Here is a 230,686-nt window from a genome sequence, read left to right on the forward strand (position 1 = left end):
TATGTTTGACATCTTGCGATAAGGCGACGTTGGTTTCCACTGCGATCGCCTGACGTCCCATTGCCTTGACCTGGTCGACCGTTTCCGACGCATCGATAAGATCGGCAATCACGATATTGGCTCCATTTTTGGCAAGAGCCAATGCAGCGGCTGCCCCGATGCCTCGTGCACCGCCGGTTACAATGGCAGTGCGCCGGTTTAAATCCAATACACTATTGTTCATGTATTCCTCCATATCGACATCCATTTCTCATCTATCTTCAAAATAAATCTCAAAATTAAGAATGATCATTTCATCGTCATGGGAAGCCAGTAACTCAGCGACGGGAAGCTGAAAAGAACAAGGGCGGCCACCAGTTCAAAAAGGACGAACCATAAGCAGCCTTTAAAAATATCTGCCAACTGAACGTCACGAACAACTCCGGCCAGAACATAGACATTCAAACCGACAGGGGGGCTGATCAGACCAACCTCGCATAGTTTGGTCGAGAGAATGCCGAACCACAGCGCACTGAAGCCCATTTGGTCCACAACCACCGGAAACATGATCGGAAGCGTCACCAATAGAAGAGAGAAGGAGTCCAGGAGCATTCCAAGAGGGATATAGAGAACCAAAAAGAGTCCTACGATAATTAAAGGAGGAACCGGCAGCGTTGCCACCCATGCGGAAACCATTTGGGGTACTTGGGCCAACGTAAGAAAAAAACTGTATAATCCTGCTCCGACGATAACGATGAATACCATGCAGGAGGTGCGAAGTGTGGATATAAAGCAGTCTTTGATTGCTGCCCGCAACGTTTCATCCATCTGTTTCCGCCTTACGATCATGGCAATAAAGGAAACGAATGCCCCAACGGCCGCGGCCTCCGTTGGTGTAAACCAACCGATGTAGATGCCTCCAACAACAATAAAGAAGAGAAGAAAAGCCCCGAGCCCGTACCTTAGACACTTAAACCGCTCCACCCAGGACACTTTGAGCGGTTTGGGCGCCAGGGATGGTTCTATCCGGCTTAACATCGTCAATCCGAGGATGTATATGACGACGGACAGAATACCCGGGATGACGCCGGCGATCAGCATGGATCCAACGGAGGTGTCCGTGATGACGCCATAGAAAACCAGGATCACACTCGGGGGAATGAGAATCCCCAAGACACCGCCGGCTGCAACGATTCCGCATGCCAGCTTCGGGTCGTATCCCTGTTCGCGCATCTCCGGAACGGCTACTGCGCCCATGGTGGCTGCCGTTGCGACACTTGATCCCGAGCATGCGGCAAACCCGGCAGAGCCGACGATGGTTGCGACCCCTAAACCGGCGGGAAATTGAGAAAACCAGTTTCTCCCGATGAGATATACATCTTTCCCAATCCCGGCTTTAAACGCGAAGTGCCCCATGATGACGAAAAGGGGTACGACAACCAGCAGGTAGCTCGCCGTCTGGACATAGGGAAAAACCTTTAGTTGAATGAGCGCCATGTCCAACCCGGAAATGGCCGCGCAACCGATAAAACCTGCAACTCCGAGTGATGCGAAAACCGGAATTCCTGCAGCCAGCAGAATAAGCACCAATGGTATGCTGAGCAATACAGCCAACAGTGGATCCATTATCTTTTACCTTCCGTAGTGTTGCCGTGAGAAAAATAGTAATCGGGCGTGGTTTCAGCTTCGTTGTTTCGGGAGGCGGCCACGTAGCGATTCAATCTCTTTCCAGATGTCAAAGATGAGCTGAATGTTCATCATCCAGCAGCCGATAGGTACCAGCGCTTTGGCCCACCAGATCGGCATCTGGACGGAACCCCATCGAAACTCCCTGATCTGGAAGGACTCCCATGCGCCGATGGCGCTCTGGTAGCCTAATACGAACAGGAACAGGAACGTCACCACCCAGGCGAGAATATTGAACAGGATATCCGTTCTGTCGGAGACGCGCATTAAGAATGCGGTGACCCGTATATGGCCTCTTTCAATTTGTGTCCAGGCCAATCCCATGTAAACACAGATAACGAGGATGACCTCGTTAAGTTCGAAAACGCCGGGAATCGGGCTGTTGAAAAGATACCTTGAGGATGCATCCAATGTTGTGCTCAACATCATCACGGCGATCGTGATCGCCGCAATCACAGCAGAAAATGTGCAAAATACTTTGTACCGATCGGCAAGTCTTTCGACAAGAAGCCTTTTGTGCGGTCTTTCCATAAAAGCCGTTCTCCGCCTTGGATTCAATAACAGGGAGAGAGGCTTCCAACGATGCCGGGCAATCCGGCATCCCTGGAAGCCATATCGTAAGGAAGGGGCCTTTTACATGTATTTCTGTTTATAGGTTTCCCAGGGATTCATGAGCTTGCCGGGCTCGTATTTCTTGATCAAAGCATCCACCTTTGCCTGGAATGCTACGCCGTCAAAATTATTCGGGGTGGCGATTTTTTCGATCCAATTTTTGTATTGCGCCGGCTGGACGATATTGGTCGCTTTTTTAATTTCTTCATCGGTCCACGTCGAGAATTTCGCACCGGCGGCAACCATCTTGTCGACGCTTTCCTTGGTCAGCTCGGAATACAACTCGAGGTAGCGCCAGTTATAAATATCCTCGACCGTTTTGCTGACAACTTCTTTCAGGTCGTCGGGCAGCGATCGCCAGATGTTTCGGTTCATAACGACCGTGGTGGGGGCGTGTGCGCCGGCTCCTGATTCTACGATATAAGGCGCCTGCTCATGCAGCTTCATTTTTTCGGCGGTAATAAAAGCAAATGCAAAGGCGCCATCCAGGATGCCCCGCTCCAGCGACGTGTAAACCTCACCAGCAACAATGGGCATGCCCTGTCCGCCAAGGCGGTTTACCGTGTCGGCGCCAATGCCATAGCCGCGGACCTTTTTGCCTTTAAGGGCCTCGATATTTGGCAGCGGTTCTTTCATGATGAAGGGGCAGTAGCTCCAGTTGGTAAAATAGAGGACTTTGGCGTTGTTCCTGTCCTCCCATTCTCTGCGGAGTTCGGGCGTATCATCATATATGTCACGGCAGACATGGAGCAGACTGTCGGCGTGGTTGCATCCGCGGTAATACCATTCCAGGCCGCGGCTCAATGGAACGGCGGAAGGGTAGTAGCCATAGCTGATCAAGGAAATCTCGGACAACCCGTCCCGAATTGCGGGCAGATGCTGACCGACCTTATGCAAAGCACCGGACCAGAATTTTTTTATCTGAATCCGCCCGTCGCTTCGTTTAACGATCTCGTCAAGAAACCAGTTGTCCAGTTGGGCCGGTTCAGCGGTAGCGCCGATGTAACAATCGTACTTCAGGGTATAAACGCCTTTTTTGGCGGCATTTGCCGGGCGAACTCCCGGCATCATCGTCAGGCCAGCGCCAACCGTAGCACCACCTAAAACAACATCCTTAAGAAACCGGCGGCGTGAAATTCCTCTTTTGTTGTTTTGCTTGTCCATTTTCGCTCCTCCTTGTGATTGCAGAAAAGATGATGGGTGTTGGTGCTCGCCTCTGACAACAGTAATCGTTTGACAACATTGTATGCCGGTAAAACTCGATCCCGCTTTTTTCCGTGTTCTCGGTTCAATTCCGGGACCCGAATTCTTTTGATTTCTAATTTTGAAAGAAAATAATGTTATCGAAACCAATTGTACGGAAGGTAACAGAGTGAGGAAAAGGTGTAAATTCCCCGAACGGGTGAATAACGTTCACCCATTTGGGTGAGATGAATAATTTTAAGAGTGTTGCTATGCTAACTGGTAAGGCAAACGATTTTTTCCTGAATGGCTACACGAGCAGCCTGAGAGCGGTTGTTAACGCCCAGTTTCTGGTAAATGTTTTTCAGGTGAGTTTTGATCGTGTCCGGAGACAGGTTGACGGAATTGGCAATGTCTTTGTTGGACTTGCCCTCAACCAGGTGGGTCAGGATCTGGAGTTCTCGCTGGGACAGAATGGGTCGAGTTGCAGGAGCCTTCTTGGCCGTCCCGGATTGCTGGATGCTGTGAAACAGTTTTCGAGTTACCGTCGGATCGATAAATGCACGATTTTGAAACACACCGTGGATGATTTCTAAAAGATCCCCTTTCTTGACATCTTTCAGAACATATCCGTCCGCGCCGGACTTTATGGACGCTATTACATACTCCTCATCATCGTAATTGGTGAGCAGGATAACTTTAACCTGAGGGTATTTCTTTTTAACCAGACGGGTTGTTTCGATTCCGTCGATACCGGGCATTTTGAGATCCATGAGGACGACATCGGGCCAGGCCGCTTCCATCTTGTTCAGACATTCAATACTCGATTTCGCTTCTGCAACAACATCGATTCCCTCTTGGATATCCAACAACGCCTTGATGCCCTCGCGAACAATGGTGTGGTCATCGACAATCATTACCCGGATTTCTTCAGCCATCGATTCCCTCCTTCAAAGGGATTTGTACGATAATCCTGCAGCCTTTCTGTTCCTGAGAGTCGACGATGAATTCACCGCCCATATCCTCGGTCCGCTCGCGCATGGTCAATAGCCCCAAACCGGGTCTCAGCGGATATCGATTTTTTTTCCGCGGGTTGAAGCCCTGGCCATTGTCTTCAACGGTCATCTTCAAGTAACTATCGCCGAGTATATGCAGCGACAATTCAACATTCGTGGCTTTCGCATGCCGTCGCGTGTTGTGCAATGCCTCCTGGAGAATCCGAAACAGGGCAATTCCCTGGTCGGGACCGACCTGCAGGCTGTCAGGATGGGAGAAGCGGACATTCATATCGAATTTTTTTTCAAAATCTCCGATCAGTTTCCTGAAAGCTGCGATGATGCCGATATCGTCAAGAATATGGGGCCGCAGATTGTTTATGATTTGTCGGGACTGACGCAGGGCATCATTTATGGTGTCAGTCAGAATTTCAAGTTCCCTGTAGAGCTTATCATGGTCACGTTCCATGATTTCCATGCAGTATAGTGCTTTGTAGCCAATGCCGGTCAAGGCCTGCGTCAGTACGTCATGGATATCTGCTGCAATCTTCTTTCTTTCCTCTTCCTGCACGGAAATCAATCGGGTCGTCAGGTTCCTCAGGTCCTCTCTTTTTTCTGCAATTTCCGAAACCATCCGGCAGTTGGCGGAAACGGCTCCCGCAAAATATGAGAATTGATACAACAGGTTGCGGTCGAATTTGGAGAAACGAAAGCGTCGCCCCTGATCATGAACGCAAAGAATCCCAATAAACTTGGACGTGCGATCCATCACCGGGGAAGCGACAAGCCGAAATTGATTCGTATCTATCGAGTCGGTAAGCTGTATCAGGTCTTTGTCAGTATCCAGGCCCATTGGCGTCAATGAGTGATAGATACTTTCCAATATTTTTTCTAAATCGCTGCTGGACAACTGTATTCCGATCATTCTCTCAGCGACGAGAACTTTGCCGAGGGGGCTCTTCTGGCTGTCCAATATGAATGTTCCGTTAAGACCGAAAACGTCGAAAACCCCTTGAATTGTTTTTGCCCAGATATCCTCCTCGTCGAATATCGATACGATTCCCGCAGCAAATCGCTGGAGCGCCTGGAGCTGTTCCCGATGGCGGACGATGATCTCGTCCCGCGTCTCCAAAAAGGACAGAGACAACAGATAGTAAGCATTGTCCAGCAACTTGTTGAAAGTAAAGATGTCATCATTGCCGAGTCGGTCGGTGGGGTCCTGTTTCGATTGGTTATATTCCCTGCTCGCCTTCCAGAGCGCATCCTTGACGGCAACCGTGAATCGATAGACATCGTTAAGATGATAGCCCTCAATCGCCCTGACGTATCCAATATTTTTTTGATCGTCGAGAAACGTTTGGACGTTGCCCGACAGGGCTGCCTCGAAGGAATCAAGATAAATCTGGACCCTCTCCTGTCCCTCCGTGTTTTTCAGGATAAACTCCTGGTACAATGTCGGCGGTTCTGCCTGAATGAATTCAAGCAGGTAGGCATGTATCTGTTCCTTGTGGCATTTATAAAAATCCAGCCGTTTTTCTGAATCACCCCTCGAAAGAAATGGATGAGAGACATCACGGTCAGGCATGGTCCTTGTGTCTAATGAAGTCGGGGACAGGGTATTACGTAATTGATATGGCATTTTCGAACTCTTCAAAACGGTAATTCAGGAAATTTGTATGATTTTTTTTACGCAGGTTACCATTGCCAAATATGTTGACCGCTGTCAATCAAGTCCGACAGGCTTGTAAAAAGTCGCATCGGCGTCATGCCGGAAATTGATCCGGGGGCATCCAGAACATATTGAAAAGAGGGGATAGCGCTAAAGTTACAATTCGTATCCGATTTTCAACGGAATGACGAGAAGGCGGGAGTTGTTCCTGTATCCAGGGAAATTACTCTGTGGACTTTCCCCAAAAAAGTAGACACGGTTAAAAGCAAACTGCTGATTTCATGGTCTGTTCGAATTGGGCTGGGGTTTTGTAGCCCAATGTAGAATGTTTGCGTTTCCGATTGTAATAGATCTCAATGTACTCGAATATTGCCCTCAAGGTGTCTTGAGGCCCCTTGAAGCGTTCATGGTGAATCAATTCCGATTTGATGATGCCGAAAAAAGACTCGGCCACCGCGTTGTCCCAGCAGTTGCCCTTGCGACTCATGCTTTGAACGAAACCATGCTTATTCAACATTGGACTTTCCCCAAAAAAGTAGACACGGTTAAAAGCAAACTGCTGATTTCATGGTCTGTTCGAATTGGGCTGGGGTTTTGTAGCCCAATGTAGAATGTTTGCGTTTCCGATTGTAATAGATCTCAATGTACTCGAATATTGCCCTCAAGGTGTCTTGAGGCCCCTTGAAGCGTTCATGGTGAATCAATTCCGATTTGATGATGCCGAAAAAAGACTCGGCCACCGCGTTGTCCCAGCAGTTGCCCTTGCGACTCATGCTTTGAACGAAACCATGCTTATTCAACACTTTTCGAAAATCCTTGCACGCATACTGAACCCCGCGATCCGAATGGATAATCAATCCGGGACCGGGGCGACGCTTGCGGATCCCGCGGGCAAGCGCTGTAAGCACCATTTCCGTGCTCAAAGAACTGCTCAGCGCCCAGCCGACCACCATACGGGAAAACAGATCGATAAAGACCGTCAGGTAGAGCCAGCCACGTGCGGTAGCGATATAGGTGATATCCGACACCCACGTCTTATCAGGGCCGTCCGCCGTAAAATCGCGCTGCAACAGATTCTTCGCGACCGGATAGGAGTGCTTCGAATCGGTGGTCGTCCGATATTTGCGCCGATAGATCGAACGCAGCCCCATTTCCTTCATTCTGCGGGCAACCCGGTTTTTGCTGACTGGAAATCCCATGTCGTTGAGTTCATCCGTGATTTTCGGACTGCCACAGCGCCTTTTATGTCTGTTGAAAATGGCCTTGATGTGAACGTCCAGGCGCCGATTCTCAATCGCCCGTTTGCTCTCGGGACGGTTGCGCCAATGGTAATAACCGCTGCGAGACACCGAAAGAACCCGGCACATCTTCTCAACACTCCAAAGAGTGCGGTGCCCGTCTATGAACCCGAATATCTGTTCGGGTCCTCCGAGAAGATGGCCACGGCTTTTTTTAAGATGTCACGTTCCTGCCGAAGTCGCTCGTTTTCACGCTTGAGACGCCGCAACTCATCGTCGTCTGGCTTGAGGCGGCCTTTACCTGGAAACGCCTGGTCGCCATCATTACGCAACTCGCGTTTCCAGCGACTGATGATGCCTTGGCTGATGCCAAGGTCGCGTTCGATTTCGGACTGTGTGTTGCCTGGCTCCGAAGCCAGTCGCACCGCTTCGATTTTAAATTCTTTGTCAAATCGTTTTCCCATGGTGGAACACCTCCTGTTGCCTCATACAACTTGGCTGTTCGGTGTGTCCACTTTTTTGAGATGATCCAATTCTGTTATGGCATCCTCAAACCTATCGCTTTTAAGTCTTGCTAAATTGCGTAACTTATCTTGAAAACTATCTGTTAAAAAGCAAATTATACATTTCACTACGATAATCCTTAATACGGAAGATATTTAAAAAACATAACGTGGAGCTAAGGGGCCGGGCGCTATAACCCGTAGCCTCAGCAAAGAGTTTTTATTTCCTTAAACCACGGGCTTTTGCAAAAAGTGCGCAGTACGCCCGGTCCCTCTTCAGCGTTTGGTTAGCGAAATGTTACAATTGATGAAATTCCTTCAAAAAATCCTTTTTATTTTGTACAAATTTCCTATGAGAAGAGTGATTTAAAGGTCTTTTGGTTTCTTCGAAAAAGGGTAATATGTATCCCCAATTTGAATTTCGGGCAAAGAAAATAATAACATCAACATTACTTTCAACCCACTTATTTTCAATCACCTGATCTTCACTTGTCGCTTCGATGGTTTTAACCTGTATTCTGTAATAATTCGGTCCATCCGAGATCAATATGTCAGTTTTGTGTCCATTGTCTAAAACCGGAAGGAAAACTTGCCAGCCGTCTTGCATCAACCAGCTAACAACCCTGCTTTCGAAAGACGTATTTTTTAGAACCTGATGAGTTCCAGATTTTGTTTGTGTTAATCTACGAGGCATTGATTGTCTTATTTTTATAGTCTTCAGATATTTATTTGGCCTTGAAGATATGCTGAAGTCAGCATTACAACTCCACCTGCTAATTGAAGCAAAAATGGTTTCTTTACGCTATCCCAATGAACGAATAAATATATGATTTGAATAGGAGCAAGAAAAAGACAGCCTAACCCCCAAAGGATACTCGTCTTAAAGGCTGCAATTAAAAATCCGATACCGCCAATTATGAAAACCCCTAAGCCTATTAACAGAAAGATTTCAGCCATATAATTTCCCTTTCTTCGTTTACTCGCTAACTTATAGATTATACAGAGTTCCGCTTTTTCATAACTCAGATAAGCGTTTTTAATGTCTGAAGATCTTACTATGGAGTAAAACGACTTGATATTAAACGACTTTATTATCTTTGAACTGCAAAAAAGCTAAAATTTCCGAAGCACGATTGTGATAAAAATATTCAACGCTCTGTATTTACATGGAAAAGTAATTAAAGAAAAAGTTAAGAATTGCCGATAATCAATAAAAAGTTCTGCTTTTTGTTTAATATAGCAATATTATACAGAGTCTGTATAAAAATATGGGATAATTGGTAATGGATTTTGAAAATTACCGCAACTATATAAAATTAAAAGTTAAAATTCCTGACAACCAAATAGCATACTATTTGGGATGGGTCACCCAATTTTTTGCATATTGCAACAAAAATCCTGGCCAACCCTTTGACCCCAGTGAGGTTCATGAGTTTCTTGGCCATCTGGAGAACCAGTGTGAGTCCTGGCAAGTCCAGCAGGCCAAAAAAGCTATCGAACTTTACCGTTATGTTCAGAGCACAGGGAAACGTTTATCATCCAAAAAATCTGCTTCGCCGTCTTCGGGTGCCTGGAAAAAAGCTGCCGACAATATGGTAAAACGCTTGCGTTTGAAAGGTTGTGCATACAAAACAGAACAAACCTATCTGCATTGGCTCAAGGATTTCTATCGTTTCGTTGACAATTCGCCTCCCGAAACCATTAGCGATCGTCATTTAATGGATTACCTGACCTACCTGTCCGTAGAGCGAAATGTGGCCAAATCGACCCAGAGTCAGGCATTTAACGCACTGCTCTTTTTTTATCGGAACGTACTCGGCCGCGATCCTGGCGACATACGGGACGCCATACGCGCACGGCCAAAAAAACGGCTTCCTGTGGTTTTAACCCGAACGGAGATATCTCTTTTGCTTGAGCAACTTTCCGGAATCCCCTTGCTGATGGCACAAATTATTTATGGGGGTGGGCTTCGTTTGCAGGAATGTATTTCCCTTCGAATCAAGGATATCGATTTCGAGCAGAATATCCTCAGCATCCGAGGCAAAGGCGACAAGGATCGACGAACGCTTCTGGCAGGTGTCGCGGTAAATCCCCTTAAAATACACATCGAACGGGTCAGGAAACTTTTCGAAGAGGATCGTCAAGCCGGGGTGTCCGGAGTTCAACTGCCAAATGCCCTGGAAAGAAAATATACCAACGCCGGCAAGGAATGGATCTGGCAGTGGGTCTTTCCATCGAAGAATCTATCCGTCGATCCAAGGACCCAAATCGTCCGGCGTCACCATATCCACTCCACCTCCTTGCAAAAACACATCAAAAAGGCAGCAAACAGGGCTATGATAACCAAAAGGGTGACCGTTCATACTCTGCGGCACAGTTTCGCCACGCATTTGCTCGAAAGCGGTACGGATCTGAGGACGATTCAGGAGTTGCTTGGGCATTCCAGCGTCCAGACAACCATGGTGTACACCCATGTCGCGCGGAAGAATGCCCTGGGCGTTACAAGCCCGTTGGATCGGCCGGGGTAATGAAACTCGAATGCCGGGAGCAGTTATCATTTGCCGTCGCTACACGACTACAAACAGATGATGATAACGCTCATAGAAAAAGCGCACATCCGCGAAATTTGTATAGGTCAAGGCTTATAAAGCATTTCTTAAAATGCGGTGGCTCCGCTTACACCGTGCCAACTGGTTGTACAAAGCCGAAAAAAACAATATGCTGTTTCGCAACGAAGGACTCTATCTTCAGCAGTCGGCAAGGAGGCGAGAATGGAATTTCGCGTCAAAGATATCCTCAAAATACAGGTGGCTCCCGCTCTGGGCTGCACCGAGCCGGTGGCCATCGCCCTGGGTTCCGCCGCGGCCGTTTCGCTGCTGCCGGAAAAGCGGATCGACGCCATCGAGATCTGGGTGGACCCCAATATCTATAAAAACGGTCTGGCCGTATCGATACCCGGAACCGACGGTCTGAGCGGGCTGGACATGGCATCGGCTTTAGGGGCCATGGGTGGCGATCCGAAGCTGAGGCTTGAAGTGCTCGATTCCGTGGACGAGACCGCCGTAACCGCAGCCATCGAAATGGTGAAGGCGGGACGGGTGAAGGTAAACCTGCTGCGGGACCAGGTGGGGCTGCATATCAGAACCGTGGTCAACGGGGGCGGTCACACGGCGGAATCGGTGATTACCGGTCTGCACGACAACGTCGTATCCCTGAGTTTAGATGACCAGGAGATTGTCGAAAGCGACCTGCTGCCCCATGCCGCCGAGAAAAACGGCACAAGCCGGCTGGCCGAACTGGAAGCCTGGCTCAAGGCCCTGACCCTGGATCAATTGATCGAACTGCTGGACGACCTGGATGACGAGGACCGCAACTTTCTACAGGCCGGCGTCGACGTCAACCTGCGACTGGCGGACTACGGCCTCAAACACGGCCCGGGGCTGGGCGTCGGGCGCACCATGGAGCGTCTGGTGCGCCAGGGGCTGATCAAGCGGGACATGCTCGTCGCCGCACGGATTCTGGCTTCCTCGGCTGCCGATGCCCGCATGTCCGGCGTCAAACTGCCGGCCATGAGCAGCGCCGGGTCCGGCAACCACGGGTTGACTGCCATTTTGCCCATCGTGGCTGTCGAAGAATTTCTCTCCGTGGACCATGCCCTCGTGATCGAGGCCATCGGTCTGAGCCACATCATCACCGCCTACGTCAAGGCCTACACCGGGCGGCTGTCCGCCATCTGCGGCTGCAGCGTGGCCGCCGGAGCAGGCGCCACGGCCGGCATCACCTACCTGATGGGCGGCACCAAACAGCACATTGCCGGCGCCATCAAAAACCTTACCGAGGACCTGGCCGGCGTGATTTGCGATGGCGCCAAGGGCGGATGCGCCCTTAAGCTGGCCACCGCCGCGGGAACGGCGGTGCAGGCTGCCCTGTTCTCCCTTCAGGGAGTCAACGTCAGCTTCACCGACGGCATCATCGGGCGTTCTCCCGAAGACACCATGAAGAATATCGGCACCCTCACCACCCAGGGAATGATCGAAACCGACCGCACCATTCTGAACATCATGCTGGAGAAGCAGTTCTCCGATGTCTGACAAACCGGGACATAACTCGGGTCAGGAGGACGACTCCGGTTGGGTGGACGTATCGTCGAAAACGGGAGCCGGCGGTCTGCCGACCCGCCGCCTGGACCTGATGGCGGCGTTTGACCGGATGACCGGCGGGCATGAACGGGTTGCGGCGTGGCTGGACGCGCTTTTCTCTCGAAAGGGCGCCGGTGCGGATCTCTTTTCTCGACAGACCGTTCTGCCGGTTCTGGATCGACTGGCTGCCGTCCTTTCCGGTCTGATCGCCATGATCCTGGTGGATCGCCACTACGGCCCGGCCGGCCTGGGAGTTTTCGCCTGGTTTTTCTCATTACTGGCCATTGCGGGATATCTCGGGCGCTACGGCATCCCCGTTTATGTGGAAAACCGCATGGCCCGGTCTCCCGAATCCGCCGATGTCCTCTGCGCCCGGGCCCTGGCAGCCTTGCTCTCCTTAGGGGGCGCTGCGGTGGCCGTGTGTACGCTCTATGCCTTCCTGCTCGCTGGACCCGGTCCCGGCTCGGCGGACAATTTCCTGATCCTGCTTCTGGGACCCACGGTCTTTTTTCAGAACATCAACGCCCTGAAACTGGCCATGCTCAATGGAACCGGGCGGCACGCTGCAGCCGCCGGCCTGAGAATTCGTCAGCGGCTGGTTTTCCTGGGGGCTACCCTGATGCTCTGCCTCTTCCGGGTCCCGGTGCCCCTGCTGGCCGGTGCGTTTTTGTTGAGCCAGATCGTCATGCTGGGACTGGGGCGCAAGACGGTCCGCCTTCCGGGTGCCGCCCGCGTCCTTGCCGGGTGGAAACAGGTCGGGCAGATGGTGGACAAGGGCCGGGCCTTTCTGTTTACCGACAACCTGCTGGACGTGGTGTTTTATGCGGACATGTTGATCCTGGGGTGGTTCGTCGATCCAGTGAAGCTGGGGCTTTACGCCCGGGCCCTGATTCTGGCGCGGCTGTTTCTGGTGGCTCCGGGAGGGCTGCGCTCGGTTTTTCGAAAAGCGGCCAACCAGCGGGTGCGAGCCGGGCTAAACGGCGATCTGGTCCCTTTTGTGGGCCGCACCGCCCGTGGGATGTTTTTCGTCCACGGCTTGCTGGCCATCCTCGTCCTGGGGCATTTCCAGCAGGCGCTGGAGCTGGTCTACGACAGCCGCCAGCAGGCCGCCGAGACGTTTGCGGTCTTCGCCCTGGTGATGCCGGGGTTGATTTTCTTCTCGGCGGTCACGGCCCTGGAGCCGGTTTTCGAGGCTCTGGAGAAGAGCGAGCGGCTGAAGCGGATGAACCTGGCGGTGGCCGCCGTCAACCTGATGCTCAACATCAATCTGATTCCCTTTGCCGGAATCGATGGCGCGGCCATGGCCACCTCGGGGGCCATGCTGATCCATTTTTTTCTCTTTGCACGGCTGCTGCCAGCCGGTTTGCGCGGTTCCATCTTTTTCTGGCCCGGTGCGGCGGCCGCGCTCTACCTGACCTATGTTCTCATGGCTTGGTCGGGCATGGGCGTATTCCCGTGGATTTTGCTTTCCCCGATCCTGTTCGGCGTCTTTTTATGGGCAGGCGGTTTTTTCGATAAGCCGTCGGGAAGAACGGCAGGCTGAGAAAAGCGCATAAAAATCAACGTATTCGCATTAAATACATATAGAATCTTCCAACAAAAGGAGGAAACCCCATGGAAGAACAAAGCCCGCAGGAGCCGGAACTGATCAAAAAGATCAGAAAAAGGAGAATTTCGATTCCAAAATTCCGGATTCCCGGCGGCGGCAAGTTCAAATATTTCGTTATCGCCGCTGCTGTCCTGGTGTTTGCCTACAATCTGCTGTTCGTTTATGTAAAACCCAACGAATTCGGCATCAAGGTGGTGCGCCTGGGCATCAACCGCGGCGTCCAGCAGGAAGTGTACACCGCCGGACTCAACCTGGTGGTGCCCGGCATGCAGCAGATGTACCGGTTGCCGCGGGACGTGCAGGTGCTGGAACTGACCGATTATCCGAAAACGGCCGCAGACCAGGCCCGCAAGGAGCGGGTGGCCCACATCCAGACCTCCGACGGATTTTTCGTGGACGTGGATGTCTCCATTCTTTATCGCATCGAAGACCCGTACCTGGTGTTTACCAAAATCGGACCCGGCAGCCTGTTCGAAGACAACGGCATCATCCCCAAGGCCGAACCGGCCCTCAAGGAGACGTTGGGCAAGCTGACCACCGAGGACTTCTACAACAGCTTCATGCGCGTCGACAAGGCCCGCGAGGCCCGCGACCGGCTCAACGAGGAATTGAATCCCAAAGGCATCCGCGTGGAGCATGTGCTGGTGCGCTACTTCCGTTACAGCCCCGAGATCCAGAAGAACATCGAAGAGAAGAAGCTCAAGGACCAGTTGGTCTTCACCAACCAGGCCGCGGCCCGGGCCGCCAGGGAGGAAGCCCAGTTGAAGAAGATCGTCCAGGAAGGGCGCGTCGTCGTGGACGTGGAGATGGAGCAGGGCAGGGCCTACGTGACCCGCAAGATTGCCGAAAAGGACCTGTATGTGAGGGCCAAAAAGGCCGAGGCCGACCTGTTGGTCAAACTGGCCGAGGCGGAGAAGGTCCGCCTGAAGAACGACGCCCTCAAGGGAGTCGGTTCCGAAAGAATGGTGGGATTGAAAATGGCCGATGTCTACAAGGGATTGGATCTGATCGTGCTGCCCAGCGACGGCAGTTCCGGGGTCAACCCCCTGGATCTGGACAACGCCCTCAAGCTTTTCGACGTACGCAAAGGAGGTGCCCAATGAAGCGGTCGATCTGGATCATACTGGCGGTTTGCCTGATGTTCGGCACCACGGGATGTGTTTTCTATACCACCGGGGAAACCGAAGTGGGCGTGCGCACCCGAAAATTCGCTCTCACCGGCAAAGGCGTGGAGGACAAAGCCTACGCGCCGGGGTCCACCTACATTTTTATGCCTTTTATCAACGACTGGCACACCTTCGACACCAAGCTGCAGAATCTGGAAATGGTGTTTGATCGTGGACGCGGGGACCGGCGCACCCGCGACGATCTGCTCTTCAAGACCATTGACGGAAACGACATCAGCCTTGACGTGATCATCGCCTATCGCATCGATACGGAAAAGGCACCGTATATTCTGCAGAACGTTGCCGTCAACAACCGCACCCTGCGGGACAAGATCGTACGCACCATCGCCCGCAGCAAGCCCCGGGACATCTTCGGCGAACTGGCCACCGAGGAGTTCTACGTGGCCGAAAAGCGGGAGCTTCAGGCCCAGCGGGCCAAGGACGTGCTTCAGGAGATGCTCGGTCCCATGGGCATCGTGGTGGAAAAAGTGCTCACCAAGGACTACCGTTTCAACAAGGAGTACCAGAAGGCCATCGAGGACAAGAAAGTGGCCGATCAGCAGGTGCAGAAGAACAAGTCGGCCCAGCACGCCGCGCTGGAAGAGTATAAGCGCAAGTTGGAGGAAGCCAAGGGCGAGGTCAACAAAATGATTGCCGACGCCGACGGCGTCTACCGCAAGGCCAAGATCGAAGCCGACGTCTATTACGAGAAGCAGAAACTGCTCGCCGAAGCCATAAAGGCCGAGGGGATCGCCGAGGCCAAGGGGATCCAGGAGATGAACAACGCCCTGGCTGGCTCCGGCGGCGAGGCCCTGGTGAAACTGCGCATTGCCGAGGCCATGCAGAATAAAAAGATCATGCTGCTGCCCGTATCCGAGGGGGGCATGAATTTGAAGACCACCGATATCAACCAGTTGATCAATACGATGGGGGTGAAGTCGCTGGGTAAGAAGTAAAGATCCGTGAACAGTGAACCGTGAACGGAAAAGACCGTAGTCAGAAAAAAGCGACCGGTGAACAGGAAGTGGCGCACCGGCTCAATTCACCGTTCACAGACCACTGTTCACTGTACCCTCACTTCACGCTGGTTTCGATCTTCAAGTGGTACTTGTCGATCTTGGCGTGCAGGGTTGGCCTGGAGATGCCCAGCAGTTTCGCGGCCCGCGAGCGGTTGCCGCCGGTCAGGTTCAGCGCTTCGCCCACCAGCATGCTGCCGAAATGATCCAGGCAGTTTTCGAACAGGTTGTTCTGGTCTCCCTTGGAGAGCAGGCTGCGAATCCAGGTGCGGATGCTTTCGTCGCAGGCGGTTTCATGGGGATTGCCCTTCTGGGGATCACCGCTGGCAGCCTGGGTGATGTCCTCCAGGCTCAGGGGGGCTCCGCGATTGAAGATCAGGGCTTTTTGCAGGGTGTTGGACAGTTCGCGGATGTTGCCCGGCCAGGGGCTGGAAACCAGCAGGCTCATGGCCTCGTGGGTGATTCCGGGATTTTCGATCCCCAACTCCGATGAGAAGCGGGCCAGAAAATAGTCGGCCAGCAGGGGAATGTCGCCGGTGCGCTCCCGCAGGGGCGGCAGCCAGATGCTGATCACTTTAAGGCGATAGTAAAGATCCTCCCGGAACTGGCCGGTGGTGATCAAATGCTCCAGATCCCGGTTGGTGGCGGCGATGATGCGCACGTCCACCGGCAGGGTCTCGCGGCCGCCGAGGCGCTCGATGCTCTTTTCCTGGAGCAGGCGTAGCATTTTGGCCTGCAGGTTCATGGGCATGTCGCCGATTTCGTCCAGGAAAATCGTACCACCGCTGGCCTGTTCGATCTTGCCCACCCTGCGGTGGGTTGCACCGGTGAAGGCGCCCTTCTCATAGCCGAAGAGTTCGCTTTCCAGCAGTGTGTCGGGGATGGCCACGCAGTTGATCACCAGAAACGGTTTTTCGTTGCGCATGCTGTGCTGGTAAAGGGCCCGGGCAACCAGTTCCTTGCCGGAACCGGATTCGCCGCGGATGAGAACGGTGGCCTCGGTGGCCGATACCCGGCCGATGGATTTATAGACCTCCTGCATCACCGGGCTTTTTCCGATAATGGCCTCTCCGCGGGTCTTGTCCGGTCCCACGTCCATGTCGATGGGCGAACGCATGAACCGTCCGGTCTCCAGGGCCTGGCGGATGGTCGCCAGCATCTGGGGGATGTCGAAGGGCTTGATGACATAATCGAAAGCGCCCAGCTTGGTAGCCTCGATGGCAGTTTCCGTGGTGCCGAAGGCGGTCATGACAATGACCGGCAGCTTCTGGTCGATGGCGTGGATGCGTTTGAATGTCTCCAGGCCGTTCATGCCCGGCAGGCGTACATCCAGGACCACAAGGTCGGGAAGAGCCTCCTGGACCATGCGGATCCCGGCTTCTCCTGACGCCGCCGTGCGAACCTCGTATCCTTCTTCCTGCAGCAGCCGTTCGAAACTCATGCGCAACTGATCGTCATCGTCGATAATCAGAATGGTGCTCACAGGCCTCCTCCTTTGGTCGGCAGTGTGATCGTAAAGGTTGTTCCCTGATTCTCATGGCTGAAAAGATCGACGCTTCCGCCGTGCTCGCGGATAATCCGTTCGACAATGCTCAGCCCCAGTCCCGTGCCGTCTTCCTTGGTTGTGAAAAAGGGGTCGAATACCTTCTTGATGGCCGACGGGGGGATGCCCGGTCCGTTGTCAATGATCCGGATTTCAGCCAGCAGCCGATCGGAAGGGTTGCCGGTCACGCGTTCGTGGATGTCGATGGTGCCGCCGCCGGACATGGCCTCACAGGCGTTGACGATCAGATTGACCAGGACCTCCTTGAGCTGGTCGGGGTCGGCATCGACAGTCGGCAGCAACTTTTCGCGATGGACGGTGGCCTCCACATGGTAGGATTCCAGACGATAGTGCAACAGCCGCATGGCCGTATCCACCACGGTAGACGGGCTGATCGGCTGCATTTTGAGCCGCGGCGGCCGGGAGAATTCCAGAAAGTTCTGGACGATGGTGTCGATGTGGTCAATCTCCTCGGAGATGACCTCGAAATCCTCTTTCTGGGTGCCGGACAGCTCCAGGGACCGGTTTAACGAGAAGAGACGCATTTTGACGGAGGTGAAAGGATTGCGCACACTGTGGGCCATGCCTGCCGCCAGCTTCCCCACCATGGCCATCTTTTCCGCCTGCAGCAGGTTCTCGCGGCTTTTTTCCAGGGCCTCCTGGGTCTGCCCCACATCTTCGATGAGTCCGCGCACGCTTTTACTCAGCGTTGTGACCACGTTGCCGGACAGCTCGATATCCTCGCTGCGGCTGGCTTCCATGATCAAGGCGCGCAAAGGGTTGAGAATCTGGAAAACCAGCAGGTAGATGAGCAGCCCCACCAGCAGGATGTGGGTCACGATAACCGCCATGGCGGTATCCCGCAGCCGTGCCGCTTCGATCAGCGCCGACCGTTTGGCTTCCATGATCGATCGGGTCTGCTCCTGTTTGTACTTTTCGCACATCTGAAGGATGTTGAAAAAGCGGCTGCGCACTTCCTGGTGCAGTTTCGATCCGAACTGGATCTGCCCGGATTTGTAGAAATCGATCACGTTGTCCTTGTCCCGGATATAGTGATCGTATTCCTCGGCGATGCGGGCAATGGTTTCCCTCTGTTCCGTGGAATGGGCCAGAACTTCGGCCCGGCCCAACTGTTCGCTGAATATGCGGCGATACTCCTTTAGCTGCACCAGCCAGTCCGGGTTTCCGTCGAGAAAATAGTAAGAGACGAACCCTTTCTGGTTGACCAGCGCGATTTCCAGTGATTCGGCGCTTTGAAAGGCCACCAGGTTTTTCTCGGTGATGGTGGTCAGTACGCCCTCGATGCTGTAGGAATACCAGACCATGACCGCGGCACCGGAAAACGTGACCAGAAAAATCGCAGCCAGGTGGATGTAGATTCTGTTTTTAAGACTGATGCGGGACCACATGAACGGTTCCTTTCAACATCGCTTCGATCTGGTCGATCATCTTCTGCCGGTAATGCGCCAGCATGGCCGGGTTGGCCATGACCATGTCCAACTGGCGGGTATGAATGGTCAGGTACCCCAGGATTTTCAGTTTGTCAGCCATTGTCGCAGTATCGTGCTGTTCGATGCGGGACCGCAGCGCATCCTTGGCGATTTCACTTCTGAACCCGTATTGATCCAGCAGATCCTTTACCAGATGGACCCGTTTCAAACGGCGGTTGAAGTCGGCCGCCCCACCCTTGAACTGGAAACTGACATAGTTTTCCGTGGTCCGGTCTCCCACCAGCGCTTCGGTTATGGCGAAGTGAAATCCCAGGCGGGACTGCAGGCTGCAATAATTTTTCGATATCATAAAATAGTTGCGGTTGGCCATGGTTGTCCGCACCGTGGGCAGCAAAGCTTGATTCTGGGTGGCCTGGAACATCACCGACATGAAACCCTTGCCGTCCACCGGCGGCGGTCCTTCCCACGGATAGGTGCTGATGCCTTCCCACAGCGCCAGCATGGGGATGGAGGCCACATTGTCGATGTCCACATACCGGTCCGTGGCTGCGTCGGTTTTGAAGCCGTCATCCAGGTTGAGCACCCACCACTGCATGGGAATGTTGACGCGCAGCTGTTTGGACGAACGTTCGGGAAACCGGTGGGTCTTGCCGAAGCGAAACATCTCGTGAACGCTTTTCTCGTGGCAAAACCGGGTGATATCGTGCAGCGTGCGGCAATTGGCCGCCGTAAAGGAATGGCTGTCCGGGTCCAGCAGGTTCAACGGGGTGATCAGACCCGCGGCCTGTTCGAGAACTTCGTAAATCGGGGTGCCCTTCATGAGCGCCTTGGATTTCTTCGCAAGATTTTCGGTCAGCAGGGAAGGGACCGTTCCGGGATAAATCCGTCCGGCATCGGCATCCACCGTGACCTCTGCTTTTCCGGTGAGCCGCTCGATGGCGCCCTCGGCACCGAAAAGGGCCGGCACGTTGAATTCCCGGGCCACATTGGCCAGATGACCGGTCAGGCTTCCCTTTTCGCTGACAACGGCCGCCGCCCGGGGCAACAGCGCGGCCCAGCGGGCCAGGGCCCGGTCGGTGACGATGACCCCGCCGTCGGGAAACTGCAGGGCGTCGACGTCTTTAAGGAGAAGATGAACCGGCCCGGCTGCAACGCCGGGAGATGCGGTGATGCCGCCCTGATAAAGACTGGGCGGCAGGTGGTCGTCGCCCGCTTCCGTCATCCGGTTCGGGGCGGTGACGACTTGCAGGGGCCGGCATTGCAGCAGAACGATGTCACCGGACCCGTCGATGGCCCATTCGATGTCCTGGGGCCTGCCGTAGGTCTCTTCGATGCGCAGCGCCACTTCGGCCAGGTCCACGGCCTGACGGTCGGTGAGCGAGGCCAGGGACATGTCGGGACCGGTGTCGTCCAACCGGCAGACCCCCTCGTCCGGGTAGCAGACATATTTTTTCTCTTTGGTGGCGATCTGACGCTGGATAACCTTGACTTCCGGTTCTTTGGTCACGCGAAAGAGGTCCGTTGCTGTCGTGCCCTCCACAACGGCCTTGGGCAGCCCCCAGGCGGCGTTGATGATTATCGACCGGTCCCGGATGTTCATGGGGTTGGCCGTGTAAAGCACCCCGCCGCTGACGGCGTCCACCATCTGCATCACCCCCACGCACATCTCCGTAGTTTCGCCGCAGATGCCCCGATTGAGACAATACGACATGACCGAAGGGGAATAGGCCGCCGCCACGATCTGTTTGTAGGTGTCCGGCAGATGTTCGGGTTCGATGTTCAGAGCGCTTTGATAGACGCCGGCAAAGGAGGCGCCCTCCTGGTCTTCGTTCAGGGCGCTGGATCGCACGGCCAGGCGCACTTTCGACCGATGGCGGGCGGACAGTTCCTCGTAGGCCGCCATGATGGCGCTCTCCAGTTCCGGGGGCAGGGGCGCGGCCTGGATGAGTTTGCGAACGTCGGCACTGACGGTATAAAGCTGGTGGGATCCTTTTTCCTCGGCAACCTGGATCCGCCGGCGGATTTCAGTTTGAAGGTCGTTGTGATCCAAAAACAGGTGGAAGGCCCGGGCTGTGATGACAAAACCGTCGGGCACCCGAATCTGCAGACGGTTGGCCATTTCCCCCAAATTGGCCATCTTCATGCCGACCTGATCGGCGTGGCCGATATTCATGTCCGAGAACGGCAGAATCAGCGGTCCCTGGGGGCTGGCTGGCCGCCGGGGATTGACCAGGGCGTCGAGGTCCTGTCGGATCGCATCCAGGCGGGATGACAGGGCCTTGTATTTTCCCGGCGCCAGCTCATACAGGTGCTGGACGATCTGGTAGACGCGGGTGTAGGCCCCCATGGCGCGCGAGCGGATGAATTTCATGCCGAAGGGAAAATCGCCTGCCAGGGACATTTCCAGGTCGGCCATGATTTCCAGGGCCTGATTGTTGGCATTTAACAGCAGTTTGAAGTGATGATAGCGCGATTGGAATTCGAGACGCAGGGCCTCGGCATCACCGGTGTCCACACTTTTTTTGTCGGCAGTAAACCGGTCGATGAGTCGTTGCCAGAGGCCCATTGATGTTTCTTGATTCCCGAGTTAGGAGGTTTCATACAAAGCCCGCTAGTTGCGGTACGCTTCAACTCTTCACATTGCAGAGGTCAGAGAGCGGAGATCGGAAGTCGGATGTCTGAAGTCAGAGGACCGATGTCGGATGTCGGAAGACGGAAGGTGGCTATTCAACTTCCGTCTTCCGTCCTCGGTCCTCCGACCTCCGTCTAGTGCTCCAGCCGCAATCCCCAGCCCTCGAAAAGATCCATGATGCCGAAACCATACCACAAGGTGTAGACCACGTAAAAGATCAACGAAAAAAGGACAACCCCGAAGCGGTCGGAAATGTTCTGAGCCTCGATGCCGTAATAGTTATAGGCGGTTTCCACGGCCTTGGCCTTTACCATGTCCGCGATCTTGGCCGCCTTGAACTGTTTTTGCTTTTTCAGGCTGAAGTCCATGGACTTGAGCGCGCTCCACCAGTTGTACAGCGCCGCCTTTTCGGCGTAGCCGTACTTGGCGGATACGGCCGCGCCGTCGTTGTCGTACATCAACTGGGCGTCGTCCAGGCAGTAGCCGAGAATTTTGGCCATGTTGCCGGTTACCGTCAGTTGGTTGCCCTCCTGGCCGACCTGGGCGCCGGCCTTCATGAACAGGGACACGGTCTGCTGGGCCTGGACCTCGCTGGCCATGGTCAGGTTCACGGTCAGGTCCGACTGTTCGAGACTTTGCACTTCCGTGCGAACCGAATCGATGTAGTAGGCCGATCCCTTGGAGATGGAGTTATAAAGGTTGTCGAGATATTCCAGTCCGTTGTGCCCGTTGAACAGGGGCATGAAAATGGCGACGAGAATAACGATGAACATCGCTATCAGAACCAGGCCGGTGGTGAATTTTTTCTTATGTGCGATCATGCGTGTTCTCCCTCCCCTTTGAGTACCGAGATGTTTTTCAAAAAGGTTCCGATCACCCAGACGCCGAAGCCGGCGATTACGATGAAAAAGGCCCACACACCGATGGTGTCCAGCGTCTTGCCGAGCGCCTTGGAGATGTCGATGACGCCCATTTCTCCCAGTTTGGCGGGCAGGGCGAAGAAACGGTTGACGAAACCGGCCAGGACGGCCATGGCGTAAAAGCCGCGGATGGTGATGCCGGGAACCACCTTGGTGACCATGGCACCGATCTGGATGCCCAACAGCGATCCCAGCAGCATGCCCATGGCCAGGGTATAGAAGATAAACCCGTAAATGGCGTACTGACTGATGGATGCGTAGCCGGCGGTGAAGACGATCTGGAAGATGTCGGTGCCCACCGTGGTCATGGAGGAGACGCCCAGCATGTAGACGAATATGGGGAAGGTGAGAAAACCACCGCCCACGCCCATGATGCCGGCCGCCAGCCCCACCAGGGCGCCGGAGAGTACCAGAAATACCCAGGAAATGCTGCGGCCGCCGGGGGTGAAGTCGAAATCGAACTTGACCATGGGGGGAATGTTGACCGCCTGAAGCTTCTTGGGCAGGCCGCCCAGCTCTGCGCCCTCGGCCTTGCCGCCGCCGTGGGCATCACCGGTGTCGCCCGACTTTCTGGCCTTGAGAAAATCCAGCATGGCGTAGCAGCCCAGAAAACCGAGCATCAGGGCGTAGATGGTCGTGATGAAGGCGTCGGACAGCACCGGGTTAAGCTCATACAATACCCGGTTGATCAGGCCGCCGGCCGTAGCCCCCAGGATGGCGCCGATGAGAAAGACCACGGCCAGCGGAACCGAAACATTGCCCAGTTTACGGTGGATGATGCTGCCCATGATGGCCTTTGCGAAGATGTGAAACAAATCCGTTCCCACGGCCAGAATACCCTTGATGCCGGCGCTCATCAAAGCCGGTGCAATGATGAAACCGCCGCCGGCGCCGATGCAGCCGGTGATCAGCCCGGCACCCAGACCGATGAGGATGGAGACAATGAAGATGCCGGTGGAGTAAAATGCCGGGCTGTATGCTTTCTTGCCGCCGAGAATGTCGGGAATGGCACTGCCCACCTGGTCGGCGAAGACGAAGCCGCCGAGAATGACCGGAACCAGAAGCAGGAGCAGGAGCAGTACCCGTTTGCGGCTGTGCAGGATATTGGCGGACATCTGGATTTCCCAGCGGGCATGGGCCCGGGCTCCTGCCATCATGAATTGGCCCCATTGTTTGAAAAAGTTCATATCCTCCCTCGCTTTTCTTTTAAGGTTGACAGAATCCTACATAAGTTATGCATCGCTGTGATATTCGATTGCCGTTGATATGCCGAGGCCAGAGGTCCGAGGTCAGAAGTCGGATCGCTGCCCCTGGCTTGCGGCTTTTAGCCTCCCGCCCCGAGATCGACGCTCATGCGATCGATCTTGCCTTCATGGATGGTTTTTTTCTTGAAGGCGTCTTCTGCCTTGTAGAGCAGTTCGTCCATGTCCATGGGTTTCATCAGGTAGTCGAAAGCGCCCATCTGCATGCCTTCGATGGCCACCTCCATGCTGGCATGCCCGGTGAGCATGATCACCTCCACCAGGGGATAGCGTTTTTTGATTTCCCGCAGGGTTTCGATGCCGTCCATGCCGGGCATGCGAACGTCCAGGATCACCACGTCAATCGGGTTGGCATCCAGCCAGGACAAGGCCTTGTCACCGCTCTCGACGCCATGCACATCGACATTGCGCCGCTGCATGCGTTTGAGAAGGGTGTCGCGGAAATCGGACTCGTCATCTACCAGTAGCAGTTTCATCCGTGTTCTCCCTTTGGCGGACTGCCTCGTGAATCTTGGCGACCAGTTCCGCCAGTTCGTGGGGCTTGGTGAGATAGTCGAAAGCCCCATGACGCATCCCCTCGATGGACGCTTTCTCCGAACCGTGCCCGGTGAGCATGATGACCGGCATGTGAGGATCCATTTTTTTGAATATTTTCAAAATTTCGATGCCGTCCATGTCTTCGAGCTTCAGATCCAGCACGGCCACATCGAAATCCAAACGCCTGAGGGCCTGGATCCCCTCGGCTCCCGAAAAGGTCCGGGTGACCTGGATGCCCCGCTTGGCCAGCCGCTTGGACAGCACATCGACGAAGCCCTTCTCGTCGTCCACCAGCAGCAGGCGGATGGGATCGCAGCCACCGTTTTTCCGCCTGTCGGAGGGCATCGCCGGCTCAGTATGCTCGCCTTGCCGTGATCTCCTTGATTCGGGCATTGGTGATCTTCTCCTCGTGCTGACGTTTTTTGGCGGCCGCTTCCGACACCTTGTCAAGCAGGTGATCCATGTCGCATGGTTTCAGCAGGTAATCGAAAGCGCCCAGTTTCATCCCCTCGATGGCCGACTCCACGGTGGCATGGCCGGTGAGCATGATCACCTCCACCAAAGGGGCCTGACTTTTAATGGCCTTGAGGGTTTCGACACCGTCCATGCCGGGCATCTTGACATCCAGGATGACGACTTCCGCCTTGCTGTCGTCGGTCAGTTTCTTCAGGGCCTCGTCACCGCTGAAAGCCTGTTCCACCTCAAGGTCCCGTCGTTTCAGGCGCTTGGTCATTGCCTCTACAAAGGGGACCTCGTCGTCTACAAGCATGATCGTTGCGATAGCCATGGGTGTTCTCTCCTTTCGTTCTCGTTGGCCTAGTTCCGGCTGGCAACATCGTTTTCTTCCATATTTTCAGCATCCGTTTCTCTTGCTATGGGGATGCGAATTTCGAAAGTCGTGCCCGCGTCCAGCGCACTACTGACTTTAATTTCTCCACCCATTTTGTGAATGATGCCGTAGCAGATGGACAGGCCTAATCCGGTGCCGCTGCCCACCGGCTTGGTGGTGAAAAAGGGGTCGAAAATCCGGGCCAGGTTGGCCTTGGGGATTCCCGGTCCGTTGTCGGCTACCGCGATGAGGATCTGGTCTTCTTTCTGGCGGGCGCTGATTTCGAGCTTTCCCCCGGTTTTTTCCATGGCATCCAGGGCATTGTTGATCAGGTTGAGAAAGACCTGCTGCAGCTCCGAATGCGATGCGGAGATAGCCGGCAGTTTGGGCTCCAGGTGGGAGGTCAACTCGACGTTGCTGTATTTGGCCCGCTGGGCGGAAAGAACTACGACCTCTTCGATTAAGGGGCCGATCTCGAAGTCCTCGATGCGCGAATCGGTTTTTCGGGCAAAGCTGAGCAGTTTGTGGGTGATCGCCTTGCAGCGTTTGCCCTGGGTGCGGATCTGCTCCAGGGCCCGTTCGAACTCTGCGATGTCCTCCTGGCTTTTAAAGGCGCCGTCCTCCATGAGGTCTTGGAGCCAGCCGGCTTCCTCCACCATAATGGCCACCGGATTGTTGATTTCGTGGGCGATTCCGGCGGCCAGTTCGCCCACCGAGGCCAGTTTCCCGGTTTCGATCACCTGCTGGTTCATGATCTCCTTTTCCTGCTCCGAGGCCGCCATGCGGCGAACCATTCGGGCCGAGAGCCAGACGGCCATGGCCACAATGGCGACACCCCCCAGAATCAGGAATAAAAGCGCGATGAGTTGGGCCTTGTGCAGATCGGAGTAAGCATCCCGGCTGGCCTGTTTGTAAACCAGGAGCCAGTCCCCTCCTTTGAGCAGAGCCGATACGTAAAGACTTTTCACGCCGTAGCCATCGAGCCGTTCCTGCATTTCAACGGTTTTGTCTCCCCTTTCGAGGGCGTCGAAGTAGTTGGTGTAAATGTCCAGGGTCGGGGTGAAGTCGAAGCTGGGCTGGGTTTGAAATTGCCCTTCGCGGTTGAGGATATAGGCAAAACCGGTCTCGCCGATGCGCACGTTTTCCACCAGCCGGTTAAAGGAGAGAAAATCGATGGTGGCCCGGATGATCCATTTTTGACCCTTCCAGTTTTTGCGTACGGCGATGATGAAGTGCGGCGAACGCCTGAGTCCCAGAAACACATCGCTGATAAAATAGGGATTGTTGATGGCCCGCTTGAACCAGTCCGCCTCCTCGTAGCGCGCTTTTTCCAGTTTGAACGGCCCGGCATAGGCTAGCTGCTGGCCCTGTTCGTCCACCACGCCAAAATCGACAAACACGGTGCCGAACGCGCTTTGCAGACGTTTCAGGTGGTCGCCGGCCGCATCTTTTTCGCCGATGGTGTCGAAGTCGATGGAATCGGCCAGAAAGCGGATGTCCATGACCTTCTCTTCAAGAAAACTGTCGATGTTCTGCTGATGTTTGAGAACCAGTTCCTCCAGATGGGCATGGATTTTTTCATGGTGGGAAGCGCTGAACTGTCTGAGGATGATCCCGGTGACCAGAACCATGGGAGTAAAGGAGACAAATATGACCAGCAGCACGATATTGCGCGTGAGAGACCGATAGTGAGACGACAATGGACTTGGATTTTGGGTCATACCCGCTCCTGCCGGTAATGGGTTGAACAATCCTGATCGACGACAAGCCACCTGCTACTCATCAAATTCGATGCCAACTGTTCAGGATTTTCTAACTACGAGAAATAAAGGAGAAAAATGATTCTGCGGGGAAAAATTGGAGTGGTGTAAAAAAATCTGACTGTCAGGATCCTTTACATCCTGTAAGGCCTTCGGACAGGGTTAGAAGAACGGTGATCGACATCCGGCCCGGTATCGTCGGTTGGACGCGACCCATTTTTTTGGCATTGAAAAATGTTCTCTGTCTAATAACAGAAAGAGCAGTTTTTGAAGGTATTCATAAGATTTCGGCGACGATTGCCGCTGTGGCCCGGTCGATGGTTTCCTCACGAGTACGATGGGTCTGCACACCGGCATTGGACAGCACGTAACCCGGTCCCCTGTGCGAGATATCCTCCTTCATGCCCACATGGTCCACATCCTGGGAAATCAGCCACTCAGCCACCCGGATGCCCTTGGCGGTTTCGACCGACCGGTGAGGATTTTCCACGATTCCCAGGCGATCGATCGATTTGTCTTTCAGCCCGATGCGTACAAATCCGAAGTAGGGTGCTTCTCCGAAATGGTTACTGATGCGACCTTGCCTGTTGTAAAGCGGCAAAGCCAGCACTTCGTGGGTTCGGACCTGAGGCCCGCAATGGATCATGATTTTTTCCATGTGGGGTACCCGATCGCGGATTTTAGTTTCGATTTCTTCACGGATGCGCTGCGCCTCTTCCAGGTTTTTGGTCTTGACGGTGATGACTCCCTGGATAAAGCGGAAACGGCCTGCGCTTCTGCCGATGAGCGACTGGATCTCGTCAACCTTCGGATGGCCGTCGATAGTGGTGCGGATGCGATACAGGGTCTCGGCATCGATGGATGCATCCAGCAGCACCCGCATACCGCTGGAGAGCAGTTCCCACCCGGCCTTGACGATGAAAACGAGGATCAGTACGGCAGCGACTTGATCAATGGAAAGTCCAAGAAAATCAACCGTGACATCCAAATAGCTGACGGTGATGGACGCCAGGACAACCATGGACGCCAGGACATCCACCTGCCGATGCCGACCCTCGGCGATCAGGGTCGGCGATTCGGTTTTTTTCCCGGTAGCAGTGGCGTAACGGCCAAAAAGAAACGCCGCCACCGTTCCCGAAAGAATTAAAAAAATGGTTATTGGGGAGATGCATAGCGCGGTTTCTGCCGGTTTCAGGATTTTTAGAACCATTTCGTACCCGGCAATGAATATGAAGATCGCAATGATTACCGAAGCGACGTTCTCAAGCTTGTACAGCCCCATGGGAAACGACCGGAATTTTTTTTCCGAGACCAAAATCCCGATGAAAATGGCGAAAGAGGCGACGGCATCCGTTCCCGAGTCGATAGCGCTGGCGGTGATGGCGAGGCTGCCCGAAAGATAGGAGAGGATCGCTTTCATGAGGGCCAGCAACAAATTCAAGCCGAACGCCATCCCCGCCACATTGCGTATCTGGCGTGCCTCATCCGATTTTACCGCGCTGCCGGCCGTTTTGCCCGCCTCCCTTCCTGGCTACTCTTTTTCCTGCTCGAAGACCCGGCTGGGGTAGCGGATCAGTTCCTGGATTTTCGCGTTGCGAATTTTCGAGTCCTGGCTGGCTTTTTTTTCGAAAGCCTGGGCCATTTTGGTGAGCAGGTCCTCAAATTTCATGGGCTTGAGAAGGTAATCGAAGGCCCCCAGTTTCATCCCTTCGATACTGGTCTCCACCGAGGCGTGGCCGGTGAGCAGCAGCACTTCCACCAATGGCTGAAGGCGCTTGATTTCCCGCAGCGTTTCGATGCCGTCCATGCCGCCGGGCATTTTGATGTCCAGCAGCACCACATCGTATAGCTGTTCCTTCAGGGCCTGGATGGCCTCTTCGCCGCTGGTGACGCCGGTTGCATCCAGTTTGCGTTTATTGAGCCGTTTAACGATGGTTTCCAGAAAATCGACTTCGTCGTCAACGACCAGAATCCTGAATGTATGCATGGCACGGTCTCCTTTTTATCCTGACGGATGACTTCTGAGTACTGAATGGTTGGTTTCCTGGTTATGGTTGAAGCCCTTTTCGCTACAGGAAGTAAATCAAATCGAGCGGCTTTCGTCAAAAAGGGATTTTACTTTTTCTCCGGCAGGACCAGGGGCAGCGATACCGTAAAGGTGGTTCCCTTGCCCAAGGTGCTGTCAACGGTGATGCGACCGCCCATTTTTTCGATGATATTGTAGCTGATGGACAGTCCCAGACCGGTTCCCTTGCCATTGGGTTTGGTGGTGTAAAAAGGATCGAAGATTTTCTTTTGCACAGGCTCGGGGATGCCGGGGCCGTCGTCTTCGATGACCACCCGGATCCATCCCTTGTCCAGCTGTGTGCGAACGTCGATGTTGCCGTCTTTGCCGATGGCGTCGATGGCGTTGTTGATCAGGTTCATGAAGACCTGCTGAAGCTGGGACTGGTCGCTGGCGATGACCGGCAGGCGGTCGGCGAAGCTTTTATGGATCTCGATGTCGTTGATGCTGGCATGGTTGGCCAGGATGTCGATGGTCTGGTCCAGCACCTGGTTGACTTCCACGTCGTCCAGTCGCGGTTCCATGCGGCGGGCGAACCCCAGCATCCGGTGGGTGATTTTTCTGGCCCGGTCCACATGGTCTTCGATCTTGGAAATTGAGTCGGCGAATTCATCGTAATTGTCACTGTTTTGAAACTCCTCTTCGGCCAGCAGATCCTCCATCCAGCCGGCTTTCTCACCGATGACGGCCAGGGGGTTGTTGATCTCGTGGGCGATGCCCGCGGCCATTTTTCCTAAGGCCGCCAGTTTGTCCTGCTGGATCAACTGGGCGTTGAGTTCGCTCATTTCGTTGTCCGTCTGTTCCAGGTGGCGTACCAGGGTGTGAGAAATCAGGACGATGGCAAACAGGATGACCACGCAGCCGGTGGCGATGATCAGAATTTCCGTATTGCGGATACCGGCCAGCCAGCCATGCCGCTGGCCGGCGATCTGGCTGATGACCAGCATCCATTCGCTGTCCTTGAGCCAGGCGCCGCCGAGGTAACGAACATCGCCGCTTTCTTCGATTTTTTCGACAACGGTGGTGCCTTCCCCGAACCGCTGGGTGTCGATGTCGGACTGCGCCAGAATCGCCCCCTCGAATCGGGGGCGGGTCTGAAACACGCCCTTTCGGCTGACGATAAAAGCATCCCCGCTGGTGCCTACCTGGGCACTTCTCACCAGGCGGTTGATGATCTCCGAATCGATGGTGGCCCGCAAGATCCAGCAGCCATTGTCGCAGGCCCCCTTGACGGCGATGATGATATGGGGCACCTGGCGGAACCCCATGAATACGTCGCTGATGAATTTCCCCCGGCGCAATACCTGGTCGAACCACGGCTGCTGATAGTAATTCAGGCCTTTAAGGTTATAGGGGCCGCAATAGGCCAGTTGATTGCCCTGGCTGTCGATGACGCCCAGATCCACCAGGCCGAGCCCCTCGGCCCGCCGGTTGATTTTCCAGAAAAGGCGGGTGAGGTTTTCCTGATTGCTCAAGCTTTCGAACGATTGCGTTTCGACCATCATGGCCAGGATGGTGGTCCGTTCCTTCAGAAAAACATCCACCGCGTTGCTCTGGGAACGGGCCATGTGGCGGATCTGGTCATTGATGCGCTCCTTGTAGAGCTTGCCGAACTGGTAGTAGATCGCCGCGCCCAAGAGGACCAGCGGGCCGACGGAAACCACCAGCGTGATGCTGATCAGTTTGATGCGAAGATTTTTATAAAGGCTTCGTTTCATGGAAATGGCTTTCTACCAGGCCAAAAACCGCCAGTATCCCAGCACGGCCCACAGCCAGAGCACCAGCCAGGCCAGGATCGTGACCGGCAGACCGTATTTGACGAAATCCATGACGTCCAACAGCCGTTCTCCGGTCTCCGGGTCCTTGCCCATGCCGAAACAGATGGCGTTGTTGGGGGTGCCGACCACCAGGAAATTGGCGAAGGAGGAGGAAAACGAGGTGATCAGTCCCACCTTCCAGACGCTCACGTTGGCCAGAGTGGCCATGGGCAGCACAATGGGCCCCAGGGCCGCCACCGTGGCGCCGTCGCTCATGAAATTGGTCATGGTGCCGGTGAGCAGGCTCACGCCGATCACCAGGCCGTCGCCTTTGGTGAGAACCTCCGGAAGCAGATCGACGAAGGTGCGGGCCAGCCACAGGGCTCCGCCGGTGAACTTGAGGGCCACGCCCATGGCGCAGGCGGCCGCGTAAAGCCCCACCACGTCGAAGGCCACGCCGTTCTGGATGTCTTCCCATTGCAGAATGCGGAACACGAACATGGCCATGACAGCGTAAAGGGTCGGCCCGCCCAGGCCCGCATGTTCGCCGATAAGAATCCACGCGATTACCAGCAGCACCAGGATAACCGCCATGATGGCTTCTCGGCCGCCGAACTTGGGCATGTTTTCCACTTCGGATCTGACCACCTGACTGGGATTGACGCCTTTTACCGCGAATTTGGGTTTCAGCCGCAGATACATGTACAGGCCGATGACCCAGGACATTACCGGTACGAAGGGAATACCGGTTTTCATCCACTCCAGGAAGCTGATGGGCATACCGTAGTCGGCCAGGTAACCCACCATGATGGCATTGCGCCCGCCGGCCGCCGGCGAACCGGGGCCGCCGTGATTGGCGGCGAAGCAGACCCCCAGCAGCAGGAAAATGGCCAGGGCGCGGTCCTTTTTCACACCGTACATCTTGCAGGTCACCTTGTAGACACCCATGAGCACAGGGATCAGCAATGCCACCAGGGCGTGTTCGGACAGAAAGCCGGCCGACACCGCCAGCATGGGCAAAAAGAGAAAGGCAAAGGCCTTGGCGCTCTTGATGCGGCTGAGCAGAATCAGGCCGATGCGCTTGTCCAGGCCCGTTTTGGCCACCCCCACGGCCACGGCCAGGATGCCGAAAATGAAAAAGACGGCATCTTTCATATAGGCCCGGCTGATTTCGTTGATGGGCAAAATGGCGAACAGATAGAGCATGACACCCACCAGGATGTCGGTGGCCCCGAGAGGCAGGGCTTCGGTCCCCCATAAGAATGCGGCCAGAAAGAGGATGCAGATGGTCAGTTTGGCCATCTGGGCCACCTGGTAATGGGTGAGCAGGGGTTCCACTTCTCCGTGGCCGTTGCCGTGACCGGATTCGGCACCTTTATCGGTGCCTTCCTGTTGCTGGCTGAACGCTTCGGGCCGTAGCTTTTTGTTGACCGCGTCGGTGATGGTCTTGGTGCCGGCGGGAAGTGCGTATCCGGCCGGGTTAAGGCTTTGAACCATTTCCAGCATGCCCTGGGTGGGAGGCAGCATAACGACAAAGGTAAACACCAAGGCGGCCAGAATAAAAAAAATGGGTTTGTAGCCCGGTCTGTTTTTCCAAGTCCATGTACGGCCTTCGGCGCCATCCGCCAGCAATGGGTCGTAACCCGGTTCCACTGCGGTTTGATGTGACATGCTTCCTCCTTGATCCTGCCCCACCCTGAGTCCTCACGATGGGGATCCGTGTTTATCGCCTGTGTCGTGACCGATGCCGGTTTTCATTCATACCGGTTTCCATTCCTTGAGCAATGGGCATGCCATTGGTCGAACGGAGGTATAATCTTTGTAACCAAATGAAAATTCAGGGTATATATTCTTTCTTGAAGAAGCGTGAGGAACGGGAGGCGAGGGAATCTGTCAGTCCGTTTTACAGGTTGTAAAGATGGGCGGGGGGAAGGACGATGGGCGATGGATGAGGGACGAAGGATGAGGGATGAGAGACGATGGAAGAAGGAAGAGGGAAGAGGGAAAGCCCGGAAACGGCCAGAGTGAGAAGTATGCCGTTTCCGGGAAGTGGGCGGTTATTCGTGCAGTATGCATCCAGTTTTTAGGTTGCGCACTATTGCAGAATCCGTTCGAGCTGGAAGAACAGGTCCTGTTCCCGCAGGACGCCGACCAGTTCGCCGTTTTGCTCTACAATCAGGCGTCGGCAGCGATCGTTTACAATCCTGTGAGCGGCCTCCATGAGATTGGCCCGGGCATCGATGGTCGGAGGCGCCGGGGACATCAGTTCGCTCACCGGGGTGGATGCCAGTTGGTGTGCTTCACGGGTGAACATGCCGCTCCAGAACATGGGCGAGTATTGCAGGCTGTCGGCCGTCGACGGTTTGGGTGCCGTCAGATAGGCGGGCAGGATCGCTTCGAGAAGATCGACGATGGTCAGGATGCCCTTGATTTTTCCCTTGGCACCGAACACCAGCAGGCTGCGGTGGCCGGTTTCCAGGATCCGGCTGGTGCGGACATGGGGAGAAAAGGAGGCTTTCAAAGCGGCGATTCCTTCGGCTACGCTCTGGTTTTCCGTGATAGTGGTATATTCGCCAAGGGGAATCATCAAATCGCCCACCGTGGGCTCCGCCGGTTCCCCGCCGGCGGATTTTCGCGTTTTTCCGGCATCGGCGATGCGCGATGCAAGGATATCGATATCGCAGGGTTTGGACAGGTAGTCGAAGGCGCCCTGGGTGAGGGACTGCCGGGCGTTGTCGTCGGCGCCGTGGCCGGTGAGCATGATCACCGGAAGCCCCGGGACCCGCTTTTGAATCTCTTCCAGGGTCTCGTTGCCGTCCATATCGGGCATGCGAATATCCAGCACGACCACATCCGGCTGGCGATCCAACTGATCCAGCGCTTCGCGGCCGTTGGCCGCCATGAGGGTTTCAAACCCTTTTTTATCGAGAAGTTTTCGGGTGGTTTCACGAAACTGGGTTTCATCGTCAACCATCAACACTTTTATTTTCTTTGTCATGTTGCCAGCCTCCTTTAAGGCGGTTTCGTAAGCGATGGTCATACCATCAACGGGCAGCCGGGTCGGTTGCCGATGCCGATGGTGCTGCCGTTTTTATCCAGGCTGAACCGGCCCGTGGGCAGCGATGGGCAGCAGGGCATAAATCAGGATCACCATCGCGGCAAAAGTGAATAAGACGGTAATGGCGGCTCTGGCCTTGGACATTCCCAATCCGTTGATCATCCCGGTTCCGATCAGCCACCATTTCCACGGTTCGGTCAGAAAGAAAGACGAGGGAACCCAGGCGATGAGCAGCACCACGCCCGAACTGAGCGAGAATATGGAAAGAAGCTGTCCGAATGCATATCGCTGCCGCGCCGTTGTTGCAATGGCGAGATAGCAAGCCGTGCTTCCCAGGATCGCCATGCCGATGGCGTTGGCGAACAGGATCAGACCTGCCGTCAACGATGCGCTTTCCGGTGAGAGCAGCGCCCCTGTGGCGGCGAAGAAGATGCTCGATACCGTCAGGACAATCAGGGACTGGAGCGCTGTGACCTCTTGAAAAGTCGTGGCGAAAAAGCGGCTTGGACGTATCAGCAGGGCGGTCAAGGTGTCGATATAAAATGTGGGCCTGCGTGGATTCATTTAAATAATTCCTGATTTATAGAGAATGCCAACGGCCAGCATGATCATGGTAAGGATGAAATAAAAACGCCGCTCCGCTTCCCGGGTAAACCACACCCGCCCATCCTGTCTCATCAGCAGCGGTTGTTTTTTCGTGGTGATTTCATTTTTGCTATGCATGGATCACTCCCTTTCATTTTAGAATCCCGGGAGACCGCCGAATCCCCTGAAGACCCAGTACACGCCGGTCAGGAGCAAAAGGACGATGTTGGCGATAAACCACATGGGCAGACCCACCCTCAGGTAGTCCTTGGGCTCCAGGTAGCCGCTGGCGTATACGATGGCATTGGGCGGCGTGCCGATGATCAGGCAGTAGGCAAAAGATGAGGCCGCAGCGGTGCCCATGGCCATGAAGGGCAAAAAGGTGGTGCCCGGATGGACCAGACCGGCCATGTTCAGGGCAATGGGACCCACAGCCGCGGCGGCCGGGCCATCGGCCATGAGGTTGGTCAAGATGGCGGTCAGGCCGTTGCTGGTGGCCATCAGCGGCAACCCGGCATCCATGCCCAGGGGGGCCAGGCCATCGATGGCGGTCCGGGCCAGCCAGTAGGCGGCACCGGTACTGTCCAGGGTGCGGCCGAATATGATGGCCCCCGCATAGAGCCATACCACACCCCAGTCCACCTTTTCCTGGTAATCGCGCCAGTTGACCACCCCGGTCAACAGATAGGCCACCGCACCGGCCACGGCAATCACCCCGATGCCCAGGCGTACCGGGTAGATGCCCATGTTGTAGAACTCTTTTTCGGTGAACCAGCCGAACACCATGACCAGGAAGATGATCAGGGCTGTGATCTGTTTGCGGTTCCACCCGCCCATGCGGCTGATTTCGCTTTGCAGATGGTTCATGGCAGGCTCAAGCGAGGTGATGGTGGGCTTGAAGCGCCAGTTGACCATCACCCAGGTCACCGGAATCATCACGACGAGGAAGGGAAAGCAGTAGGTGATCCACTGGAAATAGCCGATGTCCATGCCGAACATGTCCGCCAGGTAGGTCATCATGATCACGTTGCGGGCACCGCCCGACGGCGCGCCGGGACCGCCGACGTTGCAGGCCATGGCGATGGCGATCATCAGCATCTTGCCCAGTTCGGGATCCTCGGGGACCTCCTTGGTCAGGCTGTTCTGGTAGAGCAGCATGCCGATGGGCAGGAACATGGCCGCCAGGGCGTGATCGGAAATAAAGGCCGCCAGCGGGGTAATGATCACAAAAAAGATCAGGGTGATCCAGCGCACGTTGGGAACGGCCAGTTTTTTGAACATCATCAGGCAGACGCGCTTGTCCACGCCGGTTTTGACGAAGGCGGCGGCGAACATGAGGCTGCCCATAATGAACCAGCAGGCGTCATCCCAGTAGAGCATGGCCACTTCCTTGCGCGAGGTGACGCCGGTGAAAACCAGGATCAGGCCGATGCAAAAGGCTACCCCGGGAAGCGGGATGCATTCGGTCAGAAAACACAGCACCACAAAGGCCCCCATGGCAATCGAGACCTTGATGAACCAGGCACCGTTATTCGCATCGGCGAGATCTTTCCCGGACAGGTTCTCGTATTTCAGCCCGTCTTTGCGAAGCGTCATGGAGGCTTGCATCAATGAGAGGTAGCTTTCATCGGTGGTCTGGCTTTCGATATAGGCATGGGCCTTTTCGAAGTTGCTTTTATCGGCTTTTATTTTGTTTTGTTTGCACCATTTCATGTCCCGTTTGAGATAACGACCGCGGGTCAGGGCGCCCATGTTCATGTTCTTTTCCATGATCTGGGCGGTGAGCAATTGCCACTGCTGGGCATCGGAAGCCGTGGTATCGAACAGTTTTTGAGTAATGTGCCCGATAACCACCTTCGGGCCGATGCGGTATTCGGTGCCCACGTCCTTCATGCCGTATGGGGTGGGCATCAGCAGCAGTACAAAGAAAAGCACGACCGGAATACTGAACATCTTCCAGTCCACATATTTGTCGTAGCCGGTAACTTTTTTCTCTTTTTTTGCCATTTCAACAACCTTTGCTGATTTGAAGTCCTCCCGCCGGATCAACGATCAGACACGGGACGATGTACCCCATAGTTGCATAACAACATGGAAAAATCATTGTACCTGTTTGAAAACATGGACAAATCAAAACAACAGCCATGCATTATAGGAATGCACCGGATGTGATTCGCTGGAAAAACAATGATTTTCTCATGTTGTTCCCCTTACGGGAAAGCCGGAGCAATCCAGATCCGGTGTTGCCAAGGGATTGCAGTAGATTACTACGGCGGCACCCTTGGCGCCTTGGCTCTGAATCGCTCCGGCTTTTGCAACGTTGGGGTATATCCATTTTGAAGTCAGGCCCTTTCAATAATCTCTCTGGGGGATTTCATCAGGTTGCGCATTCGGGCCACCCGGATCCTGTCTTCGATGTCCGCCCGCCGTTTGAATGCATCGGTCGCTTTGGCCACGATTTCTTCAAGGTCGGCCGGCTTCATCAGGTAGTCCACGGCCCCGGACTTCATACCTTCGACGGCCGAATCCACCGTGGCATGACCGGTCAGCATGATTACTTCTACCATGGGGAACCGCCGCTTGATTTCTCGCAGGGTGGCAACCCCGTCCATGCCAGGCATCTTGACGTCGAGTATCACGACATGCACCCGGTTGGTGCGCAGAAGCTCCAACGCGTCGGCGCCGCTGGTCGCGGTCAGCACGTCGTAATCCTTTTTCTCCAGAAGTTTGCGGGTGGTCGAGAGAAACCGTTCTTCATCGTCCACCAGCATCATCTTCATTTTTTCCATGGTAGACCTCCTGTGGGGTAATATGTTCCTAAAAGGTTCAGGCCCTTATGACGAAAGCGACCTTTTTTCCTCGATTACCGGCAGCATGATGGAAAACTCGGTGCCCTGGTCCACGGTGCTGGACACTTCCATCTTGCCGTCCATCTGGCGAATAATGCCGTAGCATACGGACAGGCCGAGTCCCGTACCCTGGCCCACCGGTTTCGTCGTAAAGAAGGGTGTAAATACTTTTTTGATATTGTCCGGGGCGATGCCGGTGCCGTTGTCGCCGATTTCGATCATGGCTGTGCCGTTGTCTTCGGCGGACAGTTTCACCGAAATCGATCCTCCTTCGGTTCCATGTCGTTGAATGACGGCGTCCATGGCGTTGTTGAGAAGATTGAGCAGCACCTGCTGAAGGCGTGCGGCATCGGCGAGGACGTTGACCGGGGTGTCCGGCATACTGCGTTGCAGGCGAATGCCGTGGACCTCGGCTTTTTTCTGGACCATGCGAACGATTTCCGGAACGGCTGCCGTCAGGTCCATGGGGGCCGGCTTGGATTCGCCCTGGCGGCCGAATTTCAATATGGAGGCTGTAATGCGGGAGCAGCGCTCGATCTGGATCTTGATCTGATCGATGCTGTCGTTCATTTCTTCCACCGAGGCGTCGTTTCTTGATGAATCCGCCGCGGTCATTTCAGCCTGAAGTTCTCGGATCAGCGACAACTCGGCACTGATGATCTGCAGCGGATTGTTGATCTCGTGGGCGAAGCCGGCCGCCATTTCGCCAAGTTCCGCCAGGCGCGAGGCGCCGATCAACTGCTGGTTCAGCAATTCCTTTTCCGAGTCGGTGCGTTCCATTTTTCTGACGATGGCACCGGTCAGGGCAAAAGCGGCGATCACAATGCAGCAGCCGCCGACCAGAAAAATGAACAGGATCGGCATCTGGGCCGAACGAAGCGCCTGAAACGCATCGGTTTCCTCCTGGCGGACGACCAGCAGCCAGTTGCGGTCGTTCAACCAGGTGGTGGCGTAGAGAAACGCCTCGCTGCCCGGCTCGCGATGAATGAACGTGTGAATGGGGGTGCCATCGGGCACGGGGGGCAGCGTTTCGCGCGGGGTCTCCATCAGGTTCCCGCCGCTGCGCCGGTCGGTCTGCAACACGCCCTGGCGGTTCAACAGGTACGCCTCGCCGGTTTTGCCGATGCGAATCTGGCGGACCAGGGTATTGAAGCGTTGGGAGTCTACGGTGGCCCGGATTACCCAGGTCCGGCCCTTCTCCTGTTTGGAGACGGCGATCACAAAATGGGGGATGTTGCGGTAGCCCAAAAAGACGTCGCTGATGAACACCCCGTTTTCGATGGTTTTCTTGAACCACAAGGTGTCGGCGTACACCTTTCCGGAAAGGTCGTAGGGGCCGTGATAGGCACGGTGTACGCCAGCGTCGTCGAAAATTCCCAGATCCACGAAAGCGCTGGATGTCCGTTGCAGGTTGCCGAAAACCGTTGACAGGGTTTGCGGGGCGATCAATTCAAAAAAGGGAATGTTGCGGACGATCAGTTCAAGATCGTTTTTGCGTTCCTGCAGAAACGATTCGATCATTTGTCGATGGTCATCGGCAATTCGCTCCATGGCGGCAATGGTACTGTTGTGGATCGAACGCGAAAAAGAGTGATTGCCGACGCCCAGGGCCAGAAGAAAAGGAATCAGCGGTAAAATTATCATATTGGCCAGGACAAAGCGCCTGACGGTGCTGTAGGTCGATTTCTCCATTACGATCATCTCTTTATGAAAATTTATGCTTGAGTAGAGCAATGTGGATGCCAAGCTTTTCATGGAGGGGAAATTTGTGAAAAAGCCTGCAAAACAGGAGGGTAAGCGCGCTGCCGGCGGTTGCCGGCGTTTGGAAGGTTGTCCGTAAATTTTACAGCATGTAAAAAGGCGTTAAAGCAGCCGACGGATGGTTTCCTTGAGGACTTCGACGCTGTGGCCGTTTTTTTCGATGTGAACCGCATTGGCCCCGTCGAAACCGGAAAGATCCTCGGCTCCGCGGATGCAGTGCAGGACGACCGGGATCTGGGGGATGCGGTCGATAATTTTGTGGGCCAGCTCGACGGCATCCATATAGGGGAAATCCGGGTCCAGAATCAGCAGGTCGATACGGTTGTCGCTGTAGATGATTTTCAGCAGATCCCTGGCGTTGTTCACCGAGTGGACCCGGTGGCCGTTGGCGGCAAGTTCGCGTCGGAGAAATTCCCTGATGCGAGGATTTCGATCGGCGATAAGGATTCTATTTGCGGTTCCCATGGTCAATTTTTCGTTCGTTCCGCAAGCCCCGCCACAAGCGGCGAGACTTGCGAAAGTTTTGCAACAAGATATTGCGGCTATTCGACCGTTGTGTTCACCGTGTCCGTGATGCCGCTGGAAACCACCATGCCGTTTTCAACAATAAAGAAACGATAGGCAAAGGCCGCATCCGAAGGGACCTGGAGCCGGTAGATGCGTTTTTCCAGCCCCTTTTCCGATTTTCGGACGAACACCGGCCGTCCCCAGACGGTTTCCACCGCTTCGAGCGTCATGGGGTGCGCGGCATAATACCGGTGGCTGAGTTCGTTGATTTCAATGTCGTGGAAGACTGGATCCGTCTCCATGCCGCAGCTCTCTTCCGGCGCAAGATAGCTGGCGACGACCCGGTCATCCCTGACGACGAACTTGCGGTACCTGAAATCCGCGTAAGGGGTATCTATGGCGTATACGCGATACTGGTTTCCGTCCTCGGCGTCCTCAACACAGATCGGGGCGCCCCAGGTCTGGTCCAGGTGGGCGATGGTGGTGGGATGGCGCTCGTAAAAGGCCTTGCTCAGGTCGCTGGGCGCAAAGGCGACGGTTTCGGTGGCTTTCTCGTGGGCAGACACCGGGCCGGTATCGGTAATGCCGCTGGCCAGCACCCTACCGTTTTTGAAAAGAAAATAGCGGTATTTCAGATCCGTGTAAGGCGTTTGGACGGGGTAGGTGCGCTTCTCGATGCCGTTTTCCAGGGTGACGACGTTCACCGGTTGGCCCCACACCTGTTCAACGGACTGCAGGTCCCGGGGGTGATGCGTGTAAAACGACCGGCTCAACGAATCCGAGCAGCCGAACAGTGCTAACAAGAGACAACTTCCCATGACGATTCTCGCTGCGATCTGCTTTTTTTTCATTTTGTGTCCTCATCGTTTGGGGTGACTAATAAATGGACCCAGAATTAAAAGCTGTCAGGCCCCGACTGCGACATGTCCAGGGTCAAGTCGAATTCACCGGCCTGTTCTGCGCGTTTAATGGTGAACCCCAGTTTTTTCCCCAGTGTCAGCATGTTTCGGTTTTCGGCCAGCACCGTTCCCCATATCTTGCCGAATCCGCGTTCTTTAGCGATTTTCAGACAATTGCGCAGCAGGTGGGCGCCGATTCCCCGACCTTGCCAGAGATCGCCCACCAGAACGGCAAATTCGGCATCCTTGAGGTTGTGCTGCAACATGACGCGGGCAGCGCCCAGCATTTTCTCCGATGGACCGGATTCCAAAATTGCCACCAGGGCGATTTCGCGGTCGTAGTCGATCTGCGTGAAACGGGCCAGCATGGCATGGGATAGCTGCTTCATGGGAGAAAAAAAGCGGTAGTAGACGGTTTGGGGCGAAAGGGTGTCGAATAACTGTGCCAGCAGCGGCGCATCCTCGGGGCGGATGGGCCGAATCGACAGATCGCCTGCCTCGGGCAGATGCAACCGGGATTCGTACTGGGACGGATAGGGACTGATGCAAAGGTGCATGGGAGCCTCGCAAAGGGACTGCTCCAGCAACACACGGGCATCCAATACCACCGGGTGTCCATGGCGAATGGCCACGGGATGGATGTCCAGCTCGGCGATTTGCGGAAAATCGGTCACCAGTTGGGCCAGTCGGATGAGAATTTCCTCCAGCTTCTCCCGGTCGGCCGGCGGCTGGTCGCAATAGCCCTCAATCAAGCGGTTTGCGCTGGTGGCTTCCATGAGCCGTGAAGCCAGCAATCGATTGAGCGGGGGCAGGGCGATGGCGCGGTCTTTGATCAGATCGCCCAAAACGCCCCCCATACCGAAAAAGATCACCGGGCCAAAGCCCGGATGCTTTCTGACCCCGACGGTCAAAACGGTTTCGTCGGCCGATGCCGCCGCAGCGGTCGGGACAATCGAAATGCCGTAAGCTTCGAGAAGGGCTTTGGATTGCATTTGGTCGAGCAAACCCGGCAGGGCTGCTATCCCCTCGTCGATCATCCGTCCGGCCGCGGTGCGATCCACGACGATCCGCCGGGACAGACGCGCAGGGATCTGCTGCAGCATCTCGATGCCGCGGGAATGGCGGTGCAGGTTCATGAAGGCCCGCACGGCCCGCTCCGGGGTGTCGAAGGTAGGCAGGCCGGCGTCATTGAGGATTTGTCTGCCCGCCTGGACATCGCTGCCGCCCATCCAGCAGGCCAGTACCGGAAGGGCGGTTTGGCCAAGCCGCTCGACCAGTGTTCGGGCAACGGCTTCGGCATCTGTCAGGACCCGGGGGGCCAGCATGATCAACAGGGCCTGGATGGCTTTAGCCCGGCATAGAATCGATGCGGCGGCGGCATACTGCTCGGGGGTGGCGTCGGCCATAATGTTGACCGGATTGCCGCGGTTCCAGCTCTCGGGAAGTACCGCATCCAGGGCGTCCAGGGTTTCCGGTGCCAAATCTGCCGGCTGCATGCCGACATCGGCAAGGGCATCGACGGCCATGACGCCCGGACCGCCGGTATTGGTCAGAATCGCCAGTCCCGGTCCGCGATAGCGGCCCTTGCGGGAAAGGATCTGGGCCGTGTCAAAGAGTTCTTCGAAGGTTTTGACCCGCACGATACCGGCCCGCTGAAAGGCGGCATCGTAGACGCCATCTTCTCCTTTGATGGCACCGTTGGAATATGCCTCCGAAAGTACTCGGGTGTTTGTCCTTCCTGTTTTGAGGACGATGATGGGTTTGATCCGGCTTACCGCCCGGGCCGCGCTCATGAAATGTCTGTGGCGGGTCAATGTTTCCATATGCATGAGGATGCCGGATGCCCCGGCTTCGGCGCCGAGATAGTCGATGATGTCTCCGAAATCGACATCCAGCGTGGACCCCAGGCCGATAAAGTGGCTGAACCCGATCTTTTCTTTTTTGGAATAATCCAGGATGGCCGAGCAGATGCCGCGGCTTTGCGAGACAAAGGCCAGTTTTCCGAAAAGGGGCATCCCGGGGGCCAGACTGGCATTGAGTTTGGATGCAGCGCACATGATGCCCAGTCCGTGCGGACCGATGATTCTCACTTTGCCGTCCGCAGCCGCATTCAGGATTTCTGTCTCCAACTGGCGGCCGGCCGGGCCGGTTTGCCTGCAGCCGGCCGAAATGATGACCGCTCCGGAAGCGCCGATCTTGGCGCAATCGGCGATAACGGACGGTACCGTCTTCATGGGGCCGGCCACCACGACCAGGTCCACTGGTGTTTCGATATGCCGCAGATCGGCATAGGTGCTGTGCCCCATGATCGACGATTGTCCGGCATTGACCGCAAAGACCGGTCCGCTGAATCCGGATGCACTCAAATTGTGCAGCACGGCCCTGCCCAGGGAACTCGATTTCTCCTGAGCACCCGTGACAGCGATGGCTTTGGGGTGAAACAGGCTGTCGATGCGGCCAATACTCATGATGCGATTTAGGTTACGATCCAGACGGTATCCAGCCGTCCCGCATGGACGACCTTGTTGCTCACGCGGCCCATGAAAAAATCCTTGACCCGGGACAGCCCCCGTCGGCCCACCACGATGGTGCCCCAGTGGCCTTTTTCCGCGTGGGTGACGATTGCCCCGGCGCGGCTGATGGCCCCGGTGACGGCCTTGGCGGAAATGTTTTCTTTCGGAAACCCCGCTGCCGTGAGGATACCGGTGGCCTCCTTGAAAATGTGGTCGGTGGAAAGGCTTTGGCCGTTGAGCGATATCCCATCCGAACCGCCGCGCACGACAACCATCAGCCGTACCTGGTAATCCTTCAGATGTCCGATCGTGTCGGCCACGAACCGGACCGCGCGGGTGGCGCAGGGCGAACCGTCCACGGCGACCAGTATCTTTTTATTGACCGGCTTTTTGCCGGCGACCAAGATGGGAATGAAGTTGAGTTTTTCCATCAGCTTGTTGGTGACACTGCCCACGACGACGTTTTTCAGGGCGGTGGCCCCCCGGCGCCGGATCAGCACGGCATCATAGCCTTTCTGGGCCTCGGTGATGATGTCCCGGGCAATTCCTTTTTTGCGGTCACGAATCTTGATATCCAGCGCCGTTTCAGCGTGCCCGGCTTCGATCAACATCTGACGGGCGTTTTCCATGTATTCGCGTATCACTTTTTTCTGATTGACTTCCCAGCTGCGCACCTGACGGACGACCTTCACGCTTTTGGGCTCTTTTTCAAGATCGTAATAAGCTTCCGGGATGGCGTTGAATACGTGCAGAAGAACAATTCTCATCCCTTTGAAGGCCTGCTCTTCGCCGGCATAGCGCACGGTCTGCAGGGAACGCTCGGAACCGTCCAGGGCCAGCAGCAAGCGTTTGGATTTAGTGGGCATCGATTTCCTCCTTTGATAGATTGATGCTTTCTCTCAATGGTCGTCGAACAGAACACGTTTGTTTTCCCGGTGATCGACCATGTAGCGCAGCTTGGCCTTCTCTTTCATGATGGCGATCAGTTCGTCGATGCGGTCGCGGGAAATGTCGGTAAACCTCAGGTAGACGTTGCGATATCCATCAGGCGCCCGTTCGTAGGTGGAGAGGATGCTGGCCATCCGGCCGCCGAATTGCCGGATGATGCTGACGATTTCCATGATCGAGCCGGGTGTGTCTTCCAGAACCAGGGCCAGGTGAAAGCCCCTTTTTTTCAGACCGGTGATGTACAAAGTGGCTTTGAACAGGTCCGTCTGGGTGATGATTCCGCACAGTCGAGCGTCGTCGTCCACCACGGGAGCACCGGAAATTTTGTGGGACAGCAGAGTGTCGGCGGCCTCTTCCACGGTCCAATCCCGATGCACCGTAACCACCTCGCGCGTCATGATGTCAGCCACCTTGATCTTGGAGATGAGATAGAGAAGTTCGTGAACATCCAGGGTGGTTGCATCCGATGCGGAGGCTCGCTTTAAGTCGCGGTCACTGACGACGCCCTTCAGTTTTTCCTTCTCGTCCACCACCGGGAGCAGACGAATGTGTTTCTCCTTCATCAGGGCGATGGCCTGCTGCATGGAGTTCTTCGGCCCGATGTGAACCACCGGTTGGCTCATCCAGTATCTTACAAGCATGTTGTTTCTCCTTTTCATCGTCTGACGCAAACCGCCCGCAGACGAAAATCGATGCCCTTTACAATTGTTTTACGGCAGTTCGGCGAATGCCGCCGGGATGGTCAGCAATGGTATGGGAGAACGGCGATAGAGTTTGCGCGCCGTCGATCCGACCAGTGCGTCGGCCAGGTTGCCGCGGCCTTTGGTCCCTACGACCATCAACTGCGCCTTTTCCGTTTTCACGGTTTCCAGCAGTTCGCGGTAGGGGACGCCGGTACGCAGAAGGCTCCGGCATTTGACGCCCTCGGGGCAATTCGCTTCAACCAGGTCTTTCACCTGGGCGGTTCGGCTTTTTTCCTGATCTTCCAGGTAATCCGGAAAAGAAAAGCTTTCGTAGCCGATCATGGTGCGATGGACCATATCCAGGTCGCGCTGATTGATCACGTTGACGAGCACCAGCTCCGCATTGAGCTGTAGGGCCAGCCAGCCGCTGTAACGTACAATTCCGGGTGAAAATTCGGACAGGTCCACGGCTGCAATAATTTTGCGGGGTTGTGTCATAGCAAGCTCCTTTCTCCGGTTGATCGGTTTGCAGAACCTTTTGCCTTACCAACCAGTGAGCAATGGGCATGCCATTTTCAGAACAGTCGCTGGGTTGTTGAAAACATCATGAAAATAAAATGTTATATGAGATTTGGGAAGAGTCGGTAAAAAGGAGGCTCAGTGAGGATGTCGGGCTTTTTGTCAGATTGTAAAAGGAGCGGTAGTCACTGGACGCACCGTCCGATGGAGCCGCGACCGCATTTTTTACCGTTGGTCCATACGGCCCCGGCCAGATAGGCATTTTCGAGGTTTGCGCCCTTCAGTCGGGCGCCGATGAGGTTAGCCTGCTCCAGGTTGGCGCCGGTCAGGTCGGCGGCCGTCAGATCGGCCATCTTGAGGTTGGCCCCGGCCAGGTCGGCCCCGGCCAACCGGGCGCCTTTCAGGTTGGCTCCGTGGAGTACGGCCTGCCGAAGATCCGCTTTTTCCAGACAGGTGTGTTCAAGAACGGCTCCGGTCAACAGGCTTTTTCTCAGATACGCTCCTGAAAAATCGGCGTTCGCAAAATCCGCTTCGGTGAGATCCGCCTCGTTCAACAGGCTTTTTTGGAAGACGGCCTTGCGGGCCACGGCCCGGGTCAGGTTGGCCCGCATCAGGTTGGCCTGGTTGAGGTTGGCGCGGGAGAGGGCGGCTCGCGTCAGGTCGGCGCTCTCTAAAAAAGCGCCGGACAATGCCGAGGAATCGAGGGTTGCGGCTCTCAGGTTGCAGCCGGGGCAGTGGCCCGATTCCATCAGTCTGGCCGTATCGGGCGTAAGGCACCTGCCGACGGACGACGATCCGCAAGTTTGGCCGTTGACCCAGGTGGCCCCATCCAGCACCGCTTTGTCGAAGCATGCGTAGCGTGGATCGGCGTTGACCAGAATTGCATTTTTCAACATGACGCCGGTCAGATCGGCGTCCCGGAAAATCGCTCCGGTAAAATCAGCCCCGGTGAGATCCAGTCCTTTAAGGTCCGTGCCGGTCAGATCGCACAGGCGGCAGCCGCGGCCGGCCGTCAACTGCTGGCGGATGCCGACCGGTGCCAACCATCGTCCCATCAGGCCGTAAAATGCCAGCAGCAGTAGTGCCGCACCGAGGACCAGTATGGCTTTCTTAAGACGACGTTTACTCATTCATCTTCATCCGCCTTCCGGGATGGTGACTTAATGGTCAGCGGCAGACGAATCGTAAAAACCGTTCCCCGGCCCGGCGATGAATCCACCGACAGCCTTCCGGCGTGGTTTTCCGTGATAATGAAATAGGCAATGGAGAGCCCCAGCCCGGTGCCCGATCCGGTGGGCTTGGTCGTGTAGAACGGCTCGAAAATCCTCTTGCGGACCGTTTCCGGCATGCCGGGACCGTTGTCCGCGATGATGATGCGGGCCCATTCGTCATTGTGATCGAGCGTCAACCGAAACTTCGGCTTCAGGGATACAGCCCCCTGTTCCCACATGGCCTGGGCCCCGTTTTTAAGGATGTTGAACACCACCTGCTGGATCTGCCCGGCATCGCAGGAGACCGGGGCCATTCCGTCGAGGTAGCTGCGTTCGATTTGAATTTTCTGGAAATCCCGCTGCCCGCTGAGCTGAAAATCGTTTTTTGCCAGATCAATGGTCTGGTCGAGCAGGGACGCCAGGTCGTGTTCGGACAGAACCGTGTCGCTTTTTCGTGCGAAGTTCAACATGTTGCGAACGATGACGGCGGCCCGCTGGCAGGACTGGTCGACGGCTTCGATTTTATCCACGATCTTGCGTCTTCTCATGTAGTCCCACAGCCCCTCGAGGCGGATTCCGGACGCCTTGGCCGCCTGTTTATTGTCCGGCGAGTCGCTGAGCATGCGCATGCGCATCACCTGGATACTGGCCAGGATGCCCGCCAGGGGGTTGTTGATTTCATGGGCCATGCCTGCCGCAAGACCGCCCAGGGAGATCATTTTCTCGCTTTGCATCAGATACTCCTGGGTTTTTTTGCGCTCGGCGATATCCCGCAAAATACCCACTGCGTGCCATTGCCCGTCCAGCAGCAGTGGAGACAGGGACAGCTCGGCGGGGAAGATGCTGCCGTTTTTGTGGCGACAGTCGATTTCTATGGTTTTGCCCATCAACGCACCTTCTCCGCTTTGCTGGAAAACGGCGAAGGCCTCCCGATAGTCGGACAGGGTCGATTCCGGAGCCAATGTCCCATGAAGATCGTTGCCCATGACCTCTTCGGCCCGGTATCCGAATATTTTTTCCGCAGCGCGGTTCCAGAAAGAGATGCGGCCATCGGGATCGATCATGATGATGGCATCCAGTGCGCTGGCGCTGATGCTGCGAAATTTCTCTTCGCTTTCGCGAAGGGCGGCCTCATTGTGTTTCTGTTCGGTGATGTCCTGGAGAACGATCAGCCACCCACTGGGTTTTTTCCCGCTGCTGTAAAGGGCTGATTGGCGAAGCTGCCAGAATCCGGTCGTGGTTTCTTTCGGGAGGGTCAGCGAAACGTCTTTCAGATCGTTGTCCCGGCTTTGTTCTACACGGACGTACAGTTCGGGGAAAAAGACCGGCAGATACTGGCCGATGGGTGCGGTAGCACCGTCCGGTAAAAGCCTGCGGGCGGCGGTGTTCAGGTCGATGATGCGGTTGCGCATGTCCAGGACGATGACGGCGTCCTGCATGCTTTCGATGACGATATCCCTGGCGATGGGAATCAGTTCCAGCATCTGGTGGCGAACGGTCCCCCAGAAGAAAGCCAGACCGCTGACAGTAAAGGCCACCGGTGTAAGATCGATGTGGCGCAGGGGCTCGAAGCCAGCCAGGTAAACGATATTGCTCACCCAGGGGGCCATCACCCCGATTAAGATGACCCAGAAATGCCTGCTCTTGGTTTGGCGGGCAAAAAGATAGCTGTGGAAAACGGAAACCGTTCCCGCCAGCACCAGGCCGTAGGAATAGGCCACGAAAATCCAGAAACCGATGCCGCGTTGGTAGACCAAGGCCGTTACCGGCCCGGAATGGTCGATCCACACCTGGGACCACATCAACTGGTGATAGGGGTTGGTAAAAACGGCAAGGATGGTCAGGGCAGGTAAAATCAGGATCGTTCCTCCCCGGGCACCCTTGAGCCACGCCCCTTTCCCGATGAGGGCCATGGTAAATTGAAAATAAAGCACCCCCACCCAGGCAGCGCCCAGATATTCCACGCGGACCCAGAACAGTTTGGCTTCCAGTCCGGTGCTTTTAAATTCCAGGCCATAGGAAAACGACCAGAAAGCTACCGAAGCCATCAAGAGCAGCAGGGCCCTGGCGCTGAGGGCACTCCAGCGTGGAACCAGGTAAATCGCCAGGGCGGCCGAAATGGCTGCGGCGGCAAAGTCCTGTAAGATGTAAAGGCTATGCAGGTCGATAGCAGGCAAATTCGGGTTCCTTCGGATGGTCCGGCGGGCCTTGACCCGGTCAGGGCATTGGCATTCGCCGGTTACTGCTGTACTGAATCGGTCAACGGAACCGTCCGACGGCGAACGGCCGCGGATCGAAAAGCGGACTTCGGCCCAGGACCAGGTCGGTGATCAGACGGCCGGTTCCCGGAGCCATCGTAACGCCCAGCATGCCATGGCCGGTGGCAAGGAGCAGGTTGTCCCAACCCGGTGTGCGGCCGATGATGGGCAGATCGTCGCAGCACATGGGCCGCAGCCCCGCCCAGCGTTCTTCCACCCGGCGGCCTATCGGCGTTTGCAGATAAAAGGCCGCAGCGGATTCTAAATGGTTCAGCCGTCGCTGGGTCAAGTCGGTGCCGAATCCGGAGAACTCCATGGTGCCGCCCAAACGAAGACCGTTTTTCCAGGGAGTGACGACGACGTTGCGTTCGTAAAGGTAACAGGGCATTTCAGGGCAGGCGGACGGCCTTTCCATGGTGATGCTGTAACCCTTTCCGGGCTGTACGGGGATGCGCAGATCGAACTGGCGGGCGATGGCCGCTGTCCAGGCGCCAGTGGCCAGGACGAACTGATCCGCGGAAAACGATCCGGTCGAGGTTCGCGCACGCCGTACGATACCGTTGCGGGTTTCGAAGCTTTTCACCCGGCAGTTTTCCTCGATCGTCACGCCCGAATTTCGGACGGCGCGGCTCCATGCTTCCACCAGGGCTTCCGGACGCAGGTGGCTGTCCGTAGTATGGTGCCAGCCGCCGCAAATCCGGTGGCTCAATGCCGGTTCCAACTGCCGGACGCTGTTGCGGTCATGGTATGTCGGGGCAAATCCGAAAGGTTCCAGCATGCGGCTGGTTTCTGCGTACCCCTCCAGGTATTTCGGATCGGTAAAGGCCATAATCACGCCGCGCCGGTCATGGTCGCAGTCCAGTTTTTCCTCTACCAGCAATTCGTCTAACAATTCCATGGATGTCCGCAAAATGGCATCCTTGGCGCGCATGGCATGGCTGCGCTGGCTGGCCGTACAGTTGGCAGCAAACCGGAGCAGCCAGAAGGCCAGGGAAGGATCCGGGCGCGGTTTGATATACAGGGGCGAGGTGCCCCTCAAAAGGCGTATCATTTCATGGCTTATGGCGCCGGGGACGCATAGCGGTACAAGATCGCTGAAAAAGAGGATGCCGCAGTTGCCGTGGGAAGCGCCGGACCCCACGCTTTCCTCCTCGACGATGCGGACCGATTTCCCGGCGCGGGCCAGATACCAGGCGCAGGCCAGACCGATAACCCCGCCTCCTACGACCAGAACATCGCTGTGGCCGTTGTTTTCATGATTCACGACGAGCGTTTCCTTCCCTGTCGATAGTGGTTCTTCATCGTTTATGTATAGCGAAACCGGGTGGAAATTGAAACAGGTTATATGGATTGCGTCGAATTGCGCTTTGAAAACGGACACGCATATTTTCTTTTGTGAAGAAAGGGGAAATTCTGAAATAGAAGAAAGTAACTAAGTAAGAATAGATCCTTTCCCGAAGATCATGATCGATAAGTGGCTGATCGGAAAATGACACCCGATGAAAGCTTGCGCCGGTAATGCCTTAACAGCAGAAGGGCTGCGCGTCGCATCTCCGGGCAAATGAAGTTGCCTGGTATTGGAAATTTGGGGTTGACACTGTGGCTTTGTTCTGTTTAAAATTTGTACTGACCAGTCAGTTTAAAGAATAGATCCTTCCTTTTTCCTTCTAAGGAGTCGCCCATGACCGCAACTGCCCATGCCATTTCCCGATGGCCGGATGTACCCGTGATCATGCAACAGCTGCGAGAACTGGTGAGCCAGCCCATGCGCCCGCTTCGCCGCGATAAAATGAAGGCGGTCCTCGACCACTTCGATACGCGCTGCGCCGGTTCCAAAGCCCTTAACGAGGAGGCCAAAACCTGCATTCCCGGCGGGGTTCAGCACAATCTGGCATTCAACTACCCCTTCCCCCTGGCCATGACCCGGGCCGATGGACCCTACCTGTGGGATGTGGACGGCAACCGTTACATCGACTTTCTCCAGGCCGGCGGCCCGACAGTGCTGGGCAGCAACTACCTGCCGGTCCAGGAAAAGGTGATTGACCTGATCAGAGAGTGCGGCCCAGTGACCGGTCTCTTTCACGAATACGAGATGAAGCTAGCAAAGCTTATCCATCGACACATGCCGGCCGTGGAGCTGTTTCGCATGCTGGGCTCGGGAACCGAAGGGGTGATGGCCGCCATCCGGGCCGCACGGTGCTTTACCGGTAAGGAAAAGGTGATCAAAGTCGGCGGGGCCTATCACGGTTGGAGCGACCAGATGGTTTACGGGCTGCACATCCCCGGCACCGGTTCCTTCGAGGCCCACGGCATTCCCAAAGGTTGCCTGGTTGCAACCCAGGAGGTCCATCCCAATGACATTGAAGCGCTGGAAACCCTGCTGACGGAAAATCAGAAACAGGATGGTACGGCCGCGGTCATCGTGGAGCCGCTGGGACCGGAGAGCGCCACCCGGCCGGTGCTGAGCGACTACAACCGACAGGTGCGGGAGCTGTGCGACCACTTCGGCGCCCTGCTGATTTTCGATGAGGTCGTCACCGGTTTTCGGGTGGGGCTGGGCGGCGCCCAGGGCTATTTTGACGTGCGCCCGGATCTTACCATCTTCGGAAAGTGCGTGGCCGGTGGATATCCGGCGGCCGGCGGCCTGGGAGGGCGCCGGGACGTGATGGCGACCCTGGCCGCTGGGCTCGAATCGGGCAAGCCCCGGGCCTATGTCGGTGGGACCCTGGCGGCCAATCCCCTGAGCTGCGCCGCGGGCTATTACGCCATCAAGGCCATCGAGGAGACCGAAGCCCATGTCAAGGCCGGTAAGGCCGGCGACCGTCTCAGTCAGGGACTCGCGCGTCTGATCGAGGCCTACAACCTGCCGTACGTCGTTTTCAACATCGGTTCCATCTGTCACCTGCAGACCTCCGGAGTCATGCTGTTGGAGGTGACCGACCCCAATATTTTCACCGAGATCGGTCCGCGCAAGCAGATGATGGAGGAGATGGGGGCCGCTTTTTCAGCCGAGGGAATCATCACCCTGGCCGGCAGCCGCCTGTATACCTCCATGGCCGATACCGACGATGTGATTGACGACGCTCTGGCAGCTTTCGAACGTGTTTTTAAACAGGTTGAGGGTGTTTGACGAAGCAGGAACTCCCATGGACAACGCCATGCCGTTTCCCCGATATATCATGGCCCACGACGTGGGCACCACCGGAAGCAAGACCTGCCTGTACCGGATCGATGACCGCCTGGAACAGGTGGATGCCTGCCTGGCGGAATATCCCCTGACCATGACCGCCGGAGGCGGGGCGGAACAGGTCGCCGACGACTGGTGGACGGCCGTTTGTCAGTCCAGCAGGCGTATTCTGGCCAATAGCGGCATACCGGCCGAAAGCGTCGCCGGCATCGCTTTCTGCTGCCAGATGCAGGGCTCGGTCTTGGTGGACCGGATGGGAAAGGCCCTTCGTAATCCAATGATTTATATGGACGGAAGGGCCGTGGCCCAGCACCGCAAGAACCTGTGCCACGGTCTGTTTCGCATCGGCGGCTGGAATGGGTTCAAAGTTCTACGGTCGCTTTGGGTCACCGGCGGATTGGCCGCGACCCCCAAGGACCCGTTGTGGAAGTATCACTGGGTGCGCGACAACGAACCGGACCTCTTCCGGCAGGTTCACAAGTGGCTGGATGTGAAAGACTACCTGATCCACCGCGCCACCGGTCGGTTTGCCATGACGGCCGATTCGGCCAACCTGACCTTTGTCTACGACACCCGCAAGGGTCGTCAGGGCTGGCACGCAGGGCTGTGCCACACCTTCGATGTGGATATGCAGCATCTGCCCGAAGTGGTTCATGCCGCCGCAGTGGTGGGCGGGTTGGCCCGAACGGCCGCCGACCGGATGGGGCTGGCCGAAGGCACGCCGGTTGTGGGGGGCGGCGGGGATGTGACCCTGACCGCCATCGGTGCCGGTTGCACCGATCCCTATGACACCCACATCTACGTGGGCACATCGGGATGGGTGGCCGCCAATGTGGAAAAGCGCATGGTGGATATCGGCAACTTCATTGCCGCGATTTGCGGGGCCATACCCGACCGCTACAATTATGTCGCCGAGCAGGAGACCTCCGGCGCCTGCCTGCAGTGGGTGCGCGACCATCTGGCCCGGGACGAGATCGGCGTCTATCTCAAGGAAAAAGCCGGGAAGACGGACGCCCGGGAGGAGATCGATCACCTTTACGAATTGCTCAATCAGATCGCGGCCGAGACCCCGGCAGGGTCGGGCGGGGTAATCTTCACCCCCTGGCTGCACGGCAACCGGGCGCCCCGGGAAGACGCCCATGCGCGTGGGATGTTTTTCAACCTCGGTCTGTCCACCGGCAAGCGCATGCTGGTCAGGGCCGTGATGGAAGGCGTGGCCTTCCACAAACGATGGATGCTGGAAGCCGTGGAAAAAAAGATTCCCCGCCGCGAAGCCATCCGGTTCGTGGGCGGCGGGGCCAAATCGGACGTCTGGTGCCAGATGATGGCGGACGTCACCGGCCGGCGCATCGAAACCGTCGACAATCCCCAGGATGTCGGGGCTGCCGGTGCAGCCCTGGTCTGTGCCGTGGGGCTGGGGATGCTGCCGTCTTTCGACCGGGTCAAACAGATGGTGCCGTCCCGGCGTACTTTTGCGCCGGAGCCGTTGAATCGGAAGGTGTACGACCGCCAGTACACGGTTTTCACCCGGCTGTATAAAAACAATCGCAAAGCGTTTGCTGCGCTCAACAAGCACTGAGGAGAGTATATGGATCTCTATCTACAGCCCCGCAAAGAAGTAATCGAATGTTGTCAATGGCTTTGCCGGCATGGCTACTTCGGCACCCTGCTCAGTGCCGGAGGCAATGTTTCCGTTCGCATCCCGAACGAACCGGCGCTGGTGATCACGCCATCGGGAAAACCATACATGGACCTGGTTCCCGAAGAAATCTGCGTGCTGGATTTCGACCTGAACCCCATTGCCGGAGATCTGGCGCCCTCCATCGAGACGGCCATGCATGTGGGCATCTACCGCACCCGCAAAGACGTTGGCGCCGTGGTTCACACCCACCAGGCGCACGCCAGTATCTTCGCCTTGATCAACCATCCCATCCCGGCCCTGTTCGACGAGGTGGCCCTGTCCATCGGGGAGACGGTGGACGTGGTGCCCTACGCCCTTTCCGGAACGCCCGAACTGGTGGAAAATGTCACCCGAACCGTGGCCAACGGATGCAACTGCTTCATCATGCAGAACCACGGCGCGCTCAACTTGGGGAAAAACCTGGAAAAGGCCTGGAAGAACGCCGAACTTCTCGAGAAAACCGCCCAGGTTTATTACCAGGCCCTGACCACCGGCAAACCGGTGACCACACTGCCCGAAGAGACGGTGGAACTGGTCCGGCAACTGCGAAAATAATGGAAAATTGTGGATATCGATGAAAGCCACGCAAAAAAAAATTCTCGCAGCGGCCATCGCGGTCTTTTCCCGGAAAGGGTTTCACCAGGCCACCATGGATGAAATTGCCGGTGCTGCCGGTGTGGCCAAGGGAACCCTGTACTACAATTACGATTCCAAGTCGGCCCTGTTTTCCGCGGCCATTACCGACGGCATCGATGAAATGATCGCCACGGTCCGTGCCGCCATGACCTCGGACCTTCCCTTTCACCAACATTTACGAAAACTGGTGGAACTCAACATCAATTTGTATTTAAAGCACAGCGACCTGACCCGCATTGTTTTCAATGAACTCACCAGCGGCATGGATCCCGGGGTTCTGGCCGAGATCGAGCAGGCCCGCCGGCGCTATGTGGCCTTTATGGCCGACCAGCTTCGCATCGGCCGCGACCAGGGCTACCTGCAGCCGGTGGACCTGGATCTGGCGGCCGTGGGACTCGTCGGTTTGGTGGAAAACCTGTGCGCCCATCACCTGAAAAACCCCCGCCAGGCCCCGCAAGAAAAGATCGTCGAGACGCTGTACACCTTGCTGAGTCGAGGCCTGTGCGAGTAAAAGGAGCCGGGAGATGAATCATCGTCACAAACGATTGGAAGAAGCTTCCGGCTACCGGTGGGTGGTACTCCTCGTCTTTTCGATCATCACGGTGGTCATCCAGATGCAATGGCTCACCTTCGCCCCCATTGCCAGGGAGGCCTGTCTTTTTTACCAGGCCACGCCGCTTCAGATCGACCTGCTATCTCTGGTGTTCATGCTCGCATTTCTGGTTGTCTGCATTCCGGCTTCCTTTGTGATCGATACCTACGGCATTCGCGTCGGCATCGGTACCGGTGCGCTGCTCACCGGCCTGTTTGGCGTGGCCAAAGGCATTTTCGCGACCGATTACACCCTGGTGCTGATCTGCCAGACCGGCCTGGCCGTTGCCCAACCGTTCATTATCAACGCCGCCACCAAGGTCGCCATGCGCTGGTTTCCTGCCAACGAACGTGCCACGGCCGTGGGCCTCGCAACGCTGTCCCAGTTCGTCGGTGTGCTCATCGTGATGATCGTGACTCCGCTTCTGATTCAGGTCGATGGAGAAGGCACAGCCGATCTTGCGTCCATGCTGCGGATCTACGGCGGTGTCGCTGCCGCGGCGACGGTGCTTTTGCTGCTCTTTTTACGCGAGCGGCCGTCCGGCGATCCGGGCCGTTCGTCCACGGAGGCGCCCTTCAGCTTCCTGCCGGGTCTCAAGCATATCCTTGCGCTTAAAGATATGCAGATCGTTCTTCTGGTTTTCATGGTGGGCCTCGGGGCCTTTAACGCCATCAGCACCTGCATCGATCAGATTTGCCAGCTCAAGGGCTTTTCCATCGAGCAGACCAGCATGGTGGGCGGCATCCTTCTTGCGGCCGGAATCCTCGGCGGCCTGACGCTGCCGCCGCTTTCCGACCGTTTGAAACGGCGCAAAGCTTTTTTGGTGCTGGCCATGGCGGGCATCGTTCCAGCCCTGATCGCCATGACTGTTGCCACCGGCTATCCACTGGTTCTTTTAAGTGCTTTTGTCTTTGGCTTCTTTCTGCTGGGCACCGGCGGTCCCATCGGCTTCCAATACAGCGCCGAGATCTGCAGACCTGCACCGGAGTCTACCTCCCAGGGCCTGATTTTACTAATGGGGCAGGTCTCCGGGATCTTGTTCGTGCTGGGCATGAATACCGTCGGCGTAGTCCCCCTGTTATGGCTTTTTGTGCTCCTGGCCTTCGCCAGTGTCGGACTTTGCGGTCGTCTGACCGAGTCCGAGATCGAGTAAGTGCACAGCTTTTTCCAAGTCTATTCTCTCCGGTATTTTCCTTTTCCCCAATGAAGCGGGCTTTTCGCCTTCCTCCAATGATTTACCCTTTACATTTCGATATCTGAATATATATTCAAATAAATCTCGAAAGGATATGGTTATGGTTAGAACTTGCACGGTTTTGCCGGAGTCATTAAACACCTGTGACATACGCGTAATCCATCTGGAGCGGGTGGCCCGGGCCCGGGCCGAGGCCATCGCCGAGAAGGATGTGGACCGGCTGGCGCAGACGTACAAAATCATGGGCGATCCGACGCGACTGAAAATCATTTTAGCCCTGCGGGGCGGAGAAATGTGCGTTTGCGACATTGCCGCTTTCATCGGTCTGAGCGAGTCGGCCGTATCTCACCAGCTCCGACGGTTGCGCGACCTTTCCCTGGTGCGTTCCCGGCGCGACGGCCAGGTCCTGTACTACTCGTTGGACGATGAACATGTCGTGGATCTGATCACCACGGGGTTGAGTCATATAAAAGAAGATTGAGCCTTGTGAAACTTTCGTTCCCAAGAGGTAAAATGGAACAACGAACACTCGGTGTCGTACCTTCACGCAAGGGATAAATTCAAATGAGCTTGATAATCGATATTTTGCTCGAATCCTGGCATCTGCTCCTCGAATCTTCAATTTTTATTCTCTTTGGCCTTATCGTCAGCGGTCTTTTGAGGGTGTTTCTCGATCCAGGGACGGTCAGCCGGCATCTGGGGCGGGGAAGGTTCCGGTCGGTTTTCAAGGCTTCTATCCTGGGGATTCCCATTCCGCTTTGCAGTTGCGGGGTGCTGCCGGCGGCCGCAACCTTAAGGAAACAGGGTGCCAACAAGGGTGCCGTGACCTCGTTTCTCATCTCCACACCGGAATCGGGCGTGGATTCCATTGCCATCACCTACGCCCTGATGGACCCGATCATGACCGTCGTTCGACCCGTGGCCGCGTTTCTGACCGCTTTCGCCGCCGGCATTTCCGAGAATTTGCTGGGGAAACCGATAGAGAACCGGTCGGTCGTGCCCGACCTCACCTGCCCGGTGGACGGATGCTGCGACGGTCGGAACTGCTCGCCGGAGGCGCATCGTCACCACCACACCATGACAGAGAAAATCGGCGCCGGGTTGCGATTTGCCTTCACCGATGTCTGGGGGGACCTGGCCGTATGGTTTCTGATTGGCCTGCTTCTTTCCGGCATCATTACCGTCATGATTCCCGAATCTGTTTTCAGCCGGTACATGGGCGGCGGGTTTCTTTCCATGCTGATCATGCTGGGAGTCGGCATCCCCATTTACATCTGCGCCACGGCCTCCACCCCGATCGCCGCCTCCCTGATCCTTCAAGGAGTCAGCCCCGGCGCCGCCCTGGTTTTTCTGATGACCGGTCCTGCCACCAACATCACTTCCCTGACGGTGCTGGTCCGGATTCTGGGAAAGCGGGCCACGGCCATCTACCTTTTTTCCATTGCCGTTTGTGCCGTGGGGTTTGGCCTGCTGATAGACTGGATTTATCAGTTCCTGGGGATTTCGGCCCAGGCGGTGGTAGGGCAGGCCGCAAAATCGATTCCCATGGGTCTTGAACTGGCCGCCGCGATCCTTATTTTATTGCTCTCGGTAAAACCGGTAGGGCGGTTTTTTCAAAGCCGCTTTGCCGGGCCGAAAGCAGCCGACCGGCACGCTGGCCACGTCCATACGAGCACGGAGAGATCGGAACACTGCACCGGCGGCAACTGCGGATGCAGTCACTGACCCGGTGGGCCGCCAGAAAAAGTGACATCGGATGCCAAGGCAATCTTTTTTATTGACACCTTTCGATGTTTGACATATCAAACTTTTCCCGATCAACCATTTACTCAAGGCGTTCGTGGAGCTGCAATGGCAAGGATGAACATGCGAAACATGCAGGTCGGCCAGACGGGCACCGTTGCCAGCGTCAAGGTCGGCGGTGAATTGGGAAGGCGAATCCGGGACATGGGACTGGTACCCGGAGCCGAAATCAGGATTCAGGGGCGGGCGCCACTGTACGATCCCGTGGCCTTGAGGGTGAAGGGGTTTACCCTGACGCTACGCAACAACGAAGCCGATCACATCGAAGTCGAGGTGCTTGAATAAAAATGAACTATTGCGTCGCACTGGGTGGGAATCCCAACGCTGGGAAAACCACCCTTTTTAACGCCCTTACCGGATCCAGGCAGCACGTGGGCAATTACCCCGGCGTGACCGTGGATCGCAAACAGGGGCGCTACGTCCAAAACGGCCACGAAATAGACATCGTGGACCTTCCGGGAACCTATTCCCTGACGGCCTACAGCGTTGAAGAGGTTGTGGCCAGGGATTTTCTGGTCAACGAATGCCCCCGGGTGACCATCAACATCGTCGATGCCTCCAATCTGGAGCGTAATCTTTACCTGACGATCCAGTTCCTGGAATTGGGAATCCCGACCTGCGTGGCGCTGAACATGATCGACGTGGCCCGCAACCGCGGCATCGAGATTGACGACAAGAAACTGGCCCATCTGCTCGGTGTGCCGGTGGTCCCCATCGTGGCCCGATCCGGATTCGGCAAAAAGGCACTGATGGAGGCGGTGGAGACGGTCGCCCATGCACCCGCTTCCCAACCACTGCGGGTTTCCTACGGGCCAGACCTGGAAACCGCCATCCAGGATATGGAGAAGATCGTCGCTGACAACGATTTTCTCACCCAATGGTATCCCTCCCGCTGGATCGCGATCAAATACCTGGAAAATGACGAACAGATACTGGCCAAGGGCCGGGAGGCCGATCCGCAGATTGCCGACCGGTTGGAAGGCATTACCCGCAATGTAGCGCAGCACATGGAAGAGACCCTGGGAACCTACCCGGAGGCCATGATTGCCGACCACCGCTACGGCTTTATCAGTTCCATGCTCAAGCAGGGGGTGGTCCGGGAGGTTCGCAGCCAGGACCGGATGTTCATGTCCGACCGCATCGACCGGGTTCTGGTCAACCGTTTTGCCGGACCCATCATCATGCTGATGATTCTGGCCGGGCTTTATCATTTCGTGTTCACCTATAGCGAAGTACCCGTCTCCTGGTTCGAGGGGTTTTTCGAATGGCTCGCGGACGGTGCTTCAGCCGTTTTGCCCGACGGACTGCTTCGGTCGATGGTCGTTTCCGGAGTTATCGACGGCGTGGGCGGCGTGCTCGGTTTTGTGCCGCTGATTCTGTTCATGTTTTTCGGTATCGCCGTATTGGAGGATTCGGGCTATCTGGCTCGGGTGGCATTCATGCTGGACCGGGTGTTTCAGGTGTTCGGACTTCACGGCAGTTCGGTGATGGCCTATATCGTCTCCGGTGGTATTGCCGGGGGCTGCGCGGTGCCGGGCGTCATGGCCACACGGACGCTGCGCTCGCCCAAAGAGCGCATCGCTACGCTGTTGACGGCGCCTTTCATGAACTGCGGGGCCAAGCTTCCCGTTTTCGCCCTGCTCATCGCCGCTTTTTTTTCCGGCAATCGAACCGGAATGATGTTTCTGTTGACCCTGATCTCCTGGGGTGGGGCTCTGCTGGCGGCCAAGCTGCTGCGCATGACTGTGGTCAAAGGAGCATCAACGCCTTTTGTGATGGAGCTGCCGCCCTACCGCCTGCCAACCTTTCGGGGTCTGATGATTCATACCTGGGAGCGCACCTGGCAATATATTAAAAAGGCCGGAACTGTAATTCTGGGAATATCGGTTTTGCTCTGGGCAGCGATGACATTCCCCCGGCTGCCGGATTCCCAGGTGGCCGATTTCGATGCCCGTCGCATCGAAATTTTTTCATCAGTTGGATCTGAAGTGATGGCCGAACTGCGATCGCCGCAGGAGGGGCAACAGCTTTCCGCAGCCGCTGCAGAGGTGAAAAGCGAACTACAGGCCCTGGACAACCGACAGGCCGGTACCGCCCTGCGCCATTCCCTGGCAGGCCGGATCGGTACTGCCATGGAAACCGTCACCCACTGGGCCGGGTTCGATTGGCGTACCAATATCGCCCTGTTGGGCGGAATTGCCGCCAAGGAGGTGATCGTCTCCTCATTGGGTACTGCCTACTCTCTGGGCGAGGTGGATGCCGAAGATGCCGGCTCCCTTTCCGCCAAGCTTGCCGCGGAACCGGGATGGCGGCCCCTGACCGCCTGGAGTGTAATCGTTTTTGTCATGTTTTACGCCCCCTGTTTTGTCACGGTCGTGTGCATCGCCAGGGAATCGTCCTGGAAATGGGGCGCGTTTTCCATTGTCTTCAACACGGCACTGGCCTTTTGCCTGGCGGTGACGGTGTATCAGGCCGGTACGCTATTGGGGTATTAGAATATGCAAACCGTTATCGTAATTCTCAGTGTCGCCGCCGCAGTCGTTTATTTGGGCCGGGTTTTTTATAAAAGCATCAAACAGACGGATGGATGTTCCTGCGGATGCGCCGGCTGCGGCTTCTCCGACACCTGCAGCCAGCCGGAATCCGATCGTGGCGGCGATTGCAGCATGGATCCGACCCGCCGTTGATCGGTTATTTGCGCAATCATCCCTATTGACTCCGGCCATTTCCTCTTTTATCATCAGCAGTCCAAACCAAGGCAGAAAAGATCGCTTCGGCGGCCGCCGAAAAAATTGTTCGGACGGCCAACGATGCATTTAACCCCCTTCTTTTTTCCTATAAACAGGATCGGCCGATGACCAAACGCGTTATCATAGTGGCATGGACAATGGCGTTGTTGCTGGCCGGCTATTTGCCCCCTGACGCAGGCCGGGCGGAACAGCTCTTTCTGGGCATCGTCACCGGCGAAATGAAATCGACGGCCCATCAGATGGGTATGGATTTAAAGGCGCTGTTCATGCGTCACAACATTCATCTGGCCGTTTTCGACTCCGGCGGTTCCGTGGAAAACATATACGCCGTCTATCAGCGTCCCGGCAATCACCTGGGTCTGGTTCAGTCCGACGTGCTGTCCTTCGTTGCCAAGGTCAAAAGCGACCGGCAACTCCGGTTGATTGCCGATAAAATCAAATGGGTTTACGCTTTGTACGATCAGGAAGTTCATGTTCTGGCGGGATCGCATATCCACAGTTTTGACGAACTTGCCGGCCGTCGGGTAGCTGTCGGTACACTGCAGAGCGGCGCCTACCTGACCGGCCGTCTGCTTTTCGAAATCTCGGGCGTTTCACCCGCCGAATTACTGGATATGGGCAGCGACCGTGCCCTGGAAGAACTCAAGGCCGGCCGCATCGATGCCGCCGTCATTGTGGACGGAATTCCCACAGAACGCCTGGCCCTGGACGTATCCGCTCAGGACGGGCTGCATCTGCTGCCGATTGTCCACGAAGGCATACGGGCGTTTTATCCGGAAGCCACCATCCCTGCCGGCACCTATCCCTGGCAGACCACCGACGTTTCGACGGTGACTGTAAAGGCCGTGCTGGTGGCCTACGATTTTCGCAATCATCACTGCCGGACCATCGGTGCCGTTGCCGGCCTGATCCGGGACAATATGGAATGGCTGCGGTTCAATGGCCACCCCAAATGGAAGTATGTAGATCTGAACAGCGAGGTCAAGGGGTGGGAACGTTATAAATGCCTGAATCACGCCGGTTCGGCCACTACGATTGACCGGAGCGAACCGGATCGAGAACCCGAGCCGAACCCCGTGGCCAGCGCCATCGAAGCGGTTTTCAGACCCTGATCCGTTAAAACGGTAACAGCCATGTACGAATCCTTTTACGGTTTAGATAAAAAACCCTTCCAGATCACAACGGATCCCAGTTTTTTGTGGATGGGCAAAAAACATCGTGAAGCGCTTTCCACCCTCAAGTACGGGGTGATGGACAACAAAGGCTTTCTTCTGTTGACCGGAGATGTGGGAACCGGCAAGACGACGCTGATCAACCGGTTGGTGGAGGATATCCAGGATAAAGCCTATACGGCCAAAATCCCCGATCCCGGCCTCAGCAAGTATGACTTCTTCCGCATGGTTTCGCGATATTTCGGACTTCCCATCGAAGTTCGAACCAAAAGCGATTTTCTCGAACCGTTCAGCCGTTTTCTCAACGATGCCCACAAAGAGAGAAAGTCGGTTCTTCTGCTCATTGACGAAGCCCAGCGGCTCAAACACGATCTCATGGAGGAGATTCGCCTGCTCTCCAATTTAGAGCATCAGGATGCCAAACTGCTCAATATTTTCTTTGTGGGCCAGAACGAATTCAACGAGATTTTGATGCAGCCCGAAAACCGCGCCCTGATGCGGCGAATTACCATTACCTACAATATCGACCCGCTGGACCCCACCGAAACCTGCGAATATATCCGTCATCGCCTGAAAACCGCCGGAGCAGGCTATGAGATCTTCTCCAGTGCGGCCATGGAAGAGGTTTATGCGTTTTCCAACGGGTTCCCGCGCCAGATCAACATCATCTGCGATCTGGCCATGTTCTTCGCCTCCCAGGTTTCCCAGCGGACCATCAGCCGCAAGATCGTAAGCCAGTGCCGGGAGCGGATCTCGTTCCCGGTGGACGAGCCCACGGCGGAGACAAAAGACAACATCCGGGCGCCGGCACCCACAACCCAGTATCGACCCATCGAAAAACGGCACCGGACCGGGTTTCGCCCGGCCTGGGCGATGCGGTTGGCTGCCGTCCTGATCTTTCTGGCTCTTTTGGTGGTATTCACCCCGCAACGGTATAGAAACGGCGTCGGGCAATGGATTCGCCATACCTACGAGGTTTATTTTTCGCCTGCCGAACAAACGGTAGGTGCCAGCTCCTCGCCGGCGGTAGGGGACAGCTCCCCACCGGTTGCCGAAGCGGATCATGTCCATCTATCGCCTTCCGATAAGTCGCAGACTACCTCTCCGGTCGATCTGCCGTTGCGTATGCCTGCACCTCCCCCCGATATCCGTTTCCCGGAGCCCGGCAAATCGAAAGCCTCCGTTTCCAGCAAGTCCCCGGTTGCCTCTAAACCGTCCGCCCCAGCGGCGGTGGCGACGGAACCGGCTCAGGACCCCCCGGCCGATGCTATCGATTGGCTGCTGGAAAAGCGGCGGCAGGAAAGCGGTCAGTAAAGGGCTCAACCAACCGATGGGTGGAACCGTCCCATGCAAACCGCAAACCTTCTCAAACAGAAATTGACAGAGATCGATGGCCGGGATTACGGTCATTACCAGTCTCTTTCCGGTTGCTATGACTTCAACCGGTTCACCTTGATCCTGCAGCAAATTCCCCAGGACCCTTACGCACCCCCGCAAGCCGGTATTTACCGCGTCCAGGTCCGGCGCGACGATCCTCACATCGTCAACTTCTCTACAGATTCCAGGGTAAGAAGGATCGCTTTCTCCGATTTTCTGGCCAGAACATTTTTTGACGTGAGCCGTAAAATTGCAGGGAAACGTCGCGGCACGGGGTACAGCGGGATCATCACGATCGATCGACCCGGGCAATCGATTCTTAAGAGAAACAGCGTGGTGATTACAAAAGAGAGGATCGAGGTGCGCTGTTTTGTGGGGCTTCCCGCTGAAGGTAGGAGAATTGTGTCTGAAAGCGCCACTCACATGCTTTTCGAGGCACTTCCGCACATCGTAGAACAATCCCTGTTGGCCGAAAATATCGATCAACAGGCGCTGCAGCGGCACATCGAGGTCGCTGAAGATGCCGAATACCTGCGAAGCAAACTCGACTCCCGGGGGTTGGTCGCATTCGTTGCCGACAATTCTATCCTTCCCCGCGAAAGTGGCGCGAGCGACCGGCCCATGGTCACAACGTCGGTGGTCCCATTTTCCGCGCCGGACAGCCTTGTGACCAAGATCGATCTGCCCCATGCCGGAAGCATTTCCGGAATGGGGATACCCAAAGGGGTCACGCTGATCACCGGCGGAGGCTATCATGGCAAATCCACCCTGCTCGAGGCGCTGGAAGTCGGTATTTACAATCACATTCCCGGTGACGGCCGGGAACGATGCGTCTCCAATGAACAGACCGTAAAGATAAGATCCTACAGCGGCCGATCGGTGGTGAAAACCGACATCTCTTCTTTTATCAACGGACTTCCCTTCGGAAAAGAAACAACATCCTTTTGTACCGCAAATGCCAGTGGCAGTACGTCCCAGGCGGCTTCGATTATGGAGGCGATCGAATCGGGGGCTGAAGTATTATTAATGGACGAGGATACCTGTGCTACCAATTTTATCGTCCGCGACAGTAAAATGCAACAACTGGTGGCCAAAGAAGACGAGCCGATCACGCCTTTTATCGACAAGGTTCGCCAGCTGTACACGGAAAAAAACATTTCCACGGTTCTGGTACTTGGAGGTGTGGGGGATTATTTTGACGTGGCCGATCATGTCATTCAGATGACCGAATATCGACCCACGGACGTGACCTGCAGGGCCCGAGAAATTGCAGCGCAGTCTCCGTTAAAACGGCGCATGGAAGCCGAATCCCATCCTATTACGCTTCGAGATCGGATTCCCCTTGCCGAGAGTTTTGACGCGCTCAATACCTATGGCAAATTCAGGATTTTTGCCAGAGAAGTGGACCGACTTCACTTTGGCCGGCAGGTTGTCGACCTCACGGACCTCGAGCAACTGGTGGAACTCTCCCAGACCCGGGCCATCGGGTACGCTCTGGAATACGCCAAAAAATATATGGACGAGAAAACGCCCTTGCACGACGTCATTCAGCGCGTCATCAAGGATATCGACGAAAAAGGAATCGATGTGATCAGCAGCCGAATCTGCGGGCATTTTGCGCAATTCAGAGGGCTGGAACTGGCGTTTGCCCTGAATCGTTTCCGGAGCCTGTCGGTGCTTTGACAAGCGGTTTCGGTATTGACGTTTTCCTGCCACAAATTTGATGGTTTCCCATGGCAATTCCCGGTCAGGATTCGGATGGGCCTTGGATCGTCCGCGACAGCTGTCGGTTGCGAAATTCATGCAGCATGTTTGGATGGTGAACGCTGTCTTCCATTTCCACGGTGTGACAGAGTGCACAGTTGTTGTTCGCACCGATCGGCAGGTTGATGCCCTGATACTGCAGCGGCGGGATATTGTCCCGATCCTTGCCGTACATGTTGGTGGCCGGGTAGTTGGCGTGGGTGGCGCCATGGCAGGCTTCGCACATCAATCCCACATCGTCGGTGCGCATACGGAATAGACCGGCAACACTATGGGTCCATTGGTTGAAACCGCTGACGTCCCTCGTTGCCGGCTTTTCGAAATCCACGTGACAATTCAAACAGTCCGGTTCGTTGACCCATGGAATCCTGGGCTCAATGTCTTGCAGGGACGATACCGTCCGCGGCGTAAGGTGGCGCATCAGCTTGTCCACCTTTTTCCCCTGCGTCTTTTCATATTTCAGCAGGCTCAAGGCGTGGTCTTCCAGAAAACCGTGGCAATGGGTACAGTCCAGGCCCAGGCTGGCGTGCACGCCCCGCAGGCATCCGGTGGGTCCCGCAGCGGAAGAGGGGTGGCACTTGAAACAGGCTTCGGTTCCCCTTTCGGTGAGGTAATTGGCGTGAAAGCCGTGAATGGCCGCGGGGAAATTGGGAATTCCCGGTTTGCCTTCAGTTCCCAGAACCGGATCGGCATGGCAGCTCTGGCAGAGCATCGGGTTGCCGGCCCTGGCTTTTTTCAAGAGGTCGGTGCGATTGATGCGGTCGTGGACCTTGAGAACATCGGAAGCCGTTTCGTCCGTAAATCCGGCCACGCCGGCTACTCGCCAGCCGCCGCCATGGCAGTTCTTGCAACCCATTTCCGTCGAAGTCGGGGCCACGAAGCGGGTGGTGGCCAAAACCGTTCCCGTTGCCTCGTCGACGGCTTCTACCATGTAAAGGGGATATGGGTTGAATGTGCCGTTGGCCGGATAGGGAACCACCGGAACCAGGGAGGCCTCGAAGGCGTTTGTCTCCTCGTTCCACGCCATCTCGCCACCGGTAACCGGGTTGCCGGAAACGCCGACGTTTTCAGGGATTCTCTTTCCCATAAGAGGCTGAGAGAACTCCCAGAACCTAACCTGCGCGGACGGGTTTTCAAATCCAGGTTCCACCCGGTAGTTTAGTTTTACGCCCTCGCTGACAATTTCCGGCAATTCGCCTTTACGCACCAGTTGGGCGAAGAGGTCGTTGGCAGGTGGCAGGAGAATCCAGAAGGGATCGCTGTCCGAGATGCAGTGCATGCCCAGGTTGTTCCAAGCCAGCAGCACATATTCATCCTGCGAGGTGTGGGCTGGAATGTCAAAATTCAGGTTCGATGCCGTCGATGGGGTTTTCTGCACGGCATGGCCGTGCAGTTCTTCGACGATATACGCGGCCAGCGCCTCGCGTTCCGGCCGAGTTCCAAGAAACGGCGGCATGTAATTGTTGATTTTGCCCAGACCGTCGAGCATGGAATCCATGCCGTAAACCGCATCGAATTTTGCCGTGAGTGGCAGGATGTCGTTCATGGGGCCGCCGATGGCGTGGCAGCTTGCGCACGCCAACTGGAAGATTTGTCGTCCGGTCTCGATGCGATTCTCTTGGGTCACGGATTTCACCTCGCTCCATCGGGCGTTTTGGAGAATTCCCGTTCGGTTGATTTCCTTGGCCTCGGACACGCGGATGGAATTGGAATGCATGTATCCGTGAACCAGAAACGGCCGGCGTCCGCCTTCGCGGGTGAACTCAAAGGCGCCCATGTACACAAGGCCGATCACCATGAGCACCAGGGCCGCCGTTTGCTGCAAGCCGCGCGGCAGGCGGATGCTCATTGCCAAGACGGCCAGAAACAGGATTGGTGAGAGAACGAGGAAACCGTCGATATAGGTACGCAGTTCCGGGGAGACCTGTAGCATGACCATCCGGGTTTCTGGCGGGACCGCTTGCAGATACCAAAAGGCCGAAGCAAGCATGAGAACAAAGGGCAGGGGCATCCATTTTACGGCATAGCGTATCATGGTCTGCCGGGTCGTGTCGTCCTTCTGGAAGCTCGCGGTCACCAAGGCGAAAAGGGACGCGAAGACCATGGCGATAAAGGTCCTGAAAAACAGGGAAGGCCAGAAAGTGGGGTTGAAAAAACCGCTCCAGAAACTTCCGTTCTCCAGCCATGCCCCCCGGGGTGAGCATGAAATCGATGATGCCGGTGATGATGAACAGCGACATCCAGGCACAGATAAAATAGATCCAGCCGACGGTCTGGTGCCGTCGGGGTTGCATTTTACCGAAGGTGTAAAAGTAGACGAAAAGGGCGACGATTTCGCCTACGAAAAAGATCCATTCCGTAGCCCAACCGAAGACGAAGATGTGGATCAATACGGAGGTGGCGGCGGGCGACAAAAGGGAGATCGTAAACCAGATCCCCACCCCGGTGAGCCCGCCGAAAACCATGGTCAACAGCAGAAAAAATTGGGTGTGCTTGCGGGTGTAGTCCAGGATGGACTGTGAATTTTCCCGGTAGCCCTTTATTTCGCTAAGGACCAGAAAGAGGCCGCCACCCACGGCAAAATGCGCGACGTAAACATGCACAACGGCCACCAGGGCAATCCAGAACCCTCCGCCGAAAGTGGTCAGTTCCCAGACCGGATAATTCACTTGGCCTCCTTTCCACTGTCAGCGGCCAGATGGAGCATGTAGGCCATGATCCCCAGCCCCAGAACAAGAACGATGAGAAAAACGATCATAGGTGAGTATTGTGCCGCCACTTTCAGATCGCTGGGATGAAATACCGGTTTTAAAAATTCAGTGCGGACCAGATCGCGCACAATCGCCATGAAGAGTACAGTGGCGATTGTGGCGGCCGTCGCAGGTAAGACGCGTCGGGTGATCCCGAATATCAGGGAAACAGCGGCTACGGCCAGTCCCAAGATAAAAATTACCGTGTTCGGCGCGTCGCCGCCCATGAAGCTTAACATCACCTCCCGGGGGAGGCTGATCAAAAACCAGAATCCGACCAGAATCTGGACGACGGTAGCGATGGTAAACCATCGCATGCCGTGGTCAATCTTGTATTGTCGGTCCGGCAGCGTTTTGCGCATTTTTGCGAGGACGGCTTGGAAAAGACCGCCTACGGCTATGGAGGCGACGATAAAATGCAGATAGCGGGGCCACAATGTGGGATCGTTAAGATTGAGAAGAGTCCCGCTGCGGTTGCCGAAGTATTCCTGCCAGGTTTCCGGTCGGAGCATGAGGGTCATGTTGTTTGTGAACAGAAAAGCGACGATCAGACCCAAAATGGCGGTCAGACCGATAAAAAAGGTCCGGGCGCCAGGCATCTTCTCAAAGCGGAAATCATAGATATAGGCGCTGTAGTAAAGCATGATGATCAGGCCGATCACCGCCAGCCAGAACCCGGCCATGAGCACCGAACTGACATAGATGAACTGGCCATACAAAACCTGCAAGAAGAGCAGGGGGGCCACACCCAGGTTGACGGTAAAGGCGATGGTATAGGGCAGTTTTGTGGAGATGTCCTTGCTCGGCCCGGCTTTTTTCCCCCGCAGTTCACAGATGAATGCCATGATTGCCGAACCCAGCATGGCATTCATGAAAAGAAGGTGCAGGACAAAGGTCAGAACCAGAAAAAATAGAGCCACCTCCAGTCAACCGGGATCGCGTCCGCCGCCGGGATGAGGTCGTTTACTGTCATGGTGCATGCTCCTTCGGGCTAAGTACACCGGTTTTATGAACAGGTGTACCAAGTGAATCCACGAAATGGCCGTTTTATCTAAAATGAATAGAGTAGATTCCAGCCAACTTAAAAAAAATATCATATTATGCCGGGAAATGGAAAACTCCCCATTAAGCGGTTTCCGACCAAACCAGGGAAAATCAAATGTTTTACGGATTTTTCATGGAAACGATGTAACCATTGCTGTCTGGGTGGCTCTGTGGTTTTCGGAATGTAAATGCCATACACCTCCATTCCACCCAATACCTCAAAGCCCCTGCAGCCCATACCGTTGCAGGGGCTTTGCCTTTTATGTGGATCCTCGCCATTTAGCTTTTTCCCGGGGTTATGACAATTTTTCGTATGCACCCTGACAATTCTTGTTGCATCGGTTGATCCGGGCCGCATCTTGAAAGGACAACCGTCTGATATGTAATGTTATTTTTAAATGTTGTGAGTCCGGCATAAAATGTGCGTTATGTGCTCGAACGAAGGGTGAGAAGACCAATCCTGCATATCGGCCTGATTTGAGATCAATCTATACTGTGCTGAAAGGCGATTTTAAAATGAGCAGAGCGCAAGAATTGATAAATATATTGTCCGAAGAAGAGGTCGTCGCCAGAGAGTCCATAGCCAAGGCCCACGGATTGTGTAAAATTTGCGGAAATCCGGCCAGTGGGTTTCGAACACAGCGCGCCGAAGTCGAATACAGCATCTCGGCAATATGCGAGTCCTGCCAGGATTATTTTTTTTCGACAGAACATTGAAACCGCTCCTTCATATCCGAAAACTTTCAAATCATTTTTAAAAACGCATTTCAGTTTGTAAAATTTTTTTACAAAGATTTGGTGTCGTTTGACAATCTTCCTTGCGGGGGGTAGGTCTTTATTTGAAAGCGCCGTCCTATCTTGCCGATTCAGCTTTTTAGAACAGGAGGCTTGTCAGCATGTCGTTAAAAACCCAAATTTTGATCTACATCATCGTTCTGGCAGCTTTTGATACGATTATCCCGATTCCCATTACGGCGTTGGTTCTAATCCACGTTCTTTATCAAAAGCCTCGCTGGTTTAAGGATTGGGTCGAAGAAGTGTACCGATCTTAAATGGGTTCGGTCCTGCATAACGTGCAGACCGCCCAACGATGCACGCTTCGTTACCGTTATTAAAGATCATTATTTGTAGCCCAGGATGGACAGCTCCCAGTTCAGCACCCCGAAAATCAACATGAGCGCAGACAGGCCTCCCATCAGCCAGGCCAGGGTTTCGACGTTGGGTTTGCCTTTGCTGTGCCCCCAGCGAAACAGGACATACCATCCGGAAAAGTAAATCACGATGACGATCAATTTCCACATAGAAGCTCTCCCCATGCAATTCGTAGCATTGAAAGAAGAAAGGTCAAATCTGCCAGTTATTGAATCCACCCCTGCGAACCAGTGCCAACACCGCTTACCCGAAAACGCTACCAGTAATCCGGTGGCGATTGCCTTCCCGCAACTTTATACCACATGTTCAGCATCCTGATCTGATCCAACAGCCGGTCTTTTCTGTCCATGATCTGCAGAAGGGCGGCATCCGGCCCCAGGCGGTCGATTTTTTCGGAAGCCATCTTTCTCACGGCTTTGTACACCTTGCTTCCCGGTTTCAATAGACCGTTTTCATTCAACAGCACCATGATGCGCGCCATGGCTTGTACTTTATTCATCGGATCGATTTTTTTGTGGCTTTAAGAAAATGTTGCCGTAAGACAACAGGCATCCTTCAAGGCCCTTGCTGCCAACCCACATGATGATGTTGCACCACAATAGCGCTGGGATGTCAATCGGTTATAGAAAGAATCCGTTCAACGATCCTCGCCCTTTTGCCTTCGGATGTGACCAGCAGGGATCGATCATCTTTCGAGAAGCAGATCGCTTCCCGTTGCCTCAACTCGGGGCAATTTTGGGGCAGAGGCAGTTCGATGACAACCGGCTGCAGTTCAAATGCGGACCTCAAGCCGGTGCCGGGCCGGCGATAGAACAGGTAGGCGTGCTTGTAAGTCAGAACGACGATCCGGGATCCGTCGGAGGAGATATCCAGCCCTGTAGGCTGGGAGCGGACATGTCCATAGGGATGGCGTCGGTCCTCGGCGGTGGGCTCAGGGATGCAATCGATGGTCGCTACAATTCTAGCCGTCACGGTCTGTCCGGGAGGATCGGGTTTCAGCGGCAAGGCAAACAACAATGGCGGCGTATCTCTTTTTGTGAGTACCAGGACCTCTCCTGCATCTTGATCCACAGCCACCCCCTCGGCATCGTGACGGCCATCCGGGTAGCGAAAAACGATTTTCCATGCTGTCTGGGCAAGCATCGGTCGTTTCTGGCGCTGCGGTGAAAGACGGGGCTCTTCGAGTACAATCAGGGTGTGAGTTGGATGCCTTTGGCGGTTGTCGCCGAAATCGGCAATGAGGAGCATCGGTTTGCCATGCCACATGAAGGTTGCCAGCCCTTCCCAGTCTCGATTGGTGGCTCCGGAGATCTTTATGCGGCCCCGGCTTCGGCCGTCCCGGCCCAAGGCAAACAAAAACGGTCCGTTACCGCCGTCGTTGACGGCCCACAGCAGGTCCGCGTCGATCAGGGAGGTGTCCATTCCCGAGCATTCCACCAGTTGTTCCGATTCGATGTGGCCGATGGTCTGAGCGGTGCCGTAAAATAGCGCTTGTCTGGACTGCCCCGACGGGCCGGCTTGCGACCACGAGAACGTCAAATCGGCCAGACAAAGGCCAAAACAAAGGGCGAGACATATCACAAAACGCTGCATCCCGGATCTCCATCTTCTTTGTGCCACGATGTGCATCAATTTCCGTGGTCATCGGCTGTCTTTCTTATTACCAGCGCATGTGGGAAGAAACAACGGTTACCTTTATCGCTTGACATTCGGAACCGATCCGATGAACATGAAATCGCCTGTCAGGCGGCGTTTGCCAACCGTTCGTACGATCTGCGCGCAAAGTAAGGCGACCCTTTCGTGCATCGGCATACAGACGCCACGATTTGATAAAAAACCCTCCGGCCGTTGGACCGTGAGGGCATCGAAGGAGTGAACATCCATGATCGAACAATGGTCGCCCAAATATCTTCTTTCCGTAATTGAGAAAAAGGGGTTGATATCCATCCAGCAGGCCAGAGAATTGTATGCCAACCGGACGAAGCTGATCCAGCAGTTCGAGAGGCGCCGCGATAAACAGGGTGGAAACAATTTTAACGAGAAACGGGATCAACCGTTCCTTTTTATCGATACCGTTGTGGCCCAGAATATCAAGCGCGAGGACAGCCCCTCAAAAATTCTGGACGAGGACATTATTTACCAGACACTTGCGGAAAGATGGAACCTGCCGTTCGTCAAGATCGATCCGCTCAAACTGGACCTGAATTTGGTCACCACCACCATTCCCATCTCGTTTGCCAAAAATCATCTGGTGCTGCCCATCGGGATCAGCCAGGGAAAACTCACCGTGGCCACCCCCAATCCTTTCAATGCCGAGGTGCTCGAGGACATCACGCGCGCCTGCCAGATGCGGGTCCATGCAGTAGTCAGCCCCCGGTCGGACATTATCAAACTCATTGACGAGTTTTTCGGTTTTAAACGGTCCATTGCTGCCGCCGAGCACCAGTTTTCCGGCCCCACCGTGGATCTGGGCAATCTCGAGCGCTATATCCAGCTTCAGTCGGCCGATGAACTGCCTTCCAACGACCAGCACGTGGTCAATGCTGTCAACCATCTTTTCCTGTATGCATTCGACCAGAAGGCCAGCGATATCCATATCGAACCCAAACGGGAGAAGAGCTTGGTCAGGATGAGAATCGACGGCGTGCTGCACACGGTCTACCAGCTACCCAAGAGTGTCCATTCGGCGATCATCAGCCGCATCAAGAACCTGTCCGGGCTGGATATGGCCGAAAAACGGCGACCCCAGGATGGCCGCATCAAGACGGGCAAGAAAGATGTGGAGGTGGAAATCCGGGTCTCCACCGTTCCCGTCGCCTTCGGCGAGAAGGTGGTCATGCGGGTCATGGACCCGGATATTCTGTTCCAGGACCTTGCGAACCTCGGTTTTTCCTCCGTGGACATGGAGAAATACAATCAGATCGTTTCCCATCCCCATGGGCTGGTTCTGGTCTGCGGACCTACCGGTAGTGGAAAATCCACAACCCTGTACTCCACCTTGAGGAAAATCAGTACCCCGGAGGTCAACGTAACCACCATCGAGGATCCCATCGAAATGGTGCACGAGGATTTCAATCAGATCGCCGTTAAACCCCAGGTTGGCATTACCTTCGGGTCTATCATGCGCAATATCCTGCGGCAGGATCCGGATATCATCATGGTTGGGGAACTAAGGGACCTGGAAACCGCGGAAAACGCGATCCAGGCGGCGCTCACCGGGCATTTGGTGCTGTCCACCCTGCACACCAACGATGCTCCCTCGTCGATCATCCGACTGATGGACCTGGGTGTTCCATCGTTTCTCATCCAGGCTACGCTTCGAGGGATTCTCTCTCAGCGGCTGGTGCGCACCATCTGCAATGCCTGCAAAGAACCCGTGGAAATGGATGCCTCCAAGCTTGCGGCTTTAGGGCTGGAAACCGGAAAATCGGGGAGCTTGACACTTTTTCACGGCAAGGGCTGCCAGAAGTGCAGGGGAACCGGTTACCAGGGTAGAACCACCATCCATGAAGTGCTCCCTTTCACCGATGCCATCAAATCCCTGACGGTACCGGATTCGGACCTTGCCGGATTGACGGCGGCCGCTCGGGCACAGGGCATGGCTTCTTTACGGGAGAGTGCCATTGAAAAACTGCTGGCGGGCGCTACAACCTACCAGGAGGTCCTGCGTGTCACTTCCGGGGATCTTCTAACGGAAAATGCAATGGGAGAAACGGCTTAATGGCTCCGTAAAAAAAGCCTGCTTCATTGAAGCAGGCTTTTTAGTCGGCTGAAAAGGGATTTTCCCGCTATTCAATCGGGGTTCGGAAGCGTTCTCCGGCAGTGATGGCCTTGTTGGCATTGGTCACAATCACCGTTGATGTGGTCCGCTCCGTATGCAGAACGAGGATCGTTCCGAAATCAACCGGTGGCAAGCTCACGGATTGGGTCTTGTCTTTTTCAGACTCGCTTTTTTTGCGATCATAGACGCTGTATTGCTGCCCGATTTCGATATTGTCCGCAGTGCCCTTGTCGATGAAGGCCAGCATGAGTTCACCGGTCATTTTGGTGTGGTCTTCCGAATTGATAATCTGGCCGTCGATCCCGGGCGTACTGGGCTTGATTTCTATTTTGGCGGACCGTTGGCTGAAGGGCATCAGCATGTCTTCCGTCTTGATCGGCCGGTACGATTTGAGGATTCTGGCGATGACCATATCCGATTTTTCTTCGGTGACTTCCAGAATCCCCAGGATATAATGCTGGACGCCGATGGTTTCCATGGCATCTCTTTCATCGGTCGGTTCCCTGTACCTGAAGATGACATGCCGGCTGCCGGGGATGAGTGCCGTCCGAGGGCTGTCCGCCGCTGGATGGACGTAAACGATGTCCCCTTCGCTGATCATGATTTTGTTTCCCTGGATCTCGAAAATGGTTCCCGAAGGCTTAACGGGCGGCTTGCGGATGAAACCGACTTTGTCTATGGAACTGTAGACGAAGAAGGGCCCGGCCGCTTCTTTCCCGACCATGGGTTTGACCGGTTTCACCGGCTCTTCCGGAGTCACGGCGACGGAATCCGTCTGAATGACGGTCTGCGATCCCGATTTTTTGTACAGCCGAATCCGCTCGCCAGGGAAAATCCAATGCGGATTGCTGATCTGATCGTTGTCTTCCCACAATTCCGGCCACAACCAGGGGGAGTCGCTGAAACGCTTGGACAGGTCCCAGAGGGTGTCGCCCTTCTGAATGGTATAGTAGAACCCCGTCTCGCTTTCGACGACATCGATTTTATCCGCTGCCATGCCCGTTGTTGTAAGCAAGAGGGGCGCAAGCAGAAAAACGGAAATAAGAACGGCTAAAGTTGTTCTACGATTCATCACCAAACCTCGTCTTTTGGGTGTCATGGATGGTTCTGTCGCAACTTTCTTATTGATTTCAGTAACCTGATTGATGGTGTGTTGTCAAGAGGAACCGTTGTTCGATACAAAACAAAAGCCCCCGCAGAAAGACCCTGCGGAGGCTTTTGTTTAAACCATGGGATAAGGTTCGGATCGGTCGATTACATCATGCCGCCCATGCCGCCCATGCCACCCATACCGCCCATGCCGGCAGCACCGGCGCCAGCCATAGGATCGGCGCCCTTTTCTTCAGGCTTATCAGCGATCATGGCTTCAGTGGTGAGCATCAGGGATGCCACGCTGCCTGCATTCTGAAGGGCAAAGCGGACCACCTTGGTGGGGTCGATCACGCCGGCTTCAATGAGATCTTCGTACTCATTTGTGGCGGCATTGTAACCGGTGGAACCTTCCTCGTTTTTGACCTTGTCGATGACAACGCTGCCTTCGTAGCCGGCATTGCTGGCGATCCGGCGCAGGGGTTCTTCGATGGCGCGCATGACCACCTTGACGCCCAGTTTCTGGTCAGCCTTGATTTTAATTTTTTCCAATGCGGGCAGTGTCCGCACCAGCGCCACGCCGCCGCCGGGAACGATGCCTTCTTCAACTGCAGCACGGGTCGCGTTAAGGGCGTCCTCCACGCGTGCTTTTTTCTCTTTCATCTCGGTCTCGGTCGCTGCGCCGACGTTGATCACGGCTACGCCGCCGATCAGCTTGGCCAGCCGCTCCTGCAGTTTTTCGCGATCGTAATCGGAGGAGGTTTCCTCGATCTGGGCGCGAATTTGCTTGACGCGACCTTCCAGAGCGGAGCGCGCACCGGCGCCGTCGACGATGGTGGTGTTGTCTTTGTCGATGCTGATGCGTTTGGCCTTGCCCAGATCGGCAAGGGTGAGATTTTCCATTTTGATGCCCAGATCTTCGGAAACAACCTGGCCGCCGGTGAGAATGGCGATGTCTTCCAACATGGCTTTTCTGCGGTCACCGAATCCGGGAGCCTTGACGGCGGCCACCTGAATCGTGCCGCGCAGTTTGTTGACCACCAAGGTCGCCAGGGCTTCGCCATCGACATCTTCGGCGATGATCATCAGCGGTTTGCCCATCTTCGCGACCTGTTCGAGAACCGGCAGCAGGTCTTTCATGTTGCTGACCTTCTTTTCGTTGATGAGGATAAAGGGGTCTTCGAGGGAGGCAACCATTTTTTCGGGATCGGTGACGAAGTAGGGGGATAGGTAGCCACGGTCGAACTGCATGCCTTCGACCACATCCAGGGTGGTTTCCATGCCTTTGGCTTCCTCGACGGTGATAACGCCTTCTTTACCGACTTTGTTCATGGCTTCGGCGATGATATTGCCGATGGTCTCGTCGTTATTGGCGGAGATGGTGCCCACCTGAGCGATTTCGCGCTGGTCTTTGGTGGGTTTGCTCATCTTGTGCAGCTCTTTGACTGCCACTTCCACAGCCTTGTCGATTCCGCGCTTGATGGCCATGGGGTTGTTGCCGGCGGCAACGAGCTTCTGGCCTTCCTCGTAGATGGCACGGGCGAGAACGGTTGCCGTGGTGGTTCCGTCGCCGGCCATGTCACTGGTCTTGCTGGCCACTTCCTTGACCATCTGGGCGCCCATGTTCTCGAACTTATCTTCCAGTTCGACTTCCTTGGCAACGGTAACACCGTCTTTGGTGACTGTGGGAGATCCCCAGGATTTGTCGATGACGACGTTTCTGCCTTTGGGGCCTAAGGTGACAACCACTGCATCGGCAAGGGCCTTGACGCCGTTGAGCATTGCTTCGCGGGCTTTCATATCGTATTTAATCACTTTACCAGCCATTTTGTATAACCTCCGTATCTTCTATAGATGGGTAATTGTTACTCAATGACGCCGAGCACGTCGTCCTCACGCATGATCAGGTATTCTTCGCCATCAATTTTTACTTCCGTTCCTGAGTATTTTCCAAACAGAATCCGGTCGCCAACCTTGATTTCCAGTGCCACACGCTTGCCGTCGTCGCCGACTTTCCCGTTGCCCACGGCTTTAACCTTTCCCTCTGCCGGTTTTTCTTTGGCTGTATCCGGGATGATAATACCGCCCTTGGTTTTGGTTTCTTCTTCGACGCGCTGCACCAAAATTCGATCCTGCAATGGTCTGAGTTTCATGTTTCCTTCTCTCCTTTTCGTTAAGAACTTGTGTTGTTACCAAACAGTCCCAATCCTAATTTGTTGTTTCAAAGGGGCCTTCTGGCCTATCGCCCTTTTTAAACGCCGATCAAAAGATCTATAAACGTAATCACAAGCAGTGAATTGTAAAGAGTGCCGGCCGGTTTTTATATGCCGCCGTCATTACTATGGCCTAATCGTCGCTTTTGGTTGCTTTGGAGGCATTGTCGCCGGGGGTGGCATTTTTTTCTGCAGATTTTTTCGATTCCGGCTCCTTGCCGCCGGTGCTTGAGGCGGGGGGCTTGGAGTAGCCTGATGCATACCATCCCGTTCCCTTGAGATGAAAACTGCTTTGGGAAATCAGCTTATTCAGCTTTCCCGAGCAGTGCCGGCATGTGGACAGTGGAGGATCCGAAAATTTCTGGATCGCTTCTTCAATTTCTCCGCACTTCGTACATTGGTATTCGTAGAGCGGCATGTATCAATTCTCCTGTAACTAAGTGCAAAAATTATAAAAAATAGGGTGTTTCGTCGAATTGACTGCACTAATATATGTCGTCTTTCGTGCTTGTCAAGAAAACGAAAGTGAAAATCAGGCCATGGTTTTCAAACCGTCGATGGGGGTGCGCCATGTGCTGTAAAAATCGAGCACGGTTCCCAATCCATGGGCTCTGACCGGATCGAGAATTTCGTGGGTGATGCCGTGGACGCGTCGCTCTTCCTCTAATTTCTCGGCTGCACTGGCATCGAAATTCTGAAGAAAGCGGCTGAAACGGACAATATGAACCAACTCGTGGGTGACCACGTACAGGGCGAAAGGAGGAAGTTCCATCTCCGGATGCGTCTTCAGCACTTCCAGGATGGCATGATCCTGAATACAGATTTTGTAGAAATCGTAGGCGCTGGAGCCCAAAACGCCGCCCTTCAGTTTGCCTTCATAGCGGATGATCTGGGCAAAGGGGCCGTTAACGATTTCCTCATCGGTCAACTCGGAAAGGGTTTTGACGTCGTACTTCGGGTGCAGCCATTGACTTGCAGACATCTTATAATGGTTGCTGACAAGTTCTTCGGCCATGGCGACCGCGTTGTTGACCATGGCCAGTTGACTGCTTGAGAATGTAGGCAACCTATCCTTTTCCTTCATAAAAGCCCTGTAGCATACACCAACTCAAGGATCAATGGGTCAAAGTAAGGCCGGATGCACTTTTCGGGAAATGGGCAAATAAAAAGATATGGACAAGCAACGGACGATGGTATATTAAATCAAGTTTATTCGACCTTACTATTTTACGACGAATGGGGGTGATCTGTTGGGCAGCGTGATCAAGAAAAGAAGAAAAAAGATGCGCAAGCATAAGCACCGCAAGCTGTTGGCCCGTACGCGGCATCAGAGAAGAAAGGGTAAATAATGATACCTTCGCACTTCTGTGATGATCTCAGATAAGAAAGCACCGACACAAGTCGCGTCGGTGCTTTCCAATCCTTCCCGGTTGCTCGACCGCTATCGCTATGGTTTTTTCAGTGGCGCTCCTTCATAGCCCTTCATGTACTTGAAAATTTCGGAGTCCGTCGAAAGGATGATCGAACTGTTGTCGGTCAGAGCCTCGTTGTACACTTCCAGCGTTTTAACGAAAGAATAAAATTCGGGGTCTACGCCGAACGATTCGGCATAAAGGCGCGTCGATTCCGCGTCGGCCTTACCCTTGACTTCCTGGGCCGTCCGGTAGGCTTCCGATTCGATGCGCTTGAGTTCCCTTTCTTTTTCACCCAGGATCTTCTGGGCTTCTCCCTTGCCTTCGGATCTGAATTTCTGGGCGATCTGCTTACGCTCGGCGATCATGCGGTCATAGACCGACTTGCGGACTTCCTCGACATAGTTCACGCGCTTGATTTTCACATCCACCAGTTCGATGCCGAATTTGGCCAGTTTGGGTTTGGCCTGTTCCAGAATGCCGGTGTCGATCTTGTCCCGCCCGACGAAAACCTGGGCAAAGCGTGCGGGTTTTTCCTTCTCCAGGTCAATTTCCGTCTGGGTGGGGGTGGCCGAATCATCTCCGAAATCCTCGAAGGTATCCAGTTCCCGATTGCTGTTGCGGACGGCTTCAATAAGGCGGTTGGAGGTGATGAAGTTGCGCACCGTGGGGTCGATAATTTCGTCCAGCCGCTGCTGGGCGCGGTTGACGAAGCCGACGGTTTTGAAAAAAACGACCGGATCGACGATTTTCCAGCGAGCGAATGTATTCACCCAGATATAGGTTTTGTCGCGGGTTGGAATCTGGCCGGGATCACCATCCCATTCCTGAAGGTTTTTCGGAAAGACCAGCGCCTTTTCGATAATCGGAAGTTTGAATTTGAGTCCCGGCTCGGTCTCGGTCCGCTGAACCTTGTCGAAACGGGTGACCACCACCTGCTCGGTCTCGTCGACCGTGTAGGCGCAGATCACCAGGAGCAATACCAGTACGCCGGCCAGGGCCAGCAGGGCTTTTACTTTCATTTGATTCCACCACCATTGTTTCCGAGATTTAAGAGAGGCAGTACGTTTTTCTGATCCGCATCCACGATGAACTTGCGGTCGATCTTGGGGAGCAGTTCCTTGAGAGATTCAAGGTAGAGCCTTCTTTTGGTCACGTCCTTGGCCTTGATATACTCACTGTAAAGGTCGCTGAAGCGGGCCGCGTCGCCCTTGGCCCGGTTGATGCGGTCGAGAGCATAGCCCTCGGCGGCCTTGATGGTGCGTTCGGCCTCGCCTCTGGCTGCCGGAATGGCCTTGTTGTAATCTTCCCGGGCCTGGTAGATCATCTTCTCTTTTTCCTGGGTGGCCTGGTTGACTTCGTTGAACGAGGGCTGCACCGGCGTGGGTACGTTGGTTTTCTTCATTTCCACGGTGACCACGTTGATGCCCGTTTCCGCCTTGTTCAGTTCGGCCTGTAGCACCCGCTGCGCCTCCACGGCGATTTCATCCCGCTTGGTGATGACTTCGTTGATGCTGCGATCCCCCACCACCAGGCGCATGCTGGACTCCGACAGATCGCGCAACAGGCCCGTCGGGTCTTTGACCTTGAACAGGTAGTTATACGGGTCCTTGATTCTGTATTGCACGATCCACGGCACGACCGCCACATTCAAATCGCCGGTGAGCATCAGGGCGATACTGGCCGTGTCCGATGCCCCTGAGTATCGCCCACCGCCGTAGTCGCCGCGTTCCGACTGAAAACCGAATTCCTCTTTGTATACGCGGTCCTGGCGAACTTTGGTGACTTTCTCGATGCCGAAGGGCAGTTTGAAGTTGGGGCCCGGCTGGGCAATGCGAACGAACTTGCCGAACTGCTGAACCACGCCGACAGAACCGGACTCAATGGTAAAAAAGACGGAGTAGCCAATCATCAGAATCACAACGACGGCGATAATCAGCAGGGAGCCGCCAGGCGGCTTGAATTTTTTCAACTGATTGACAAGATCGTCCATCTGCGGTGGAACGCCGCCAGGTTGCTGCTGATGCTGGCGGTTCAACTTTTCCCAATCCCAAGCCATTTTTTATCCTTGGTTGCGAGTGAATCGAAGCGGGTTTTTAGCCTTCGTTAACGTGCCCCGTCGCACCGCTGCGGCGGTTGAACCGGTAATGGCTGCAAGCACAAGCAGCTTATTACCCGTTGCCCGGTCAGCATGAAAACGTAGATTAATCTAAGGTTGGCATGCAGCTAAGTCAAGGGAAATCGGTTACCGCTCTCCCGGCTAAAGGGGCGCCGACATTCGAAAAGCCGGCGGGCAGGGCCGTAAAAACGGATTTCGACGTCACACCATTTTCCCGAACCGCCCGACATTTGGACCGCCCGTTAAAGGCTGTTTTGTCCGGCGTTTGTATTAATGAATTCATAAAAAGCCGTATTTACGATGCCCCCTGTATTGACTTCCGGTAAGACAATTTCTATATCCGGACAATCGGATGACAAAGAGGACGGAAAAGGATTCGGCATGCAAAAGAAGACTTCTTCAAACCAGCCGTTAACGCCGATCGGTCAGGTGCTGGATGTTATTGTCGATCGATGTCGGTCGGACAACCGGGGCGGTATCGCGCACCTGATTCGGATATGGGAGAAAACCATCGGCCCGCCCATTTCGGAAAACGCCAGACCGTTTGCCGTCAAGGGCGACCTCCTTCTCGTGCACGTCTCCAGTTCCGCCTGGCTGCATCAGCTGCGATTTCTGAAAGACGAACTGCTTGCCAAGTTCAACGCAGGCCTCGAAAGCCAGCGCATCGGGGAGATCAAGTTCAAGATCGGTCCACTATAGTGATTTGACACCGTCGCCTGCATTTTTCACCGGGTGGTTCATTCATTCGCAAACGGGATTATATGGAACCGTTGACCCGCGACCATTTTTTCAATGGCAACATTGTCCTGAAGCAACCCCGATCCGGGTACCGATTTTCCATCGATGCCGTGATCCTCGCCCATCTGGCCGAATCGTCGACCGGGGGAACCGTCTTGGACCTGGGAACCGGATGCGGCGTCGTTCCCATCATGATGGCTTATCGGAACCCGGGGCTTCGTGTGATTGGGGTGGAAATCCAGCCCTCCCTGGCGGCGGTGGCGCGGGAAAATGTGGCTGCCAACGGCATGACCGAGCGGGTCCGGATTATAGAGAAGGATATGGACCGCCTCGTACTGGCGGATATCGGCGGGCCGGTCGATCTGGTGGTGAGCAATCCTCCCTATCGCAAATTAAATTCCGGTAGAATCAATCTCCACAGCCAGAAAGCCATTGCCCGGCACGAAATCAAGGTCGATCTCAAAACCGTACTCGCCACCGCCCGAAACGTGCTGAACCTCGCCGGGCGGTTTTGCGTGATTTACCCTGCCGTGCGCACCGTGGACCTTTTGGCTGCTTTGCGGCAAGGCGGCTTGGAGCCCAAGCGCCTGACGATGATCCATTCCACTCCCGGTTCTCCGGCCCGGCTGGTTGCGGTGACCGCCATCAAAGGCGGCGGCCCGGAATTGATGGTTGATCCGCCCCTTTACCTGTACCATGAGGACGGGACCTACACTCGGGCAGCCCTGGCCATGTTCTCCGAGGTAAGGGAAAGTTAGGTGGCTCTAGTTCCCGAGGGTGCGCAGGACCAGCCCTGATTTTACCTTGGGATAAAAATAGGTCGATTTGCGCGGCATGACCAGGCCTTTGCGGGCCACTTCCTGGACCTGTTCGATGCGGGTGGGATTGAGGATGAAAGCGACATCGTAAGCGCCGCTGTCAATGGATTGCAGTGCCTTGCCCGCCTCGCTGGAATATCCGATGAGGGTGGCGTCGTCCAGACGCTGCTGGTCGAATCCGAGAATCTTCATGAACACCAGCCGGGTGAGCACCGTCACGTCCAGTGATCGCAGGGCCGCATCCAGTTCCTTTCCAAAAAGTTCTTCCATGACGCCGGCTTTGAGCTTCAGCAGATGAAAGACCGGCGTTTTATGGCCGTAAATGCCGATGCACTGTCGCTCTTTATCGCTGCCTAATGCCTCAAGGAACTTTCGTTCGACGGCCGGGCGATTTTCGGGAGTGAAAGGAAATTCGGCGACGTCGAAATAGGTTCGGGTCTTGCCGATAGCCTGTTGTAGATCCTCCGGCCCGACGGCTTTGATCAACCGGTGGGCGGGCAGAATAATCAACCCCGGATCGCTCATGCTGGACAGGTACATGAGAACATGGTTGGCCGGATGGTCGGCGTCGAATGAAGCATCGGACGCCTTGAGATAGTCCCTGAACTCCAGGGCGGTTTCATAGCGGTGGTGGCCGTCGGCGATAAACAGCCGTTTATCCTGCATGGACTCGGTAACCTGCCGGTGGACGGCCGGATCGAGAATTTGCCACAATCGATGCCGATGGTTGTCGTCGTCAATGAAGTCGATGCAAGGGGCGCTCTGGCCAACGGCCTCGATGAGGGTGTCCAGAATGCCGCTTTCGTCCGGGTACAACGAGAAGATCGGACAATAGTTGCAATGGGTGGCTTTCATCAACTCGAGCCTTTCGGATCGGACTTTGGAGAAGGTTTTTTCGTGGGGCAGGATAATGCGTTTTTCGAAGGGTTCGAGGCCCACCTGAGCGATCAGCCCATAGCGCGTAAAGGTTTCGCCTTTATGCGGATAGCCGATGGCCTTGAGATACAGGGCCGGCTGCGCTTCCTTTTTAAGAATGCCTTGCTGCATCCATTCGTGGAAACAGGCTGCCGAACGGGTGTGAGGGTTGTCCGTGGCCGTATCGGTCGCTTTGCCCGGGTTCAGGATCAGGCGGATCACGTTGTTGGGGTGCCGGTTATAAAATGCCGCCTGTTCTTCAGGCGAAATCACATCATAGGGCGGCGTAGCGACGTCCGCGCTGTTGCCGATGATATCCGGGTTGTAGCGGATCCCTTTGAAAGGCGTTACGGTGGCCATGGACTTAAGGTTCCTTTCTATCTGGTTGGTTGAATTACCGAATTGGGTCAAATACACCAGTTGCCCCTGTGAGTTCAAGACCAAAACCGGACTATCCATCGGGTGAGATGGATGCCTCTATGATGCCGAAATTTTGAGGCTTGACAAACCGATTGAAAAAAGGATATCGATCACTTTTTTATACTGGTGCCTGCGTGGCAAAGGAGAGGTGGCCGAGTGGCTGAAGGCCCCGCTCTCGAAAAGCGGTATCCTGCCAAAAGCGGGATCGTGGGTTCGAATCCCACCCTCTCCGCCATTACCGGTTTATTTCACAGGCCGGGAGGGGAGACGGTGTGCATCCCCGATTTTCGGTTGCGTCCGGCACCGCTTGGTTGTTGTGGTTGCCTTATGCGGAGAGATGTCCGAGTTGGCTGAAGGAGCACGACTGGAAATCGTGTGTGTCGTTTATAGCGGCACCGAGGGTTCGAATCCCTCTCTCTCCGCCATCACCGCTTTCGGCGGTTCCCGCCCCATTTCCCACAGATGTGTTTATCCAGACCGCTTTTCCTGATCCCTGACGGACAGAACCCGGGAATCTGCGGGTTGCCAGCCGGCGGCGCTTGGGATACACTGGTGCAGCAAATCGGCACTCAAAGGAAGTGACGTCCAATGGCTTATCTGGTATTAGCGCGCAAATACAGGCCCCAGACATTCGACGAAGTGGTCGGTCAGGCGCATGTCACCCGGACACTGAAAAACGCCATCGAGAAGGGGCGCGTAGCCCACGCCATGCTTTTCTCCGGACCGCGGGGAACCGGTAAAACCACCATCGCCCGCATCCTGGCCAAGGCCATGAACTGCGAATCCGGCGCCACCGCAACGCCCTGCAACGTCTGCCGATCCTGCAGCGACATCACCGCCGGACGCGGTGTGGACGTATTCGAAATCGACGGCGCCTCCAACAACAGCGTCGACCAGATTCGGGAACTGCGGGAGAACAGCCGCTACATGCCGGCCCACAGCCGATACAAGATCTACATTATCGACGAAGTTCACATGTTGAGCATCGCTGCTTTCAACGCCCTGCTCAAGACTCTGGAAGAACCGCCGGAACATGTCCTGTTTTTCTTTGCCACGACGGAAGCCCATAAAATCCCAGTTACCATCCTGTCCCGCTGCCAGCGGCACGATCTGAAGCGAATCGATCTCGATGCGGTGGTCGACCACCTGGAAACGATCTGTCGACAGGAATCGGTATCCGTTGCAGCGGACAACCTGTGGGTCGTCGCCCGGGAATCCGGCGGCAGCATGCGAGACGCCCTGAGCCTTCTGGATCAGATCCTGGCCTGTGGCGAAAGCCGTATGGACGAAGGGTATGTCATGCGCCTTCTGGGCAGCATGGACCGTCAGGTACTGTTCGATCTTTCCGACGCGGTGTTTGCCCGGGATATTTCCCGGGTGCTGGGCGCCATCGATACGGTTTATAAGAGTGGCCAGGATTTGAAGCGTTTTTATGCCGATCTGCTGGCCCATTTTCGCCATTTAATGTTGATTAAAATGGGTGCCCGACCGGAATTGCTGGACGATCTGGCTGCCGGAGAAATCGAAACTCTGGCCCGTCAGGTCAAAGCGGTTTCCACTGTTTTTATCGATCAGGTTTTTACGATATTGTTCAACGCCGAAGCCGGCATCCGTTATGCCACCTCGCCCAGGCTGGCCTTGGAAACCGCGTTTTTCAAGATTCACCAGATCCAGCCGGCGCTGCCCATCGACCTGCTGATCGAACGTCTGGACGATCTTTTGAAGCAGGCGCCTGCCGTCGCCGCGTCGGGAATTGTCGAATCCCAATCCGCTTACGGCCAGGCCGATGCGGCGGCAAAGGTAGCGTTGCCCGGCCCTTCGGCAAAAACGGATTTGCCGGCAGTGGAAAAGCCGCTATCTTATGCGCCTGAAAAAAGTGGTGCCGCGGCCGATCCGGGGGGCTCCAAAGATGTTCAGGAACTCTGGCATCGCGCCGTTGCCGTGATCGGGGAAAGCAAGCCCTCCATTGCAGCGGCGCTTGGCCGGGCGCAGCTTGGCGATGTGTCCGACCAGGAGTTTACGGTAGTCCTGCACGAAAACGGGTATACGGCCAACCTGGTGAAGAAAAATCTGGCCATGGTCGAGTCCGTATGTCGCGAACAGACCGGGCGCAAGGTCCATATCGATTTATCGGACAATGCGGCCGATGAGAAAAACAACGTTGCGGAAAAACAAAAGGCCGATGAAATTCGGCAAACGCTGCTCAACCATCCGTTGGTGGCCGATGCCGTGGAAATTTTCAACGGGAAAATCGAAGAGATTAAAATCGGATAGGAGGTATGATCGATGAAGGGTATGGGAAACATGATGAAGCAGGCCCAGAAGCTTCAATCCAAGATGATGCGCATGCAGGAAGAACTGGCCACCCGCACCGTCGAGACAACGGCCGGGGGCGGCATGATCACTGTGGTGGCCAACGGCGCCCAGCAGATCGTATCCATTAAAATCGAAAAGGAAGTGGTCGATCCCGATGACGTCGAGATGCTTCAGGACCTGGTCTTGGCCGCGGTAAACGATGCCCTGACCAAATCCCAGGAGATGGTTTCCGGCGAGATGGGCAAACTCACCGGAGGCATGAAGATCCCCGGTTTGATGTAATGGACTATTATCCCGGTTCAATCAGGAATCTGATCCGAACCCTGGCGCGCCTGCCGGGGATCGGTCAGAAAACCGCCGAACGCTTGGCCATGCACATTCTCCAGCAGCCGGTCGAGGAGGCCAACCAGCTTGCCAGAAGCATCGTGGATCTGAAAAAACGGCTGCGGCTCTGCTCTTGCTGTTTTTCCCTGAGTGACGACGACCTGTGCCGGATTTGCCGCGACCCTTCCCGCGACAACGGCCTGGTCTGTGTGGTGGAACAGCCGGCGGACATGGCATCCATCGAAAAATCGGGCGCCTTCAACGGGCGCTATCATATTTTGGGGGGCTGCCTGTCCCCCATGGACGGGGTCGGGCCCGAGGATATCCGAATCACGGAACTGACCCACCGGGTACAAAAAGAAGGGGTGAGCGAGATTATCCTGGCCACCGGCACCAACGTTGAAGGGGAGTCCACGGCGGCCTACATCGCCGGGATCCTGTCGCCATTAGGTGTCAAGGTCAGCCGCATCGCTTCAGGGGTGCCCATGGGCGGTGATTTGAAATATGTGGATCAGGTTACATTGAAGCGGGCCATGGAGAGTCGACATGGGATCTGAAGATCGGTGTGCGGAGCTGTTTTCCTGCACCCTGTGCGGCGATTGCTGCAAAGGTTTTGGCGGCACCTACCTGACCGAGGCGGACATTGTCGCGATCGCCCGGTACATTGGCGTTTCAACCCAGCGCCTGAAGGCGGATTATACCTGCAAGTCCGGGCAGCGAAGGGTGATCGCCCAGGGCGACAACGGCTACTGCATTTTCTGGGACAAGGTCTGCACCATCCACCCGGTCAAGCCCCGAATGTGTCGGCAGTGGCCCTTCATCCCCGGCGTTCTGGTGGATGTGGCCAACTGGCACGCTATGGCGGCGTCCTGTCCCGGAATGAATACCGACGTTCCGGATCGTAAAATCACCGAATGTGTGAAACGGTCGCTGCAAACCTGAATGGCGCATCGCAATCTTCCCGACCGGCGATTTCCATTACCGGACGAACGATCCATTCATTTCCATGAAGCCGGCATTTCCACAAGGCCGGGGCTTCGACACGTTGCGTCTATCCGCGCCACTTTTTCTCATCCAACACCACGAAGACCGATTCTCCATTGCCGCTCCGGCCTTTCCGGTCCAGGATATTCATCTCTTCGAGTCGATCGATCTGGCGGTTCAATTCCTCTTGCGTGCCGTTCCATTTCTCCTTCAACGTGGCACGGGTGATGGCGGTGCCGGTATCCACTACGGCGCAGCACAGCAGGTAGAGGGAAACCGTCTCCACTTCAAGATTCATTGAAAATATTTTTTGGCTCATGGCCGGTTTTGCCGAATCGTAATTCATGGGGTGCTCCTGGTTAGCGGTGGGTGATGATAGAATATTTCTCTTTCCCCGGAGGGGCCGGCCTCCGGTCCCGATGAACAGTGGAGCACAGTCGGTGCCGATATGCAAGCCTTTACTCCATCACCGGCTTGACAGTCCGGTAGAATTGTGTAACAAAATATTAGTGATCTTTGGCTATTATTTTTTGTCGGCAAAACAAACAGTTGGATTTATCAATGGAGGCGATGCGATGAACAAGAAAGCGATGTTGAGAATTTTGCTTTCCCTTCTGGTTCTGTTTTCGTTCAGCGGTTGCATGGAGAGCATGGTCAAACCCGAGGCAAAAACCGACACGGGTGAGGAGATGGGCCTGCCCCCATACAGTGGACCCAAGGCCCGGGTGGCTGTCGCCGATTTCGAATGGAAGGTCGATGAGAGCAGTAAAACCACAAAAATCGGATTCGGCGGCCAGACCATGACGATCTCTTCATCGGAAAGCTCAGGGTATACCACGGGACTGCGTGACATGTTGACCACGGCCATGGTTCAGAGCAAACGCTACCGGGTGCTGGAACGTCAGAACATAGACTCCCTGAAAGGTGAAATGGCCCTCGGCAGTTCGGGGTATACCGATAGTACTGGAATAAAGAAAGGCGGCATCAAAGGTGCCGATCTTCTGGTGATGGGCGCCATTACCGGATGGGAGCCGGGCACATCGGGAGGCGGCGGCGGCATTGGTGGCGGCGGCTTGCTGGGCAACGCCTCGGCACTGTTCGGCGCGGTCAGCGGAGGCTACAAAAAGTCGTCCATGGCCATGGATATTCGCATTGTCGATACCCATACCTCGGAAGTCCTGGCGGCTACCCGGGTTGAAGGTGTGGCCAAGGACATAAGCCTCGGCGGCGCGCTGGCCGGTTTCGGCGGCAGCGGCGGAATGGGCGGCGGATTGGGCGGGTATGCCAAGACCCCCATGGAAAAAGCCATTCGGACCTGCCTGTACAATGCGACCAAATTTATCGCCGAAAATACCCCCCAGGAATATATGAAGTATTAAAAAATCCGGGAAGCACCGACCCCGCTTTCCGATCACAAACAACAAACCTCCCGACGGCTGTTCCGGCCGCGGGAGGTTTGTTGTTTGTGATCCGAGAAACAGTCACCTTCAACCGACGACGGTGTATTTTGGCCCGGCGATGAGCAGATTGTTGGAGATGGTGGACTGTATTTTTTCCATCGTGCTGCCGAACATGATATCTCTGATGACGCCGTGGCCGTAAGCACCCATAACGACCAGGGTGTCATGGGGCACTTCGTACAGGTTGTTTTCCAGGCGTCCTTTGTGGAAAAAGCGCCACCGGTCCAGCACGCTGTTCAGCGTTTCTTCCAGTCCATTTTCGCGAACGATAGCACGGTAGGTTTCTTCTTTCTTCTTGCCTGCCTGGGTGTATACCTGAAGTGCCATACCGGTTATTTTGGCGATCCGGATGCCCAGGCGCAGGGCATTGACGGCATTGGCCGACCCGCCGAAAAACACGGAGATGCGGTTCCAGGGTTTGAATACCGGGCTGGTGATCAGCACCGGAAAACGGGCCGCCTGAATAATGCGGCGCACCCGCGGACCAATGTACCCCAGGCCGATTTTTGAAGAAAGGTCGCTGACGCTACGCGGACAGCACATGAATTCGAAGTTGGTGGGGACGTCCGGCAAGGTGGAGGCGGTGTAGTTTTTGGGCCGGAAAAAGTCCGGTTCGATGCGGGCTTCCTTGAGCAGTTCTTCCGCGTGGAGGACGGCTGTGTCCGGATCGTTTAGATACGAAGCATCCAGGTCCACCTGGACCACGTCGTTTTCGAAATACATCAAAAATTTTGTTGATTCGGGGATGTAGACTTTCGGCGCCACACCCATTTGCCGGCAAAAATAGATAGACTGAAGCAGGGTCTCTCTGCCCAGCGGGGTGTTTCTGAAAATGTGGAAGAGTTTTTGGGCCATGCGCGTCACTCCTTATTGGCTCTCGTTTGCTTTGCTATGCCGACGGAGGTTGTATTACAATCGACCGGTTTGCACCATCAGCTCTTTCCTGTACTGGTCCAGCAGGGTCGCTTTGGAAATCATTCCCAGGAAATGGTTGTCCGCGACCACCGGCATGCTGAAAATACGGGCCTGATCCATTTTCCGCAACACCTCCGACAAATCGTCGTGCAGGGATACCGAGTTGACAGTGGTGTTCATCAACTGACCGGTCAGTACCGCATGGTGCATGGCCGTGTCGAAAAGATAGGGGCGGATGTCATCCAGACAAATCATGCCCAGAAAATGCCCGCTTTGCCGGTCTTCTACGGGAAAGTGGTCGCGATGGGAGGATTTGACGACATCGACGAAATCGGCTAGGCGCATATCGGGATGCACGCGCATGTAGTCGGTTTCGAGCAGTTCCTGAATGCTCAGGTCGGTCAACACCCGCGCATCGGTGCCGGGGCGCAGCAATTGCCCCCGTTCTACAAGGTCCCTGAGGTAAAAGGACGCCGGTTCGAAATAGTGGCAAAGGGTGGTGGAAATGGCCGAAACCACGATCAGGGGAAGGATGACTTCGTAACCGCCAGTGATTTCGATCACCAGAAAGATCCCCGTCAGCGGTGCCTGCAGGATGCCACTGATGAGACCGGCCATGCCCAACAGGGCAAAACAGCCTTCGTTGACCCATTGTACGAAAGGCCAGAGCGCGGCTATGAAGCGGTGGTAACTCAGCCCCACAAATGCACCGATCACCAGGCAGGGAGCGAAAATCCCTCCGGAGCCGCCCCATCCCAGTGTCAGTGTCGTAGCCAGAATTTTGACCAGGGCGATTCCGGTTACCAGCATGAGTCCCGCAGGAAATCCCCCTTCGATGGCCGTGCGGATGGCATGGTATCCTTCGCCCAGGACATAGGGCAGAAAATAGCCGAGAACGCCGACCATGGTGCCGCCGATTGCTGCGCGGAGCCACAATGGGACATGGACACGATGCGATAGCCGATGCATCCATTGCATGGCCCGGGTCAGCAGGATGGAAGCCAGGGCACAAAAGACGGCCAGTCCCACGCAGGCCAGGATATCGTGGAAATGAATCGGGAAGTCCCGGTGGTCGAAGACGATCTGGTTGCCTTTGAGCAGCCGGCTGACCTCGGTGCCGGCTACGGCGGCGATGGCGATGGGAATGATGTTCATGGTGCTCCATTCGCCGAGGACGACCTCGATGGCGAACACCATGCCGGATATGGGGGCGTTGAAGATGGCGGCGATGGCACCGGCCGCGCCGCACCCAACCAGTGCGACCCGCTGACGGTCGTTGAGCGAGAAGGCCTGGGCAATGTTGGACCCGATGGCGGCTCCGCTCATCACCACAGGGGCTTCAGGGCCGGCGGAACCGCCGCTGCCGATGGTCAGACAACTGGAAATCAGCCTGGAGAAACTGGAGCGCAGGCGCAGCAGTCCGCCGTAGCGGGAAACGGCGTAAATCACTTCCGGAACCCCGTGGCCGGCGCCCTCGTTGACGATCTTTTCGAGAAACAGCGAGGAGAGGGCCGCCCCGGCGGCTGGCAGAAATATGGCCCACCAGAATACCCGATAATGGTGCAGCCATTCCAGCATGGTCTCCAGACCGCGGTTGAGTAAAAGGGCGGCCAATCCACTGCAGATGCCGACGATGATGGCAAAGACGATGAGCAGCAGGCGGTCGTCCGATCGGAACAGGGACCAATTGCCCGGATATTTCAATTTTTCTAACAAGCTTGTCTTCTCCGGTGACGCCGGTGTCCAGCAGCTTCATGGATGGCGATGGCCTTTCGGGGGGAACATTTTTGCCTATGGGTCGATAAAAGCCACGCCAGGCTCCGGTCCGGTGCATTTGTGACCGTCAGAGGTCGTCCAGACGTTTTTCGAACTCGGCAACCCGCGAGTGGAGCGTCCCGGCATCCGGCTGTGTCTGCAAAAAATCGACAAAAGCCCCATCCCGGATACAATAGGATAGCCTTGAAAGCAGGTGCAGGTGGTGTTTGACCGTGGGACTGATCAGCAAAAACAGGATCGATACCGGTCGATCGTCGATGGCACCGTATTGAACCGGATTTTCTGTAAAACAGGTGGTGATGACCGATGAATCGGGCGGTCTGGAAAGAGGTTCCCGAGGGTGCGGTATAGCAATGCCGTTGCCGATGCCGGTGGACGCCAGACGTTCGCGCTCCATCAGTTTTTCATAAAGTTCCTCCCGCACTTCTTCCGGAAGAAAGTCTATGCAGGCGACGACCGCATGCAGGACCGCAGCGGCGTCCGCGCCGGCAATCCCGCAGCAGACTTTTCCCCGCTGCATTGCCGAAACCAGGCTTCCCAAGGCTTCTGGTGTGTCGTTATCGGTCTGGTCACCGCCCAAAGAAAAGGACAAATGATGGGTAGATGCCCATCGCTCCAGTGCCGCAGGTGAAAATACCGCTTCGCTGCCGTCTCGTTGGATGGGAATCCTGCCCTGGCGGATCCATCGTTCCACCGTCGTCAGGGGAAGATCGAGCGCGTCGGCCACCGTTTTCAGGGATCGTTTCATGCCTGTATTCCAGTTCAAGCGTTGCCCAAAATTTCAAAAACATAAATCATACGACGATGATTTGTATTAATCAAGCGACGCGGCCATTTTTTTGAGGTCAGGGTCGGTCTTGGCGGGGCGGTCGGCAATGGTGATGTCCCGTTTGGGAAAGGGGATTTCGATGCCGTTTTTATCAAAGAGGGTTTTTACCGTGTCGGTAATGTAGTCGATGGTGTCCATTCGACGGCGGGCGTCTTTGATCCACACCCTTGCCTGAAGATCGACCGATGACTCTCCGAAATTACGCACTACGACTTTGGGGGCCGGGTTCGTAAGAATCCAGTCGGCGGACCGTGCGGCTTCGACAATCAGGTTTTTGGCTTTGGGCAGATCGGCATCGTAGGCGATTCCGATATTGATGCGCACCCGAATGGACGTGGATATGCTTGTGTAGTTGACAATGTCGCGGGTCATGATTTCATTGTTGGGAATGATCACCACGATATTGTCCGTCGTTTTAATGCGTGTGGCCCGCAGGCCGATTTCGATGACATCACCCCATGAGGCGTTGCCGGTCGGCACGCTCCATACTTCGATGCGATCACCGATTTCGAAAGGCCGGTCGATGATCAAAAGAATTCCGGCAATCAGGTTGGAAAGGGTGTCTTTGGCGGCGAAACCCACGGCGACGCCCAATACGCCGGCACCGGCAATGAAAGGCATCACGTTGACGCCCAGCACGTCTAAGGCGATGACGGCCGCCGTTGCATAGACGATGGCACCGGAGAACTTGTTGAGCAGGTCGATGACGATATTGTCCAGATTGGTTTCCGTGCGTTCGGCCAGGTTTCGTTCCAGAACCTCCAGAAGGACGATGAGGATGGTTCTGATGGGACCGGCAACAAAAAGGATAAAAACGGCATGCAGGATGTTTTCGATCGCCGTGACCTGCAGCAGGCGGATCCATATTAGCCCGACCAGCCAGATCAGCACCAGACCGGCCATTTTGCGAAAAACGGCAAACAGTTCCTTGCGTACCCGAAGGAATCTGAATGTGAAGGACCTGTTTTCAAGGGCCGTCAGGATTCGTTTGACAACCAGCCATAGCAAAAAAGCGGCGAAAAGCACCGCCACGGCCTTGGCCAGGTTGTTGGCAAGGGAATCTTTCGTTCCGAAAAGTGCGACGAGCCGATCGATATATTGAATCGTGGTTTCCATGAATTGCCTTTGGAAGTTAGCGCCCATATGTCCGATAATGCAATGTCTCTACCATTTTTCAATGCGGTTGTTAATGGAAAATACCCGGTCCGCAGACTTTCTCGGCAGTGGAAAAAGGCGCTATCTGGTATGGATTAGCAATCGGAGGGGACGATCCATGCGGATCTTTACTCTGGTGGCAAGTCGTCGTCTGCGTGACGGGAGATGACGAAGACAGTCCTGTTCCGATGGGCGGTACCTGAAATTGTAATTTTCCGGGGCCGCCACAAACGGCAATTGACTTCTTTGGCGATGTCGCCCTCCGAATACCGGGAACCGCAGGACGGCATCGAAATAATTCTATCCTTCCAGACGTTCCAGCGCCATTTGAACGCGTGTTTCCAAAGGCGTATCTTCCTGCAGCAGCGCTGCCTTTATGGCTTCCAGGCGGGTGTTCATCTCGGCCAGCATGATCTCAAGGTCCTGTATGGTTTCACCGGACGTTTTTTCGGTGACGTCCATGGCCTCCCTGAGGTCGCTGGCATTCTTGACGAGCATTTTAAGATTGAGGATTTTTTCCAGGCGCAGAAACAGTTCGTCGAAATTGATGGGTTTTTGGAGATAGTCCACGGCTCCTTTCTTCATGGCCTCGATGGCATTGTCCACCGAGGCATGCGCCGTGATAAGAATGACTTCCGTTTTGAGGTTGACCCGCTTGGCTTCTTCCAGCACGCCGATCCCGTCCACGCCACCCGGCATGATCAGGTCGGTGAGGATGACGTCGTAGAACTGGCTGCCGATTTTCTCAATAGCGATCACTCCATCTTCGGCAGTGTCCACGGTATGTTCCGCGCCGATCAGGCGCTTGGTTAGCAGTGCCCGGGTGACCGGATCGTCATCAACCACTAGAATTGCAAGATTTGACATTTTTCATTCTCCCAGATGAGGCCATACCGGCCATGGAGCCGGATTCTGCACAAATGGTATGCGGTTTTTGCGAATTCATCCTTTTCGGCCGGTTATCCAGTTAGCTGATAATAGACCGAACGCAGGTGTCTTTTGGGAACGAATCGCGGACAGACGCCGGTCAGCGATTCGGTTGAACCGATGAGCAGGTAACCGTCCGGTTCCAGCACATCGGCAATCTTGTTAAACAGCTTTTTTCGATCCTGGAGGGTAAAATAGATCGCCACATTCCGACAGAAAATGATGTCGAATTTACCCAACCCTACGAACGGTTCCATCAGATTCATGCGTCGGAAAGAAGCCATGGCACGGATTTCGTCCTTGATCTTCCAATTCCCTCCGGCCAGAGTGAAGTAGCGTTGCAGTTTTTCCCGTGGAAGCCCCCGCTCGATTTCGAATTTGTTGTAGGTACCGTTGCTGGCTTGGGTTACGGCGGCGTCGGAAAGGTCCGTTCCCATCAACGATATTCTATGGTTGCTGTTATTGCCTAAAAGTTCCTTGATGATGATGGCGATGCTGTAGATTTCCTGACCGGTGGAACAGGCGCTGCTCCAGATTTTCAGGTTTGCGCCTCCCGGTCGGTTCGCCTTGGCGGTTCTTGCGTCGATGATGTCGGGCAAAATTTTGTGTTTGAGCAATTCAAAGGGACCGGTATCCCTGAAAAACAGTGTTTCGTTGGTGGTGATGGCATTGATGATCCTTTTTTCCAATACCTTGCGTGTGTCGGCCTTGGCCTTGTGGTAAAACTCGCTGTAAGACTTGCAACCCTCCTCGTCGAGCAGTTTCCCGAACCGGGTCTCTAACAGATAGGCTTTGGATGCATCGATGCTGATGCCGGATACGTTGTATATGTAATTGGAGAGAACCTTGATTTCTTCCGGTTTGATTTTAACCATATTTTTACCTGGCGCATCTAACAAATGGCGGCTTGCCCCGCCTTTGCATGTTAACCCATACGAACGGTTTTGACGATGGTTTCGGCAATCTGGTTCAAGGGTACCACCGCATCGGCCAAGCCGCTTTCAGCGGCCTCTTTAGGCATGCCGAAAACCACGCAGGAAGCCTCGTCCTGGGCAATGATCGTGGCACCGTTTTGCTTCATCAATTTCAACCCGTCGGTGCCGTCCGATCCCATGCCTGTCATGATAACGCCGGTGGCACGGCCGACATAGTGGTGGGCAACCGACCGGAAAAGATAGTCCACACTGGGTTTGCAGCTGTTCTCCGGCGGATCGTCGGTGATCTTGACCGTGCGGGTCTTGCCGTCGGCCCCGGCGACAATTTTCATCTGTTTGCCGCCCGGAGCGATCAGGGCGGTGTTGGGTTCAATGGGTTCGCCCTGCTTGGCTTCCCTGACGGCGATCTGACATTTGGCGGCCAGGCTGTTGGCCAGTGAGCGGGTGAACATGGGGGGCATGTGCTGAACGATCACAATGGGAACACCGATATTTTTGGGAATCATGGGCAGCATCCTGGCCAGCGCTTTGGGACCGCCGGTGGAGATGCCGATGGCGACGATTTCAGCCTTGGAACGTTTCAATGTTGCCGGCAATCGCCGCGGGGCCGCGAGCGTGGGTTTTCGATCCCTGGCCATCACTCCTGTTTTCGCCGAAGGGGCTTTGGCTTTGCGTATGCCCGGGATGCGGACGCTTCTGTGAAACGCCTGCAGCATGGGTGCGATGGCCGCCTCGATCTTCTTGCGGTTTTCCGCCATGCCGCCACTCTGGGGTTTCGGAATGAAATCAAAGGCCCCCAGTTCCAGCGCTTTCATGGTCATGGCCCCGCCCTCCTGGGTCAGGGTGCTGAGCATGATCGCCCCGATGTGGGGTGCGTGCCGTTGGATATGATCCAAGACTTCGAGGCCGTTCATTTCCGGCATCTCGATGTCCAGGGTAAGCAGGTCCGGCTTTAAGGATGCCAGCTTGGCAATTGCCGCTTTCCCGTTATGGGCGCTGCCCACGACCTCCACATCGGGAAGTTCGGCAAGCACATCGCTGACGATTTTGCGGTACAATACCGTGTCATCGACCACCAGGACCCGCAGCGGTTTGGGAGAGTTTATCGCCATGCTGCCCTCAGTTTATTGTTGTAAAGCCAAAGGGGTTGTTGCGGATAGGGTCCCCGCAAGTGCCAAAAGGTCAGAAACGTTTGCCAACCGATCATTTCTCGTTTTCGAGAACTTTTTCCACATCCAGTATACCGATCAGGCGTTCCTTGGTCTTGAAGACCCCTTTGAAGAATTTGCCCTGTACGCCACCGATATTGGCCGGCGGAGATTCCACTTTGTCCCACTGGGCCTCCACCACATCGCTGATGCGGCTGACCAGCAAACCGATATACTCATTTTTGGAGTTGACGATGATATTTCTGCTCATGTCGCTCAATTCGGTTCTGCCGAGATTGAGTTTTTTCCCCAAGTCGATGATGGTAACGATCTGGCCCCGCAGGTTCAGGATTCCCATCACATAGTCCGGGGACTGGGGAACGGTGGTCATGTCCATTAGTTTGTTGATTTCCTGGACATTGAGAATATCCATGCCGCAAAGGGCTTTGCCAACATAGAACGTGGCCATTTCAACGGTTTGGCTGCTCATTTTCTTTTCCCTTCCGGTGTTTCCGTCATCGCTTTTGCCTGCCGATCAGGCGACAGACCGAAGCGCGTTATCGATCCGGGTGTTGCAGTGTCTTTTACCCAGCGACTATACTTGGCTGAGGAATCCGTAGATACTGCGGATCAACTTTTCCCGATCCAGTTTGATCTGATAGTCGTTGATCCCCACCTGACGGCCTTTTTCGATATCTTCCTCTCCGGCAAGCGTGGTCAGCGCAATGACCGGAAGATGGGAGTATGCGTTGGAGGTTTTAATGTTCCGGGTCAGTTCGAATCCGTTCATATTGGGCATCTCGATGTCGGTGACGACCAATGATATTTCGTCCGCGTGCTGCTGTAAAAGCTCCCAGGCGATGGCACCGTCTTCGGCCTCGATCACCTCGTAACCTTCGTTTTCCATGTAGCTTCTCACCTGGTTGCGAAAAAAGTTGGAATCTTCGGCGAACAGGATTTTGGCAGTCCCGCCACTGCTGTCGGTGGCGGCTTCCATCTCCTCGAACCAATCCGGATGAAGCGTTTGAACGATTTCATACACGTCCACCATCAAGGTGGTGTGATCATTGATGATGGCCGAGCCCATGATGCCGGATTGTTTGAGGGTCCGGCCGTCCACATCCAAAGAGAATTCGATGGCATCCACCGGTCCGATGGCCAAAAGGCCCGTCTCGCGGCCGGCAACGATGAATACGATGACCAGCAGGTCTTCGACGTCGGCCAGGGGCTGAACCATGGCTACCTCGTCGACCGAGAACAGCGGAAGGCTGCCGCCGCGATAACGGATGACCCGTTTCCCGCCGACCGTTTCGATATCGGTGGCTTTGATTTTCTCAATGCGCTCCACCATGTTCAGCGGCGCGGCGAACTGCTCGTCCTCGGCGCTGCGGAATACCAGCAGGGACTGACGGTCTTTCTGTTCGAGGATCGCCCGCCGGCTTTCTTCGGCGAGTTCCGAAGCCCGGTCGGATCCTTCCAGCGAGGTCAGGCCGGCCATCTGGGCCAGGTTGGCTACATCCAGGATCAGGGCCACCCTGCCGTCACCCATAATTGTGGCGCCGGCGTATCCCTTGCATTGTTTCAGATCCCGACCCAGCGGTTTGACGACGATTTCCTCCGAGTCGTGCAGTTCATCGACCACCAAACCATATTTCATGGCGCCGGTGGATACGACCACGATATTCAAAGCGCTGTTGGCATGATACCGGCGTTCCTCCGACCGATGGGTCGCATCTGCCGGGACCTCCTTGACGGTGCCCGCACCACCCGAAAGAGGGCTTTCCTTGGATCGCCGGTCTGAAAGGGTTTTGCGCCGGTCCGGCCGTCGTTCCCCGGTTTCCGGATCCAAAAAAACGGATTCGGTTCCGATTACCTCGGACAATTTGATCAGCGGCAGCAGGTTGCCCCTGAGGCGAACGACTTCCGCATCGCCCACGCGCTCGATGCGATCCTTCACGTGGTCGGCCGGGATTCGCAGCAACTCTTCCAGGTTGACTTGCGGAATGGCATAGCGCTCGTTGCCGGTCATGACGATCTGGCAGGGGATAATGGCCAGCGTCAGGGGGAGTTTGATCCGGATCGTCGATCCCTTGCCCAGTTCCGAGTCGATATCGATGATACCGCCGAGCTTGTCCAGGTTGGTCTTGACAACGTCCATGCCCACGCCGCGGCCGGAAACGTCGGTGATCTTTTCCGCCGTTGAAAACCCGGGTAGAAAGATGAGGTTGGTGCGTTCCTTGTCGGACATGACTTTGGCCTGATCTTCGTTGATCAGACCTTTTTCCAGGGCCTTCTGGGTGAGGACCTGACCGTCCAGGCCTTTGCCGTCGTCGGTAATTTCAATATTGACCTGGCCGGCCTCGTGGTAGGCTTTTAGAAATATCTTTCCGACGGGATTCTTCCCGGCGCTCTGGCGGATATCGGGCAGTTCGATGCCGTGATCGACGGCATTGCGCACCAGATGGGTCAACGGATCGCCGATGGCTTCAATGATGGTCTTGTCCAGTTCGACATCCTTGCCTTCCAGGTGCAAATCGACTTTTTTCTTCAAAGAAAGGGAGAGATCCCGCACCACCCGCGGAAATTTATTGAACACGTTGCCGATAGACTGCATGCGGGTGAGCATGATCGCCTCCTGAAGTTCCGAGGTGATCAGGTCGATCCGCTGGCCGGCGATTTCCGACCCGCGATGGTCTTCCGAACTCATGGACTGGAGCAACTGGTTGCGGCTGAGGACCAGTTCACCGGCCAGGGTCATCAGTTGGTCCAAAAGGCTCACATGAACGCGCAGGCTGGTCTCGGTCTCAGGCTTTTTGGCCGGCGTTTTTTTCTCCACCGCAGGAGGCTTTTCCTTGGGTGCTGCAGCAACAGCCGGCTTCGGTGCAACTGCGGACGGGGGCTCCACGGGTTCTGCAGCCGCCGGTTCGGCAACGGGAGGGGCCGGTTCGGTAACCTCCTCGACCGGTTCCGGTTCGGCCGGGGCCGGTTCCGCCGGCGGCGACCCCAGGCATTGCAAACCCATGTCCGGCAATACTTGATAGATTTGATGCTCCGGTATTTCGAACAGAACATTGATGTCTTCGGGTTTCAGGATGGTGGCGAAAAGGACCGTGAGCGGATCGACTGCCTGACCCTTTTCGATCTCCATGGTACGAACTTCGTCGGCAGGGGGGCTGCAGCCAACCAGGATCCCGGTCTGTTCCATCTCCTCTAAAGTGACCGCCGGTGATTTGCCCTTGTCGACCACGTCGGCGATCAGATCGATCTGTGCCAGATAAACGAATTTCCCTTCATTCATCAGGTCCTCGACCTGCTGGCGTTCGGCGGCGATAGAGATGGCGCCGTCGGCGGTCTCGATGGCGATCTGCTCCGAATCGCTTTTCAACGATACTTCCGAAGTCGGAGCCGTTTCACCCTCTGCTTCCGGCTCCGGGGCGGGCGCTACTTCCGGTTGCGAAGCGGCGGCTTCCGTTTGCGGGGCGGCTGCCGCCGGTGTTTTTCCTTCGGCGATGGCCTGCAGGTTATCTATGTGCTGGGAAATATCCACGTCGTTGCTGGTGAACACATCCTTCATCAACTCTTTGAGGGTGTCCGAAGCCGTGAGTAGGATGTTGATAATTTCAGGCGTGGGAATCATATCCCGACTTCTGATTTTGCCGAGAATGTTTTCCATTTCATGGGTGAGATCCTTGATGGTGTTCAATCCCATGAACCCGGCCCCGCCTTTGATGGAGTGCGCGGCCCGGTAGACCTTGTTGACGAGATCTTCGTCGATATCGGCGCCGGCCTCTTCGATACCCAACAGATCGGTTTCGATATCTGCCAGATGTTCAATGGACTCCTCAAGATACATCTGTAAAGTTTCGTCGTCCTGAATGGTCATGGTGCGCTCCTTTTAGGGAAAATGTTGCTATCCGTAAAGAAAGTGGTCTTTTAAATGGTACCGTCACCCTGGAGGTGACCGGTCGTATCGAAAAAATAAAACTGCTGGTCAACTTCTATGAACCTTATATCCGCACGCCCATGAAAAACTTTAGCTGTTTTTAAATATTTAGAATATACGAGAATCGGAGCGAACGCCGAGGGCTCGAACGGAATCGAAGGGAGCATGTCATAACACTTGGGAAGGCGTAAAATCAGTTACTGTCGTGGCGCGGGGAAGCGAAAAAAGCCACCCGGCAGGTGCGATGGCATCGTTCCCCTGCCGGGTGTTTTTATGGATGGGTAATGATCGAAAAGAGGTGCCGGTCAGGCGGACTTGGAGAAAAGCCCGGCTTTGAAGAACTCCCGGTTCAGCCGGGCGATGTTGGTGATGGATATTTCCTTGGGACATTCGGCTTCGCACTCCCTTTCGTTGGTGCAGTTGCCGAATCCCAGTGCATCCATTGTGCGGACCATGTTCAACGCTCTTTTGGCCGCCTCGGGCCTTCCCTGGGGCAGCAGCGCCAGTTGGGAGATCTTGGCGCTGGTAAACAGCATGGCCGAGGCATTGGGGCAGGCGGCTACGCAGGCCCCGCAGCCGATGCACTGGGCCGCGTCCATGGCCAGGTCGGCCGCTTCCTGGGAAACCAGGATGGCATTGGCGTCCTGGGCACCGCCGGTATTGGCGGAGATGTAGCCGCCGGCCTGGATGATTTTGTCCAGGGCGCTGCGGTCCACGGCCAGATCTTTGACCACTTTGAACGCCATGGCCCGGAAGGGTTCGATGGCGATGGTGTCGCCGTTTTCGAAATGGCGCATATGCAACTGGCACAAGGTGGTCCCCTTTTCGGAACCGTGGGCGCGTCCGTTCACCACACAGCCGCACATGCCGCAAATGCCTTCCCGGCAGTCGTGATCGAAGGCGATGGGCTCCTTGCCGTCAATGGTGAGCTGCTCGTTGACCACATCCAGCATCTCCAGAAAGGACATGTCCGTGGTGATGTTTTCGGCATGATAGGTGTCGAACCGTCCCTTGGCGTTGGGTCCCTCCTGGCGCCACACTTTCAGTGTCAAATTGATTGTCTTTGTCACTTGTAGCTCCTTTGCGTAAGTTTGACGTTCTCGAATACCAGGGGCTCTTTGTGAAGCGCCGGTTCCTGTCCGTCCCCCTTGTGTTCCCATGCCGAAACATGACAGAAATTGTCGTCGTCGCGAAGCGCCTCGTTTTCTTCGGTCTGGAACCGCTCGTTGAAATGGCCGCCGCAGGACTCCTGGCGCGACAGGGCATCAACGATCATCAACTCTCCGAATTCGAGGAAGTCGGCCACCCGTCCGGCACGTTCCAGGCTCTGGTTGAAATCGGCCTTCGTTCCGGGGACCTTGACGTTTTCCCAGAATTCGGCCCGCAGTTCCTGGATCATGCCGCGGGCCATTTCCAGGCCTTCGTTGTTGCGGGCCATGCCGCAGTATTCCCACATGATGCGACCCAGGGTTTTGTGAAAGTCGTCCACAGTGCGCTTGCCGTCTACGGCCAACAGTTTGTCGATGCGGGCGGTGACGGCTTTTTCCGATTCGTCAAAGGCCTTGTGGTTCGTGGTAACATCCACCTTGGCGGTTCCGGCCAGGTATCCGCCGATGGTGTAAGGCAGCACGAAGTAGCCGTCGGCCAGCCCCTGCATGAGGGCGCTGGCGCCCAGGCGGTTGGCGCCGTGGTCGGAAAAATTGGCTTCGCCAAGGACGAAGAGCCCGGGCACGCTGCTCATCAGGTTGTAGTCCACCCACAGGCCTCCCATGGTGTAGTGGATGGCCGGATAGATCATCATGGGGGTCTGGTAGGGATCGTCGGCCGTAATTTTTTCGTACATCTGGAACAGGTTGCCGTATTTCTTCTCGATGACGTCTTTGCCGTCGCGCTTGATGGCGTCTTCGAAGTCCAGGTAAACGGCCAGGCCGGTTTCGCCGACGCCCTTGCCCTGGTCGCACTGCTCCTTGGCATTGCGTGAGGCCACGTCGCGGGGCACCAGGTTGCCGAAACTGGGGTACTTGCGCTCCAGATAATAGTCCCGCTCCGACTCGGGGATCTGGCTGGGCGGCCTTTTGTCGCCCGGATTTTTGGGCACCCACACCCGGCCGTCGTTGCGCAGACTTTCGCTCATCAGGGTCAGTTTGCTCTGGAAGGAGCCGTGCACCGGAATGCAGGTGGGATGGATCTGGGTAAAACAGGGGTTGGCGAAAAAAGCACCTTTCTTATAGGCGCGGAAGGCCGCGGTCACGTTGGAGGCCATGGCGTTGGTGGAGAGGAAAAAGACATTGCCGTATCCGCCGGTGCACAGCACGACGGCGTCAGCGGCATGACGCTCGACTTCGCCCGTAATCAGGTTGCGGACGACGATGCCCTTGGCATGGCCGCCCACCAGGACCACATCCAGCATTTCGCGGCGGGGAAACATCTGCACTTTGCCGTTGGCCACTTGGCGCATCATGGCGCTATAGGCGCCCAGCAGAAGCTGTTGGCCGGTCTGGCCCCGGGCATAGAAAGTACGCGACACCTGGGCGCCGCCGAAGGAGCGGTTGGCCAGAAGGCCGCCGTAGTCTCGCGCGAAGGGAATGCCCTGGGCCACACATTGATCGATGATGTCGTTGCTCACCTGGGCCAGGCGGTAGACGTTGGCCTCCCTGGCCCTGAAATCGCCGCCTTTGACCGTATCGTAAAACAGCCGCCAGATGCTGTCGCCGTCGTTGGGATAGTTTTTGGCGGCGTTGATCCCGCCCTGGGCGGCGATGCTGTGGGCGCGTCTGGGGCTGTCCTGGATGCAGAAGGTTTTGACGTTGTACCCCAGTTCGGCCAACGTGGCCGAAGCCGATCCGCCGGCCAGACCGGTACCCACGACGATGACGTCGAATTTACGTTTGTTGGCCGGGTTGACCAGCTTCAGTTCAAACCGGTGCCGATCCCATTTTTCAGCAATCGGTCCACCGGGAATTTTTGCGTCGAGTGCCATGGTATTTCCTTTCTGGACAAATTGGGGCGGGCCGCCCCGTTGGATGATTGGACTGTGGCCGAAGCCGGATCAGGCCAGCAGGAAAATATATATGGGCAGAAAGCCGAATCCAATGCCGATGGCTACCGCGAAGGCGATACCGACCGCCCGGATCGCGGGCATATATTTGGGATGATTGGCTCCAACGGTCTGGAATGCGCTCCAGAACCCGTGGCTGACATGGATGGCGGCGACCACCATGGCCAGAATGTAAATGACCACGCACCCGGTATTGGAAAAGGCCTCGGAAACGATGTTGAAAATGGTGGTGTCCGTCTTGTCCACGAAATGGAAATTCAGCAGATGGAAAACGATAAACGCCAGAATAAGGACGCCGGTGTAAGGCATGGTGGCGGAACCCAGCGTACGGCCGCCGGCGGTTTTGTTGACGGCGTAGCGCACCGGACGGGCTTTGAGGTTCTGCAGAAAAAGGATCAGGCCGGTAATCACATGAATCAGAAAAAGGGTCAGCAGGCCCAACTCGGCCACGGTTAAAAGCGGTCCCAGCGCATGGAGATGTTCGGCATAACCGTTGAAGGCGTCTTTGCCGCCGTAAATGGTCAGATTCCCCGCCAGGTGGGCCGCCAGGAACCCGCAAAAACTAAACCCCGTGACGGCCATCATCAGTTTTTTACCGATGGATGAGCCCAATGTTCCGGTAATCCAGTTCATCACTGCCTCCCTTTTGAAATGAATGCCATATTTTTTGTACAAGGGATCTAACCTATTTTTCTTTCGTACCGCTGTCAACGAATAATTTCAACCACCATGAATCCCATTCCGTCCTGCCAATGCAGTCCGCCATTTCGATGCCGGCGGGCGTCCGTAGCCGCTCTTTTACGTGTCCGGCCCATTTTTCCGGGGCGGCGTAGCCCATGTCGGAAAGGGACTTCAGATCGATCAGAAACGCCAGTTGGTCGGCGTCCCGGGCCAGTTGGGCTTCAAGGGTTTCGCCGGCGTTAAACTCGTCGAGTAGTTCCCGGATATCGGTGCCGAAGGGCAAGCCGCGGGTCAAGTGGTTCAGAGCCCGTTTTTCGTTAGCGTTCACGTACCGTTTCTGGACATAGTTCAGATCACCCATTCTGGCTTCAGGCATGTCGTGTACCAGGCACATGGTCAGCAGATGGCCGGTATCGGCCTCGGGGGTCAGCCGCGCCAGGGTCCAGGCGATGCACATGACTCCGTAAGTGTGCTCGGCGACAGATTCCTTGCCCGGTCCCAGAAACTGGTAGCCGGTGCGGTGGATCCGTTTCAACAGCATGGTTTCGAACAGAAATTCGACAATACGGTCCATAGTCCCTCTTTTTCGTTTTGGGTTGCAGGCAGCTTCGGTGGTATCACAACCGGGGTTGGCGGCGCAATTGCCGGAAGCAACGGGCAGGGCCTGCAGTCCATTTTTCCGCAAAGCCTAGAACCGCTAACGTTTCATCCGCAAACTGCTTGACACTATCTTGCGGTTTGTATAGGTATACGACACAAAATACAGGGGGTGCCGCCGTTTTGAAACCATAATCGTGCATCCCTTTTCAACGCGCTTCACTCACAAACGATTTGGAGATCCGAAGATGATTGCTACCGAAATGGACTATATCCAGATCATCGGCAATGCCAGCCTGATGGTGAAGTTTGTATTGCTGCTGCTGCTTTTTTTCTCCGTCATGTCCTGGGCGATTATCATCATCAAGATCCGTTACATCCGCAGGGCGTTCAAGGAATCGGACATCTTCATCGATTATTTCTGGAAGAGCCGCGACCTGGCCGGCGCCTTCACCAAGGCCAAGCAGCTTGACGGCAGTCCGGTGGCGCGCATTTTTCGCATCGGCTATGCGGAATTGCGCAAGCTGAACACCGGCGGCAAGAACGGGGACGAAGCGGCTTCAGGGGATCATGCCCCCTCCCTGCGCCAGGAATTTTCCGGCTCCGGAAACGTCAAACGCGCCCTGCGGCGGGCTATCAATACCGAGATGACCCGGATCACCCAAATGGTCCCCTTTCTGGCGACCACAGGCAACACGACCCCGTTCATCGGGTTGTTCGGAACGGTCTGGGGGATCATGAACTCCTTCCACGGCATCGGCCAGCGGGGATCTGCCAGTCTGGCCGTAGTGGCGCCGGGAATTTCCGAAGCCCTCGTGGCCACGGCGGCCGGCCTGGCCGTGGCGATCCCCGCCGTGATCGCCTTTAACCACTTCATGCAGAAGATCCGTGTGATCGAATCGGAACTGCACAGTTTCTCGGCCGATTTCCTCAATATTCTCGACCGTGATATCCTCAGATAAAAGGAGGCGGTATGGCTATCGGAAGCGGCAGCGACCGGCTCATGTCGGATATCAACGTGACGCCTTTCGTGGACGTCATGCTGGTATTGCTCATCATTTTTATGGTAACGGCGCCCATGATGGTGCAGGGGGTCGACGTGGCCCTGCCCGAGGTGAGCGCCAAGCCAATGGTCACGGACAAGGAAAATCTCACTGTAACCATTGACCGGGAATCCAACGTTTACGTCAACGATTTTCAGGTGCGGACGGATTTTCTCAAGGAAAAACTGGAGAAGATCCTGGCCGGAAAAACGGACCGTGAAGTCTTTTTCCGGGCGGACAAGGATGTGCCTTACGGTATGGTTGTGAGCGTGATGGCGGAGATCAAGGCCGCCGGCGTCGAGAAACTCGGCATGGTAACCGATCCGTACGAAGATCCCGGCAAGGATAAATCTTCCGGTAAAAAAGGGTAATGAAAAAGAACGTTCGCGTTCCGAGGACCTTCAGCCAGGAGCAGCGGCGGGACGGCCAGATGTCGGTTCTAAAGCCGATGGTCATCTCATTTGCCGGCCACCTGCTGTTTCTGCTGCTGTTCGTCATCACGCCCAGCCTGCGCTTCGAAAAGCCGCCGGCCCCGTCCGTGATTGATGTCAGCATGGTCTCCTTCAAGAAAACCGCCAAACAGTCGGATACCCGGACGGGCACGCCCAAAAAAACGCCCCGGGTCGAAAAGCCTGAGACCGTGAAACCGGTCAAAAAACCGCCGGTGGTGAAAAAGGCACCCGCGAAGGCCGCCAAACCGGCGCCTAAGCCTAAAACTTCGTTGAAGAAAAAGACCTTCAAGTCCACTCAGGTGGTCAAGCGCGCCATAAAGGAATTGGAGACCAAAGTCGCGGACAAACCGGCTGAAACGTCGGAGGAAGCGCAACCGGAACCGTTGCAATCCGCCTTGGAACGTTTACGCAAGGAAGTCGACAAAGCGGAGACCAGCCAGGCGAAAAAGACGGAAAGCGGTGCCGGGCCGACGGGCGCCAAAGCCGGAGGAAAAGGGGGACCCTTCAACGAAGACGGCAAGAAAACGGCCGAGACCATCGATCTGTACCGGTTGGAAGTGGCTTTTCAGATTCAGAAACACTGGGCTTTCAACGAACAATTGGCCGGGAGTGACGGATCGCTGGTAACGGCCATCGTTTTCAAGGTGATGCCCGATGGCGAAATTCGGGACATCTTTTTTACGGACCGGTCGGGCAATGCCTACCTGGACGACCAGGCCTACAAGGCCATCGTCAAGTCCAACCCGGTGGATCCCCATCCTGCCGGACTGAATCAACCATATGTGGAAATGGGGGTCCGGTTCACCCCCCAGGGACTCCGTTGACCGATAATATCCAGAAGGGACAGGTGTGACACCGTTCGCACGTCAACCCCAAGCCGAGGAACGCGTTTCGCTATGATTTTTAACCGATGGATAGCTTTCTGGTCCGTTTTGCTGATGCTGTTGCCTGCATCGGTCAACGCGGCCCAATACAACTATATTGACATTTCCAATCCCTTTTTGCGCAAGACGCCCATTGCGGTGCCGGTTTTCAAAGTTCCCGCCCAGGATCGCGCAGCCATGCGCACGGCCGAATCCGCGGCTCAGCGTTTGGCCTACTATCTCGAATTTACAGGTTATTTTTCCATCAGTGATCCGGGCGCTTTTTTGGAGGATCCCCAGGCCATGGACATCACCGGCGCCGGCATCCGCTACCGGAACTGGACCGTTATCGGAGCCGAGATGCTGGTGACGGGAGGCGTGGAGATCCGCGAGGGAGAGGCACAGTTCGAACTGCGCCTGTTCGACACTGTCAAACAGAAAATGCTGGTGGGCAAGCGCTATCGCGGCAAGCCGGACGACTACAACCGGGTGGCGCGACGCTTTTGCAGCGAAGTGGTCTTTGCCGTGACCGGCAGCCGGGGTTTTTTCGATTCGAAACTGGCTTTTGTCTCCAACGGAACCGGTCACAAAGAGATTTACCTGAGTGATTTCGACGGTAGCAACGTCCAGCAGTTTACCCGGCACAACAGCATTTCGCTGTTTCCCGACTGGTCATCGGACGGCCGCTGGATTGCCTATACCACCTATGCCAACAAACGCCCGCAAATCCGCATTCAGAATGTCAAAGAGAAGCGCTGGTCAGGTATCGACAAGCCGGGCCTGCAGGCCGTAGCGGCGTGGGTTCCCGGTGAATTCAAACTGGCTGCGGGCCTTTCTTTTTCCGGTGACCTGGAAATTTATTTGTTGACCGGAAATGGGAAAGTGATTAAAAGATTGACAAACAGCGTGGGGATTGACGGGGAGCCAACATGGGCGCCGGACGGAAAACGACTGGCATTCGTTTCCAGGCGTGCGGGTAATCCCCAGATTTATATTCTCGACACCGATTCCGGCCGGGTTCAACGGTTGACGTTCGAAGGCCGTTACAATACCCAGCCCAGCTGGTCCCCCAAGGGAGATCGGATTGCTTATTCCGCCATGAAAAGTGGCGTCATCGATATCTTTACCATTGACCCCGAAAACGGCGAGGCCGTTCAGTTAACCGAAAATCAGGGAAGCAACGAAGCCCCTACATGGTCACCGGACGGCAGCCTGATTGCATTCAGCTCGACGCGGGAGGGAAAAAGCAGGATTTACGTGATGACCGCTTACGGAACCGACCAAAGACGTCTGCTCACTTTGCCCGGTGAGCAAACCAACCCCAAGTGGTCTCCGAATATCGTAACCCCATGAATCGAATCCGTACCCGAAAAAGGAGGAGAAGATGATGAAAAGAAAGTGGATTATTTTGGCATTGGTATTGATCGTTCCTGCCATGCTGTTTACCGTTTCCTGTGCCAAAAAAACCGTTTCCACGGAACCGTCGACCACGGATGCAACGGCTGGCGATGATGCCGCCCGGCAGGCTGAGTTAGCGAAACAGGCCGAACTGGATCGCCAGAAACAACTGGAAGAGGAGCGCTTGGCCGCCGAACGTGCCGAGCAACTAAAGGCTGAGGCCATGGAACGTGATCTGATGATGGCCAAAAATCGTTTTCTCAACGAGAACATCTATTTTGACTTCGACAAATCCGTTTTGAGCTATCAGGCTCAGGAGTTGCTGAAGGAAAAGGCCATGTGGATGAGAGCCAATCCCGATGCCAGCGTGGTCATCGAGGGGCATTGCGACGAAAGAGGAACTAACGCCTACAACCTGGCCTTGGGTGAACGTCGTGCCGAAAGCGCCAAAACCTTCCTGGTTAACCTGGGAATTTTCGGTGCGCGCATGACCACCATCAGCTATGGCGAAGAGCGGCCCGTGGACATGGCCCACAACGAAGAAGCCTGGGCTAAGAACCGGCGCGCCACCTTCGTTCTCGAGTAAATTTTTTTCTTGTTGACGTCTTTCGCTGCATCGTTTTCCGGTTGCCCGTGGCGAATCCGCCGGATAACGATGCAGTGAATCGTACGACCGGGACGGCAACGTTCTTACCACTGATGGACCGACGAATATGCAGCATGCGGCTTGAAACATGGCCGTTGCTGCATATTCTGTATTGGGCGGCAATGGGTGTCGGTCAAAGGGTGCCCTTGACCGGCGGCATCGCGGGAGGATGACCATGAGAAGCCACGTATTGCGAATCGGCTTGATAGCGGCGGTATTGCTTAGCGGATGCGCACTTCAGGATGACGTTTATACGCTGGACCACCGCCTTTCCGCTCTGGAGCGGAGAAATCTGGACCTTGAAAAGCAGAATCGCGAATTGCAGCAGCTCAATCGCGAGATGCTTGAAGCCAAGAAGAATATCTCGAGCCGGGTAGAGGGATTGGATCAGAACCGCCGGGAAGACGAGATGGCCTTAAGATCTCAGTATGCCGAACTGGCGGCCCAACTCGATGCGCTTCGGCAGGAATCCCAGATGCTCTCCGGACAACTGGAGGAGATGGATTACCTGGTCAACAAAAAGCTCAAAGGGTACGAGGAAAGCCAACAGAAAAATCAGGAACGCATGGATCGGCTGGCCGCCGATTCGGCTGCCATCCAGAAGCGGATCGAAACGATCGACCAATACCTGAACCTGGAAGGCGCAGGAGTTCGTAAATCAAGTCAGCCATCGAAGCCACCGGCGAAAGCCGCTGCAGCAAAGCCGGCTTCGGATCAGGCCCTTTACCTGGAGTCCAAACGCGCCTTCGACGACGGTCGCATGGAAGCGTCCCGGAAGGGCTTTGAGCAACTGATCGCGACCTACCCCAAGTCTCAGCATGCCGACAACGCCCAGTTCTGGATCGGCGAAACCTATTACCGTGAAAAGTGGTATGAGAAGGCCATCCTTGAATACCAGAAAGTGATTGAGAAATATCCTTCGGGCAACAAGATCCCGGCGGCATTGCTGAAGCAGGGATTGGCTTTTGTGAAAATCGGAGAAATCAACAACGCCCGCCTGGTACTCAAAGAACTGATCGACAAACACCCCGGTACCAATGAAGCTGCTATCGCCAAACAGAAATTGGAAGCCTTATAATTTCCCCGTGCAACGGACGGTCTTCCAGCCCTCATTCAGCCCCTGCGGCCTCGGTAAGAGAGAACTGGGGCTGCAATAACCAGCCATGATGAAAGTACTCGGCATCGATCCCGGCCTGGCGGATACCGGCATCGGTATTGTTTGCGGTAGCGGGCTGGATATCTGCGAATATGCTTACGGCAACATTTCCACCTCCAAGAAGGAGCCCGTTGCCCAGCGTCTGGAGCTGATCTATACTAAAATCTGTCGGGTTCTGGCCGATGAAAGGCCTGACCTCATGGTTCTCGAGGATGTCTTTTCCCTTGAAAAATATCCCCAGTCGGGTATCGTTCTGGGCAAAGTCTGCGGGGTATTGCTGCTGGCCGGTACCCAGTCCGGCGTCCCGCTGACCGAGGTGCCGGTGCGCCAGGCGAAACAAATCCTGACCGGAAACGGAAAGGCGACCAAGGAACAACTGGAACGGGCGGTGCGAAGTTCCCTCGGTGCAAAGGCTCCTATCCGGCCCTTTCATGCTTCCGATGCACTGGGGCTGGCATTAATCGGCCTGTTCCGTCACAGGTGAGATCGGATTCCAGATAATGCTTTGGATCTGCGTTATCGGTCGTCGCAGTATTCGATAATACAGCTTCCTCCCTCTGGCCTTGCCCAAAGCATTATCTGAAACCCGATTGGAACTACGTTAGGCTAAAAGATGATCGGATACCTTGAAGGCAGATTGATGAAAAAGGAGCAGGACCGGATCCTGCTTCTGGTGGGCCATGTGGGATACGAAATTCTTGTCCCGGTGGTTGTCATGGAGTCTTTGGCCGATAAGGAGATCGGGGATGAAGTCTCCCTGCATATCTACTACCAGCAGACGGAACGTCAACCCAAGCCGGTGTTGATCGGTTTCAACCTGGAAGCAGAAAAGGAGTTTTTTCAGTACTTCATCTCGGTTGAAGCCATCGGCCCCTTAAAGGCTGTCAAGGCATTGAATATCCCTGTCGGGGATATCGCCCACGCCATTGAGAGCGGTGATGTCAAGACGCTGAAACGGCTGAGCGGTATCGGAGATCGCACGGCCCATAAAATCGTGGCTTCCCTGAAGGGCAAGATGAACCGATTCGCACTGATCCGGCATGAGAAAAATGCCCCAACGGTTCCTGCAGATGAGGATTTTGTCCAGATGGTGATGGACGTCCTGATTTCTCAGTTGGGATACAAAACCACCGATGCCAGGCAGATGGTCGCCGAGGCGATGAAACGGGACAGCCGTATCGCTACGGCGGAGGATCTTTTCGATGAAATCTATCGCGGACAGCGGGAATAAACAATGAAAACCGTTGCCCCGGATACGGACACCGATATGTCGGATTCAATCCTGACCCATCGTTCGGACGAGACCTCCATCGTCAAAGGCGCCATGCAGCCTGACGATCGGGATCCCGAGATTCTCTCCCTGCGCCCCGAACGGCTGGACGAATACATCGGCCAGGCCGAGGTCGTGGAGACATTGAAGATCGCCATCGAAGCAGCCAAGATCAGATCCGAACCCCTGGAGCACGTTCTGTTTCACGGCCCGCCGGGGCTGGGCAAAACCACCCTGGCGCACATCATCGCCAATGAGATGGGCGGAACGCTGACAGTGACCTCCGGGCCGGCTCTGGAAAAGGGCGGCGATTTGATCGGGATACTCACCCACCTGGGGGAAGGAGACGTTCTCTTTGTGGACGAAATCCATCGAACGCCCAAAACCGTGGAGGAATTTCTCTATCCGGCCATGGAGGATTTCGCCGTCGATTTCGTTTTCGACAAGGGAATTCATGCACGCAGCCACCGGTATCGACTGAAGTGCTTTACCCTGGTGGGGGCGACTACCCGCGTCGGTTTGCTTTCCGCACCACTGCGGGATCGCTTCGGCATTTTCCGGAACCTCGATTTTTACAGCCTTGAAGATCTGGTTCGTATCACGACCCGGTCGGCCGCCCTGCTTGGGGTGGGGATCGACACTTCAGGTGCCGGAGAACTGGCCAAACGGTCCCGCGGAACGCCCCGGATTGTCAACCGGCTGCTCAAGCGGGTTCGGGATTACGCCCAGGTGAGGGGTGACGGCGCCATCAACCGTTCCACCGTCGAAGCGGCCCTGGCATTGGAAGGGGTCGACAACCTGGGATTGACCCGCCTGGACCATAGTTATTTAAAGACCATCATCGAGTACTATGGCGGCGGGCCGGTGGGAATCGAGGCGATTTCCGCCACCCTGCAGGAAGAAACCGACACCCTGGTGGACGTGGTGGAACCCTATCTGTTGAAGATCGGCATGGTGATCCGGACCTCATCGGGGCGCAAGGTTTCCGAAGCGGCCTATCGCCATCTGAACCTGCCGATTCAGCAGAAGCTTTTTTAAAAGGGCCCATGGCGCTGATTGCCCTGCTTACCGATTTCGGCACCTGCGACGAATATGTGGGTGTCATGAAGGGGGTGATCGCCGGAATCGACCCCGGCATCCGCGTGGTAGACGTCTGCCATCAGATTGAACCGCAGAATATCGCCCACGGGGCATTCATTTTACAGGCGGCGGCTCCCTATTTTCCGGAAGGTACGGTTTTTGTCACCGTGGTGGATCCGGGCGTGGGAGGGCGGCGCCGGATTCTGGCTGTGGATTGCAGCGGGCGGCGCTTTGTTGCGCCGGATAACGGCCTGATCGAAGGCGTGTTTAAAAATTCTTCGGAGACCTCCGTCGTTTCGGTGGAGAGCCGACGCTATTTTCTGACTCCCGTGAGCCGCACCTTTCATGGGCGGGATATTTTTGCACCGGTCGCCGCGCATCTGGCCGCCGGCCTGCCATTGGCCGAATTGGGGCCGCCGGTCGATCCTGCGGATATCGTTACGGGAAAAATGCCCCGATACCGCTTTTCCAGCCGGGATGGTATCGAGGGTGTGGTGGTTGCCGCCGATCGATTCGGCAATCTGATGACCAATATCGACGAACTCGCCATCGAACGGCTCTGCAAAGGGGCGGCCGGAAGCCAGGTGGCCGTGGTGCTGGCAGACACGCCCATCGGAACCATCGTCGATTCCTATGACCAGGCAGCCGAAAACGCACCGTTGGCCATTATCGGAAGCCGGGGGCTGCTTGAAATCGCGGTGAACTGCGGAAACGCCCGGCGAATGCTTCAAACCGGAAAGGATCGGCGGGTTCGCGTTCAACTCCTTTGACGGCGGATTGAAAAAAGGAAATTGTGACCCATGGCAAAAACCGAGAATCGATGGCAGCTTTTGCTGGTCGCCGACGACGGGCGCATCGTTCCGTTCAAGCGAATCAAAGGCATCGCGTTGACATTGGCCGTTTTGTTGGTGATTTTGGGATTGCTTTGCGCCGGCCTGGGATGGCAGTGGACCGCGGAAAAGGTCAGACACCGGAAAACTAAGGATTTGCTGGCAGATGCCAATCGCCAGTTAAACCACTACAAAAGCGAGGTCGAACTGATTACCGCCGAACTGGTGCTGGCGGAAGTTCGCATGGAAGAAGCCGGTTTGCCGGTTACCAAACGACGCGAACGGGTCTCGTGGCAATCTTCCATGAAACAACCGGATACTACGGCGTCCGACGAAGAGGCCGAAAAGTCGCCGGAGGAGAAAACGACGCCTGAAGCCGCTCCGGCCCGGGAATCCGAAAAAGAGACTTCAACGCCGCCCGGGGAAACCGCCAAACCCGCCGAAACGGATTTTTCCTCAGCTGCGTCGACCGCAGAAAAAGAGAAAGAAAAGCCAGCAGCGGTGGCATTGGGCGAGCTGACCATCAATCACGATACCCAAAAGAAAATTCTAATGGCCCGCTTCCGAGTAAACAATAACGCGCCCGGATCTTCCAAGGTGGCGGGGAAATGCGTTGTGGTGCTGAAAAACGACAATCTGGAACCCGATTCCTGGCTGGCCCTGCCCAAGGTCACCCTCGTTGACGGCGTCCCCGACGGCGAAAATGGGCGGGCATTTCGAATTTCGAGATTTATCGACATGGAACTCATGGCGCCGGCAGAAACGGATCCGTCCGTTTTCGATACTGCCCGGGTGTATGTGTTCGATTCCTCCGAAGATCCCATTATCGAAAAGGATTATCCGATTACGCTTCCGCCATCCGTCTCCGCGGCTAAAGGCGAATCGGTAAAGCCGTCGGTCGACCAGCCCGCCGAGGAAGCAGTCGCTGCTGCACCGAAAAAGGCCGCGGTCGCCGTGGCTGATTTGGTGCTGACCCACGATGCCGCCAATAAAACCCTCATGGCGCGCTTTCGGGTCAAAAACGCCGGTAAGTATTCTGCTCCCGTGGCTGGGCGTTGCGTAGTTGTCCTGAAAACCGGTCAGGAAGATCAAGATTCGTGGCTGACCATGCCGCGTGTAACGGTGGTGGACGGCCAGCCGGAGGGAAACAGAGGGCAGGCATTCCGGATTTCGCGGTTCAAGGACATGGAAATCAAGGCCCGGGGGGTGGCCGACCCTTCGATGTACGAATCGGCCACCGTTTATGTGTTCGACACCTCTGGAAATGCGTTGCTGGAAGAGACGATCCCCGTCAGCCTTCCTGCACCTCCAGCCGACAGAGCAGCACCCACACCTGCAACCGATAGCCAGGAAAAACCCGCCGAGGATACGGTGACCCCGGAATCGGCAGACAAGCCGGAGACAACCGGAAAGGCGCCGGACAGCGACACTGCCGCTCCGGACCCCCCGGCCGCAGCCCCGGTTGAAGATCCCTCCTTGACAGACGGTGCTGCACCGTCCGCCAGGGAAGACAGCCGCTCCCGGTTTTAATCGTTGCTTGCGGTGTTGAAATGAACGGCATCCATTGAGAACCCTTGTGAGAACCCCTGATCAGGAGATTGACCGTGAAAGATAAAGGCAGCAAGTTTTCCATCATTGACAAGGGGATGACGGTAGAAGGTTCCGTCGTGGGCAACGGCAACCTGGTCGTCAAGGGAGTCGTTAAAGGCACTCTGACCGGCGAAAGCGTGGTGATCAGCGAGGAAGGGCATATCGCGGCGGATACCCATGCCCAGACCATGACCGTGGGCGGCAGTTTTGAAGGCCGGGTGGAAACGACAGGGCAACTGGTGATTCTGTCAACGGGAAAATGCTCGGGCGAGATCGTCTGCGGCGACCTGGTTGTGGAAGCCGGCGGCCGGCTGGATGCCAAGGTAAGCTGCAAGGGACCGGTCAAAGCCAAGAAGTAATCGCCTGTGTCGATGTGAGCAGAAGCGGTCCTTTCGACCGCTGCCTATTGTGGTCGGGTTGTGATTGTCGGCTTGGCCGATGCGATCATCGAATTTCGGGTTGGGGTTCGATTTCACCGACAACCAGATCGATCAATTTTTTCTCTTTGATGTCAATATTGAAGGAAAAATCATGGCCTTGGCCGGATATCGGATAAATACTTACCTCTAAAAAGTGCTTCTTTTCTGCGATATCAACTCCGTTCGCTTTCAAAATTTCCGTCAGACCGTGGCTGAGATCGCCATAGACGCCAAAATCGCCTTGCTCTTTTAATATTTCATCGAGAAGTTTTATGGCACGATCTCTGTTTTGAGCATTCCCATCGAAGTTTATTCTGTCATCTTGCATCCCACCTCCTTTATTGAAATGATCGTTTGTGCAGGATGAAGAAAGGAAAATCATGGCCAGTGAGAGTAGGATGCCTGCGGATTTCCATTTCATATTTCTCGCTTTGCCTCACAGGCCGCTATAACAGAACAGGCCCGCAGCGTTTTATCGCGTGTTCTTGTCTACACGTCTATTGCAGGCTTATCGGTCTTATTGAACGTCTTGTGCATTTGAATGCACTCAAGTCCGACGCCGTTGGGCAGTTCATGGAGCATTTTCTTTGCACCAGTGTAGCTTTGGTGTTTATAGAAACCATAAGCGTTGATGGTTGCGCACAAGGTCAACTGATCCGTTTCGTTTTTCGAGGCAATTTCCTCCAGTTTCAGCAATAGACGCCTTCCGATTCCTCTCCCTTTGACCTTTGGATGAATATAGATCGCTCCGATTTGTTTTCGTTCAAGGTCCAGAATGCCCAGTCCGAGGATTTCATCTTCATCCTCGGCGACGATCATGACTTTTTCTTTTATGGCATTTTCATAGATGTCGGGAGAAAGAACTTCCACCCAACCGGCAATATTCTCCGGCGGGTAGTATTCGGAACACAGGACCGTAATGGAAGCGCTATGGGTTAAAGCGATTTTTTCTGTATCCACTATTTTTGCCGAACGAATGATCATATCGTTTCATCTTCATGATACGGCGAAATAGGACTCTTTTGATGATTTCAGAAATCCAAAGCTCCGTTTTTAACTTCACAGACAATTCGATTCTGTTTGTAAATAATTTTTGACCACTTTTCCGCGATGCTCTGAAAAGTCCCGTCCTCTTTGATCATCCGGCCTGCATCACGCCATTTTCTTACTGTTTCAGGATTCGTTCCCTGTTTTGACATCATGATATATACTTCCGATGGTTTCGTTTTCAACACCGGCTCGAATTCTGACATACGGATGCCCAGTTTCCCGCATACAAACGACATTCCCTGCGGCTCGTAAAAAAGCAATTGGATTCGGTTTATCAGCAGTTTCTTTACGTTCTGCTCATGTGTCGCTACCATTTCGAGATTTGTAAAACCCATCTGCTCAAGATGTGCCGCACGGACATCTCCCCGGACCACACCAATGCGTTTCATCTTACCCGCATCTTCAAGATTCTTTATGTTAAAATTGGATCCTTTTTTTGAATACATCACCCAAGGCTTGCGCATAAGAAGCATAATCCAGTGAAATTCATCCTCGCGGTTCTTTGTCCGGGTAAAACTGAAAAGGACAACATTGGGATATTTCGAAGCCGTTTGCAGGGCTCTAATTTCCGACACAAATTGTATGGGATCGTGATTGTTTATACGACGCTGAATTTCACGGACAATATCGACTGAAAATCCCTCAGGCGTTCCTTTATCATTCAAAAAACTGCTGGGAGGCTCCTCGACAGTCAAAACCTTTAATTCCTCTGCAAATACAGGCACAATACGGCATATCCAGGCATATCCGCCTGAAAGAATAAACAGTAAAAGCAAACTGATTCTTATCATACATTTCCCAGGCAGTTATATTTGCTAATAGGGCTCAACGGAATCCTTTATCCATTGTTGCCGGCTTCGAAAAGATGGCGGTAACGCTCAAAGGAGAAGCGTACATCCGCGAAGTTGTCGAAGGTCACGTCAAAAAAGGCCCAGCCTTCCTTTTTCTTCAGGATTTCAAACATCCCCAGGTAGTTGACGAGGATGCGATGCTCCCAGGCAAGCCCCAGATCGCGAATGCCCTGTGTAATGGTGTCCGGGTGGCCCTCGATTTCCAGAAAAGAACCAAACGGCATGGCGTCCAGGCACAACAGGGCGTCGTTCAACTGCCAGGTTTCGCGTCGCTTCTCGTAAACCTGGCGGCGAAAGAAGCCCAGGGCATTTAAAATGGCGTCCATGGTTTCAAAATCGGAAAGGCTCACCTCCAGTTCGCGGTAGACCTTGAAACGATCGTCTTTTTCCGGCGGCGGCGATTTAAACGTCAGGGTGGTTTGACGATCCTTGCGCAGGCGGAGCAGGCATTTGTTTTTCAGCAGACGGTCGTCTTCGGTTTCATAACGGATGTTGTGCTCCAAGGTGGACTGCCCGGTGCGGACGGCACCCAGATTCGAGAGCCTGGCACGCAAAGAATCGAGGTCGGAAACATAAAATTTCAATTCGATTTCAAGATGTTCCATGATAGTGGAAAATTGCAGAAATTGACGTCAATGTCAAAGATTAACCCGCTTGTGACAGGGCAACCGATTTGAAGATATGTGATTTTATCATGCCCTCATCCCGAATACGGTTGCCCGTCCGGAGCCAACATTTTTCCTTGACACACATGGGATTATCAATTAATACTCCCTGATTCTAAGAAACGAACAGGAGTTAAAAGGTGAAAAAATATACGTACAGTGCTAAAAATTCAGACAATCCTGACAAATGGTGGGTTGTCGACGCTGAGGGTGAAGTCTTGGGCCGGCTGGCCTCCAAAGTTGCCGCAACCTTGCGTGGCAAGCACAATCCGCTTTTCACGCCCCATGCGGACACGGGGGATTCCGTGGTGGTGATCAATGCCGAAAAGATCGTAATGACCGGCAAAAAGATGGACAAGAAAAATTACTACCGCCACAGCGGTTACATCGGGGGATTGAAGACCATCACCGCCAGAAAGCTGATGGAAAAACGCCCCGAAGACGTCATCCGTTTCGCCGTCAAGGGGATGCTGCCCAAAAACAGTCTGGGCCGCAAACTGTTCAAAAAGCTCAAGGTTTACGCCGGGGATCAGCACCCCCACGAGGCCCAGCAGCCGGAAACGATGACCATCCAATAAAATATCGCCGAATCACGCTATAACGTCGAGTATTGGGGAAAAACATGGCAACAGAGAAAACTTATTACGCTACCGGAAAACGCAAGAACGCCATTGCCCGAACCTGGATTCAACCCGGCACGGGCGTCATTACCGTGAATGATCGTCCCGCCGACGAGTATTTTGCCGTCAGCACGGCCAGAACCATCCTGCGTCAGCCCCTGACCCTGACCAACAATCTGGATGCCTTTGACATCAAGATCAAAGTCCACGGCGGTGGGATCTCCGGACAGGCCGGCGCGGTACGCCACGGCATCACCAAAGCCCTGATCCAGTTCGATCCGGATTTGCGGCCGACCCTGAAAAGAGCCGGATTCGTCAAGCGTGACCCGAGAGAAAAAGAGCGTAAAAAATACGGGCAGAAGGGTGCCCGGGCACGGTTCCAGTTCTCCAAGCGTTAATTTTAGCGGTTCCATTTCAAATAAAAAAAGGGAGCAGATCGGATTCTGCTCCCTTTTTGTGTTGGCGGGTCAGGTTTTTATGTCAGCGGATTCAGACGGTAACGATCTGCTCCTCTGCACGGGTGAGTTGACGAAGTCCGGCGGGCGTGACCACGTGGGTGTTTTCGATACCGACGACCCCTTTGCCGGGAAAGATCATCTTCGGTTCCAGCGCAATCGTCATTCCCTCCTGCAGCTTCGTTTTCTGCCCCTTGGCAAGGAAGGGGAACTCGTCCACCTCCAGTCCCACCCCGTGGCCGATAAAGCGGATACGGTCATCCCCCGCTCCCATGAAATTTGCGGCCAGGCCCTTTTCTTGGGCCATTTCCACGGCGGCTTCATAGAGATCGCCGGTGGTGGTCCCCGGCGTGGCCATCTTCTTGACGTGTTCCTGAACGTCCAGCATGTGCGCGTGGGCCTCTACCAGCATCCGGGGCAGGCGGCCGATGGAGAAGATGCGAGCATGATCGCTGATGTACCCCTGCCAGGCAAACACGTAATCCAACAGAATCGGTTCGTTGCGCTGGATTTTGCGGAATCCGGCCCCCTGGGCCACGGCCGGACTGACCGAGGCACCCCCGGTGGGCGATGCCAGAAAGCTCGGTACGGCTGCCGAGGGGCCGGCCATGAGATGCCCGTAGAACATTTCGGCGCCGAACAGACGCATGCGAGCGATTCCCTGGTGGCCTAATCGGCGGGCCTGGGCCTCGACCAGGCCCGCCAGTTCGATTTCCGTCATCCCCGGTTGAAGCAGATTGGGCATGAGACCGGCAATCTGGTCGGAAAAGGCCGCCGCCTGCCGGATCAGATCCAGTTCATAGGGCGATTTCACGGCACGAAGGGTGCGAATCTGAACCGAAATATCCCGGATGTCGCTCTGGGGAAATATTTTTCGATAGGCGAAGTAGTTGTTGGCCGGCAGCACATCCAGTTCCATTCCCAGGACCGCCGGCGGCTTCAGACCGTGCTCATCGATGATATCCGGCAGCTTCTTGGGACTTGGAAGGGGTAGAATATTGACCAAGGGCGATTCATCTTGGGCCCGCTCCAGGCTTTTGCGGACCATGAGAAGCGGGGGGCCTTCTGCCGGGACGTAGAGATGGGCCTGCTGGATGGTCCCGGAAAAATAGAACAGGTCGGTATTCTGTACGATCAGGGCGCCGTCGACGCCCTCCTGTTGAAGAGATGCCTGAAGACCTTGAATGCGGGCATCGATTTCGGAAGGCGGTGTAAAGGTTTGTTCCGGGGGCATGGGCGCAGGGTCCTTTCTCTTTCTATACAAGTATGTGGTGGCTGAAATCGGTTTCAGGAGCGGATGCCATTCAAAATAAAACCCGGCCTCGTGAAAAGTCAAGGGGTGGGGCACCTATGCATATTTAACACACTGAGATTACAGAGAACACAGAGGGTTTGGCGTAGGCCAAACCAAAACGGCATATGGCGGTGACAGTGAGTACGGCCTGCTTCCAAACTCTGATGTAGTGTAGGTCAGCGGTTTATCCGCGCCCGGATCGTAAAGGTGGGGATAAACCCAGCCACTAAGGTCAAACCTTGATTCCACGCGGAGCATGGGAACCGTGAACCAACAAGGCATCCTTGAAATGGAGCTATGGTTCATGTATGTTGACGTTTCCATTGACTTGTGCCCTGCATAAGAATCCATCGGTGTCGTCACCGAGCCACAGGCCCCTATGACCGCATACTTCATTCGCCGTTTTCTGCTCGTCGTGCCCACCTTTGTCGGGATCACGGTTCTCATTTTCGTGATTACCCGATTCGTGCCCGGCGGTCCCATCGAGCGCATCATCGCCCAGGCCCAGCAGCAGGCCCTGGAGGGCGGGGGAGGGGCCGCTGTGTCAGAGGCAGTCCAGCGCCAACCCTTGTCCGACGACCAGATCGAACTGCTTAAACAATACTACGGCTTCGACAAGCCCGCCCTGGTCAGCTACGCTCTCTGGCTGGGAAAAATCGTGCGCGGGGACCTGGGCACCTCCACCCGCTATTACGATCCGGTGTGGGAGATGATCCGGGACCGGATTCCTATATCGCTTTACTTCGGGTTGTTGACCATGGTGGCCATGTACGGGATCTGCATTCCTTTGGGCATTGCCAAGGCGATCCGTCACAAGAGCGTTTTCGACGACGCTTCGTCCGTTCTGGTCTTTGTCGGCTATGCCATTCCCGGGTGGGTGGCCGGCATCCTGATGATCCTGCTGTTCGCCTCCCACTGGGAAGTGTTCCCCCTGGGAGAACTGGTTGGCGAGAATTTCGAAAACCTATCTTTGTGGGGCAAGGTGCTGGATCTGGCCTGGCATACGGTGATGCCGCTGGCGGCCTACCTGATCGGCGCCTTCAGTTTCATGACCTTTCTGATGAAAAATACCCTCATGGACAATCTGGCCGCCGATTACGTCCGTACGGCCATGGCCAAGGGGCTCACCTTCAAGGGCGCCGTTTTCGGGCACGCCTTGAGAAACAGCCTGATCCCCATCGCCACCACGTTCGGCAATAACATCAGCGTGATCCTTTCCGGCTCTTTCCTGGTGGAGAAGGTGTTCAATATCGACGGCATGGGACTGCTGGGATACGAATCCGTGGTGGAGCGGGATTACCCGGTGGTGATGGGCGTATTGGCGATTTCCAGCATTTTATTCCTGGTGGGCAACATCCTGTCCGACATGTGTGTGGCAGCCGTTGACCCGCGGGTGAAATTCGAATAACGCAACGATCATGGCCCTTAGCCCCCTGACCCTGAAAAAGTTGAAACGGTTCCGCGCCATCAAGCGCGGTTATTACGCTTTCGTGCTGCTGCTGGTCCTGATCCTGGGATCGCTGGGGGCCGAACTGCTCGTCAGCAACCGCGCCCTGATCGTCCGCTACCAGGGCAATTGGTACTTTCCCACCTATGGCGATATCATCCCCGGGAAGGTCTTCGGCCTGGAGTACGAATACGAAACCGACTACCGGCAGCTGGCCCGGCGTTTTACTCAGGAGAAATCAGACAACTGGGTGCTTTTGCCTCCGGTTCCCTACAACCCATACGAGAACGACCTGCGGAAAGACAGCCTGCCGCCCGAGCCGCCATCATTCCAGCGGCGCCATTTTCTGGGGACCGACACCTCCGGCCGGGATGTACTGGCCAGGCTGGTCTACGGGTTTCGCATCGCCATCTGGTTTTCCATTGCGCTGCTGGCATCTACTTACGTAGTGGGCATCAGCATCGGCTGCGCCATGGGCTATTACGGCGGGTGGTTCGACATTCTGCTTCAGCGCATCATCGAGATCTGGTCGACGGTACCCTTTTTGTACGTGGTCATCATCATCTCCTCCATCGTGGTGCCCAATTTCTGGTGGCTCATCGGCATCATGGTGATTTTCGGCTGGATGGGCATGACCTGGACCATCCGAACGGTGACCTACAAGGAAAAGGCCCGGGATTACGTGCTGGCGGCCAAGGCATTGGGAGCCTCGGACCTGCGGATCATATTCAGGCACATCCTGCCCAATACCGTATCGTTGATTGTCACCTACATTCCCTTTTCCATCTCCGGCGGCATCGTGGCCCTGACATCCCTGGACTATCTGGGGTTCGGTCTGCCGCCGCCCACGCCCAGCTGGGGTGAACTGCTGCAGCAGGCCTGGGCCAACTTCAGCGCCTGGTGGCTGGGCTTTTCCGTGATTATTGCCATGGTCGTCACGCTGGTGGCGGTCACTTTCGTAGGGGAAGCGGTGCGCGAGGCATTCGATCCCAAGATGCATACGGTTTATGAGTGATTTGAATCGAAACAAAATTTTCATACCGGCAATGATCGGGGCGCTGCTTTGCATAATCGGCATCGCCATTGCCGGGTGCACGCCGGAAAAAGAACCTTCGGCTACGGATGGGGCCGGGCAAGCGGTTGCAGAGCCGGTTCAGCCGGCTCCCATGCCGGTGCGCGAGACCTTGCCTGAAGGCATCCAGTGGCTCACCAACGACAGCGATCCGGTATTTGCTGATCCGGAAGCTCGGCGGGGCGGCACCCTGCACCTGGCCCTGGACTCGTTTCCGCTGACCTTCCGGGTGGTGGGTCCGGATTCCAACACCAGCTTTCGCAGCGCCATTCTCGGCAACCAGTTGAGCCTGACCGGCATCCATCCCAACACCCTGAATATCGTTCCCGAACTGGCCACCCACTGGGCCTATGGCAGCGACAAGAAAACCATGTACTTCCGGCTCGATCCGGCCGCCCGCTGGTCCGACGGCGTGCCGGTCACGGCCGACGATTTCGCCTATACCCTGGATTTCATGCGCTCCCCTTTCATCGTGGCGCCCTGGTACAATGATTACTACACCAACGAGATCGAGCGGGTGATCGTCTACGACGATCATACCCTGGCGGTGGTCAGCACCAAGGCCCAGCCGGATTTGCACCTGAAAATCAGCATCGGCCCGACCCCCCGGCATTTCTTCGATCCTCTGGATCAGGATTTCATCCGCAAGACCAACTGGTCCGTGGTGCCCAATACCGGCCCCTACCAGATCGACCGCTTCCGCAAGGGACGCTATATCCGTTTCGCGCGCAAAAAGGACTGGTGGGCCAACGACCGGCGCTATTTCAAAAACCGGTTCAACGTGGACACGGTGCTTTATAAGGTGATCCGCGATCCCAACCTCCAGTGGGAATATTTCAAGAAAGGCAAGCTGGACGTCTATCCGGCCACGGTTCCCAAGTACTGGCATATCAAGACCCGAACCCCGGTGGTGGAAAAGGGATACGTTCACAAGATGTGGTTTTTCAACGACACCCCCCAGTCGGCCATGGGCCTTTGGATGAACCTGGATCGCGAAATCTTCAAGGATGTCAACCTGCGTTATGCTTTTGCCCATGCCATGAACGTAAAAAAGGTGATCACCCAGGTGCTGCGCAACGATTATTTTCGCTTGGAGAGCGCCTACGTGGGCTACGGTCCGTACACCGATACGAGCATCAGGGCGCGCCGCTACAATCTGGACAAGGTGAGAGAATACATGACCCGGTCGGGCTGGCAGCGCGGTCCCGACGGTATCTGGGCCAAAAACGGCCGGCGCTACAGCGTGGAAGTGGTCTACTACCGGGACGATCACACCCAGCGGCTGGTGGTGCTCAAGGAGGAGGCCCGCAAGGCGGGCATCGAACTGAACCTGCTCAAACTCGATCCGTCCACGGCCTTTAAGAAGATCCTGGAAAAGCGCCACGACGTGGCCTGGCTGGGGTGGAGCACGGGGATGCGTCCCCATTTCTGGGAGTTCTGGCATTCGGTCAATGCCCACAAGGGGCAGACCAACAACGTGACCAACACCGACGATCCGGAAATGGACCGACTCATCGATGCTTACCGCAATTCTTTGGACGAACAGGAGCGCATCGATCTGGCCCATCGCATCCAGCAGCGGGTACACGAGATCGGTGCCTATGTGCCCACTTTCATGGTGCCTTATTTCCGGGAGGTGTACTGGCGCTGGTGGCGGCTGCCGGACCCGCCGGCCACGCGAACCTCGGGCAGTCTGTTCAGCGCATTCGACAGCTCCAGCGGCGGCCTGTTCTGGTTCGACCCGCAGTTGGCCGAGCAGACGCGCAACGCCATGGCCGACGGTGTTGCCTTCCCTCCAGTGACGATCAGGGATGAAACCTACAAGCCATGAATAAACGCCGAACCATCCTGACCATCGACCGCCTGGTGGCCGCTTTCGACACCGAAAGCGGACGGGTACGGGCCGTTGACGGCGTCAACCTGGCCCTTACGGCCGGCAGTATTCTCGGGCTGGTGGGCGAATCGGGCTGCGGCAAGAGCGTAACGGCCCTGTCCATCATGCGGCTGTTGCCCCGTCCGGCCGGGGTTATCGAGAGTGGCTCCATAAGCTTGAACGGAACGGATCTGGTCCGGTTGCCGGCAGAAGAGATGCAGCGGATCAGGGGCGGAAAAATCGCCATGATTTTCCAGGAGCCCATGACGGCGCTGAATCCGGTCCATCGTATCGGCAGGCAGTTGCTGGAGGTCTTCGAGATGCATCGTCCGGAGCTGGACGGCGATGACCGCTTCGCGGCTGCCGTGAATCTGATGCAGCGCGTGGGGATTCCCGAGGCCCGGGAACGCATGGCCGCCTATCCCCACCAGATTTCCGGCGGCATGCGGCAGCGGGTGATGATCGCCATGGCCCTGGCCGGCAAACCGGATGTGCTCATCGCAGACGAACCGACCACGGCGCTGGACGTCACCATCCAGGCCCAGATCCTGGAGCTGATCCTGGACCTGCAAAAAGAGACCGGCATGGCCGTAATCTTCATTACCCATGACCTGGGCGTCATCGCCCGGATCTGCGAGGATGTGGCCGTGATGTACGCCGGGCAGATCGTTGAATCCGCACCGGTAAGGGCGTTGTTCAACGACCCGCAACACCCCTATACCCGGGGCCTGCTGGCCGCCATGCCGAGGCTTACTTCGACGGCCAAGCGCCCCTTGCCCATCATCCGGGGAACCGTGCCTGCGCTGGATCAACTGCCTCCGGGCTGCCGGTTTCAGAACCGCTGCCCCCACGTGATGGACAAATGCAAAAAGAAATTGCCGGAACCGGTGCCGGTGGACGATACGCACTGGGCCCGCTGTTTTTTACTGGAACCCCATGACGGCATCGACACAAAATAACGAAGCATTGCTTCAGGTGGAAAACCTGAAAATGCACTTTCTCATCCGCGGCGGCGTGCTGCGCAGAAAAGTCGGCGCGGTGTATGCTGTGGACGGGGTTTCTCTTTCGGTGGAAAACGGACAGACGCTGGGATTGGTGGGTGAATCCGGATGCGGCAAGACCACCGTGGGACGCTGTATCCTGCGGCTGCTGAAGCCTACGGACGGAAAGGTGATCTTCCAGGGAAAAGATCTGCTCACCGCCGGCGGCAGCGTGATGAGAAAAAGCCGCCGCCAGCTGCAGATGATCTTCCAGGACCCCTTCGAATCCCTCAATGCGCGCCACACGGTGGGCGATATCCTGGCCGAGCCTTTCGTGATCCATCGCATGGGAGACGACCGGCAGCGCCGGCAGTCCGTCGGTGAACTGCTGGAGCGCGTGGGGCTCTCCGACGATGCCCGCAACCGCTTTCCCCATGAGTTTTCCGGCGGCCAGCGGCAGCGCATCGGCATCGCCCGGTCCATTGCCCTGAAGCCCAAGCTGGTGGTTTGCGACGAGCCGGTTTCGGCCCTGGACGTTTCCATCCAGTCCCAAATTCTCAATCTTCTGCTGGAACTGCAGCGGGAAATGGGGCTCAGCTACCTGTTCATCGCCCACGATCTGGCCGTGGTCAAACACGTGTCCGACCGGATTGCCGTGATGTACCTGGGGCGGATCGTGGAATACGCGTCGGCCGAAACGCTTTACGAAAGCCCGCTGCATCCCTACACGCAGGCGCTCATCGCAGCTATCCCCGATCCGGACCCGGACAAACGGGATGCCCCGCAGCCGGTGCTGCAGGGCGATGTGCCTTCTCCCATTCACCCGCCGGCGGGATGCCATTTCCATCCCCGCTGCCCCTACGCGCGCTCCCGCTGTAAAATCGAAACGCCGATCCTGACCCCATATCCGAAATTCGGCAACGACCACCTGACGGCGTGTCATTACGCCGGACGGCTGGAGGAGAAGTAAAGGACGTTTATTGGCAGCGTTCCGGAAGCGTATATTGGGCCGTACGTGTTTACGGCATTGAAACCCTCGGACGGTAAGCGTTTACAGGGTGCCGTAGATGCAAGGCGCCGGGCATGCGGATGTGCCCTTTTGTACTTCAAATGCCCGGTAGCGCCGCAGATGCGGTGCCCTGTGAATGCTTACATTGGGCCAGCATCGGACCGACCGGCTTCTCCATACGGCAGAATAGGGTGGGCGCGGGCCGCTGGATCAGAGCCAGTTCGAGTTCGCGGTCTTGGTCGTAAATGTCTTGCCTGAAGTTTACCGCACCCGATGAATCCGCCCAGGCAGTGAAATAGACCAGATGCACCGGGATGGGCTTTTTGAGGACCACGGTTCTGTGACGGCCGCTTTCTACGGTCTCTTCCAGGCGGCTTTGGTCCCATGACTGGTCGCGAAGCAGGTACCGAGCCAGTTCCAGGGGGGACTCGAGCCTCACGCATCCGGAGGAGAACCCGCGACGGTTTTTTTCAAAGAGCGATTTTGACGGGGTGTCGTGGATGTAAACGGCCTGACTGTTGGGGAAGATGAACTTCACCTGGCCCAGGGCGTTGAGCGTGGACGGATCCTGGCGCAGGCGATAGGGGAAATAGTTTTTGGACACCCCTTCCCAGGAGATGGATTCCGGGTCGATGGGCGTTGCTGCTTCATCCCAACTGTCAAACACCTTGATTCCCTGCCGGACCAGGTAGTCAGGGTCCTCCTTGATCTTCGGTAGGATATCCTTCCTGGCAATTTTTGCCGGAACATTCCAATAGGGGTTGATTTCCAAGTAGGTCAGGTGGCCGGAAAGGTTGGGGGTCTGGCGGCCCGGCCGGCCGACGATTACGCGAATCCGTCGGATCACCCAGTCGTTTTCCACGATATTCAGCGTATAATCGGGGATGTTGACCAGCAGGTAACGTTGGCCGAAACTGTCCGGATACCAGCGACAGCGTTCCATATTCAATTTCAACTGCAGGATGCGCTTTTCGACGGGAACATTCAGCGCTGCCAGCGTCTTTTCGCCGACCACGCCGTCAGGCGTCAGTCCATGGCGATACTGGAAGCGCATGACCCCCGCTTCGACACCGGCATCGAAGTCTTCCGCCGCTTCCGGCAGGTAGGGTTGGATATCTGCAGTTGCAAGCAGCCGGCTGCGCAGCGCCGGTACGCGCGGGTCCTGATCACCCCGTCGCAGGGACGGGCCGCCATCGACGGTTGCCCATCCCCCGCGCGAACGGATCCGTTCATATTGTTGCAGCGCTGTTTTCAGACCAGCATACGCGGGCTGGCCGGGAGGCAGGTCATCCAGAAAATCCCACAGGCGGTTGGCATTGAACGCCGCCGCCAACTCGGCCGGAAAATCACGGTCCGGAAGTTGCTGGTCGCTGACCCAGGGCATGTGAAGGGACTGGGGTGCAATGCGACCCCGGGCAAGATCGGCGGCGTAGCGGAGCAGCGCATCGGTGAGCATCATGTCCATCTGAACGGCAGGAGAGGGTGGCATCGCCCCGAACGATTCGTCCAATCCCATGGGCAGGCTGCCCGGATTCTCCAGGGGCGGTGGAAAATATGCCTCCGGCGCGAGACCGTTTTCCGAGGCGCTCGAAATGACCTTCAACAGGCCTTCTCCCTGCCGGGTGAGCCCATCGGTGTCCATCCATAACGTCCGGTAGCCGATCAGGCGGTAGAACCGCACCACCGGGCTCCAAAGTCTGTCCGTGGCGGCATCCGGGGCGGCGGTGTACTGCGGCGCTTCGACTGCCAGCAGGCGCTTGAGTTCGGCTGCCTCCCGAAGATGCGGGTTGTCCGCCGTCGCCGTACGCGGGGATAGGAAAAGCATGGCCGCCAGGAAAAAAATGATAGTATGCCTGTAACCCTTCATTGACGATCCGATCATTGGTGCAGGATCTGCCCGAACCTGAATGAGCAGCAGGCCGGCGGAAAGACACCGTGGCAAACCCTTGGGATGAATCCGTTACCGCCCTTACATTTATTCTAGTACCCGAGGCGGTATTCGGCAATGACAAAAATGCGGATGCTGTGTATGACCGCTTCCTTTTTCCTTTAGCACCCGAACCTGAATTCAGGGCCTTGAAACCTGATGTTTATCAAGAACCGGACCAAACTGAGGTTTGGACAAACGAAGATGGATTATTTCTAAAAAACCAGACCGTTATCATTTTCGTCGAATATAAGGTGGTTGGCGGCATGTTGGGAAATGGAAGTCGTTTTTCCCATTTTTTAGGTAATATAGACCACAGTTGGATCGAGGCTGGCCTTCGCATCGCCCTTCTTTTTGGCTTGACAAGCAAGTAACTATTATATAGCTATTTTGTAGTTATGTTATAGCCTGAACCTTCTGGGTGAATCCACTGCCCGGTGCCGGTCAATGCATGACCGGTAAGGACAGCGGACAACCAACGCGTTGCTCTGTCAGGGTCGAAGATGATTACCCCCAATCAGCAAATCCGTCAAAAGAAGAACGGCGGCGAGCCGGAAACCTCCCCTGTGCCCGCCAAAACCGAGTTCAGGATTTACGGGGAGGAGATGATCGAAAAAAAAGTCAAGACGAGCGGGAAAACCGGAAGGATCTATCTGCCCGGCGACTGGGTGGGTAAACAGGTGAAAATCGTTCGCATTGACTGAGGAAAAGAGATCGAATCCGAGGGTATAAACCATGAGGTACGCGGAAACAGGGCATCATTTGGAGATCGATCTGACCCGCGGTAACATCGAACGGGTTGCCACGGACCCCAAGGATACCGAGCTGTATCTGGGTGGACTGGGCACCAGTGCCAAGATCATGTGGGATCGGGTGCCCTCCGAAGTCGAGGCGTTTTCGCCCGACAACCTGCTGATTTTTGCCGCCGGCCTGTTGTGCGGCACGCCGGCGACCGGATGCAATCGCACCATCGTAACCACCATTTCCCCGCAGACGAAGTTGCTGGCTTTCTCCATGATGGGCGGATTCTGGGCTCCGGAGTTGAAATATGCCGGCTATGACAAGGTGATCCTGCGGGGTAAATCCCCGGATCTGGTCTACATATGGATCAAGGACGACAAGGTGGAAATCCGGGACGCCAGCCATCTGAAAGGCAAAGGGGCCGTGGAGACGGCCAACCTGATCTGCGAGGAACTGAAGGAGCCCAAGGCCCAGGTGGCCGCTATCGGTCTGGCCGGCGAGAACCGGGTCTTTTTTGCCTCCATCGAGCAGGGCCGTTCCAGCGCCAGCCGGCAGGGCATCGGGGCGGTGATGGGCGACAAAAGGGTAAAGGCCATCGCCGTGCGGGGAACCCGTGACATTCACCTGGCCCGCCCGGCCGAGTTCATGGCGCTTTGCAGCGAGGTGCTAGAATACATCAAGTTCCGCAACGAAAACCCCATACCGGGCGTCATGCCGATTCTGGCGGGCCTGGGGTCGCCCCAGGAGATGAAGGTTCACGACGAGAAATGGCATACCGAGAATTTCATGTGGGGCAATTCCCGGGAGCGCCGCAAAGGGTTCTGGAACGAGGAGATCGCCCGGGACTGGACCCAAACCATGGAGGATATGCGCACGCGGCTGATCAGTTGCTACAACTGTCCCATGACCTGCGGCGCCACCATCTCCCCGCCAGGCAAGCCGACCTACATGATGAAATGCTTTTCCAAGCTGACATACACCATGGCAGCCTACTCGAACCTGGAATTCGGCCTGGGGATCGCCCAGAGCGCCACCGAGTATGGGGTGGACGGCTTTTCGGCCCCCCAGGTGATGGCCTTTGCCCTGGAACTGCTGGAAAACGGCATTCTGAGCAAGGACGATTTTCCTGGCCTGCCCGAGGACAACGAGGGCCGCTTTCACTGGCTGCTGGACCGCATCGTCCGGCGGGAAGGCATCGGCGACGTACTGGCCGACGGCACCTACTGGGCGGCCAAAGCGATCGGCAACGGGGCCGAAGCATACGCCCACAACAACATCAAGAAGCACGAGCAGCTGCCCCTCAAACTATCCATGCTCAACCCCATCTATTTTCTGATGTACGCCACCGGTGAGAAGATGAACATCACCCAGATCGAAGGGCAGTTTCCCCAGGCGCCCTATCCCAAACGGGAGCACCGCGAAGCGTTCGTCAAGGACTGGTTCCAGGTGCCTGACGAGAAGTTCAAGCAGTATTTTCTGGACTGGGAGCCCCGCGGTGAAAAATCGATTCCCTATTACCCCACGCCCGAGATGTGCTGCGACATCGTCGACTGGCAGGAGCGCATGCACTACATCGACGACGCCCTGGGTATGTGCGCCGGCCTCTCTTCGTTCCCGCTCAAGCCGCCCTATCACATCCACAACTACCCGAAATTCATCTCTGCCGGAGCGGGCATCGAGATGGATGAAGAGACGTTGACCCGGGCCGCCAAGCGCTATCGAACTTTGGTGCGGGCCATCAACACCCGCCGGGGGTTGCGTCGCAAAGACGACCGGCCTCCTGAAAACCACTGGAAAAAGAGATTTCCCGAACTGGAAAAAGAACTTTTAGACACCTACTACGCTTTCAAGGGCTGGAACGAGCAGGGGATCCCCACCAAGGAATCGCTGCACGAACTGGGGCTGGACCACGTGTACGAGGAATTCGAGAAACGGGGCATCTACTCGAAAACGGACGAGCCGCCTTTGCCGGAAGATCCGGTTGAACCGGGCAAGGAGGTGTAGCCGTGGCCACCGAAAAAAAGATCGTCAAAACCATCCGAATCAACGCCGATCTGTGCAACGGTTGCCGAGCCTGCGAAATGATCTGTTCGGCCTTTCACGCCCAGCCCAAATACTCGAGCAACAATCCGGCACGGGCCCGCATTCGCGTGCTGCGGCATCCGCTGCAGGACATTTATGTGCCGGTCTATGCCGGTGAGTCCGCCGGAGCCGAGTGCGCCGGGCGGGACAAGTATATCATCGACGGCAAAGAATACGACGAGTGCGCCTTCTGCCGGGCGCCGTGTCCCTCCAGGGCCGATTTCAAGGAGCCCGATTCCGGTCTGCCCTTGAAATGCGACATGTGTGAAGGCGAAGAGGAGCCTCTCTGCGTCAAATGGTGCATCACGGACGCATTGGTCCTCGAAGAGCGGGAGGAGGAAGTTGAATTGGCAGCCGAACAGGAGGAACTGGATATTGGCCTTGAATCACTGGCTGAGAAGTACGGGATTGAGAAGGTTGTCGATGCGGTGGCCAGGATGTCCGTGGCAAAAAAAGGCTGAAAAGGAAACCATTGATTCGTGGAGACGGTAGCCGACTATAAAGAGATTGTCGACGAGATCAAGGCCAATGGCGGCGAGAACTTTACCCGCTGCTATCAATGCGGTTTGTGCGATGCGGTCTGCCCGTGGAATCGCTTGATCGATTTCAGCATGCGCAGGGTCGTCCGGCAGGCGACCTTCGGCATGACCGATATCGAGAGCGAGGATATCTGGCGCTGTACGACCTGTGGACTTTGCCCCCAGCAGTGCCCCAGAGATGTGGGCCAGATCGAATCGGGCATTTCCCTGCGCCGGCTGGCCACGGAATACGGCATCTTCCCCAATGCTGTTAAACCGCTGCGGTCGGTCAGCGCCAGTTTGAGCGGTGCCGGAAACCCTCTGGGAGAAGATCGGCAGGCCCGGGGGGACTGGGGCAAGGAGCTGTCCGTCAAGCCCTTTGAAGAGGGGATGACCCTGCTCTATTTTTCCGGCTGCTACCTCAGTTACGACCCCCGATTGAAAAAGGTCGCCCGGGCCACCGCTGCAATCCTCAACAGCGCCGGTATCGACTACGGCATTTTGGGCAACCGGGAGAGCTGCTGCGGCGAGAGCATTCGCAAAACCGGCAACGAAGAACTGTTCAAACGCCTGGCCCGGGAAAACATCAAGGCTTTCGTCGACAGCGGCGTGAAAAAAATCCTGGTCTCTTCTCCGCATTGCTACCATACCTTTAAGAACGAATACCCCGAATTCATGGTGCACTTCGAAGTGGTGCATGTGGCCCAACTCCTGGCGCAACTGATCGATGAAGGGCGGCTGGTTTTCTCCGGCGAATACTCCCGCAAGGTGGTCTATCATGACCCCTGCTACCTGGGGCGCCACAACGGCATCTACGAAGAACCGCGCAGGGTTCTTTCACAAATACCCGGTTTGACGCTGGTGGAACTGCCCGAATCCCGGGAGACCAGCCTCTGCTGCGGCGGCGGCGGCGGCCGCATCTGGATGGAAACCGTCAAGGGTGAGCGCTTTTCCGATCTGCGGGTGGCCCAGGCCGTCGAAACCGGTGCCGAGGTTCTGGCCACGGCCTGCCCCTACTGCATCGCCAATTTCGAAGACAGCCGCTTGGCCCTGAATGATGAAAACGCACCGGAGATCAAGGATATTACCGAGATTGTGGTGGAGGCAATATAGTTGGTGGCATGGAACTTTATCCAGTTAGCAAATACCAAATCACAAAATCCAAATCACAAATAAAAAACAATGTCCAAATTCGAAACTCCAATTCGTCGGTGTTTGGTTCTTTTTGAAGATTGAATATTGGAATTTATTTGAGATTTGGTGCTTGTAGGTTGTTATTTCAGCAATCGAATGGGTTGATTTTCTAAAATGCGCTAAATGACTTTCGGCAACAAAAGGAATTTCCTGTGGAAAACCAAATGATCGAGCAGTTGTGTCAGGCATGGGGAAAGGATCGGTTCGGAGACGTCGTGGTGGTAGGCGGAGGGATCAGCGGCATCCAGGCCTCTCTGGATCTCGCCACCGCCGGCTTCAAGGTCTATCTGATCGAAAAATCCCCTGCCATCGGCGGCCACATGGCGCAACTGGACAAGACCTACCCGACCAACGACTGCTCGATGTGAATCCTGTCGCCCAAACTGGTCGAGGTCGGCCGGCATCCTAACATAGAAGTTTTCTCCTACACCGAGGTCGATGATGTACAAGGAGAGGCAGGCGACTTTACGGTCACGCTGAGCAAGAAGCCGCGCTACATCATCGAAGAGAAGTGCACGGGCTGCACCACCTGCGTGGAGTACTGCCCGGTGGAGTACCCGGATCGATTCAACCAGGACATTTCCAGCAACAAGGCGGTGCACATTTACTTTGCCCAGGCCATTCCGTTGATCGCCTATATCGATGAGAGCTGCCTTTATCTCAAGGAGAAGAAGTGCCGCATCTGTGAAGGGGTGTGTCAAAACGACGCTATCGACCTGCATCAGACGCCGCAGAAAATGGAGATCAACGTGGCCGCCATCGTCCTGGCGCCCGGCTACGATGTGTACGATCCGGCCGTCAAGGGCGAATACGGCTACCGGCGGCTGGCCAACGTGGTCACCAGCATGGACTACGAGCGGCTGATGTGCGCCACCGGACCATACGAAGGCGAGATTCTGCGGGCTTCCGACAAGGCGCATCCCCGCAACGTGGCCTGGATCCAGTGTGTGGGCTCCCGGAGGGTCACGAAAGGGGACAACAGCTACTGTTCGGCCACCTGTTGCACCTACACCCAGAAACAGGTGATTCTGACCAAGGACCACGATGCCGAAACCGCCTGCACCATTTTCCACAACGACGTGCGTTCCTACGGCAAGGGATTCGAGGCCTACTACCAGCGGGCCCAACAGCTCCCCGGTGTGCGGTTTATCCGCAGCTATGTCTCTATCGTGGGCGAAGACCCGGAAACCAAAAACGTCATCGTCCGCTACGCCACCGAGGCCGACGGCGTCAAAGAGGAAAGCTTCGACATGGTCGTTCTGTCCGTGGGATTGGGGCCGCCCGCCGATTACCAGGGCCTGGCCGACACCTTCGGCATCGCGGTCAACGAACACGGATTCTGCCGGATCGATTCTTCCAATCCCATGGCGACCTCGCGGCCGGGGATTTTCGTGAGCGGCGCCTTCCAGGGTCCCATGGACATCCCCGAATCGGTGTTTACCGCCAGCGCCGCCGGTTCCCAGTGCGGGCAGCTGCTCGACTACCGGAGGGGCAAGCTGACCCGGGCCAAGGTCTACCCGCCGGAAAAAGATGCCGCCGGTCAGACCCCGCGCATCGGTGTGTTTGTCTGCCACTGCGGCACCAATATCGGCCGGGTGGTGGATGTGCCGGCCACGGTCGACTACGCCCTGACTCTGCCCAATGTGGTCCACGCCCAGGAGCAGCTTTTCTCCTGTGCGACCAACTCCATGAAAGAGATCGTCGACACCATCGTGGAAAAAGACCTCAACCGGGTGGTGGTGGCCGCCTGCAGCCCAAGGACTCTGGAGCCCCTTTTTCGGGACACCCTGCGCGAGGCGGGCATCAATCAATACTACTACGACATGGCCAATATCCGCGAGCACTGCTCCTGGTGCCATTCCAAGGAGAAGGAGGCCGCCACCCGAAAGGCCATGGACATTACCCGCATGTCGGTGGCCCGCTCTGAGGCATTGGAGCCGCTGCAGGAGTTCGACCTGCCGGTCAACAAGGCGGCCCTTGTGGTTGGCGGCGGGTTGGCCGGCATGACCTGTGCACTCTCCATTGCCGACCAGGGGCACGAGGTGTACCTGCTGGAAAAGCAATCCGAACTGGGGGGCACGGCCAGGCGGATTCCGTCTACCCTGGACGGCCAGGATGTGCAGGCATTTGTGGGTGAGCAGGTGCAGCGTGTGTACCGTCACCCATTGATTCACGTATACAACGAGGCGGTCATCACCGAGGCGACCGGTTATGTGGGCAATTTCGTCACCCGCCTGACCTCCGAAAGGGGGCCGGCGACCATCGAACACGGCGCTGTGGTTATCGCCGTGGGCGCCGAGGAATACAAGCCCACCGAATACCTGTACGGGGAGAACGAAAGGGTGGTCACCCATCTCGAACTGGGCGAGCGGATTGCAGCCAAGGACGAGACGATCACCGGTGCCCAAAGTGTGGTGATGATTCAGTGCGTAGGCTGCCGAAACGAGGACCGCAATTACTGCAGCCGGGTATGCTGCGGGCACAGCATCAAAAATGCCCTCAAGCTCAAGGCCCTCAACCCCGAGATGGACGTCGCCATCGCTTTCAGGGATATGCGGACCTATGGGTTTAGTGAGGAGTATTACCGGGAGGCGTCCCAAAAAGAGATCCGCTTCATCCGCTGGACCCCGGAGGAACCACCGCAGGTGGAAGCGGCCAAAAGCGCCGGTCGGTCGGTATTGCGCGTGGTGCTCCGCGATCCCATTTTAGGGCAGCGGCTGGCCATCGACGCCGATCTGCTGGTCCTGGCCGCTGCCATCGTGCCCGCTTCCAGCGCCCAGGAGATTGCCCGTTTTTTCAAGGTGCCCCTGGGGCCGGACGGTTTTTTCCAGGAGGCCCACGTCAAGCTCAGACCGGTGGAATTTGCCGCCGACGGTGTCTTTTTGTGTGGTATGGCCCACTATCCCAAGCACATTCCCGAAGCGATCAACCAGGCTTACGGGGCCGCCGGCCGAGCCCTGACCCTGCTCTCCCACGATATCGTCACCGTTTCCGGGGCGGTTTGCGAGGTGGCCGAGAAAAAATGCATGGGATGCGGCGCCTGCATCGAGGTCTGCACCTATGGCGCCATCGAGCTGCGCAAGACCAAACAGGGCAAGAAGGCCATCGTCAATCCGGTGATCTGCAAAGGCGACGGTCTGTGCAACGCGGTCTGTCCCACCGGCGCCATCGTTTTGAAGCATTTCACCGATCAGGAGATTTGGAGACAGGTCGATGCGTTGGCGAACGAGGAGCAGAAATCTTTTCAACGAGAAAAGTCGGAAGCGGAGTCGGCCGTTTCCGGATGAGCGGCAACCACAGGAGATATTGATTTATGACCGCAGGACACTTGTTTACTCCCAAGATCATCGGGTTTGTCTGTCACTGGTGAGCATACGGGGCAGCTGACCTGGCTGGAGTTTCCAGACTACAATATACACCGGATATCCGGCTCGTCCGGGTGATGTGTTCGGGCCGGGTGGACCTCGCCCATATCCTGCGGGCCTTTGCCAACGGCGTGGACGGCGTCTTTGTCGGCGGCTGCCGGCTGGGGGAGTGCAACTACATTACCCACGGCAACTACCACGCCCTCAACCTCGTGCTTCTGGCCAAAAAAATCCTGGCCCGCATCGGGTTGGACCCCGAGCGGTTGCGGGTAGCCTTCATGTCCGCCGGCGAAGGCAATCGTTTTGTCGAGGTGGTGGACGATTTCACCAGAACGATAAAGGATATTGGCCCCTTGGGGCAATCCGAGGGCCTGGATAATAATTCCGTGGACACTGCGTTGGTCGAGGTTTCCCGGCTGGTGCCCTACATCAAGATCGAAAAACACACCAAGCTTACCGCCCGTCTTGAAAATGAATCCGAGTACGCAGACCATTTTACCGATGAGGAGATCGAACAGCTGTTTGATGAAGTGGTCTCTTACTATATCGATCCGGAGAAATGCCAGGCCTGCATGATCTGCCAGCGCCGCTGTCCGGTGGATGCCATCGACGGCGGAAAAAACCGCATTCACGTGATCGACCAGGAGCGCTGCATCAAATGCGGCACCTGCCTGGATGCCTGCCCTTCCCGGTTCGGGGCGGTCGATAAAATCGTCGGCACGCCGGTGCCGCCGCCGCCCACCGAAGCGCAGCGAAACCTGAAAAGAAAAGCGAAGGCCTGATTCTCGCAGATTTTACGGGTTAAATCCGCTTTGAGTCTGTGACATCCCACCAAAATCAACGGTATCGCCCGGGGATTGCCTGTTATTTCTCTTTGTTCACGATTCCATGCAACAAAATATCCAGTGAATTGCTGAGCATGTCTTCGGAAGAACCAATATCGGGTTTTACGTAAGATTTGATGATGAACATCACGTAAACGGAATATAAAAATGAAGTCGCATAATCGAGGTCAATGTTTCGAAACCGCTTTTCTTCAATGCCCCGCTTGAGAATATCCCTGAGAATGCTCATGGACTCCCGGTTGATCGGTGCAAAATGATCCTCCTTGGTATTCAGCGGAAAGACGGACGGATCGTTCATCAGGACGTTTCTTAAATCATCATTTTCATTCAGGTAGTTAGCCCCCGTTAAGGCATAATTTTGCAGCTGTAAAAGCGGATCGGATTCATTTTCGATTGAACTGGCGGAGGTCCGCTGCCATTCGATCAGTCCGCAAGCCACCGCCTTTTCATACAGATCTCGTTTATTCTGGACATATCGGTATAGTCCGCTTTGGGTCATATGAAATTCCGAGGCGATATCCTCCAGGGTTGCTTTTCTGTATCCATATTTGCCAAAAACCGACAAGGCCGCTTTATAAATCTGCTCCTTCTTGATCTGACGTTTCCTGGATACTCTTTCCGTATGCTTTTCCATCGGTCGTCTCCTGGTCGCTGTGTTATGTTTTATTACTCCGGCAAGTAAAGACAGCAACTCCGTCATGCCGGACTTGATCCGGCATCCAGACTTTTCCTGGATTCCGCCTTCCGCCGGCATGACATGCCTGGTGACTTTTTTACGAGACGGTCACTTTTAAAGTCCGATAAAAAATCTACCATTTTTAGCAAAAAAAGTGAATATATAAAAAAATAATTAACAAATTAATTTTTATCTGGACAATCTCTCATCTGCAAATTATGGTGTTTCACAACTGCATCTCGTTGTTTCGGAACACTTTCTTGGGGGAAGCATGAAAGAAAACAGTTCAACCCGGGTAGGGCAAATGCGGATTGCTTGGAGCGTCATTGGCATTTGCTACTGTATTGTCTGGATCGCTCCTTTCCTCACCGATCTGTCAGGACAGGCTTTCGGTTCGGCGGAAAATCTGGCCAATATGCGGGATTCATCTCAATTCGGTTGGCATGTGATCGCTTTGCTGGGAGCTGTTTCATTCGCTTATTCGCTTGAAATTGAAAAGAGGAACTGGTCCGGTATTTTTGCCGGGTTGGCCTTTGTGCTGATGGATGCATTCAATGAAATGTGGAACGGCCTGATTTTTTCTGCAACCGGAGGGTATTCGGCTTACTGGATGTGCAGTTTCCCGACAGGCTATCAAACGCTTATCGGGTGGAATATTGAGATTATTTTTAATTTTCTTTTCTGGGGGCTTATCATTACCAAAGGCATTCCCCAAGATAAGGAGATGAAGATCTTCGGAATCAACAACCGGATTGTTATCGCTTTCAGTTGGGCGTTGCTGGGAGTGATCGTGGAGATTGTCCTGAACTCGTTTGACGCCCTGATCTGGAACTACTGGTGGTGGAGTACCCGATTTCCGTTCTTCTTGCTGATTCTGGCTTATTTCCCGTTCGCGTTGATCACGTATTTTATCTATGATCTGCCTTCGACAAAGCTGCAGGCCACCTTCGTGGGGAGTATGGCCGGCGGATTGGCCGTCTGCTACATTGTATTTATAGCCGTTGGCTGGATTTGATATCCATACTGGTACTTATCCAGGAATGATTTCTCTTTGAGCGGTCCATTCATTGTATAAAAGCTTCATCGCTATTGATACTGCCTATAACCGGAAGGTTACCAGTTCCACCCAGAATCAAGCCTTGTGCGCCCTCGTTTTTCTATACCGGCAGGTATTATCGAGAATCTGGAAGCGGAACTGCCCATCGCGCCGAGTCTTTTCGGCTGTACCCGCTGCTTCGGCTTGCGGGTGAAGAGAGACTCGATGATCGACGCCCACATCATGGATGGCGATCTGGCCATCATTCGGCCTGGACAGCGGGTCGAAAACGGGGAAATCGCCGCGGTGATGGTTCAGGACCTGCTTTTGGAGGCGACGCTCAAGATCGTGCGTCGAACGAAAAGCAGCCTGTCCCTCCATCCGGTCAACGCGGCGTACGATGTCATGGTTTTCAAGGGACCCCGGCGAAAGCGGGTCTCGATCCTGGGTAAATTTGTGCGGGTTGTCCGTAGAGCCTGACCGGGATCAGAGGTCTTTTTTCAGATTGATGAATTTGCTGCGGTCGAAGCCCAAGGTTTTGAAAAAGGAGAGCAGATCAGTGGAATCCCAGCGCACCGAGGTGTAGACACGGTTGATCCCCATCTGCTTGTAGAGTTTAAAAATTTCGCGGGCAAGACGGTCTCCGATCCCCTGGCCCATGTATTCGGGGTCCACGCCAAGGGTGGCGATCCAGGCACTTTTCTCAATGCCGAAGCCGAAGGTGAGAATATAGCTGATCATGAACCCGATGACCTTGCCATCCAACTCGGCCACGAAACAGATGTCGTTTTCGGTTCGGGCGTGTTTTTCGATCAGGGCGGTAAAGTCCACATCCACGGGTTTCCGGACGATGGACGCATAGATTTCGCAGATGTCATCCGTATCGGCGACCTGAAGTTCTCTGATCCGAACGTTTTCCACGGAGCTGTCCTTTATCTCGATAGTGCGATTGGGTTAATCCATCCGGATGATCTTGACGTGGCGGCCCACCCAGTCCGGCGGCAGGTAAACCCGGCCGCTGTTGCCGCTGGATTTGACCAGCTTCTCGATCATCTCCTCACCGTATATCTCGAACTTGACTTTCGGGGGTGCGTGTTCCGGCGACGTTTCGTCCCCGCGGGTTTTCTGATCATCTGCCACGATGAATACCCGTTCCTTTCAAATGCCTCGATGGCGATGGTTTCCAATGTTCACGAATCATTTTTCTTATCATTCGTTCCGGAAGGGGTCAAGGCAGTTTAGCTAGATTGTCGCTGTGATTCAGCTACCCCGTGCCCATCCATAAATGGCCAATTTGTACGATATCTGCGTTAAACGAAAAATTTATTCCTCGAAATATAACCCATATACACCCCAAGGGCACTTCCTGCGGGGCGACTTCGGTAAAATTTTTCGAAAGCCTTGAGCTTGAACAAATTTGCCTATTTCTGGCCGGACACGGACTAAAGAAACTCCCCGTTCGGTCGATGGTAAAACTATGAAAAAACCATTCCGGCCCGTCGAAGCCGAAGCTGTGTTTGTCCGGGTGCGGTCATACGATTTTTTATGGATGCAAGGAGATTGTTTTGTTTAAGCAAATCAGCCTGATAAAAAAGTTCGCCATCGGATTCAGCCTGATCCTGATCCTTCTGGTGGCACTGGCCGTCGTGGGATACCGCAGCCAGTCCGGTATTGCCCGGCGCGCCAGGGTATCGGATGCCATCAACGCCATTGGACAGTCCCTGGCCCTGGCGAGGCAGCACGAACAGGGCGTCGTCATCAGCCTCAACAATCAGAATGTGGACAACGTCCGCCGGGCGCTAAGTGAAATGAAATCCGAAATTACCGGCCTGGAAAGCATTTCTGCGGACGGGACTGTCAAGGAGCAGTTGGCGACCATCCAATCCCGTGCACAGGATTACGAAAAGGCCTTCGAAGCGTTTGTGGACCTGGCCGAAGCCCAGGGCGCAGAAGCCGGCCGAATGAGTGAAAAGGCGCGTTTTGCGCTGGATCTGACCTCGCAGATTCGCGACCGGGAGCAGGCCGGTCTCGAGGAACTCCGCCAGACGAGCCAAACCGTTATTGCCCAGAAAACCGCCTGGGTGGATGCCGCGGCCCAAATTTACAATACGGCTCTGGAGGCCAAGGTAAGCCGTGTCTCTCTCATAAACAAGAACGAACTGAGCACCATGGCCCAGTGGAAGGGCAGCAACAAGAAACTGGCCCAACAGGTGCGCCAGCTTCGATCACAGCTGCAGACACCCGAGAACATGGAACTGGCCGACCAGATCGTAAAGCTTCAGAAGCGATACATTGACGGTGTGCTGGGATATCTGCGAACCCTACAAAACAAAGACCTCAATCGCATGATCCAATCGGTCAAGGACTATACCTGGGCGATTACTTCCCTGCAGTTCGAGCTGCGACAGCAATTGGACTTTTACAGGGAAGATACCCAGGCCCTTTTCGACCGGAAGTTGGCTTTGACGCAATGTGTCAATGCCATGACCAACCTGCTGATCCATGCCCAGTTGAATGAAAAAGCAATGATGGCTTCCCGAGATCCGTCCAAATCCGGAAAGGTGACCGAAAATATCCAGGGGATCTATTCGGCAGCAGATTCTCTGAAGGAACAGGTTGAAGATCAGCAAGTTCTCGAAGAGATCGCACCCATCGTTGCGGCGGTTTCCGATTACGAATCCGCATTCAACGAGACCGTGAATCTATTGCGCCGCCAGCTCCAGTCGCAGGATCGCATGGCCCAGGCCGCCGGTCAGGTGGATCGCGTCTGCAGCGATGCCCGGATCGGTCAGAAAGCCAAGGCCGAAAGCCAGATGTCCCGGTCCAATTTCCTGATGCTGGCGGGCACCCTGGTGGCCGTTGCCATTGGCATTCTCTTTGCCGTGGCCACTGCCTTTATGGTCGTGCGGCCGGTGCGGAGAACCGCTGACATGCTCAAAAACATCGCCCAGGGTGACGGCGATCTCACCCGACGTCTGACCATTGAGAGCGGGGACGAGATCGGCCAGATGGCCGGATGGTTCAACACGTTCATTTCCAAACTGCACAATATCGTCCGCAATATTTCGCAGTCTTTTGAAACCGTAAGTGCATCCTCCGACCAGCTGCAGGTCATCTCCGGTCAGATGGATGCAGGGGTGCGCGAGATGGGTGAGAAATCAGCGGCCGTGGCCAATGCGGCCGACGAAATGAGCCAGCATATGCATTCCATCGCCGCAGTCAGCGAAAAGGCCTCCAGCAACGTGGAACTGGTGGCATCGGCCATGGAACACATGCGCCAGACGGTGACCGATGTCGGCCAAAGCTCGGACCAGGCAGGGGCCGTTACCCGTCGGGCGGTGGAAGAAGCCCGGATGGCATCTACCAAAGTGGACAGCCTGGGCAGTGCTGCCGCCGAGATCGGCAAGGTGACCCAGTTGATTACCGACATTTCCGACCAGACCAACCTGCTGGCCCTGAACGCCACCATCGAGGCGGCCCGGGCCGGCGAGGCCGGCAAGGGCTTTGCCGTGGTGGCCAACGAGATCAAGGAACTGGCCAAGCAGACCGCAGAGGCCACCCAGGGGATTAAACGGCAGATCGAGGGTATTCAGACCTCCACCGCCGAAACCGTATCGGACATCAGCCGCATCGCCGATGTGATCGGTGAGGTGGACGAGATGGTGTCCTCCATCGGTTCCGCCGTGGAAGTGCAGGTCGCGGCTGCCGGCGATATCAGCGAGAATGTCGGCCAGGCGGCCAGCGGCATGGCAGAAGTCAACGAAAGCGTGACTCGAACCAGTGCTTTTGCGGGAGAAATCGCCTCCGACATTGCCGAGGTGAACCGGATTGCCGGGGCGATTGCGGACAACAGCACCCAGGTGAGCGTCAACGCCGGGGACCTTGCCCTTCTGGCCAAAGACCTGATCGTCACCATCGGGGAATTCAAAGTGGACCGTACCGGCGACGACAGCCGGGTTGTTTCATCGGAGATAGTGGATCTGATCGTCTGGGACAAACGCATCCAGTTCGATATCGAAGCCATCGACCGGCAGCACCGCCGCCTGGTTGATCTGATCAACCAGCTTCACAGCGCCATGCGCAGACGGGCCGGCCAACGGGTTATGGCATCCATCCTGACCGAATTGGCCGATTATACGAAGCAGCACTTCAAGGATGAAGAAGGCTTGATGAAAAAGCACGGCTACGAGGATCTGGATGCCCACCGAAAGCTTCACAGGAAGCTGGTCGATCAGGTGGTGGAATTCAAGCAGCGATTCGAGTCCGGTGACGCGACGGTTTCCATGGAATTGATGACGTTTCTAAAAGACTGGCTGCTCAACCACATCGACAAGGTGGACCGCAAGTATGTGCCGGTGCTGAAAAAAAGCTAAACTATAAAAGCAAGCACTCGAGAATAAATGCCGCTTCTTTGGAAGTCGCATTGTGGCAGGGATGCCAGGCGGGTGGCATTGTGTCGAAGAATTACTCCGGTTCCCCTTGTCTTCCCTCATCCAAGTCCGGGTCGGACGCTTTCGATTGAATGCTTGCATACTGCTCCGGATACATTTTTTGCATGCAGGCCGGGCAGATTCCATGGCTGAAGCGGGCATCCGAATGGGTGCTGATGTACTCCTCGATCTGGTTCCAATAGCCTTTGTCATCACGGATTTTTTTACAGACGGAGCAAATGGGAATAAATCCGCTTAAGGTTTTTACCTCTTCCAGTGCGCTCCTGAGTTCGGCGATCAACGCTTCGTTTTTTTCGTTTTGCTGCTTGATTTCCTCTGATTGACGATCAATCAGCCGGCGATTGAAGAAATCTTGACGATTGTAAAGAAACAGGACCCGGGAAAGAATAAAGGCGACGATGGCAAATGCAACAACATTGATGAGATGGATGGCCATGGACTGTCCTATCGCAAAATACACCCCGATCAACAAAATCACCATTGAAGCCATGTAGGTGCCGAACAGAACCAGCCTGATCCGATTGGGCAGTACGAATATGGAGGCGTAGGCAAAAACCATCCCGATATAGACGTCGATGGCACTGCCGGCCAGCACGTCGCCCAAAGCTAGCGGCAGTGTAGACAGCAGAGCAGTAGCCAGCACTCCATTGATAAGTCGTTTGTGAGACCTTTGAATCGACGACGGTCTCTGCGGCATTTTCCACCGGGCGAGCAGCAGGATGCCGGCCAGTAGAAACAGAAGGCCGAGATGAGAAAAAGCGATGATCGGATAGCCAATGGATTGTTGCCAATACCCGTGAAAAAATCGAATGAGATCCCAGATGAAAAGTGGCAGAAAAATAACCAGGGCGACCATGGCCATCATTCGCATGCGGCTGAAATTTTGAAAGGCGATGGTGGAATAAAAATCGGCGGCGTCCGCATCGCGAATTTCTTCAGGTGAAAATTCTGTTTTCCGGCGGCGCCGTTGTTCGGAAGGCTGCGACATGGTCGGCTTCCTGTTTAAAGACGGATTCTTCCTGTCAATCACGAAAAAGAGCTGACGGAAAGTCCCAGAAATTTGGAGCGGATGCGTTCGAGATGGTCTAAAAGATAGCGTTTCCGGGCCAGGCCAATCTCCCGGGGATTGTTTTCGACCAGCAGCGCCGAGGTCTCCACAAGTTCTTTTTTAACCGCGGCAACCTCGATGTTCCAGTCTTCCGCGTTCATCTTCAACATATTATAGTACCACAAACGGAAGGTCAACGCATACAGGCGATCCGAGGTTTCCTTTAAAAAAGGGTTTCCGGCCGCTTCCAGGAACAGGGCTTTTATGGAAAAATCGATGTCGGCCAATGCTTGGGTGTCCTTTTCATGGGGCAGTCGATCACACGCCTGCCTGATGGCATCCAGCTTGTTGAAGTGGGACGGAGAGAACCGTTCGGCGGCAAGACGACCGACCACTTCCTCCAATTCCAGACGGGCCTGGTACACGTTCATGATGCGGTTCAATTCCAGTTCGGTCACCTGAATGCCGGTGCGGGGCAGAATTTTGACCAGGTGCTCCCATTCCAGACGAAAGAGCACCGTTCTCAAGGGGGTCCGGCTGACGCCGAACTCGTCGGCCAGGGCCTGCTCTTTAAGGATCCGGCCCGGTTCGTATTCGATAAACAGGATCCGATGGTGCAGTTGCATGTAAATGTCGATATTCATGGTCTCCCCGGCGAGGATCGCGGCCTAGTAAGAAGGCCGATACCTGCATTGTATGACAGTGTTTTTTTGGTATACCTGTGTAATACAATGCTGCGTTTTTGGCAACCGATTGAAAAAATACCAACTTACCAATAAACCATTGACGGGGGAAATGATATTCGCTATGGGGAGAGTGCGTAGATTTGATCAAATTTCATATCAAATAAAGGATCAACATGGATTTGACACTCATGGAAGGCAATGAAGCCATCGGCTGGGGCGCCGTGGCGGCCGGCTGCAACTTTTTTGCCGGTTACCCCATCACGCCGGCCACCACCATTTACAACACCATGCTGAAACTGCTGCCGCCCAAGGGCGGGGTCTGCATGCAGGGAGAGGACGAGATCGCCTCCATCGGCTTTTGCCTGGGGGCTTCCATGGCCGGCATGAAAGCCATGACGGCCACATCGGGTCCCGGAATCAGTCTTTACAGCGAGCAGATCTCCTTTGCCATCGGCAGCGAGATCCCCATCGTCATCGTCGACGTCCAGCGGCTGGGACCGTCCACCGGATCGGCCACCAAGGGGGCCGACGGCGATATCCAGTTCCTGCAGTGGGGCAACAGCGGCGGGCTGCCCGTGATCGTACTGGCCCCCACCGATGTAAAGGACTGCTACGAGTTGACTGTTAAGGCCTTTAACCTGGCCGAACAGTACCGCTGCCCGGTGTTTGTCGCCGCCAACAAAGAGATCTCCATGACCCGTGAGACATTGTGCCTGGATGAACTCTCCCTGCCGCCGGTGGTCCAACGCCGCCGGGCGGAACCGGATCAGGACTTTTTGCCATTTAAGACCGGCGAGGGAGAAACGGTGCCCGCCTTTCTGCCCATCGGCGGGCAGACGTTGGTGCGTCAGACCTCTTCCACCCACGGGGTCAACGGATACATCACCACGGATCCCGAAGAGATTGCCATGATGCAGGGGCGCCTGAAGGAGAAGATCGAAGGGGCGGTGGCCGATTTTACCTATTATGATGAAATCCGCACAACCGAAGCCGAAAACCTGATCGTCACTTACGGGATTACTGCCCGGGCGGCCAGGGTGGCGGTTGAGCGCTTGAAGGCCAAAGGAAAGCCCGCATCCCTGCTGGTTCTGAAAACCCTGTGGCCTGTGCCCGAGGCGCTGATTCGAAAAGCCGTGGCGCCGTACAAGCGGGTGGTGGTGGCCGAAATGAACCTGGGACAGTACGTGCGGGAGATTCAGCGCCTGCTGCCGGAAAAAGAGATCGCTTTTGCAGGCGGAATGAACGGAGAGTTGATCAAACCCGCACAGATCATGGAGGGGGTCGCCAATGGATAGTCTGTTAAATGCAAGCCGGCCGGCGGTTTTCTGCCCGGGCTGCGCCCACGACCAGGTGCTGCGCGCCTTGGACAAGACCCTGATTTCGATGGGGTACGGCGGCGAGGATGTGGCCATCGTCACCGATATCGGCTGCTCCGGCCTTTTCGATACGTTCTTCAACACCCATGCTTTCCACGGCCTGCACGGCCGGGCCCTGACCTACGCCACCGGCATCAAGATGGCCCGGCCGGACGTGAAGGTCATCGTCACCATGGGCGACGGTGGACTGGGCATCGGCGGCGCCCATGTGCTTTCCACCTGCCGGCGCAACGTCGACCTGACCCTGCTGGTGCTCAACAACTTCAACTATGGCATGACCGGCGGGCAGTGTTCGTCCACCACCCCCCAGGATGCCGTGGTGGGCTCCGGTTTTCTCAACAAGCTGGAAAAGCCGGTGGACATCTGCCAGGTAGCCGGCGCCGCCGGTGCGCCATGGGTCAAGCGGGCCTCCACCTACCAGCAGGACCTGGGTGAAATCCTCAAGGCGGCCATCGAATTCGACGGTTTTTCTCTGATAGACATCTGGGGGATCTGCCCGGGCCGCTACACCCGGCGCAACAAACTGACGTTTAAGTTGGTCGGGGAAAAGCTGGATCAAATGCCGTCGCTGGCCGATTATGAGGCCATCAACGCCCGTATGGAGTACGGCAAGGCCTATCGTAAGGAAGCGGCCACCCTCGGTACGCCGAAGGACCCGGTGCGCATCCCGGCCACCTGTGCGGCGCCTGCAGCCGGTCGGCAGGAGGTGGTCCTTTTGGGCAGCGCTGGCCAGCGGATCATCACGGCCGGTGAACTGCTGTGCCTGGCCGGAGCGTCGGCCGGCTGCCATGCCACCCAGAAGAACGATTATCCCATCACCGTTATGCGGGGGCATTCGGTCAGTGAAGTGATTCTTGCCGACACGCCCATCGACTACACCGGCATCGAAGACCCGTCGGTAGTCATCGCCCTGGCCCCGGAAGGGGTCAACCGCCGCCGGAAAATGTTCACAGCCCTTTCCCCACAGGCTTTGGTGATCAAGGCGTCCGGGGTCGATCTGCCCGCATGCCGGGCCCAGGTGGTGGACATCGATTTCAAGGCCCGCAAGATCAAATCCCAGGATTGGGCCCTGGCGGCCCTGGCGGTGCTGGCCCAGCGCGGGAATGCGCTGAATCGGGAAATGCTCACCGCAGCCCTGGAACTGCGGTTCAACCGGACGGTATTGGAAATGGCATCGGCTGTGATCGAGAAGGTCGCTGCTTGAAGAAATCGATTTTTGGCGATATCCTCTCACATCAACCCTTATAAACCGGGAGAAAAGGATGGATTTCAAACTTTCCAAAGAGCTGGAGATGCTACAAAAGGCGGTGCGCGAGTTTGCCAACAAGAAGATCGCCCCCAATGTGGAAGAGTGGGACAAGACCCATTACTTCCCCTACGAAGAAGTCATGAAGCCCATGGGCGAGTTGGGGTTCTGGGGTACGGTGATCCCCGAGGAATACGGCGGAGAAGACATGGGTTTTCTCGCCGCCATGATCGTAACCGAAGAACTGGCCCGGGTGTGCAGCTCGCTGCGCGTCCAGGTGAACATGCAGGTGTTGGGGTGCGCCTACACCATCCTCAGATACGGCACCGAGGAGGTGAAGAAAAAATACATCGAAGGGCTGTGCGCCGGCGAGTTGATCGGCGGGTTTGGCATTACCGAACCGGATGCGGGCTCGGATGTCATGGCCATGGCCAGTACGGCCGAAGACAAAGGCGACCACTGGCTGATCAACGGAAACAAGACTTGGATTTCCAATGCCCAGGTGGCCGACGTGTTGATTTACTACGCTTACACCGATAAGGACGCCGGCTCCAAGGGATTGTCCGCCTTCGTGATCGAACCCAAGAACTTCAACGGCGTCAAGACCACCGCGCTGGACAAGCTGGGTTCTTGGAGTTCTCCCACGGGCGAGGTTTTCCTGGACGATACCAAAGTGCCCAAGGAGAACATACTGGGCAAACCCGGCGACGGCGCCAAGATCGTTTTCGGCTCGTTGAACCAGACCCGGTTGTCTGCAGCGGCCGGCGCCGTGGGGGTGGCCCAGGCCTGCCTGGACGTGGTGACCAAGTACTGCAACGACCGCAAGCAGTTCGGCAAGCCCATCGGACAGTTCCAGATGAACCAGGACATGGTGGCCCAGATGGCCACCGAGATCGACTGTGCCCGGTATCTGGTCTACCGCGCGGCGGTGGAAAAAGACAACGGCAAGCTCAACAACGGGCTGGACGTGGCCAAGGCCAAATATTTTGCCGGCGAAACGGTCAGCAAGTGCGCCAACTACGCCATGCGTATCCTGGGCGCCTACGGCTACTCCACCGAGTATCCGATTGCACGCATTTACCGGGATACACCCACCTACTACATGGTGGAAGGTTCGGCCAACATCTGCAAGTGGATCATTGCATTGGATCAGTTGGGCTACCGCAAAGCCAACCGTTAATTTCCGTTCAGAGCGGGAATCCTGCGGCCTCTGTTGGCGTTCCCATGAAAAAGAAATCCTTGACGCAGCGCTGCTGCATCGAGGATTTCTCTCCTGCGTCCTATATCTCGTACTTTTTACTAGGCTTTTAAACCTTGAACCGCCCCACCATTTCATTGAGCTGCCGGGCCAGTTGATTGAGCGACTCGGCGCTCATGCTGATCTGCTCGCTGCTGTTGGAGATTTCTCCCGACGCCTGGGTGACATCCGCAATGTCCCGGGAAATCTCCGCCGAAACCGTGGAACTCTGGGCAACGTTCTCGTTGACTTCCTCGATTCCCTGGGCTGCTTGGGAGACATTGTTGGCGATCTCGTTGGTGGTGACACTCTGCTCCTCCACGGCGGTGGCAATGGTTGAGACGATCTCGTTGACTTCGTTCACGACCCGGGTGATGTTGCCGATTTCGGTGACCGTTCCATCCGTGGAGTTCTGGATGCTTTCGATCCTGGATTTGATCTCTCCGGTGGCCTCCGCGGTCTGGCGGGCCAAATCCTTGATCTCATTGGCCACCACGGCAAAGCCCTTGCCGGCCTCGCCGGCCCGGGCCGCCTCGATGGTGGCGTTGAGGGCCAGCAGGTTGACCTGCTCGCTGATTTCGGTGATGGTTTCGATCACTTTGCCGATTTCCTGGGCGGCGGTGCCCAGTTCGGCCACCTGAGAAGAGGCATTGGCTGCCTGGTCCACGGCACCGCCGGCGATCCCGCGGGCCTTTTCTGTGTTCTGGGCGATTTCGTTGATGGTTGCCGTCATTTCGTCGGCGGCCGACGCCACCATGCCGACATTGGTTGCGGCCTCTTCCATGGCGGCGGCCACGCTGTTCATGTTGGCGCTCATTTCCTCCGAGGCGGTGGCCACGGTATTGGCCTTTTCGGAGGTCTCGGTGGCGTTGGTGGACGTCTGGTCCGCGATGGTGTTCAATTCTGCGGAGGAGTCATTCACCTGGCGGGCATTTTCCTGAACCGAACCAATGATCCGCTGGATATTTTCCGCAAAGACGTTGAACCATTTGGCCATTTCACCGACTTCATCCCGGCTGCTCACCTCAAGGCGGCGCGTCAGGTCGCCTTCCCCCTGGGCGATGTCCTTGAGCATGTCTGAGGCGGTGACGATGGGGCGGGTGATTCGCTTGCCGATCAGGGTGACGCCGATGCCTGTCAGCACCAGCAAAACGACAATGACCATGATTAGGCCGTTGCGCTGAGCGGCGATGGCAGATGCGATTTCCGCCTCCTTGTCCGCTACGGCCCGGTTCACATCGTCGAGATAAATGCCCGTTCCAACAACCCAACCCCAGGGTTTGAACAATTTGACGTAGGAGAGCTTGGGTACAGGCTCCTGATGGCCGGGCATGGGCCACATGTAATCCACGAAACCTTCTCCCTTGTCCCGACAGACATTGACAAATTCGACAAACAGCCTTTTGCCGTTGGGATCTTTGTTCTGGGACAGATCCTTGCCGTCGAGGGCCGGTTTGATGGGGTGCATGACCATCGTGGGAGTCATATCGTTGATCCAGAAGTAGTCGTTTCCCTTCGGTCCGTAGCGGAGTTGGGCAATGGCTTTCTTGGCATCTTCCATGAACCGCTGCTCGGCAGCTTCCAGATAGACGCCGGTGCCGATCACCCAGTTCCAGGGTTTGAACAGCTTGACATAGGAGAGTTTGGCCACGGGCTCGGCATGTCCCGGTTTGGGCCAGAGGTAGTCGACGGTGCCTTCGCCATCGCGGCGGCAGACATTGACGAACTCGACGAACAGTTTTTTGCCTTCCGGGTCCTTGAACGCGGACAGGTCCTTGCCGTTGAGGGCCGGTTTAATGGGGTGCATGACCATCGTGGGGGACATGTCGTTGATCCAGAGGTAGTCGTTTTCGTTGTACCGCATGGCGCCCACGAGTTGTGCGGCCAGGCGCCTTTTTTCAGCGTCCGCAATGTCTGTGCGGGAGTGAATCTGCTCGACGGTTTTGTAGGCGACATCCACGATGCTCTTTAGCTGCTTCTTGTAGGTAGCAGCTACCTTTTCCGGATCGTGGGCATAGTCATAATGGGCCTGGATGATGGCGTAAGTGCTCTTGATCAGGTCCTGGAGTTTGCCTTTTTTCTCTTCCATCATCATCGACCGTGCAAAGGCGGCCTCGGCAGCGCTGCGCTGCTTCAACGTGCGCATTGAAAAAAGCATGGCGACGATGCCCAAAAGCAGCAGTCCGGACAAAGATACGATGATGATTTTCTTGCTGACGCTCATTGAAAGCCTCCTTGGGTTTCCATTTTCAATTCAAGGAAAACGCGAACAATAGAGATGCAGGGCAAAAGGGCTTCTTGAGCGCTCTCACGGCAAATCAATCGGGCATCCATTTCTTTATTCCTTTTTGCCGACACCACCAGAGATACCTGTTTGTTTGGGGTATTCCCGGTTATTTTTTCGGCTTAAATAAATATAACTTAAATACTGAATTCAGATTAATTAACAAATATTGTACATCGGCAGGGGCAGTAAGGCTTGCGGGGGGCTAACGGTAAGGAACATTCACCGTTTGGATCGGGGGTCGATCCGGGGCAGATTGGATTCCCGTGATCGATATCATCTTGATCAGACGCGTTCAGGAAAGGGCAACCGTTTCGAAGGTGTAGTCGTTCAGATCGACCACCAGCAATCGATTTTTCAGAGTTCCCGGCCGGTCCAGAAGTACGTTGAGCACCTCGACACACTCCAGGGAGGCCATCAGATTGACCGCCGGTGCCAGGCAGCCCTGGCGGATCTCGTCCCCTTTGAAAGCCCGGTGTGGGTCTTCGGGGCCGTAGATGCTCTCCAGGCCAGGGCCATCGGGAAAAAAGGTGGTGATGTGTCCGGACAGCCCGGCCACAGCGGCGGAAACCAGGGGAACGGCGGTTTCGGTGGCCGTCGCGGCCAGGGCGAACCGGGAGGGGATGTTGTCCAGGCAGTCCACAGCCAGGTCGCAGCCCCTTAAAATTTCGAGAGCGTTTGAGGGTGTGAGATTCCCGCCACCAACGGTCACCTCGATACCGGGGTGGATCGCCGCCACCCGGCGGGCGGCGGCATCGGCTTTGGATGTTCCGACGGCATCGGTAGTGCAGAGCAATTGCCGGTTGAGATTGTGGGTTTCAAACACATCGCCGTCCACCAGTTTCAGCCGACCGACACCCATACGGGCCAAAGATTCGGTGACCAGCCCGCCCAATCCGCCCAGCCCCACGATACAGACATGGGCTTTCAGCAGCCGGATCTGATCCTCCATGCTAAGCGATTTACGGTTTCGCAGATAGCGATCGGGAAGAATTTTTCTTTCAAGGGCCCGGACTTCCACCTGCCATCCGGATACACCCATTTCACGGGCCAGGCGCATCGTGTCGTTATCCGATATCACCCGGCAGGGCGTGCCATCGGCCAGTGTACCGTCCCGGGCCAATAGCTTCAGACGGGAGTCGATCGTGTTCTGCATATCTCACCCCCCGGCCACGGGGGGGAAAATGCCCACCCGCTCGCCGCCCTTCAGCTGCGATGCCAACGAACATTTGACGCCATTGATGAAAATCAAATGAGCCTTTTCGCTGGGAATGTTCAATTGCAGGAGCAGCTTTTCCACGGACACACCGGACTCGATGGGCACCCGGTCCGCGTTTTCCGGCGTAAAGGGGGCCAGGCCGGCGAAGAGTTTGAGTTGAATGTGGGTCTGCTTCATATGTATTTCCAAACAGGTTCATCTCCAATCGTCAAGTATCAAAAAACTAAATACGAGATGTCCAGCCGTCAAGAATCGTTTAGGGATTAACGGACTTGCCAGAACGACAGCGAGAGACGGCGTTGCTTTTCCTCAATCCTTATGCCATCATTTCGGATTTGAGGAAAGGGCCGCAACGCATGGGTTGGTCCGCCCGCATCCAATGGAGGCATGGGCGGCCGGCCGTTTGACCAGAGGAGATCAACGCGTCTTATGGGGCATATCGTTTCCACGATCATTCCCATTTTCAGTCTCGTGGCTTTGGGAAACATCGCCAGGCGCAGGGGGTTTTTGCCGGAGGCGTTCATGGGGCCGGCCAACCGGCTGGTGTACTATCTGGCCATTCCGGCCATGATTTTTCGGGCCATCGCCAAGGCTTCTTTGACCCACCATTTCAACCCCATCGTGCTCGGACTGACGCTGGCGGCCGTTGTGGCCGTTTTTGCCGTATGCTGGGGAGCAGCCATTTTGCTGCAACTGCCGGTAGAAATTCGCGGCGCGTTTATCCAATGCTCTTTCCACGGGAATCTCGGGTATATCGGACTGGCCGTGGCGTTTTACTACCTGGGCGGCGACGGGCTGGCCCGCGCCAGCATCCTGGCCGCTTTTATCATGATCCTGCAGAATTTTCTGGCCGTGGTGACCCTTCAGGCCCACCGCCGGCAGGGGGCCGGGGGCAGCCGGATCCGGGCTTTCGTCGGCAAGATCGTCGGCAATCCGGTGATCGTTTCCGCCATTTTCGGCATCTTTTTCTCCGCAGTGGGCCTGCCCGTGCCGCTGGTGCTGGACCGCAGCCTGCAAATTCTGGCAGGGCTGGCGCTGCCCATGGCCCTGCTGATTATCGGCGGATCGCTCTCGATGAACTTAATGCGCCGACGGCTGGGTGCCGTTGCGGGCGCCTGCTTTATGAAGCTGCTGTTGCTGCCGGCCATCGGGCTGGGGTTTTTTCACTTGGCGGGCCAGGCACCGGCGGACTGCCTTCCGGCGATTATTCTGCTGGCCTCGCCCACGGCCACCATTGCGTATGTCATGGCCAGAGAAATGGGTGCGGATTCGGATTTTGCCGTGGCGGCCATCTCCGCAGCCACCCTGTTTTCCGCGGCAACCTTCGTTTTCTGGTTGAGTGTGGGATGATCGATTTCAGGCATCCCGTTCGCTTGCGTCGTCTTTCGGCGTATATTGCATGCATTCAGCCCCCGAGTTGCGGCGAACGACCAGACTGGGCGGCTGCCGGCTTTTGAAATTCATGGCCCGGCATCCATGGGGTTTGCCGGTGTCCCAGGTAATGTAGTAATATTTGCATTTGCGGCAGATGACGGTTTTGAGTGGCTGCATGGCAAGGACTTTTTTAAACGGTTGATCGATTTTTACTATGTTTAGCCCAACGTCCGGGAGCATGGCAAGTCGCTTTCCAAAGATTTAACGGGCCCCGGGAGGAAAGGAGCGGGATTCATGGAAGCGTTCAAACGCGCCCTGGTTACAGGGGGGGCTGGATTTATCGGGTCTCACCTGACCGATGCGCTGGTGGAAAACGGCTGCCGGGTGACGATTCTGGATAATCTGTCCACCGGACATCGCAGCAACATTGAACACCTGGGCGATCGCATTGATTTCGTTCACGGTGACATTCGCGATGCCGAATTGCTGGATCGGGTCGTCGAAGGATGCGAGGTGGTTTTTCACCAGGCTGCGGTGGTGTCGGTGACCCAGTCTGTCGAGGACCCGCCCCATTCCTGCGAGGTCAATGACCTGGGAACGGTTCGCGTCCTGGACGCCTGCCGGCGGTCCGGCGTCCGGCGGGTGGTCATGGCCAGTTCTTCGGCGGTTTACGGCGACGATCCCCGTCTGCCCAAAGCCGAATACATGGCCCCCATGCCCCTGAGTCCTTATGCGGTGCAAAAGCTTACCGGAGAATATTACGCCTCGGCGTTCGGCCGGCTTTACGGGTTGGAAACGGTTTGCCTGAGGTATTTTAATGTGTTCGGTCCCCGGCAGGACCCATCCTCGCCCTACTCCGGGGTGATCTCCATCTTCATGACCAAAGCGGCCGCCGGTCAGGCGCCAACAATTTATGGCGACGGCGGCCAGACCCGGGACTTCGTCTATGTCAAGGATGTGGTGCGAGCCAATCTGGCGGCCGCCGGCAGAGCGGAAGCCGCCGGCAGGGTGTTTAACGTGGGCCGGGGGGAATCGATTCGGATCAGCGAACTCTGGGATCTGATCGGCGAGATCGCGGGCATCGAACTGCCACCGGCGTTCGGCCCGCCACGACCGGGTGACATCCGTGACTCGGTCGCCGACATTGGTACGATTCGACGGGAACTGGCCTTTGCGCCCGAAGTCGGCCTTCGCCAGGGATTGGAGAAAACCCTGGCGTGGGTTCAGTCGGAAGGCTGATCAGGACCGTCAAAGGCAGACGTGGCCCTTTTCCGGAGGCTGCTTCGTCGGTTGTCCTGTGCTGCAATTGCTGAAAGAGGAAAGGTGTATCGGATGACTGGCTGCTACGCCTTTAATGCTTAGGCATTGGTATCCCAGAATTTCTTCACGGCCGCTCCGCGCCAGGTGCCCTTGCCGGAAACAGTGGGAATGCTTTTATCGATCATGTGGCGGGCAATTTTTTCCCAGCTTTGTCCGTCATCCCGCAGGTTCGCAATAATACGCATCAGCTTGGGACGGTTCTCATCGGTCAGCTTTGTTTCGGATGCCTTCCACTCGAGGTCGGACTCGGGCGCCGCGGTCGGGACGTCGGCGGCCGACGGCTGGCCGGCGAGTGAGGAAACCTTGTCGGCCTCCTGGCCATTGAGCCTGGCGGCGATGGTTTCGAGCGCCCTGGCAATGCGGGTTTGCGTATTCTCATTGGCAACCAGGGCGTCTGCAATGCGCTTTTGTTGTAACGCCAGGGATTCTATCGCATCTTTGACGAGCCCGAAATGCTCTCCGGTCATTTTTGCATAATAGTCGGTTCTCCGGCGCTCGTTGCCAACCCGGCGCTGGGGCCCTTTATAGTCCGTATGGCTTCTTCCCCGGTCGGACTGTTTCAATTTCCCACTTCTCAAATTGTGCAAAAAATCATCCATAATCGCTCCTTATGTGAATGAACGTTATAAATCAGCACCGCGATTATTAGTCAACGATGTTTTGTCGAAACGCTTAAAAACATGGCTTCGGAAAAACCGCAGATCGTCGTCGTTTGCCGGGATTGTATGACGACCTTCGTTTCCGGCGGGTTGGGTGCGATACCTGTATCGGGTCCGACGCCCTGCCAACAATTTCTTTACGACTGATTATTCAAGCGGTGACTGCTGAACAAATGGAATTGTCGGAATTGGCTTTCTGCATGGATTATCGGTCGGCCGAGAAGGGACTTGAGAGAAAAATGGCGGAAGTACGGGACAAAGCGAAACGATTCCGGTTTCCAGGACCACAAGGGCTGGCATCCACAGAAATAACCCGGGGCGCAAACGCACCCCGGGTCTTGTGATCCGGAATCTTTGTCTTTCGGTTGGATTTTTTGGAATTCGGTTTTCTATGAAACTCCTGATGCCCGGTCAGTTGGCCAGTCGCGCGAATGCCGCATCAATCCTGGTCTCCAGGAGGTCGGCCGGAAAGTCTAATGTGGCGAAGTAGTCTTCCAGACGTTCTGCCCTGCGAATCAGTTCGACCGTGCCGTCCGGTCGCAGCAAAAGTTCCTTGGGTCTGAGCTGGCCGTTGTAGTTGAAACCCATGGCATGGCCATGGGCACCGGTGTCGTGGATCACCACCCGATCGCCTTTCACGATGGTCGGCAGGCGTCGTTGGATGGCGAATTTGTCGTTGTTTTCGCAAAGGGACCCCACTACGTCCACCACCTGGCCGTCCGAATCATTTTTGCCCGGTACGGTGATGTGATGATAGGCACCGTAAATGCCCGGCCGCATGAGGGCCGACATGGAGGCATCGACCCCGACATAGGTGCGATAAATTTCCTTGCGGTTTATGGCTGTCGTCACCAGCGCGCCGTGGGGGCCGGTCATGAAGCGGCCGCTTTCCATGTAGAGTTTGGGCATGCTGCCCGTTTCCCGGGAAAATTGGCGGAACAGGTCGAAGATGGACGCGCCCATGGCCTCCAGATCCAAAGGGGCGTCGGCAGGGCGATAGGGGATTCCCAACCCGCCGCCGATATTGATGAACTCGAGGCGGATATCCAGTTCTTCCATGATGCGCTTGGCCTCTTCCAAGAGCATGGCGGCGGTCTGCACCATATAGGTATGGTCCAGTTCGTTGGAGGCCAGCATGGTGTGCAGTCCGAAGCGCTTGCTCCCCAAGGCTTTGGCCTCGGCGTATGCCTGGATCAACTGATCGTGGCTGACCCCGTACTTGGCTTCGACCGGCGTGCCGATAATGGCATTGCCCGTTCGGCGTTCGCCCGGATTGTAGCGGAAGCAGATCGGTTCCGGTACGTCCGGCAGGATGCCGAGAAGGGAGATGTCGTCCAGATTGACGATGCTGCCTCCGTCGGTCATGGCCCTGGCGAATTCGCTCCGGGTCGTGTTGTTGGAAGTGAACATCAGGTCTTCGCCACGGCCGCCCACCCGTCGGGCCAGCACCAGTTCGGCCACTGAACTGCAGTCGAATCCGAAGCCCATATCGGCCATGATGGCAAGAATGGCGGGGTTGGGAAGGGCTTTGACGGCAAAATATTCGCGGAAGCCGTCGATTTCGGAAAAGGCTTTTTTCAGCCGCTGTCCGGTTTCCCGGATGCCGGTTTCGTCGTAGATGTGAAAGGGGGTGCCGAAATGGGCGGCGATTTCTTCCAGTTGGGGATAGAGTCTAGCCTCGAAGGCTTTGGACATGGGCATGGGAACGATCCTTTTTACAATGTCGTTAAAAAAGCGATTGTTACGTAAAACTTAGCAAGTTCAGTTTTTTCGTCATTCCGGAGAAGGCCGGTATCCACTTTTTTTCAATATGTTCTGGATGCCGGATCAAGCCCGGCATGACGCGTCTGAGACTTTTTACGATTCGGACAAGTTTTAACCATTGGTCATTTCAAGATGACACTGTCGTTTCAGGGACCGGCGAATCCGGTCCATGGCGGCGGTCACATTTTCGCGGCTGTTGAAGGCGCTGATGCGGATATAGCCCTCGCCGCAGGTTCCGAAGCCGGCGCCCGGCGTGCAGACCACACCAGCCTTTTCCAGGAGCATGTCGAAAAAGGCCCAGGAATCGCCCTTTGTCGCCACCCAGATGTAGGGGGCATTCTCCCCCCCAATGCAGTCATACCCCAGGGTTTGCATCTCGCTGCGGATGATGTCGGCGTTGGCCATGTATCCCTGGATCAGTTCGGCGACCTGGCGTTTACCGGCATCGGTGTAGATTGCGGCCGCGGCCCGCTGGACCGGATAGGAAACCCCGTTGAACTTGGTCGAGTGCCGCCGGTTCCACAGGCGGTGAACCGAATGGGATTCGCCGGAGGCAGTGTAGGCCATCAGGGATTTGGGCACGACCGTGTAGGCGCAGCGGGTGCCGGTGAATCCGGCCGTTTTGGAAAAACTCCTGAACTCGATGGCCACGTTCCGGGCGCCGTCAATTTCGTAAATGGAGTGGGGCAGGGCATCGTCCCGGATAAAGGCCTCATAGGCGGCATCGTAGAGAATGATCGCCCGGTTGGCCGCGGCGAAATCCACCCAGGTTTTGAGTTGTTCCTTAGAAATGGTGGCTCCCGTCGGATTGTTGGGAAAGCATAGGTAGATCAGATCCACAGGTTCGGCGGGCAGATCGGGAATGAAGCCGTTGTCCGCCGTGCCGTCCAGATAGACAATGCCTTCGTAGCGGCCGTCCCGGAACGTTCCGCTGCGGCCGGCCATCACGTTGGTGTCCAGGTAGACCGGGTAGACTGGGTCGGGGATGGCAATGCGGACATCGGAGGCAAAGAGTTCCTGAATGTTGCCGGTGTCGCACTTAGCCCCGTCGCTGACAAAGATTTCATCGGCGTCGATGTCCGCGCCACGGGCTCTGAAGTCGTTTTCGGCAATGGCCTCGCGCAAAAAGTCGTACCCCTGTTCCGGCCCGTATCCACGGAAGGTGGCATCGGCCGCCATTTCGTCCACCGCTTCGTGAAACGCGGCGATGCAGGTATCGGGCAGGGCCCGGGTCACGTCGCCGATGCCCAGCCGGATCACGGCCGGTTCCGGACGGCGCTGCTGGTGGGCGGCCACCCGTTTGGCGATGTCGGAAAAAAGATAGGACGCTTTGAGTTTCAGGTAGTTTTCGTTGATGCGAATCATGGCTTTCCTCGGTTGCCCCTTTCATGAATCGGGTTGATCGGTCATTCAATCGGTACCGCGTCGTCGATGGGAATCCGGGCGGATTCCTTGAACGTCTCCATGACGATGGTGGTCCGGGTCGAAACAACGCCCTTGAGGGCTGCGATCTCTTCTCTAACCAGCCGCCCTAAAGTACGGGTATCGGTTTCCCTGACTTTCAGCAGCAGGCTGTCGTCGCCGGCAACGAAATGGATTTCCTGGACCTGGGCCAGTAAAGCCAGTTGACCCGCCAATTTTTTTGTCTGGGTCCGGCCGTCGATTTGCACTTGGATAAAGGCAACCTGGCCCTTGCCAAAGCGCTCGGGATTGAGTCGCACTTCATAGCCATCGATGAGGCCCATTTTTTCAAGCTTGCGGATCCGCTCCAGGACAGCCGAAGGCGCCATGCCGACCTGGCGGGCCACTTCCACATTGGGGATGCGGGCCTTTTTCTGCAGGATCTTCAGTATTTTTAAACTTATTTCGTCGATCATTCGTAAAATCTCCAATGATTCAGAAAAATATTCTTAATAATTTATATTGTCAAGAATGTTTTTATGAAAAAAATGGATCCCGATACTTACCATGTGCGGGGATCGGGAGAAAAAGATTGAAGTCCTGGCCGGTTTTTTCTATTCAAAAGATCCGTGTGAACCCGTTGCTGCGGTAAACCATTGGTCGGGGAGGGTTGCAGTGTCTGTCCGGTACAGGAGTTTGAGATGACAAAGATTGCCATTATTGGTCTGGGCGGCTGCCTGGGAGCCATTTTGCGCTACCTGGTGGCCGGCGGCGTCCACACGCTGGCCAAGTCCGCATCGTTTCCGCTGGGAACCCTGACGGTCAATGTGGCCGGATGTCTGCTGATCGGTATCGGCGGTGGGCTGATGGAAAGCCGGCAGTTTTTTTCGCCGGAATGGCGTTCGTTTCTTTTTGTCGGTGTTCTGGGCAGTTTTACTACGTTTTCCACCTTCGGGCTGGAAACCTTCAATCTGGCCAAGCAGGGGCAGTGGCTGACCTCGTTTGGCAACGTGGGATTCAGCCTGGTATTGGGACTGGTGGCTGTTTTTACCGGCTACGTGCTGTCCCGCATGATCTGACCGGCAAGGATTCGGCCGGGTGGGTTGCGATCCTGCGGCCGAAGACGGGGGGAAAAATGACGGTATTCAAAGAAGCGGGGCAACTGCTGCGAATCTTCATCGGAGAAGCCAATCGGCACGGCCGCATGCCCCTGTACGAGTGGATCGTCCAGCAGGCGCGGTCCCAGGGCATGGCAGGGGCCACGGTACTGAGGGGTATCCAGGGCTTCGGGGCCAACAGCCTGATTCACACCACCAAGATCTTGCGGCTTTCCGAGGACCTGCCGGTTGTCGTCGAGATCGTCGATACGGAAGAGAAAATCGAGGCCTTTCTCAAGACCGTCGACCCGGCCATCACGGAAGGGCTTGTCACCGTGGAAAAGGCACGGGTTCGCATGTACCGCGCTGGCGGGAATCGAAAGGCCCGGTCCTAACATCGACCGTTGGACTTATTTTTTGCCTTCTTCTTTCCCGGCAGGGCAAACGATCTGCGCTGCGCGCAGCATGCGCAGAACAAATCCCATCACCATGACCAAACTGATCAGGGTCATCAGGCTGGCGGCGAAAAAGGTCATGATAAAAGAAAACGGGTCGCCAAGCCCGTAGGACGCCACCAGCAGGGACACCCCGAAACAGGCGAAAAAGCAGGCGATGCCGGTAAGCAGGACCTGCCCCAGCCACCACCCCAAGCCGGGTCTTTCGCTTATGCTTTTATTGTGGCCGTCCCGGTCCAACTCTTCAGACATCTATCCCGTGCGCCCCCTTAGCCGGTCCAATGGTTATTACCGGATGGCCTGCATCAGAATCGCAGGGAGAGGCAGGTCAAACCGCCATCCATTTTCCTGAATTCACTGGTGTCCAGTTCCGTGATGGGCAGGCCCAGGGTCTGCAGCTTGGCGCGGGTGTCGGGAAACCCCGCCGGCATGATCAGCCGGCTGTTAACCAGCAGAGTATTGCCCGCATAGGCCTCGTGGGGTGCGATGACGATGCGTCGGTAAACGGCAAGGGCTGGGTGCCCGGCAAAGTCGGGTGTGGTCAGCAGGGTCTCTTCGCCCACTGCATTGACACTGGATTTGAAATGCAGGCCGGCGGCCACGTCAATGGTGGTCCAGGTACAGCCGAATTGGGCTACGGCATGACCCAGTTGCCTGGCCCCTTCCGCGTTGGTGCGGTCCGACAACCCGATGAGAAAGTGGGTTCCCATCATCAGGACATCCCCGCCGTCCAGCGTCCCCGGCGGTTGGATGCTGGCCGTGGTTCGAAAGGCTTTCAAGGCGGAAGCGACGGACGGGGTTTCTCCCTTGCGCGGTTCGGCGCCCGGGTTGGTAATGACTGCGATATCCGGAGTGACCACCGCCGTATCCTCGACAAAATGGGCATCGGGATAACCGTCGAGGGGGTCCAGAACGGTTACCGCCAGGTTGCAGCCTTTCAAAGCGGTTACGTAGGCATCGAACTGCTCCAGGGCCTTGACGTAATCGGGCGGGCCCAACGCCGCTGTGGTGATACCGGCGGCCAAGTCTTTGCCGGGCCGTCTTACAATGGCATGGGTAAATCTCATCCGGTCCTCTTTTCGTTCCTTAAAGACGCCGTTTCATTTTTATATGATGGGGTCATCGACAAACCAATACCTTTCCATTCGAGGTTCGACGTAAAATAGCAGTCCTGTCCTGTAAAATAAACCGCATTTCTTTTCTGTCCGAAGATTTTATTGAATTCATTGAATGAACGACCGGTCCGAAAATAAAAACCGCGTGATTCACATCGGTAATGCCGAAAATTGTCATTCCATTCAAAAAAGGTCACGCTATTTTTTTAAAATATAGTTAATTTATTAAAAAAAATTTAAATATAAAAAATTAAAAAGAATTAAAATTATTTTCTATCCCGCATCCATCGCTAAAGTTTAACGAAAATAGGACGATGTGATTCAAGACGCATCAGTTAATTCTGAATCGGATGTGACATTATCGGTTGCGATGCGGCAATTTTAAAAGCCGGGTAAGCGGAATGCTGATACGGATCTCCGGCCATAACAGTTGGTAGATGGTGGCATAATGATTGCTTAAAATATGAGGATATGAAGATAAGACGATCGCTTGATCGTCACCCCGGATGGCCAGGGCGGCGGCAAACCAGGCGGGTCCGGCTTTTTTCGTCAGGCCAGCCGTGAAATCGAATAGAACCGCGCCGGGAACGGCGCTCAATTTTTGCTAATCCAGTGAGGAGGCAAAGCCCATGTTTCAAAAATTCCTTGATCTTAAACTGAGAACAAAACTGCTGCTCTCCATTTGTACGGTGGCTTGGTTGGCTTTTGCGGCAACCATTACCTACATCGGGTATAACGCAAGAAGCCATGCCGAAGAAGAAGCCTTGGACAAAGCCCGCGAGTCCGCCTACCGCTATGCTAACAAGGTGCAGGCGGAACTGGGGCGGTATATGGATGTTGCACGCACCATTGCCTTTTCTTTTGAGGGCATGAAACAGCAGGGCGTTCCCCCACGCGACATGATGGACGGTATCCTCAAACAGGTTCTTGTGGACAACCCCGGATTATTGGCGGTGTGGACCTGCTGGGAGCCCAACGCACTGGACGGCAAGGACTCCGACTTTGCAGATGCCTTCGGTCACGACGAGACCGGCCGCTATCTGCCCTATTGGAACCGCCTGACCGGCGATATCGATGTGGAACCGCTGGTCAATTACAACGACCCGGATAAGGGCGCCTATTATCTTCAGACCTTGAAAACCGGTCAGGAGGTGGTATCCGATCCGGTGCCGTATACCGTCGATGATAAGACTTTTCTCAAAACGGTCCTGTCGGTCCCCGTCAGTTTCGGCGGCAAGACCGTGGCGGTGGTGGGGCTCGACATTCCCGTGTCCACGTTTACTCCCCTGGTGAAGCAGATCAAACTGTTTGACATTGGCTATGGATTTCTAATTGCCAACAACGGCATCTTTGTCGCACATCCCACCAAGCAGTCCAACGTTGGCAAGCACATGGATTTCTTCGCCTTTGAGAGCCGAGTGATCAACGACGTCAAGGCAGGACGCGAAACCAGTCAGTATAAAGTTTCCAAAACCACCGGCAAGAAAACGTACTACATTTTGGCTCCCATTCCCATTGGCTCGGCGAAGAAAAAATGGAGCCTGGCCATGAACATTCCTATCGATAAAGTGATGGAGGTACCTAACCGGATCTTTTTGACCACTTTCGTTCTGGGGAATTTTGCCGTGTTGGTGCTGATCGGTGTCGTGTATCTGATTTCAGGCGGTATTTCCAAGCCGGTTGTCGAGATTGCCAGCGTTGTAAACAGAATCGCTTCCGATCGTGACCTGACCCTGCATGCACCGGTCAAAACCGGTGACGAGGTCGGTATGATGGCCAAGGAGTTCAACAATATGATCGGAGAGCTGAGGGACTCTCTGAAGGTCGCCGATATCGCGGCCTCGGAGGTGGACTCGTTCTCCAGTGAAGTGTCCAAGCGGGCCACGGCCAATAAAGAGCGCGCCACCGACGAGGAGCGCCAGATGGGCGTTATCCAGGAAACGGTGAACCAGATGGGCGATACCGCCGGCGAAGTGGCCCAGTTTTCCCAATCCCAGCGTGACGCGGCCAATGTCTCCTACCGCCAGGTGGAGAGCCTGATCGAAAGTATGCGGCAGATGGGACAGGCCTCGGCCGAGCAGATCCAGGAGGCCAACATCGCCACCGAGCGTGTGAACGTCATGGGTGAAACCGGTGCTATGGTTGTGGCGACTGCCGGCAAACAGGGCGAGCAGGTGGCCAAGGTTACCGAATCGGTCAAGCGGATCGATGGTATCGTGGCCGAGATGACTCAGGCTGCGGGGCGGGCCACCGAACACGGCCAGGGCGTTCTAACCGCCGCCCAGGAGGGAGCGCGTTCCGTGAAGGAAACCGTTCAAGGTATGCAGGCCATTGCAGAATCTTCCGAAAAGATTGCCGACATTATTTCGGTGATCACCGATATCGCCGAGCAGACCAACTTGCTGGCACTCAACGCAGCCATCGAGGCGGCCCGTGCGGGCGTTCACGGCAAGGGTTTTGCCGTGGTTGCCGACGAAGTCGGAAAACTGGCCCAGCGATCCTCGGAAGCGGCCAAGGAGATCGGACAGTTGATCAAGGAATCGACCAACCGCGTACAGGAAGGAACCCGCCTGACGGAACGCTCCGAGCAGGCTTTGGAGAATATCGCCCTCGGTGGTGAAATCAACCGTGAGGCCATCGACCATATTTCCGAGCAAACCCGTACCCTGAACGAGCAAACCCGTGAGGTGACCACGCTGATGGAAGGCCTCAATGCCCTGGCCGAGGAGATCGGTGGCATGGCCGGTCGTCAGGGCCAGCGCCGCGAGGCCGCCCAGGCCGCCCTGGAAGCTTTGATCGCCAAGTCGAAGACAATTTCGGAACAGGTGAAAAGCGCGGAAAAAAGCGCGGAAGATGTGGGCAGCGAGATGCGCGGCGTGGTGGAACGAAGTGAGGAGATGAAAAAGCTGACCGAACTGCAGGCCCAACGCTCCAAGAGCCTGATCGAAATTGCTACCGCATCGGCGGCCCGTGCAACGCAAACGGTGGCCGGCGCCAGCGAGGTTGTGGGTATTACCGATGAACTCAGGCAGCTTTCGTCGAGTCTCAGCCGGCAGATCGCCATGTTCCGCATTGAAGAGGAACAGAAGGCCAATTAACCCATAAATTCGCCAGAAGTATTCCAAACAGGGGTGCGGCTGCGTTGGCGGCTGCATCCCCAACGGCCAATGAACCTTTGTGCCTGCAGCTTTGGGGCACACTATTTTCCCATCGATGCGGCCGGTATTGGAGAAAATCGAAGAAATGATTATTTTTTGTGAAGAATGCGGGGCCAGAAACGACCTGAGTTCGGACAGCCTCAACGACCACCATCACACCTTTCAATGCAGTCAATGCCATGAAGTTTTGATGGTGTCCAAACCCTCCATGGGGGTCGGCGGCCTCAATGCATTCGCAAAAATGTCCGTTGAGTGCGGCGCAAAAGGGGCCTTGAACCGGCCGGTCTCCATCTTGATCGTGGACGACTCCACCCTGCTGCGCAAGATCGTCAAGGAGATGTTCTCCGGTGACGACCAGTTGCAGGTCGTCGGGGAGGCCGAGCACGGTCTCAAGGCTCTGGAACTGATCCCCGAACTCAAGCCCGATGTGGTTACCCTGGACGTCAACATGCCGATTATGGACGGACTGACCACCATCAAACATATCATGATCAAGTGCCCCACGCCGGTTGTAATGTTCAGCACACTCACCGGCCAGGGATCCGTTGAAACGTTCGACGCGCTTCGCTACGGCGCCGTTGATTTTCTCCAGAAACCATCCAGTCTGCTCAAGGAAGACCTCAAAAGTCAGCATGAGTTGATTATCAGCCGGGTCAAAAATGCGGCCCGTGCCGGTATTGACACCATCCGCTATTTGCGACCGGCTCAGGTGAACCGGGATAAAATGAATAATGACAACCAGGCCTGCAAGCGGGTTTTCGCCATTGGCAGTTCCTATGGCGGCTATGGGTCCCTTCTCGGGTTGATCCCGGAAATCAAAGCGGACGTCCCCGCCGCCTTTTTGTCCACGCTCTATGCGGCCGCACCCCATGTGGATGCATTTGCCACATACCTGGACCGACATAGTCAACTGGCTGTGAAACGGGCGGCCGACGGTATGGCTCTGGTCGCGGGAACCTGCTACCTGGCCTCGGCCTTCGAACGGATTGAAGTCAACGAACAAGGGGGCAAATTGACCCTCAACCTGGAATCGAAAGCCGACGCCACTCCGAGACAAGCCTGCGATGCGATGATGACCTCCCTGTCCGCCACCCTGAGTGAACGTGCGTCCGGAATCCTGCTTTCCGGTATCGGGGAAGATGGCATCGCCGGGATTGGCGCGATACTCAAAGGCGGCGGGAATGCGATTATCCAGGATCCTCAGACATGCCTGTGCAACGACACTACTGCCATAACGGCCCAACAGTTCGGCCTGCCGACGGTGCTTCCCGGCGTCGCCATGGCCGAAGCGATTCGGACCCATTGTCTGGATGGCAGCCTCTAAAAGGAGACGAGCGCCGATGAACGAACAACAGTTTGCACGAACCGATCAAGAACCCGCCGAGGTCAAAGCAACCCAACAGCTTGTTGGCTTTGTTATCGGTGAAGAGTTGTTCGGAGTCGATATCCTCACGGTCCAGGAGATTATTCGGGACGCGACCATCACTCCGATCCCCGATGCTCCCGATTTTTTGGAAGGGGTCATTAACCTCAGGGGCAGCATTATTCCGGTGATCGACCTTCGAAAACGGTTGAAACTGGTGCGGATCGAGGATCTCAAGACTGACCCGTGGATTGTCATTCTTGCGGTCGAGGGCAGGATGACCGGATTTGTCGTCGACCGGGTGACCAAGGTGTTGACCGTTCCGGATGCCAGTATCAAGCCACCGCCGGACATCGTCGTGGCAGGATTGAAAAGCCAGTACATTCAAGGGGTGTGCAAGATGGATCAGCGGCTTTTGATTCTGCTCAATTTCGAACGCATTCTGATGGTTGACGAAATCAGGAAGCTGAAGTCCATGAAACGATCGAAGGTGCTGGCGAGGCAGTAATTTTTTCCCGGTTTCGACATCCGGTTGGATGCCGTTTCATGAAAAAAGGAAAAGGGCGGATGGGAAAGACGATTTTGGTAGTGGACGATTCGTCCATTATGCGCAAGATGATCAAACAGACCCTGATCGGTGCCGGCCACACGGTTGTCGGGGAGGCCAAAAGCGGCGACGATGCCGTAGCATTGTACCAGGACCTGAAACCTGAACTGGTAACCATGGACATCACCATGCGCGGCATGGACGGTATCGCGGCAGCCAAGGCCATTTTGTCATTGGACGGAGATGCAAAAATCATCATGCTGTCCAATCTGGATGAAGATAAATTCAGCCAGGAAGCGGCACAGGTGGGGGCCAGGGGATACATCAACAAACATAAGACCGCTGAGATTCTCGACTTGATCGACCGGCTGTAAATTGCTTGAACGAGCGGCTCGTGTGGATGACAAGCCACAACCCAAAGACGGTGAGAAGGAGTCTTTCATGACCGACCCATCCCTGATAGCGGATTTTGCCGACGAGACCCGGGAGCACTTGGAGGAGTTGGAGAGCAGTCTGTTGCGACTGGAGTCCGATCCGGGTGATCGGGAGCTGTTGAATACCATATTCCGGTCGATTCATACGATCAAGGGCGCGTCGGAATATCTGGGATTCGAGCGTATCGCGCAATTGTCCCATCGACTGGAAAACCTCCTGGATCTTTTTCGCGACGGCAGTCTGACCGCGGACAAGGTGGCGGTGGATCTTCTGATCGACGCCCGGGACCGTATGGAGGATTTGATTTCTCAGGTTGAGCAGTCGGGGCAGGAATCCGCACAAATCGAAGACCTGCTGGAACGAGTTGAAGCGGTGAGCGCCGGTTCGACGGACGAGGGTGACCCGGCGGACGGTGCGCCGGTATACGAAGGCGAAGCGGACACCGAACTTTTCGATATTTTCATTGAGCAGTTGGCCGCGGGACTTGGCGAGTTGATGGACACCGCAAGGCAGGTGGCTGGCAAAGAGGATGTCGCCGGTGCCATGGACCTGATGTCCGATCAGGTGCAGCGGCTTTCGGCCACGGCCAATTACATGGGCTACGATGCCTTGACCGTGGTGTACGAGAAGATGCTTTCGGAAGTGGAGGTCTTCGCATCGGGCGCAGAATCGGCCGGGTCGTCTGAAACCGAGGCGTTTTTGCAGTCGAGTCTTGTCGGCGGAATCGATCGCATCCGGGAGCTGTTTCCCAATGCCGACATGCTGGGCGCCGTCGATACCGGTTATTCCATTCAAAGTGAACAGGGCCCTGCCGAATCAAAAGCAACCGAAGATCCGGCATTCGACACAATTGTTGCGGCTTCGGAAGATTTGGATCGGGAACCGGTTCAGGAGGCCGAGTTTAATCTGGATCCGGAAAATGAATTGGATCCTGAAGCCGAAAATGACGAACTGGAATTCCCGGGCTCCCAGGCGGCCGACCCATCCCTGATAGCGGATTTTGCCGACGAGACCCGGGAGCACTTGGAGGAGTTGGAGAGCAGTCTGTTGCGACTGGAGTCCGATCCGGGTGATCGGGAGCTGTTGAATACCATATTCCGGTCGATTCATACGATCAAGGGCGCGTCGGAATATCTGGGATTCGAGCGTATCGCGCAATTGTCCCATCGACTGGAAAACCTCCTGGATCTTTTTCGCGACGGCAGTCTGACCGCGGACAAGGTGGCGGTGGATCTTCTGATCGACGCCCGGGACCGTATGGAGGATTTGATTTCTCAGGTTGAGCAGTCGGGGCAGGAATCCGCACAAATCGAAGACCTGCTGGAACGAGTTGAAGCGGTGAGCGCCGGTTCGACGGACGAGGGTGACCCGGCGGACGGTGCGCCGGTATACGAAGGCGAAGCGGACACCGAACTTTTCGATATTTTCATTGAGCAGTTGGCCGCGGGACTTGGCGAGTTGATGGACACCGCAAGGCAGGTGGCTGGCAAAGAGGATGTCGCCGGTGCCATGGACCTGATGTCCGATCAGGTGCAGCGGCTTTCGGCCACGGCCAATTACATGGGCTACGATGCCTTGACCGTGGTGTACGAGAAGATGCTTTCGGAAGTGGAGGTCTTCGCATCGGGCGCAGAATCGGCCGGGTCGTCTGAAACCGAGGCGTTTTTGCAGTCGAGTCTTGTCGGCGGAATCGATCGCATCCGGGAGCTGTTTCCCAATGCCGACATGCTGGGCGCCGTCGATACCACGCTGCCACCGACTTCGTCACCCAGCGATGAAACTTCCGACCGATCCTTCGTTCCCAATCCTCCAGTCTCGACGGATATCGATCAACTGCTGGCCGGTCTGCCGGCCATCGATGACACAGACAGGGAATCCCTTCTTTCCAGAAAGCTGGACGAAACCTTTTCTTCCATGCAGGAAGGTGATGGCGATGCCGATTCGGATCCCATCGCCCTTCAGTTCTCGACTCCCGAAGACGATTCCGGTCCTTTGTCCATTCCTGTTGCCCCGGATCACGACCGGGAAAGCACGCTGTCTATCCTCGACGACTTTGGCTCGGCGTCGATCGCTTCGCCTCCATCTGTCGAAGGGCCCATGATTCCAACGGATTCGATCCCCGTGGATTCCGGTGAAAACGATACCGACCTATGGCCCGAAGCTCCTGAGGTCCCGCTTCCCGTGCCCGAGCCCGCAGAGCCGCTTTTGGAGGCAAATCTGCCGGAACTCGATTTGACGGCCCAAAAAGTGCCGGCTGAAAAGGAAAAAGAAACCGCTGCACCCGAAGATACCTTTGCTGCGCGAAGTACCATACGCAAAAGTATCCGTGTGGACGCGGAGAAGGTCGATGACCTGATGAATCAGGTGGGTGAACTGGTGGTGAACCGCTCTTCGTTTGCCCAGTTGTTCTTCGATCTGCGTGAACTGGCGCAATATCTGACCCGCCGATTTTCAATGGACAAAAACGACCAGCGCATGGTATCCGATCTGACTGCCCGGCTCAACGACGCCACCACGGTGCTGGGGCGCGTGTCCAACGAACTCCAGGAGCAGGTCATGAAGGTGCGTATGTTGCCGATATCCAGGCTTTTCGATCGATATCCGCGCCTGGTCCACGATTTGCTCAGGGATTCCGATAAAAAGATACAGCTTCAGTTCCGGGGTGAGGAGACTGAACTGGACCGGATGGTCATCGAACAACTGGCCGATCCCATGATTCACATTATCCGCAATGCCGTGGATCACGGCGTCGAATCCCGCGATGCGCGTATGCGCAAAGGAAAACCGGAAAGCGGAACCCTGCTTCTGGAAGCCTTCCATGAAGGAAGCAATGTCATCATCGAGATTACCGACGACGGCCAGGGCATCGATCTTTCCCGCATTCGACAAAAAGCCATTGAAAAACATCTGGCCGATCGGGAAACCCTGGAGAAAATGAACCAGAAAGAGATCATCGACATGATCATGCTGCCCGGATTTTCAACGGCGGATAAAATTACGCACACATCCGGGCGTGGTGTCGGAATGGACGTGGTCAAACGCAACATCGAGAAAATCAACGGTTCTCTGGATATCGAGACCCGGCAGGATGTGGGTACCCGCATCCGAATCAAAATCCCGCTGACCCTGGCGATCATACCGGCCATGATGATCCGCTGCGGCGTCAGCCACTTTACGGTGCCCATGAGCGCTATCCAGGAGACGCTGCGCATCGATCCGGGTGAAATTTTCACGGTGGACGGCAGCGAGGTGATGCATCTGCACGAAGAGCCGCTGCCATTGGTCAGGCTGTCCGATCTTTTAAATATAACGACTCCTTCGGATGCAGCCGCAGACGAGCGCCTGTTCGTCATCGTCATCCGATCTGCAGCGGGCAGCACAGGCTTTATCGTGGATCAGCTTCTCGGCCGTCAGGAAGTGGTCATCAAACCGTTGGAAGACTATTTGCAGGAGAACAGCGGGTTCTCCGGTGCGACCATCTTGGGTGACGGCAGCATTTCGCTGATTCTGGATGTGGATGAACTGTCGGTGATGGCCAAGGAACGCGAGGCCGAGAAAAAACTGGCTGCAGCCGTCCTGTAGCCGATACGCCAGGAACGGATAAGATACGCGCATAACATGGGAACCAAAGATCCTCTTTTATCGAACACGCCGCCTCATGTGGATGCTGGCTTTGCCGGGACGCTGAAAAATATTCAACTCAACGACCTGATCCAGATGTGTTGCCTGTCCGCATCCAGCCTCTGTATGCGCGTGAACAAGGATGATCGAATAGGAACCATCTTCATCGTTGACGGTGAGATCATTCATGCCGCCTGTGAAGGCCTGGTCGGGGAAGAGGCCTTTTACCAGATTCTGGGTTGGCAGACCGGCAGCTTCGAGTCCATAGAGGTCTCCACCAGCCCAGAACGCACCATCCATCAAAATTATCACTTTTTAATCATGGAGGCGGCCCGGCGTGTGGATGAAGCGTCATTGCTTTCCGACGACGATTCCATTCCGAGCGAAGATGTCGACAAAGATCGTTTGCGGGTGCTCATCGTCGACGACTCCCCCATGATGCGTAAAATTTTGTCCAGCATGCTGACGACCAGCAGCAGCCGGATCAAGGTCGTGGGGATGGCGGGCAACGGCAAGGAGGCCATATCGCTTATCGACAAATTGTCGCCGGACCTGGTCACCCTGGATGTGAACATGCCGGTCATGGACGGCACCAGCACTCTCAAACACATCATGATCAAAAAACCGTGCCCGGTGGTGATTACATCCAATCCAGGGGAGGGATCTTCGAGGGCGATTTTTAATTTCCTCGAACTGGGCGCCGTGGATTTCATGAGCAAACCAACCAAGAACCAGGACATTCTCGTCCAGCAGCAGAAAATTCTGGAAAGAATCCAAATCGCCGCCACGGCTAACGTCGGTAAATTCCGCATCCCACGGATTCCCAAAGCCAAGGACGGTATTTCAGGCAGCCATCCGACCGAAGAGGCCTGCCGCAGTCTGGTGGTCGTTGTATCCGGACCGGGAGGGCATCCTGAGCAGATGAGCCTGCTTCACGACCTGGTGCCGTCCGTAGCCGCTTTGGAAGGTGGCGTGGTAGCCGTCCAGAGCCTGCCGCCGTTGTTTGCCGATGCCTTTGCCCGCTACCTGCTGGAACGCTGCAAGTGCCCGGCATCTCCCGTCGACAAACAAACGCCTCTGGCCGTCGGTCACTGCCATGTGGGCATCCATGGCTGTCCGCTGACAGTGACGACGAATGATGGAATACCGTCCATCGGGCCTGTCGACGCCGAGTTGTCTGCAGGAGGATTTCCGCTGGATCGATTGCTGATTACGGCCGCAGAGACATTCAGACAACGCCTGACTGTCGTTTTGCTGTCCGGCGCCGGTACGGGTGAGCAGACCGGTTTACGGGCCGTACATGAAAGCGGCGGGCGGATCATCCTGCGGGAGCGCGTTTCGGGCATGGTCGCAAAGCCCCTCGATGCGGTGGTCGAAGCCGGTCTGGCAGACATGGAAGTAAAACCGGTCGATTTGGTTAAGGCGGTTCACGACGGTCTCGTAACGAAAACCTGAATCCAACAGGTGGCCGGGCCGCAACACCGGCCGGCTGTCTTCCCACGGTTGTCACCAAAAGGAAAACAACCATGATCATTATCTGTCAGAAATGTATGACCCGGTTTCATCTTGATGACGACGCGACTGACAAATCAACCTTCGTGGCAAGATGTACGGTATGTGGTCATCTTTTTTCTGCGTACAAACCGAATCGGGTTCAGGAGATTACCTTTCTCGATCTCGAAAAGGCCCGTCAGGATGAAACCAATGACCAGGTGATCGCCATCAGCAACCGCAAGGGCGGGGTCGCCAAGACAACCACCTGCCTGAACCTGGGCCTTTCGCTGGCGCTGCTCAAAAAGCGCGTTCTTCTCGTGGACTTCGATGCCCAGGCCAACCTGACCCTTTCCCTGGGACAAAAGGAGGCGCCCACCTTTTACGATGCCCAGAAGAAAATCGGCAAGCGGCTGGACGATTTTATCGTGGCGACAAAATATTCCGATTTGTGGCTGCTGCCATCCGGCAGGAACATGGTTCTGCTCAATAAAATGTATTTTGGGGCCAGAAATTTTGAATACATGCTCAAGGACCGGCTCAACACGGTCAAAGAGCAATTCGACTTCATTCTGATCGATACACCGCCATCCATCGAGTTTTATACGCTCAATGCCCTGACCGCATCCAACCGGGTGCTGATACCGTGCCAATGCGATTATCTGTCCACACACGGCGTTGACCAGGTACTGCGTCTGATCAAGCTGATCCGCGAGAAATCCAATCCGCAAATTCAGTCGCGCATCCTGTTTACCATGCTGGATAGGGACAGCCATGCCTCCCGTCTGATTCTTCGAAAGATACAGGCCCTGTACCAGGGGCAGACATTCGATACGGTGATCGAGATGGATGGCGTTCTCAAAGAAGCCCAAATCCTCAACATGCCGGCCATCCAATACAGCCAGAAAAGCGTCGCCGGTACCCAGTACATCGAACTGGCCAAAGAGGTCATTGCCATCGCAGAAGCATCGGTACCGCCTTTGCCATGAATTTCAGAAGCGGTTATTCTCTCCAGCGCATCATGATTATCTACATGCTGTTAATCGGCTTTGCTGCGCTGCTGGTGGCATCGGAATTCGTTCTGGATACGCATTCCACCAAACTGAGAGAGGAACTGAACAGCAATTTCGAAAAGTATGCCAACGGCGAACTCACGCACGAACAGGTGTACGAACCACTGGTGAGAATTCGCAACAAAGCCATTATGATGGTGGGGGTCATCCTGGCCGTGGTGGTGATTGTGCTGACCATGTTCATCAAGACCATTACCGAGCCGCTTCAGCATATGGTGGAGGTGTCCAAGGCGATTTCCTCGGGAGATCTCAGTCAGACAACGGGTGTGGAAACCGGAAACGAACTTTCCCAACTTTCCTGTGCTATCGACGACATGTCGACCAATCTGCAGGAAATTATCATGCTTTCCCGTTCGGTCTGCGTTTCCGCCGGCCGGGTCACATCCAATGCCTTGGATCTCCTTAAAAAAGAACGCATGACACCCGAACAGTCGGATGCCATGCAAAAACAGCTTGTTCGCCTGGATTCGGAACTGACCACGCTGGGACAGGTCATTGATTTTTTCAAACTATACTCCGTGGATGATCGGGCATGAACGCGATGAATGTCCTGGCTTTTCCGGCCGGGGTCATCATCGCCTCTCTGGCTTCCGCCGTCGGCATTGGCGGCGGTATCCTGTGGATGCCCTTTTTTATTCTCATCCTGAAACTCTCTCCGGAGACGGCGGTCGTTACTTCGCTGCTCGTGCAGACCGCAGGAATGGGATCGGGCAGCGTGGCCTTTGTCAGAAAGAAAACAGCGGATCTTCATCTATCCGCCTTTTTGCTATTGCTGACGCTTCCCGGATTGGGCCTCGGGGCGCTTATGACCCGATTGCTGTCTGCCGCCAATCTGGAACTGGCTTTGGGGATCATGACGTTGACCACGGCGTTTCTGTTTGTTTCAGCGAACCAGAAATATTCGGAAAAAGGGAGGGATCGGGTGCCGTTGAAAGGGCTGCGCCGCTATGGCTGGGTTGTTTCGGTCATGTCCCTGGCCAGCGGCATGCTCAGCGTGAGCGTCGGAGAATGGATGGTTCCACTGATGCGCAACCGGATGAAATTGCGCATGCGCGTTGCCGTGGCGACCAGCATCGTCACCGTCTTCGGCACCTGCATTGCCGGATCGTTATTTCACCTGATGCTGGGCGCATCGGTTGATCCGGCAATATTGACTTGGGCGGCACCCGGCGTAATCGTCGGCGGGCAAATCGGTCCGCGGTTCACCGAGAGAATCGACGAGAGAATGTTAAAGGAAGTTTTCATTTTTCTGCTTACTCTAATCGGCATCCATTTGATTTACAACAGCTACTGACAACGTTAATCCATCTTTGGGCGTGAAGGAATCGATTTGGGTATCACAGAACGAAAAAATGTTGTGACCAAAGCAACCGCCTATTTGATTCCGTTCCTTGGTTTCTTTGCCCTTTTGCTGATCTGGGATATACTGGCCCGTTTCAGCGGATGGAGCCGGCAGGTTTTCCCGGGACCCGTCGTGGTACTGGTCAGTATGGGAGAACTGCTGGCCGACGGAACCCTGGTCAAGCACACCGTGGCCAGCCTGTTCCGGGTTACGGTCGGGTTCTATCTGGCTGCTTTATTGGGCATTCCGATCGGTATCGCTCTGGGAATGATGAAGACGGCCCGATCGCTGATCAATCCATTGATCCAATTCATGCGTCCCATTTCTCCGCTGGCCTGGATTCCCTTGGCCATGCTTTGGTTCGGCATTGGCGATCCACCGGCAATTTTTCTGATTTTCCTGTCCAGTTTTTTCCCGCTGGTGGTATCGACGACCATCGCCGTAGACGGGATCAATCAGACCTATTTTTATGTCGCGGCCAATTTCAATTTTTCCAGGTATGAAACCATTATGCGAGTGGTTGTCCCTGCCATCACACCCGAAGTGGTTACGGCCCTGCGCATGACCGTAACCATATCCTGGCTGGTTGTGGTCGCAGCCGAAATGATCGCCGTACAATCCGGTCTGGGGTTTCTGATCTTAGATTCGAGAAACGCCCTGCGAATGGATTATGTGATGGACGGAATGATTGTCATCGGTCTGGTCGGCCTGGCCTTGGATGCCCTGATGCGGCAACTGGGCAGCCTGGAAGCTGCCAGTTGGCGCAGCAAAGCGCATTGAGGGGATAACAGTGGGTCGCATCAACATCGAAAAACTGAATAAAGCCTATGCCAACCGCCGCAAGCTTCCTCGTAGCGACGAAAGTCCACAGTTGCGTAAGGGCGACGATATCATCGTTCTCAAGGATATCGATCTTAAAATATCGGACGGTGAAATGGTCTGTTTTCTTGGTCCTTCGGGATGCGGCAAATCGACGTTGCTGCGAATTATTGCCGGCTTTGAGGATTTATCCAGCGGGAAGGTACGCATCAATGGAAAAAGCGTCAACGGGCCTTCCGCCGACCACATATTCGTATTCCAGCACAGCGGTCTGTTTCCATGGATGACGGTGGCACAAAATGTCGGCTTAGGGGTTCGGCATCTGAGCAGCGATGGACGTCACAAGCGGATCGGTGAATTTCTCGAGATGGTCGAACTGGAGGGCTTCGAACAGCATTATCCCCGACAGCTTTCCGGAGGGATGCAGCGACGCGCTGAACTGGCCAGGGCCCTTGCCGTAAACCCGGATATTTTGATCATGGACGAGCCCTTCAGCGGGCTGGACTTTCTCACCCATATGAAGATGCGCGAGGAAGTCGTCAACATGCACGCGTTCATCCAGAAAACGATCCTGCTGGTCACGCACAACATTGACGATGCGCTGATCATGGGGGATCGGGTCGTTATCCTCGGCGGCAGTCCCACTGGGGTCGCCATGGATCGGAAACTGGAATTCCCCCGTCCCCGCAATTTCGAGAAATCTCCGGAACTCAGCCGGTTGAGAAGTGAGCTGTTTCTGATGATGGGTGTCAACTATGCGGTTTAAAAGCGATCTGTTGCACCGGTCCGGGAAGCTGCCCATGCCGGTGAAACTGACATGCATATTTCTCGCCTGGCTCATACTCATCGCCTGGCTGCATTACCGATTGAATTTCGAGTCGGCGGACAGACAGGTCGTTCGAATGGGATATATGCCGGTGATCACCAATCTCGCAGCTCCGATACTGGACCATGTATCTCGGGACGGATCCGGCATTCTTTTCCAGGCCGTCAAGTTTACCTCCTTTGCCGAAATGGCTGAGGCGCTCAGAAACAACAGCATTCAGGCAGCCTTTATCATTGCGCCACTGGCGGTGGTGCTGCACCAGCAAAAAGAGGACGTAAAAGTTGTGTTGATCGGCAACCGGCATGAGAGCACCCTGGTCGCCAGAAAAGAGTTGAATGCCACAAGGCTGGAAGACCTGATCGACAGAACGATTGCCGTCCCCATGCGATACTCCGGCCACAACATCTGGCTGCGAAGGGAGCTTGAGAAAAAGGGCCTTGAGCGAAGGATCCGGGTGGTGGAAATGAATCCCCCGGACATGGCTTCGGCACTGACTTCGGGCGCCCTGGATGCCTATTTTGTGGGTGAACCGTTTGCCGCCCAGACAGTTTTGAGCAACGATGCCAACGTGGTTGCCTACGTGGAATCCGAATGGCCCGGCTTTATCTGTAACCTTGTTCTGGTTAGAGGCGAATGGCTGGAAACCCACAGCGAAGCTGTAGAGAAAATGGTTGAAGCTGCTGCCCGGTCGGGTCTCTGGGCCAAGCGACATCCCGAAGGAGCTGCCCGAATTGCCTCCCGGTACTGGAATCAAACGGAGGCGCTGGTGGTCCATGCATTGACCCAACCGGAAGGTCGGATCGTCTATGACCGGTATATTCCGAAAACCGAAGAACTCCGGTTCATGGCGGATTTGATGCGCCGTTATGGTCTGACCGAACAGGCGGATGTGACCGGACTGGTCGATGACCGTTTCGCTCGCAATGCGTCCACTGAGGGTATTGACGGTTTAGACACGATCCTCGTTCATGACGCGCCATGAATGCCTGGTCGATCTGGTATCGAGAATAAAAAAATGCCCCGGGAGATAAATTCTCCGGGGCATTTCAATAGGAGTCCATCATGGTTCGCGGGGCTATTTTTTCCTCAACCGTTCCACGCTTTCGCGAATGGCGGTCAATTCGGTTGCCATCATCGACTTCAACTCTTCTAAGGACTGGATGATTGCCTGCATACCGGATTTGTCTTCCGCCGGGACCGCCTTTGTTTGTCCCACGGCAGGGTAAGGGGCTTTCGAATCGATAATTTCGGTTTTCAATTGCTGGAATTTCCTGACTTCTGCCAACAGCGTTTTTTCCTTCTTGTCTTTTTCTAATCCTTCGTTTGCGACAGCTTCCTCCAAGGCAGAGTAGACCGCCATCAGTCGCTTGATGGTGTCCGGGTGAGATTTAGATTTGTGTGTACGAATATATTTGCCCAGCGATTGCAATATCTTAAGATATGTATGGGCGACTTTGTCGTCTTTGAAACGCTCCAGCAGAGCTTCCACCTGCTCAATAAAGGCTTTCAGAGCGTCGTCGGTGATTTCCCAGTCGATGGCCAGAATGGTGGATTTCAGTTCTTTTAACGGAAGGTCGGCATCGGGAGCTTGGGTTTCCTCCGAATCCGGATCTTCCGGGTCCGGCAATGCATCGTTGAAGAAATCGTCGAGGCGATTTTCCAAATCGAAGGCGAACGTATCATTAGCTTTTTTATCCACTGTGAATACCTCCTATAAAAGCTTGTCCCGAATGCCCACAATTGTAATGGAGATGGCTTTTTTGACGGTAGGGATCACATTTTCTCCCTTCAGTGCGCTGGCCGTGAAACTCGGCGCCTTGAGTTGAGAATTGAGGTCCTCCTCCAATGTTTCAATGTCAAGAATGGGAATCCCCTCCGTTGCGAGGTCACGCTTGTTGTATTGAAAAACGAGCGGGATATTGGCGATATCGATATCGTAAAACGCGAGATTTTCCTTCAGGTTCTCCAGTGAACTGATGTTGTTCTCCCGCCGATCAACCATTGAATCGGCGACGAATACGATACCATCCACACCCTTTAGCACCAGTTTGCGCGTGGCATTGTACTTGACCTGCCCGGGAACCGTGTACAACTGCGTTTTTACGTTGTAGCCTTTTATGGCACCGAGTTCGAACGGGAGAAAATCGAAAAACAGAGTCCGATCACCCTGGGTTTTTATACTCACCATGTCGGATTCGATGCGATGCCGAATCCGGCTGAAGATATGTTCAAGGTTGGTCGTCTTGCCACCCCTGCCGGGTCCGACAAAAACAAGTTTGACCTGAACTTCTTTGGTTTTGGTGTTGATAAACGCCATGTTTTTCGTCCCGTTTGTGAAAAAAGTCGGGTGGTACGGGCCGCTATGGAGCAGCCCCTGAACTATGACGATCGGGACTTGTCGATCAGAACCTTGATTTTCTTGATTACTTCATCGATCTTTAACCTGAGGTATCCCAGCGATACATCGTTGCCGAAAATGGATACCAGTAGAAAGTCGTCCATGATCTTGGTAAAGTTGATATTTTCGCTCTTGCCCTTGTGGAACAGCAGGGAAAATTCCTCTTCCCCGATGATGGAGGCCATGGCGCTTACCGCCCCGAAGTTGCCGGCCGCCAGCGCCGCCAGCGAATAGACGTCGTGGCGTACCTTGCCGTCGTCGAGGTTGACAATGACATTGCCGGCCATATCGATGAGGATCACGGATTGTATGCCCAGCGTCATCAGATCGGTGGTCAACGCCTCTTCCAAACCATCCAGTTGTTCTTGATCCAAAATATAAGACAATGTCTGTTCCTCCTTGCTGAATCGGATCAACTCCTGTCGAAAAAATTAAGCAAAACGCGGGCCAAAATACCACATCATTGGCCGATTTTACTGGCGACCAGGAGATGAACGGTTCCACTTTGGTGGCAAGCTCGGGTTCAACTGTTCGGGAAGCGCGCTTACCGGTTCAAGTGGATGTAATACCCTTTTTTGCTTTGGTATTTCAAGTATTTTCTATAATTTTAAGTACCTTTTTTCATTCGGCGGTCGTCTGCGGCCAACGCGCCGGCCGGAGGCAAGGCGCACACAGCACTCTAAGCAGGGTTGCCGGCGGTTTGGGCCGCCCATGGCCGCAAATTTTATATCTTCCTGTAACTGTTCGTTTTTTAAATTATGTGCAGCGAATAGAGTCTTGATTTTTGATCGGGTTACAGGATAGAGTAAGCCGATCTTAATTTCTCGTGTTTCCAGAAATACGCCCCCGAGTTTCGTACGGCCGGATTTGTCCGGGTATCCCGGCGGCAAAGAAGCGCATTCGTGCCGTCATCCGGATCGTTAGGAGCATGAATGCCATTCCGGCCGCTACTGGTCAGGCTTGCTGTGTCCTGAGGCAGGAGACGACACCCATGCAAGAACCCAGCTGGCAGGTTGAAAAAAAGAAGATACTGACTCGCCTGTCCATTGCCATATACAAAATGACAGACGAACAGCTAATCGCGCTGCTGCACCTGTTCAAAGACCTGGACCTGAAGCAGAACGAAAAGCTGCTGGAGATACCGAGGCCGAAACCGGATGAAACTTTCGGTGCCCGGGACAGGCAACTGCTCATTGCCCGCTTTTTTCTCCTGATCAATCAATTACAGGAAGCGGACCTGCTCAAATTCATGAACCGTTACGAGCAGAAACGGTTCGCCATGTTGCGCGAATTTCCGCGCGTTCCCTGTAATATCAGCCTCGATCTTGCCGCGAACGGCCGTGCGATCAACTGTTTCGCCACGGACATCAGTGCCGGCGGCATGTTTGTCGAGAGTTGCGAATCGTTTACCATGGGCCAATCGGTTTCCATTTGTTTTTCCCTGGGGCAGGACCAACTGCCCCTCAAGCTCAAGGGCAGCGTCGTTCGCTTGGAGCATGGTGGAATCGGCGTGAAATATGAATCGCTGACCCGTTATCAAATCGAGATTTTAAAGGATCTGATCAACCGTCTCCACCGCAAGGTCAGTACTCAGTTCAAAGTGGACTGAATGCAGCATTTTCCCGGGACCTGCAAAAAAACCGCACCGTACCGTCGTCGAGGTGTGGAAACGTCCCGGTCTGCAATTTTTTAAAAACGGTTTACCATTGAAATCGTAACCGACGGTGTTATATTACCGACCGTGTTGTTGTGTATGATCCAAAAGGAGCGATTTTCGTAAATGATCGATGTTCGAAGCCAGCATATTGAAGTCAGCAAAGAACGGCGGCAGCACCCCCGGCTGGAATTCCGCTGTACCGCACTATTTGGCCATTTGAAGGGCGTTCTCAACGTAACCGATCTGAGTCTGAGCGGTCTTTTCGTGGAGGTTGACGACAAAAAGGGCCTCGAACCGGGCCGGATTGTCAGCCTGGCGATCAAGTTTCCCACCGAGGAAAAGGCGGTGCTCGTAAAGGCTAAGATCGCCAATGTGAACAAACGGGGCGTCGGATGCCAGTTCGTGGAGGTGGGAACAAAAAGTTTCGAGGCCATCAAGAACTGTTTCGAGACGTTCAGGGATACCCTGCCCCTCGGCTGAGACCCACAGCTTTGCCATCATTCCGTAATCAAAAAATTTTACATGCCCACGGCGGCCGGTATATCCGGGGCCGATTCGGTTCCCGTTAGCTGCGACACGACGGAAAACGCACATTGGATGGCGTTGCTGTCCCGGTCGATCCGCGTGAGCGGTTCCATGGCGGAAACCAGCGCGTTGATCTGGGGATCGAAATAGACCCCTTCGCCGTTTCGGGCCTGAATCGTCAGGTGCTTTTGTGCGACCATCTGGATGATCCGGCTGGCGTTTTTATCCCGCGGCTGACGGGCCATGTTGGTAATCAGGACGGGACGAATCCGTTTAAGTTCTGCGGCCATTCGGGCCGCGTCCGAGGCGGCGCCGTTTGCCGCAATGCGCTCGAGCAGCGTGCTGACCGTTCGCACCTGCATATCATTTTTCGGATTCATGGCCGCCTTCACAAGGTCGTCCAGAGAGGGGCGCCTGCTGGTCATTCGGCTCAATTTGCGGTAAACGGCGTTTCTGACGAAGGCGTATGCATTCTGGATGGCCACGGGCTGCGGGGTCATGACCACGGCCTGATGATGGGCCGATAAAAAAAAGTCGAGGGTGTTGAAGCCGGTGCCGGCTCCCAGATCCAATACGACATGGTCGGCCTCGATTTTGGCGATGGCCTGGAGGATTTTCGTTTTCTGGGTGTACTTCAAGTTTGCCATGGTCAACACTTCGCTGGCGCCGCAAACGATTCGAAGTCTTTTTTGTTCGGTGCCAATGCAAACCTCGTCCAGCGTGTCGTACCGGCGGCCGATGAAATCGTTCAGCGTTCGCCCCGGTGTGCGGATGCCCATGAACGTGTGCAGATTGGCTCCCCCGAGATCTCCGTCGATCACCACGGTTTCCTGCCCCTTTTCGGCCAGAGCCATGGCAATCAGAATGCTCAGGACGCTTTTGCCGATACCGCCTTTTCCGCCGCCCACTGCCCAGACTTGCGGTGAACGAGACGGGCCATTATCCGTTTGCTGTCGCTGCATTTTTCGAGATTCCCCCCCCCTTTTCAGTGTCTCACCAGATGATTCCACAAATTCCAGATCATGTCCTGCTCGCCATTGGATATGGTGCAAAATGCGTTCAAGGCCATTTCCGTCTCCTCGGTCATGGGATCGAAGATTATCCCCACAATGTGGGTGGGGTGGGTGCTGCTGCCCACTTTTTTACGCCAGGCCACGATGCCGGTCAACTGATCGATTGCCGTACGGTTGCCTTCCAGGATCGTCATGGCCACTTTTTGTCGCAGCAGAGAATCCGGATCGGTGCCGGCCGCATCTCCGGACAGGGCAACGCACATGCCGCCGGTGGACAGATCTCTGGCGGTGCCTTGAATGGTCTGCCGGTCGCCGTTTCCATTGGTGGAGAAGGTCAGGCGGACGTCCGCGGGTAGACAGTACCGGCTGGAACGCCGCACTGTTTTCCATTGGCGGTCGCCTCCCTGCCGGACGCGCATCCGGCTCAATCGTTCAATCATCTCCCGGACGCGCGGATATCGATAGCAGGTGGCCTTGAGCGTGGGTTTGGATATTTTTACCAGTTCGACATCGGTAACGGCTGTTACGCAGGCACGGCAAAACGACTTTTCCTCCAGGGGGAAAATATCGCCGAAGATGTCGTTTTCCGCCAGCAGGGTCGTGGCCGGCGGCGTCCCTTCCTGTTTTTGCGGCAGGGTTTCCGTTAAGCCGCCCGAAACGATAAAATAGATACCCGTGGATTCCTGTCCGACGTCGTAGACGGTCTCACCGGGCGCAAGGCGGATCCGGACCAGGCGGAGCATCAGGCTCACCGTTTCCTCGTAGGTCAATTGGGAAAAAAGCAGTTGCGCCGGGACGTCACCGCCTCCTTTGTTTCGAATGGCTGCATGGTATTCACGACCCTCCCGGTGGCTCGGCTTGACGATGCTCCACTCCAGGATTTTGGCCACGATGGACTGGAGCACCATACCGGCTTCGAGGTATAATGCAGACGCTTTGTTGTATGCCAGCAGTGCCTCTTCCGACTGCTTTTTGGCGGACAAAAGATCGCCGAATTTGCGGTAGAGGTCGGGGTCCTTCGGAAAGACCTCCAGCAGGGTCTCGAATTCGGCTGCCGATTCGATGTCGATCTGGTCGTTGAGAATCAGTTGAATAACACTGTTATGATCCAAAGCTGCAGGCGATTCATTGGCGTTCATTTTCAGAGTATGCGTCCTTTTTTTTAAGGGCTTCGATTACGGCGTCCAGACGTCGATTCAACAGTTGGGTCTTTTGTTGGGAAAGGCGGACGACTTTCGCCAGGGGTTCCATCCGGCGATCAATGTGCAAAATCATATTGGTAAGATCGTCAAGCTTTTGATTGATGCGGTCCAGCTGGTCCTGGAAGGGCTCTTTCGAGCTTGTCTCCAATGCTGGCGGGCGCTGCCGGCGAAATGCGCCGATCATTTTTTCGAGATCGTCTTTTTCGGCGGCGGAGATTTCCATGGAAAATGCATCGCTTTCGGGCTGAGGCATAGAGTCGTCCGATTGGCTGTTTTCACATGCGGTCATAAGTTTTCAGTAATTTGTGTATCGACGAATCGATGGCTTCGATATTCGGGTCCGGCGTCTTCGGCAACTGGTCCGTCCAGTGCTGTTGCCGCGGCAAGTGCCGTCCGCCGGCGGTCCGTATCAGGAAAAATAGAAGCACCACGATAATCGAGGTCACCGCGATCAGCGCGGCGACCAGGCGCTGTTGAAACCTTTTATTGTAGGCATACCGGGCTCCCGGATCGGCCTCGGCTTTGGCATCTTGGGTAGCTGTCGATAGGTTCGGGACCGAATCCGATGTCAGTGTCACAAGGGATTTTTCCGGAACGCGGTAAGGCTCCAGGGCTGTCTCTTCGGGCTGCTCGGCCGGTTCCCTTTCACTTATCTTTGCGGGCGGCAGGGCGGCGGATGCCGGCAGTGGCCGGTATGCATCGACGATAAAACGGTGGGGGCCGGTAAGGGCAAAGGTCTTGATGTCGGCCGGCGTGAACGCAAAGACCGCTTCGATTCGGGCCTCATTCCCTTTCCTGGATACGCCGAACCGAGAAATTCCATCGGTAATTTTTGGTGCGGAAGGGGTGCTGGAAATGTCTTTCAGGTCGATCCGCAGGCGGTTGCGTTCGACTGAAAATGACGGAGGCGAAGAGGGGCGGGCGTCGAATTCCATCACCAGGCGTACGAAACCCGGTTTTTTCCCGACGCGCAGATCTGCAATTACCGTCGCCCGCACGGTTGACAGCGGGACAAACAGCATGACCAGAAACGCGATCAACAGCGGCGTCGCTTTGTGCGCAACCCCTTTTTTTAATTCGATCATCGTAATGCCGCTAGGGAGGTCGGGGGTGGATCCCATTCAGCCTTGCCCGGTCCGTGTTCCCGTATTCGGGTGCATTGCCGGGCCTCTGGTGCTTCGATTGGATTTCAGCGGCAAAAAGTAGAAGAAAAACGGTTCAATGTCAAGGCCCTGTCAGCAGGGAGCGGCCTTTTCCGGCTGATAGGCGCACAACGGCTCTTCGGCCATGTAGTTGCCTGTAGCTTCATAAGCCCGGGCACGGCAACCCCCGCAGACGGCCCGGTATTCGCAGCGGCCGCATTTGCCTTCAAGCTGCTTGAAATCGCGCAGCTTCAGGAAAACCGGGGAATTTCGCCAGACGTGGCCGAACGTGTCCCGGGTAATGTCTCCGCACTTGACGTCCGTATAGCCGCAGGGTTGAACGATGCCGGTGTGTGAGATGAAACAGAATCCCGTGCCGGCCAGACATCCCCGGGTGACCGCATCCAGGCCGTGGCTTTCGAAACTGATGGTTTTGCCTTCGTCTCTGGCCCGCTGGCGCAATATCCGGTAGTAGTGGGGGGCACAGGTGGCCTTGAGTTGCAGGGAGGTTTTTTCGCGCTGGTCGTAAAACCAGTTCAACGTGCTTTCATAGGACTCGGCGTCGATGGCCTGGTCGACGATGTACTTGCCCCGGCCCGTAGGCACCAGCAGGAAAATGTGGTGGGCTGCGGCACCCAGCTCTTCGGCCAGTTCAAGGATTTTGGGGATCTGGTCAAGGTTGGTCTTTGTGATGGTCGTGTTGATCTGAAATTCGATGCCGGCGGCTTTCACATATTCGATGCCCCGAATGGCGGCATCGAAAGCGCCGTCCACGCCCCGGAACTTATCGTGAAATTCCTTGGTGGCGCCATCGATGCTGGCACTGATCCGCCGGATGCCCGATGCCGCCATTTTCTCGGCGATTTGTGGGGTAATCAGGGTCCCGTTGGGCGCCATGACCATGCGCAGGCCTAAATTGTCGCCATATTTGGCGATGTCGAAGATGTCCGCCCGAAGCAGGGGCTCGCCGCCGGTGAGAATGATGATGGGCCGCCCCACTTCGGCGATCTGATCCAGCAGCGCGAATGACTGGTCGGTGTCCAGCTCTCCGTCGTAAGGACCTTTGGTGGCTGCCGCACGGCAATGCACGCAGGACAGGTTGCAGTTGCGGGTGGTTTCCCAGGCCACCAGACGCAGGGTGTCGTTTTTACCGCTGCCCCGGCCGTGGGGGGGCGAACCCTGATACATGGGTGGATGAGGATTCATAAAGAATGAGTATCCTTATTCATGGCTGTGCATTCGCAAAAAAAACCGCCGGAGCGCTGAATTGACGTCAAGCATTGATCAGGGCGGCGGCTTCCATGGCAAAATAGGTCAATATCATCTCCGCTCCGGCCCGTTTAATGGACGTCAGTGTTTCCATCATCACTTTCTGGCCGTCGATCCAGCCCATTTTTTCGGCCGCCTTGATCATGGAAAATTCGCCGCTGACATTGTAGGCCGCCACGGGCAGGTCCACTTCGTCCCGGATCCGGCAGATGATATCTAGGTACGGCAGGGCCGGTTTTACCATGATGATGTCGGCGCCTTCCTCGACATCCATGGTGGCTTCCCGGATGGCTTCCCGGGCGTTGGCCGGGTCCATCTGGTAGCTGCGCCGGTCTCCGAACTGCGGGGCGCTCTGGGCCGCTTCCCGGAAAGGCCCATAGAAAGACGAACAATACTTGGCCGCATAGGACATGATCGGAATCTGCGAGAAATCGTTTTCGTCCAGCGTCGCACGGATTTCAGCCACGCGGCCGTCCATCATATCCGAAGGGGCCACCATGTCCGCCCCGGCTTTGGCGTGGGACAGGGCCGCTTTGGCCAGCAGGTCCAAGGTGGCGTCGTTGTCCACGGTCTGGCCGTCGATAAACCCGCAGTGGCCGTGGTCGGTGTATTCACACAGGCAGACGTCCGTGATCACCACCAGGTCTGGAAGCTTGTCCTTAATGGTTTTGACCGCACGCTGGACGATACCGTCTTTGGCGTAGGCCTGAGTCCCCAGCGCATCTTTTTTGGATGGAATGCCGAACAGGATGATCGCCGGAATGCCCAGATCGAAGGCCTGTTTGGCCGTTTTCACCAGATTGTCCACGGAGAGCTGGAAGTTTCCGGGCATGGCATCGATGGGGTTTTTCACGCCCTTGCCCTCGATGGCGAACAGGGGCAGAATCAGGTCATCCACGGAAAGGGTGGTTTCGCGCATCATCCGTCTCAGGGTCTCGTTGCGACGCATCCTTCGGGGGCGGTAGTCGGGAAAAAGCATGGGGTCTCCTTGGAGTTCGGGGGTCCGGGTCGTCGGTTTCCGTGGTGAATGTTAGACTGTTTGGGCGATTTCTTCGTCCGTCAGGTAGCAGGCCGGGTCCGGTGCCCAGACATCGCCGGTGACCGCTTCCGCCCGCACCCGGAAATTGCCTCCGCAGATGTCCAGCCAGGCGCAACCGGCACAGCGGCCCGTGACATACTGTTTTTTCGTTTTGAGCTGGCGCAGCAGTTCATCCTCCGGTTCGGTCCAGATCTTGGAGAAGGGGCGCTGGCGAACGTTGCCGAAGCTGTGGTGACGCCAGAACTGGTCGGCATACACCTCGCCGTCCCAGCTCACGCAGCCGATTCCCCGGCCGGAGTTGTTGCCCTCGTTCATTTTGAGCAGTTCCAGGACCTCGGCGGCTCTTTCGGGATCCTCCCGGAGCATGCGCAGGTAGAGATACGGGCCGTCAGCGTGGTTGTCCACGGTGAGCACCTCTTTGGACAGGCCCTTGTCGTAAAGCGCCTTGGTCCGGTCGATGATCAGGTCCACAGCCTTGCGGGTATCGTCCAGAGACAGATCCTCCTTGACCATCTCGGAGCCCCTGCCGGCATAAACCAGATGGTAGAAGCAGACCCGCGGGATGTCCATGGTCTCCAGAAGATCGAAAATCGCGGGGATTTCGTCCACGTTGAACCGGTTGATGGTAAAGCGCAGCCCCACCTTGATGTCCGCGTCCTGACAGTTGCGGATCCCTTCCAGGGCTTTGTCGTATGCACCGGGAACGCCGCGGAACTTGTCGTTGATCGGCTTCATGCCGTCCAGGCTGATACCCACATAAGAGAGCCCGATGGATTTGAGGGTTCGGGCAACCGTAGGGGTGATCAGGGTGCCGTTGGTGGAAATTACCGCCCGCATGCCTTTATCTACGGCGTAGGCGGCCAGTTCGGGGAGATCTTTGCGCACCAGGGGTTCGCCGCCGGAAAAGAGCATGACCGGCGCCCCGAAAGCGGCCAGGTCGTCGATCAGGGCCTTGCCCTCGGCCGTGGTGAGTTCGTCGGCAGGGGCCTGTTCGGTGGCGTGGGCGTAACAGTGAACGCATTTAAGATTGCATTTGCGGGTGACGTTCCATACCACCACCGGCCGCTTGTCTTTGGAAAACTGCAGCAGGTGGGAGGGCAGGGCGGACGAATGCCTTCCATAACGCAAGGCGTCCGAGGGTTCCACAGTTCCGCAGTACAGCTTCGATATTCCAATCATTTGGTTGGGTCGCCTTCCAGCAGGTTGTCGGGTTTCAAGGGCAGTTGCGATTGCTTTTTTTCTATGGGCGCAAGGAGGTCGGCAATGTAGCTGTCCGGCTTTTCCAGGGCCTCACGGGTGATGAAAAAACGGGTCCGCCCCGTTTTCTGGCGCACCAGCTTGAGTCCGTGTTCGAAATCGGCAGTCAAATTCCGGTAATACCCTTCCGGTGTACTCCCGGAAGCGAAACAGCGTTCGAGGATATAATCGATGGCTTCCTCTTCCAGAACGATGTTAATACCATGATTTTTGATAAAGTAAAGTTCTATGGTCTTGGTCTCTTCGTAGAAAGCCTTGATTTTTTTAAGCACTTTCCCGATGTCGCTGACCCGGCTGCAATAGACCTCCGCGGCCAGGGCAATGCGTGACGCGGTCAGTTGAAGGCCGTATTTTTCGCCGAAGGTGGCGCTGTTGTCCATTACGTAGTCGACAATGCGCTGGCGCTCCTGAACGGAAAGCGCCTCGAATGTCCGCCGAATGCCCTCGTCCTCGGGATTGTCGAGCAGCATTTTCAATGTCTGTTCCGGCGATTCGATCATTTCCCGGGTCACGGCCAGTTGTTTGATGCCGGTGGAGGGCAGCGTTTTTTCGAAAAGCAGCAGGGCGCCTTCCACGGCGCTGACCAGCCCGCGGGCGCCCGTATTTTCGTCATAGGCACGCGCGGCCAGAAGATCCAGGGCCCGGGTCTGGAATTTGACGTCTATGCCGTAGGCGGCAAAGTCCAGTTTTTTGCCTAAAATGATGGGGTTGTTGGGGTTTTTCAGGATGTCCGCGAGATCCGCTTCGGTCAGCCGTTCGAACACGGCGCGCACGGGAAGCCGTCCGACAAATTCGGATTCGAAGCCAAACTGGACCAGGTCCTCGGATTTTACCCTCACCAGAAGGTCCTCTTCCTGGGCCGGGTTGGAGATGGACGCCCCGAATCCGATCCTCTGGTCGGCGATGCGACGTGAGACGATCTTGTCCAGTCCTGAAAATGCGCCGCTCATGATGAACAGGATGTGCCGGGTGTTGATGCTGCTTTTTTCTTTTTTGCCGGTTTTCCTGAAGCGGTCGATCTCCTGCAGCATGGAAACCGGATCATGGGGAACTTTCAGGTCCACCTCGGTCTCTTCCATGGGTTTGAGCAGGGCCCGCTGAACGCCCGTGCGGGAAACATCGGCGCCGATCAGATTGTGGCTGGAGGCGATTTTGTCGATTTCGTCGATATAGACGATTCCATACTGGGCCAGGTCCATATCCCCGTTGGCCTCTTTGACCAGATCCCGCACCAGATCCTCCACATCACCGCCGACATAGCCCGTTTCGCTGAACTTGGTGGCATCGCCCTTGACGAAGGGCACGCCAATCTTCTTGGCGATGAGACGCACCAGGTAGGTCTTGCCCACGCCAGTGGGGCCGAGCATCAGTACGTTGTTTTTGATGACGCCCACCATGTCATTTAAGGTATCGGGTGCATTTTGAACGTGCTTGATGCGGTTGAAGTGGGTGCAGATCTTGGTTGCCAGGATGTCCTTGGCCGCCGTCTGCTTGACCACGTACTGGTCGAGATGGGCGATCAGATCCTGGGGCTTCAGGTCGAATTCGATCGTCTTCCGACTCTTGGGTGGCTTTTCGCCTTCGTCGGTTTTGGCGGACTGGGGCATGACGATGGGGGTTGCCAGCTTGACACTGCCGCCGAATTTTTTCGCCAGAAAGTCGCCCAGTTCCTTCTCGAGTTCCTTGGGGTCGGGTACTTTTTCGTTCAATTCTTTCATAATCCGTGACTATAAGCATATGCCCCGCCAAATTCAAGCCCGTCCGGCCGTCATTGTCGCAGCCAGCAGCCTGCATCGCCATCGTTCACAAACAAGGACTCAAGAATCCGGGCTAAAGACCGATAACGATAGTTGGTGCCGGTGGCCAACGGCGCTGTCGGGCGTGAAATCGGAAAAAATAATTGTTGACACCGAGGGGAAGTCGATTAAATTAACCTTTTAGCGAGCCGCACGCAACGATCAGGCGACGGGCGAAAAAAGGATCCATGGACTCTATTAACCGAATTCAGTTTGAATCCCCCGATTTAAATACCCTGAACGGCACCAATACGGTTGTCGATCTTCACTTTCATTCCTGTCATTCCGACGGGGCCGATTCGGTGGAAGAAATTGCCGAGCGTGCCAGACAGTTGGGCATCGGCGTGGCCATCACCGATCACAATGCCATCGAAGGGGCGGTCCGGTTGGCCGGCATCGAAGATGTCTTCAGCATCCCCGGAATCGAAATCACTTCCCGGGAAGGTGCCCACATACTGGTTTACTTCTACCGCATCGACGATCTCAAGGCCTTTTACGCCGCCCACATTCAGCCATACATGGGCCCTTCGGTAATGTCCTCTGTCGACCGGGATGTGGAGACCATTGTGCGGTCTGCCAGGAACTATAAAAGCGTGGTCGTGTTTCCCCATCCGTACTCCGCCGCTTTTACCGGTATCTGCAACCACAGTTTTTCCGATGCCCAACTCGATCGCCTGCTCAAGATGGCCGACGGGGTCGAGGTGATCAATTCCGAGAACCTGAAACGCTGGAATCTGAAAAGCGCCCTGCTGGGATTCAATCTGGACCGGGCCATCACCGGCGGCAGCGACGGCCACAGTGTCGCCCAGATGGGAAGCGTGGTCACCTACGCCGCCTGTGCGCGCAGCCGGAAGGCCTTTCTGGACGCGTTGAGCCGAAAACAGGCCAAGGTGGTGGGGACCGAATCGAAACTGCTGAAAAAAATCCAGTCCAACGGCGCCAAACTGAAAATCAGCATTAACAACTATCCCGACCTGGTGGAAAAGAACATCCGCTACGGGAAAAGCGTGGTTCGCTTCCGGACGCGCAAGGCCGCCGAGAAAATCTGGCAGCGTATCGGCGACAGGCATCTCAAAAAAGCGTTCTACCTGGTAGCGGGGCTGACCTTTCTGAAGATCAATTACAACGCCCTTCCCTTGATCATGTTTTCCCTGATCACCTGATTTCAAGCCGGAAATTAAAACAATTGAGATGTTTCGTCATGCCGGACTTGATCCGGCATCCAGGAAAATTCGGGATGCCGGCTTCCGCCGGAATGACGGACGCTTGAGGTATTTAACCGCCGAAGAAATATTTATTCATCGTCTCCGGGGCAGCCCCTCGATGTTGGGCAGGCAGAAGGAAAATTCGCTCTCGAAGCCGCATGCCGGACAGTGGTAGGTGATGACGGCGGACCGGCACTTCAATGAATCCAAAATGTCCGAATCGACGGTCAGCAATCCGCCGCAGCGGCATGCCGCCGGCACCACAAGATCGCAGGCAATTCCTGCGATTTCCTCTTTCTGCAGGGTGAAGACGCCTATCCCGGCCTCGGTCCATTCTTCCAGCAATTCCTTGTAAAACCGGCGTGTACGGGCAGCGCGTATCCGGGCCATGGATCTTCCCGTGGCTGTCATGAGCGTGTCGGGTGCGTGTCGGGCGTAGGTCAACTCGGTGCCGGCCCGGATCAGCAGTGCGTTGTCGAGGAACTGCCGGCGAAGGGCTCTCTTGACGAAAAACTGGGCCGCGCCCATGTGGCCCAGCTTGTCCAGACAGTCGGCATCGTACACCGCCCGTCCGATGTCGTTGGTTGCCTCCGCCTCCAAAAAGGTGGAAAGGATGGCGCCGGTAATCGTCGGAAGCCACTTTTCATAAGCACTGCCCATCAGAACCTTTCGGGCGATGCGGACGGCATGCTCCTCCTCCGGCGCGTCATTTTCGTGATAGCGCCCCTGAACGAATTTGCCGCTGTCGTGCAGCAGTCCGGCCAGCAGGGCCGGTTCTTGCTGCCACCCCTCCAGGGTGGCAATGTGATGGGCGATGCAGGCCACCCGCGCGCTGTGGGCCCAGATGCTGGAAAAGGCTTCCCCTTCGCAGCCGCGTTGATAGGCGTTTTCCTGCTCGATCAGAATGCGGCGAATCTCCTGCCAGATGTCCGTCGCAATGGAATCCAGCACTATCGGGACGCCGGTTTCAGAAAACGGCCCATGGACGGTCGGACGGTTTTCGACTTCCGGAAGCGGCTTTTTTTGCGTCGGCCCTGTTTTTTTTAACGATTCCGTCATCGTTTCCAACCCTGTGACCATGGTGAATGGGAAATACTGTTTCCACCGGGATTCCGAGCGATGCTTATGGCACATTGCGCCAGTCAAGGCAATGGAAGAGCCGTTGCTATTCCCGACGGTTTGGGACAAAATGAGATGATATGGTTTCGATTTTTACAATGGAACGAAAGCGATGACGACTCTTTCACAAAAGAAACAAGAATCTCCGGACCGGCGTTCGCGAATCGTCGGGGCGATGCTGGGCGGCGCAGTGGGCGACGCCCTGGGGGGGCCGGTGGCCTTTATGGATATCGCAGCCATTCGGGATCGGTACGGTAAGGCCGGTATTTATCGAATGGAGGCGGCCTACGGACGCAGGGGAGCCATTACCGACCATACCCGCATGGCCCTGTTTACGGCCGAAGGGTTGATTCTCTCGCAGGTTCGCCAGGAATATGCCTGTGGGGAGCTTGCTGCGACGGCCCTGTACCATGCCTATCTGCGCTGGCTGATCACCCAGGATAGCAACGACCAGAGGGAACTCGTCAGGCAGCATGGCTCCTGTGCGGTGGTTGACGGCGTTCTCGCCGGGTATCGGGAACTGTCCGCAGGGCGGTCGCCCTGCCGGAGCTGTTTGTCCGCGCTGCGGTCGGGAAAAATGGGGACCATGGATCGGCCCGTCAACTACAGCAGGGGCTGCAGCGGATTAACGCGGGTGGCGCCGGTTGGCCTGATATATGTGGATGCCCGCAAGGCCTTTGACCTGGGCTGCACGTCTGCGGCCATTACCCATGGCCATCCAGGCGGTTATCTGGCGGCAGGCTTTCTGGCCGCCCTTTTGCCCCACCTCGTATCGGGGGGTTCCCTGAGCGATGCGATGGCTGATGCGACCGGCATTCTGACCACTTACAACGGCCATGGGAAGTGCCTGCAGGCGGTCGAAAAGGCAGTGGAATGGTCCCATCGCCGGCAACCTGTCACGCCGGAAGTTTTGGCCGCTCTTGGGGAAGGTCATATGGCCGAAGAGGCGCTGGCCATCGGGCTGCTTGCTGCACTGGCCGCAGACCGGGATTTTCGGCAGGGGGTGCTGGCGGCCGTCAACCACTCCGGGAACAGCGGCGCCACCGCTGCCATTGCCGGTATGATTCTCGGCGCCGGCTGCGGAGTCGACGAGATTCCGGACGAATGGCTGGCGGAGCTGGAGTTGAAGGGCCTGATCGAGGAGACGGCCATGGATCTCTTCGATCAGGTGAAATCGAAATTGGGGCAGGCGTAGGACCGTCTATTTCAATGCACAAAGGAAAAATGATGAACCCGGACGTTCTGAGCAATATGGCCCACATGACCTATGGGATCTATGTACTGACCACCCGGTCCGAGGAAACCATCAACGGTATGATTGCCTCCTGGGTGAGCCAGGTCTCTTTCGATCCGCCGCTAATCATGGCGGCGCTCCACCCCAACCGCTATTCCCATGGACTGATTGAGAAAAGCGGCCATTTCGCCTTGCACAGTCTCCACCGAGCCCAAAAAGACCTGCTGGGACGCTTTAAGGGGCCGGACCCCGCCGCGAAATTTGACGGTTTGTCCTGGCGCGACGGAATAACCGGCAGCCCGATTCTGGCGGATTGCATCGGCGCCATGGAGTGCCGCGTTGTACGAACCCTGGCCCCGGGCAATCACACCCTATTCATAGGTGAGGTAGTCAACGCGGTTTTCAACGGGGAAAAGACGCCGCTTTGCACCCTGGATTATTCCGGCTGTTATCTGGGAAAAGCTTAGCGCAGGCGGCCCGGCCTACAGGTTCTGTGGGGACAGGATCATTTCCCGGTTGTTCAGCATCAGCTTGCCGTCGATGGTTTCGGCCGCGTGGACCAGGTTGCCCCCATCTTTCACGAAGAGACCGGTCTGCATGCCGGGGTACAACGGAGTGACCAGTTTCGGGTCTTCACCGACCAGGTTCGCAGGCAGGCTGAGATCCGATTTCAGATAGAAAATTTCGAACAGCAGTTCCGGCTGGCTGACAACAGGTGCGAATTGCATGAACGTCATGTCCTTGAGCAGGCGCAGGGTCACATCGCCCTTGATCTGCCCATCACCGAGTTGGACGTCCAGGTCCGAGACCTTGAATTCTAGTCCCTGCTTTAACAATTTTTCATAGGCGGCGATCATCTGAAGGCCTACCGCCGCCATCTGCTTTTTCATGGCTTCCCCGACCTCCTCGGCGTTAGCATCCATGGCGGCCATGCTGCCCAGCACCTGGCTCATGTTCCGGGTATACATCTGCATGAACGTCTCGTACCCTTCGACGTCCAGGCCGCTGGTGGCCAGGCGGACGGAGGCGCTGTCGACCGTTTGCTGATCGGTTTTCATACCATCGATGGAAAACAGCGCCTCGCCGTTGATTTTCGAGCGATCTTCGTTCAGACCAAGAAGGTAGCTGCCCTTCATCTCTTTCATTTCGAACGAATTGTCCTTTTCGCGAAGATTGACATCGCGCATTGCGAAGCTGAAATCCCCGTTCCAGATAAATGTGGTGAAACGGGTCAGCGCCGATTCCAACGAGATTTTACCGATGGATACGACTTCGCCGGCCGACAAACCTGCCCAATTGCCCGATGAAGTGAAGTGCTTCAGTTCACGGTCCGTTTTCGTGACCATGCTGCCAGCCTGAATATCGATGGTTTCGTTGTCGAGGACAACCGAAAACGGATCCAGCGCGACCGTACTCTCGATGCTTCCCGTAAGACCATAGCGGGTCGTGATATGGACCGGATCTCGGCCCTGGAGCTTTTCGGCCACAAACGCTGCATACCAGGGGTTTTCCAAGAGGCTGGTGGTAGACACAACACCGGCGAATCCATGTTTGGCGGTATCTTTGAAAATGACTTCGTTGATCGGATAGATGTTCTTGAGTGCGCCAAGGTCGATCTTCCACTCGATATCCGATGCCAAATACCCCCGGTGGTAATCGACGATTTCAAGCGAATAGCCGGCGCCGGTATCGGCATACAGTGCATTTAAGTCCGTAAACGCTTGACGGACGGTTTTTTCCATGACCAGACCGCTTGCGAGGGGGATGCACACCACTCCTGCAATGATTACTGCCAGCATCGCGACGATTGCTTTTTTCATAGATGCTCCTCAGCCCGAATAATGAACCTGATTAATGAGTTGGTTTTGGGAAATCCGGTTTCGTTTCCCGCATGCCTGTGGATCGATAAATGATGGAAAGCAAATTTCATGCGCTGTTTTGGGAATATCGGTTCCACTGCTGCCGGTTTCGCCTTTTTGGGTAAAAGAAATTGGATTCTCTGAGCGAGCCAAGGGAAATAAAAGTCGCCTGCTTGGTTAACCGACATTGGATGTAACAAAAAGTGTCAAAATTTTGCCGATTTTCGTCTATTCCACGAGCCGCTGGAGATATATGCCAGCGACTGAAGGAAGCTCCTGTGGTCCAGGCTAAATCTTATTTTTCCATATCTTCGAAAAAGATCCTGCAAAGAAGACATCCGCCAGTCTCTTTTCCCCCTGCATTCAAGTTTAACAACCATTTGCCGAAATAAACGTATCTGAGGGAAAGAACCTATGGACACTGCCGAAAGTATATATAAACCAAGTTTTATCAAGACGATACGCCAATGGGTGATTATATCCCTGATCCTTTTGGCGGCCATCTTGTTTTTTACTCACACCATAAAAAGCACGCTCGAGGCCGAATCCCAAGCCAGAGAAATACGGACCCGCTATATCGAGGCTCAGCGGGCACTCATCACCTACGAGGGCAACAGCGTTGGCAGAATCATCGATTATGAAATCGAAAAATCACTTCAGGAGGCCAAGGACAAAATTAAAAGTCGGGTGTATGAGGCCTATTCCATCGCGCTGAATCTTTATGAACAAAATGTCGGAAGCAAATCGGACCAGGAAATAAAAAAACTGGTCATCGATGCGCTGAGACCCATCCGTTTCAGTCAGGGAAGCGGCTACTATTTCATGACCGATTTAAACGGGATTTCGAAGCTGTTACCCATCGATCCCAGTCTGGAAGGAACCAGTATCATCGATTCCCGGGATATTCGAGGTAAGTATCTTATCCGGAACGCGATAGCGATCGCTAAAAACCAGGGTGAAGGTTTCAATCATTACTACTGGACCAAACCGAATCAGGGAGATCGGGAGTTCGAGAAGATTTCCTATATCAAACGGTTTGAACCGTTTGACTGGTATATCGGAACCGGCATTTATCTTGATTTTATCGAGGCCAGGACCAAAGCGGCGGTATCGCGTTACGTGGATTCCAATCGCTTCGGGGCCAACGAGCAGGGCTACGCGTTCGTCATCGAGCTGTTGAACATCAACGGTGGTAAAAATTTCGGCAGGATGTTCGCCAATCCCAATAGGCCTGATATTATCGGAAAATTAATCTCCGACGATGTCAAGGACGCCAAAGGCAAGATGTTTCGAAAAGAGTATTTAAAAGGCTTGCGCGAAAACGGCGAGTGCTATGTGGACTACTGGTACCATAAGATCGACCATACGGAAGCGAGTCCCAAGATCAGCTTCCTCAAGCTTGCCGGTAATGGCCGTTTCATCGTCGCCGCCGGTGTGTACCTGGATGACGTTGAAGATGAAATCAGGCGCATGCATGCGGACATGAAAATCAGGCTTCGACGGGACCTTTTCGTCATCATCTTGATTTTTATGCCGGCCATTATCAGTGCCATAGCGCTGTTCAACGTCATGAGCAGAAGGCTCAAGTCTGACTTCGACCTTTTCGTCGATTTTTTTAAGCGGGCTGCCGTAACTTCGAAATTTATCGATCAGGACAAAGTCCGGTTTAACGAACTCGACCAACTCGCCGGATATGCCAATTGGATGCTAACCAGGAAAACGGAAGTTGAAGATGCCCTGAGAAGGAAACATGCGCATCTGGAACACTGGGTTTCCGAACAGAAAAGGACGGCGGGAGAACTTCGAAAAAGCGAGGAAAAATACCGTATATTGGTCGAGAACGCCAATGATGCCATTTTCATCAATCAGGATGGCATGTTGAAGTTCTGCAATCCCTTCACGGAAAAACTGACCGGTTACTCAAAAGAGGAACTGATGGTCATGCCGCTGTCGGAACTTGTGCATCCGGACGACCGCGATGATGTCAGGGCGCTGCATGAAACATGGCTGTCGGACAGGCAACCGGCATTTTCGGATCAGCCCTTCAGACTCGTCCGCCAGGACGGTCGCACCGTATGGGTTCAAGCCGGCATCGTTCTTGTGGAGTGGGAGGACAAACCGGCCACGCTTAACTTTCTGCGCGATGTGACCAAGCAGAAGGAGCTTGAAAAGAAGCTGGTCCAAGGCCAGAAGCTCGAAGCCATCGGAACCCTGGCGGGCGGCATTGCCCACGACTTCAACAACATCCTTTCCGGTCTGCTCGGCTATACCCAGCTTGCCCTGCACGATGCCGAAGACATGCCCGCGATGAAAAGAAAGCTGCTGCAAATTCTGAAGGCCGGCGAAAGGGCAGCCGATCTGGTCCGTCAGATCCTCTCCTTCAGCCGAAGCCAGAAGGTTGAACGCAAACCGATCAGCCCCCTTATCATTGCCAAGGAAGTCCTGAAACTCATCCGGGCAACGATTCCCGCGAACATCGAAATCAAGCAATCCCTGAATTCCGAAGGATGTGTACTTGCCGGTGCAACCAATATCCACCAGATTATAATGAACCTGTGCACGAACGCGGCCCATGCCATGCGGGAAACGGGCGGCATTCTCTCCGTAAGCCTCGAGAATGTCACGTTGGGCAAACAGGATCTTTCTCTCCATCCCGGCGTCGAGTCCGGCGATTTTCTCAAGATCTCCGTTGAAGACAATGGAATCGGCATGACCAAAGAAGTCCAGCAAAAAGCGTTCGATCCTTTTTATACCACCAAGGGTCCCGGGGAAGGCACCGGAATGGGACTGGCTTCCGTTCACGGCATCACCGCGGATCTGGGCGGATTCGTATCGTTTTACAGCGAATTGGGCCAGGGAACGTCCATGCATGTCTTTCTTCCACTGATCGCTGAAGTTGCCGAAATCGAAAATGGCGCGGACAAGGTACCCGTTAAGGGCGGCACGGAGCGAATCCTGTTTGTTGACGACGAGCCAACCCAAAGAAACCTTGCCGAGGATGCGTTATCCCAGTACGGCTACCGTGTGACGGCATTTTCGGACGGCGCCGATGCCATGGCGCATTTTCAGAAGGATCCCATGGGCTATGACCTTCTCATTACCGACATGACCATGCCGAACATGACGGGCGATAAGCTTACCCGGAAGGTTCATCAACAACGGCCGGACATTCCGGTGATACTGTGTACCGGCTACAGCGAAATTATGGACGAAAAGAGAGCTGAATCGTTGGGTATCGATGCCTTTTTATACAAGCCGGTCATCATAGCAAAGATGCTGGAAACCATTCGTGAGGTTTTGGATCGGAAGATGTAGGATTCCAATTTTTCCAGGTATGCAGTTTCTTGTCATATATACGCGGAGGCCCGATTCAATCGGTTCTGCAGACAAGCATAAAAAAGGGCACCTTTTCAGGTGCCCTTGATTGAATCCATCCAGTGGATGCGTTTCTTTGCCGACGATCAATAATAGACACCGGCTTTCATCACATAAAATCCGGAGCCCACAAAGTAATCCGTATCCGGAATGCGGTAGATGAAGGTATGCTTGGGTTTGATAACGTGTTTGCCGGGCACTTCGTAGACGTATTTGGTCCATCCTTTCCCTTGACTGGCTTTTTTGATGAAATCTCTGCGACACCTCGGGTAACGGCCCATACTCCTGGGTCCCCTGGAGTTGGTTTGACCCATCGACCCTGCCCAAGATAGAACAAACCCGGTGAACGGTTCTACGAAGGAAGATATGCCGAATCGGAGGTGTTATCGTATACTCGACAATAGTTGGTGCGTGTGTACCAATATTTCAAGCATCTTGCACCCAATTCAATTTTTTCAATCGGAATTGTTTTCGCGGCAGGAACAAGCGATTCTTTTCGTAGAAAATGTTCGGGGCCGAAAGCGATACGTTTCGCTTCGGCCCCGAATTTACTGCCATCGGAAAAACCGGTTGATTCAGTGTTCGATATTGCGCGCGATCGTGTTATTCTCCCGGCACTTCGGGCACTTCAAATCCCCACCAACCCTGTTCCATTGATTTTTGCATGTCTTCATCGGTCGGGTTTCGATAACCGAACCAGCTGAACTTCATGTGATCCCAGTTTTTGTACATGCTGTCATGTTCCATAAATTCAGATTGCTTCAGGGTTCCACTGCAACCTGCCAAGTATAATGCCAACAGCGTAAAAATAATTGCTTTTTTCATCTCCTCTCCCTCCTATTGAAAAATTAATGTCCTGCAACTCAAAAACCCACATTCATTTTCAATTTAAGCAATACTTTTAAAAAATCAAGATTGACATTTTTTTGTCACCCCCCGTGCCCGGAAATGGCAAATGCCCTCCATTTGTGCCTATTTGCCGTTTTAACTACTTGTAAATGAATGCTTTTTAATTTCCTTAAGGGTTGGTCTGGAAATTGCTTTTGTCCATCTGAAGGGCCTCGAAAAAAAACGCAATGGTGAGTGGGAAATGACACCCGTTTTCAGTATATCCAACATCTGCCGATCTTTGCTGCCATGGCTGGCAATCGGCCTGTTCCTTTCCGGCTGCACTGCAGCCCTCGAACGGCTTCACCCCCAATATCCGCGCTATCGGCATGCCATGGAAAAGATGCTGGTACTGGTTCCGGAGATCAGCATTTACGAGCAACTGCCAGACGGCGGCCGATTGTTTGATCGGGTGCATAGTCACGAGGCCCGTCTCTCCGCCCAACAGGCTATCGTCGAGCAGTTGAAGAATAGACACTATTCAGTTCAGCCTCTCGACGCCGAAAACATGTCGACCCCTGAAATGCAAAGTGTGCTTGCTCTGTTTCGATCAGTGAACCGCTCCATCCAACTGCACACCATAGGCCCTCAACCGTTTCCGGCCAAGAAGGCAGCCTTCGAATACCATCTTGGAACGGTGGCCGATATTCTGCGAGCGTATCATGCCGACGGTTTAGTACTGGCCATTGGCCATCAAACGGGCCTTCTTCGACCAACGAAAAACTGGCTCAGCGTCGCCGTGGTCGAACCTGAAGGGCGCATCATCTGGTATGCCTTCCAGGGTGATCATAAACGCTTCAACTTTCAAGACGACGAAGGCGTTCACACCCTGGTGGGATCCACTATGGCCAACTTCCTGGAGCAAGGGTCATGAGGCAGCGCCAACTTATCTTCTGTCTGCTTTTTCTTCTGGCAATAGCTGCTCCGAACGCTGTGTCTAATGCGGCCGCTGTGTCCGAACAGTCGTCCCGTTTGTGGCGACTGGCCGCGCAGGAGCAGGCCATGATTGACAAGAGCGGGGTTATCCTGAAGAATCCCTCCTTGTCCCGCTATCTGCAGACGGTGGTCGAACGCCTTTGGAATCGGGTCCCGTCCCAGCTAAACATGCCCACGGTCAAAATCATAGCGGATATCCGGATCGAGGCTCACGCCTATCCCAACGGTGTCTGCTTTTTGAGCACCGGCATGCTCGACGTTCTGGAAAATGAAAGCCAGTTGGCCATGATCCTGGCCCATGAGATGGTTCATTATGCCAGCCAGCACACGGCAGCATTGTACAACCATTTTCAACCGCCAAGTCCACTATCGGACGGTCGAAAGGCAGATGGAAGCGGTTCCGTCGGCGGCATGGCCATGCGAAACGCCATCGATGCAGCAGAACGCCAGGCCGACCGCGAAGGCCTGGCGATTATCCAGGCTGCGGGATACTGTGACAAAGAAGTGCTGCCGTTGATGGCCAACCTGGTGCGTTGCATGTTGGATCAGGGGCATCCGGAAAGCGTTCCTCAACTGAACAAACGCGCCGAACGGTTCAACGCGCTTATCGGTCGGGAGGGCGAAGGCCGGACCGGCAGTGCGTCAACGGGTACAGATGCGAATATCTACCGGGATTGCGTTGCACCGGCACTGATCACCAATGCGGAGCACGCCTTAAGGGCTGGGGACTGGAACCGGGCTGATAGAAGTATTTCCAGATACCTGGAATCGGAGCCACTAAATGCCCGCGCTTACTATCTCAAGGCAGAGATTTTGCGCCGTCAAAACGGGAGCCGCCCCGATGATGCATGTATCGATACTTATGAAAAATCCCTCAAGATCGACCCGACTTTCCCTTTGACCCACCGGGCGCTGGGAGAATTATATTACAAGGCCGGACGCTATCAGATGGCTAAACCGCATTTCGAGGCATTTCTTAATCTGGCGCCCAAAGACGCGTCAAGTGCATTCATTAAAGGCTATTTAAAGCAATGTCAGAAATAAAGGGCAATCGATGGCTGGCAGGAGTAGGAGTATGGATCGCTGCAGTAGCAATGCTGGCGGCCTGTGCCGGACCGTGGCAGCCGATACGGGGGAACCTGACCTCACCGGAATGGACGATTGCCGCTCCACAAGGATGGATGCACATGAGCATGCCGGATTCGGAAATGCTCTCCAAGAACGGGCCCTATTTGGAATACATTCTGGTTCAATCGCGTCCGCTGGCAAAACGGTTTCGCTTCACCAGCCAGGTACTCGACCCGGGCATGCTGCCACACGAAGCTGCCCAGTTGATCATTGACAACCTGCGCTCCGATCCCCGCATCCGAGGTTTCCAATTGCTGGCCAGCGAACCGGCTGTGGCAGCCGATCGCGATGGCTTCAAATTGATATACAGTTACGTGGATAAGTATGGAGTGACCATGAAAACCGTTTACTACGGTATCCTTTTACCGGATCGGTTTTTCAACATACGCTACAGCGCGGCTCAGCGTTACTACTTTGAGCAGGAACTGCCCACCTTCGAATCTGTGTTGAGCAGTCTCCAATTGCCTTCCGGTTCAAATTCCTGATCGCCATTTCTTCGAAAACAGACCCACGAATGAAAGACCGCCAGGAATCCTATGCCGCCCACCGTTCGGCGTCCTCCGGTCCGAAACAATCCGAGTAGTGATCGCAGACCGAACAACTCGGGGCCTTGCAGACATTAATATCCTCCAGATCGCAAAGCTGTTTATAGAAAAATTTCTTCCATTTCATGTTTCCGGTATTCTTGTTGAACAGACCTGTAAAATAGGTTTTCAGGATATAGGATACATCTTTTCTGCCCGTAAGCCCGAGATCCTGCCACAAGTGATCCTCTCCAAGCGCACCGACGGCGATCATATTCGCGAACCACGTCGTTTCCGCCGCCCCGGAAGACCGTTGGGAAAGAAGGAGCCTCTTCAGGTCGTCCACCTCCATCTGTCTGTTCAAAGCAGTGGGGTATCCTTGAAATAGTGGGATGTCGACCTTTTTTGTTGCGCCTCTGGACGTCACCGCCTGTCCGCAGCAATGGCAGACGAATGGCTGGTTAACAGCGGCATGAAACCTGATTTTGTAGCATTCGGGTTCCTTAAGATCTTTCAAGGCAGAAGGAAAGTATTTGGTCACAAGGGATTTCATTTTCAAATCCGTCAACCCCAGCATATCTTCGACGGTCCAATAGGCGGATGCCGATCTGAAAGACAGCACCCTGGCGAACAATCGAGCCTCCGACAAGCCTACCGCCGGATTTCTTATTTCCATCAGCCAGTCATAGATCCTGTTTCCCATACGATTGCCTCCTTTTTGCGGTTTACGGTTAAAAACGCAATATGGGTGCCAAAACCATGGTTAGGAAAATATAACTGAAATTACAGGGTATTTTAGAAATGGGATAGTGGAAAAGAGGTTACGGAGAGATTGTATCCACAATAATGTGAATGTAATTTTTTCGTTTTTGTAAGTCCGGTCACGAACAGCGAAAGGTAAATCCGCACATCATAAACGAATTATCCCGCACCGGAGTCCAACCGCCACGGCTTGCGGTCGGTTAACCACCCCCAGCTTTGCCTTGATGTTGGCAACATGAAAATTAATGGTCCGTTCCGAGCACTGAAAAATCCGCGAAATCTCCCAGGAGCTTTTGCCTTCCTTTATCCAGTTAAGGACTTCTCTTTCCCTGGCCGTAAGTTCCGTCGCCAGGATGGCCTTTTTTTTAAGCACATTGTTGTAAGCCTGGGCGTAGAAGGGGACTACATACTCGATGATTTTCGCGCTCCGTGTGCTGTTGTCCCTGGCCGAACTGCCGAAGAAAAACAAGGTACAATCAAAATCTACCGAGTCAAGGATTCCGTGGGCCCACCCATCGCGCATGTTGTAATCCAGGGCTTTGGTTGACGCGGGATAATTATAATTGCACCTTTCATCAACCTCCGACCAACTTACAGGCATAAGATTGGTCATGAATTCCATAAGGACGGCGTCGGAAGTGAAGTCGCCATCCTTAAAATATTCCTCCAGGTATCCGGAAGGATAGCTGATGTCGCAGTATTCAATTGCCAGGTCAAGCTCACTCTCCCGTAGGATATCTGCAACGTTCCCCCTCGTGCACATCGCGTTTTCGAAAGGCAAAACTTCCTGGAGGCCAAACACCAGCTTTTTAAAATCGTCCTCCTTGTTGCAATGCAGGCTCTGGTAGCTTAGCTCAAGGAGTTTGAGCGCTTCTCTCTTTGTCAGTTGGTCTTCAAGCGCTTTCAACATTGAATTTGCCTCCGTGCTCTCAGAAGATGCCTTGTCCGCCAACTTGTCACAACGATACCTGTCAGAACTGACAGGTGCAATTGAAAAAAAATTCAGTTAATTACAAATTTTGGCGCTGTAAATGTACAAGCTGAAGTTTTCCTGTCTTAAATGGGTGCGCTCCAATTATATCTGAGTTCCAAATGAACTGAGTTGAAGAACTTCTTACCGCCTTGGCCCACCGAACGGTTCGGGCCAAGGCCACAAGCGCCAAAGCTCATGAAATCTAAAAGATCTGCGGTGTGTTGCGTTTTTCGCCGTTATTGATGCAGGCGGCGCGACGGGATCGCCATGGCGGCAATCGACCGGCTTGACAGATCCTGAGTTTGTGTTCAGATTGATTATCAGCACAGACGGAGACATAAACGCTCTATCTGTGGCTCCCTCATTGAGACCGGGGCTTCTGATCCAAGCTCCGGTCTCAATATTTGATTTTAATGCTTCCCAATCAACGAAATATGCACAAAAACGCCTAATCGGCCCCGAAGGAGCCGTAAAACATAAGTACCCAGGATTTTTCCCAAGGGTTTTTATTGGTGATTTCGTTTTGTGGCGGTCAGGCTGAAATGATCATTTGCTTATTATCAAATACTTATGCACAAGGTCAAGGAGGTATCTGACAGGCAAAAGACGTCGCAGGCTTGTTCGCAATATTCGTCCCTAACGGGCAGTATCTGAAATGCCGAGATTTGGCTTTGCAGGTCTGTTGTTAAAAGAAGAACTACAGCCCGACTCGTCATAGCTGAACAAGCTTCGTGGGTCTATATAATATTAGATCCCAATAACTCCATAGTCTTAGGGCGTGGGCGGGGGTACCGGGTGCCTGGAACAGAAGTTGTCGATCAATCTTCGCGACAAATACTTTTCTGTTGACTGATAGGCACATTTATATATTAATATCCCTCATTCCCCCAATTCCAAGCTCCCTGCGCTATCTTTGCAGCTCAAGTGGATGTTCAAATATTTCATTATTTAAGAAATGCTCCATCATAGTGCGGCACTTGCCATTGAAAGTGCGTACTTCGTTAGACAGGTCATTTCAATAAAAGAATGACCGTAAGGTATCTACAATTATTATTGCAATTCGGCATGAGACGAAAAATGAATCTAAACACAAGCAGACGGGTCAATAAGCGGAAAAGTTATCAACAAAGTATATTTTTTGTCAGAGGGGCGATGGCCTTTCATGGTAAATGTGAGAATATTAGCATGGATGGGGCGCTAATAAGCAACATTAGTCTCTTTGATGTCGAGGTTGGGAACGAGATATTAATTGCTATCCCACTTCCACAAAAAAATAGTAGCATAAAAGTAAAATCAACTATAAGATGGATTGAGAAGAACCAATTCGGTATCAGATTTTATAAGAGAAAAAATCCGAGAAAAATTTATAAAAGGAAGATAACAGTTTTTACAGATTCAATGATATGTTCTACAATGATAAATAACCTAAGCAGAGGAGGCGCCAACATCCAGATTGATGAGAAATTTTTTTTGAAAAAAGAGTCGGAAATACATGCGATAATTCCATTCGCAAAAAGAAATGAAGAACTGACAAAGAGATCAGTTGTTAAGTGGATTAAAAACGGCCAATGTGGGATTCAGTTTGTTTGAGAAAGAAAGATGTAGAGTAAAAAAATGGTAAACAACTCACTATTAACCATTTCCATCTACTGAGCACCGTTGTCTCCTGCTATTTGATGATCTACAGTCGATCCGATCCCGTTGGAGTTGCAGTTCCCTCCTTATCTTATTGAATTTTAAATAGTTTCCTATCCATCCAAAAACCATTGGAATCGAACATGAGGATTTCATGGGTATTGGGACCATAAAAATTGCACACGTAATTCCCATTATAACCGTAAGTGGGAGGGGAAAATCATGGCTAAAATTGAAGACCTGATGAAAGCCTGTTTGAGGGCAATGGAAAAAGGAAATGTTGAAGAATCGGTTAACTTTTTTTCAGATGACGGTGTTTGGATTACACCTTTTGGCAAATTTGTGGGAAAGGAACAGATAAGGAAGTATCTGAATTGGGCGAATAGTCAGATGTCGTGGACCGCAGAAGGAGCAGGGAATGATATTATAGCATCTGATAAGAAAGCTTTCTATGAGCATCTGGTAAAAGCGAAAGTCCAAGGGAAATCGGTAGAGTTGTCGGCTATGTGTGCCTGGGAATTCGATGATGAATATAAAGTTAAGGCGCTCAGAACGGTTTATGATCGATTTTCAACGTTAGAGCAGGCGGCAACAGGTATCGGAAAGTTTATGGTCAATCTTATTGCAAAGCAGTTTGTTGTCAGATGATACTTCAGTAAAATGTTTCCACCGCAGGTTTCCTGACCTGAGCCGAATTATTATTGTGGCAACATAAAAAACCAATATTTGTCATTCCGGCGGAAGCCGGAAACCAGGAAAAGTCTGGATGCCGGATCAAGTCCGGCATGACGGAGTTGGTGTCTTTACTTGCCGGAGTGATAATACCCTGCTGCTTGAGGTGGGGTAGTTCAATAAAAAATTTTAAAAAAAATAGTTTGCAGGGTTTGATAATAACCCCTGGAGGATAGGTACGACCTCCAGGGGAATTTTGGATGGCATTACAGGACGTGCCCGTCCAATACGAAGTGATACAATTCAAGCCAGATTCTTACCCGCTGGCTTTTAAAAAATCCTCTTATGCTAATCCAATCATCTTTAGTGCTTCTGATGCCTCAAACCAGGCGTTTACCGAATAAGTATAACCTGGCACTACATCAAAATAAGTGGTCACACGATCTGCAACAAATTGTAATGCGTCTGCTAATTTAGATTTTTCACATTCGTAGATCAGAATGCTGCGAATACCCTTGTCCGTATCGCTAAGAATATAGGGTCCAAGCATGGTTATATAATCTGGGAGAGGCGGCAAATCCAAAAAGGCTTTGCCCAAGTCCTTTGCACTTGATGGCGGAAATAAATTCTCTGTTATGATTACCATTGCGCTCCTCCTTTCATTAAATCATTACCCAATAAGGTACGGGGCAGCACTCTCGATTTCTCATAAAATGCTAGATTTTTGATTTCAATAGACACCGAGTAAACATATTCTTGAATAAATGATCGCTCCTTACAGATTGGATTCTTTCTGCAAGGAGCTGGGTAGGCATAGTTTGAGAGGTCTTTCCGTAGGAAAACTGGATAACGAATAGAATTGAAAAACCAGCAGGCAAATAAGCATGCATCCCTCCTGCTTCAAACCTGAACGATCTTGGTTATGTATATTTTCAGAAAGAAATGGAAAAAATGACGAGTGCGCAACGCATCAACTGAAAGAAGAGGGGAATTAAGAGACATTTCCCACAGTTTTTCGCAAGATGTCAAGAAAACATTATGTTCATATAGATGGAGATCTATACATAATGGACTGGACGAAACCGCTTAACGCTAGTTCATCCTCCTGTCGCCTCACCAAAGTGCCCACCACGCCCTCGGATCAGATATGCTGCTCGGGATAAAACTGAATCCTGGAAAGTGGACAGAAAAACCGTGGAAGGGGAATGGGTAGCTGAGGATCCAGGTGTTGATGATAAACGGATGTTCATTTTGGATGAAGAGTTTGCATCAGCTCTAAATTGCACTAAAAGGGAAGGAAACCCAAGTCATAATAATTAAAATGGGAACAATCATGGATGATGCATGAAAGCCGTTGACTTTGGTGAGTATGATAGTGGGTATTAAATTTATCAATAAAAAAAAAGGGCAGATGAAATTCATCTAACCCATTGAAATTATAAGTGGCGCGCCCGGCAGGGATCGAACCTGCGACACCTAGCTCCGGAGGCTAGTGCTCTATCCACTGAGCTACGGGCGCATTGAGATTGGTTGTCGCTAAATAGAGGATCGGCGCTTTCAAGTCAACCCCCTTGTTATGGCTCCCAAACGTGGGATTCATTTTTAGCTCGCCGCTGGATGCCGGATCAAGTCCGGCATGACGAGACAGTCATTTCCTGCGAGCTCATCAAATTTGATGAACGCGTAAAAACTCACACAGGTCTATCCGTTTGAAAATATTGTTAAAATAGAAAATTAGGCGTTGTCTTCTCCGATCCTGCATGGTATGAATAACATATATTTACAGCACGTTAACCGGGAGAAGGCATGATCCGCATCAAAAACCACAAACAGCAACAACTGTTCGATCCGTGGAGCCATTTAAGCCCCAAAAGGCGAAGAATGCTCGACGAAGACTGGCCGGGGCTTTTCCGGGAACACCTGCTGGAAGTACTTCCCGTCGATCGGATGCTGCCACATTTTACCGATGGAGTCGGGAGGCCCAGCAAGGAAATTCATACGGTGCTGGGGCTGCTGCTGCTCCAGCAAACCATGGATCTGACCGACAGGGCCGCCATCGAACAGTTGGCCTTCAACATCCAGTGGCATTATGCCCTCAACATCCCGGAAGAGAGCGACGATGCCAAATATATCAGTGAGAAGACCCTGTACACCATGCGCCAGGTGATGATCGACAATCAGCTTGACGAAATCATGTTCGATGCCGTCGCCGATAAATTGGCCGTGGTATTCGGGGTCGATATCAAGGACCAGCGTATCGACTCGGTCCATATCCAATCCAACATGCGCAAACTCGGGCGCATCGGTATTTTCAGCCGGACCATCTTCAAGTTTCTGGTCAACCTCAAACGCCAGCATCGGAAGCTTTTTGATACCATCGACGAGAAAATCGTGTCGTGTTATTGGGGCAAGAGAGCCCTGGCCGCCTTTGCCATGGTAAAACCGTCACAATCCGAGAAAACCCTGAAAACCGTCAGCGCCGACCTGTTCGATCTCATTGAGCAGTTCAAGGATCGGCCCAGGGTTTGCTCCATGCACAGTTACAAGCTGATGCAACGGGTGCTGGCCGAGCAGTGCAATCTGAGCAGCGATACCGGCGATAGGCAGGTAACGGTCAAAAAGCCTGCCGAGATTCCATCTGATTCGCTGCAAAATCCCTCGGACCCGGATGCAACTTACAGTGGCCATAAAGGCCAGGGCTACCAGGTTCAGGTGATGGAGACCTTCAGCCGCTGTGAAGATGAAAAGGAGAAACAACAGCAGCTGAACCTGATTACCCACGTCGATGTGCAAACGGCCTGCGAGCACGATTCTCATGCACTGGCCCCGGCCATCGCCGACACCAAGGTTCGGGGTATTGCTCCCGACAAATTGTTGGCTGACACGCTCTACGGTAGCGATGCTAACGACCGGATCGCCCAGGTAGCGAACATTGAACTGGTTGCACCGACGCAAAAGGGTCGCTCCAAACAAGATTTCATGAGCCAGTTCAGCTTCGATGAGAACGGTCTGGTCACGCGGTGCCCAGCCGGCCGTAGTCCGGATCAAACATCACCGAGAACGAAACGATCCAACTACAGTGCCGGTTTTGACCTTCAGCGCTGCCTGGCCTGCCCCCTGCTATCCCAATGCCCGGTGAGGCCCGGCAAGAAAAAGGCATATCTGCGTTACAGTGAAAAGCGCTACCGATTGGCAAAACGGCGGGCTTTGGAAGCAAGCGAGGCATTCATCGACGACTATCGCTGGCGGGCCGGTGTAGAGGCAGCCATGAGCGAGTTTGATCGACGAACCGGAGTGAAAAAACTTAGGGTTCGGGGCATGCCGGCTGTACGGTTTTATGCCCGAATGAAGGCCACCGGATTGAATATTCTTCGCGCGGGAGCTGTCCGCAAGGCCAGAAGAAAAACCCGGGAGGCCGATGGTGTCTCTATTGGCCTTGCCGATCTCTTCTTCCATGCTGTCAAAGAGCGAATGTTACGATTGATTGCCGATTTTGAACCGATTTTTTTCAATCTATCTCAGACTGCCGATAGATATCACAATTTGGCTGCGTGAGTTTTTACAGGACCATCAAATTTGGAAGAGGGAATCCCCAGCCTTCTCCAGCGCAGCCTTGGCTTCCCCAACAACATACAACGATCCGGCGACACAAACGGCATCGTCGGGCTTGACTGTGGCCAGGGCATGCCGCAGGGCGTCGCCGACGTCCTCGATGACTTCGATGTTCGCAATCAGGGATGCGGCCACTTCTCGAAGGACGGCGGTGGGCAATGCCCGGTCGATTTTGGGGCGGGTGATAATCAGCCGTTCGCAAGGGGCCAGGAGGTCCTTGAGGATGGCCTCGTAGGGCTTGTCGTCCAAAATGCCGGCCACCATGGTAATGGGCCTTCCGGCCAGGTTGTCCTGCAAAAAGCGGCTCAGGCTGCGGGCGGCCATGAGGTTGTGGGCGCCGTCCAGAATAACGAATGGCTTCTGGGAAACCACCTCCAGGCGCCCCGGCCAGTTGTTGAGGATCAGGCCGGCCTGGATGTTTTCCATGGAGATTTCCGCGCCGCCGCGCATAAGTGCTTCGCAGGTGGCCAGGGTCAGGGATGCGTTTTCCACCTGGTGGCTGCCGATTAGGCCGGTTTGCATGCCGGTCCAGGTGTGGTCGAATCCCCAGTAGGAAAATCGATTCTGCCCGTTGCGACGCACCCGGAAATCGCGGCCCTTCAGATAGACCGGGGCGGATTTCTCGGCGGCAATGTTTTCGACCACCTTCTTGGCGGTTTTCTGGGTCACGCCGGTGATCACCGGGATGCCCGGTTTGATAATGCCGGCCTTTTCTCCGGTAATGGCCGCGATGGTATCGCCAAGATAAGTTTTGTGTTCAAGCGAAATGTTCGTAATGACCGTTGCGGCGGGGGAGACCACATTGGTTGCGTCCATGCGCCCGCCCATCCCGGTCTCGATTACGGCGTAGTCCACCCCATGGCGGCCGAACTCGTGAAAGGCCATGGCGGTGGAGAACTCGAAGAAGGTGGGTTCCCGGTCGCCGTAATGGACGGCTTTGACCGCTTCCCAGGAGGCCACTACATCGTCGTCGGCGATGGGCAGACTGTTGATGCAGATCCGTTCGTTGAACTTGATCAGGTGCGGCGACGTGTAGAGCCCCACACGGTAGCCGGCCTGTTGGAGGATCGTGGCCAGTGCCGATGCGATGGAGCCTTTGCCGTTGGTGCCGGCGATGTGAACTGCGCGAAAAGTGTCCTGGGGATTGCCGAGGCCCTTTAGGATGTTGCCGATGGTCTCGAGGCCGAGGATGATGCCGAATCGCCGCATGCCGAACATGGCATCGAGACATTCGCGATACGCCCTGGTTGACATGGCTTCGCCTCCTGATTCCCTTGCGTATGCACACCCCACCGACGGCGTCTTTTTGTTGGACGAAATGAACGGTTGGTTCTGCCATACTCCGGACGGGCACCTCTGCGGCTCGCAGGAAATGCGTCAGGCCGGTGGTCTGGCTTGATTGGTTCGGGTGGAGTAAAAGAGAAACCCGGCGGGGATGTCCCACACCGGGTTATGGTGTCAAACGGATGCTGCTAACGATATCTCCTGCTTCTTGCTGCTGCGATACGCTGGCGGCGCAGGGCCTCACGTTGTTTGCGACGGCGATACTCGCTCGGTTTCTCGTAGCTTTTTTTCAACTTCAGGCGCTTGAAGAGGCCATCGTTCTGGATCTTTTTCTTCAGAATACGCATGGCTTTTTCGAGATCGTTATCGAAAACCTTGACTTCAATTGCTTTCAAACTGGCTCAACCCCCCTTTTTCCCATCGCCTGGTCATGCTGCTTGGCTATATCTCAAACCTGATGGTTATTTTCAAAATTTTAAAACGTAATTAATAGCAAATAAAGATAGGATGATCAAGTAAAATTTAAGTGGCTCGTGCAAAAAAGGATGCCTTCTGGACGCTCCCGGATCAGGTCCGGGGCAGGCTTATCAAGTCCGGCATGACGAGCCGGAGACTACTTACGAGTCAACCAACTTTGACCATAAAATAAAAACGGTGAAACCGCCGTTGACGGTTTCACCGTTGCATTCGGATTAGTCCAGCTTGGAGACCAGTTCGGCGGTAACTTCCTTCACGCTGGGGGCGCCGTCCAGGGTGATGTATTTCAGGCCTGCGCCGGCCAGATCTTTGAAATAGTAGGCCGATGCCAGGGTGCCTTCAGTGGTGTCATAGTAAATGTTGTGGCGTTTGTTGATGGCTGCTTCGTCCTGATCGTCGTCGCGGGTCTTCAGGTCGCCGCCGCACACCCGGCACTTGTCTCCGTCGGGTTTGATGGCGTCGATGTAGATGTTGTTGGGATGGTTGTTGTCGTTGACGCACAGGCGGCGGCCCATGATGCGGTTTTTGGCAATTTCGCGGTCCAGAAGGATTTCCACGACAATGTCAAGGGCCATGCCGGCTTCCTTGAGGGCCTCGTCCAGTTTGATGGCCTGATTCTTGTTGCGGGGGAACCCGTCCAGCAGCCAGCCGTTTTTACAGTCGTCTTGTTTCAGACGGTCGAGGATCATGGGAATGGTGATCTCGTCGGGTACCAGATCGCCCTTGTCGATGTAAGCTTTGGCCTGGGCGCCCAGTTCGGTGCCTTTGCCGATATTTTCGCGAAAGATCGCCCCGGATTCGATATGCGGGGTGTTGTACTTATCTTTCAGGATTGCACCCTGGGTTCCCTTGCCACTGCCGTTGGGGCCAAAAAACAAGATGTTCATTCCGCTTCTCCTTTCTTCGTCCCGTGAATGGCTACACAGGATCAATGAAAATGCCAATCGCACCGCGATTTCAAAAGTCCGCTTTACCAATCTGAAAGCGAGGCTTTTGGGGACCATCGCCGGGTGCCGTTCGTTTCTGCTTGATGCGGCCGACAAAACCGCATCCTGATTTTAAGTGGTTGAATACAGGCGGGCTGGCACCGCAGGGATCTTTTCCAGCTAACGTGCGTTAGTACAGAATGTGCTGAAGCTTGTCAAGCAAACACATGTTCCCCATAAACCGGCCAATTCGACCGATATCCGTGTTATACGAAGATTTTTATCCTCAGAATATCAACCAGATGCCTCCGGCAAAAATTTTCGGAAGCCTTGATCTCGGCCGAATTGACCGATTTATACATTAATACGAGGAAGCCACATATCGCTTCAAATCATCCATCATCTGTCTTCCGCCCTCCGATCCAAATATGCGCGGACCCACGCCAACGCCCGATTCCGTGTGGCCAGTTCACCGGACAGGCGCCGTTCATGCACCTGTTTTATAATACGCCCGATCAAAGGAGATGGTGCCAGGCCGAAGATCTCCATGAGATCGTGCCCGTCGATCAGCGGGGGCAGGGCGGCCCGGCGGCTGCAAAAGTCCCGGTAGGCGTTCAGCAATTCACTGCAGAAGTGGATGAAGCCTTCGTCCCTGCCGTCGATCACCGGCCGCTTGGCCATGATGTCGGCCATGGTATGCACGACGATGGGCAGGGTCATATCGCCGCAGCGGTTGAAAAAGCGGATCATGCCGCGCCGGCCGAGATTGTCGTTTTCAGACGCCAGATAAAGAAAGAGCGGCCGGATATGGTGACGAATGATGGCATCGGCGGTCTGGCGCTGTTTGCGGGACAGGTGCAGCCTTTCGGAAGCGCCGGCGGCAATGTCGGCGCTTTTGGCCGCATGGCCGTAAAAATGGACCTGTCCCGCCGCATCCACCCGGCGTGTGGCGGGTTTGCCCACATCGTGAAGCAGGCAGGCATATTTGAGTATGGGCGCGTGGTCGACCAGATGCTGTTTTTCGGCAAGGTCGGACAGCTCCGGATAGCGGGAGTCGAACTCGATGATCAGCCGTTCCATGTGGGCATAGGCCTGGAGGCTGTGCTCGAATACATCGAAGGCGTGGTAACGGTTCTGGCCGCAGCCTACGGCGGGTGCAAGTTCCGGGAAGATCGAAATCAGCAGGCCGCTTTCCGCCATATCGCGGATGTGCGGCGCCGAACGATCGCAGGCCAGCAGTTTTTCCAGCTCGGCCCAGACCCGTTCGGCGGCAACGCTTCCGATCAGGTGGTGATGGCTGGCAATGGCGGTCCGGGTTTCGGAATCGATGGAAAATCCCAGCACGGCGGCCAGGCGGTAGGCCCGAACCAGACGGGCCGGGTCTTTTTCCAGGGCGGTTGAGGAGACCATGCGAATGGTCCGTCGCTGCATGTCGGCCAGGCCGCCGGTGCAGTCCACCAGTTGGCGGGACCGGACATCCCAGGCCAGGGCGTTGACGGTAAAGTCCCGCCGCTGCAAATCGACCTCGATGCCGGGGCCGTCGAGGGGGCTGAGGTCGATCATGGTTTCCGGCGAGGCCACCCGCAGCACCTCGAAGCCTTTGTTGCCCAGGTCCACAACGGTTCCGCCGGTTTTTGCGGCGATCTGCCCGGCGATCCGGCGGATGTCGCCAGCCACCGCCAGATCGAAATCCGCCGGTCGACGGCCGGCCAGTAGGTCTCGCACGCTTCCGCCAACCAGGTAGACGGCATCGGTGGTTTCAGGCAGAAACTTCAGATCGAAGCGGGAGAAGTCAGGCATAGCTTGCATTGACGACTATTGGCTTTTGGTCATTTTTACGCAGGCAGGGTAGGGGCGAAAAATTTTTCGCCCTTACGACCGCAAATGATCGACCCGTAAATTGCCTGGAAAAGCGTTTACGATCATGGTCCGGATGGATTCAAATTCTCTTGACACCGGCGAAATCATGATATAATTGTTCAGATATTCCCACGGGCAGACCCGCTCCGGGGAACATTTTTCGATAACCTCTATCACAAAAGCACGCATATTCCTCCAAAAAAAACCAACAGCCCAACCCAATTCACCTGAAGGCACCGTAGCATCATGAAACCTGGAATGCAGGCTTGGGGGGCATCGCCTTATCGCCGTTGCAGGTAATCGGTCGTGCTGTTGTATCGACATCCCAAATGGTCGTTTCGCGAACACCGAAAATTCAAGCCATGCGCGCTAACCCATCCTAACGTGGAGTGTTTTAATGAACATCGTAGAATTGAAAAACAAGAAGATCAACGAACTGAACAAAATGGCCAAGCAGCTCAATATCGAAGGGGCTGCCGGCATGCGCAAACAGGAGCTGATTTTTTCGTTGCTCCAGGCCCAGATCGAAAAAAATGGATTGATTTACGGTGAAGGAACGCTCGAGATCCTGCCCGACGGTTTCGGTTTCCTGCGGGCCCCCAACTACAATTACCTGCCCGGTCCGGATGACATCTACGTTTCGCCGTCCCAGATCCGGCGCTTCAACCTGAGAACCGGGGACACGGTTTCCGGCCAGATCCGGCAGCCCAAGGAGTCCGAACGCTATTTCGCCCTGCTCAAGGTCGAGGCCGTCAACTACGAAGACCCCGAGGTTGCCCGTGAGAAGATTCTTTTCGACAACCTGACGCCCCTGTACCCGGAACACAAGGTCAACCTGGAAGTCGACCCGGAAAACTACTCCGCCCGCATCATGGATCTGCTGACGCCCATCGGCTTCGGACAGCGCGGATTGATCGTTTCTCCGCCGCGTTCCGGTAAAACCATGCTGCTGCAGTGCATTGCCAACTGCATCGTCAAGAACCACAAGGATATCGTTCTCTTCGTCCTGCTCATCGACGAGCGCCCGGAAGAGGTGACTGACATGGAGCGCTCGGTCAAGGGCGAGGTGATCAGCTCCACTTTCGACGAGCCGGCCGAACGCCACGTACAGGTTGCCGAAATGGTCATCGAAAAGGCCAAGCGTCTGGTTGAGCACAAAAAGAACGTCGTTATCCTGCTGGACAGCATCACCCGCCTGGCGCGGGCCTACAACTCGGTCATGCCGCCCAGCGGCAAGATTCTCTCCGGCGGCGTGGACTCCAACGCCCTGCAGCGCCCCAAACGCTTTTTCGGTGCGGCCCGCAACATCGAGGAGGGCGGCAGCCTCACCATCATCGCCACCGCTCTGGTGGATACCGGCAGCCGCATGGACGAGGTCATCTTCGAAGAGTTCAAGGGCACCGGCAACATGGAAATTCAACTGGACCGCCGCCTGGCCGACAAGCGCATCTTCCCGGCCATCGACATCAAGAAATCCGGTACCCGCAAGGAGGAACTGCTCCTCGACGAGGCCACCTTGAACCGGGTCTGGATTCTGCGAAAACTGTTTTCTTCATTGAATCCCTCCGACAGCCTCGAATTTTTACTTGAAAAAATGAACGGAACGCGTGATAATGCCGATTTCCTGGATTCGATGAATGCTTAAAATTATTTATAGGGGGTTGAAATTACAATGAAAACCAATATTCATCCGGAATATTTCGATACAACCATCCAGTGTGCCTGCGGCAACGTCGTGGAGGTTGGATCGACGAAAAAGGATATCCGCGTGGAAATTTGCTCCAAATGCCACCCGTTTTTCACCGGCAAACAGAAACTGGTGGATACGGCCGGCCGTATCGAGCGGTTCAGAAAAAAATACGAAAAGTTTCAGAAGAATCAGTAGCGCGTTTATCCCCATCTTTTTTTTCAGGCTGCATCCGGTGCCCGGTCGAACAGACCGGCACCGGGTCCCGCCAGCCCCGAGCGTTTCATTACCCGATCCCATTTTATAATAGTAGGCGGATGCCCTGCCGGCGACACATCGGTAATTGGCTGGAAAGGTTGTCCGTTAGTATCCGGGGGTTCCCATGTTTGACAAATTAAAAGGTGTGGAAGACCGTTTCAAGGAGCTGGAGCGGCTGCTGTCCGATCCAAAAGTGGTTCAGGACCGGGACGCTTACCAGAAATACATTCGTGAGCACGCCGAGATTTCGACAGTCGTGGCTGCCTTTCGGCAGTTCAAGCAGGTGGATCGGGAATTGGACGACAGCCTCGACCTGCTTAACGATGACGACCCGGAGATGAAGGCCATGGCGGCCGAAGAGGTCGAACGGCTGGAGGCGGAAAAAGAGCGGCTCAAAGAAGAACTGAAGGTGCTGTTGATCCCCAAGGATCCCTTGGACGACAAGAACGTGATTCTTGAAATTCGCGCCGGTACCGGCGGCGACGAGGCCGGACTTTTTGCCGGCGACCTGTTCAAGATGTACCAGCGTTATGCCGACGCCCGGGGGTGGAAGGTCGAGGTGATGGATCATCACGCCACCGGGGTGGGTGGGCTTAAAGAGATCATTGCCAGTGTCAACGGCAAAGGCGCCTACAGCCGACTGAAATTTGAAAGCGGCACCCATCGCGTCCAGCGTGTGCCGACCACCGAGACCCAGGGGCGCATCCACACCTCGGCGGTGACCGTGGCGGTGCTGCCCGAGGCCGAGGAGATCGAACTCAAGATCGACCCCAACGAACTCAAGGTGGATGTCTACCGATCCTCGGGACCCGGCGGCCAGTCGGTCAACACCACCGATTCGGCGGTGCGCATCACCCACCTGCCTTCCGGTCTGGTGGTTACCTGCCAGGACGAAAAATCCCAGCATAAAAACAAGGCCAAGGCCTTGAAGGTTCTGCGGTCCCGTCTGTTCGACCAGATGGTCCGCGAGCAGAACGAGGAGCGCTCCCAGAACCGCAAGAGCCAGGTGGGCAGCGGCGACCGCAGCGAACGTATTCGGACCTACAATTTTCCCCAGGGGCGGGTCACCGATCATCGCATCGGACTGACCTTGTATAAACTGGATACCATTTTGCAGGGCGACGTGGACGAGGTCATCGATCCGCTGATCACCCACTACCAGAGCCAGGCTCTCCAGCATGCCGAAGGCGCCGATGCCTGAACCGGAAACATGGACCTTGCTGCGGTTGGTGCGATGGACCACCGGTTATTTTCAGGAGCACGATATCGAAAGTGCGCGCAGTGAGGCGGAAATCCTGCTGGCCCATTGCCTGGGAATGCGTCGCATCGACCTTTACCTGAACCACGACAAGCCGCTGACGGAAGCGGAACTGGCAAACTTCAAGGCCCTGATCAAACGGCGAATCGCCCGTGTGCCGCTGGCCTATATCACCGGCAGCCGGGAATTCTGGTCCCTGCCGTTGGCCGTCGGCCCGTCGGTGCTGATTCCCCGCCCGGAAACCGAATGTCTGGTGGAGGCGGTGCTGCCCGTTCTCGATGATCCCGACGGTCAACCTAAACGGGTGCTGGACCTGGGCACCGGTTCGGGAGCCATTACCATCGCCTTGGCCCACGAGCATCCCGAACACTGCTATGTGGCCATGGATCGGTACCCGTCGGCCCTGAAGATCGCCAGGCAAAATGCCCGCACCCACCGTGTGGACCATTGCATCCAATGGTTCTGCGGCGACTTTTATGCGTCCCTGGCAGACCGGGGGGATGGCTTTGACCTCATCGTCTCCAACCCGCCCTATATCTGCAGCGGCGACATGGCTGCGCTGCAGCCGGAAATCCGCCTGCACGAACCGGTTTCGGCCCTGGATGGCGGCGAGGACGGCCTGCTGTATTTGCGGCAGATCATTGCGTCGTCCCATGACTATCTGAAGGGCGGCGGCCTGCTGGCCCTGGAGATGGGCTGCGACCAGGCCGATGCGGTCCGGTCCATCGCCAATGATGTCGGCTGCTATGTTTCGGTGCGTGTCATCAAAGATTACAGTGGATTGGATCGGATTGCGGTGATGGAGAAAATATCTGAAAGCTGAAAGCTGAAAGTTCGAAGATGAAAGTTACTGACCCATGAAATTTGCTTTCAGCCTTGAGCCTTCAGCTCAAAAAAGGCTTGCGACCCGCAATGTTTTTTGTTAACTAAACTCGTTTTTAAACCACACGCCTGTGGACCCGGTCCCGGTGCTTTCCGCAAGGAAAGAAGGAAAGTCGGATTCGGGGGTGAAGCGGGCGAAGGCAAAACCAACAGCAAGGAGAGAATCATGGCTTACGTTACAATGAAAGAACTGCTGGAAGCCGGTGTCCATTTCGGGCACCAGACCAAACGCTGGAACCCCAAGATGAAGCCCTATATTTTCGGGGCCCGAAACGGCATCTACATCGTCGATCTGCAAAAAACGGTCAGAATGTTCCGCGATGCCTACGACTTCATCGTGGATACGGTTGCGTCCGGCAAGAGCCTGCTTTTCGTGGGAACCAAGAAACAGGCCCGCGAATCGATTTACGAAGAGGCCAACCGCGCCGAAATGTTTTATGTCCACAACCGCTGGCTGGGCGGTATGATGACCAATTTCCAGACCGTCAAGAAAAGCGTCGATCGACTGAACTATCTCAATACCATCGAAAACGACGGTTCCATCGAGCTGTTCCCCAAAAAGGAACGGTTGAAGCTGGGCAAGGAGCGTGCAAAGCTCGACAGCACCCTGGGCGGCATCCGCAGCATGACCAAACTGCCCGGTGCTCTTTTTATCATCGATCCCAAAAACGAAGCCATCGCCGTGCGCGAAGGCCGCCGATTGGGCATTCCCATCGTGGCCGTTGTCGACACCAACTGCGATCCCGATGAAATCGACCATCCCATTCCCGGCAACGACGACGCCATCCGGGCCATCCGCCTGATTACTTCCAAAATGGCCGATGCCTGCATCGAAGGAAAGGCGCGCTTCAAGGAGCGTCAGCAGGCTGAGGCCGACAAGGGAGAAGAAGCCACCGAACTGGAGACCGCCGCGGCGGAACTCAAACCCGGAGAACGCAAAGTGATTTCCGACGGCACCGACGGACCGGTGGTCGAGATTATCCGCAAGGGTGCCGCAGCGGAAGCCGGTGAGACCGAAGAAGAGGCAGCAACACCAGAAGCAGAACCTACGGGAGAATAAGTCACATGTCCAACATAACTGCAGCAATGGTAAAAGAACTCCGTGAGAAATCCGGAGCCGGTATGATGGATTGCAAGGCCGCTTTATCCGAATGCGGCGGCGACATGGAAAAGGCCATCGATTATCTGAGAAAGAAAGGGATTGCCACAGCCGCCAAGCGGGCCGGTCGTGCAACTTCCGAAGGCACCGTTCAGTCCTACATTCACATGGGGGGCAAAATTGGTGTTATGGTGGAAGTCAACTGCGAAACCGATTTCGTGGCCAAGACCGACGATTTCAAAGACTTTGCCAAAAATATCGCCATGCATGTGGCGGCCACCAATCCGGTTGGAATCGTTCCTGAAGATGTCCCCCGGGACGTCATCGACCGCGAACGGGAGATTTACAAGGCCCAGGTACTGGAGATGGGCAAGCCTGAGAATATGGTCGAGAAGATCGCCGAAGGCAAGCTGAACAAATTCTTCAAGGAAAGCTGCCTGATGAATCAGCAGTACGTCAAGGAGCCGGACAAGACCGTTGCCGACTACCTCAATGAGGTGATTGCCAAGACCGGCGAGAAAATCACCATCAAACGATTCGCCAGATTTCAGATCGGGGCGGAATAAGCGTGGCGTCGAAATATAATAGGATTCTGCTCAAATTGAGCGGGGAAGCCCTGATGGGAGATCAGGGCTTCGGCATCAGCCCGGATATGCTTTCCTATGTGGCCCGGGAAGTCCGCAGCATCGTCGAACTGAACGTGCAACTGGCCATTGTCGTCGGCGGAGGCAATATTTTCCGCGGTGTGGCGGCCAGCTCTTTCGGCATGGAGCGTACGTCGGCCGATCACATGGGAATGCTGGCCACGGTGCTCAACAGTCTGGCCCTGCAGGACGCATTAGAAAAAACGGGCATTCAGACCCGTGTCCAGACGGCCATCTCCATGCACGAAGTCGCCGAACCCTATATCCTGCGCCGGGCTTTGCGGCATCTTGAAAAGGGGCGGGTGGTCATCTTCGCCGCCGGATCGGGAAATCCCTATTTCACCACCGATACCGCGGCGGTCCTGCGTGCCAAGGAGATCCATGCGGAGATCCTGCTCAAGGCCACCAAGGTCAACGGATTGTACGATTCCGATCCCGAAAAGAACGCCAATGCCCGCTTCATCAAAACCATCAGCTACATGGAAGTGCTCGAAAAGCAGCTCAAAGTGATGGACATGACGGCCATTTCCCTGGCCATGGACAATCAACTGCCGCTGATGGTGTTCAATCTGAAAGAGAAGGGCAACATCGCCAAGGTGGTTCTCGGAGAAAACGTCGGGACCACCATCGGCGGACAGCCTGCCCCTGATTGAAGAATGGCCGACCGGCCCGCCGATTAACCCCGTTTTTCAGCGAGGTACAGCCACCATGATCGAAGAGACACTTCAGGAAACCAAAGAGCGGATGGGAAAAACCATCACCGCCCTCGAAAACGAACTCAAGCGGGTGAGAACCGGCCGCGCGTCCTTGTCTCTGCTGGACGGTATCCGGGTCGACTATTACGGCACGCAGACCCCTCTGAATCAGATGGCCTCCCTGTCGGTGCCCGAAAGCCGTCTGATTGTCATCCAACCCTGGGATGTATCCGGCATCAAAGAGATCGAAAAGGCCATCTTGAAGTCCGACCTCGGTCTGACGCCCTCTTCCGACGGCAAGCTGATTCGCATCTCCATCCCGCCGTTGACCGAAGAACGCCGCAAGGAGCTGGTTAAAGTGGTCAGCAAGATGTGCGAGGAGCACAAGATTGCTACCCGCAATATTCGTCGGGACGCCAACGAACTGCTCAAGGGCTTTAAAAAGGATGGCGACATCTCGGAAGACGACGCCTTCAAGGCCCAGGACGATGTGCAGAAAATCACCGACAAATTCATCGCCAAGATTGACGAGATCTACAAAGAAAAAGAGAAGGAAATCCTTGAATTCTAGTTCTTCCATGCGGAATGAACTTGATCCCGACCGGATGCCCAAACACGTTGCCGTCATCATGGACGGCAACGGCCGCTGGGCCAAAAAGCGCCTCTTAAACCGCCTTAAGGGGCACGAAAAAGGGGCGCAAGCTGTGCGGACCGTTGTACAAGCTGCCCGCAAGCTGGACATCGAAGCCCTCACCCTCTACGCTTTCTCCACAGAAAACTGGCAGCGTCCGCAGTCCGAAGTTTCCGGGCTCATGTTCCTGTTGCGGCGTTTTCTGGAAACCGAGCGGCAGACGCTCATGGAGAACGACATCCGGCTGAATACCATCGGTCAGACCGACCGGCTGCCGGAAGCCGTTCGCAAAGATCTGAAGGCCGTCATGGCCGAAACCGCTACCAATAAAAAGATGGTCCTGACCCTGGCATTGAGCTACGGCGCACGTGCGGAGATCGTCGATATGGTCAGACAGATTGCCGCTGCCGCCAAAGAAGGAACCATCGATCCCTCGGCGGTGACCCCCGATATGGTGGCCAATCACCTCTATACCCGTGAACTACCGGACCCGGATCTGCTGATCCGCACCAGCGGGGAGATGCGCATCAGCAACTTTCTGCTCTGGCAGATCGCCTACGCGGAAATCTTCTTTACACCAACGCTGTGGCCCGACTTCGGCGAAGAGGAGTTCATCCGAATCCTCAAGGATTACCAGCAACGGGAGCGGCGTTTCGGCGCCATTCCCTCCGGCTGACGACCCATACGGCCGCAACCAAAGGAATCCCATGCACCTGAAACGCTGGATTACCGGAATTATCGCCCTGCCCATCCTTTACCTGCTGGTGTGGATCGGCGGGATGGTTTTTTACCTGTTGGTCGCCGCCGCCAGCATCATCACGCTCTGGGAGTATTACCGGATCGTATTCCCGTCCGATGGCCCGTTTCAAGAGCGCCTGATGCCCATCCTCGGGCTGGTTTTTGCCCCAGCGATCATCTGGGCTTTCTACGACGGGAAAATTGAAGCCGCACCCCTGATTCTGGCCGTGGATCTCATCCTGGCGGCCGGACTGAGCCTGCCGCTTTTCAAGGATGATCCGCAGGCACCCGCACTGGTTGCCAAACAGGTCCTGGGGCTGGTGTACATCCCTTTGTTCCTTTCCTTTCTGGTTCTCATCCGGTTCAGCCCCGACGGCGTCGCCTGGATTTTCTGGCCGCTGCTGATCGTTTTCGCCGGCGATACCGGGGCCTTTTATACGGGCACCTACCTGGGACGCCACAAACTCTGCCCATGGGTCAGCCCCAAAAAGACCATCGAGGGAAGCCTGGGCGGGCTGACGGCCAACGTCGCCGTGGCCCTGATCTATAAATCCCTGCTGCTGCCGGATTTGGCAGCCGTACCCTGCATCCTGTTTGCCCTGATCATTGGCGCCGCCGGCCAGGCAGGCGACCTGTTCGCATCCGAATTCAAACGCTCGGCCGGTGTCAAGGATTCCGGAACCCTGCTTCCCGGCCATGGGGGATTCCTTGACCGGCTGGATGCCCTTCTGTTTGCCTCGCCGCTTGCCTATCTGTTGAAAATCGGTATATTCTGATCGAGATTGTCATTCGGCCAAGGAAGATCGAACCGTTATGAAAACCCTATCCATACTGGGTGCAACCGGCTCCATTGGAGTCAATGCCCTTAATATTGTCCGCCGGTTTCCGGATTTGTTCAGGGTGTGCGCACTTACGGCCAAATCCAATGTGGAAGCACTGGCCCGGCAGATTGTGCAATTTCGGCCCCGCCTGGCCGCCGTGATCGACGACGATCATGCCGGACAATTAAAGGCCCTTTTGCCCGACGATCTGGAGGTGGAAATCGTAACCGGTGAGGCCGGCTACATCGCTGCAGCCACCTGCCCGGAGACCGATCTGGTGCTGGGGGCCATGGTCGGTGCGGCCGGCCTGATGCCGACCCTTGCCGCCATCGATGCCGGCAAGGACATTGCCCTGGCCAACAAGGAAACCCTGGTGATGGCCGGTGCCATCGTCATGGAACGGGTTGCCCGGCGCGGCGTCAAGCTGATGCCCGTGGACAGCGAACACAGCGCCATCTTCCAGAGCATGGCCGGTCGGGGAGACAATGCGGTGCGCGAGATTTTACTGACCGCATCGGGCGGCCCCTTTTTAAGCCGCCCCAAGGGCGACTTTGAAGGGATCACTCCCGAAGACGCCCTGCGTCATCCCAACTGGTCCATGGGCAGCAAGATCACCATCGATTCGGCCACCTTGATGAACAAGGGACTGGAGGTCATCGAGGCCCGTTGGCTTTTCGACATCGACTTTGCACGCATCAAAGTGGTGGTGCATCCCCAGAGCATCATCCACTCCATGGTGACCTATGCGGATGGTGCGGTGATTGCCCAGATGGGAATCCCGGACATGAGAGGGGCCATCGCTTACGGACTTTCCCATCCCCGGCGGCTGCCGCTGGATGTTCCGGTGCCCGATTTTCCCGGTATCGGAACCTTTACGTTTGAAGAACCGGATCTGGATCGCTTCCCCTGCCTGGCGCTGGCCTATGCCGCCGGCAAGCAGGGCGGAGCCGGTCCGGCTGTGCTCAATGCCGCCAATGAGGTGGCCGTGGCGGCCTTTCTGGAAAACCGTTTGCCTTTTAATGGGATCTGCCCAATCATCGACCGGACCTTGAGCCGGCACACGCAAGACGGTAGTGCCGGCCTTGACGAAATTCTCGCAGCGGACGGCTGGGCCCGTAAAACGGCCCGGGAACTGATCCGCCAGCAGGAGCGTTAGTGTATCGCCTATGACTACCAGTATTTTTGCATTTGTCGTTGTCCTCGGAATTCTGATCTTCTTCCACGAGTTGGGGCATTTTCTCGTCGCCAGGCTGTTCGGCGTCGGCGTCGAGAAGTTCTCCCTGGGGTTCGGCCCGCGCCTGTTTGGCAAAACCGTCGGGATCACCGACTATCGTGTCTCGGCCATTCCGCTTGGCGGCTACGTCAAGATGGTGGGAGACGAACCCGATGCCGAAATCGATCCCGAACTGATCCCGAAGTCCTTCACCCATAAACATGTGTTCAAGAAAATCCTGATCGTGGCCGCCGGACCCTTTTTCAACCTGCTTCTGGCCATGATCATCTATGCCGGCTTCTTCTTCTTCGTGGGCACCGAGGACATCCGTCCGGTGATCAACCACGTTGACGATGAAAGTCCGGCCGCTGTCGCCGGCTTGACGACCGGCGACGTGATCGTATCCATAGACGGTGAGGCCGTGGCCTCCTGGAGCGACATCAACCGGCTGGTGGAGGCAGGCCAGGGCCGGGCCGTAAAGATCACTGCCAGACGCGGAGAAAACGTCTTTGCGGTTGATGTTGCCCCCCGGACCAAAGTGACCAAGGACATTTTGGGCGACGACGTATCTTATTACGATGCCGGTTTTTCCGGACTGCCGCCTCTTCAGGCCGTTGTCGGCGACGTGGCCGAGGGATATCCGGCCAAGAAAGCCGGCATGCGCAAAGGGGATCGGATCGTCTCCATCAACGGGCAGCCGATCGACAGCTGGAATGCGATGAAGGAAACGATCTCCCGGAGCAAGGGAGGTCCGCTGGCCGTTCAAGTCGTCCGGGGCGGCGAAACCCGTACCTTCGAGATCGTTCCGGTGCTGTTCAGCGAAGAAAACCTGCTCGGGGAGAAGGTGGACAGCTATCGCATCGGCATCTCCACCCCGGGCGTCACCATTCCCGAAGCCGACCGCATCACCATCAAACGCGGCCCCTTCCAGGCGGTGTGGGAGGGCGTGGACCAGACCTACCAGATCTGCCGTCTGACCCTGCTTTCCATCGGTAAGCTGATCAAGGGGACCGTCTCCACCAAGACCCTGGGCGGGCCCATCATGATTGCCGAAATGGCCGGGCAGCAGGCCAGGGAGGGATTGACCAATCTGACCTTTTTTATCGCCGTGCTCAGCATCAACCTGGCGGTGCTCAATTTCCTGCCCATCCCAGTGCTCGACGGCGGTCATCTGATGTTTTTTTTCATCGAAGCCGTCATGGGGCGCCCCGTCAACACGCGCATGCGTGAAATCGCCCAGCAGGCCGGCATTTTTCTTCTGATTATGTTGATGATTTTTGTGTTTTATAATGATATTACACGCATATTTTCCAGTTGAAGAAACCAATTGTGAATGATGAATTTTAATTTTGAATGAATGCATTCATTCAAAATTAAACGCTAAAAATTCAAAATCAGTCAGGTAACCCATGCCTCACCGAATCGAAGTTACGTTAAAAGAGCAACTTTTGGACGCGGAGGGCCAGTCCCTTCGCCAGAAAGCCAAGGATTACTTCGACATCGATCTGCAGCAGGTGCGCACGGTTCACATCGTCACCATTGATGCGGATCTGACAACCGAGCAGGTGGAGCGAATCCGTTCGGAAATTTTCACCAACCCGGTCACCCAGGTTTCTTCCCTTGCGCCCCTGGCAGTGGATTTCGACTGGGTTCTCTGGGTGGGATTCCGGCCCGGCGTGCGGGACAACCCCGGCGCCACTGCCGTCGAAGCCATGGAAGACCTGCTGCACCTGAAGCTGAAAGCCGGCGAAGCCGTCTACACCTCCAAACGCTATTGCCTGAAGGGAAGCGGTGTCACCCGCAGCGATGCCGAGAAGATCGCCGGCGAACTTCTGGCCAACGACATCATCCAGCAATGGGCGGTTTACGACAGGGACCATTGGGATCCGGCCGACGGCATCGGTTTCGTCATTCCCAAGGTAAAGCTGGATCATCGGCCAGAGGTGGCCACCCTGTCCATCGACAGCGACGAAACATTAGCTCGGCTAAGCGACGAGCGCAGCCTTTCCCTGAATCCCAACGACATCCCCACGATCCGCGCCTATTTTATGAAAACCGAAGTCCAAAGCCAGCGCGGAAAGGTGTCTTTATCCGATCCCACGGACGTGGAACTGGAATACATCTCCCAGGCCCGCAGCGATCACTGCAACCACAATACCTTCGGCGGGCGGTTTCATTACAAGGACCTGGCTTCCGGAAAAGAGGAAGTCATCGACAGCCTGTTCAAAACCTACATTGAAGGTCCCACCCTGGCCCTGAAGGCGAAGAAGGACTGGGTGGTTTCCGTACTGTGGGACAACGCTGGGGTAGGGCGCTTCGACGAAGGCCACAACTACGTGATCACCGGCGAGACCCATAACTCGCCCTCCAATATGGAGGCCTACGGCGGGGCCATTACCGGCATCGTGGGCATCTATCGGGACCCCATGGGCACGGGCAAGGGCAGCAAGCTCATCATGGGCAGTTATGGTTACTGCATGGGACCAAGGGATTACGACGGCGACCTCAAACCGCGGCTGCACCCCCGCAGACTGCTGGACGGCGTGATCGAAGGGGTGCGCGACGGCGGCAACAAGAGCGGCATTCCGACTCCCTTCGGGCAGGTGATGTTCCATCCGGGTTATCTGGGCAAGTGTCTGGTTTTCGTAACGGCCCTGGGCATCATGCCCGCCGAGATCCAGGGCGAACCGTCGGACCAGAAGACCATCTTTCCCGGCGATCTGGCCATCATGTGCGGCGGCCGGGTGGGCAAGGACGGCATCCACGGCGTGACCGCATCTTCGGCCACCTTTTCCGCCAACACCCCGGCCGGCCACGTTCAGATCGGCGACCCCTACACCCAGAAGAAGATGCACGATTTTCTGATCGAAGCCAGGGACGAAGGCCTGATCCGCTTTATCACCGACAACGGCGGGGGAGGGCTCTCCTCTTCCATCGGCGAGAGCGCCCGCTTCTCCAACGGCTGCGACATCCAACTGGAAAAAGTGCCTTTGAAGTACGACGGCCTGGACCAGTGGGAAATCTGGATCTCCGAATCCCAGGAGCGTATGACCGTGGCCATCGATCCGGCCCATCTGGAGCGCTTCATGGAACTGTCCCGCCTGCACGCGGTGGAAAGCACCGTCATTGGCACCTATACGGACAGCGGCAAGATCCACATCACTTACAACGGCGTCACCTGCGCCTACATCGACCTGGATCTTCTCACCTCGGCCTTTCCCCAGTGGGAGTTTGCGGCCGAGTGGCAGCCGCCGGCCCTGCGCGGCCTGAAGGAGCCGGTGCTCGGCCTGCCCGATAACCATGCCGCTCTGATTCTCGACATGCTGAAACGACCCAACATCTGCTCCAAGGAGTGGGTCTGCCGCCAGTACGACCACGAAGTCCAGGGCACCAGCGTCATCAAACCGCTGGTGGGAACCGGCCGGGATGTGCCCAGCGATGCGGCGGTGATTCGGCCGGTGCTTACTTCTCCGAAAGGATTGGTTTTCTCCCAGGCTCTGATCCCCATGTACTCCGCCATCGACGCCTATCACATGACCGCCTGCACCATCGACGAGGCGGTGCGCCGGGCCGTCGCCGTGGGCGGGGACCCGGATCGCTTCGGCGGGGTGGACAACTTCTGCTGGCCCAACATCCATTACGACGAGCGCAAGAACCCTGACGGCAGGCACAAGGCCGCCCAGCTGGTGCGTTCGTGCAAGGCCCTTGCGGAGATGTGTACAACCTACGGCATCCCCCTGCTTTCCGGCAAGGACTCCATGTATGTGGACGGCCACCTGCCGGGCCGCTACGGAGAGACGCACAAGGTTTCTGCTTTAGAAACCCTCCAGTTTTCCGTCTCCGGCGTGATGGACGATGTCTGCCGCTGCGTCACCATGGATGCCAAGGTACCCGGCGATGGCGTCTATGTCGTCGGTGTGACCCGAGATGAACTGGGCGGTTCCGAATACTATGAACTTTTAGGGAATATCGGGCTGCATGTCCCCAGGGTTGAGGCCGGCGCATTCGAGATCCGCTATCGGTCCGTGGCCAAGGCCATCGACCAGGGGCTGCTGGCCTCCTGCCACGGCATCTACCGCGGCGGACTGGCCGTGCATCTGGCCCTGGTGGCCATGGGCGGGGAGCTGGGCCTGGAGATAGACCTGGCCAAGGTGCCGGCCCGAGGCATCGACCGGGAGGACACGATGCTGTTTTCCGAAAGCGCCGGCCGGTTTATCGTTACCGTGGCGCCGGAAAACCGGGCCGCTTTCGAAGCGCTCTTGGCCGACCAGCCGACGGCCTGTGTGGGACGGGTGACCGAGGCGCCGATACTGACCATCAATGGCCTCGACGGTTCGCGGCTGGCAGCCCTGACCGTCGAAGAGATGAAGGCGGCCTGGAAAGGGCCGTTCGGGGATTTGATATGAGCACGCAACCCAAGGTACTGGTGTTGACGGGATTCGGCCTGAACTGCGACCATGAAACGGCCTATGCATTCGAACGTGCCGGCGCCGCGGCCCGGCGGGCGCACATCAACGCCTTGATTGCCGGCGATGTGCGGTTGGACGACTACCAGATTCTGGCATTCGGCGGCGGCTTCAGTTGGGGAGACGACCATGGTGCCGGGGTGATCCAGGCCTTGCGGTTGAAGACCAACATCGGCGACAAACTGCTCGATTTCGTGGAGGCAGGAAAGCTGGTCATCGGCATCTGCAACGGATTTCAGACCCTGGTCAACCTGGGCCTGCTACCCGGCATCGATGGCGATTACACCCGGCGTTCCGTGGCCCTGATCGCCAACGACTGCGGCAATTTCCGCGATCAATGGGTGCGGGTAACCATCAATCCCGATTCGCCCTGTGTCTTCACCCGGGGGATGAAAACCCTGGATATGCCGATCCGTCACGGTGAGGGCAAGTTCTACGCGGAGCGCGAGACCCTGCAAACCCTGGCGGACAATCATCAGGTGACCATGCAGTATGCCTTGCCCGACGGCCAGGCGGCCAGCGGCGTCTTTCCCCACAACCCCAACGGCTCGTTGGCGGACATCGCCGGCATCTGCGACTCCAGCGGTCGCATATTCGGCCTGATGCCCCACCCGGAAGCCTACAACCATGTCACCAACCACCCGGATTGGCCCCGGCGCAACGAAAAGCAGAAGCGCTGCGGGAATTCCCTTACCAGCGATGTCGGAGATGGAATCCGGATTTTCGAAAATGCGGTGGCCTATCTAGGCGACTAATGGGGCAGCATTTATCTGAGCGTTTCCCATGAACCTTCGAAGCTCTTTAACCCGCAGAGAATTGCGCCTGTTCCGGTTGATCGATCGCCTGCTCCGGCTCATCGGACGGATTCCGCGCCCTGCGGCCAAGCGAATTGGCAACGTTTTGGGGGAGGCCGCATTCTGGCTGGACAAACGGCACCGGGATATCACTTTACAAAATTTGCAGGTTGCCTTTGAACAAGAACTGGATGCCTCCCATCGGCAGTCGCTTGCCAGGGCCGTCTACCGCAACCTGGGACAGATTCTGTTTGAGGTCGGATGGTCCCTGAACGCCGATTGGGAAACACTTTGCCGGCAGATTACCATAACGGGGCTGGAAAATTATCAAGAAGCCTGTCGCCGGGGTAAGGGGGTGCTGGTGATCACCGCGCACATGGGCAACTGGGAATTACTTCCGATCGTGGCCAAACGGGCGCAGCTCCCCATCAACATCGTATACCGCCCCCTGGACTTCAAGCCGTTGGACCGCTTTTTCGAACACACCCGATCCCGATATGGTGCCAAACTGATACCATCGAGGCGTGCCCTGGTGAAGATTCTCAAGGCACTGAGAAAAGGCGAAGCTGTCGCCATGCTGATGGACCAGAACGTGGACTTTTACGAAGGGGTATGGGTAGACTTTTTCGGCCATCCGGCCTGCACGAGCAAGGCCATGGCGGTGATCGCCATGAAAACGGAGGCTGCCGTGCTGCCGGTATTCCTCTATCGGCAATCGGACGGTTTCCGGGCGGTTTTTGGACAGATCCTGACTCCTGCCGCTTCAACCGGGGACAAACAAAAGGACGTCGAGGCCAGAACCGCCCAGTACACCAAGGTAATCGAAGATGGCGTACGCGCCGAACCCGACCAGTGGTTCTGGGTCCATCAGCGCTGGAAGACCAGGACCTTCTCTCCCTGGCCCAGGCAGGAGCGATCCTCTTGAGCAGAGACTTTTTTAAGCGGAGCGATGTCAAGCGGTTGCTGATCCGATCCACCAACTGGATCGGCGATGCCGTGATGACGACGCCGGCCGTGCGGGCCATCCGCCGCCATTTTCCTGGCGCCAGCATCAGCCTGCTGGCCAAGCCCTGGGTGGCGCCGGTGTTCGCCAACAGCCCTCATGTGGATGAGATTATCGTTTACGAGGCCAATGGCCGGCACCGGGGAGCGATGGGCCCGATCCGCCTGGCCCGAGATTTACGGCGCCGCGACTTCGATGCGGCCATCCTGCTGCAGAATGCCATCGAAGCGGCCCTGATCGCCTTCTTGGCCGGTATCCCGATGCGAGTCGGCTTCGACACCGACGCCCGCCGCCTGCTGCTGACCCATCCGGTTCGCTGCACCAAGGCCATCAAAGCCATCCACCAGACCGGCTACTATCTGAAAATTCTGGAAGGGGTGGGAATCCCGCCCCGGGGACAAATTCTTGAACTGAGTGTGGGGGATACGAACCGGCAGAGGGCCAAGGAAATCCTCACCGAGCAGGGCGCCCTGCCAGGACGCCGGGTCATCGGGCTCAACCCCAGCGCCACCTTTGGCCCGGCCAAGCAGTGGTTCCCCGAAAGATTCGCCGTACTGGGCGACCGTCTAAGTCGGACGCTTGATGCAGCCATCGTGATTTTTGGCGGGCCGGCGGATCGGGACCTTGGAAACCATATCGCCGGCATGATGCAAGCCCCTGTTGTCGATCTGAGCGGCAGAACCAGCCTGGGCGAGGCCATGGCCCTGATCGAGCGGTGCGATGCCTTCGTGACCAACGATTCGGGACTCATGCACGTGGCGGCTGCAGTGAACACCCCCCTGGTGGCCGTCTTCGGATCGACCAATTCCACCACCACCAGTCCCTTCAGCTCCACCAGCCGCATCGTCCGTGTGCCCATCGAATGCAGCCCCTGCATGA

At 55.4% G+C, this 230,686-nt stretch carries 215 protein-coding genes, 3 tRNA genes and 2 pseudogenes (2 of these 220 only partly in view); 108 read left to right on the top strand and 112 right to left on the bottom strand.

Features of this window, described 5'->3' with window-relative positions; translation table 11 throughout:
* The 10 genes from GN111_RS32095 to GN111_RS32140 all read right to left on the bottom strand — a co-directional run.
* On the bottom strand, window positions 1-223 hold the 5' end (the start) of the coding sequence (locus tag GN111_RS32095) for an SDR family NAD(P)-dependent oxidoreductase (protein ID WP_170302560.1). It extends 557 nt beyond the left edge of the window; 223 of the gene's 780 nt are visible here — the first part of the coding sequence; its start codon is at window positions 221-223; its stop codon lies beyond the left edge, outside the window.
* Between the two features lie 65 nt (window positions 224-288).
* The gene (locus GN111_RS32100) at window positions 289-1,605 is read right to left on the bottom strand and encodes a TRAP transporter large permease (protein WP_155307650.1); all 1,317 of its coding nucleotides are present in this window, start codon (window positions 1,603-1,605) and stop codon (window positions 289-291) included.
* 54 nt (window positions 1,606-1,659) lie between these two features.
* Entirely contained in the window at window positions 1,660-2,196 is a 537-nt protein-coding gene (locus GN111_RS32105) for a TRAP transporter small permease subunit (protein ID WP_155307651.1), read from the bottom strand.
* Between the two features lie 102 nt (window positions 2,197-2,298).
* Complete coding sequence (gene dctP, locus GN111_RS32110; RefSeq protein WP_155307652.1) at window positions 2,299-3,441, bottom strand: TRAP transporter substrate-binding protein DctP; 1,143 nt, start codon at window positions 3,439-3,441, stop codon at window positions 2,299-2,301.
* 293 nt (window positions 3,442-3,734) lie between these two features.
* Complete coding sequence (locus tag GN111_RS32115; protein ID WP_155307653.1) at window positions 3,735-4,397, bottom strand: response regulator; 663 nt, start codon at window positions 4,395-4,397, stop codon at window positions 3,735-3,737.
* Window positions 4,390-6,039 (bottom strand): sensor histidine kinase, encoded by a 1,650-nt coding sequence (locus GN111_RS32120; RefSeq protein WP_170302561.1) that lies wholly within the window; start codon window positions 6,037-6,039, stop codon window positions 4,390-4,392. The genes GN111_RS32115 and GN111_RS32120 overlap by 8 nt, the downstream gene beginning before the upstream one ends.
* 343 nt (window positions 6,040-6,382) lie before the next feature.
* Window positions 6,383-6,640, bottom strand: a complete 258-nt coding sequence (locus GN111_RS32125; RefSeq protein WP_155307655.1) for an integrase core domain-containing protein — start codon at window positions 6,638-6,640, stop codon at window positions 6,383-6,385.
* Window positions 6,641-6,668: 28 nt separating this feature from the next.
* A protein-coding gene (locus GN111_RS32130; RefSeq protein ID WP_231715477.1) for an IS3 family transposase occupies window positions 6,669-7,825 on the bottom strand; the annotation gives its coding sequence in 2 pieces (ribosomal slippage) (window positions 6,669-7,567 and window positions 7,567-7,825; 1,158 coding nt in all).
* 337 nt (window positions 7,826-8,162) lie between these two features.
* Window positions 8,163-8,558, bottom strand: coding sequence for a hypothetical protein (locus GN111_RS32135; RefSeq protein WP_155307656.1), 396 nt, complete (start codon window positions 8,556-8,558; stop codon window positions 8,163-8,165).
* Between the two features lie 23 nt (window positions 8,559-8,581).
* The gene (locus tag GN111_RS32140; protein WP_176603307.1) at window positions 8,582-8,821 is read right to left on the bottom strand and encodes a hypothetical protein; all 240 of its coding nucleotides are present in this window, start codon (window positions 8,819-8,821) and stop codon (window positions 8,582-8,584) included.
* Between the two features lie 326 nt (window positions 8,822-9,147).
* Between GN111_RS32140 and GN111_RS32145 the strand changes: the two genes are divergently transcribed.
* From GN111_RS32145 to GN111_RS32165, 5 genes are all read left to right on the top strand, one after another.
* Complete coding sequence (locus GN111_RS32145) at window positions 9,148-10,392, top strand: integron integrase (RefSeq protein ID WP_155307657.1); 1,245 nt, start codon at window positions 9,148-9,150, stop codon at window positions 10,390-10,392.
* A gap of 243 nt (window positions 10,393-10,635) precedes the next feature.
* Entirely contained in the window at window positions 10,636-11,955 is a 1,320-nt protein-coding gene (locus tag GN111_RS32150; RefSeq protein WP_155307658.1) for an L-cysteine desulfidase family protein, read from the top strand.
* Entirely contained in the window at window positions 11,948-13,546 is a 1,599-nt protein-coding gene (locus tag GN111_RS32155; RefSeq protein WP_155307659.1) for a lipopolysaccharide biosynthesis protein, read from the top strand. Before GN111_RS32150 ends, GN111_RS32155 begins: the two co-directional genes overlap by 8 nt.
* 71 nt (window positions 13,547-13,617) lie before the next feature.
* The gene (locus tag GN111_RS32160) at window positions 13,618-14,715 is read left to right on the top strand and encodes an SPFH domain-containing protein (RefSeq protein WP_155307660.1); all 1,098 of its coding nucleotides are present in this window, start codon (window positions 13,618-13,620) and stop codon (window positions 14,713-14,715) included.
* On the top strand, window positions 14,712-15,734 hold the full coding sequence (locus GN111_RS32165) for an SPFH domain-containing protein (protein ID WP_155307661.1): 1,023 nt from the start codon (window positions 14,712-14,714) through the stop codon (window positions 15,732-15,734). The genes GN111_RS32160 and GN111_RS32165 overlap by 4 nt, the downstream gene beginning before the upstream one ends.
* A gap of 118 nt (window positions 15,735-15,852) precedes the next feature.
* Here the strand turns inward: GN111_RS32165 and GN111_RS32170 are convergent, their stop codons facing one another.
* From GN111_RS32170 to GN111_RS32305, 28 genes are all read right to left on the bottom strand, one after another.
* Window positions 15,853-17,277, bottom strand: a complete 1,425-nt coding sequence (locus GN111_RS32170) for a sigma-54-dependent transcriptional regulator (RefSeq protein WP_155307662.1) — start codon at window positions 17,275-17,277, stop codon at window positions 15,853-15,855.
* A complete protein-coding gene (locus tag GN111_RS32175) occupies window positions 17,274-18,746 on the bottom strand; it encodes a sensor histidine kinase (RefSeq protein WP_155307663.1) in 1,473 nt (490 codons plus the stop codon). Before GN111_RS32175 ends, GN111_RS32170 begins: the two co-directional genes overlap by 4 nt.
* Entirely contained in the window at window positions 18,724-21,354 is a 2,631-nt protein-coding gene (locus GN111_RS32180; protein WP_155307664.1) for a PEP/pyruvate-binding domain-containing protein, read from the bottom strand. The genes GN111_RS32175 and GN111_RS32180 overlap by 23 nt, the downstream gene beginning before the upstream one ends.
* Window positions 21,355-21,554: 200 nt before the next feature.
* Window positions 21,555-22,241, bottom strand: coding sequence for a hypothetical protein (locus GN111_RS32185; protein ID WP_155307665.1), 687 nt, complete (start codon window positions 22,239-22,241; stop codon window positions 21,555-21,557).
* Complete coding sequence (locus GN111_RS32190) at window positions 22,238-23,527, bottom strand: sulfite exporter TauE/SafE family protein (RefSeq protein ID WP_155307666.1); 1,290 nt, start codon at window positions 23,525-23,527, stop codon at window positions 22,238-22,240. The genes GN111_RS32185 and GN111_RS32190 overlap by 4 nt, the downstream gene beginning before the upstream one ends.
* A 137-nt stretch (window positions 23,528-23,664) precedes the next feature.
* Window positions 23,665-24,078 (bottom strand): response regulator, encoded by a 414-nt coding sequence (locus tag GN111_RS32195; protein WP_155307667.1) that lies wholly within the window; start codon window positions 24,076-24,078, stop codon window positions 23,665-23,667.
* Window positions 24,056-24,484 carry a response regulator gene (locus tag GN111_RS32200; RefSeq protein ID WP_155307668.1) on the bottom strand — a complete coding sequence of 143 codons (429 nt, stop codon included), beginning with the start codon at window positions 24,482-24,484 and terminating at the stop codon, window positions 24,056-24,058. The genes GN111_RS32195 and GN111_RS32200 overlap by 23 nt, the downstream gene beginning before the upstream one ends.
* A gap of 7 nt (window positions 24,485-24,491) precedes the next feature.
* The gene (locus GN111_RS32205) at window positions 24,492-24,926 is read right to left on the bottom strand and encodes a response regulator (protein ID WP_155307669.1); all 435 of its coding nucleotides are present in this window, start codon (window positions 24,924-24,926) and stop codon (window positions 24,492-24,494) included.
* A 29-nt stretch (window positions 24,927-24,955) separates the two neighbouring features.
* Window positions 24,956-26,689 carry a sensor histidine kinase gene (locus tag GN111_RS32210; RefSeq protein WP_155307670.1) on the bottom strand — a complete coding sequence of 578 codons (1,734 nt, stop codon included), beginning with the start codon at window positions 26,687-26,689 and terminating at the stop codon, window positions 24,956-24,958.
* A gap of 316 nt (window positions 26,690-27,005) precedes the next feature.
* On the bottom strand, window positions 27,006-28,181 hold the full coding sequence (locus tag GN111_RS32215) for a cation diffusion facilitator family transporter (protein WP_155307671.1): 1,176 nt from the start codon (window positions 28,179-28,181) through the stop codon (window positions 27,006-27,008).
* Between the two features lie 78 nt (window positions 28,182-28,259).
* Window positions 28,260-28,715 (bottom strand): response regulator, encoded by a 456-nt coding sequence (locus GN111_RS32220; RefSeq protein ID WP_155307672.1) that lies wholly within the window; start codon window positions 28,713-28,715, stop codon window positions 28,260-28,262.
* Window positions 28,716-28,843: 128 nt separating this feature from the next.
* A complete protein-coding gene (locus tag GN111_RS32225) occupies window positions 28,844-30,511 on the bottom strand; it encodes a sensor histidine kinase (RefSeq protein ID WP_155307673.1) in 1,668 nt (555 codons plus the stop codon).
* A gap of 12 nt (window positions 30,512-30,523) precedes the next feature.
* Entirely contained in the window at window positions 30,524-32,221 is a 1,698-nt protein-coding gene (locus tag GN111_RS32230) for an SLC13 family permease (protein WP_155307674.1), read from the bottom strand.
* A gap of 424 nt (window positions 32,222-32,645) precedes the next feature.
* The gene (locus GN111_RS32235; protein ID WP_155307675.1) at window positions 32,646-33,548 is read right to left on the bottom strand and encodes a CBS domain-containing protein; all 903 of its coding nucleotides are present in this window, start codon (window positions 33,546-33,548) and stop codon (window positions 32,646-32,648) included.
* A gap of 93 nt (window positions 33,549-33,641) precedes the next feature.
* Window positions 33,642-34,172: a hypothetical protein gene (locus GN111_RS32240; RefSeq protein WP_155307676.1), complete on the bottom strand. Its 531-nt coding sequence runs from the start codon at window positions 34,170-34,172 to the stop codon at window positions 33,642-33,644.
* On the bottom strand, window positions 34,173-34,331 hold the full coding sequence (locus tag GN111_RS32245) for a hypothetical protein (protein ID WP_155307677.1): 159 nt from the start codon (window positions 34,329-34,331) through the stop codon (window positions 34,173-34,175). It lies immediately after the preceding gene.
* Window positions 34,332-34,349: 18 nt separating this feature from the next.
* Complete coding sequence (locus tag GN111_RS32250; RefSeq protein ID WP_155307678.1) at window positions 34,350-36,200, bottom strand: SLC13 family permease; 1,851 nt, start codon at window positions 36,198-36,200, stop codon at window positions 34,350-34,352.
* 335 nt (window positions 36,201-36,535) lie between these two features.
* Window positions 36,536-36,982: a response regulator gene (locus GN111_RS32255; protein WP_155307679.1), complete on the bottom strand. Its 447-nt coding sequence runs from the start codon at window positions 36,980-36,982 to the stop codon at window positions 36,536-36,538.
* Between the two features lie 45 nt (window positions 36,983-37,027).
* A complete protein-coding gene (locus GN111_RS32260) occupies window positions 37,028-38,734 on the bottom strand; it encodes a sensor histidine kinase (RefSeq protein WP_155307680.1) in 1,707 nt (568 codons plus the stop codon).
* Window positions 38,735-38,905: 171 nt separating this feature from the next.
* A complete protein-coding gene (locus tag GN111_RS32265) occupies window positions 38,906-39,268 on the bottom strand; it encodes a response regulator (protein WP_155307681.1) in 363 nt (120 codons plus the stop codon).
* Between the two features lie 77 nt (window positions 39,269-39,345).
* Window positions 39,346-40,161 (bottom strand): hypothetical protein, encoded by an 816-nt coding sequence (locus tag GN111_RS32270; RefSeq protein WP_155307682.1) that lies wholly within the window; start codon window positions 40,159-40,161, stop codon window positions 39,346-39,348.
* A 44-nt stretch (window positions 40,162-40,205) separates the two neighbouring features.
* On the bottom strand, window positions 40,206-42,677 hold the full coding sequence (locus tag GN111_RS32275; protein WP_155307683.1) for a bifunctional acetate--CoA ligase family protein/GNAT family N-acetyltransferase: 2,472 nt from the start codon (window positions 42,675-42,677) through the stop codon (window positions 40,206-40,208).
* Window positions 42,678-42,685: 8 nt separating this feature from the next.
* A complete protein-coding gene (locus GN111_RS32280; protein WP_155307684.1) occupies window positions 42,686-43,588 on the bottom strand; it encodes a universal stress protein in 903 nt (300 codons plus the stop codon).
* 33 nt (window positions 43,589-43,621) lie between these two features.
* Window positions 43,622-44,311: a CBS and ACT domain-containing protein gene (locus GN111_RS32285; RefSeq protein WP_155307685.1), complete on the bottom strand. Its 690-nt coding sequence runs from the start codon at window positions 44,309-44,311 to the stop codon at window positions 43,622-43,624.
* A 69-nt stretch (window positions 44,312-44,380) separates the two neighbouring features.
* Window positions 44,381-44,851: a universal stress protein gene (locus GN111_RS32290; protein WP_155307686.1), complete on the bottom strand. Its 471-nt coding sequence runs from the start codon at window positions 44,849-44,851 to the stop codon at window positions 44,381-44,383.
* Window positions 44,852-45,057: 206 nt separating this feature from the next.
* Window positions 45,058-46,002, bottom strand: a complete 945-nt coding sequence (locus GN111_RS32295) for a pentapeptide repeat-containing protein (protein ID WP_155307687.1) — start codon at window positions 46,000-46,002, stop codon at window positions 45,058-45,060.
* On the bottom strand, window positions 45,999-48,260 hold the full coding sequence (locus GN111_RS32300; protein ID WP_155307688.1) for a histidine kinase N-terminal 7TM domain-containing protein: 2,262 nt from the start codon (window positions 48,258-48,260) through the stop codon (window positions 45,999-46,001). The genes GN111_RS32295 and GN111_RS32300 overlap by 4 nt, the downstream gene beginning before the upstream one ends.
* A gap of 82 nt (window positions 48,261-48,342) precedes the next feature.
* Complete coding sequence (locus GN111_RS32305) at window positions 48,343-49,605, bottom strand: NAD(P)/FAD-dependent oxidoreductase (protein WP_170302563.1); 1,263 nt, start codon at window positions 49,603-49,605, stop codon at window positions 48,343-48,345.
* A 417-nt stretch (window positions 49,606-50,022) separates the two neighbouring features.
* On the opposite strand from GN111_RS32305, the gene GN111_RS32310 reads away from it, so the two are divergent.
* The 9 genes from GN111_RS32310 (at window position 50,023) to feoB (ending at window position 59,930) form a co-directional block, all read left to right on the top strand.
* Complete coding sequence (locus GN111_RS32310; RefSeq protein ID WP_155307690.1) at window positions 50,023-51,471, top strand: aspartate aminotransferase family protein; 1,449 nt, start codon at window positions 50,023-50,025, stop codon at window positions 51,469-51,471.
* A gap of 16 nt (window positions 51,472-51,487) precedes the next feature.
* Window positions 51,488-53,107 (top strand): xylulokinase, encoded by a 1,620-nt coding sequence (locus GN111_RS32315; RefSeq protein ID WP_197740466.1) that lies wholly within the window; start codon window positions 51,488-51,490, stop codon window positions 53,105-53,107.
* Between the two features lie 9 nt (window positions 53,108-53,116).
* On the top strand, window positions 53,117-53,764 hold the full coding sequence (locus GN111_RS32320; RefSeq protein ID WP_155307691.1) for a class II aldolase/adducin family protein: 648 nt from the start codon (window positions 53,117-53,119) through the stop codon (window positions 53,762-53,764).
* A 19-nt stretch (window positions 53,765-53,783) separates the two neighbouring features.
* Window positions 53,784-54,356 (top strand): TetR/AcrR family transcriptional regulator, encoded by a 573-nt coding sequence (locus tag GN111_RS32325; RefSeq protein ID WP_155307692.1) that lies wholly within the window; start codon window positions 53,784-53,786, stop codon window positions 54,354-54,356.
* Between the two features lie 13 nt (window positions 54,357-54,369).
* The gene (locus GN111_RS32330; protein ID WP_155307693.1) at window positions 54,370-55,590 is read left to right on the top strand and encodes an MFS transporter; all 1,221 of its coding nucleotides are present in this window, start codon (window positions 54,370-54,372) and stop codon (window positions 55,588-55,590) included.
* A gap of 142 nt (window positions 55,591-55,732) precedes the next feature.
* Window positions 55,733-56,113: an ArsR/SmtB family transcription factor gene (locus tag GN111_RS32335; RefSeq protein ID WP_155307694.1), complete on the top strand. Its 381-nt coding sequence runs from the start codon at window positions 55,733-55,735 to the stop codon at window positions 56,111-56,113.
* Window positions 56,114-56,196: 83 nt separating this feature from the next.
* Window positions 56,197-57,357, top strand: coding sequence for an SO_0444 family Cu/Zn efflux transporter (locus GN111_RS32340; protein ID WP_155307695.1), 1,161 nt, complete (start codon window positions 56,197-56,199; stop codon window positions 57,355-57,357).
* Window positions 57,358-57,498: 141 nt separating this feature from the next.
* Window positions 57,499-57,720, top strand: a complete 222-nt coding sequence (locus GN111_RS32345; RefSeq protein ID WP_331457698.1) for a FeoA family protein — start codon at window positions 57,499-57,501, stop codon at window positions 57,718-57,720.
* A 2-nt stretch (window positions 57,721-57,722) separates the two neighbouring features.
* Window positions 57,723-59,930, top strand: coding sequence for a ferrous iron transport protein B (feoB, locus tag GN111_RS32350; protein WP_155307697.1), 2,208 nt, complete (start codon window positions 57,723-57,725; stop codon window positions 59,928-59,930).
* Here feoB and GN111_RS34650 read toward each other — a convergent pair.
* A complete protein-coding gene (locus GN111_RS34650; protein ID WP_231715619.1) occupies window positions 59,916-60,251 on the bottom strand; it encodes a hypothetical protein in 336 nt (111 codons plus the stop codon). The two genes, feoB and GN111_RS34650, sit on opposite strands and share 15 nt — an antisense overlap.
* Before the next feature lie 38 nt (window positions 60,252-60,289).
* On the opposite strand from GN111_RS34650, the gene GN111_RS32360 reads away from it, so the two are divergent.
* The 3 genes from GN111_RS32360 to GN111_RS32370 are packed head-to-tail and all read left to right on the top strand — an operon-like array spanning window position 60,290 to window position 64,417.
* Window positions 60,290-61,297: a TAXI family TRAP transporter solute-binding subunit gene (locus GN111_RS32360; RefSeq protein WP_155307699.1), complete on the top strand. Its 1,008-nt coding sequence runs from the start codon at window positions 60,290-60,292 to the stop codon at window positions 61,295-61,297.
* 21 nt (window positions 61,298-61,318) lie between these two features.
* Entirely contained in the window at window positions 61,319-62,671 is a 1,353-nt protein-coding gene (locus GN111_RS32365) for an ExeA family protein (protein ID WP_155307700.1), read from the top strand.
* A 33-nt stretch (window positions 62,672-62,704) separates the two neighbouring features.
* Entirely contained in the window at window positions 62,705-64,417 is a 1,713-nt protein-coding gene (locus tag GN111_RS32370; RefSeq protein ID WP_155307701.1) for an ABC-ATPase domain-containing protein, read from the top strand.
* 64 nt (window positions 64,418-64,481) lie between these two features.
* On the opposite strand, the gene GN111_RS32375 is transcribed toward GN111_RS32370, so the two are convergent.
* From GN111_RS32375 to GN111_RS32380, 3 genes and pseudogenes are all read right to left on the bottom strand, one after another.
* Entirely contained in the window at window positions 64,482-66,602 is a 2,121-nt protein-coding gene (locus GN111_RS32375; protein WP_231715834.1) for a c-type cytochrome, read from the bottom strand.
* A gap of 130 nt (window positions 66,603-66,732) precedes the next feature.
* A pseudogene (locus tag GN111_RS34560) lies at window positions 66,733-67,167 on the bottom strand (hypothetical protein); the annotation flags it as partial.
* The gene (locus tag GN111_RS32380; RefSeq protein ID WP_197740468.1) at window positions 67,164-68,168 is read right to left on the bottom strand and encodes a hypothetical protein; all 1,005 of its coding nucleotides are present in this window, start codon (window positions 68,166-68,168) and stop codon (window positions 67,164-67,166) included. The gene GN111_RS32380 and the pseudogene GN111_RS34560, both read right to left, overlap by 4 nt.
* Window positions 68,169-69,188: 1,020 nt before the next feature.
* Here GN111_RS32380 and GN111_RS32385 point away from each other — a divergent pair.
* The gene (locus GN111_RS32385) at window positions 69,189-69,344 is read left to right on the top strand and encodes a hypothetical protein (protein ID WP_155307702.1); all 156 of its coding nucleotides are present in this window, start codon (window positions 69,189-69,191) and stop codon (window positions 69,342-69,344) included.
* Between the two features lie 69 nt (window positions 69,345-69,413).
* Here GN111_RS32385 and GN111_RS32390 read toward each other — a convergent pair whose 3' ends face one another.
* The 3 genes from GN111_RS32390 to GN111_RS32400 form a co-directional block, all read right to left on the bottom strand.
* Window positions 69,414-69,593, bottom strand: a complete 180-nt coding sequence (locus GN111_RS32390) for a hypothetical protein (RefSeq protein ID WP_155307703.1) — start codon at window positions 69,591-69,593, stop codon at window positions 69,414-69,416.
* A gap of 107 nt (window positions 69,594-69,700) precedes the next feature.
* The gene (locus GN111_RS32395) at window positions 69,701-69,943 is read right to left on the bottom strand and encodes a hypothetical protein (RefSeq protein ID WP_155307704.1); all 243 of its coding nucleotides are present in this window, start codon (window positions 69,941-69,943) and stop codon (window positions 69,701-69,703) included.
* Between the two features lie 113 nt (window positions 69,944-70,056).
* Window positions 70,057-71,037 (bottom strand): hypothetical protein, encoded by a 981-nt coding sequence (locus tag GN111_RS32400; RefSeq protein ID WP_155307705.1) that lies wholly within the window; start codon window positions 71,035-71,037, stop codon window positions 70,057-70,059.
* Between the two features lie 289 nt (window positions 71,038-71,326).
* Here GN111_RS32400 and GN111_RS32405 point away from each other — a divergent pair, with 289 nt between their 5' ends.
* Window positions 71,327-73,165 (top strand): GspE/PulE family protein, encoded by a 1,839-nt coding sequence (locus tag GN111_RS32405; RefSeq protein WP_155307706.1) that lies wholly within the window; start codon window positions 71,327-71,329, stop codon window positions 73,163-73,165.
* A 67-nt stretch (window positions 73,166-73,232) separates the two neighbouring features.
* Here the strand turns inward: GN111_RS32405 and GN111_RS32410 are convergent, their stop codons facing one another.
* The 5 genes from GN111_RS32410 to GN111_RS32430 all read right to left on the bottom strand — a co-directional run bounded on the left by GN111_RS32410 (window position 73,233) and on the right by GN111_RS32430 (window position 77,593).
* Window positions 73,233-74,297, bottom strand: a complete 1,065-nt coding sequence (locus GN111_RS32410) for a LysM peptidoglycan-binding domain-containing protein (protein WP_170302564.1) — start codon at window positions 74,295-74,297, stop codon at window positions 73,233-73,235.
* Window positions 74,298-74,479: 182 nt separating this feature from the next.
* Window positions 74,480-76,141: a chaperonin GroEL gene (groL, locus tag GN111_RS32415; protein ID WP_155307708.1), complete on the bottom strand. Its 1,662-nt coding sequence runs from the start codon at window positions 76,139-76,141 to the stop codon at window positions 74,480-74,482.
* A 38-nt stretch (window positions 76,142-76,179) separates the two neighbouring features.
* A complete protein-coding gene (gene groES, locus GN111_RS32420; RefSeq protein ID WP_155307709.1) occupies window positions 76,180-76,467 on the bottom strand; it encodes a co-chaperone GroES in 288 nt (95 codons plus the stop codon).
* A gap of 193 nt (window positions 76,468-76,660) precedes the next feature.
* Window positions 76,661-76,945 (bottom strand): FmdB family zinc ribbon protein, encoded by a 285-nt coding sequence (locus GN111_RS32425; RefSeq protein WP_155307710.1) that lies wholly within the window; start codon window positions 76,943-76,945, stop codon window positions 76,661-76,663.
* Window positions 76,946-77,059: 114 nt separating this feature from the next.
* Window positions 77,060-77,593, bottom strand: coding sequence for a hypothetical protein (locus GN111_RS32430; RefSeq protein ID WP_155307711.1), 534 nt, complete (start codon window positions 77,591-77,593; stop codon window positions 77,060-77,062).
* Window positions 77,594-77,777: 184 nt separating this feature from the next.
* Between GN111_RS32430 and GN111_RS32435 the strand changes: the two genes are divergently transcribed.
* Window positions 77,778-77,876 (top strand): 30S ribosomal protein bS22, encoded by a 99-nt coding sequence (locus tag GN111_RS32435; protein WP_073474648.1) that lies wholly within the window; start codon window positions 77,778-77,780, stop codon window positions 77,874-77,876.
* 98 nt (window positions 77,877-77,974) lie between these two features.
* Here the strand turns inward: GN111_RS32435 and hflC are convergent, their stop codons facing one another.
* Both hflC and hflK read right to left on the bottom strand, forming a co-directional pair.
* Window positions 77,975-78,961: a protease modulator HflC gene (hflC, locus tag GN111_RS32440; protein WP_155307712.1), complete on the bottom strand. Its 987-nt coding sequence runs from the start codon at window positions 78,959-78,961 to the stop codon at window positions 77,975-77,977.
* The gene (gene hflK, locus GN111_RS32445; protein ID WP_155307713.1) at window positions 78,958-79,998 is read right to left on the bottom strand and encodes an FtsH protease activity modulator HflK; all 1,041 of its coding nucleotides are present in this window, start codon (window positions 79,996-79,998) and stop codon (window positions 78,958-78,960) included. The genes hflC and hflK overlap by 4 nt, the downstream gene beginning before the upstream one ends.
* Before the next feature lie 441 nt (window positions 79,999-80,439).
* Here hflK and GN111_RS32450 point away from each other — a divergent pair, with 441 nt between their 5' ends.
* Together GN111_RS32450 and GN111_RS32455 are read left to right on the top strand one after the other, a co-directional pair.
* Entirely contained in the window at window positions 80,440-80,757 is a 318-nt protein-coding gene (locus GN111_RS32450; protein WP_170302565.1) for a DciA family protein, read from the top strand.
* Window positions 80,758-80,819: 62 nt separating this feature from the next.
* Window positions 80,820-81,554, top strand: coding sequence for a tRNA1(Val) (adenine(37)-N6)-methyltransferase (locus GN111_RS32455; RefSeq protein ID WP_155307715.1), 735 nt, complete (start codon window positions 80,820-80,822; stop codon window positions 81,552-81,554).
* A 6-nt stretch (window positions 81,555-81,560) separates the two neighbouring features.
* Here GN111_RS32455 and GN111_RS32460 read toward each other — a convergent pair whose 3' ends face one another.
* A complete protein-coding gene (locus GN111_RS32460; RefSeq protein ID WP_170302566.1) occupies window positions 81,561-82,889 on the bottom strand; it encodes a DUF1015 domain-containing protein in 1,329 nt (442 codons plus the stop codon).
* 202 nt (window positions 82,890-83,091) lie between these two features.
* Between GN111_RS32460 and GN111_RS32465 the strand changes: the two genes are divergently transcribed.
* The 6 genes from GN111_RS32465 to GN111_RS32490 all read left to right on the top strand — a co-directional run bounded on the left by GN111_RS32465 (window position 83,092) and on the right by GN111_RS32490 (window position 86,531).
* Window positions 83,092-83,184 (top strand) — tRNA-Ser (locus tag GN111_RS32465).
* Window positions 83,185-83,280: 96 nt separating this feature from the next.
* Window positions 83,281-83,374 (top strand) — tRNA-Ser (locus GN111_RS32470).
* Window positions 83,375-83,537: 163 nt separating this feature from the next.
* The gene (dnaX, locus tag GN111_RS32475; RefSeq protein WP_155307717.1) at window positions 83,538-85,223 is read left to right on the top strand and encodes a DNA polymerase III subunit gamma/tau; all 1,686 of its coding nucleotides are present in this window, start codon (window positions 83,538-83,540) and stop codon (window positions 85,221-85,223) included.
* Between the two features lie 12 nt (window positions 85,224-85,235).
* A complete protein-coding gene (locus GN111_RS32480) occupies window positions 85,236-85,547 on the top strand; it encodes a YbaB/EbfC family nucleoid-associated protein (protein ID WP_155307718.1) in 312 nt (103 codons plus the stop codon).
* Window positions 85,547-86,146 (top strand): recombination mediator RecR, encoded by a 600-nt coding sequence (gene recR, locus GN111_RS32485; protein WP_155307719.1) that lies wholly within the window; start codon window positions 85,547-85,549, stop codon window positions 86,144-86,146. Before GN111_RS32480 ends, recR begins: the two co-directional genes overlap by 1 nt.
* Complete coding sequence (locus GN111_RS32490) at window positions 86,136-86,531, top strand: YkgJ family cysteine cluster protein (protein ID WP_155307720.1); 396 nt, start codon at window positions 86,136-86,138, stop codon at window positions 86,529-86,531. The genes recR and GN111_RS32490 overlap by 11 nt, the downstream gene beginning before the upstream one ends.
* 109 nt (window positions 86,532-86,640) lie before the next feature.
* On the opposite strand, the gene GN111_RS32495 is transcribed toward GN111_RS32490, so the two are convergent.
* Entirely contained in the window at window positions 86,641-86,919 is a 279-nt protein-coding gene (locus GN111_RS32495) for a hypothetical protein (protein ID WP_155307721.1), read from the bottom strand.
* A 229-nt stretch (window positions 86,920-87,148) separates the two neighbouring features.
* Between GN111_RS32495 and GN111_RS32500 the strand changes: the two genes are divergently transcribed.
* Window positions 87,149-87,952, top strand: a complete 804-nt coding sequence (locus GN111_RS32500; RefSeq protein ID WP_170302567.1) for a CsgG/HfaB family protein — start codon at window positions 87,149-87,151, stop codon at window positions 87,950-87,952.
* 108 nt (window positions 87,953-88,060) lie between these two features.
* On the opposite strand, the gene GN111_RS32505 is transcribed toward GN111_RS32500, so the two are convergent.
* The 13 genes from GN111_RS32505 to GN111_RS32565 all read right to left on the bottom strand — a co-directional run bounded on the left by GN111_RS32505 (window position 88,061) and on the right by GN111_RS32565 (window position 103,974).
* Complete coding sequence (locus tag GN111_RS32505; RefSeq protein WP_155307723.1) at window positions 88,061-88,888, bottom strand: universal stress protein; 828 nt, start codon at window positions 88,886-88,888, stop codon at window positions 88,061-88,063.
* 54 nt (window positions 88,889-88,942) lie between these two features.
* A complete protein-coding gene (locus tag GN111_RS32510; protein WP_155307724.1) occupies window positions 88,943-90,664 on the bottom strand; it encodes a chloride channel protein in 1,722 nt (573 codons plus the stop codon).
* Window positions 90,665-90,791: 127 nt separating this feature from the next.
* Window positions 90,792-91,472, bottom strand: a complete 681-nt coding sequence (locus GN111_RS32515) for a PTS sugar transporter subunit IIA (protein WP_155307725.1) — start codon at window positions 91,470-91,472, stop codon at window positions 90,792-90,794.
* A gap of 66 nt (window positions 91,473-91,538) precedes the next feature.
* Window positions 91,539-92,669 carry a mechanosensitive ion channel family protein gene (locus GN111_RS32520; RefSeq protein ID WP_170302568.1) on the bottom strand — a complete coding sequence of 377 codons (1,131 nt, stop codon included), beginning with the start codon at window positions 92,667-92,669 and terminating at the stop codon, window positions 91,539-91,541.
* Window positions 92,670-93,008: 339 nt separating this feature from the next.
* A complete protein-coding gene (locus GN111_RS32525) occupies window positions 93,009-93,575 on the bottom strand; it encodes a response regulator (protein WP_155307727.1) in 567 nt (188 codons plus the stop codon).
* Between the two features lie 92 nt (window positions 93,576-93,667).
* Window positions 93,668-94,510: a CheR family methyltransferase gene (locus GN111_RS32530; RefSeq protein WP_155307728.1), complete on the bottom strand. Its 843-nt coding sequence runs from the start codon at window positions 94,508-94,510 to the stop codon at window positions 93,668-93,670.
* A gap of 50 nt (window positions 94,511-94,560) precedes the next feature.
* On the bottom strand, window positions 94,561-95,682 hold the full coding sequence (locus tag GN111_RS32535) for a protein-glutamate methylesterase/protein-glutamine glutaminase (RefSeq protein WP_155307729.1): 1,122 nt from the start codon (window positions 95,680-95,682) through the stop codon (window positions 94,561-94,563).
* Window positions 95,683-95,773: 91 nt separating this feature from the next.
* A complete protein-coding gene (locus tag GN111_RS32540) occupies window positions 95,774-96,208 on the bottom strand; it encodes a chemotaxis protein CheW (RefSeq protein ID WP_155307730.1) in 435 nt (144 codons plus the stop codon).
* A 105-nt stretch (window positions 96,209-96,313) separates the two neighbouring features.
* Window positions 96,314-99,601, bottom strand: a complete 3,288-nt coding sequence (locus GN111_RS32545; RefSeq protein ID WP_155307731.1) for a hybrid sensor histidine kinase/response regulator — start codon at window positions 99,599-99,601, stop codon at window positions 96,314-96,316.
* A 365-nt stretch (window positions 99,602-99,966) separates the two neighbouring features.
* The gene (locus GN111_RS32550) at window positions 99,967-100,731 is read right to left on the bottom strand and encodes a succinate dehydrogenase/fumarate reductase iron-sulfur subunit (RefSeq protein WP_155307732.1); all 765 of its coding nucleotides are present in this window, start codon (window positions 100,729-100,731) and stop codon (window positions 99,967-99,969) included.
* Window positions 100,728-102,641, bottom strand: a complete 1,914-nt coding sequence (locus GN111_RS32555; protein ID WP_155307733.1) for a fumarate reductase/succinate dehydrogenase flavoprotein subunit — start codon at window positions 102,639-102,641, stop codon at window positions 100,728-100,730. Before GN111_RS32555 ends, GN111_RS32550 begins: the two co-directional genes overlap by 4 nt.
* Window positions 102,642-102,710: 69 nt before the next feature.
* Window positions 102,711-103,352, bottom strand: a complete 642-nt coding sequence (locus tag GN111_RS32560) for a succinate dehydrogenase cytochrome b subunit (protein ID WP_155307734.1) — start codon at window positions 103,350-103,352, stop codon at window positions 102,711-102,713.
* Window positions 103,353-103,404: 52 nt separating this feature from the next.
* Window positions 103,405-103,974 carry an HD domain-containing protein gene (locus tag GN111_RS32565; protein ID WP_155307735.1) on the bottom strand — a complete coding sequence of 190 codons (570 nt, stop codon included), beginning with the start codon at window positions 103,972-103,974 and terminating at the stop codon, window positions 103,405-103,407.
* A 271-nt stretch (window positions 103,975-104,245) separates the two neighbouring features.
* Between GN111_RS32565 and tolQ the strand changes: the two genes are divergently transcribed.
* From tolQ to GN111_RS32625, 12 genes are all read left to right on the top strand, one after another.
* Complete coding sequence (tolQ, locus tag GN111_RS32570) at window positions 104,246-104,959, top strand: protein TolQ (RefSeq protein ID WP_155307736.1); 714 nt, start codon at window positions 104,246-104,248, stop codon at window positions 104,957-104,959.
* Between the two features lie 11 nt (window positions 104,960-104,970).
* Window positions 104,971-105,411: a protein TolR gene (tolR, locus tag GN111_RS32575; protein ID WP_155307737.1), complete on the top strand. Its 441-nt coding sequence runs from the start codon at window positions 104,971-104,973 to the stop codon at window positions 105,409-105,411.
* Window positions 105,411-106,316 carry a TonB C-terminal domain-containing protein gene (locus GN111_RS32580; RefSeq protein ID WP_155307738.1) on the top strand — a complete coding sequence of 302 codons (906 nt, stop codon included), beginning with the start codon at window positions 105,411-105,413 and terminating at the stop codon, window positions 106,314-106,316. Before tolR ends, GN111_RS32580 begins: the two co-directional genes overlap by 1 nt.
* A 72-nt stretch (window positions 106,317-106,388) precedes the next feature.
* Window positions 106,389-107,708 carry a Tol-Pal system beta propeller repeat protein TolB gene (gene tolB / locus GN111_RS32585; protein WP_155307739.1) on the top strand — a complete coding sequence of 440 codons (1,320 nt, stop codon included), beginning with the start codon at window positions 106,389-106,391 and terminating at the stop codon, window positions 107,706-107,708.
* A gap of 31 nt (window positions 107,709-107,739) precedes the next feature.
* Window positions 107,740-108,339 (top strand): peptidoglycan-associated lipoprotein Pal, encoded by a 600-nt coding sequence (gene pal, locus GN111_RS32590; RefSeq protein WP_155307740.1) that lies wholly within the window; start codon window positions 107,740-107,742, stop codon window positions 108,337-108,339.
* Between the two features lie 235 nt (window positions 108,340-108,574).
* Complete coding sequence (gene ybgF, locus GN111_RS32595; RefSeq protein ID WP_170302569.1) at window positions 108,575-109,477, top strand: tol-pal system protein YbgF; 903 nt, start codon at window positions 108,575-108,577, stop codon at window positions 109,475-109,477.
* 85 nt (window positions 109,478-109,562) lie between these two features.
* On the top strand, window positions 109,563-110,039 hold the full coding sequence (locus tag GN111_RS32600; RefSeq protein ID WP_155307742.1) for a crossover junction endodeoxyribonuclease RuvC: 477 nt from the start codon (window positions 109,563-109,565) through the stop codon (window positions 110,037-110,039).
* Between the two features lie 129 nt (window positions 110,040-110,168).
* Window positions 110,169-110,786, top strand: coding sequence for a Holliday junction branch migration protein RuvA (gene ruvA / locus GN111_RS32605; protein ID WP_155307743.1), 618 nt, complete (start codon window positions 110,169-110,171; stop codon window positions 110,784-110,786).
* A gap of 36 nt (window positions 110,787-110,822) precedes the next feature.
* Window positions 110,823-111,863: a Holliday junction branch migration DNA helicase RuvB gene (ruvB, locus tag GN111_RS32610; RefSeq protein ID WP_155308231.1), complete on the top strand. Its 1,041-nt coding sequence runs from the start codon at window positions 110,823-110,825 to the stop codon at window positions 111,861-111,863.
* Between the two features lie 8 nt (window positions 111,864-111,871).
* Window positions 111,872-112,675: an SAM hydrolase/SAM-dependent halogenase family protein gene (locus GN111_RS32615; protein ID WP_155307744.1), complete on the top strand. Its 804-nt coding sequence runs from the start codon at window positions 111,872-111,874 to the stop codon at window positions 112,673-112,675.
* 30 nt (window positions 112,676-112,705) lie between these two features.
* Window positions 112,706-114,265 (top strand): hypothetical protein, encoded by a 1,560-nt coding sequence (locus GN111_RS32620; RefSeq protein ID WP_155307745.1) that lies wholly within the window; start codon window positions 112,706-112,708, stop codon window positions 114,263-114,265.
* 74 nt (window positions 114,266-114,339) lie between these two features.
* The gene (locus GN111_RS32625; protein ID WP_155307746.1) at window positions 114,340-114,684 is read left to right on the top strand and encodes a bactofilin family protein; all 345 of its coding nucleotides are present in this window, start codon (window positions 114,340-114,342) and stop codon (window positions 114,682-114,684) included.
* Window positions 114,685-114,769: 85 nt separating this feature from the next.
* On the opposite strand, the gene GN111_RS32630 is transcribed toward GN111_RS32625, so the two are convergent.
* The 4 genes from GN111_RS32630 to GN111_RS32645 all read right to left on the bottom strand — a co-directional run bounded on the left by GN111_RS32630 (window position 114,770) and on the right by GN111_RS32645 (window position 117,250).
* Entirely contained in the window at window positions 114,770-115,072 is a 303-nt protein-coding gene (locus GN111_RS32630) for a hypothetical protein (RefSeq protein ID WP_155307747.1), read from the bottom strand.
* A 161-nt stretch (window positions 115,073-115,233) separates the two neighbouring features.
* Entirely contained in the window at window positions 115,234-115,728 is a 495-nt protein-coding gene (locus tag GN111_RS32635) for a GNAT family N-acetyltransferase (protein ID WP_155307748.1), read from the bottom strand.
* 47 nt (window positions 115,729-115,775) lie between these two features.
* A complete protein-coding gene (locus GN111_RS32640; RefSeq protein WP_155307749.1) occupies window positions 115,776-116,585 on the bottom strand; it encodes a substrate-binding periplasmic protein in 810 nt (269 codons plus the stop codon).
* Between the two features lie 47 nt (window positions 116,586-116,632).
* Window positions 116,633-117,250 carry a class IV adenylate cyclase gene (locus GN111_RS32645; protein WP_155307750.1) on the bottom strand — a complete coding sequence of 206 codons (618 nt, stop codon included), beginning with the start codon at window positions 117,248-117,250 and terminating at the stop codon, window positions 116,633-116,635.
* Between the two features lie 200 nt (window positions 117,251-117,450).
* Between GN111_RS32645 and rplM the strand changes: the two genes are divergently transcribed.
* Both rplM and rpsI read left to right on the top strand, forming a co-directional pair.
* Window positions 117,451-117,888 carry a 50S ribosomal protein L13 gene (gene rplM / locus GN111_RS32650; protein ID WP_155307751.1) on the top strand — a complete coding sequence of 146 codons (438 nt, stop codon included), beginning with the start codon at window positions 117,451-117,453 and terminating at the stop codon, window positions 117,886-117,888.
* Window positions 117,889-117,932: 44 nt separating this feature from the next.
* The gene (gene rpsI, locus GN111_RS32655; RefSeq protein ID WP_155307752.1) at window positions 117,933-118,328 is read left to right on the top strand and encodes a 30S ribosomal protein S9; all 396 of its coding nucleotides are present in this window, start codon (window positions 117,933-117,935) and stop codon (window positions 118,326-118,328) included.
* Between the two features lie 91 nt (window positions 118,329-118,419).
* Here rpsI and GN111_RS32660 read toward each other — a convergent pair whose 3' ends face one another.
* On the bottom strand, window positions 118,420-119,619 hold the full coding sequence (locus GN111_RS32660) for a M24 family metallopeptidase (RefSeq protein ID WP_155307753.1): 1,200 nt from the start codon (window positions 119,617-119,619) through the stop codon (window positions 118,420-118,422).
* 439 nt (window positions 119,620-120,058) lie between these two features.
* On the opposite strand from GN111_RS32660, the gene GN111_RS32665 reads away from it, so the two are divergent.
* Genes GN111_RS32665 through GN111_RS32685 form a run of 5 tightly spaced genes read left to right on the top strand, consistent with a single transcriptional unit; the run spans window position 120,059 to window position 126,021 of the window.
* Complete coding sequence (locus tag GN111_RS32665) at window positions 120,059-121,087, top strand: ABC transporter permease subunit (protein WP_155307754.1); 1,029 nt, start codon at window positions 120,059-120,061, stop codon at window positions 121,085-121,087.
* A gap of 10 nt (window positions 121,088-121,097) precedes the next feature.
* On the top strand, window positions 121,098-122,141 hold the full coding sequence (locus GN111_RS32670) for an ABC transporter permease (protein ID WP_155307755.1): 1,044 nt from the start codon (window positions 121,098-121,100) through the stop codon (window positions 122,139-122,141).
* Window positions 122,134-124,029: an extracellular solute-binding protein gene (locus tag GN111_RS32675; RefSeq protein WP_231715620.1), complete on the top strand. Its 1,896-nt coding sequence runs from the start codon at window positions 122,134-122,136 to the stop codon at window positions 124,027-124,029. The genes GN111_RS32670 and GN111_RS32675 overlap by 8 nt, the downstream gene beginning before the upstream one ends.
* On the top strand, window positions 124,026-125,030 hold the full coding sequence (locus GN111_RS32680) for an ABC transporter ATP-binding protein (RefSeq protein WP_155307756.1): 1,005 nt from the start codon (window positions 124,026-124,028) through the stop codon (window positions 125,028-125,030). Before GN111_RS32675 ends, GN111_RS32680 begins: the two co-directional genes overlap by 4 nt.
* Window positions 125,008-126,021, top strand: coding sequence for an ABC transporter ATP-binding protein (locus tag GN111_RS32685; RefSeq protein WP_155307757.1), 1,014 nt, complete (start codon window positions 125,008-125,010; stop codon window positions 126,019-126,021). The genes GN111_RS32680 and GN111_RS32685 overlap by 23 nt, the downstream gene beginning before the upstream one ends.
* A gap of 136 nt (window positions 126,022-126,157) precedes the next feature.
* Here the strand turns inward: GN111_RS32685 and GN111_RS32690 are convergent, their stop codons facing one another.
* The gene (locus tag GN111_RS32690) at window positions 126,158-127,927 is read right to left on the bottom strand and encodes a L,D-transpeptidase family protein (RefSeq protein WP_170302570.1); all 1,770 of its coding nucleotides are present in this window, start codon (window positions 127,925-127,927) and stop codon (window positions 126,158-126,160) included.
* Window positions 127,928-127,995: 68 nt separating this feature from the next.
* Here GN111_RS32690 and GN111_RS32695 point away from each other — a divergent pair, with 68 nt between their 5' ends.
* From GN111_RS32695 to GN111_RS34700, 9 genes and pseudogenes are all read left to right on the top strand, one after another.
* Window positions 127,996-128,361: a hypothetical protein gene (locus tag GN111_RS32695; RefSeq protein WP_155307759.1), complete on the top strand. Its 366-nt coding sequence runs from the start codon at window positions 127,996-127,998 to the stop codon at window positions 128,359-128,361.
* Between the two features lie 129 nt (window positions 128,362-128,490).
* The gene (locus GN111_RS32700; RefSeq protein WP_155307760.1) at window positions 128,491-128,691 is read left to right on the top strand and encodes a DUF2080 family transposase-associated protein; all 201 of its coding nucleotides are present in this window, start codon (window positions 128,491-128,493) and stop codon (window positions 128,689-128,691) included.
* A 31-nt stretch (window positions 128,692-128,722) separates the two neighbouring features.
* Window positions 128,723-130,732, top strand: coding sequence for an aldehyde ferredoxin oxidoreductase N-terminal domain-containing protein (locus tag GN111_RS32705; protein ID WP_155307761.1), 2,010 nt, complete (start codon window positions 128,723-128,725; stop codon window positions 130,730-130,732).
* Window positions 130,733-130,734: 2 nt separating this feature from the next.
* Entirely contained in the window at window positions 130,735-131,271 is a 537-nt protein-coding gene (locus GN111_RS32710) for a 4Fe-4S dicluster domain-containing protein (RefSeq protein WP_155307762.1), read from the top strand.
* Between the two features lie 18 nt (window positions 131,272-131,289).
* Entirely contained in the window at window positions 131,290-132,441 is a 1,152-nt protein-coding gene (locus tag GN111_RS32715; protein WP_155307763.1) for a (Fe-S)-binding protein, read from the top strand.
* 233 nt (window positions 132,442-132,674) lie between these two features.
* The gene (locus tag GN111_RS34690; protein WP_492207410.1) at window positions 132,675-132,890 is read left to right on the top strand and encodes an FAD-dependent oxidoreductase; all 216 of its coding nucleotides are present in this window, start codon (window positions 132,675-132,677) and stop codon (window positions 132,888-132,890) included.
* 129 nt (window positions 132,891-133,019) lie between these two features.
* Complete coding sequence (locus GN111_RS32720) at window positions 133,020-135,809, top strand: FAD-dependent oxidoreductase (protein WP_492207414.1); 2,790 nt, start codon at window positions 133,020-133,022, stop codon at window positions 135,807-135,809.
* Window positions 135,810-135,904: 95 nt separating this feature from the next.
* Window positions 135,905-136,225: pseudogene (locus GN111_RS34695) on the top strand (hydrogenase iron-sulfur subunit); the annotation flags it as partial.
* 192 nt (window positions 136,226-136,417) lie between these two features.
* On the top strand, window positions 136,418-136,669 hold the full coding sequence (locus GN111_RS34700) for a DUF362 domain-containing protein (RefSeq protein ID WP_492207415.1): 252 nt from the start codon (window positions 136,418-136,420) through the stop codon (window positions 136,667-136,669).
* A gap of 82 nt (window positions 136,670-136,751) precedes the next feature.
* On the opposite strand, the gene GN111_RS32730 is transcribed toward GN111_RS34700, so the two are convergent.
* Complete coding sequence (locus GN111_RS32730; RefSeq protein WP_155307765.1) at window positions 136,752-137,486, bottom strand: TetR/AcrR family transcriptional regulator; 735 nt, start codon at window positions 137,484-137,486, stop codon at window positions 136,752-136,754.
* Between the two features lie 193 nt (window positions 137,487-137,679).
* Here GN111_RS32730 and GN111_RS32735 point away from each other — a divergent pair, with 193 nt between their 5' ends.
* From GN111_RS32735 to GN111_RS32740, 3 genes are read left to right on the top strand one after another with little or no spacing between them, the layout of a single operon-like run.
* Window positions 137,680-138,423, top strand: coding sequence for a hypothetical protein (locus GN111_RS32735; protein WP_155307766.1), 744 nt, complete (start codon window positions 137,680-137,682; stop codon window positions 138,421-138,423).
* Between the two features lie 52 nt (window positions 138,424-138,475).
* Complete coding sequence (locus GN111_RS34565) at window positions 138,476-138,658, top strand: phage integrase N-terminal SAM-like domain-containing protein (protein WP_353740194.1); 183 nt, start codon at window positions 138,476-138,478, stop codon at window positions 138,656-138,658.
* Window positions 138,580-138,924, top strand: a complete 345-nt coding sequence (locus tag GN111_RS32740) for a LexA family protein (protein WP_435050938.1) — start codon at window positions 138,580-138,582, stop codon at window positions 138,922-138,924. Before GN111_RS34565 ends, GN111_RS32740 begins: the two co-directional genes overlap by 79 nt.
* 6 nt (window positions 138,925-138,930) lie before the next feature.
* Here GN111_RS32740 and GN111_RS32745 read toward each other — a convergent pair whose 3' ends face one another.
* On the bottom strand, window positions 138,931-139,365 hold the full coding sequence (locus GN111_RS32745; RefSeq protein WP_155307768.1) for a GNAT family N-acetyltransferase: 435 nt from the start codon (window positions 139,363-139,365) through the stop codon (window positions 138,931-138,933).
* A gap of 33 nt (window positions 139,366-139,398) precedes the next feature.
* Complete coding sequence (locus GN111_RS34100; protein ID WP_231715621.1) at window positions 139,399-139,584, bottom strand: DUF2080 family transposase-associated protein; 186 nt, start codon at window positions 139,582-139,584, stop codon at window positions 139,399-139,401.
* Window positions 139,585-140,009: 425 nt separating this feature from the next.
* Between GN111_RS34100 and GN111_RS32755 the strand changes: the two genes are divergently transcribed.
* A complete protein-coding gene (locus GN111_RS32755; protein WP_155307769.1) occupies window positions 140,010-142,817 on the top strand; it encodes a bacteriohemerythrin in 2,808 nt (935 codons plus the stop codon).
* A gap of 91 nt (window positions 142,818-142,908) precedes the next feature.
* On the opposite strand, the gene GN111_RS32760 is transcribed toward GN111_RS32755, so the two are convergent.
* The gene (locus GN111_RS32760; RefSeq protein WP_155307770.1) at window positions 142,909-143,883 is read right to left on the bottom strand and encodes a hypothetical protein; all 975 of its coding nucleotides are present in this window, start codon (window positions 143,881-143,883) and stop codon (window positions 142,909-142,911) included.
* 38 nt (window positions 143,884-143,921) lie between these two features.
* Window positions 143,922-144,587 (bottom strand): GntR family transcriptional regulator, encoded by a 666-nt coding sequence (locus tag GN111_RS32765; protein WP_155307771.1) that lies wholly within the window; start codon window positions 144,585-144,587, stop codon window positions 143,922-143,924.
* A 215-nt stretch (window positions 144,588-144,802) separates the two neighbouring features.
* On the opposite strand from GN111_RS32765, the gene GN111_RS32770 reads away from it, so the two are divergent.
* The 3 genes from GN111_RS32770 to acd are packed head-to-tail and all read left to right on the top strand — an operon-like array spanning window position 144,803 to window position 148,431.
* Window positions 144,803-145,924: a transketolase C-terminal domain-containing protein gene (locus GN111_RS32770; RefSeq protein ID WP_155307772.1), complete on the top strand. Its 1,122-nt coding sequence runs from the start codon at window positions 144,803-144,805 to the stop codon at window positions 145,922-145,924.
* Window positions 145,917-147,209, top strand: coding sequence for a thiamine pyrophosphate-dependent enzyme (locus GN111_RS32775; RefSeq protein ID WP_155307773.1), 1,293 nt, complete (start codon window positions 145,917-145,919; stop codon window positions 147,207-147,209). The genes GN111_RS32770 and GN111_RS32775 overlap by 8 nt, the downstream gene beginning before the upstream one ends.
* 58 nt (window positions 147,210-147,267) lie before the next feature.
* Window positions 147,268-148,431 (top strand): glutaryl-CoA dehydrogenase Acd, encoded by a 1,164-nt coding sequence (acd, locus tag GN111_RS32780; RefSeq protein ID WP_155307774.1) that lies wholly within the window; start codon window positions 147,268-147,270, stop codon window positions 148,429-148,431.
* Between the two features lie 127 nt (window positions 148,432-148,558).
* Here acd and GN111_RS32785 read toward each other — a convergent pair whose 3' ends face one another.
* The 3 genes from GN111_RS32785 to GN111_RS32795 form a co-directional block, all read right to left on the bottom strand.
* The gene (locus tag GN111_RS32785; RefSeq protein ID WP_155307775.1) at window positions 148,559-150,712 is read right to left on the bottom strand and encodes a methyl-accepting chemotaxis protein; all 2,154 of its coding nucleotides are present in this window, start codon (window positions 150,710-150,712) and stop codon (window positions 148,559-148,561) included.
* Between the two features lie 355 nt (window positions 150,713-151,067).
* Window positions 151,068-151,928 carry a HesA/MoeB/ThiF family protein gene (locus GN111_RS32790; protein ID WP_155307776.1) on the bottom strand — a complete coding sequence of 287 codons (861 nt, stop codon included), beginning with the start codon at window positions 151,926-151,928 and terminating at the stop codon, window positions 151,068-151,070.
* 3 nt (window positions 151,929-151,931) lie between these two features.
* Window positions 151,932-152,168 carry a MoaD/ThiS family protein gene (locus GN111_RS32795; RefSeq protein WP_155307777.1) on the bottom strand — a complete coding sequence of 79 codons (237 nt, stop codon included), beginning with the start codon at window positions 152,166-152,168 and terminating at the stop codon, window positions 151,932-151,934.
* 252 nt (window positions 152,169-152,420) lie between these two features.
* Between GN111_RS32795 and GN111_RS32800 the strand changes: the two genes are divergently transcribed.
* The gene (locus tag GN111_RS32800; RefSeq protein ID WP_155307778.1) at window positions 152,421-153,341 is read left to right on the top strand and encodes an AEC family transporter; all 921 of its coding nucleotides are present in this window, start codon (window positions 152,421-152,423) and stop codon (window positions 153,339-153,341) included.
* A 6-nt stretch (window positions 153,342-153,347) separates the two neighbouring features.
* Here GN111_RS32800 and GN111_RS32805 read toward each other — a convergent pair whose 3' ends face one another.
* Window positions 153,348-153,605, bottom strand: a complete 258-nt coding sequence (locus GN111_RS32805; protein WP_231715622.1) for a hypothetical protein — start codon at window positions 153,603-153,605, stop codon at window positions 153,348-153,350.
* Window positions 153,606-153,659: 54 nt separating this feature from the next.
* On the opposite strand from GN111_RS32805, the gene GN111_RS32810 reads away from it, so the two are divergent.
* A complete protein-coding gene (locus GN111_RS32810; RefSeq protein WP_155307779.1) occupies window positions 153,660-154,604 on the top strand; it encodes an SDR family oxidoreductase in 945 nt (314 codons plus the stop codon).
* A gap of 119 nt (window positions 154,605-154,723) precedes the next feature.
* Here GN111_RS32810 and GN111_RS32815 read toward each other — a convergent pair whose 3' ends face one another.
* The 4 genes from GN111_RS32815 to GN111_RS32830 all read right to left on the bottom strand — a co-directional run bounded on the left by GN111_RS32815 (window position 154,724) and on the right by GN111_RS32830 (window position 158,985).
* A complete protein-coding gene (locus GN111_RS32815; protein WP_155307780.1) occupies window positions 154,724-155,284 on the bottom strand; it encodes a hypothetical protein in 561 nt (186 codons plus the stop codon).
* Window positions 155,285-155,755: 471 nt separating this feature from the next.
* Window positions 155,756-157,045 (bottom strand): diaminopimelate decarboxylase, encoded by a 1,290-nt coding sequence (locus tag GN111_RS32820; RefSeq protein ID WP_155307781.1) that lies wholly within the window; start codon window positions 157,043-157,045, stop codon window positions 155,756-155,758.
* Window positions 157,046-157,219: 174 nt separating this feature from the next.
* A complete protein-coding gene (locus GN111_RS32825) occupies window positions 157,220-158,473 on the bottom strand; it encodes an LL-diaminopimelate aminotransferase (protein WP_155307782.1) in 1,254 nt (417 codons plus the stop codon).
* 41 nt (window positions 158,474-158,514) lie between these two features.
* The gene (locus tag GN111_RS32830) at window positions 158,515-158,985 is read right to left on the bottom strand and encodes an Lrp/AsnC family transcriptional regulator (RefSeq protein ID WP_176603308.1); all 471 of its coding nucleotides are present in this window, start codon (window positions 158,983-158,985) and stop codon (window positions 158,515-158,517) included.
* A 225-nt stretch (window positions 158,986-159,210) separates the two neighbouring features.
* Here GN111_RS32830 and crcB point away from each other — a divergent pair, with 225 nt between their 5' ends.
* Both crcB and GN111_RS32840 read left to right on the top strand, forming a co-directional pair.
* Window positions 159,211-159,588 carry a fluoride efflux transporter CrcB gene (gene crcB, locus GN111_RS32835; RefSeq protein WP_155307783.1) on the top strand — a complete coding sequence of 126 codons (378 nt, stop codon included), beginning with the start codon at window positions 159,211-159,213 and terminating at the stop codon, window positions 159,586-159,588.
* A 56-nt stretch (window positions 159,589-159,644) separates the two neighbouring features.
* Window positions 159,645-160,001, top strand: a complete 357-nt coding sequence (locus GN111_RS32840) for a DUF190 domain-containing protein (RefSeq protein ID WP_155307784.1) — start codon at window positions 159,645-159,647, stop codon at window positions 159,999-160,001.
* A gap of 15 nt (window positions 160,002-160,016) precedes the next feature.
* Here the strand turns inward: GN111_RS32840 and GN111_RS32845 are convergent, their stop codons facing one another.
* From GN111_RS32845 to GN111_RS32855, 3 genes are all read right to left on the bottom strand, one after another.
* Window positions 160,017-160,313 (bottom strand): hypothetical protein, encoded by a 297-nt coding sequence (locus GN111_RS32845; RefSeq protein ID WP_231715623.1) that lies wholly within the window; start codon window positions 160,311-160,313, stop codon window positions 160,017-160,019.
* Window positions 160,314-160,366: 53 nt separating this feature from the next.
* Window positions 160,367-161,128, bottom strand: a complete 762-nt coding sequence (locus tag GN111_RS32850; RefSeq protein WP_155307785.1) for a dimethylarginine dimethylaminohydrolase family protein — start codon at window positions 161,126-161,128, stop codon at window positions 160,367-160,369.
* 406 nt (window positions 161,129-161,534) lie between these two features.
* The gene (locus GN111_RS32855) at window positions 161,535-161,774 is read right to left on the bottom strand and encodes a hypothetical protein (protein ID WP_155307786.1); all 240 of its coding nucleotides are present in this window, start codon (window positions 161,772-161,774) and stop codon (window positions 161,535-161,537) included.
* A gap of 31 nt (window positions 161,775-161,805) precedes the next feature.
* Between GN111_RS32855 and GN111_RS32860 the strand changes: the two genes are divergently transcribed.
* The 12 genes from GN111_RS32860 to GN111_RS32915 all read left to right on the top strand — a co-directional run bounded on the left by GN111_RS32860 (window position 161,806) and on the right by GN111_RS32915 (window position 176,833).
* The gene (locus GN111_RS32860) at window positions 161,806-164,274 is read left to right on the top strand and encodes a methyl-accepting chemotaxis protein (RefSeq protein ID WP_155307787.1); all 2,469 of its coding nucleotides are present in this window, start codon (window positions 161,806-161,808) and stop codon (window positions 164,272-164,274) included.
* Between the two features lie 145 nt (window positions 164,275-164,419).
* Window positions 164,420-165,658: a chemotaxis protein CheB gene (locus GN111_RS32865; RefSeq protein ID WP_170302571.1), complete on the top strand. Its 1,239-nt coding sequence runs from the start codon at window positions 164,420-164,422 to the stop codon at window positions 165,656-165,658.
* A 16-nt stretch (window positions 165,659-165,674) separates the two neighbouring features.
* Window positions 165,675-166,205 (top strand): chemotaxis protein CheW, encoded by a 531-nt coding sequence (locus GN111_RS32870; RefSeq protein ID WP_155307789.1) that lies wholly within the window; start codon window positions 165,675-165,677, stop codon window positions 166,203-166,205.
* A gap of 38 nt (window positions 166,206-166,243) precedes the next feature.
* Window positions 166,244-166,618 (top strand): response regulator, encoded by a 375-nt coding sequence (locus tag GN111_RS32875; RefSeq protein ID WP_197740469.1) that lies wholly within the window; start codon window positions 166,244-166,246, stop codon window positions 166,616-166,618.
* Between the two features lie 67 nt (window positions 166,619-166,685).
* Window positions 166,686-170,261: a chemotaxis protein CheA gene (locus tag GN111_RS32880; RefSeq protein ID WP_155307790.1), complete on the top strand. Its 3,576-nt coding sequence runs from the start codon at window positions 166,686-166,688 to the stop codon at window positions 170,259-170,261.
* 36 nt (window positions 170,262-170,297) lie between these two features.
* Window positions 170,298-171,755, top strand: coding sequence for a response regulator (locus tag GN111_RS32885; protein WP_155307791.1), 1,458 nt, complete (start codon window positions 170,298-170,300; stop codon window positions 171,753-171,755).
* Window positions 171,756-171,826: 71 nt separating this feature from the next.
* Window positions 171,827-172,780 (top strand): AAA family ATPase, encoded by a 954-nt coding sequence (locus GN111_RS32890; protein ID WP_155308239.1) that lies wholly within the window; start codon window positions 171,827-171,829, stop codon window positions 172,778-172,780.
* On the top strand, window positions 172,777-173,400 hold the full coding sequence (locus GN111_RS32895; RefSeq protein ID WP_155307792.1) for a HAMP domain-containing protein: 624 nt from the start codon (window positions 172,777-172,779) through the stop codon (window positions 173,398-173,400). Before GN111_RS32890 ends, GN111_RS32895 begins: the two co-directional genes overlap by 4 nt.
* Entirely contained in the window at window positions 173,397-174,158 is a 762-nt protein-coding gene (locus GN111_RS32900; RefSeq protein WP_155307793.1) for a sulfite exporter TauE/SafE family protein, read from the top strand. The genes GN111_RS32895 and GN111_RS32900 overlap by 4 nt, the downstream gene beginning before the upstream one ends.
* Before the next feature lie 63 nt (window positions 174,159-174,221).
* A complete protein-coding gene (locus GN111_RS32905) occupies window positions 174,222-174,986 on the top strand; it encodes an ABC transporter permease (protein ID WP_197740470.1) in 765 nt (254 codons plus the stop codon).
* A 10-nt stretch (window positions 174,987-174,996) separates the two neighbouring features.
* Window positions 174,997-175,791: an ABC transporter ATP-binding protein gene (locus GN111_RS32910; protein ID WP_155307794.1), complete on the top strand. Its 795-nt coding sequence runs from the start codon at window positions 174,997-174,999 to the stop codon at window positions 175,789-175,791.
* Window positions 175,781-176,833, top strand: a complete 1,053-nt coding sequence (locus GN111_RS32915; protein ID WP_155307795.1) for an ABC transporter substrate-binding protein — start codon at window positions 175,781-175,783, stop codon at window positions 176,831-176,833. Before GN111_RS32910 ends, GN111_RS32915 begins: the two co-directional genes overlap by 11 nt.
* 93 nt (window positions 176,834-176,926) lie before the next feature.
* Here GN111_RS32915 and GN111_RS32920 read toward each other — a convergent pair whose 3' ends face one another.
* The 3 genes from GN111_RS32920 to GN111_RS32930 form a co-directional block, all read right to left on the bottom strand.
* Entirely contained in the window at window positions 176,927-177,550 is a 624-nt protein-coding gene (locus GN111_RS32920) for a hypothetical protein (RefSeq protein WP_155307796.1), read from the bottom strand.
* Window positions 177,551-177,562: 12 nt separating this feature from the next.
* Window positions 177,563-178,168 (bottom strand): GTP-binding protein, encoded by a 606-nt coding sequence (locus GN111_RS32925; protein ID WP_155307797.1) that lies wholly within the window; start codon window positions 178,166-178,168, stop codon window positions 177,563-177,565.
* 62 nt (window positions 178,169-178,230) lie between these two features.
* Window positions 178,231-178,635, bottom strand: a complete 405-nt coding sequence (locus GN111_RS32930) for a roadblock/LC7 domain-containing protein (protein WP_231715624.1) — start codon at window positions 178,633-178,635, stop codon at window positions 178,231-178,233.
* Window positions 178,636-179,240: 605 nt separating this feature from the next.
* On the opposite strand from GN111_RS32930, the gene GN111_RS32935 reads away from it, so the two are divergent.
* A complete protein-coding gene (locus tag GN111_RS32935) occupies window positions 179,241-179,858 on the top strand; it encodes a PilZ domain-containing protein (protein ID WP_170302572.1) in 618 nt (205 codons plus the stop codon).
* 171 nt (window positions 179,859-180,029) lie between these two features.
* A complete protein-coding gene (locus GN111_RS32940) occupies window positions 180,030-180,386 on the top strand; it encodes a PilZ domain-containing protein (RefSeq protein ID WP_155307799.1) in 357 nt (118 codons plus the stop codon).
* Between the two features lie 38 nt (window positions 180,387-180,424).
* Here the strand turns inward: GN111_RS32940 and GN111_RS32945 are convergent, their stop codons facing one another.
* The 8 genes from GN111_RS32945 to GN111_RS32980 form a co-directional block, all read right to left on the bottom strand.
* Complete coding sequence (locus tag GN111_RS32945; RefSeq protein ID WP_155307800.1) at window positions 180,425-181,393, bottom strand: P-loop NTPase; 969 nt, start codon at window positions 181,391-181,393, stop codon at window positions 180,425-180,427.
* A gap of 23 nt (window positions 181,394-181,416) precedes the next feature.
* Window positions 181,417-182,583 (bottom strand): cyclic nucleotide-binding domain-containing protein, encoded by a 1,167-nt coding sequence (locus GN111_RS32950; protein WP_155307801.1) that lies wholly within the window; start codon window positions 182,581-182,583, stop codon window positions 181,417-181,419.
* On the bottom strand, window positions 182,570-182,899 hold the full coding sequence (locus GN111_RS32955) for a hypothetical protein (protein ID WP_155307802.1): 330 nt from the start codon (window positions 182,897-182,899) through the stop codon (window positions 182,570-182,572). The genes GN111_RS32950 and GN111_RS32955 overlap by 14 nt, the downstream gene beginning before the upstream one ends.
* A 22-nt stretch (window positions 182,900-182,921) precedes the next feature.
* Window positions 182,922-183,731, bottom strand: coding sequence for a hypothetical protein (locus GN111_RS32960; RefSeq protein WP_155307803.1), 810 nt, complete (start codon window positions 183,729-183,731; stop codon window positions 182,922-182,924).
* A gap of 150 nt (window positions 183,732-183,881) precedes the next feature.
* Window positions 183,882-184,976 carry a heme b synthase gene (ahbD, locus tag GN111_RS32965; RefSeq protein ID WP_231715827.1) on the bottom strand — a complete coding sequence of 365 codons (1,095 nt, stop codon included), beginning with the start codon at window positions 184,974-184,976 and terminating at the stop codon, window positions 183,882-183,884.
* 85 nt (window positions 184,977-185,061) lie between these two features.
* Window positions 185,062-186,036 carry a porphobilinogen synthase gene (gene hemB, locus GN111_RS32970; protein WP_155307805.1) on the bottom strand — a complete coding sequence of 325 codons (975 nt, stop codon included), beginning with the start codon at window positions 186,034-186,036 and terminating at the stop codon, window positions 185,062-185,064.
* Window positions 186,037-186,087: 51 nt separating this feature from the next.
* Complete coding sequence (gene ahbC / locus GN111_RS32975; protein ID WP_155307806.1) at window positions 186,088-187,275, bottom strand: 12,18-didecarboxysiroheme deacetylase; 1,188 nt, start codon at window positions 187,273-187,275, stop codon at window positions 186,088-186,090.
* A complete protein-coding gene (locus tag GN111_RS32980) occupies window positions 187,272-189,071 on the bottom strand; it encodes an AAA family ATPase (protein ID WP_155307807.1) in 1,800 nt (599 codons plus the stop codon). The genes ahbC and GN111_RS32980 overlap by 4 nt, the downstream gene beginning before the upstream one ends.
* Before the next feature lie 266 nt (window positions 189,072-189,337).
* Here GN111_RS32980 and GN111_RS32985 point away from each other — a divergent pair, with 266 nt between their 5' ends.
* Window positions 189,338-190,312 (top strand): PHP domain-containing protein, encoded by a 975-nt coding sequence (locus GN111_RS32985; RefSeq protein ID WP_155307808.1) that lies wholly within the window; start codon window positions 189,338-189,340, stop codon window positions 190,310-190,312.
* 135 nt (window positions 190,313-190,447) lie between these two features.
* Here the strand turns inward: GN111_RS32985 and GN111_RS32990 are convergent, their stop codons facing one another.
* A complete protein-coding gene (locus tag GN111_RS32990; RefSeq protein ID WP_170302573.1) occupies window positions 190,448-191,413 on the bottom strand; it encodes an HDOD domain-containing protein in 966 nt (321 codons plus the stop codon).
* A gap of 172 nt (window positions 191,414-191,585) precedes the next feature.
* Here GN111_RS32990 and GN111_RS32995 point away from each other — a divergent pair, with 172 nt between their 5' ends.
* Both GN111_RS32995 and GN111_RS33000 read left to right on the top strand, forming a co-directional pair.
* On the top strand, window positions 191,586-192,668 hold the full coding sequence (locus GN111_RS32995; protein WP_155307810.1) for an ADP-ribosylglycohydrolase family protein: 1,083 nt from the start codon (window positions 191,586-191,588) through the stop codon (window positions 192,666-192,668).
* A 14-nt stretch (window positions 192,669-192,682) separates the two neighbouring features.
* Entirely contained in the window at window positions 192,683-193,174 is a 492-nt protein-coding gene (locus GN111_RS33000; protein WP_231715625.1) for a flavin reductase family protein, read from the top strand.
* A gap of 15 nt (window positions 193,175-193,189) precedes the next feature.
* Here the strand turns inward: GN111_RS33000 and GN111_RS33005 are convergent, their stop codons facing one another.
* A complete protein-coding gene (locus GN111_RS33005) occupies window positions 193,190-194,527 on the bottom strand; it encodes a DUF945 family protein (RefSeq protein WP_155307811.1) in 1,338 nt (445 codons plus the stop codon).
* A 510-nt stretch (window positions 194,528-195,037) separates the two neighbouring features.
* Here GN111_RS33005 and GN111_RS33010 point away from each other — a divergent pair.
* Window positions 195,038-197,881: a cache domain-containing protein gene (locus GN111_RS33010; RefSeq protein ID WP_170302574.1), complete on the top strand. Its 2,844-nt coding sequence runs from the start codon at window positions 195,038-195,040 to the stop codon at window positions 197,879-197,881.
* 146 nt (window positions 197,882-198,027) lie between these two features.
* On the opposite strand, the gene GN111_RS33015 is transcribed toward GN111_RS33010, so the two are convergent.
* The gene (locus tag GN111_RS33015; RefSeq protein WP_170302575.1) at window positions 198,028-198,222 is read right to left on the bottom strand and encodes a cache domain-containing protein; all 195 of its coding nucleotides are present in this window, start codon (window positions 198,220-198,222) and stop codon (window positions 198,028-198,030) included.
* 322 nt (window positions 198,223-198,544) lie between these two features.
* Window positions 198,545-198,766, bottom strand: a complete 222-nt coding sequence (locus GN111_RS33020) for a membrane lipoprotein lipid attachment site-containing protein (RefSeq protein WP_155307814.1) — start codon at window positions 198,764-198,766, stop codon at window positions 198,545-198,547.
* Window positions 198,767-199,031: 265 nt separating this feature from the next.
* Between GN111_RS33020 and GN111_RS33025 the strand changes: the two genes are divergently transcribed.
* The 3 genes from GN111_RS33025 to GN111_RS33035 are packed head-to-tail and all read left to right on the top strand — an operon-like array spanning window position 199,032 to window position 201,378.
* A complete protein-coding gene (locus GN111_RS33025; RefSeq protein ID WP_155307815.1) occupies window positions 199,032-199,703 on the top strand; it encodes a hypothetical protein in 672 nt (223 codons plus the stop codon).
* Entirely contained in the window at window positions 199,700-200,809 is a 1,110-nt protein-coding gene (locus tag GN111_RS33030; protein WP_155307816.1) for a M48 family metalloprotease, read from the top strand. Before GN111_RS33025 ends, GN111_RS33030 begins: the two co-directional genes overlap by 4 nt.
* Window positions 200,797-201,378, top strand: a complete 582-nt coding sequence (locus tag GN111_RS33035) for a DcrB/PsbP domain-containing protein (protein WP_155307817.1) — start codon at window positions 200,797-200,799, stop codon at window positions 201,376-201,378. The genes GN111_RS33030 and GN111_RS33035 overlap by 13 nt, the downstream gene beginning before the upstream one ends.
* Before the next feature lie 49 nt (window positions 201,379-201,427).
* On the opposite strand, the gene GN111_RS33040 is transcribed toward GN111_RS33035, so the two are convergent.
* Together GN111_RS33040 and GN111_RS33045 are read right to left on the bottom strand one after the other, a co-directional pair.
* Window positions 201,428-202,120, bottom strand: a complete 693-nt coding sequence (locus tag GN111_RS33040; RefSeq protein WP_197740471.1) for a nitrogen fixation protein NifQ — start codon at window positions 202,118-202,120, stop codon at window positions 201,428-201,430.
* Between the two features lie 207 nt (window positions 202,121-202,327).
* Window positions 202,328-203,089: a helix-turn-helix transcriptional regulator gene (locus GN111_RS33045; RefSeq protein ID WP_155307818.1), complete on the bottom strand. Its 762-nt coding sequence runs from the start codon at window positions 203,087-203,089 to the stop codon at window positions 202,328-202,330.
* Window positions 203,090-204,229: 1,140 nt separating this feature from the next.
* Between GN111_RS33045 and GN111_RS33050 the strand changes: the two genes are divergently transcribed.
* Window positions 204,230-204,742, top strand: a complete 513-nt coding sequence (locus tag GN111_RS33050) for a PilZ domain-containing protein (RefSeq protein ID WP_170302576.1) — start codon at window positions 204,230-204,232, stop codon at window positions 204,740-204,742.
* 267 nt (window positions 204,743-205,009) lie between these two features.
* On the top strand, window positions 205,010-205,435 hold the full coding sequence (locus GN111_RS33055; protein ID WP_155307820.1) for a nuclear transport factor 2 family protein: 426 nt from the start codon (window positions 205,010-205,012) through the stop codon (window positions 205,433-205,435).
* Between the two features lie 367 nt (window positions 205,436-205,802).
* On the opposite strand, the gene GN111_RS33060 is transcribed toward GN111_RS33055, so the two are convergent.
* Together GN111_RS33060 and GN111_RS33065 are read right to left on the bottom strand one after the other, a co-directional pair.
* Complete coding sequence (locus tag GN111_RS33060; RefSeq protein ID WP_155307821.1) at window positions 205,803-206,105, bottom strand: hypothetical protein; 303 nt, start codon at window positions 206,103-206,105, stop codon at window positions 205,803-205,805.
* Window positions 206,106-206,902: 797 nt separating this feature from the next.
* Window positions 206,903-206,978, bottom strand: a tRNA-Arg gene (locus GN111_RS33065).
* A 287-nt stretch (window positions 206,979-207,265) separates the two neighbouring features.
* Between GN111_RS33065 and GN111_RS33070 the strand changes: the two genes are divergently transcribed.
* Window positions 207,266-209,014 (top strand): transposase, encoded by a 1,749-nt coding sequence (locus tag GN111_RS33070; protein WP_155302773.1) that lies wholly within the window; start codon window positions 207,266-207,268, stop codon window positions 209,012-209,014.
* A gap of 15 nt (window positions 209,015-209,029) precedes the next feature.
* Here GN111_RS33070 and GN111_RS33075 read toward each other — a convergent pair whose 3' ends face one another.
* The 4 genes from GN111_RS33075 to GN111_RS33090 all read right to left on the bottom strand — a co-directional run bounded on the left by GN111_RS33075 (window position 209,030) and on the right by GN111_RS33090 (window position 213,567).
* Complete coding sequence (locus GN111_RS33075) at window positions 209,030-210,325, bottom strand: bifunctional folylpolyglutamate synthase/dihydrofolate synthase (RefSeq protein WP_231715626.1); 1,296 nt, start codon at window positions 210,323-210,325, stop codon at window positions 209,030-209,032.
* A 218-nt stretch (window positions 210,326-210,543) separates the two neighbouring features.
* Window positions 210,544-210,750 carry a 30S ribosomal protein S21 gene (gene rpsU / locus GN111_RS33080; protein ID WP_155307822.1) on the bottom strand — a complete coding sequence of 69 codons (207 nt, stop codon included), beginning with the start codon at window positions 210,748-210,750 and terminating at the stop codon, window positions 210,544-210,546.
* A 297-nt stretch (window positions 210,751-211,047) separates the two neighbouring features.
* Window positions 211,048-211,719: an adenylate kinase gene (locus tag GN111_RS33085; protein WP_155307823.1), complete on the bottom strand. Its 672-nt coding sequence runs from the start codon at window positions 211,717-211,719 to the stop codon at window positions 211,048-211,050.
* Between the two features lie 438 nt (window positions 211,720-212,157).
* A complete protein-coding gene (locus GN111_RS33090; protein WP_155307824.1) occupies window positions 212,158-213,567 on the bottom strand; it encodes a CCA tRNA nucleotidyltransferase in 1,410 nt (469 codons plus the stop codon).
* A 448-nt stretch (window positions 213,568-214,015) separates the two neighbouring features.
* Here GN111_RS33090 and rho point away from each other — a divergent pair, with 448 nt between their 5' ends.
* The 16 genes from rho to waaF form a co-directional block, all read left to right on the top strand.
* Complete coding sequence (gene rho / locus GN111_RS33095) at window positions 214,016-215,263, top strand: transcription termination factor Rho (RefSeq protein ID WP_155307825.1); 1,248 nt, start codon at window positions 214,016-214,018, stop codon at window positions 215,261-215,263.
* Between the two features lie 27 nt (window positions 215,264-215,290).
* The gene (gene rpmE / locus GN111_RS33100; protein ID WP_155307826.1) at window positions 215,291-215,503 is read left to right on the top strand and encodes a 50S ribosomal protein L31; all 213 of its coding nucleotides are present in this window, start codon (window positions 215,291-215,293) and stop codon (window positions 215,501-215,503) included.
* 184 nt (window positions 215,504-215,687) lie between these two features.
* Window positions 215,688-216,764 (top strand): peptide chain release factor 1, encoded by a 1,077-nt coding sequence (gene prfA, locus GN111_RS33105; protein WP_155307827.1) that lies wholly within the window; start codon window positions 215,688-215,690, stop codon window positions 216,762-216,764.
* Window positions 216,757-217,644: a peptide chain release factor N(5)-glutamine methyltransferase gene (gene prmC, locus GN111_RS33110; RefSeq protein ID WP_231715627.1), complete on the top strand. Its 888-nt coding sequence runs from the start codon at window positions 216,757-216,759 to the stop codon at window positions 217,642-217,644. Before prfA ends, prmC begins: the two co-directional genes overlap by 8 nt.
* 225 nt (window positions 217,645-217,869) lie before the next feature.
* Window positions 217,870-218,763 carry a 30S ribosomal protein S2 gene (gene rpsB / locus GN111_RS33115; protein WP_155307829.1) on the top strand — a complete coding sequence of 298 codons (894 nt, stop codon included), beginning with the start codon at window positions 217,870-217,872 and terminating at the stop codon, window positions 218,761-218,763.
* A 5-nt stretch (window positions 218,764-218,768) separates the two neighbouring features.
* Window positions 218,769-219,368 carry a translation elongation factor Ts gene (tsf, locus tag GN111_RS33120; protein ID WP_155307830.1) on the top strand — a complete coding sequence of 200 codons (600 nt, stop codon included), beginning with the start codon at window positions 218,769-218,771 and terminating at the stop codon, window positions 219,366-219,368.
* Entirely contained in the window at window positions 219,365-220,099 is a 735-nt protein-coding gene (gene pyrH, locus GN111_RS33125) for a UMP kinase (RefSeq protein WP_197740621.1), read from the top strand. The genes tsf and pyrH overlap by 4 nt, the downstream gene beginning before the upstream one ends.
* Window positions 220,100-220,154: 55 nt before the next feature.
* Window positions 220,155-220,712 carry a ribosome recycling factor gene (gene frr / locus GN111_RS33130; RefSeq protein ID WP_155307832.1) on the top strand — a complete coding sequence of 186 codons (558 nt, stop codon included), beginning with the start codon at window positions 220,155-220,157 and terminating at the stop codon, window positions 220,710-220,712.
* Window positions 220,702-221,448, top strand: coding sequence for an undecaprenyl pyrophosphate synthase (gene uppS, locus GN111_RS33135; RefSeq protein WP_231715629.1), 747 nt, complete (start codon window positions 220,702-220,704; stop codon window positions 221,446-221,448). Before frr ends, uppS begins: the two co-directional genes overlap by 11 nt.
* Window positions 221,449-221,479: 31 nt before the next feature.
* Entirely contained in the window at window positions 221,480-222,286 is an 807-nt protein-coding gene (locus GN111_RS33140; protein WP_155307833.1) for a phosphatidate cytidylyltransferase, read from the top strand.
* Between the two features lie 37 nt (window positions 222,287-222,323).
* A complete protein-coding gene (locus tag GN111_RS33145; protein WP_155307834.1) occupies window positions 222,324-223,487 on the top strand; it encodes a 1-deoxy-D-xylulose-5-phosphate reductoisomerase in 1,164 nt (387 codons plus the stop codon).
* Window positions 223,488-223,497: 10 nt separating this feature from the next.
* Complete coding sequence (rseP, locus tag GN111_RS33150; RefSeq protein ID WP_155307835.1) at window positions 223,498-224,862, top strand: RIP metalloprotease RseP; 1,365 nt, start codon at window positions 223,498-223,500, stop codon at window positions 224,860-224,862.
* 91 nt (window positions 224,863-224,953) lie between these two features.
* Window positions 224,954-227,950, top strand: coding sequence for an AIR synthase-related protein (locus tag GN111_RS33155; protein WP_155307836.1), 2,997 nt, complete (start codon window positions 224,954-224,956; stop codon window positions 227,948-227,950).
* Window positions 227,947-228,765, top strand: a complete 819-nt coding sequence (locus GN111_RS33160; RefSeq protein ID WP_155307837.1) for a phosphoribosylformylglycinamidine synthase subunit PurQ — start codon at window positions 227,947-227,949, stop codon at window positions 228,763-228,765. Before GN111_RS33155 ends, GN111_RS33160 begins: the two co-directional genes overlap by 4 nt.
* A 28-nt stretch (window positions 228,766-228,793) precedes the next feature.
* The gene (locus tag GN111_RS33165; protein ID WP_155307838.1) at window positions 228,794-229,729 is read left to right on the top strand and encodes a lysophospholipid acyltransferase family protein; all 936 of its coding nucleotides are present in this window, start codon (window positions 228,794-228,796) and stop codon (window positions 229,727-229,729) included.
* A protein-coding gene (gene waaF / locus GN111_RS33170) for a lipopolysaccharide heptosyltransferase II (RefSeq protein ID WP_155307839.1) crosses the window boundary here: on the top strand, window positions 229,726-230,686 show its 5' portion. The gene runs 86 nt beyond the window's last position; 961 of the gene's 1,047 nt are visible here — the first part of the coding sequence; its start codon is at window positions 229,726-229,728; the stop codon falls past the right edge of the window. Before GN111_RS33165 ends, waaF begins: the two co-directional genes overlap by 4 nt.

Source organism: Desulfosarcina widdelii, assembly GCF_009688965.1.
GTDB lineage: Bacteria > Desulfobacterota > Desulfobacteria > Desulfobacterales > Desulfosarcinaceae > Desulfosarcina > Desulfosarcina widdelii.

Excerpts from the sequence above, each read along its gene's own strand:
- GN111_RS32100 (WP_155307650.1), bottom strand. The coding sequence starts at position 1,605 with ATGGATCCACTGTTGGCTGTATTGCTCAGCATACCATTGGTGCTTATT.
- GN111_RS32105 (WP_155307651.1), bottom strand. The coding sequence starts at position 2,196 with ATGGAAAGACCGCACAAAAGGCTTCTTGTCGAAAGACTTGCCGATCGG.
- dctP (WP_155307652.1), bottom strand. The coding sequence starts at position 3,441 with ATGGACAAGCAAAACAACAAAAGAGGAATTTCACGCCGCCGGTTTCTT.
- GN111_RS32115 (WP_155307653.1), bottom strand. The coding sequence starts at position 4,397 with ATGGCTGAAGAAATCCGGGTAATGATTGTCGATGACCACACCATTGTT.
- GN111_RS32120 (WP_170302561.1), bottom strand. The coding sequence starts at position 6,039 with ATGCCTGACCGTGATGTCTCTCATCCATTTCTTTCGAGGGGTGATTCA.
- GN111_RS32125 (WP_155307655.1), bottom strand. The coding sequence starts at position 6,640 with ATGTTGAATAAGCATGGTTTCGTTCAAAGCATGAGTCGCAAGGGCAAC.
- GN111_RS32135 (WP_155307656.1), bottom strand. The coding sequence starts at position 8,558 with ATGCCTCGTAGATTAACACAAACAAAATCTGGAACTCATCAGGTTCTA.
- GN111_RS32140 (WP_176603307.1), bottom strand. The coding sequence starts at position 8,821 with ATGGCTGAAATCTTTCTGTTAATAGGCTTAGGGGTTTTCATAATTGGC.
- GN111_RS32145 (WP_155307657.1), top strand. The coding sequence starts at position 9,148 with ATGGATTTTGAAAATTACCGCAACTATATAAAATTAAAAGTTAAAATT.
- GN111_RS32150 (WP_155307658.1), top strand. The coding sequence starts at position 10,636 with ATGGAATTTCGCGTCAAAGATATCCTCAAAATACAGGTGGCTCCCGCT.
- GN111_RS32155 (WP_155307659.1), top strand. The coding sequence starts at position 11,948 with ATGTCTGACAAACCGGGACATAACTCGGGTCAGGAGGACGACTCCGGT.
- GN111_RS32160 (WP_155307660.1), top strand. The coding sequence starts at position 13,618 with ATGGAAGAACAAAGCCCGCAGGAGCCGGAACTGATCAAAAAGATCAGA.
- GN111_RS32165 (WP_155307661.1), top strand. The coding sequence starts at position 14,712 with ATGAAGCGGTCGATCTGGATCATACTGGCGGTTTGCCTGATGTTCGGC.
- GN111_RS32175 (WP_155307663.1), bottom strand. The coding sequence starts at position 18,746 with ATGTGGTCCCGCATCAGTCTTAAAAACAGAATCTACATCCACCTGGCT.
- GN111_RS32180 (WP_155307664.1), bottom strand. The coding sequence starts at position 21,354 with ATGGGCCTCTGGCAACGACTCATCGACCGGTTTACTGCCGACAAAAAA.
- GN111_RS32185 (WP_155307665.1), bottom strand. The coding sequence starts at position 22,241 with ATGATCGCACATAAGAAAAAATTCACCACCGGCCTGGTTCTGATAGCG.
- GN111_RS32190 (WP_155307666.1), bottom strand. The coding sequence starts at position 23,527 with ATGAACTTTTTCAAACAATGGGGCCAATTCATGATGGCAGGAGCCCGG.
- GN111_RS32195 (WP_155307667.1), bottom strand. The coding sequence starts at position 24,078 with ATGAAACTGCTACTGGTAGATGACGAGTCCGATTTCCGCGACACCCTT.
- GN111_RS32200 (WP_155307668.1), bottom strand. The coding sequence starts at position 24,484 with ATGCCCTCCGACAGGCGGAAAAACGGTGGCTGCGATCCCATCCGCCTG.
- GN111_RS32205 (WP_155307669.1), bottom strand. The coding sequence starts at position 24,926 with ATGGCTATCGCAACGATCATGCTTGTAGACGACGAGGTCCCCTTTGTA.
- GN111_RS32210 (WP_155307670.1), bottom strand. The coding sequence starts at position 26,689 with ATGACCCAAAATCCAAGTCCATTGTCGTCTCACTATCGGTCTCTCACG.
- GN111_RS32215 (WP_155307671.1), bottom strand. The coding sequence starts at position 28,181 with ATGGCGTTCGGCTTGAATTTGTTGCTGGCCCTCATGAAAGCGATCCTC.
- GN111_RS32220 (WP_155307672.1), bottom strand. The coding sequence starts at position 28,715 with ATGCATACATTCAGGATTCTGGTCGTTGACGACGAAGTCGATTTTCTG.
- GN111_RS32225 (WP_155307673.1), bottom strand. The coding sequence starts at position 30,511 with ATGAAACGAAGCCTTTATAAAAATCTTCGCATCAAACTGATCAGCATC.
- GN111_RS32230 (WP_155307674.1), bottom strand. The coding sequence starts at position 32,221 with ATGTCACATCAAACCGCAGTGGAACCGGGTTACGACCCATTGCTGGCG.
- GN111_RS32235 (WP_155307675.1), bottom strand. The coding sequence starts at position 33,548 with ATGACAAAGAAAATAAAAGTGTTGATGGTTGACGATGAAACCCAGTTT.
- GN111_RS32240 (WP_155307676.1), bottom strand. The coding sequence starts at position 34,172 with ATGAATCCACGCAGGCCCACATTTTATATCGACACCTTGACCGCCCTG.
- GN111_RS32245 (WP_155307677.1), bottom strand. The coding sequence starts at position 34,331 with ATGCATAGCAAAAATGAAATCACCACGAAAAAACAACCGCTGCTGATG.
- GN111_RS32250 (WP_155307678.1), bottom strand. The coding sequence starts at position 36,200 with ATGGCAAAAAAAGAGAAAAAAGTTACCGGCTACGACAAATATGTGGAC.
- GN111_RS32255 (WP_155307679.1), bottom strand. The coding sequence starts at position 36,982 with ATGGAAAAAATGAAGATGATGCTGGTGGACGATGAAGAACGGTTTCTC.
- GN111_RS32260 (WP_155307680.1), bottom strand. The coding sequence starts at position 38,734 with ATGGAGAAATCGACCTACAGCACCGTCAGGCGCTTTGTCCTGGCCAAT.
- GN111_RS32265 (WP_155307681.1), bottom strand. The coding sequence starts at position 39,268 with ATGGGAACCGCAAATAGAATCCTTATCGCCGATCGAAATCCTCGCATC.
- GN111_RS32270 (WP_155307682.1), bottom strand. The coding sequence starts at position 40,161 with ATGAAAAAAAAGCAGATCGCAGCGAGAATCGTCATGGGAAGTTGTCTC.
- GN111_RS32275 (WP_155307683.1), bottom strand. The coding sequence starts at position 42,677 with ATGAGTATTGGCCGCATCGACAGCCTGTTTCACCCCAAAGCCATCGCT.
- GN111_RS32280 (WP_155307684.1), bottom strand. The coding sequence starts at position 43,588 with ATGCCCACTAAATCCAAACGCTTGCTGCTGGCCCTGGACGGTTCCGAG.
- GN111_RS32285 (WP_155307685.1), bottom strand. The coding sequence starts at position 44,311 with ATGCTTGTAAGATACTGGATGAGCCAACCGGTGGTTCACATCGGGCCG.
- GN111_RS32290 (WP_155307686.1), bottom strand. The coding sequence starts at position 44,851 with ATGACACAACCCCGCAAAATTATTGCAGCCGTGGACCTGTCCGAATTT.
- GN111_RS32295 (WP_155307687.1), bottom strand. The coding sequence starts at position 46,002 with ATGAGTAAACGTCGTCTTAAGAAAGCCATACTGGTCCTCGGTGCGGCA.
- GN111_RS32310 (WP_155307690.1), top strand. The coding sequence starts at position 50,023 with ATGACCGCAACTGCCCATGCCATTTCCCGATGGCCGGATGTACCCGTG.
- GN111_RS32315 (WP_197740466.1), top strand. The coding sequence starts at position 51,488 with ATGGACAACGCCATGCCGTTTCCCCGATATATCATGGCCCACGACGTG.
- GN111_RS32320 (WP_155307691.1), top strand. The coding sequence starts at position 53,117 with ATGGATCTCTATCTACAGCCCCGCAAAGAAGTAATCGAATGTTGTCAA.
- GN111_RS32325 (WP_155307692.1), top strand. The coding sequence starts at position 53,784 with ATGAAAGCCACGCAAAAAAAAATTCTCGCAGCGGCCATCGCGGTCTTT.
- GN111_RS32330 (WP_155307693.1), top strand. The coding sequence starts at position 54,370 with ATGAATCATCGTCACAAACGATTGGAAGAAGCTTCCGGCTACCGGTGG.
- GN111_RS32335 (WP_155307694.1), top strand. The coding sequence starts at position 55,733 with ATGGTTAGAACTTGCACGGTTTTGCCGGAGTCATTAAACACCTGTGAC.
- GN111_RS32340 (WP_155307695.1), top strand. The coding sequence starts at position 56,197 with ATGAGCTTGATAATCGATATTTTGCTCGAATCCTGGCATCTGCTCCTC.
- GN111_RS32345 (WP_331457698.1), top strand. The coding sequence starts at position 57,499 with ATGCGAAACATGCAGGTCGGCCAGACGGGCACCGTTGCCAGCGTCAAG.
- feoB (WP_155307697.1), top strand. The coding sequence starts at position 57,723 with ATGAACTATTGCGTCGCACTGGGTGGGAATCCCAACGCTGGGAAAACC.
- GN111_RS34650 (WP_231715619.1), bottom strand. The coding sequence starts at position 60,251 with ATGCATCGTTGGCCGTCCGAACAATTTTTTCGGCGGCCGCCGAAGCGA.
- GN111_RS32360 (WP_155307699.1), top strand. The coding sequence starts at position 60,290 with ATGACCAAACGCGTTATCATAGTGGCATGGACAATGGCGTTGTTGCTG.
- GN111_RS32365 (WP_155307700.1), top strand. The coding sequence starts at position 61,319 with ATGTACGAATCCTTTTACGGTTTAGATAAAAAACCCTTCCAGATCACA.
- GN111_RS32370 (WP_155307701.1), top strand. The coding sequence starts at position 62,705 with ATGCAAACCGCAAACCTTCTCAAACAGAAATTGACAGAGATCGATGGC.
- GN111_RS32375 (WP_231715834.1), bottom strand. The coding sequence starts at position 66,602 with ATGGTCTTCGCGTCCCTTTTCGCCTTGGTGACCGCGAGCTTCCAGAAG.
- GN111_RS32385 (WP_155307702.1), top strand. The coding sequence starts at position 69,189 with ATGTCGTTAAAAACCCAAATTTTGATCTACATCATCGTTCTGGCAGCT.
- GN111_RS32390 (WP_155307703.1), bottom strand. The coding sequence starts at position 69,593 with ATGTGGAAATTGATCGTCATCGTGATTTACTTTTCCGGATGGTATGTC.
- GN111_RS32395 (WP_155307704.1), bottom strand. The coding sequence starts at position 69,943 with ATGAATAAAGTACAAGCCATGGCGCGCATCATGGTGCTGTTGAATGAA.
- GN111_RS32400 (WP_155307705.1), bottom strand. The coding sequence starts at position 71,037 with ATGCAGCGTTTTGTGATATGTCTCGCCCTTTGTTTTGGCCTTTGTCTG.
- GN111_RS32405 (WP_155307706.1), top strand. The coding sequence starts at position 71,327 with ATGATCGAACAATGGTCGCCCAAATATCTTCTTTCCGTAATTGAGAAA.
- GN111_RS32410 (WP_170302564.1), bottom strand. The coding sequence starts at position 74,297 with ATGAATCGTAGAACAACTTTAGCCGTTCTTATTTCCGTTTTTCTGCTT.
- groL (WP_155307708.1), bottom strand. The coding sequence starts at position 76,141 with ATGGCTGGTAAAGTGATTAAATACGATATGAAAGCCCGCGAAGCAATG.
- groES (WP_155307709.1), bottom strand. The coding sequence starts at position 76,467 with ATGAAACTCAGACCATTGCAGGATCGAATTTTGGTGCAGCGCGTCGAA.
- GN111_RS32425 (WP_155307710.1), bottom strand. The coding sequence starts at position 76,945 with ATGCCGCTCTACGAATACCAATGTACGAAGTGCGGAGAAATTGAAGAA.
- hflC (WP_155307712.1), bottom strand. The coding sequence starts at position 78,961 with ATGAAAGTAAAAGCCCTGCTGGCCCTGGCCGGCGTACTGGTATTGCTC.
- hflK (WP_155307713.1), bottom strand. The coding sequence starts at position 79,998 with ATGGCTTGGGATTGGGAAAAGTTGAACCGCCAGCATCAGCAGCAACCT.
- GN111_RS32450 (WP_170302565.1), top strand. The coding sequence starts at position 80,440 with ATGCAAAAGAAGACTTCTTCAAACCAGCCGTTAACGCCGATCGGTCAG.
- GN111_RS32455 (WP_155307715.1), top strand. The coding sequence starts at position 80,820 with ATGGAACCGTTGACCCGCGACCATTTTTTCAATGGCAACATTGTCCTG.
- GN111_RS32460 (WP_170302566.1), bottom strand. The coding sequence starts at position 82,889 with ATGGCCACCGTAACGCCTTTCAAAGGGATCCGCTACAACCCGGATATC.
- dnaX (WP_155307717.1), top strand. The coding sequence starts at position 83,538 with ATGGCTTATCTGGTATTAGCGCGCAAATACAGGCCCCAGACATTCGAC.
- GN111_RS32480 (WP_155307718.1), top strand. The coding sequence starts at position 85,236 with ATGAAGGGTATGGGAAACATGATGAAGCAGGCCCAGAAGCTTCAATCC.
- recR (WP_155307719.1), top strand. The coding sequence starts at position 85,547 with ATGGACTATTATCCCGGTTCAATCAGGAATCTGATCCGAACCCTGGCG.
- GN111_RS32490 (WP_155307720.1), top strand. The coding sequence starts at position 86,136 with ATGGGATCTGAAGATCGGTGTGCGGAGCTGTTTTCCTGCACCCTGTGC.
- GN111_RS32495 (WP_155307721.1), bottom strand. The coding sequence starts at position 86,919 with ATGAATTACGATTCGGCAAAACCGGCCATGAGCCAAAAAATATTTTCA.
- GN111_RS32500 (WP_170302567.1), top strand. The coding sequence starts at position 87,149 with ATGAACAAGAAAGCGATGTTGAGAATTTTGCTTTCCCTTCTGGTTCTG.
- GN111_RS32505 (WP_155307723.1), bottom strand. The coding sequence starts at position 88,888 with ATGGCCCAAAAACTCTTCCACATTTTCAGAAACACCCCGCTGGGCAGA.
- GN111_RS32515 (WP_155307725.1), bottom strand. The coding sequence starts at position 91,472 with ATGAAACGATCCCTGAAAACGGTGGCCGACGCGCTCGATCTTCCCCTG.
- GN111_RS32520 (WP_170302568.1), bottom strand. The coding sequence starts at position 92,669 with ATGGAAACCACGATTCAATATATCGATCGGCTCGTCGCACTTTTCGGA.
- GN111_RS32525 (WP_155307727.1), bottom strand. The coding sequence starts at position 93,575 with ATGTCAAATCTTGCAATTCTAGTGGTTGATGACGATCCGGTCACCCGG.
- GN111_RS32530 (WP_155307728.1), bottom strand. The coding sequence starts at position 94,510 with ATGGTTAAAATCAAACCGGAAGAAATCAAGGTTCTCTCCAATTACATA.
- GN111_RS32535 (WP_155307729.1), bottom strand. The coding sequence starts at position 95,682 with ATGGCGATAAACTCTCCCAAACCGCTGCGGGTCCTGGTGGTCGATGAC.
- GN111_RS32540 (WP_155307730.1), bottom strand. The coding sequence starts at position 96,208 with ATGAGCAGCCAAACCGTTGAAATGGCCACGTTCTATGTTGGCAAAGCC.
- GN111_RS32545 (WP_155307731.1), bottom strand. The coding sequence starts at position 99,601 with ATGACCATTCAGGACGACGAAACTTTACAGATGTATCTTGAGGAGTCC.
- GN111_RS32555 (WP_155307733.1), bottom strand. The coding sequence starts at position 102,641 with ATGGCACTCGACGCAAAAATTCCCGGTGGACCGATTGCTGAAAAATGG.
- GN111_RS32560 (WP_155307734.1), bottom strand. The coding sequence starts at position 103,352 with ATGAACTGGATTACCGGAACATTGGGCTCATCCATCGGTAAAAAACTG.
- GN111_RS32565 (WP_155307735.1), bottom strand. The coding sequence starts at position 103,974 with ATGGACCGTATTGTCGAATTTCTGTTCGAAACCATGCTGTTGAAACGG.
- tolQ (WP_155307736.1), top strand. The coding sequence starts at position 104,246 with ATGATTGCTACCGAAATGGACTATATCCAGATCATCGGCAATGCCAGC.
- tolR (WP_155307737.1), top strand. The coding sequence starts at position 104,971 with ATGGCTATCGGAAGCGGCAGCGACCGGCTCATGTCGGATATCAACGTG.
- GN111_RS32580 (WP_155307738.1), top strand. The coding sequence starts at position 105,411 with ATGAAAAAGAACGTTCGCGTTCCGAGGACCTTCAGCCAGGAGCAGCGG.
- tolB (WP_155307739.1), top strand. The coding sequence starts at position 106,389 with ATGATTTTTAACCGATGGATAGCTTTCTGGTCCGTTTTGCTGATGCTG.
- pal (WP_155307740.1), top strand. The coding sequence starts at position 107,740 with ATGATGAAAAGAAAGTGGATTATTTTGGCATTGGTATTGATCGTTCCT.
- ybgF (WP_170302569.1), top strand. The coding sequence starts at position 108,575 with ATGAGAAGCCACGTATTGCGAATCGGCTTGATAGCGGCGGTATTGCTT.
- GN111_RS32600 (WP_155307742.1), top strand. The coding sequence starts at position 109,563 with ATGATGAAAGTACTCGGCATCGATCCCGGCCTGGCGGATACCGGCATC.
- ruvA (WP_155307743.1), top strand. The coding sequence starts at position 110,169 with ATGATCGGATACCTTGAAGGCAGATTGATGAAAAAGGAGCAGGACCGG.
- ruvB (WP_155308231.1), top strand. The coding sequence starts at position 110,823 with ATGTCGGATTCAATCCTGACCCATCGTTCGGACGAGACCTCCATCGTC.
- GN111_RS32615 (WP_155307744.1), top strand. The coding sequence starts at position 111,872 with ATGGCGCTGATTGCCCTGCTTACCGATTTCGGCACCTGCGACGAATAT.
- GN111_RS32620 (WP_155307745.1), top strand. The coding sequence starts at position 112,706 with ATGGCAAAAACCGAGAATCGATGGCAGCTTTTGCTGGTCGCCGACGAC.
- GN111_RS32630 (WP_155307747.1), bottom strand. The coding sequence starts at position 115,072 with ATGCAAGATGACAGAATAAACTTCGATGGGAATGCTCAAAACAGAGAT.
- GN111_RS32635 (WP_155307748.1), bottom strand. The coding sequence starts at position 115,728 with ATGATCATTCGTTCGGCAAAAATAGTGGATACAGAAAAAATCGCTTTA.
- GN111_RS32640 (WP_155307749.1), bottom strand. The coding sequence starts at position 116,585 with ATGATAAGAATCAGTTTGCTTTTACTGTTTATTCTTTCAGGCGGATAT.
- GN111_RS32645 (WP_155307750.1), bottom strand. The coding sequence starts at position 117,250 with ATGGAACATCTTGAAATCGAATTGAAATTTTATGTTTCCGACCTCGAT.
- rpsI (WP_155307752.1), top strand. The coding sequence starts at position 117,933 with ATGGCAACAGAGAAAACTTATTACGCTACCGGAAAACGCAAGAACGCC.
- GN111_RS32660 (WP_155307753.1), bottom strand. The coding sequence starts at position 119,619 with ATGCCCCCGGAACAAACCTTTACACCGCCTTCCGAAATCGATGCCCGC.
- GN111_RS32665 (WP_155307754.1), top strand. The coding sequence starts at position 120,059 with ATGACCGCATACTTCATTCGCCGTTTTCTGCTCGTCGTGCCCACCTTT.
- GN111_RS32670 (WP_155307755.1), top strand. The coding sequence starts at position 121,098 with ATGGCCCTTAGCCCCCTGACCCTGAAAAAGTTGAAACGGTTCCGCGCC.
- GN111_RS32675 (WP_231715620.1), top strand. The coding sequence starts at position 122,134 with ATGAGTGATTTGAATCGAAACAAAATTTTCATACCGGCAATGATCGGG.
- GN111_RS32680 (WP_155307756.1), top strand. The coding sequence starts at position 124,026 with ATGAATAAACGCCGAACCATCCTGACCATCGACCGCCTGGTGGCCGCT.
- GN111_RS32685 (WP_155307757.1), top strand. The coding sequence starts at position 125,008 with ATGACGGCATCGACACAAAATAACGAAGCATTGCTTCAGGTGGAAAAC.
- GN111_RS32690 (WP_170302570.1), bottom strand. The coding sequence starts at position 127,927 with ATGAAGGGTTACAGGCATACTATCATTTTTTTCCTGGCGGCCATGCTT.
- GN111_RS32700 (WP_155307760.1), top strand. The coding sequence starts at position 128,491 with ATGATTACCCCCAATCAGCAAATCCGTCAAAAGAAGAACGGCGGCGAG.
- GN111_RS32705 (WP_155307761.1), top strand. The coding sequence starts at position 128,723 with ATGAGGTACGCGGAAACAGGGCATCATTTGGAGATCGATCTGACCCGC.
- GN111_RS32730 (WP_155307765.1), bottom strand. The coding sequence starts at position 137,486 with ATGCCGGCGGAAGGCGGAATCCAGGAAAAGTCTGGATGCCGGATCAAG.
- GN111_RS32735 (WP_155307766.1), top strand. The coding sequence starts at position 137,680 with ATGAAAGAAAACAGTTCAACCCGGGTAGGGCAAATGCGGATTGCTTGG.
- GN111_RS32760 (WP_155307770.1), bottom strand. The coding sequence starts at position 143,883 with ATGTCGCAGCCTTCCGAACAACGGCGCCGCCGGAAAACAGAATTTTCA.
- GN111_RS32765 (WP_155307771.1), bottom strand. The coding sequence starts at position 144,587 with ATGAATATCGACATTTACATGCAACTGCACCATCGGATCCTGTTTATC.
- GN111_RS32770 (WP_155307772.1), top strand. The coding sequence starts at position 144,803 with ATGGATTTGACACTCATGGAAGGCAATGAAGCCATCGGCTGGGGCGCC.
- GN111_RS32775 (WP_155307773.1), top strand. The coding sequence starts at position 145,917 with ATGGATAGTCTGTTAAATGCAAGCCGGCCGGCGGTTTTCTGCCCGGGC.
- acd (WP_155307774.1), top strand. The coding sequence starts at position 147,268 with ATGGATTTCAAACTTTCCAAAGAGCTGGAGATGCTACAAAAGGCGGTG.
- GN111_RS32785 (WP_155307775.1), bottom strand. The coding sequence starts at position 150,712 with ATGAGCGTCAGCAAGAAAATCATCATCGTATCTTTGTCCGGACTGCTG.
- GN111_RS32790 (WP_155307776.1), bottom strand. The coding sequence starts at position 151,928 with ATGCAGAACACGATCGACTCCCGTCTGAAGCTATTGGCCCGGGACGGT.
- GN111_RS32795 (WP_155307777.1), bottom strand. The coding sequence starts at position 152,168 with ATGAAGCAGACCCACATTCAACTCAAACTCTTCGCCGGCCTGGCCCCC.
- GN111_RS32800 (WP_155307778.1), top strand. The coding sequence starts at position 152,421 with ATGGGGCATATCGTTTCCACGATCATTCCCATTTTCAGTCTCGTGGCT.
- GN111_RS32805 (WP_231715622.1), bottom strand. The coding sequence starts at position 153,605 with ATGCTCCCGGACGTTGGGCTAAACATAGTAAAAATCGATCAACCGTTT.
- GN111_RS32810 (WP_155307779.1), top strand. The coding sequence starts at position 153,660 with ATGGAAGCGTTCAAACGCGCCCTGGTTACAGGGGGGGCTGGATTTATC.
- GN111_RS32815 (WP_155307780.1), bottom strand. The coding sequence starts at position 155,284 with ATGGATGATTTTTTGCACAATTTGAGAAGTGGGAAATTGAAACAGTCC.
- GN111_RS32820 (WP_155307781.1), bottom strand. The coding sequence starts at position 157,045 with ATGCCCATGTCCAAAGCCTTCGAGGCTAGACTCTATCCCCAACTGGAA.
- GN111_RS32825 (WP_155307782.1), bottom strand. The coding sequence starts at position 158,473 with ATGATTCGCATCAACGAAAACTACCTGAAACTCAAAGCGTCCTATCTT.
- GN111_RS32830 (WP_176603308.1), bottom strand. The coding sequence starts at position 158,985 with ATGATCGACGAAATAAGTTTAAAAATACTGAAGATCCTGCAGAAAAAG.
- crcB (WP_155307783.1), top strand. The coding sequence starts at position 159,211 with ATGACAAAGATTGCCATTATTGGTCTGGGCGGCTGCCTGGGAGCCATT.
- GN111_RS32840 (WP_155307784.1), top strand. The coding sequence starts at position 159,645 with ATGACGGTATTCAAAGAAGCGGGGCAACTGCTGCGAATCTTCATCGGA.
- GN111_RS32845 (WP_231715623.1), bottom strand. The coding sequence starts at position 160,313 with ATGTCTGAAGAGTTGGACCGGGACGGCCACAATAAAAGCATAAGCGAA.
- GN111_RS32850 (WP_155307785.1), bottom strand. The coding sequence starts at position 161,128 with ATGAGATTTACCCATGCCATTGTAAGACGGCCCGGCAAAGACTTGGCC.
- GN111_RS32860 (WP_155307787.1), top strand. The coding sequence starts at position 161,806 with ATGTTTCAAAAATTCCTTGATCTTAAACTGAGAACAAAACTGCTGCTC.
- GN111_RS32865 (WP_170302571.1), top strand. The coding sequence starts at position 164,420 with ATGATTATTTTTTGTGAAGAATGCGGGGCCAGAAACGACCTGAGTTCG.
- GN111_RS32870 (WP_155307789.1), top strand. The coding sequence starts at position 165,675 with ATGAACGAACAACAGTTTGCACGAACCGATCAAGAACCCGCCGAGGTC.
- GN111_RS32875 (WP_197740469.1), top strand. The coding sequence starts at position 166,244 with ATGAAAAAAGGAAAAGGGCGGATGGGAAAGACGATTTTGGTAGTGGAC.
- GN111_RS32880 (WP_155307790.1), top strand. The coding sequence starts at position 166,686 with ATGACCGACCCATCCCTGATAGCGGATTTTGCCGACGAGACCCGGGAG.
- GN111_RS32885 (WP_155307791.1), top strand. The coding sequence starts at position 170,298 with ATGGGAACCAAAGATCCTCTTTTATCGAACACGCCGCCTCATGTGGAT.
- GN111_RS32890 (WP_155308239.1), top strand. The coding sequence starts at position 171,827 with ATGATCATTATCTGTCAGAAATGTATGACCCGGTTTCATCTTGATGAC.
- GN111_RS32895 (WP_155307792.1), top strand. The coding sequence starts at position 172,777 with ATGAATTTCAGAAGCGGTTATTCTCTCCAGCGCATCATGATTATCTAC.
- GN111_RS32900 (WP_155307793.1), top strand. The coding sequence starts at position 173,397 with ATGAACGCGATGAATGTCCTGGCTTTTCCGGCCGGGGTCATCATCGCC.
- GN111_RS32915 (WP_155307795.1), top strand. The coding sequence starts at position 175,781 with ATGCGGTTTAAAAGCGATCTGTTGCACCGGTCCGGGAAGCTGCCCATG.
- GN111_RS32925 (WP_155307797.1), bottom strand. The coding sequence starts at position 178,168 with ATGGCGTTTATCAACACCAAAACCAAAGAAGTTCAGGTCAAACTTGTT.
- GN111_RS32935 (WP_170302572.1), top strand. The coding sequence starts at position 179,241 with ATGCAAGAACCCAGCTGGCAGGTTGAAAAAAAGAAGATACTGACTCGC.
- GN111_RS32940 (WP_155307799.1), top strand. The coding sequence starts at position 180,030 with ATGATCGATGTTCGAAGCCAGCATATTGAAGTCAGCAAAGAACGGCGG.
- GN111_RS32945 (WP_155307800.1), bottom strand. The coding sequence starts at position 181,393 with ATGCAGCGACAGCAAACGGATAATGGCCCGTCTCGTTCACCGCAAGTC.
- GN111_RS32950 (WP_155307801.1), bottom strand. The coding sequence starts at position 182,583 with ATGAACGCCAATGAATCGCCTGCAGCTTTGGATCATAACAGTGTTATT.
- GN111_RS32955 (WP_155307802.1), bottom strand. The coding sequence starts at position 182,899 with ATGCCTCAGCCCGAAAGCGATGCATTTTCCATGGAAATCTCCGCCGCC.
- GN111_RS32960 (WP_155307803.1), bottom strand. The coding sequence starts at position 183,731 with ATGATCGAATTAAAAAAAGGGGTTGCGCACAAAGCGACGCCGCTGTTG.
- ahbD (WP_231715827.1), bottom strand. The coding sequence starts at position 184,976 with ATGTATCAGGGTTCGCCCCCCCACGGCCGGGGCAGCGGTAAAAACGAC.
- hemB (WP_155307805.1), bottom strand. The coding sequence starts at position 186,036 with ATGCTTTTTCCCGACTACCGCCCCCGAAGGATGCGTCGCAACGAGACC.
- ahbC (WP_155307806.1), bottom strand. The coding sequence starts at position 187,275 with ATGATTGGAATATCGAAGCTGTACTGCGGAACTGTGGAACCCTCGGAC.
- GN111_RS32980 (WP_155307807.1), bottom strand. The coding sequence starts at position 189,071 with ATGAAAGAATTGAACGAAAAAGTACCCGACCCCAAGGAACTCGAGAAG.
- GN111_RS32985 (WP_155307808.1), top strand. The coding sequence starts at position 189,338 with ATGGACTCTATTAACCGAATTCAGTTTGAATCCCCCGATTTAAATACC.
- GN111_RS32990 (WP_170302573.1), bottom strand. The coding sequence starts at position 191,413 with ATGACGGAATCGTTAAAAAAAACAGGGCCGACGCAAAAAAAGCCGCTT.
- GN111_RS32995 (WP_155307810.1), top strand. The coding sequence starts at position 191,586 with ATGACGACTCTTTCACAAAAGAAACAAGAATCTCCGGACCGGCGTTCG.
- GN111_RS33000 (WP_231715625.1), top strand. The coding sequence starts at position 192,683 with ATGCACAAAGGAAAAATGATGAACCCGGACGTTCTGAGCAATATGGCC.
- GN111_RS33005 (WP_155307811.1), bottom strand. The coding sequence starts at position 194,527 with ATGAAAAAAGCAATCGTCGCGATGCTGGCAGTAATCATTGCAGGAGTG.
- GN111_RS33015 (WP_170302575.1), bottom strand. The coding sequence starts at position 198,222 with ATGGGCCGTTACCCGAGGTGTCGCAGAGATTTCATCAAAAAAGCCAGT.
- GN111_RS33020 (WP_155307814.1), bottom strand. The coding sequence starts at position 198,766 with ATGAAAAAAGCAATTATTTTTACGCTGTTGGCATTATACTTGGCAGGT.
- GN111_RS33025 (WP_155307815.1), top strand. The coding sequence starts at position 199,032 with ATGACACCCGTTTTCAGTATATCCAACATCTGCCGATCTTTGCTGCCA.
- GN111_RS33030 (WP_155307816.1), top strand. The coding sequence starts at position 199,700 with ATGAGGCAGCGCCAACTTATCTTCTGTCTGCTTTTTCTTCTGGCAATA.
- GN111_RS33035 (WP_155307817.1), top strand. The coding sequence starts at position 200,797 with ATGTCAGAAATAAAGGGCAATCGATGGCTGGCAGGAGTAGGAGTATGG.
- GN111_RS33040 (WP_197740471.1), bottom strand. The coding sequence starts at position 202,120 with ATGGGAAACAGGATCTATGACTGGCTGATGGAAATAAGAAATCCGGCG.
- GN111_RS33045 (WP_155307818.1), bottom strand. The coding sequence starts at position 203,089 with ATGTTGAAAGCGCTTGAAGACCAACTGACAAAGAGAGAAGCGCTCAAA.
- GN111_RS33050 (WP_170302576.1), top strand. The coding sequence starts at position 204,230 with ATGAATCTAAACACAAGCAGACGGGTCAATAAGCGGAAAAGTTATCAA.
- GN111_RS33055 (WP_155307820.1), top strand. The coding sequence starts at position 205,010 with ATGGCTAAAATTGAAGACCTGATGAAAGCCTGTTTGAGGGCAATGGAA.
- GN111_RS33060 (WP_155307821.1), bottom strand. The coding sequence starts at position 206,105 with ATGGTAATCATAACAGAGAATTTATTTCCGCCATCAAGTGCAAAGGAC.
- GN111_RS33070 (WP_155302773.1), top strand. The coding sequence starts at position 207,266 with ATGATCCGCATCAAAAACCACAAACAGCAACAACTGTTCGATCCGTGG.
- GN111_RS33075 (WP_231715626.1), bottom strand. The coding sequence starts at position 210,325 with ATGTCAACCAGGGCGTATCGCGAATGTCTCGATGCCATGTTCGGCATG.
- GN111_RS33085 (WP_155307823.1), bottom strand. The coding sequence starts at position 211,719 with ATGAACATCTTGTTTTTTGGCCCCAACGGCAGTGGCAAGGGAACCCAG.
- GN111_RS33090 (WP_155307824.1), bottom strand. The coding sequence starts at position 213,567 with ATGCAAGCTATGCCTGACTTCTCCCGCTTCGATCTGAAGTTTCTGCCT.
- rho (WP_155307825.1), top strand. The coding sequence starts at position 214,016 with ATGAACATCGTAGAATTGAAAAACAAGAAGATCAACGAACTGAACAAA.
- rpmE (WP_155307826.1), top strand. The coding sequence starts at position 215,291 with ATGAAAACCAATATTCATCCGGAATATTTCGATACAACCATCCAGTGT.
- prfA (WP_155307827.1), top strand. The coding sequence starts at position 215,688 with ATGTTTGACAAATTAAAAGGTGTGGAAGACCGTTTCAAGGAGCTGGAG.
- prmC (WP_231715627.1), top strand. The coding sequence starts at position 216,757 with ATGCCTGAACCGGAAACATGGACCTTGCTGCGGTTGGTGCGATGGACC.
- rpsB (WP_155307829.1), top strand. The coding sequence starts at position 217,870 with ATGGCTTACGTTACAATGAAAGAACTGCTGGAAGCCGGTGTCCATTTC.
- tsf (WP_155307830.1), top strand. The coding sequence starts at position 218,769 with ATGTCCAACATAACTGCAGCAATGGTAAAAGAACTCCGTGAGAAATCC.
- frr (WP_155307832.1), top strand. The coding sequence starts at position 220,155 with ATGATCGAAGAGACACTTCAGGAAACCAAAGAGCGGATGGGAAAAACC.
- GN111_RS33140 (WP_155307833.1), top strand. The coding sequence starts at position 221,480 with ATGCACCTGAAACGCTGGATTACCGGAATTATCGCCCTGCCCATCCTT.
- GN111_RS33145 (WP_155307834.1), top strand. The coding sequence starts at position 222,324 with ATGAAAACCCTATCCATACTGGGTGCAACCGGCTCCATTGGAGTCAAT.
- rseP (WP_155307835.1), top strand. The coding sequence starts at position 223,498 with ATGACTACCAGTATTTTTGCATTTGTCGTTGTCCTCGGAATTCTGATC.
- GN111_RS33155 (WP_155307836.1), top strand. The coding sequence starts at position 224,954 with ATGCCTCACCGAATCGAAGTTACGTTAAAAGAGCAACTTTTGGACGCG.
- GN111_RS33160 (WP_155307837.1), top strand. The coding sequence starts at position 227,947 with ATGAGCACGCAACCCAAGGTACTGGTGTTGACGGGATTCGGCCTGAAC.
- GN111_RS33165 (WP_155307838.1), top strand. The coding sequence starts at position 228,794 with ATGAACCTTCGAAGCTCTTTAACCCGCAGAGAATTGCGCCTGTTCCGG.